The following is a 225,125-nucleotide window of genomic DNA, read 5'->3' as shown; positions in this document are numbered from 1 at the left end:
CGCTGCTCACCGACGGCCGCTTCTCCGGTGGCACCTCCGGGCTCTCCATCGGTCACGCCTCCCCCGAGGCGGCCTCCGGCGGGCTGATCGCCCTGGTGCGGGACGGCGACGAGATCGTCATCGACATCCCGGCCCGGTCCATCGAGCTGAACGTGCCGTCCGACGAGTTGGAGGCGCGACGGGTGGCCGAGGAGAAGCGCGACAAGCCGTACACCCCGACCGACCGGCAGCGGCCGGTCTCGGCGGCGCTGCGGGCGTACGCGTCGATGGCCACCTCGGCCAGCGACGGCGCCTACCGCCGCGTCCCGGAGTAGGCGAGGGACTGACCGAATCGTGTTCCCCGCGTGGCGACCGTCTAATACGCTGCGCGCAGTGGCGTGCGTGTCCCCGGCTTGATCGACACGACATCAACGATGTCGTGTCGATCAACGCCCCAAACGCGGGCCCGGTCGGGGGATCGTCGGGTCAGGACGGTGCCCAGGGGCCGCTGATGAACTGGCCGCTCCTGGTGAACGGGCTGATGTTGGGCACGCACCCATCCAGGTCGATCGTCTGGGTCATCATGACCGGGCCGGGCTTGCCGGGACCGCCGCACTTCATGTGGGCGAAGCCGAGGAAGTGGCCGAACTCATGGTTGATCACACCGGCGTGGTAGTCCTCGATGCTGACCGGGTAGCCGGGTGCGCCCTGCAGCCATCGCCGTAGATTGATCATGATGGTCTTGCCGTACCGGCAGGAGTAGACCCCTTCGGTGTCGACCCCGCTCGCACCGCAGAGCCGGTCCACCGTCCTCGGCGTCGCGAGCCGGACGTCGACGTCGACCTTCGAGGTGTCGACCCGCTGGAACGACCACGACGCCTTGGTCAGGTTCACCGGCGCGTTGGTGACCGGGTGCTCCGCCGAACTGGCCCACCCGTTCGGCGCCGCCAACACCTGCTCGATGCTCTCGGCGAATTCGTTCGGCGTCCAGCTGGGGATGTCACCCCAGACGATCCCCTTCTCGACCGAGACCCGGTAGCGCACCCGCTTCTTGCCGGCACCGATGACCCGACCGCGGCCGGTGGCGGTGGCGAAGGTGCCGGCGGCCTTGGTGGGGACAACCGCGTCGGTCGGGATCTCGGGAGTCGGGGTGGAGGTCGGGGTGTCGGCGGGAGCCGGCCCAGTGGGGGCGTCGCCCTCGGCCCCCGGCGCGATCGTCACCACGGCACCGGCCTGCCCGGAGGGCGGGGTCGCCATCCCGCAAGCGGTTGACGCCATGACCAACACCAACGAAATCGGCAGGAGCAGCCGTCCGTTGATCTGCACGTGGGGACCTCCAGAGACGATCACGGGTTCGTGTACGCGAAAAACCTACGTGACTGCGCGTAAGGGACCCATAAGGAAGGGCGGCCGGTGCCCGAGATCTCCGAACCGCCGACCAGGCACAACGCGCTCCCAGTGCCATCACTCTCCGTAAGCAACCTCTGTCGATCGCGGTCATCGGCGAGCAGCGAGCGGTCGCACCAAGCTGCCCCGGACCCGGTTTTCGCTTGTACCGGGGTCGATGGGACGGCTGATTCCGCCCTATGCGCCGAGTGGCTACGGTGGGTCGCGGACCTGCTGTACGTCGGAGGGGGGTCGCTGTGCTTGAGGGTTGGATCGTGTCGGCGGTAGCAGCAGGCGGGTCGGCGCTGGCCGGTGCGGTTGCCACCGACGCCTGGCAATCGGCGCGGACCGGGGTGACCGGGTTGTTCGGACGGGCCGGGCAGCGGCGGGCTGACCTGGCCGAAGTCTGGACGGACCAGACCGCTGCGGAGATCGCCGCGGCACCGGCCGAGCAGCAGGTCGAGGTTCGGCAGCGGTTGGCCCGCGTATGGCAGCAACGGCTGGCTGATCTGGTGGAAGAGCATCCAGAGCTCGGTGAGGAGGTGCGGGTCTGGGCGGCGGACCTTCGCCAGCGGCTGCCAGCGTCTGAGAGCAAATGGGTGAACACGTTCATCGCCACCGACAACGCGACACAGTACAACGCTCCGGGTGGCTCGATCACGGTCACCAACCACCCCGGGGAGCGACCCGCGTCGTGAGCGAGTCCGCTGACCGGGCCGGGGGCCATCGGTTCGAGGCACGTGACGGCGCGCACCAGTTCAACGCCCCGGGCGGGACGATCAACGTCATCCTGGACAGCAGTGGGCCTCGGGTGCCGAACCGGCCCTGGATGGCACCGCTGCAGGCGGCAGGCATGGTCGCCCGGCCGGAGTTGACTGAGCCGTTGCTGGAACTGGTGACGGGGGAGACGGACGGCCCGGTAGCGGTGGCCGGTGTCCACGGCACCGGCGGGTTCGGGAAGACCACCCTGGCCGCTTGGTTGTGCCACCAGCGCCAGGTGCGCGACCGATTCCCGGGCGGCCTGCTCTGGGTCACCGTTGGTGAGCAGTCCAGTGGCGCGGAGTTGGCCGGGCGGGTCAACAACCTGATCGAGCATCTCACCGGCGCCCGGAGCGGGTTCACCGATCCGCTGCAGGCGGGGCATCGTCTGGGTGCCGTATTGGACAGTCAGCCAGACCGGATTCTCCTGGTGGTCGACGACGTCTGGCGGGCCGAACAGTTGGATCCGTTCTGCCAGGGTGGGATCCGGTGTCGCCGGCTGGTCACGACCCGACAGCGCGGTCTGGTGCCGGCGCGGTCCAGCGTGTGGGTCGACCAGATGTCCATCGCGCAGGCGGGAACGCTGTTGACCCGTGATCTTCGCGATCCACCGGCCGATCTGGTCACACGGATCCTGTCGGCGACCGGCCGGTGGCCGGTGTTGCTCAGCATCGCGAACCGGACTGTGGTCCGCCACGTCGAGGACTACGACGCCTCGGTGGCCTGGGCCTTGCGGGACATTGCGGATCGGCTCGTGGAGGAAGGCCCGGCCAGCTTCGACTTCGACGACGTTGCCCGTAGCGGCCGCGCCGTGGAGGCGACCGTCCGTGCCGGCCTGGACCTGCTCGATCCAACGATCAGCGACCGGTTCATCGAGTTGGCGATCTTCGGCGAGGACGTCGACATACCGCTGTCGGCGCTCAACCTGCTGTGGGCCCAGACCGGCGGCCTGACGCCGCGCGGCACCCGGCGGGTATGCGGGATCCTGGCCGGGATGTCGCTGCTGCTGAATTACCAGGCAGAAAAGGGCACCGTCCGGCTGCACGACATCATCCGGTCCTACCTGCTCCGCAACGCCACCGACGACGGTCAGCGGACTCGGCTGCACAACCTGCTCGTGGAAGCCGCCGCGTCGCTGACCACACCTGCGACAAGCCCGGTCACGGCCTGGTGGACGCTACCGGCCGCCGAGGACTACCTCTTCGCGCATCTGGCCGAACACCTCCAAGGCGCCGGCCGACACGACGAACTCGCCGCGGCCGTCACTGACCTGCGATGGGTCACCGCCTGCCTGCAGCGGTACGGCCCCGCCGGCGTCGAGGCCGACCTGTCGCGCGTCAACACCGGCACTGCGGATCTGCTCGCCAAAGCCATCAGGCAGAACAGTCACCTCTTGACCCCAATCGAGCCGCCCGAAGCGCTCGGCAACATACTGGCCAGCCGGCTCGGCGACGAAGCCGATTTCGCGCCACTCCTGGCGACCTACGTCCCCACCCTTTCGCGGCCGCGACTGGCCGCTCGATGGCCACCACACGATCTTCCCCACCGTGCACTCCAGCGCATCCTGACCGACCACACCGATGAGGTCAGGGCTTTGGTGATGGCACCAGACGGGTCCTGGCTGGCCAGCAGCAGCGGCGACCGGACCGTACGAATCTGGGAGCCGACAACCGGCCGCACCCGGCACACCCTCATCGGCCACGCCAGCGTGATTGCCTCGCTGGTCGTGGCACCGGATGGGTCCTGGCTGGCCAGCAGCGGCGACCGGAGCGTACGAATCTGGGAACCGACAACCGGCCGCACCCGGCACACCCTCACCAGCCCCACCAGCGCGGTGGCTGCGCTGGTGGTCGCACCAGACGGGTCCTGGCTGGCCAGCGGCAGCACCGACCGGAGCGTACGAATCTGGGACGCGACAACCGGCCGCACCCGGCACACCCTCGTCGGCCACACCCATTGGGTGATGGCGTTGGTGGTGGCACCGGACGGGTCCTGGCTCGCCAGCAGCGGCGGCGACGATCGCACGGTGCGGATCTGGGAGACGGCCACCGGCAGCATCCGGCACACCCTCACTGGCCACTCCGGTCCGGTGCACGCTTTGGCGGTGGCACCAGACGGGTCCTGGCTGGCCAGCAGCGGCGACCGGACGGTGTGGATCTGGGACCCCACCACCGGCAGCATCCGCCACACTTTCACCGGCCACACCGACACGGTGAATGCGTTGGCGGTCGCACCGGACGGGTCCTGGCTGGCCAGCGGCAGTAGCGACCGGACCGTGCGGATCTGGGAGACGGCCACCGGCAGCATCCGGCACACCCTCATCGGCCACACCAGCTCGGTGCACGCCCTGGTCGTGGCACCGGACAGTTCCTGGCTCGCCAGCGGCGGCCTCGGCGGGACGGTACGGATCTGGGACGTCGAAAACGGCCAAACCCGGGACGTCCTCACCGGCCACACCAGCATGGTGACCGCGTTGGTCGTGGCACCGGACGGGTCCTGGCTGGCCAGCAGCGGCGACCGGACCGTACGGATCTGGGAACCGACAACCGGCCGCACCCGGCACACCCGCAGCAGCCACACCGAATGGGTCAGCGCGCTGGCCGTGGCCCCGGACGAGTCCTGGTTGGCCAGCAGCAGCGACGACGGGACGGTACGGATCTGGGATCCCACCACCGGCCGCACCCGGCGCACCCTCATCGCCGAGCCCGACGGGGTGCACGCCTTGGCGGTGGCGCCCGACGGGTCCTGGCTGGCCAGCGGCAGCAACGAAGGGACGCTACGGATCTGGAACCCCACCACCGGCCGGACCCGGCACACCATCACCGGCCACACCGGCTGTGTGCGTGCGTTGGCGGTGGCACCGGACGGGTCCTGGTTGGCCAGCAGCAGCAACGACGGGAAGGCGCGGATCTGGGACCCCGGCACCGGCGGCGTCCGGCACACCCTCACGGGCCACACCAAGGCGGTGCACGCGTTGGCGGTGGCACCGGACGGGTCCTGGCTGGCCAGCAGCAGCGATGATGAGACGGTACGGATCTGGGACCCCGACACCGGCAGCATCCGGCACACTCTCACCGGCCACACCAGCGGGGTGAGCGCGCTGGTCGTGGCACCGGACGGGTCCTGGCTGGCCAGCGCAGGACACGACCTGCCGGTGCGGATCTGGGACCCGGCGACCGGCAAGATCCGGCGCACCCTGACCGGCCACACCCATTGGGTGAGGGCATTGGTCGTTGCGCCGGACGGGTCCTGGCTGGCCAGCGGCGGCGACGATCGCACGGTACGGATCTGGGACCCCGCGACCGGCAAGATCCGACACACCCTCACCGGCCACACCGAAGCGGTGATGACGTTGGCAGTGGCTCCCGACGGGTCCTGGCTGGCCAGCGGCGGACCAGACCGGACGGTGCGGGTCTGCGGAGCGCGAGACGGTGGCATTGTCGCCACGATCCGGATAGGCGCTTCACCTGATCACATCATCGTGGGAGCGGACAACCGCACTGTCTATTGCGCGGGTGCCCACGCGGTCTATGGGTTCGACCTTCTCACCGACCCCGCCTGAACGAGGGGGTCAGTTGACCGCGACGACGTGGTCGATGACCAGGTGGGCCGCGCCGGTGATGCCGACGTCCTGGCCGGTGGTGACGCGCTCGATGAGCAGGGTCTGGGTGGCCAGCGGCAGGCACCGCTCGTAGAGGGTCGCCCGCATGCTGGCCAGCAGTGGTTCGCAGTCGGCGAGCCGGCCGCCGATCGCTACCACCTGCGGGTTGAAGAAGTTGACCACGACGGCCAGGATCTCGCCGATGGCTCGGCCGGCCTGCCGGGCGAGCGCGGTGGCGTGCCGGTCGCCGTCGTCGATCAGGCGGATAACGCCGGTCAGGTCGTCGACCGGTACGCCCTGCTCGCGGAGCGCGGTGACGAGGGCCGCGCCGCTGGCCACCGCCTCCAGGCATCCGGCGTTGCCGCAACTGCACGGCGGCGCGGGGTCGGCGACCACCCGGCAGTGGCTGATGTCCCCGGCCGATCCCTGTGCTCCCCGGTGCAGCCGACCGTCGGAGATCACTCCGGAACCGATCCCGGTGCCGGCCTTGATGTAGACGGCATGCTCCAGGTCGGGGTGCGTCGTGCGGTGCGCGCCGAGCGCCATCAGGTTGGCGTCGTTGTCGACGATGACCGGCACCTCGACCCGGTCGGCGCAGAAGGCGGCGACGTCGAAGCCGTTCCAGCCGGGCATCCGGGAGGGGCTGACGATCCGCCCGGTTGCGTGCTGCACCGGGCCGGGGATGCCGATGCCGATGCCCCGTAGCGCGCCGGCCGCGGGAGCGTCCGACGGCGTCGGTCCATTGGGTACGACCGCCAACGCGGCGACTTCGCCCAGCAGGTCGGCGAGCACCGCCTCCGGACCGTCCTCGATGCGCACTGGTCGCGTGCGGGCCTGGACCACCCGGCCGGAGAGGTCGAGTGTGCCGACGCGCGCGTGGTGCGCGCCCAGGTCGATGGCGCCGACCACGGCACCACCGGTGGGTACGGCGAGTTGGCGCGGCCGTCGACCACCCCGGGACCGTCCGGCGCCGGCCTCCTCCAGCAACCCCTGACTGATCAGCGCCTCCACCCGTTGGGAGACCGTCGAAGGGGACAGCCCGGAGAGGCGGGACAGGTCGGCACGACTGACGGCCGCACCGGTGGCCACCCACCGCAGCAGCTCCCGGGGGCCGCCCCGCAGGGCGTCGCGCGGTGCGTCGTCAATCGTCACGTCAGGTTCTTAGCACCCACAGTTTGTTTCAGCAACCCGTTGACTTCATTTGCTGCCTGCCTTTAGATGGCGCTGTTAGTTCGATATGAAGCCAACTTAGTTTTATGATCGAAGGAAGTAGGTGAGTGTGGTGGCACCGACGACGGGGCCGGACCGGCCGATGGTGTCGGTCCGTGGCCTGCACAAATGGTTCGGTCCGCTGCACGTGCTCAAGGACGTCGATCTGACGGTCGCCGCCGGCGAGGTCGTCGTCGTGGTGGGCCCGTCCGGATCCGGCAAGTCCACCCTGTGCCGCTGCCTGAACCGCCTCGAGACCATCGGGCAGGGCAGCGTCGAGATCGACGGCGAGCCACTGCCCGCCGAGGGACGCGCACTCGCCAAATTGCGCGCCGACGTCGGCATGGTCTTCCAGTCCTTCAACCTCTTCGGCCACAAGACGGTGCTGGAGAACGTCACCCTCGGCCCCACCAAGGTCCGCCGAATCCCCCGGGCCGAGGCCAAGGAGCGGGCGTACGCCCTGCTGGAGCGCGTCGGCATCGCCGACAAGGCGCACCACCACCCGGCCCAACTATCCGGCGGGCAGCAGCAGCGGGCGGCGATCGCACGGGCACTGGCCATGCGGCCGAAGGTGCTGCTCTTCGACGAACCGACCTCGGCCCTCGACCCGGAGATGGTCAACGAGGTGCTCGACGTGATGGTCTCGCTCGCCGCCGAGGGGATGACCATGATCGTGGTCACCCACGAGATGGGCTTCGCCCGCCGCGCCGCCGACCGGGTCGTCTTCATGGACGACGGCCGGATTGTCGAGTCCGGCGCCCCCGACGACTTCTTCGCCAACCCGCAGACCGAGCGGGCACGCGACTTCCTGTCCAAGATCCTCCAGCACTAGCCCCCACGGGAGGGTGGCATGTCACTGATGCACACGAGCTTCACCCGGCGACGCGCGGCGACGCTGACCGTCACGGCTCTGGCCGTCGCTCTCGCCGCGGCCGGCTGCGGCGGCGGCGACGGCACCGCACCCGCGCTGCCCGGCAACTCCGGCACGGGCAGCGACGGCGTGATCGCCCAGTCGGTGTACGACGCCGCCCCGGTGGCCACCGACGCGGACATCCCGGCCGGCTCCACGATGGACGCGATCCGCAAGCGCGGCCACCTGACCGTCGGCGGTTCCCTGGACGCGCCACTGCTGTCCCAGCAGAACCCGGTCAGCGGCACCATCGAGGGCTTCGACGCCGACATGGCGAAGCTGCTGGCCAAGTACATCATCGGCAAGCCCGAGGTGAAGACGACGACCATCGGTACGCAGACCCGGGAGGCCATGCTCCAGGCCAAGTCGGTGGACGCGGTCTTCCAGACGTACACGATCACCCCGCAGCGGGCCACCCAGGTCGCGTTCGCCGGGCCGTACCTGACCTCCGGCCTGGCGGTCGGGGTCCGCAAGGACGACACCTCGATCAAGAGCGTCAAGGACCTCGCCGGCAAGACCGTCATCGTCGGGGCGAACACCCCGGCGGTCACCGCGCTGCCCAGCGCCGCACCGGGCTCGAAGCAGGTCGCCTTCGGCACCGACCCGCAGGCGCTACAGGCACTGCTGCAGAAGCGTGGCGACGCGTACGTGCAGGACTTCACGCTGCTCGCCTCGGGTGCCAAGGCGAACCCGGGGATGAAGGTGGTCGGTGAGCCGTTCACCACCGAGGCGTACGGCATCGGCCTGAACCGCGAGGACGCGCAGTTCAAGGAGTTCGTCAACAACTGGCTGAAGAAGATCCAGGCCGACGGCACCTGGGCGAAGGTCTGGGAGGGCACGCTCGGCTCGGTGGTGGAGGGTGGAGCACCCACTCCGCCCGCCCTCGGTTCCGCCGACGGCTCCTGAGCAGCCCCACACGCCGATGGACGCCCTCACCGCCCACCTGAGCGAACTCGGCCACGGCCTGGTCACGACGGTCGAACTGACCGTCGTGACCACGGTCGGGGCGATGCTGCTCGGCATCGTCGTGGCCACTTTGCGGATCGCCCCCGTCGCGTTGCTGCGCGCCATCGGCACGGCGTACGTCGAGGTGCTCCAGAACCTGCCGCTGCTGGCGCTGCTGGTGCTCTTCGTCTTCGCGCTGCCGACCATCGGCATCTCGTTCCCGCTGTTCACCTCCGCCGCCATCGTCATCGCCGCCTACGAGGGGGCGTACCTGGCCGAGGCGATCCGGGCCGGGATCAACACGGTCGGCGTCGGTCAGGCCGAGGCCGCCCGCGCCATCGGGCTCACGTTCGGCCAGTCCCTGCGGCACGTGATCCTGCCGCAGGGACTGCGGGCGGTGATCCAGCCGATCGGCAACATCTGTATCGCGCTGCTGATGAACACGTCGCTGGCCGCCGCCGTCGGGGTGGTCGAGCTGACCCAGGCCGCCAACAACGTGAACCTCCTCGAGGCCCAACCGATCGCCGTCTTCACCGGCGCGGGCCTGGCCTACATGCTGCTGGCGTTGATCATCGGTCAGGTCACCGGCCTGCTCGAACGAAGGCTGGCGATCGTCCGATGAACCAGACCCAACAGATCCTCTTCGACGAACCAGGCCCGCGTGCCCGCAGGCGGATCCGCATCGCGACCGTGCTGGGCGCCGTCGTCCTGGCCGGGGCCGCCGTCGCCGCGGCGCACCAGTTCGCCAGCCACGGCGAGTTGGCCGCCGAGCGCTGGCAGCCGTTCACCACCTGGCCGATCTGGCGGTACCTGCTCACCGGACTCTGGGCGACGGTGCGCGCCGCCGCCGCGACCGCCGTGCTCAGCGCGGCGCTCGGGTTGCTCCTGGCGCTCGGCCGGCTGTCCGCGCGCCGACCGCTGCGCTGGGTGGCCGGCGCGTACGTGGAGATCTTCCGGACCGTGCCCACCCTGCTGCTGATCTACGTGACGCTGTTCGCGCTGCCGCAGTACGGGCTGAACTTCCCGCTGTTCTGGAAGCTCGTGGTGCCGCTGGTGGTCTCCAACTCGGCGGCGTTCGCGGAGATCTTCCGGGCCGGCATCCTGGCCCTGGACCCGGGGCAGACCGAGGCCGGCCTCGCCGTCGGGCTGCGCCGCGGGCAGGTCATGGCGCTGGTGGTCCTGCCGCAGGCGCTCCGCCAGCTCACTCCATCCCTGGTCAGCCAACTGGTCGGGCTGCTCAAGGACACCTCGCTGGGCTTCGTGGTCAGCTACACCGAGCTGCTCTACAGCGGTCAGGTGCTCGCCTCGTACACCCATCTGTTGATCCAGACGTTCCTGGTGGTGGCCCTGATCTACCTCGCGGTCAACGCCTCGCTGTCGAAGTTGGCCCGCGTACTCCAGGCTCGCGACGGCCGCCGGATCGGCCGTCGCGGACGGCGGACCGCGGAGCTGCCTCCACCGCTCGTCGAAGGGAACCTGAACCGGTGACCGTCCCCCGCTACGCCGAACTGGCCCGGGTCGTCCGCAACGGCTTCGTCGAGAGCCGGCACTACGGCAGCGTCGTGGTGCTCGACCCGGACGGCGCGGTCGCCCTCGCCGCCGGTGTCCCCGACGAGCCGGTGCTCCCCCGCTCCACCCTCAAGCCGGTGCAGGCGTTGGCCTGCCGGATCGCGGCGACCGCCGGGCCGGACGGCGTCGACTCGCTGACCGGGCCGGCACTGGCCCTCGCCGCCGGCAGCCACACCGGCGACGACCGGCACGTCGAGGTGGTCCGGGCGATGCTGACCGGCGTCGGCCTGACCGAGGACGCGCTGGGCTGCCCGCAGGACTGGCCGGAGGACGAGCCGACCCGGGACCGGCTGATCCGCGCCGGCGGGCAGCGCGAGCGGATCCGGATGAACTGCTCCGGCAAGCACGCCGCCATGCTGGTCGCCTGCGTCGCCCGGTCCTGGAGCACGCACGACTACCTCGACCCCGAGCATCCGCTACAGCGGGAGACCGCCGCGACCATCGCCCGGCTGGCCGGTACGCCGATCGCACACCAGGCGGTCGACGGCTGCGGCGCACCGCTGTTCGGCCTGCCGCTGACCGGCCTGGCCCGCACGTTCCAGGCGTTGGTCTCCGCGCCCGCCGGGAGCGACGAGGCGCTGGTCGCGCAGGCCATGCGCCACCATCCGGAGTACGTGGGCGGCTGGCACGGGCACCCGAACACCGACCTCATGCGGGCTCTGCCCGGCGTACTCGCGAAGGGCGGGGCGGAGGGCGTACTGGCGGTGGCCGCGCCGGACGGGCACGCCGTGGCGGTCAAGGTGATCGACGGCGCGCCCCGCGCCACCACCGCCATCGCACTCGCCGCCCTGGAGGCCGTGGGTGTGCCGGTCGACGGGGCCGACGCGCTGCGCCGAGTGCCGGTACTCGGCGGCGGCGAACCGGTCGGCACCATCACCGCCCTCGTCGACAGCACCTCGGCACCGTCTCGTACCTCAGCACCGTCTCGTACCTCGGCACCGTCTCGTACCTCGGCACCGTCTCGTATCGAAAAGGAAGTGTCATGACCACATTCGAGATCTGCATCGACAGCGTCGAGGGCGCGCTCGCCGCCGAGGAGGCCGGCGCCGACCGCGTGGAGCTGTGCTCCGCGCTCTTCGACGGCGGTCTGACCCCCAGCCTGGGCGCCATCGAGACGACCCTGCGCGTCGTCACCCGGATCCGGGTGCACGTGATCATCCGAGCGCGGGCAGGCGACTTCATCTACTCGCCGCTGGAGGTCGAGGCGATGGAGCGGGACGTACGTGCGGCGGTGGCGGCCGGGGCGCACGGCATCGTGATCGGCGCGCTGACCGCCGAGGGTGACGTCGACGTGCCGACCACCCGGCGACTGATCGCCGCCGCCGGTGACGCCAGCATCACCTTCCACCGCGCGTTCGACATGGTCCGCGAGCCGTACGCGGCCCTGGAGCAACTGGTCGAGCTGGGCGTGCACCGCGTGCTCACCTCGGGCCAGGAGGTCAGCGTGCTGGAGGGCGCCCCGCTCATCGCCGACCTGGTCCGCCGGGCCGCCGGACGGATCGTCATCATGCCCGGCGGCGGCATCACCCCGCGCAACATCGCCCGGATCGTCGAGGCGACCGGTGCCGACGAGTACCACTTCGCGGCCCTGGTCAGCTCGGACAGCCCGGCCGTACACCGCAACCCGAGGCCGCTGATGGGCGGCACCCTGAACCGGCCCGAGTACGAGCGCTCCGGCACCTCCGGCACCCTGGTCGGCCAGGTGCTGGCCGCAGCGCGCCCCTGACCCGCGCCGCCCGAGCCTGACCCCGGCCCGATGATCGTGCTGGAACGTGGATGGAGTGGCCTCCCCGTCGCGGGAGGCCACTCCATCATGGATCGAGCGCGATCATGGAAGTTCAGCCCAGGTCGTTGACGCAGCGCAGCACCGGGCGCGCGGTGAGGGCGCTCGGGCCGAGCGAGCCGTCGGCGCGCACGGTGAACAGGACCGACTCGCCCGGCAGCAGGGTGACCAGGGCCTCGTCGACGGACGCCGTCGGGTCCAGCCGATCCGGGAACAGGGTCAGGTCGCGCAGCACCGTGCGGGCGGTGACCCGGACGAGCTGCGCGCCGTCGACCGGTTCTACCGTCGCGTCCCAGGCCGCCGCCGGCCAGTCGACGTCCCGGTCCTCGGCGAAGAACCAGAGCGCACGCCGCGTGCTCTGGCCCGCCTCGGCGACCAGCAGCTCCCGCCGGGCCTCCTCCGGCCGAGCGAGCTCCGTCGGCAACGCCAACGTCACCGAGGAGTACGCCGGCACGTCGAGCTGGTAGGAGCTCTTCGCCCGCGACTCCCCGCCCAGGGTGAGCCGGGTCACCGAGGCCGACGCCCGCCAGGGTGTGCCGCCGTCGTTCACCGCGACCAGGGCCAGGCCACCGTTCCGGGGCTGCACGGTCAGCAGCCGGTCGGCGTACGCGTGGCGCAGCGCGTACCACAGTGGTTTGCGTCGGCCGTCACCGTCGACGGCCGACCAGGAGGTGACCGGCCAGCAGTCGTTGAGCTGCCAGACGATGGTGCCCGCGCAGACGCCCCGGTGCGAACGGAAGTGCTCCACCCCGAGCTGGATCGCCCGGGCCTGGTTGAGCTGGGTCAGGTAGTGCCAGTCGTCGAAGTCGACCGGGGCGGGCAGGTGCGCGTCCAGGCCCCGCTGAAGTTTGGCGTCGCCGCCGGCCGCCTTCTGGTGGTGCGCCATGCCCGGCGAGTCGGGAGCGAGAGGCTCGTCGCGTACCGCCCGGCGCAGGGTCGCGTACGCCGGTGGGCCCTGGTAGCCGAACTCGGCGACGAAGCGTGGGACGTACTCCCGGTATTTCGTGTAGTCGTCGGTGTTCCACACGTCCCAGATGTGCGTGGTGCCGTGTGCCGGGTCGTTGGGGTGGATCGCCTCGGCGCCCGACCAGGGGCTGCCCGGCCAGTACGGGCGGGTCGGGTCCAGCTCGCCGACGATCCGGGGCAGCACGTCCAGGTAGTAGCCGTGCCCCCAGGTACGTCCGGCGAGGGGTTCCTGCCAGTCCCAGTCGTGCCAGCCCCAGATGTTCTCGTTGTTGCCGGTCCAGAGCACCAGCGACGGGTACGGCGCCAGCCGGGTCACCTGCTCGGCGGCCTCGGCGGCGACCTCGCTGCCGAACGGCTCCTCCTCCGGGTAGGCGGCGCAGGCGAACAGGAAGTCCTGCTGGACGAGCAGGCCCCGCTCGTCGGCGAGGTCGTAGAAGTCCGCCGACTCGTACCGGCCGCCGCCCCAGACCCGCAGCAGATTGACGTTGGCCGCGGTGGCCTGGTCGAACCGCTCGGCCAGCCGCTCCCGGGTGACCCGGGTGGGGAAGGTGTCGTCCGGGATCCAGTTGACCCCGCGTACGAAGACCGGCTTGTCGTTGACCAACAGCGCGAACGGGGTGCCGTGCTCGTCGGGCGTGGTGTCCAGCCGGACCGACCGGAAACCGATGCGCCGGACCCAACTGTCCAGCGTGGCACCGTCCGGGCCGTGCAGGGTCACCTCCAGTGGGTGCCGCGCCTGCTCGCCGTACCCCCGGGGCCACCACAGCGCGGGCTCGCGGACGGTGAGGGTCGCCACGGCCGTGCGCTGACCGGCCGGAATGACGATCTCGGCGTGGGCTCCGGCGACGGTGGCCCGGACGGTCAGCGGGACGGCCGCCGCCCGCTCGACCTCGACGTGCAGCTCGACCTGCCCGTCCCGGCCGGCGAGGGTGACCAGCGGACGGACGGTGGCCAGCCGGGCCGTGGACCAGGCGTGCAGGCCGATCTCCTGCCAGATGCCGGCGGTGACCAACGTCGGTCCCCAGTCCCAGCCGAAGTTGCAGGCCATCTTGCGGATGAAGTGGAACGGCTCCGGATAGGCGTTGGGACGGTCACCGAGCCGCTCCTGCTGCGCCTCGGCGTACCGGTAGGCGGAGTCGAACGCGACGACCAGGTCGTTGTCGCCGTCGCGCAGCAGCGACCGGACGTCGAACCGGTAGCCGCGGTGCATGTTCTCGGTGCTACCGACCTGGACGCCGTTGAGGGTGATCGTGGCGACCGTGTCCAGCCCCGCGCAGACCAGGTCGACGCGGTCGTCGTCGCCCGGCTGATGGACGAACGTGGTCCGGTAGACCCAGTCGGTGTGCCCGATCCAGGCCAGCGTCCGCTCGTTGTCGTCGAGGTAGGGGTCCGGGATCAGCCCGGCGTCGAGCAGGTCGGTGTGCACACAACCGGGCACCGTGGCCGGCACGGCCCGTTCGGCGACCTCGGCCGGCACCTGCGCTCCGGGTGCCGCCCGCAGGGTCCATCCCTCGTGGAGTGCCTGTCGGCTCACGATCTCACCGCACCTTTTCGTCAGTTGCCTCGGCAGGCACCTGACGGTAGATCATCTCGGTGCTCAGCGGGACGGTGAGGGGAACTCCTCGAAGTACGCCTCGACCCGCTCGGCGGTGGCCGGGCGGGCCAGCGCGAACCCCTGCCCGTACCGGCAGCCGGCCAGGCGTGCCCCGTCGACCTCGGCCGTCGACTCCAGCGCCTCGGCGACGATCTCCACACCCAGCCGCTCCCCGACGTTGACCACCACGTCGATCAGCGGCAGCTGCCCGTCCGGCCGCGCGCCCACCAACTCCGGGCCCACCTTGAGCAGGTCGATCGGCAGCCGGCGGAGCTGGGCCAACGAGGCGTGCTCGGGGCGGAAATCGTCCAGCGCCGTACGGACGCCCAACGACCGCAGGCCGGCCAGCCGGGCCACCACGGTCGGCAGGTCACCGGCGATCCTCGGCTCGGCGACCTCCACCACCAGGCGATCCGGCGGTACCCCGTACGCGGCCAGCACCGCCGCGATGCGCTGCACGAAGTCGGGGGTGGTCAGCTCACGGATGGTGACGTTGACCGCCATCCACAGCTCCCGGGTGCCCGACGACCAGCCGGCCAACTGCCGACAGGCCCGGTCCAGCACCCACCACTCCAACTCGCCGACCAGGTCCAGGTCCTCGGCGACCGGCAACAGCTCGGCCGGGAGCACCGTGCCGAGCACCGGGCTGCGCCAGCGCAACAGCGCCTCGGCACCCACCGGCTGCCGGTCGGCCAGGTCGAGTACCGGCTGGTAGACCAGGTCCAGCTCGCCGCGGGCCACCGCACCGGGCAACTCACGTTCCAGGTCGAGCCGCCGGACCAACTGTTCCTCCAGGAACGCGTCGTACCACTCGACCCGGTCCCGGCCCAGCTGCACGGCCCGCCGCCGGGCCAGCTCGGCCTGGCGGAGCACGTCGGCCGGACCGACGCCGCTGACCTCGGCCAGCCCGATGCTCGCCTGCACCCGCAGCATCGACCCGGCCAGCTGGTAGGGCGGAGCGAACGCGCTCAGCAGTCGGATGCCCAGCGCGTACGCCAGCACCGGGCCCGCGGCGGTGACCACGGCGAAGCCGGTGCTGGTGCACCCGGTGACCAGGTCGTCGGGGCTCACCACGTCGCGGGTCCGGTGGACCGCCTCGGCCAGCACGTCCTCCCGGACCGTCGGGCTGATGCCGTCCACGTGCAGGTCCACCAGCAGCAGCGCGCCGACCGGCGCCGGTACGTCGCCGATCGCGGCGAGGGCGTCCAGCAGGGCCGCCCGGTCACCCCCGCCGCCACCGGCCGGACCGGGCCGGCGGCTCAACGCGGACCAGGCCACCCCGTCGTCGTGCGGAACGGCCGGGCGGTCCGGCAGGCCGAACCAGCCCGCCTCGGCCGCGCGGCGGTGCCGGACCGCCCGACCGGTGCGGCGGCGGTGCGCGGCGGGCCTCTCGGTGCTGGTCGGGTCACCGCCGCCCAGCAGCTCGCGGAGCACCAGTGGCGGCACCGCCGCCAGGGCCAGCAGCACACTCGTCCGATCCGGTGCGCGGCCCGCGCCCAGGTGCAGGCCCGCCGTCAGCAGCAGAACCGCCGCCGGTAGCACGACCCGGAGCCAGGTCGGGGCGACCGGGGCGGCCGTCGGCTCGGCGTCGACCGGATCCAGCGCGTCGCCCGCGCCGAGCGCGGTGAGCAGCATCCCGAGCACCAGCGGCGGTACGGCCAGCAGAGCCGCCCGACCGGCCGGTGCGGGCGGCAGGGTGGCCAGCAGAGCCAGCCCGACCAGGGTGAGCAGGACGCCACCCCGGCACCTGGCGGTTGCCGAGCGTCGGCGTGTGCCGGTGAACGCGTTGAGCGCCGCCATGCCCAGCCCGCCGAGCACCAGCGCGGCGACCAGCCGGGCCGGCGCCGGCAGGATGTCGCGGGGCAGCAGCAGCCAGCCGGCGAGCGCCAGGCCGACGGCCGGCCCGGTCGCCTCGACCACGCCGCGCAGCCGGACCCGGACCGGTGGCCGCGTACGGCCGGGGAGCTGGCGCAGTCCGGCCACGGACAGGACCGCCACGATCAGCGACCCGACCAGCGCGGCGGCCTGGCTCGCGGTGTCGGTCAGGGGCAGTACGGCCGCGGTGAGACCCGCCGCCACCACCGCCGCGTCGAGCAGCACGCCCGCCGTGCGCCGGGCCGCCTGACGTCGGCTGGCCAGGCGGGAGAGCCGCACCCCGGCGAGCGTGGCGCCGGCGCCGCCGGCCAGCGCGATCACCATCGGGGTCGGGACCAGGCTGGCTTCGCCAGCGAGGACGAGCAGGGCCACCGCCGTGGACACGGCGGCCTCCGGTGCGGCTCGGCGGGGGACGAGGACGCGGAACGGGTACGCGAGGAGCACGGCGGTCGCCTTCGTGAGGGGGCACGGGGGCGGTGCGGCGATGCGGGACATCGGACGTTGCACGTCCGCTGCCCAACAAATGAGAACGATCGGTGACCGGATCGGTTACGTGTCAGCCACCGGGCAGGCAATGACCTGTGTCACTGTACGACGTGTCGGGCCGTGGGGCACCGCCCGCCGCGAGCCGGTCCGACCGGGGGTGGGATCATCGCAGGGTGAGTACGCCCGACACGGTCCGCTTCCGGTACAACCAAGCCATCCTGGTCGCCTCGGTCATCGCCTTCATCGGCGCCCTGCCGTTGGCCAACGCCCGGGCGTACCTGCTGCCGGTGCTGCTCGTCCCACTCGCCGTCGGGCTCTGGGCCTGGCGGGCCGGCACCGACGCGGACGCCCGCGAGCTGCGCCTGCGGGCGCTGGCCGGGCAGCGCCGGATCGGCTGGGACCAGGTCGTCGAGCTGGTCACCGACGCACGCGGTCGGGCGGTCGCCCGACTCGACGACGGTCAGCAGGTCGTCCTGCCGGCGGTACGCGGCACGGACCTGCCCCGGCTGGTCTCGGCCACCGGGCAGACGCTGCCCGACGCGGCCGGCTGACCCGCCCGCTCAGTAGCCGTCGACCACCGTGTTGATCAGCGGCTGACCGGCGGCGAACCGCCGTACCTGCTCGCCGACCAGCCGGTACGCGCGCGGCAACAGCCCTCGCACCGAGCCCGCCACGTGCGGGGTGAGCAGCACGTTCGGCATCGTCCAGAGCGGAGAGTCGGCGGGCAGCGGTTCCGGGTCGGTGACGTCCAGCGCGGCCGAGATCCGGCCGGTGCCCAGCTCGGCGACGAGCGCCTCGGTGCTGGCCACCGGGCCGCGGGCCCCGTTGACCAGCAGCGCCCCGTCCGGCATCGCGGCCAGGAACGCCTTGTCGATCAGGCCGCGGGTCTGGTCGGTGAGCGGCACCAGCACCACCACCACGTCGGCCTCGGGCAGCAGGCGGGGCAACTCCTCGACGCCGTGGACGCCCTGCCCGGGCCGGGCGGTCCGGGCGACCAGGGTGAAGCTCACCTCGAACGGGGCGAGTCGATTCCGTACCGCGGTGCCGATCGAACCGGCTCCGACGATGAGCACCCGCTTGCCGGACAGCTCATCGGTGGGCGCGGCCTCGTCGAAGGCCCACCGTCGGTCGGCCTGCGCCCGGACGAAGGTCGGGAACGCCCGCAACTGCGCCAGGATCGCGGTGACGACCCACTCGGCGGTCGACGGATCATGCACGCCCCGGGCGTCGCAGAGCGTGACACCCGAAGGCATCCGACCGGCCCAGGCGTCCGCCCCGGCGGAGAGCAGCTGCACCACCGCCAGGTCGGGCAGCTCGTCGAGCAACGCGGTCGCGGTCGACGCGGCCAGGAACGGCGGCACCCAGAACCGCACGTCGGCCACCGCGGAGGGCAGCCGCTCGGTGTCCTCGGCGACCTCCACGGTCACGCCCGAGGGCAACTCGCCGACGAGGTTCAGGCCGGCCTGGTGCGGGATCCATACCTTCACGATCGCCGACGATAGCCCCCGACACCGCGATCGATGCGGGCACGGCGGCGAACCAGCCGTGCCGGGGGATGGCGCCCGACGCCGGAGCAGGCGAGACTCGGCACACCGTTGTTCGGCCCGGGCGCGGAAGAGGTATAACGAAGGGTCGGAGTGCCGGTCGGCCTCCGCCCGGCAGACAGGTGCTCGATGACCGACGGCTCACCCGCCCGCCCGCACCGTACGATCGCCCCGCCCTCGGCGCTCGGCGACCCGGCACGGTTGCGAGCGCTCGCCGAGACCGGCCTGGACGCCAACCCGGACGAGGCGTTCGACCGGTTCGCCCGGCTGGTCAGCGACCTGCTGGACGTTCCGGTCGCACTGGTCTCCCTGGTCACCGCCGACCGACAGTTCTTTCCGGGCGCGGTCGGGTTGCCCGAGCCCTGGGCGAAACTCCGGGAGACCCCGCTGAGCCACTCGTTCTGCCAGCACGTGGTGGACGTCGAGGCGCCGATGGTGTTGCCGGACGCCCGGCTCTACCCCCGCGTACGGGACAACCTGGCCATCGACGACCTCGGCGTCGTCGCGTACGCCGGGATGCCGTTGACCGACCTGGCCGGGCGGGTGCTCGGCTCGCTCTGCGCCATCGACAGCAAGCCGCGCGCCTGGACCGCCGGGCAGTTGCGGACGCTGGCCGACCTGGCCGCCGCCTGCTCGTCGGAGCTGCGGCTGCGGATCGCGCTGGACGGCGCGCAGGAGGCCCGACGGCGGGTCGTGCAGGCGCACGAGCGGTTGGAGCTGCTGGCCGGCGTGAGCGAGACGCTGGGCGGGACGTTGGACGTGGGCACCGCGCTGCACCGGCTCGCCGACACCATGGTGCCGCTGCTCGCCGACTGGTGCCTGCTCACCCTCGCCGGACCGACCGGTCTGCCCCGCGAGGTGGTGGCGGTGCACCGCGACCCGGCCCGGAAGGCCGACCTGGACCGCTTCGGCGATTTGCTGCGTACCGGCCTGAGCACGGAGTCGATCATCCGCGCGGTGCTGCGGACCGGCCAGCCCCAGCTCGGTGGTGCGGCCTCGCTGGCCGACGTGGCCCGGGGCACCACGACTCCGGAGATGGCGTCGATCGCCGAACGGCTGGGTTTCGCCTCCTACCTCAGCGTCCCGGTCCGGGCGGTCGGCGGCACCGTGCTCGGCGCGATCACCCTGGTCAACGACGCCAAACGCCAACAGTTCGACGACCGCGACCTGCTCACCGCGGTGGACATCGGCCGCCGCGCCGGGCAGGCGATCGGCAACAGCTCGATGTACGGCGAGCAGCGGCACGTCGCCGAGGTGCTGCAACACAGCATGTTGCCGCGGCTTCCGGTCGTGCCGGAGCTGGAGCTGGCGGCCCGCTACCAGCCGGCCGCCGACCGGGTCGAGGTCGGCGGCGACTGGTACGACGCCTTCGTGCAGCCCGACGGGGACCTGATCGCGGCGATCGGGGATGTGGCCGGGCACGACATCGAAGCGGCGGCGACCATGGGCCAGCTGCGCAACCTGGTCCGTGGCAACGCGTTCGGCCGGCCGGACGCGGTCGGGGAGCTGATGACCCACCTGGACGACGCGATCCGCGGTCTGCGGCTGCCGATCGCGGCCACCGCGACGTTGGTCCGGATCCGTCCCGAACGGTCCGGCACCCGAGCGGTGACCTGGTGCAACGCCGGGCACCCGCCGGCCCTGCTGGTCCGTGCCGGTGGCGCGGCGCAGATCCTCGAAGCGCCGCCGGAGCCGCTGCTCGGTCTGGCCCGGCCGGTACGCCGGACAAGTCAGTCGACCAGCCTCGCCACCGGCGACACCCTGCTGCTCTACACCGACGGGCTGATCGAGCGGCGGGACCGGTCCATCGACGAGGGGCTGGCCGAGCTGCAGGCTCGGATGAACGGCACCGACACGCTGCCCCTCGACGAGCTGTGCGACCTGCTGCTCGCCTCGACCCAGCACCGTGAGGACGACACCGCGCTGCTGGCCGTACGGGCACGCTGACCGGCCCACGCACCGGACCACCCGGGCCCGCGCACCGTGGCCGGTCCACCCTGGCCGCCGTCCACCGTCGATCCCGTCGGGCCCGCCCGGGCCATTCGGCGGGCTACGCTGGGCCGGGTGAGCGACCGTCCCCCGTACTCTCGCATCCGCCGCCTCCAGGCGGTCCTCGCGGCGTCCTGTGCGGCGCTGCTGTTCACCGCCGGTTGCAGCTTCGGTGAGCCGGAGCCGGACCCGGCCGGTGAGCCACCCAACCTGCCGACCCCGTCGTCGTCGGCGAGCCCCGGCGGCGCCGGCCAGCAGGCGGTGGCGACGGTGCTCGCCAAGGGGCTCCGAGTGCCCTGGGCGATCGCCTTCCTGCCGGACGGCGGGGCGCTGGTCACCGAACGCGACAGCGGCCGGATCCTCCAGCTCGGCCCCGAATCCGGCCCGGACGGCCTGCGGGTCCGAGTGGTGCAGACGATCGCCGACGTGGCCGCGGCGGGCGAGGGTGGCCTGCTGGGCATCGCGGTCTCCCCCGGCTACGCCCAGGACCGGACGGTCTTCGTCTACTACACCACCGAGCGGGACAACCGGGTCGTCCGGCTGCAACCGGGTGGGCAGCCCACCCCGATCCTCACCGGCATCCCCAAGGCCAACGTGCACAACGGCGGCGGGCTCGGCTTCGGCCCGGACGGCCAGCTCTACGTCAGCACGGGCGACGCCGGGGCACGCCCCAACGCACAGGACGTGAAGAGCCTCGGCGGCAAGATCCTGCGGATCACTCCGGACGGCAAACCCGCGGCCGGCAATCCGTACCCTGGTTCGCCGGTCTGGTCGCTCGGGCACCGCAACGTGCAGGGCTTCGCGTGGGACCCGGGCAAGCGGATGTACGCCGTCGAGTTCGGCCAGAACACCTGGGACGAGATCAACCAGATCACCAAGGGCGGCAACTACGGTTGGCCGCAGGTCGAGGGTCGGGCCGGCGACAAGCGGTACCTCGACCCGATCACCCAGTGGGCGACCTCGGACGCGTCCTGCTCCGGCCTGGCCGCGGCGGACCGGCTACTGGTCACCGGATGCCTGCGCGGCAAGCGGCTCTGGGTGCTGGAGCTGACCGACACGGGCACCCTGCTCGGCCAGCCCAGCGAGCTGCTCACCAACAGGTACGGCCGGCTCCGCGCGGTCGCCGCCGCGCCGGACGGATCGCTCTGGGTGAGCACCTCCAACCATGACGGGCGGGGCAGTCCGGCGGGCGACGACGATCGGATCCTGCGGGTGGTCTTCGCCGGCGGTGACGGCGGCCGGAGCTGACCAGCGACCCCATCCGTTCAGGTTTGCCAAGATTCGCGGACGGGCAGGCAAGAATCTCAGCATGGACGGGCAACACGACGAGCAGCACGACGACGCCGGTGACCGGGACGAGCCGGTGACCGGCGACGAACCGACCGCCCGCGACGAGCCACGGCGGTCGGCGGGCCTGCTGGCCGTCGCCCGGTCCGGTCCACTGCGCCGCACCGGGGTCATCCTGGCCGTGCTCGCCGTGGCACTGGTCGGCGTGGTGCTCGGTGTGCTGGCCGGCGGTCGGGTGGAGACCGACATCGGCCCGTTCCGGGCCAACCTCAGCATCACTCCGGCCAGTGCCGGCGGCACCACCGTCGACGTGCCTCCGCTCGGCGCGCTGCTGCTGGACAGCCACGACGGGCCCACCCACCTCACCGTGCGCCTCGGCGCGCTGGACCAGGGGCGCACCGAGGCGTTGCTGGACGACCCGGCCAGCATCAGCCGGGCCAGCCAGAGCGCCGTCGAGGACGTCCGCTCCGGGGTGATGCGGCTCGGCCTGCGTACCGTCGCCTCTGCGGTGCTGGCCACCCTGCTGCTGGCCGCGCTGGTCTTCCGGGACATGCGGCGGACCGCCTGGGCGGGCGGGCTGGCCCTGCTGGTCGCCGCCGGCAGCCTCGGCACCGCGGCGGCCACCCTGCGCCCGCAGGCGATCGAGGAGCCGCGCTACGAGGGGCTGCTGGTCAATGCCCCGGCCATCGTCGGCGACGCCCGCCGGATCGCCAACGACTACACCAAGTACGCCGAGCAGCTGCAACGCCTGGTCGGCAACGTCAGCCAGCTCTACACGACGGTGTCGGCGCTACCGGTGTACGAGCCGGCGCCCGGCACCACCCGCGTGCTGCACGTCTCCGACATGCACCTCAACCCGACCGGCTGGCAGCTGATCCGGACGGTGGTGGAGCAGTTCGGCATCGACGCGGTCATCGACACCGGCGACATCACCGACTGGGGCAGTGAGCCCGAGGCGTCCTTCGTCGCGTCGATCGGCCTGCTCAAGAAGCCGTACGTCTTCATCCGGGGCAACCACGACTCGGAGCGGACCGGCGCGGCGGTGGCCCGCCAGGACAACGCGATCGTGCTGAACAACTCGACGACCACGGTCGCCGGGCTGACCATCGCCGGCATCGGCGACCCGCGCTTCACCCCGGACAAGAACACCTCCCCCGCCGGCAGCGGGTTGACCCAGCAGGTGGCCGACCAGGTGATCGGGGCCGGTGACCAGCTCGCCGCCACGGTGCGCAGCTCGCCGAAGCCGGTGAACATCGCGCTGGTGCACGATCCCGCCTCGGCCGGGCCGCTCGCCGGCACCTGCCCACTGGTGCTGGCCGGGCACACCCACGCCCGGCAGGTCTCCAAGCTGCCCCAGGCCCCCGGCCAACAGCCCACCACGCTGATGGTGGAGGGCTCCACCGGCGGCGCTGGGCTGCGCGGTCTGGAAGGTGAGAAGCCGACCCCGCTGTCGATGACCGTGCTCTACTTCGACCCGCAGAAGATGCTCCAGGCGTACGACGACATCACCGTCGGCGGCACCGGGCAGGCCCAGGTCAACCTGGAACGGCACGTGGTGGCGGACCCGGTCGCGGGAGTGCCCGCCTCGGTCACCCCCACACCGACCCGCTGAGCGCCGCCCGGCCGGCGCTGAGCGGCCGCGCGCTGGCACCAGGTGGCGCGCGGAGTGTAAGGAAGGGTCCCTTCCTATCGAAAAAACGATAGGAAGGGACCCTTCCTTACACATCAGCCGCTGAGGCGGGCCAGGATCAGCTCGCGAACGGTGGCGGCATCGGCCTGGCCACGGGTGGCCTTCATGACCGCGCCGACCAGCGCGCCGGCCGCGGCGACCTTGCCGCTACGGATCTTGTCGGCGATGCCCGGGTTGGCGGCGATCGCCTCGTCCACCGCGACGGTGAGCGCCCCGGTGTCCGAGACGACCTCCAGGCCCCGGCTGGTCATGATCTCGGTGGGCGAACCCTCGCCGTCGACCACGCCCTCCAGCACCGTACGGGCCATCTTGTCGTTGAGCTTGCCGGCGTCGACCAGGCCCTGCAGCTCGGCCACCTGGGCCGGGGTGGCGCCGATGTCGGCCAGCTCCACGCCGCTCTCGTTGGCCCGGCGGGACAGCTCACCCAGCCACCACTTGCGGGCCGCGGCCGGGGTGGTGCCGGCGGCCACGGTGGCCTCGATCAGCTCGACCGCGCCGGCGTTCAGCACCGACTGCATGTCCAGGTCGGAGAGCCCCCACTGCTCCTGGAGCCGACGCCGGTGCACCCGGGGCAGCTCCGGCAGGGCGGCCTTCAGCTCGGCGACCCAGGCAGCGTCCGGAGCGATCGGCACCAGATCCGGCTCCGGGAAGTACCGGTAGTCGGTCGCCGTCTCCTTGGAGCGGCCCGAGGTGGTGTCGCCGGACTCCTCGTGGAAGTGCCGGGTCTCCTGGGTGATCCGCCCACCGGCGTCGAGCACCGACGCCTGCCGCAGCATCTCCGAGCGGACCGCCCGCTCCACCGACCGCAGCGAGTTGACGTTCTTGGTCTCGGTACGGGTGCCCCACTCCTGCCCCGGCAGGTTGAGGGAGGTGTTCACGTCGCAGCGCAGCGAACCCTCCTCCATCCGTACGTCGGAGACGCCGAGGGTGCGGATCACGTCCCGCAGCTCGGTGACGTACGCCCGGGCCACCTCCGGGGCGAGCGCGGCGGTGCCCGGGATGGGCTTGGTGACGATCTCGACCAGCGGGATGCCGGCCCGGTTGTAGTCGACCAGCGACTCGGTCGCGCCGTGGATGCGGCCGGTGGCGCCACCGACGTGCAGCGTCTTGCCGGTGTCCTCCTCCAGGTGCACCCGCTCGATGCCGATCCGCACCGTCTCGCCGTTGACCTCGACGTCCAGGTAACCGTCGACGCAGATCGGCTCGTCGTACTGGCTGATCTGGAAGTTCTTCGGCATGTCCGGGTAGAAGTAGTTCTTCCGGGCGAAGCGGCACCACTCGGCGATGGAGCAGTTCAGCGCCAGGCCGATCCGGATGATCGCCTCGATGGCGGCCTTGTTGGCCACCGGCAGCGAGCCGGGCAGGCCCAGGCAGACCGGGCAGACCCGGGTGTTCGGCTCGCCACCGAAGTCGGTCGGGCAGCCACAGAACATCTTGGTGTTCGTGCCCAGCTCGACGTGGGTCTCCAGGCCGATCACCGGTTCGTAGCGTGCGACGACCTCGTCGTACGCGGGCAGCGTCGTCGTCATCTGGGCTCCTGCCTCACAGTGCCGGTGGGGTGAAGGTGCCGACCGCGGACTCCAGCGCGGCGGCGACCCGGTACATCCGGTCGTCGGCCATCGTCGGAGCCATCACCTGCAGGCCGACGGGCAGCCCCTCGGAGAGGCCGCAGGGCACCGAGATGCCCGGCCCGCCGTACAGGTTGGTCGGGATGGTGAACAGGTCGGCCAGATACATCTGGTACGGGTCCGCGGTGCGGGCCCCCATCGGGAACGCCACCGACGGGGTGGTCGGCGAGATCAGCGCGTCGACCTGCTCGAACGCGGCGGTGAAGTCCCGGGTGATCAGCGTACGGACCTTCTGCGCCTGCCCGTAGTACGCGTCGTAGTAACCCGACGACAGCGCGTACGTGCCGAGCATGATGCGGCGCTTGACCTCCGGACCGAAGCCGGTCTCGCGGGTCAGCGACATGACCTCCTCCAGCGACCGGTTGCCGTCGTCGCCGACCCGCAGGCCGAACCGGACGCCGTCGAACCGGGCCAGGTTGGAGGAGCACTCACTTGGGGCGATCAGGTAGTACGCCGGCAGCGCGTAGGCGAACGTCGGGCAGGACACCTCGACGATCTCCGCACCCAGCTTGGCCAGCGCGTCCACCGACTCGCGGAAGGCCGTCATCACGCCCGGCTCGGCGCCCTCGCCGACGAACTCGCTGACGATGCCGAGCCGTACGCCGGTCAGGTCGCCGGTCGCGCCGAGCTTCGCCGCCGCCACCACGTCCGGCACCGGCTGCGGGATCGAGGTGGAGTCCCGCGGGTCGTGGCCGCCGATCACCTGGTGCAGCAGGGCCGCGTCGAGGACGGTACGGGCGCACGGGCCGGGGGTGTCCAGCGACGAGGAGAAGGCGACCAGCCCGTACCGGGAGGTGCCGCCGTAGGTGGGCTTCGCGCCGACGGTGCCGGTGACCGCGCCGGGCTGACGGATCGAGCCGCCGGTGTCCGAACCGATCGCCAGTGGCGCCTCGTACGCGGCCAGCGCGGCGGCGCTACCGCCACCCGAGCCGCCCGGGATCCGGCTCAGGTCCCACGGATTGTGCGTCGGGCCGTACGCCGAGTATTCGGTGGAGGAGCCCATCGCGAACTCGTCCATGTTGGTCTTGCCGAGCATCACCGTGCCGGCCTCGCGCAGCCGCTGCACGATCGTGGCGTCGTACGGCGGGCGCCAACCCTCCAGGATCTTCGAGCCGACGGTGGTCGGTACGCCCCGGGTGGCCAGCACGTCCTTCACCGCGACCGGTACGCCGGCCAGCGGGCCCAGCTCCTCGCCGGCGGCCCGGCGCTCGTCCAAGGCGCGGGCCGCGGCCAGCGCACCGTCGGTGTCCACGTGCAGGAAGGCGTGCACCCGGTCGTCGACCGCGGCGATCCGGTCCAGGTGGGCCTGGGTCACCTCGACGGCGGAGGCCTCGCCGCCAGCGACCAGCGCGGCGATCTCCGTCGCGGTCATTCTGGTCAGATCGCTCATGCCGTCACTCCGCTTCGCTCCGCGACGCCACGAGGCACCTCCGCGCTGCACCGATGATTCGCTCGCTCGCGCTCGCTCATGAGGCCACATCCTCGCTCAGGATCCGCGGTACGCGGAACCGCTGGTCCTCGGCGTCGGGCGCACCCGAGAGCGCCTCCTGCGGGGTCAGGCACGGCGTGACGACGTCGTCGCGCAGGACGTTGGTCAGCGGCACCGAGTGCGAGGTCGGCGGGATGTCCGCGGCGGCGACCTCGCCGACCTGGGCGACCGCCTGGAGGATCACGTCGAGCTGGCCGGCGAACGTGTCCAGCTCCTCCTCGGTGACGGCGAGCCGCGACAGGCGCGCCAGGTGCGCGACCTCCTCGCGGGAGATGGCGGCCATCCGTGCCCCCTTCTGATGTCCTGCTGGATCGGGCGGTGTGCCGGCCGCGCGACGGGTGGAGCGTGACGCGCGGTGACCGGAGCGAGTCTATTGTTCCGCTCCGGTGCCGCGTCCCCGACTCCCCCTCCGGCAGCCCGTTGGCCGGTTCAGCGGGTGGATCGACGGTTGGTGTCCGGGTCCGGGCCGCCACTCGGGCGGACCGGCCGGTACCGGGACAGCCAGGTGACCAACTCCTCGGCGGGCATCGGTCGGGCGTAGAACCAGCCCTGAGCGGCGTCGCAGCCGGCGGCGTGGAGCATCCGCCAGGTCCGTTCGTCCTCCACGCCCTCGGCGACCACCCGCAGCCCCAGCGCGCCGGCCAGCTCGATCATCGACCGGACGATCGCCGCGTCGTCGGCGTCGTCGGCCATGCCGAGCACGAACGAGCGGTCGACCTTCACCTCGGACAGCGGCAGCCGGCGCAGGTGTTGCAGGGAGGAGTACCCGGTGCCGAAATCGTCCAGCGCGATGGCCACCCCGAGCTTGTGCAGCCGGGAGATGGTGGCCAGCACGCGGCGCGGGTCGGCCATCAGGGCACCCTCGGTGATCTCCAGTTGCAGTTGCTCTGCCGGCACCTCGTAGCGGGCCAGCCGGTCGGCGATCTGGTCGGCGATCTCGCCGGTGTGCAGGTCACGCACACTGACGTTCAGCGCCGCACGCAGCCGGACGCCGGCCGCCGACCACCTGGCGAGCTGTTCCACGACGTCGTCCACCACCCGGCGGGTGAGCAGCCGCATCACCGCGCTCTGCTCGGCGACCCGGATCAGCTCCTCCGGGTCGACCATGCCCCGCCGCGGATGCCGCCACCGCAGCAGCGCCTCGACGCCGACCACCTCGCCGGTGGCGATGGCGATCTGTGGCTGGTAGTACATGGTGATCTGTCCGGCGTCGTCGGCCGACTCGCCGTCCGGGTGCGCCCAACCGGCCGACCGCGGCGGCTCGTCCGGAGTCTCCGGCCCGCCGTCGTGCTGCCGACCGGTGCCGCCCCGGTGCGGCGGCGCGGGCACGGCACTCCCGTTCGCCGGCCCCCGACCGTTTCCCGCGCGCCGGTCCCGCGCCGGCCCCGCACGCGTGCCGGCGACCGTGGCACGGGTGTTCCGGCCGCGGATCGGGTCGGCCCCGGTGGCGATCCGGTTGATCAGCTCGTCGGCGTGCACCAGCTCCTCGTTCGACCGCCGACGGCGACCCCACCACCGATGGCCGACCGGTGGCGCCGCCGCCGCGAGCACCGACGACGCGCCCGGCGCGCCCCCGACCTCAGGCAGGTCCGCGGTGGTCAGCGCCGCGCCGTCGCCGCCGCGCACGTCCGCCGCCGCATCCAGGGGTACGCCGACCGCCTGCTCCGGACCACCCGGCTCGGCCGGCTCGGCGTCGAGACCGTCCCCCTCGACCGAGCCGGCGTCCCGACCGTCTCCCTCGGTCGTCACCGCCGACGCGGCGTCGAGCGGCCGCTCGGCCGACGGCCCGGCGTCCAGCACCCGGCGCAGGTCGGCGAGGAGACCGAGCCGCTCGGCGGAGTTGTGGTCGGATTCCGGGGCGTAGACGGCCACCGTGTCGTTGCGGTGCTTGGCGTCGTACATCGCCACGTCGGCGTGGCGCATCAGGGTGGCGAAGTCCTCGCCGTGCTCGGGAAAGAGCGCGATACCGATCGAACCGCCCACGTCCAGCGGCAGCCCGTCCAGCGGCACCGGCTCGGCCAACGCCCGGACCACCCGGTCGGCGAGGTCACGTGCCTGGCCCACGTCGGTCAGCCCGGTCATCACGATGGCGAACTCGTCCCCGCCGAGCCGGGCGATCATCTGCGGCCGGGGGTGCACGTCGGTGAGCCGGGCGCTGACCTCGACCAGCAGACGGTCGCCCACGGCGTGCCCGAGTGCGTCGTTGACGTTCTTGAAGCGGTCCAGGTCGATCAGCAGCAGCGCCAGATGGCCGTCGGGCTCGCCGCGTGCGGTCCGCTCGGCGTGCAGGTGCACCTGCTCGGCCACCTCGGTCAGCAGGGCCTTGCGGTTGGGCAGGCCGGTGAGCGGGTCGGCGGCGGCGAGGTGCTGCTGCTCGACGGTCAGCCGGGCCATCCGGTAGACCGCGAAGAGCGGCACCAGCACCAGCGGGATCAGCGCCGCGCTGGTGCGCGCGGCGGCCACCAGCACCGGGGCGAGCAGCAGCAGCGAGCCGGTGGAGAGCAACTCGAAGCCGAGGCCCTGCCGCAGGGTGGGCCACCAGCGGTCGCCGAAGCGCAGCCGTACCGCCCAGCTCACCAGCCCGTAATTGACCACGAACCAGGCCACCGTGGCACCGCCGACGGCGGCGACGTCGGTCCAGTGCAACCGGCCGCCCGAGAAGAGGGTGCCCGGGCCGAGCGTGATGATCCCGTACGCGGCGGCGAGGGCGCAGGCGTACTGGCCGACGTTGAACGCCGTCCGCCACGCGGCGTGCCGCATCCGCCAGCCCGAGACGACCACCCCCACCGCCTGCACCGCCACCGCGGGACCGAGCCCCCAGCCGAGCAGGATGGCGAAGGTGAAGCAGGTGGACGGGAAGACCGCGGAGGACTGCCGACGACCCGGGGGAACGAACGGACGGGCGTCGCAGATCACGGCGAGCGCGGCCATCGTCCAGAACGCCACCGGCATCCGGGACAGCTCGCCCGGCAGCGTCGCGAGTGGACCGGCAGCGGCCAGTGCGGCGACCACCAAAATGCCGACGACGAAGGCGGTGAACTGCGCCACCCGGTCGGACGGGACGGAGTTACGCGGGTCGGCGACCTCCACCCACACCTCCCGACCCGACGGTCGGCGTGCCGGTTGCGCACGCCGTGCCCCAATGAAACGCCCCCGCCCCCACGTTTCCCGGTATGACAGTCACGAATCGGTCGTAGTCGTAATTAAGTTGGTATACGCGGCCAGTCGCCGCATCGGCCGCAGTCGGCGGTCAGCCGCCCACCTGGGCGACCTCCCGCGCGGCGTCCGGACCGGCGTCCAGCAGCAGCCGGAACCCGTCCTCGTCGAGCACCGGCACCTTGAGGCTGGCCGCCTTGTCGGCCTTGGACCCCGGGTTGTCGCCCACCACCACGAAGCTCGTCTTCTTGGAGACCGATCCGCTGATCTTGCCGCCGCGGCTCTGCACGGCCTCGGCGGCCTGGTCCCGGGAGAAGCCGGCGAGCGTGCCGGTCACCACCACGGTCAGCCCCTCCAGCGGGCGCGGCCCCTCGTCGACCGCCTCCTCCGCCATCCGTACGCCCGCATCCGCCCACTTGCGGACCACCTCGCGGTGCCAGTCCACGGCAAACCACTCCCGGATGCTGGCCGCGATGGTCGGACCGACCCCGTCGACCGAGGACAGCTCATCCTCGCTGGCCGCGTCGATGGCCTCCACCGAGCGGAAGTGCCGGGCGAGCGCCTGGGCCGCGGTGGGGCCGACGTGCCGGATGGAGAGCGCCACCAGCACCCGCCACAGGTCGCGCTCCCGGGCGACAGCCAGATTGTCCAGCAGCTTGACCGCGTTGCTGCCGAGGCTGCCGTCCTTGTTGACGAAGAACGGGGACCGGGACAACTGCTCCGCGTCGAGCTGGAAGAGGTCACCCTCGTCGGTGATGATCTCGGCGTCGAGCAGCGCCGCGGCGCCCTTGTAGCCGAGCACCTCGATGTCGAAACCGCCCCGACCGGCGAGGTGGAACACCCGCTCGCGCAGCTGCGCCGGGCAGCTGCGGGTGTTGGGGCAGCGGATGTCGACGTCGCTCTCCTTGGCCGGTGCCAGCGGCGTGCCGCAGGACGGGCAGGTGGTCGGCATCACGAAGGGTCGGGCGTCGGCGGGGCGCAGGTCGACCACCGGGCCGAGCACCTCGGGGATCACGTCGCCGGCCTTGCGCAGCACCACCGTGTCGCCGATCAGCACCCCCTTGCGCTCCACCTCACGGGCGTTGTGCAGGGTGGCCTGGGCGACCGTCGAGCCGGCCACGTGCACCGGCTCCAGCACCGCGAACGGCGTGACCCGGCCGGTACGCCCGACGCCGACCTCGATGTCGAGCAGCTTGGTGGTCACCTCCTCCGGCGGGTACTTGAAGGCGATCGCCCAGCGCGGCGCGCGGCTGGTCGAACCGAGCCGCCCCTGGATGGAGACCGGGTCGACCTTGACCACCACACCGTCGATCTCGTGCTCGACGTCGTGCCGGTGCTCGGCGTAGTAGGCGATGTATTCGACGACACCGGCCAGGTCGGGCACCACCCGCCAGCGGTCGCTGGTCGGCAACCCCCATGCCTTGAGCGCCGCGTACGACTCGGACTGCGCCGTCGGCTGGAACCCGCGGCGGGCGCCGACGCCGTGCACCACCAGGCGCAACGGCCGGGAGGCGGTGACCCGCGGGTCCTTCTGCCGCAGGCTGCCGGCGGCGGCGTTGCGCGGGTTGGCGAACGGGGCCCGACCCTGCTCCACCAGACCGGCGTTGAGATCGGCGAACCCGGCGACCGGGAAATAGATCTCGCCCCGGACCTCCAGCAGCTCGGGCACGTCCGGGAACTCGGCGGACGGGGTGAGCTGACTGGGCACGTCCCGGATGCTGCGCACGTTGGCGGTGACGTCCTCGCCGGTGCGGCCGTCGCCCCGGGTGGCCGCCCGGATCAGCCGGCCGCCCTCGTAGGTCAGGTTGATCGCCAGCCCGTCGACCTTGAGCTCGCAGAGGTAGGGCGCCGGCCCTCCGGCGTCCCGCTCGACCCGCTCGGCCCAGGCGGCCAACTCCTCGTCGGCGAAGGCGTTGTCCAGTGAGAGCATCCGCTCGGCGTGGGTGACCGGGGTGAAGTCGGTGGAGAACGTGCCACCCACCCGTTGGGTCGGCGAATCCGGCGTACGCAGCGCCGGGAACTCCTGCTCCAGTGCCTCCAGCTCACGCAACTGTCGGTCGAACTCGGCGTCGGCGATGGTCGGCGAGTCGAGCACGTAGTAGCGGTACTGGTGCTCGGTCAGCTCGCGGCTGAGCGTCGCGTGCCGCTCCCGCGCCTGCGGCGTCGGCTCACCGCCGGCTGCCGCCTCCTGAGCCGGGCTGACCTGCTGACCGAACTGCTCCTCGGACACCCCGCCACCTTCGGACACGCCTGCGACCTCCCCTGATCACGCTACTCCGGCACCGTATCGGGCCGGTGGGACAATCCCACGCCCAGCGGCGCCTGCTCCAGGGCGTTCCCTTGATCACTTGATGCTGAGCAGTTGTCGACGGCCCGATGCGTCAAGTGATCAAGGTCAGCGCTGGCGCGGCGCGGTCTACGGCAGGTGGGGTGGTCGGCGTGCGACCATCGCCGGACGAGGGTGGCCGTTGAGCCGCCGGGAGCGGAGGTAGTGATGCGCGATGCCCTGCTCTGGGCGGCGGCGATCCTGCTGGCGGTGGCCGCCGGTTGGGCGTGGAACAGCTGGCGGCACCGGGTGGCGACCCGTCGCGCCGCGGCCCGGCCGGATCGGGGTGCGACGGCCCGCACCGGTGGACGCCGCTCCGCACCGCCCCGGCCACGCGGTGCCGACCGACCGGGAGCCAAGCCCCGGGCGCGCGACACCGACCGGGCGGCTGGCAGGCTCGCGCCCGGCGAGATCTGGTGGGCCGACGTCCCGTACGCCGACGGCAGCGGGTCGAAGGTCCGGCCGTGTCTGGTGCTGCGCGCCGACTCCCGGGGCGCCGACGTCCTGAAGATCACCAGTCAGGACAAGAGCGACCGGGACGACCACGTGCGGATTCCCACCCGGGACTGGGACCCCGACGCCGAGCACGACAGCTATCTGAGCCTCACCGAGCCGGCCCGGATCGGCCTGGCGGCCTTCGCCGACCGCGCCGGCACCTGCGACGCCGACCTGTGGCGACAGGTCCGCACCATGCGCCACCTGCCCATCCGCTGACCGCACCGGGTCAGCCGGTCAGCGGACGGGGCCGGTGCGGTCAGTCCCAGCAGAGGCAGAACGGGTGGCCGGCCGGGTCGGCGTAGACCCGGAAGCCCTCGCCGTCGCCCGGCAGCCGGCGGGCGCCGAGCGCGAGCGCCGCCTTCTCGGCGGACTCGATGTCGTCCACCGTCACGTCGAGGTGGAACTGTTGTGGGCGCTCCGGGTCCGGCCAGGCCGGGGCACGCAGGTTGAGCGCCCGCTGGAAGGCCAGACGCGGCTGGTGCCCGGGCGGGCCGCCCAGCACCACCCAATCGTCTTCGGTGTTTGGCTCGACCACGGACAGGCCGAGCAGCTCCGCGTAGAACCCGGCCAGGGCCTGCGGATCCGGGCAGTCGATCACCACTGAACGTAGTTGTCCAATCATGACCGTCATCCTGCCCACCGGGTACGACAGGAAAACTCAGCTCTCGACGAAACGGCGGCCGGCGTCGCGACACGCGGCGAGCACCGTCCGGGTGTACTCCGGGGTGGCCCCGGCGAGGCCGCAGGCCGGGGTGACCACCACCTGCTCGGCGAGCTGCCGGCGGGGAAAGCCGAGGCGGTCCCAGAGTTGGCGTACCCGATCGGCGACCTGGGCCGAGGTCGGCGCGCGACCGGCCGACGGCGGCCGGGTCGGCGCGGCCCCGGCCAGCAGCCCGAGACCCGCGTCGATCGCCTCGCCCAGCGGGTCCAGCTCGGTGATCAGGTCCAGGTCGAGCGCGACCCCGACGGCGCCGGTGGAACGGATCAGCTCCAACGGCACGTCCGGGGCACAGCAGTGCACCACGGTCGGCACACCGACGGTCTCTACGACCGTCCGCAGCAGCGCCGCGGCGTCCACCGAATCCACCGCCCGGTACGCGCCCAGCCCACTCTCGGTCGGCACCCGCCCGGCCAGCACGGTCGGCAACGACGGCTCGTCCAGTTGCAGCAGTACCGAAGCGCGCGGCAACCGGCGGGCGACCGCCGCCACGTGCCCGCGCAGACCCTCGGCGAGAGAGGCGGTGAGGTCGCGGACCGCGCCCGGGTCGCGCAGCAGCCGGCCGCCGATCGGCAGTTCCAGCGCGGCGGCCAGGGTGAGCGGGCCACCGGCCTGCACCTTGATCGGGCCGGCGTACGCCTCGGCCTGCTCGGCGAGCTGGTCCAGGTCGCGTTCCATCAGGTCGCGCGCCCGTCGCAGGTCACGGCCCGGGCGTGGGGCGACCCGCCAGCGCCCCGTGTAGAGCTCGACGGGCAGCTCGACCAGCAGCCCGGCGGTACGGCCGATCAGGTCGGCCCCGGGACCTCGGGCCGGCAGCTCGGGCAGGTGGGGCAGCGCGGGAAGCTCGCCGAGGACCACCCGCTGGGCCTCGGCGATGTCGGTGCCGGGGAGCGAACCGATACCGGTCGCCGCACCAGCCGGCCAGGGCCACGCCTGATCTGTCACGGCCGAAGGCTATCCGGTGACACCATCGGTCGCGCGGCGGCTCGACTGGTCAGCCGGAGATGGTGGCGGAGCCGAGCACCACGTCGCCGGCCGGGTCCGGCCGGTACGCCACCACTGCCTGACCTGCGGCGACACCGCGCGCCGGTCGGCGCAGCTCGGCGTGCAGCGCGTCACCGTCGAGGACCACGGTGGCCGGCACCACGTCGCCGTGCGCGCGCAACTGCACCTCGCACTCGACCGGCGCGTCCGGACGCGGCCCACCGGTCCAGACCGGGCGGGTCGCGCGTACCCGGGACACCTCCAGCGCCTCGGCCGGGCCGACCGTCACCGTGTTGGTCTTCGGTGTGATCGAGAGCACGTAGCGCGGCCGGCCGTCCGGGGCGGGCCGGTCCAGGTGCAGCCCACGACGCTGGCCCACGGTGTACGCGTACGCGCCGGTGTGGCTGCCGACCACCGCGCCGGTGCTCGCGTCCACCACGTCACCGGGGGCCTCGCCGAGCCGACCGGCCAGGAAGCCACGGGTGTCGCCGTCGGCGATGAAGCAGATGTCGTGCGAGTCCGGCTTGTCGGCCACCGCCAGGCCACGCTCGGCGGCCTCGGCGCGGACCTGCGCCTTGGTCGAGTCACCGAGCGGGAAGATCGAGCGGTCCAGCTGCTCGCGGGTGAGCACGGCCAGCACGTACGACTGGTCCTTGGCCACGTCGACGCTGCGCCGCAGCAGCCCGTCCGAACCGAGCCGCGCGTGGTGGCCGGTCACCACCGCGTCGAAGCCCAGGGCCACCGCCCGGTCCAGCACCGCGGCAAACTTGATCTTCTCGTTGCAGCGCAGGCAGGGATTCGGGGTACGGCCGGCCGCGTACTCGGCGACGAAGTCGTCCACCACGTCCTCGTGGAACCGGTCGGCCATGTCCCAGACGTAGAACGGGATGCCGATCACGTCGGCGGCCCGGCGGGCGTCCCGGGAGTCCTCCAGGGTGCAGCAGCCGCGCGCCCCGGTCCGGTAGGTCTGCGGATTGCGCGCCAGCGCCAGGTGTACGCCGGTCACGTCGTGCCCGGCCGCCACCGCCCGCGCCGCCGCCACGGCCGAGTCAACCCCGCCCGACATCGCCGCCAGAACCCTCACCAGCCCACTCCCTTCCCCACCACAACCCTACCCACCCCACCCGGCCCTCCCCCCGCCCCGCCCCGGGCCGCCCACCCTGCAGTCGATCATGGGTTTTGGTGGGCCGCAGAAGCGACAAATCATCACGCCCCGGGCACCACAGCTCCATGATCGACCGTGGGGTGGGGTGGGGTGGGGTGGGGTGGGTTAGCGGGGGGTGCGGAGGGCTGCGGCTCGGCGGGCTCGGTCCACTGCTGCTGGGAGGGCGGCGATGACGGCGTCGATCTCGGCCTGGGTGCTGGTGTGGCCGAGGGTGAAGCGCAGCGAGGAGCGGGCGCGGTCGTCGTCGGCGGCCATCGCCAGCAACACGTGCGACGGCTGGGCGACCCCGGCCGAGCAGGCGGAGCCGGTGGAGCAGGCGATGCCCTGGGCGTCGAGCAGGAGCAGCAGCGCGTCACCCTCGCAGCCCGGGAAGGAGAAGTGCGCGTTGCCGGGCAGGCGGTCGACCGGGTCGCCGTTGTAGATCACCTCGGGTACCGCCTGGCGGACCCGCTCGACCAGGTCGTCGCGGAGCGCGGCCACCCGGGCCGCGTACTCCTGCTGGCCCTTCACCGCCGCCTCGACGGCGACCGCGAAGGCGACGATGCCGGCGGTGTCCAGGGTGCCGGAGCGTACGTCGCGTTCCTGGCCACCACCGTGCAGCAGCGGTGTGGCCGCCACGTCCCGGGCCAGCAGCAGAGCGCCCACACCGGCCGGACCGCCCAGCTTGTGCCCGGTGACGGTCAGCGCGGCGGCGCCACTGGCGGCGAAGTCGACCGGCACCTGGCCGACCGCCTGGATGGCGTCGGTGTGGAACGGCACGCCGTGCTCGGCGGCGACGGCGGCCAGCTCGGCCACCGGCTGGACGGTGCCCACCTCGTTGTTGGCCCACATGGCCGTGACCAGGGCCACCTGGTCGGCGTGCGCGGCCAGTTCGGCGCGCAGGTCGGCCGGGTCGAGCCGGCCGGCGGAGTCCACCGGCAGCCAGCCGACCTCGGCGCCCTCGTGCTCGGCCAGCCAGTCGACCGCGTCCAGCACGGCGTGGTGCTCCACGGCGCTGGAGACCACCCGGCGGCGGCCCGGGCCGGCGGCCCGACGGGCCCAGAAGATGCCCTTGACCGCGAGGTTGTCGCTCTCCGTACCGCCACCTGTGAAGATCACTTCGGACGGCCGGGCACCGAGTACGGCGGCCACCCGCTCGCGCGACTCCTCGACCCGCCGACGGGCACGGCGACCCGCCGCGTGCAGGGAGGACGCGTTGCCGACCTCGCGGGCGGTGGCGACGTACGCCTCCAGTGCCTCGTCGAGCATCGGAGTCGTCGCCGCGTGATCCAGGTATGCCATCACCGTTCAGCGTACGGCGGACAGGTCGGGAACCGGATGCCGGAGGGGACCCGGGAGTCGGACGAGCCCACGCCGCGGGCCGTCGGGGCGGGAGGAGGGGCACTCCTCCCGCCCCGACCAGGCCCTCCTGCGGGGACCCCGGTCAGTCCGGCACCGCAGTGACCACGATGTTGTCGCGGTACTTGCGGGCCTTGGCGTCGAACGGCCCACCGCAGGTGATCAGGGTCAGCCGGGGCTTGCCGTCCCGGGCGAAGTACCGGTCCAACGGGATCTTGGTCTTGCGGTACTCCTCGCGGGCGACGACCCGGTACCGCCGGGCCTCGCCGTCGTCGCCCGTCGCGGTCAGGGTGTCGCCCTCGTCGAGGTCCCGCAGCCGGAAGAAGGCCCCTCGCCCCTGCTTGGCGCTGTCCACGTGGCCGGCGATGACCACCGAGCCGGCGTTCGCCTCCAGCCCGGGACCGTAGCGGTACCAGCCGACCTGGTCGACGCTCGGCGGCACCTCGAACTCGTTGGTCCGTTCGTTGATGCCGACCGCGTTGACCGTGGCGGTGACGTCGATCGTCGGGATCAGCAGCCGTACCGGTGGCACGGTCCGTCCGTCGCCCGGCAACGCGCCGGCGGTCACCGCGACCGACGGGGCACCGACGCCGGCCGGCGGGGCACTGGCCAGCGTGTTCGCCTGCTCCGCGCCCACGTTCTCCGCCGGCTGGGAGCCGCACGCCACCAGCGCGGCGGCGGTGAGCGCGGCAACGCCGGCGGCCATCGCCGCCAGCGCGCCGCGATCGCGCAACGTCACCTGCGACCGGTCCGGACGGTGGCCAGCCGCACCGCGCCGCCGAGCAGCAGCAGGACGCCGGCAGCGGTGAGCGCGTACCACCAGGTGTGCAGGCCCGTACCGGCCTGACCACCGTCACCGCTCGGCACGCCACCCGGGGCGGAGTGCAGGCCGGTGATGGTCTGGGCCACCACGTCGAGGGTCTTGCCCTCGGCGGAGCCGATCGCGTAGACGATCGTCGCGGTGCCCTCCTTGAGGTTGAGATCCGCCGGGCCGATGGCCACGGTGTCGGTGCCGGCCAGCACCACGTCCGCCCGCACACTGCCGGCGTCGACGTCGGCCTTGGCCTCCTTCGGGTTGGTGAGGCCCTCGAAGACCGGGGTTCCACCGGCGCGGACGTCCACCGCGGGGGCGGCGGCGGTGTGCCGGACGATCAGCCGCGCCTTGCCGGCACCGACCCTGGCGACGTCGTTGACGAACGGGGTGATCTTCGGCTTGCCGGCCGCGTCGAGGTGGGCCGCGATGCTGATGTTCGCTCCGCCCGGCACCGCGGCGTCGTCGACCGTGAGGATCGCCTTGTCGATCGCCTCACCGGGCTTGGTGAGCGCGATGTCGTACTCGCCCGCCGCCAGGTTGAGCGGGCCGGCCACGGCACCGGGCTTGAAGTTGTCCAGCGTCTTTTTGCCGTTGACGTACACGTCGACCGGGGTGTCCGGGATGCCGTGCACGACGGAGACCCTGGACGTGGCGGCGTGGGCGGGCGAGGCGGTGAGGGCACCGACGCCGACGAAGGCCAGCGCGGCGACCGCGCCGCCCGCCGCGACCCGACGCAGGTACGAGTGCTGCATGTCTGCCTCCTGATGATTACTGCTGATTCGTCACGCTTGGCTTGCAGAACGAGTTACGCCGGCTCGCCAGCGGGTGGATGCGCCTGGGCGGCAATTTGTTTTCCGGCCCGGTTCCGCATCCAGACCAGCCCCGAAAGACGAAGAGCTGGTGAGATGAGATCGATCGGGAGGATGGGGCGAAGACTGTGGAAGCTACAGTCGGGCATGCCCCATCGACGGCAGGCCGCCCGGTGACGGCGGTACGACAGGAACCGGACCCCCCGGCGGACGACCTCGCCGTCCGGTTCCGCGCCGGCGACGAGGCGGCACTCCGCGAGGCGTACGACCGGTACGGCCGAGCCGTACTGCACCTGGCCACCAGCATGTTGGCCAACGGCAGCGACGCGGAGGACGCGACCCAGGCGACGTTCGTGGCCGCCTGGCTGGGGCGGGACACGTACGACCCGGCCAAGGGGTCACTGATCGGCTGGCTGCTCGGCATCGGCCGGCGCAAGGTGATCGACCGCATCCGGGCCTCGGCCCGGGAGACCCGGGTGGTGGGGACGGTCCGCCAACTCCCCGCCCCGGCACCGACCGGTCCGGACCCGGACCGCGTGGTGGACCGGCTGGTGATCGCCGACGAGCTGGCCCGCCTTCCGGACGACCAGAGACAGATGCTGGAGCTGGCGTTCTACGACGACCTGACACACCAGCAGATCGCCACGGTGACCGGTGTGCCGCTGGGCACCGTGAAGAGTCACATCCGACGCGGCATGGCGAGCTTGAAGCGCAGATGGGAGGTGGACGGTGCAGCACCTGGACCACGACCGGCTGGTCTTTCTGGCACTCGGTGAGAGCGAGGCGGACAACGGGGAGAGCACCCACCTCGACGTCTGCGCGCACTGCCGGACGGAGTTCGCCACCCTTCGACAGGTGGCCGGGCTCGGCGCGGACACCAAGGGCCTCGCCGACCTGCCGGACCCTCCGGAGCACGTCTGGCAGGGCATCGTGGCGGAGATCCGGGCAGCCGATGACCTGCCGACCGAGTCGACCGACCGGGTGCCGCGCCAGCCGACCAGGGCCAACGCGGCCTCGGCCGGCCGGGTCCGGCCGCGCGGTCGGTGGTCACGCTGGGCGGGCACGGCGGTGATCGCGGCAGCCGCCGCAGCGGTCGGCGTGCTGGGCACGGTCGCCGTCCTCGGGCCGGACGACCCGGCGCCCGCCCCGACGCGCGCGGTGGTGGCCAGCACGCCCCTGGTGGCGTACGGGTCGACGCCTCCGACGGCGAACGGGGACGCCCGGGTCTTCCAGGGCGGCCAACTGCATCTGCACGTGGCGAATCTCCCGCGCGTAGCGGGGTACTACGAGGTGTGGCTCATCAACCCGACGACCATGCAGATGTTCTCGGTCGGCACCCTCGGTGACGGCCCGGACGCGCTGCTGCCCCTGCCGCCCAACGTCGACCTGCGCACCTATTCGGTGGTCGACGTCTCCGCCGAGCGGTACGACAACAAGCCCGCGCACTCCGGCGACAGCCTGCTGCGCGGCACCCTGACGGGCTGATCGGCGGGTCGGTTCAGCTCCCCGACCCGCCGATCAGCTCCCCTCACTTGCGCTTGCGGATCTCCTCGGCGGCCTGCGGGACGACCTTGAACAGGTCGCCGACCACGCCGAAGTCGGCCAGCTCGAAGATCGGCGCTTCGCCGTCCTTGTTGACCGCGACGATGGTCTTCGAGGTCTGCATGCCGGCTCGGTGCTGGATGGCACCGGAGATGCCGAGCGCGACGTAGAGCTGCGGGGAGACCGTCTTGCCGGTCTGGCCCACCTGGAACTGGTGCGGGTAGAAGCCGGAGTCGACCGCGGCGCGGGACGCGCCGACGGCGCCACCGAGCAGGTCGGCGAGCTCCTCGACCAGCTTGAAGTTGTCGGCGTTGCCGACGCCGCGACCGCCGGAGACGACCACGCCGGCCTCGGTCAGCTCGGGGCGGGAGCCCTTCTGCTCGGCGACCCGCTCGACGACCTTGGCCAGCTTGTCCGCGTCGGTGACCGACACGGTGAGCTGCTCGATCGTCGGGGTGGCCGCCGCCGGGGTCGGGTTGACCGAGTTGGGTCGGACGGTGACCAGCGGCAGGCCCTTGGTGACCTTGGACTTGACGATGGTGGAGCCGGCGAAGGCGACCTGGGTCGCGGTGCCGTCGGCGTCCAGGCCGACCACGTCGGTCAGGATGCCGTTGTCCAGCTTGACGGCGAGCCGGGCGGCGATCTCCTTGCCCTCCTGGGCCGAGGCCAGCAGCACGGCGGCCGGCTGCACCCGCTTGACCAGCTCGGCCAGCACGGTGGCCTTGGGGGCCACCAGGTAGCCGTCGATCTCGTCACCCTCGGCGGCGTAGATCTTCTCCGCGCCGTACTCGCCCAGCTTGCCGCTCAGCGCCTCGGCGGCGCCGGCACCGCCGAGCACCACCGCGCTCGGGGTGCCCAGCTCGCGGGCGAGGGTGAGCATCTCCAGGGTGACCTTCTTGACGCCGAATTCCTTGGTGGCTTCGACGACGACGAGAACCTCAGACATGTCCAGACCCGCTCTCACACGAACTTTTCGGTGGCGAGGAACTCGACCAGCTTGACGCCGCCCTCGCCCTCATCGGTGACCTTGGCGCCGCCGGACCGCGCCGGGCGCTTGGTGTGCTCGACCACGGCGCTGGTGGCGCCGTCGAAGCCCACCTCGGTCGGCGCGACGCCGAGGTCGGCCAGGGAGAACGTCTGCACCGGCTTCTTCTTGGCGGCCATGATGCCCTTGAAGGAGGGGTAGCGCGGCTCGTTGATGGTGTCCCAGACCGAGACCACGGCCGGGGTGGCGGCGGTGACCACCTCGTAGCCCTCCTCGGTCTGCCGCTCGACGGTCAGCGTGCCGCCGTCGACGGTGAGCTTGCGCGCTCCGGTGAGCGCCGCGACGCCGAGTCGCTCGGCGATCATGTGCGGCATGACCTGGACCCGGCCGTCGGTGGACTCGGCACCGCAGATCACCAGGTCGGCGTTGAGCTGACCGAGCGCGGCGGCGAGCACCTTCGAGGTGGCCACCGCGCAGGAGCCGTGCAGGGCGTCGTCCACCACGTGCACGGCCTTGTCCGGGCCCATGGAGAGCGCCTTGCGGATCGACTCGGTCGCCCGGTCCGGACCCATGGTCAGGATGGTGACCTCGCCGCCGTGCGCCTCCTTGATCTTCAGCGCCTCCTCGATGGCGTACTCGTCCATCTCATTGATCACGTTGTTCGCCGAACCGCGGTCGACGGTGTTGTCGTCATTGCGCAGGTTGCGGTCCGCGCCCGAATCAGGCACCTGCTTGACGAGTACGACGATATTCATCGCGCTTCGACGACCCTCCTGTGTGGTGATGCGATTCGCTCGCCCGGTCTGGGGCGCAGCCTCGCGCGTCGGCCGACGCCCGGTCAACCGCGGGCTGCTGTGCAGTTGCCCACGGCGCAAGGTTACCTGCCAGTAGCTTGGGCTACCCGGGGGCCTCGGAGTGACACAGCTCACCGACGCCCGAGGCAGCGCGCAGCGGTCAGGCCGGATCGGCCAGCGCACCCCGGATCTGGTCGATGACCGCGGCCTCCGCCGGGGCCACCCCGTCGTGCGCCCGGGCCACCCGGTCCGCCGCGGTCAACACCACCGAGCGGTACGCGGCCACGTCCGCCGGTGACTTCTCCCGCAGGATCCGCACCGCCCGACCCAACGCCGGCAGCACCACCGACTCGATCTCCAACTGGGAGTCCCGGGGTAGCCGGGGCAGCGGACCGGTGGTCAGCGCCTCCTTGACCACACCGCTGGCATCGGCCAGCGCCTCGGACGCGGCGAGGCTCTCCCGGAGCACGCCCAGCATCCCCGGGTCGGCGTTGGAGACCAGGAAGACGGCACCGAAGGCCCCCGTCTTGAGGGTCAGCCGCTCCTCGTCCGTCAACCGCTGCTCCATGATCACGGAGTGTAGACGTACGGGGTGGTGGTGGTGACCGGGACGAGTCCGAGTCGCTCCAGGATCGGCCGGCTGTCCTCGGACGCGTCGACCTGCAGAAGCGTCCGGCCCCGCTGGTCGGCCAGCCGAGCCCGGTAGGTGACCAGCGCGCGGTAGATGCCCTTGCGGCGCCACTGCGGCAGGGTGGACCCGCCCCAGAGGGTGCCGAAGCCGGTGTTCGCCGGGAAACGCACCCAACCGGCGCTCACCACGGTCTCGCCCGCCTCGGCCACCACGATGGTGATCGAGTGCGGGTCGGCGTCGACCTCCTTGGCCAGGCCCCAGACCAGGTGTGAGCGGTCCTCCTGCCAGACCTCCTCCTCCATGGCGGCGATCCGCTCCAGGTCGGTCCGGGAGGTCACCTCACGCAGGCGTACCCCCTCGGGGACGACCGGCAGCGCGGCCGCCAGCGACGCGACCGGCCCGATCACGACGGTCTCCCGCTCCTCCGGCACGAAGCCGGCGGCGCGCAACCGATCCGGCAGGTCCGCCGGCTCGTCGTGCTCGTTGAGCTTCCACTCCACCGACTGGCCGCGCTGGCGGAACAGCTCCACCTGCCGCGCGATCAACTCGTCCAGCGCGTCACCGGTCAACCCGCCCAGGTTCCGGTAGGTGAGGAACCCACCGGCGTCGAGGCCGATGATCCGGACCAGCGGCCCGTCCCGCTCCACCGTCACCCCGGCCGGCACCGGGTCCGGGATCTCCGGGCGGAGCTGGTTGTCATACGCGGTACGCAGCGTCATCACATCAAGATCGGTCACCGACCCAGGCTAAGCCTGGAAGGAAGCGAATAATCGGCAGCGTGTGGGAGGCGATCAAGCGATGGTTCGACCCGGCCGAGGCGCGCTCGGTCGGCGAGCCGCCGGACTACCGGTTCTCGGTGGCCAACGAGCGGACGTTCCTCGCCTGGCTGCGTACCGCCCTGGCGCTGGTCGGTGGCGGGCTGGCCGCCGCCCAGTTCCTGCCCCCGCTGCCGATGAGTCACCTACGGGAGGCGATCGCGGTCGCCCTGCTGCTGCTCGGCGGCACCGTCGCGGTCCGCGCGGTGGACCACTGGGCGCGTACCGAACGAGCGATCCGCCTCGGTGCGGAGCTGCCCGCCTCCCGTTTCCCCGCCATCCTCGCCCTCGCCGTCGGTGCCGGCGCGGTGCTGCTGGTGGTCGCCGTGCTGGTCCGGGCGATCGGCGGACGATGACCGACGGGCCGGTCAGCCCCGCGCGCGACCCCGGACTGCAAGCGGAACGGACCCGGCTGGCCTGGCGGCGCACCACGCTGGCGCTGACCGTGGTGACCGCGCTGGCCGTCCGGCTGGGGTCGACCGGTGGCTCGATCGGGGCGCTGATCGCCGGCGTCGCCGTGCTGCTCTGGGGCGCTGTGCTGGTGCTCTGCTGGCCTCGCGCCACCGGTACGGGGCCGGCGCGCACCGGCGGCCGGAGGCTGCCCCTGGTCGCGTTGGGCACGGTCGGGCTCGCCCTGCTGGGTGCGCTGCTCGTGGTGCACGGGATGTGGTGACGAGACCCGGTGCGCCATGATGGGCGCATGGCCCGGCTGTACGTTCTCCTCTTCCTGGCGCAGATCGTCCTCGCCGTCTGCGCGCTGATCAGTTGCCTCTCCGCCGAGGAGGGTCAGATCCGCGCCCTGCCCCGGATCGTCTGGGTGCTGATCATCCTGTTCTTCCCCCTGGTCGGCTCGATCGCCTGGTTCGTCGCCGGCCGCGAGCCCGATGCCGGGGCCCGCAAGGCGTGGCCGGGCGGCACCGGCTCCACCGAGCGACAGCGCCGCCGCCCGATCGCCCCGGACGACGACCCGGAGTTCCTCCGCTCGGTGCAGGACCGCGCCCAACAACCGGACCAGGAACTCTTCCGCCGCTGGGAGGAGGATCTGCGCCGCCGCGAGGACGACCTGCGCCGAGGCGACGGTGACCCGCCGCGCGAGGGTGACCGGCCGGAGGTGTGACTTCGACTGGGGCAGACGCCGCACCGCCGCCGGCGCAGAGGCGACGGCGGCGGCGGGTGCGACTCAGGCCAGGTTCGACGACCGGGGGTACGCGTCGGTCGGGTCGGTGAGCACGTTGACCAGGTACGGCACGCCGGAGTCGAACGCCCGCTGCAGAGCCGGGCCCAGGTCGGCGGCCTTCGCGACCGTCTCCCCCGCACCACCCAGCGCGCTGACCACCGTGTCATAACGCAGCTCCGGCTGGAGGTCGGCGGCCACGTCGTAGCCGTACATGGCCCGCATCGGGTGCTTCTCCAGCCCCCAGATGCCGTTGTTGCCGACCACGATCACCACCGGCAGCTTCTGGCGGACCAGCGACTCGACGTCCATCAGCGAGAAGCCGGCGGCACCATCGCCCATCAGCACGCAGATCTGCCGGTCCGGGTGGCTGACCCGGGCGCCCATCGCGTAGCCCATGCCGGTGCCGAGGCAGCCGTACGGGCCCGGGTCCAACCAGGTGCCGGGCTGGGCCGGCTCCAGGTACCGCCCGGCGTACGAGACGAAGTCCCCGCCGTCGCCGATGGTGACGGCGTCCCGGGCCAGTACCCGGCGCAACTCGCCGTAGATCCGGGCCGGCCGGATCGGGTCGGTCTCGGCGGCCATCTCCGCCGCGTCGCGGGCCCGGGCGGCGTCCTCGGCGACGCGCAGGTCGGCGATCCAGTCGGTGTGATCGGCCCGGTCACCGGAGTGGTCGGCCAGCGCGGAGAGGATCAGGCGCAGGTCGCCGGCCGGGGCGGCGGCGGGCTGCACGTGCCCGGCCCGCTGACTGGGCGCGTCGACGATGTGCACCACCTTGGCGTCGCCGAAGTCGCCGAAGCTGAGCCGGAAGTCCAGTGGGGTGCCGACCACCACGACGACGTCGGCGCCGGAGAGCGCGGCCCGCCGCGCCTTGGCGAAGGCGAGCGGGTGCTCCGGCGGGAGCGAGCCGCGGCCCATGCCGTTGGTGAAGACCGGCACCTGCAACGCCTCGGCCGCCTCGCGCAGCGCGGCCACCGCGTCACCGGCGTACACGTCGGACCCGGCGATGATGACCGGTCGCTGCGCCGCGGCGATCAGCAGCGCGGCCCGGCCGACCTCCTCCGGGTCCGGCTCGACCGGGCCGACGCCGGTCACCGTGGGCAGTTCGGCCTCGGAGATCGAGAAGACCGTCTCCAACGGAAAGTCGAGAAAGGCCGGCCCCCGGTGCGGGGTGAGCGCCGCGGTGAGGGCGGCGTCCACCGCGCGCGGGATGTCGTCGGTGCTGAACACCGTCTCGGCGTGCTTGGTCACCGGGGCGACCAGCGGCAGGTGGTCCATCTCCTGGAGGCTGCCCGAGCCCCAGCGGAACGCGGGCGCCCGCCCCCCGAGCACCAGCACCGGGGAGGCGTTGAAGAAGGCGCTGGTCATGCCGGAGATGCCGTTGGTGACACCCGGACCGGCGGTGAGCACGGCGAGGCCGGGGCGGCGCTGGAGCTTGGCCACCGCCTCGGCCGCGAAGACCGCCGACTGCTCGTGGCGCACGTCGTAGATCGGGAAGTCGCTCCCGTGCGCGGCGTCGTAGAGCGGAAAGACGTGGCCGCCGGAGAGGGTGAACATCTCGCGCACCCCGTGCGCCCGCAACGCTGCGAGCGCCAGCTCCCCGCCGTGACCTTCGATCCGCTCCGTCATCGCCGCTCCTCTTCTTCGCTGATGGCCGAAGTCACACGCTACTGGCCGGTAGGCAGAATGTGAACCGTTCTCGACTACCCGTCGGAGGCGGTGTGGACCCGCCGCCCCGGGGCCCGATCAGCGGCCGGTGAAGCCCGGCTTGCGCTTCTCGACGAAGGCCGCCATGCCCTCACGCCGGTCGTCGGTGGCGAACAGCGCCGCGAAGAGCTGACTCTCCCAGGCCAGGCCCGAGGCCAGGTCCATGTCCAGGCCGCCGTCGACCGCCAGCTTCGCCGCGCGCAATGCCTGCATCGGCCCGTTGACGTACGGAGTGACCAGCGTGACCGCCGCGTCGTAGACCTCGGCGGCGGGAACCACCCGGTCGGCCAGGCCGATCCGCAGCGCCTCCTGCGCGTCCACCATCCGACCGGACATGATCAGATCCTTGGCTCGGGCCGGGCCGACCAGCCGGGCCAACCGCTGGGTGCCACCGGCGCCGGGGATGATGCCGAGCTTGATCTCCGGCTGGCCGAGCTTGGCGTCCTCGGCCACCACACGCCAGTCGCAGGCCAGCGCCAGCTCGCAGCCGCCACCCAGGGCGTAACCGGTGATCGCGGCGACCACCGGCTTGGGGATCCGGGCGATCGCGCCGAGCGCACTGGACAGGTTCGCGGCCCGGTCGGCCATGTCCACGTAGGACATCTCGGCCATCTGCTTGATGTCCGCGCCGGCCGCGAAGACCTTCTCCCCGCCGTACACGATGACGGCGCGGACCTCGGAGTCGGCGGTGGCCGCCGTGGCGGCGGCGCGCAACTCCTCCTGCACCTGGGTGTTGAGCGCATTCATCGGCGGGCGCTCCAGCCGGATGGTGCCGATGCCGTCCTTGATCTCCAGCCGAACGAACTCGCCCACGCTGCCCTCACTTCCTCGTCGAAGTCGCGTGCCAACCTTACGACCCGGCTCGTTGGGGTAAGTAGTCTGGTGTCAGCCCGGCGGGCGGGAGTCCAGCAATGATCACCTATTACGACGACAAGTCGGTGCAGGTCACCTCCACCACCATCTGGGTCGACGGCCGCAGCTTCGCGCTGGCCGACATCACTATGGTCTGGCACCGCCGGGGCACCCGGTCCTGGCGAGTTCTCGTCGGTCGGGGCGCGATCGGCGCCGCGCTGGCCGGTCCACTGGTGGCGGCCCTGCTCGGCATCGGCCTGGCCGTCTGGCTGCACCGCTCCCCCACCGTGACGATCGCGATCGTCGGCGCCTCGGTGCTGGTCGGGCTGGCCGTCGGCCCGGTCGCCGACTTCCTCTTCGAACACCTGGACCGCTCCTACGCCAAGGGCAGCCGGCAACTGGAGATCTGGGCTCGCTGGCGGGGCCAGCCGGTGCGGCTGCTGCGCACCGGCGACGCGCTGCGCTTCGGCCAGATCTACCGGGCGCTGCAACGCGCGGTCGAGCACAGCAACCCGGCCCGCCCCGCCGGCCGCCGCTGAGCGCTGCCCACCGACACCCTTTCGGGACGGGTCCGGGTTGCCTGTGGGTGGTTAGGCTTAGTGATGACCCTCTATTACCGGGACGACGCGGTGCAGGTGACCTCCGAGTCGATCCGGGCGGGCGGTCACGTGGTCGCCCTCGCCGACGTGACCTTCGTCTGGCACGCCCGCGGCCCCAAGACCCTGGCGGTGCAGGGTCGGGTGCTCGGCCGGGGCGTCCTGATCCTGCTGCTCTCGTTGCCACCGCTCGTCGGGCTGGTGTGCGTACTGTCGCTTGCCTGGTCGGCACAGGATCGGGGCAACTGGAAGCTCGCGCTGCTGATCCTCGCCGCCTGCGCGGTGGGCGCGTTGGCGTTGACGCCGTTCCTGGAGATCCCGCTGGGCTGGCTGGACCGCTCCTACGAGCGCGGCAGCCACGTGCACGAGCTGTGGGTGCAGCACCACGGTCAGGAGCACCTGCTGGTGCGCACACCGGACGCGCTACGGTTCGGGCAGATCTACCGGGCCGTGCAACGCGCCGTCGAGCAGCAGGGGGACCATCGATGACCACCCGTCGCGGCGAGGCCGTCGCGCTGGCCGGGCTGCTCGCGGCGGCCGGCGTCACCCACCTGCTGCGCCCCGGCGTCTACGACCCGATCGTGCCGCGCGCGCTGCCCGGTCCGGCCCGTTTCTGGACGTACGCCAGCGGTGTCGCCGAGCTGGCGGTGGCTGCGGCGGTGGCGCATCCGACCACGCGGCGGGCCGGCGGCCGGGCCGCCGCCGCGCTGTTCGTCGCCGTGCTACCGGCGAACGTGAAGATGGCGGTGGACTGGCGGCACCGGCGTCCAACGAAGCGGGCCATCGCCTACGGCCGGGTACCGATGCAGGCGCCGCTGATCTGGTGGGCGCTGCGCGTCGCCCGCGCCCCGCGTTAGGGCCCGGCCGGTCAGCTCAACGGCAGGGTGGTGGCGATCGGCCACCCCACCAGGGCGGCGCCCAGCACGGCGGGCAGCCACCACGGGCTGGCGTACCGGCGCAGCACCGTCGCCCAGGCCACCTGCCAACCGAGCAGCACCGCGAACAGCGGCACCACCAGCAGCACGAACCCGGGCGCCACGCCGACCAGGGCCGCCGCGACCAGTACCAACACGGTGACCCCGACGACCAGCAGGTGCCGCAGGGCCCGCCCGGCGACGACCAGCTCGACGCTCAGCAGGAACAGCAGGCACGCCGCCGCCACCACCGGGAGCAGCCACCAGCGGGCGCCGACCGGCAGCGCCGAGGTCAGGCCCAGGTGGATCGGCAGCGCGACGGCGAGGACCGCGTACCCGGTCAGCGCCAGCGTTGCGACGACGAGCCGTGCCGGCGTGAGGCCAGATCGCGCATCGGCCGGGCCGGGGGCCGACTTGGCGGTCGACAGGCCCGGCAGCCGGCGACCGACGGCCAGCAGCAGAGCGGTGACCAGCAGGAACCCGGTTACGTAACCACCGACCGCGAGCGGGAGCCGCGTGGTCGGCAGCACCGCCGCGCCGACCGCGCCGATGCCGGCCGCGACCACCGCCAGCCCGAGCAGGAGCAGACCGTCGCGCGGCGCCCGGCCCGTTGGCGGCGCGGCGTCACCGGGGGACAGCGCGGTCGACCGCCGACCGGAGCCCCGCCGAGGCAGGAGCAGGGCCGCCAGGGGAACCACCCCGATGCCGAACGCGAGCAGCAGGAGCGCCGCCCCGGTGAGCCGGGCGGTCGGGCGCGGCCGGGTCGGCCCGTCGCCGCCGGGCAGCCAGGCGGCGATCTCCTCGTGGGTACGCGACGCGAAGAGCACCGAGATGTGCTCCACACCGGGCACCACCACCGCCGAACGTCGGTCGGCGGCACGGCCACCCCGCCGGATGGCCTCGTCGACCGCCCGCCGGAAGCCGGGGAACTCCGCGCCGCCCACGATCAGCAGCAGCTCCGCCGGCCGTCCCGGCGGCAGCTCACCGGCGTCGGGCAGCGAGATCGCCACGGTCCGGACGATCTCGGGGTGCTCGACGGCGTACCGGGTGACCGCCCCGGCACCCATCGAGTGCCCGACCAGCACGATCCCGTCCGCGTCCACGTCCGGCTGGGAACGCAGGTGAGCGACGGCGGCATCCAGGTCGGCGGCGAGCGTGGCGGCCGAGGGATCCCCGGCCGAGCTGGTCAGCCGGGCGGGGTTGGCACCGTGCCCGGCGAAGTCGAACAGCAGCGCGACCGCTCCCCGACGGGCGACGGTGTCGGCGATCGGGCGCATCAGCCGGGCCGAGCCGGCGAAGCCGTGCGCGATCACCACCCCGGGTCGTCGTACGCCGGGCGTCGGCTGGCCGGCGCGTACCTCGGTCATCGGCACCCCGCCGACGGTGACCTGCCGGGTGGTGAGCCCGTCGTCCGCCCGGACCAGCACCAGCGTGCCGAGCGCGGCGGCGACCACCGCCAACACGGCGAGCACAACGGCGGTACGGGTGCTCGGCGGGCGGTACGGCGAGGCGGCCACCATTCCGGCACCCTACCGTCGAGCGGTTGCGGCACGGCCGACGCACACTTGGTGCCATGGCGATTCCCCTCCCCACACCGACCGCGATGGTCGGCCTGACCCGATCCGCACTCGACCAGGCGCTCGGCTCGGCCGCCTCGTTCGCCGCCGTGCCCGCCCGCGCGTTCGCGGTGCTGGACGGGGTGGAGGCGCTGCTGGCCCGGATAAACGGGGTGGTGGACCGGATCGAGACGACTCTGGACCGGACCGACGCGGTGCTCACCGACGCCGAGACGGCGGTCCGCGAGGTGGCCGTGATCAGCGCCGCCGCGACAACCGCCATCGACACCGCCACCGAGGTGGCGACGGCCGCGGCCGTGGTGGTCCGGGAGGCCGACGCGGTCGCCGGTACGGCTGGCCGGGTGGTCGCCGAGGCCGAGGCGGTGGCCAGCCGGGCCGCCGGCACCGTGGGCACCGCTGCCGAGGCGGCGGCCACGGCGGCGGAGCTGCTGGCGGCGTACGAGCCGGCGCTGCGCCGGGCCGCGCCGATGGCCGGGCGGTTCGTCGAGCAGCTCAGTCACGAGGAACTCACCGCGGCGATCCACCTGATCGACGAGCTGCCCAAGCTCAAGGAACACCTGACGGCGGACATCCTGCCGATCCTGGCGACCCTGGACCGGGTCGGCCCCGACCTGCACGACCTGCTGGACGTCACCCGCGACCTGAAGCTCGCCGTGGCCGGCATCCCGGGGCTGGGGATGTTGCGCCGACGCGGCGAGAAGCTGACCGACGAGACCGCCAACTGAGCCCGGCGGGGTCAGCCGGGCTGGTACAGCTCGTCGATCTCGGCGCGGCGGGGCAGCGCCACCGACGCGCCGAGCCGGCGTACGCAGGCCGCGCCGGCCGCCGACGCCCAGCGCACCGCGTCGACCACGTCCCGCCCCTCGCCCCAGCCGACGGCCAGCGCGGCGGTGAACGCGTCGCCGGCTGCGGTGGAGTCGACCACCTGGACCGGGACCGCTGGAATGTGCACCTGGGCGCCCTCGCGGTCGACGTACCAGGCGCCCTCCCCGCCGAGGGTGAGCACGGCCCGGGGGGCCAGGTCGAGCAGCGCCCGGGGCTCCTCCCGACCTCGGCCGACGAACGTACGCGCCTCGCCCTCGTTGACGATGAGCAGGTCCACGGCGGCGAGCAGCTCCGGCGGGAGGTCCCGCGCCGGGGCGGCGTTCAGGATGACCCGGGTGCCGGCGGCGCGGGCGGCCACCGCTGCGGCGGCCACCGTCCGCACCGGGATCTCCAGTTGGGCGACCAGGACGTCCGCCTCGCGTACCGTGGCCAGTTCCTCGTCGGTGAGGCCGGTCAGCGTGTCGTTCGCGCCGGGGGTGACCACGATGGCGTTCTCCCCCTGTGCGTTGACCATCACGAGCGCCACCCCGGAGGTGCCGTAGACCACGCGCAGCTGGCTGGTGTCCACCCCGGCCGCGGCGATCCGGGCCTTGAGCGTCACGCCGAACGCGTCGGAGCCGATCGCGCCGAGGAAGGCGCAGGACGCGCCCGCCCTGGCCGCGGCGACGGCCTGGTTGGCGCCCTTGCCGCCGGGCACCATCACGAAGTCGGTGCCGAGCATGGTCTCGCCCTGGCGGGGCAGGGCGGGCGCCATCGCGACCAGGTCCATGTTGGCGCTGCCCACCACGACCACCCGGGTCTGCGGCACGGTCACCTCCCGACCGGTCCGACGCTCAGGCGGCGCGAGCGGTGTAGCGGTCGCCCGACCGCTCGACCACCAGCGGCAGGCCGAAGGTCTTGGAGAGGTTGTCCCCGGTCAACGTCTCGGCGAGCAGGCCCTGTGCGACCACTCCGCCTTCGCGCAGCAGCAGCGCGTGGGTGAACCCCGGCGGGATCTCCTCCACGTGGTGGGTGACCAGCACCAGCGCCGGGGCGTCCGGGTCGTACGCCAGCTCGGCCAGGCGGCCGACCAGGTCCTCCCGTCCGCCGAGGTCGAGCCCGGCGGCGGGCTCGTCGAGCAGCAGCAGCTCCGGGTCGGTCATCAGCGCGCGGGCGATCTGCACCCGCTTGCGCTCGCCCTCGGAGAGGGTGCCGTAGCGGCGTTCGGCGAGGCCGCCGATGCCGAGCTGACTCAGCAGCGCCCGCGCTCGCGCCTCGTCGCCGCGCTCGTAGCTCTCCCGCCAGCGACCGACCACCGACCAGGCGGCGGTCACCACCACGTCGCTGACCCGCTCGTCGGCGGGCAGCCGCTCGGCGAGCGCGGCGGTGGAGAGCCCGATCCGGGTACGCAGTTCGTTGACGTCGGTACGGCCGATCCGTTCACCGAGCACGTGGGCGACACCGGTGGTCGGGTGCAACCGGCCGGCGGCGAGGTTGAGCAGCGTGGTCTTGCCGGCGCCGTTGGCGCCGAGCACCACCCAGCGCTCGTCCAGCTCGACCCGCCAGGTGAGGTCCTGGAGCAGGGCGGTGCCGGACCGGCGTACGCCGACGCCGTCGAGGCTGACCACCAGATCCGGGTCCACGGATGCGGCGCCGGCGGCGTCGGGGATCAGGTCACCAGTCACCGGACCATCCAACCACGCACCGCCGCGCCGCCCCCCACGGGCGGCGCTCCGGCCATAGGGTGAGGCGCCGTGTCGTTGATCACCACACTCGGAGGACGGCCAATGCCCCGTCGAGGTACGGAGTCCCGCGGATGAGCGCGGTCATCGAGATCGAGGGTCTGCGCAAGACCTTCCACAGCCTGCGCAACGGCCGGCGGGTGGCGGTGGACGGGTTCGACCTGCTGGTCGAGGCGGGCCAGATCCACGGCTTCCTGGGCCCCAACGGCTCGGGCAAGACCACCACCCTGCGTGCCCTGCTCGGGTTGGTCCGGGCCGACAGCGGGCGGATGACCGTTCTCGGCGAGCCGTCGCCGCAGCTGCTGCCCCGGGTGGCCGGCCGGGTCGGCGCCATCGTGGAGAGCCCCCAGTTCTTCGGCAACTTCACCGGGTACCGCACGCTGCGGCTGCTGGCCCGCGCCGGCGGGGTGCCGATCTCGCGGGTGCACGAGGTGTTGGAGCAGGTGGGCCTGCACGACCGGGGCGACGAACGGGTGAAGGGCTACTCGCTGGGCATGAAGCAGCGCCTCGCGGTGGCGTCCGCGCTGTTGAAGGACCCGCAGCTCCTCATCCTGGACGAGCCGGCGAACGGGCTGGACCCGGCCGGCATCCGGGAGATGCGGGACCTGATGCGGTCGCTGGCCGCGGCCGGGGTGACCGTGCTGGTGTCCAGCCACATCCTCGGCGAGATCCAGCTGATCTGTGACCACGTCACGATCATCTCGCGTGGGCGGCGAGTGGCGGCCGGCCGCGTGGACGAGGTGTTGGCCGGGCACGACCGGCACGAGTTCCTGGTCCGGGTGGCCGAGCCGGAGCGCGCCGCCGAGCTGCTGTTCGCGGCCGAGCTGACGGCGGCCGCCCACGACGACGGCGCGCTGGTGGTGGGCGGGGCGAGCGACCCGACCGTGATCAGCCGGGTGCTCGGCGAGCAGGGGCTGTGGGTGGGCGAGCTGACCCCGCTGCGTCCGGACCTGGAGAGCGTCTTCCTGGAGCTGACCGGCGCCGGTCAGCACCCCGGGGTGCCCCGGCAGGTCGACGGCTCCGGCCTGCCGCCGAGCGGTTCGGGCGACGTGGTGATCGATCTCGACGAGCGGGGAGTGGACGCGTGAACCTGGTCCGTGCCGAATTGGAGCGGCTGTCCGCGCGCCGCTTCGTGCAGCTCATGGTCGTCCTGTTGGTATTGGCCTTCGGCGTCACCGCGGCGACCACCCTGGCCGGCTCACACCGGCCGAGCGCCGCCGAGCTCAGTGCGGCGCGGAATGAGGCCGCCGAGGCACGGCAGGGCATGGAGGACACCTTCCAGAGGTGCCTGGCCCGGCAGGACGGGGCCATCACGTCGCCGGATGAGGGCAATTACTACCCTGCCGACTGCTCGGAGATCGATCCGACGCGAAGGGACCGGCTGCCGATCGCCGCCGACTTCCTGCCCGGGGTGTTCAGCTTCGCCCAGCAGGCCCGACCGCTGCTCTACTTCCTCATCGCGTTCCTGGTGCTGTTCGGGTTCCTGGTCGGCGCCTCGTACGTCGGTGCGGACCTGAACTCGGGCGGTGTGGTGAATCTGCTGCTCTGGCGGCCGCGCCGGTTGACGGTGCTCGGCACCAAGCTGGGCGCCCTGCTCGGTGGGGTGCTGGCGCTGGCGCTGGCGGCCTCGGTGCTCTACCTCGCCACGTTCTGGGTGATCGGGCAGACCGCCGGGCTGGCCACCGAGCTGGACGGCGATTTCTGGCGCGAGCTCGGGGCGCTGCACGGACGCGGACTGGTGCTGGTGCTGCTGGTCAGTGCGTTGGGCTTCGCCATCGCCACGCTGGGCCGGCACACCTCGGCGGCGCTCGGCGCGGTCGCCGCGTACGCGGTGGTCTGGGAGTTGGGCGCCCGGCTGGTCCTGGAGATCGTCGACGCCCGACGCCCGGACCAACTGATGCTCTCCAGCCACATCGGCGCGTGGCTCAGCGGTGAGGCGCGGTTCTATGACAACCAGCTCTGCCGGGGTAGCGCCGACGGCATCTACTGCGACGGGTTCTACTCGCTGACCTGGGGGCCGTCGCTGATCGTGCTGCTCGGAATCACGGGCGGGTTGACGGCGGCGGCGTTCGCCGTGTTCCGCCGTCGCGACCTGATCTGAGGCGTCGCCGGGGCCGCCAGCCTGACTGCGGGCGGCCCCGGCGGACCGGCCCGGCACCGACGCGCGGCCCAGCACCGACGCGCGGCCCAGCACCGGCAGGAGCTTGCAGCAAGCCAGCCAGCGGTGAAATATTTCTTCACGTGACCGTGCCAGCGGGCTCAGCCGACGGTGGAGCCGAACACCTCGTCGCGAACCGCGTCCAGCGCGGTCCGCAGCGCGCCGTGCAGGATCGGCTCCTCGGTCAGCCCGGTGGGCACCACCCGGGGCCGGACCAGGGTGATCGCCGCGACCTCGGCCTGCACCCGGTCGGCGAGCGCCGCGCCGCCGGCCTGGCCGACCTCACCGGCGAGCACCACCAGCGGCGGGTCGAGCACCACACACGTGCTGGCCACTCCGAGCGCGAGCCGACGGGCCAGCTCGTCGAGCATCGGGCCTCCGTCGGCACCGGCTGCGACGGCCGCACGGACCGCGTCGGCGGCGTCGGCGTCCGGGTAGCCGTGCTCGCGGGCCACGGCGCGTACCGAGTCTCCACCGATCAGCTGCTGGAAGGCCGGCTTGGCGCGACGGGACACGTCGCGCGGGATGGGCGCCCCCGGCACCGGCAGGTAGCCGATCTCACCGGCCGCGCCGCTGCTGCCGTGGTGCAGGCGCCCACCCAGCATGATCGCCAGCCCGACACCGGCACCCACCCAGACCAGGACGAAGTCGGCCAGCCCCTGGGCGGCACCGGACTGCGCCTCGGCCACCGCCGCCAGGTTGACGTCGTTCTCGAAGACCACCGGCGTGTGCAGGTCGTCCCGCAGCGCGGCGAGCAGACCGCTGTGCCAGCGCGGCAGGTTGAAGGCGAACGTGATGTCCCCGGTGCCGGGGTCGACCAGGCCCGGCGTGCCGAGCACGATCCGCCGTACGCTGCTCAGCTGCGCCTGGGCGCTGCTCGCCGCCTGCACCACGGCGTTGTGTACGACGCCCACCGGGTCATCGGTGTCCCGGGTGGACTGCTCCACCCGACCGATCACCGCGCCGGTGATGTCGGCGCAGGCGGCCACCACGCGATCCGGGCCGACGTCCACCCCGACCACGTGCGCACTGCCCGGGCGCACCGCGTAGAGCTGAGCGTTCGGCCCCCGCCCGCCGGCCTGCTCGCCGACCCGGGTGACCAGGCCGCGCTCCTCCAGCCGCTCGACCAGCTGGGACGCGGTGACCTTGGACAGCCCGGTCAGCTCACCGAGCCGGGCACGGGTCAGCGGCCCGCGTTCCAGGAGCAGTTCCAGTGCCGCGCGGTCGTTGAGCGCCCGCAACAGGCGAGGGGTGCCGGGCAGCCGGGTCGCACTCATGCCACGTCCTCTAGTTTTCGTAAACTTTGCTAACTGTAAACCGACCTGCGAATGGGTAGCCGTAGCGTAACGGCCACCCGGAGGCGGAATGCTCGGCCGACCCGGCAGGGCGATGACCACCGCAGGTACCGAAGGGGGAAGATCACGTGGGGCTTGATCCAGGACTGCGCCGGCTCGCGCTGGGCACACTGCTGGCCGCGTACCCGGGGCCGGTCCCGCCGGACTGGGCCGTCGACCTGGTAGCCGACGGGCTGGCCGGGCACACCCTCTTCGGCACCAACGTGCACGACCCGGCCCAGGTGGCGGCGAGCACCGCCGCGCTGCGCGCCGGCCGAGCCGACGTGCTGATCGCCATCGACGAGGAGGGCGGGGACGTCACCCGACTGGCGCACGCCACCGGCAGCCCGTACCCCGGCAACGCCGCCCTCGGCACGATCGGCGACGTCGCGCTCACCCGACGGATCTACCAGGCGATCGGCGCGGAGCTGGCCGCGCTCGGCGTCACCGTCAACCTCGCCCCGACGGTGGACGTGAACACCGCCGCCGACAACCCGGTGATCGGCACCCGGTCGTTCGGCGCGGACCCGGTCCGGGTGGCCGCCCACTCGGCCGCCGCCGTGAGCGGCCTACAGGCCGCCGGCGTCGCCGCCTGCGCCAAGCACTTCCCCGGCCACGGCGCCACCATCGCCGACTCGCACCACGAGCTACCCACCGTGGACGTCCCGCTGAGCGTGCTGCGTCAGCGGGACCTGCCGCCGTTCGCCGCGGTCGTCGCCGCCGGGGCACGCGCCGTGATGACCGCGCACATCCGGGTGCCGGCGCTGACCGGCGCCGGTCCGGCGACCTTCAGCCGGGCCGTCCTGGTCGACCTGCTGCGCACCGAGTACGGCTTCACCGGCGCGGTGATCACCGACGCGCTGGAGATGAAGGGTGCCGCCGTGGCGGCCGGCGGCGTCGGACCGGCCGCGGTGCGGTCGCTGGCCGCCGGCGCGGACCTGCTCTGCATCGGCGCGAAGGTCGACGCCGACCTCGTCGAGCGAGTGGCCGCCGAGATCGTCGAGGCGCTGACCGACGGCCGGCTGACGACCGCTCGGGTAGAGGAGGCGGCCGGCCGCGCCGCCGCGCTCGCCGCCTGGACCCGGACCGCCGGCGAGGCGCCGACCAGCACCGACACCGATCTGGGGTACGCGGCCGCGCGCCGCGCCGTCCGGGTGGACGGGGTGCTCACCGGCCTGGACCGACCGCTGGTGGTGCAACTGCACACCGAGTCGACCATCGCCGAGGGGCGGGTGCCGTGGGGCCTCGGTCCACACCTGGACGAGGTGCAGGAGATCCGGGTGATCGCCGCCGAGACGGATCCGGCGACGCTGCGCGGGCTGGCCGGTGAGCGGCCGATCGTGCTGGTCGGGCGGCACCTGCACCGGCTGCCCGGCGGCCCGGAGCTGATCGCCGAGCTGGCCCTGGAGCACCCGGTGACCGTGGTGGAGATGGGGTGGCCGGCACAGTGGCGGCCGGCCGGCGTACGCGCCTTCGTCACCACGTACGGCGCCAGCCACGCCAACGGCCGGGCCGCGGCCGAGGCGCTCGGCCTGGCTGGCTGAACCGGAGCGGGTAGCACCCGCAGATCCATCTTGAACATGTTCAAGAACTGTCCTACGCTCGTGTCGTCAGCAGTTGAACATGTTCAAGAAGGGCGTGCCCATGGACATCAAGGTCTGGATGTACCTGGTCTACCTCGCGGTCAGCATCGGCCTGACCATCTGGGTGGCCCGAGCGTTGTCCCGCAACGGGCAGGTCTTCCTGGAGGAGGTGTTCGCCGACGAACGGCTCGCCCGGGCGGTGAACAGCCTCCTGGTGGTCGGCTTCTACCTGCTCAATCTGGGCTACGTGACGGTGGCGATGAAGCATCCCGACCCGGTGGGTTCGACCAGCCAGGCGATGGAGGAGCTGTCCAAGAAGATCGGCCTGGTGCTGCTGGTGCTCGGCGCGCTGCACTTCTTCAACGTCTTCGCGCTCGGCCGCTACCGCCGCAGCCGGCTCCGCCAGTTCGCCACCCACCCGCCCATCGCACCGATCGGCCGGCTGCCCCTGCAGCCCACGCCGCAGAATCCCTATCCGACCGGCCCCTACCCGACCGGGCCGATCCCGCCGACCGGCACACAGACAGCCAGCCGGCCGGCCGGGGCGCAGCCGGACGCCGGCTCGACGACGAATCCCCCGCCGAGCCGATGACCGTCCCACCGGCCGGCGGCCCAGGCCGGCGCCCGGGTCCCACCGCGCACTCCGGCGGTGGGGTCCGGGGGTTCACCGTCCTATTCGACGCGAACTGCCCGCTCTGCCGGGCCGCCCGCCGCTGGCTGGGATCCCGCGCCCAGCTCGTACCCCTGGAGTTCGTGCCGGCCGGCTCGACCGAGGCCCGGCGGCGCTTCCCCGGCCTGGACCACGACGCGACGCTGCGCGACCTCACCGTCGTGGCCGACACCGGCGAGGTGTACGCGGGCGACGGCGCCTGGTTCGCCTGCCTCTGGGCGCTGGCAGACCACCGGTCCGCCGCCGAGCGGCTGGCCCGGCCGCACCTCCTGCCGCTCGCCCGGCAGATGGTGGCCACCGCCTCGGCGATCCGGGAACGGGTTCGTGATCCGTGGGTCGAGCCGGTCGACGAGCTGGCGGGATACGGTGACCTTGATGACCGAGCAGACTGCGCCGACGACCGCTGCGGGGGATCCGGCGACCACCCGAGGTGAGCAGACCCGGCTGCTGATCCGGGACACCGCGATGCGACTGTTCCGCGAACGCGGTTACGCCCAGACCACCATGCGGGCCATCGCGCAGGAGGCCGGCGTGGCGGTCGGCAACGCCTACTACTACTTCGGCTCCAAGGACCACCTGATCCAGGAGTTCTACGCCCAGTCCCAGACCGAGCACCGGGCCGCCGCACAGCCGGTGCTCGACCGGGAGGAGGCGTTCGGCGCCCGGCTCGCCGGGGTGCTGCACGCCGGCATCGACGTGCTCACCCCGTCGCACGCCTTCGCGGCCACCTTCTTCAAGACGGCGGCGGAGCCCACCTCACCGCTCAGCCCGTTCTCCGCGGAGTCCTCGGGGCCCCGCGAGGCGGCGATCGAGCTGTTCGCCGAGGTGCTGGACGGCTCGACCGCCAAGGTCGACGCCGAGCTGCGTCCGCAACTGCCCGAGCTGCTCTGGTTGGCGTACATGGGTGTCGTTCTCTACTGGGTGCACGACCGGTCACCCGGGCAGACCAAGACCCGGCAGTTGATCGACGGCGCGGTGCCACTGATCGACCGACTGGTGGCGCTGTCCCGGCTGCGGGTGCTCCGGCCGGTGACCCGACAGGTTCTCGACCTCATCCGCACGCTACGTCACTGACCGGCAGGCACCCCTTCGGCCGCCCATCCCCAGGTCAAGTCCACTATTCGACACTCCGAACCGACAGCTCGCACCTTGCACCAAAGCTCTTCGATACGTAGCGTGATCGCGAGGAGGCGGCCTGTCGCCGCGCGGCCGCTCGCCCCGAACCGGGGACCTGGGGGGAGGCTGCGGACCGTGGATCCGGCCCGGGATCCACGGTCCGCGCCCGAGTGCACCGCCGTGGTGGCAGCTCAGCGCGGATAGACCCCGTACGCGCGCCAGCCCCGATCCGGAAACCCGGCCGCGTCCGCGACCCGGGCCGACGCATGATTATCCCGCTCGTGCAGGTAGGTGGGCACCGCGCCCTCGTCGAGCACCCGCCGGGCCGCCTGCGCCACCAGCCGCCGTGCCAGACCACGACCCCGGGCGGCGGGCACGGTGCCGACGGCCACCTCCTGCCCGTACGCGTCGTGTCGCTTCAACCCGGCCCCGGCCAGGTAGTTGCCGTCCAGGTCGCGGACCACCAGCACCGGCCGGTCGAACAGCCGCAGCCAGGGCGGCAGTCCGGCGGCCGTGGACGGCATCCACTCCCCCACGTCGGGCAGCGGCGCGGGGTCCCGGCTCCACCGGAACGGGCCGTCGTGCACGCACCAGTCGGGCAGCCCGACGGCCTCCGGCAACGCCGGCAACAGCCGATCCGGCGAACGCCGGACCAGCGTACGGATCGCCGCCACCCGGTCCCGCGAGACGGAGAGCACCGCGCTACGGCCGGTGTCCACGGCGAGCGCCGGGCGCAGCCGGCCGTCCCACGCCGGCCGATCCCGCCGGTACGAGGCGACGACGTGCAGCCCCGGCCCGGCCGGCCACTGGCCGAGCCAACTGGCCAGATGCAGCTGGAGCCGCCGGTCGAGCATGCGCACCTCCCCCGTCACCCGGCCCGTCGTGGATCACCGTACGCGGGGCGGGCCGCCGGGGCGGACGATCCGTCCGGGCCGGACAGACCCGGGTGGCGCTCGTCAGGCAGGCGTGTCGTCTTCGGTCGGGCGCGGCTGACGGTACTTCTTGATCCACGCCTCGATGTCCTCGGCCAACCAGATCTTGGTTCCGCGAAGCTCTTGATATGGCTTCGGGAACGTTGGGTACCGGGCGAGCTGCTGGAACCGTTGCCGCGAGACGCCCAGGCGCTCCGCGATCTCGTAGGGCCCCATGAGCGGCCCCGGCCCTCGGTCCATGGCTCGAACCTAGGTCGATGCGCTCTTTCCTTTCGGATATTGCCAGTTGACTAATTCGTGTGAGCGCGGCAGTGTGGCCCTATGCCCCGGCACGTGAGCTACAAGGAGTACCTGGTCGCGGTGGCAATGACCCTTGCCCGCCGACACAAGCCGGTGTGGTCATGGATCAAGTGGCGGAACGTCTGTAGGTGCGGTAACGAGCTGCCCTGCCGGGCGAGACACAGGATCCCGATCAATCGCGGGCACTGGCCGGGTGAGAGCCGATGACGAAGCACGAACCGGTCTTGCCCCTGTGGTTGTGCGAGGAATGCGGGCGGCCCTGGCCCTGCGCCCCACGCCGCGCCGAACTGCTGGACGGGCGCGACCGGGTGCGGGGAAGGCAAAGACGGTGAACAGCCAACGGGCGTAGCGGTGGCCAACGCGGGTCACCGATGGCGGCACCCCATGGCACCGCGGGCTAAGCGACGAACCTGCCGGCCCTGATGCCCCGGACGAAGCCGACCCATTGGCCGGGCGTGAACGACAGCACGGGCCCCTGCTGATCCTTGCTGTCCCTGACCATCACGCGTGGCGGGGGCGCAGCCACCTCCACGCAGTTGCCACTAGATCCGGACCTGGTGCTTCTGCGCCAGGTGACGCGAGACAGGTCCATTTCGGTGCCCTTCTACGGGATCAGATCAGATGCAATCGCGCGCAGCGTATCTCGTGTGGGCTTGGGTGCCAGCGCAAGGGCTTGCAGTTGCTCGTGCGCCGCAGCGTACGCGGCAACCTCTCCCGGCCTCTCCAGGTATAGAGCACCGGTCAGGGTGTCGACGTACACCATTCGCTCTTCGGCGGCGTCCGGGTAAGGCTCGGGCATCGGCGGAAAGTCGAGGATCACGAAGCTGCCATCGAAGCCGACCCCAGCGGAATACGGCAGTAGCAGGATCTGGACGTTGCTCCTGGTCGACTCCTCAATGAGTCGGTTGATCTGCCCGCGAAGCACCTCGGGGCCGCCAACCATGCGCCGGGCCGCCCCCTCGTCGATGACCACACGCAGCAGTGGCGGGTCATCCCCCGCCAGGACCGCCTGGCGCTCCATGCGTAGCGCGACCTGACGCTCTACTTCGTCGTCGCGCATCTGGACGGGCGCACCCTGGAATGCAGCGCGGGCGTACTCCTCGGTCTGCAACAGTCCCGGAACCATCTGGCATTCGTAGGTACGGATGACTGACGCTTCGGACTCCATCCCGACGTACGCGGCGAACCAGTCGGGCAGGACATCGGTGTAACGCTGCCACCACCCGCGCTGCTTCGCCTGTCGGGCAACGGCGATGACGGCTTCGGCCTGATCGCCCCTTACGCCGTAGAGGGCGAGCAGCGCCCGCACGTCGTTCGGGTGTGGCCGAACTTCGGCTGTCTCGATCCGGCTGAGCCAACTCGCGTCGTGGTCGACGCGCCGGGCCGCTTCGGCCGAGGTGATTCCGGCTCGCTCCCGAAGTTGCCGGAGTGTCAGCGCCAAGCGCCTACGCCTGACGGTCGGGCTCTGACGTTGAGGCACATGGCCATCTTGCCATGCGGAACACATGACTTCCTTTCGCAGGCACGCAGAACGCAAGATTGGGTTCCGCATATTGCGGATTGCAGACATGCGTGGGACGGTGGTTGCCGGACGTGGCGGTCGATTAACCCTGGGTGGTCCCGCAGTCGCGACCTTCACAAGGAGGGAACGTGGGCCAGCGAGTGAGCTACAAGGAGTACCTGGTCGCGGTGGCAATGACTCTCGCCCGCCGGCACAAGCCGGTGTGGTCGTGGATCAAGTGGCGGAACGTCTGTAGGTGCGGTAACGAGCTGCCCTGCCGGGCGAGACACAGGATCCCGATCAATCGCGGGCACTGGCCGGGTGAGAGCCGATGACGAAGCACGAACCGGTCTTGCCCCTGTGGTTGTGCGAGGAATGCGGGCGGCCCTGGCCCTGCGCCCCACGCCGCGCCGAACTGCTGGACGGGCGCGACCGGGTGCGGGTGGCGTACTACCTGAGCCTCTGCCTGACCTCGGCCGGCCAGGACATGAGCTGGGCACCCGCCGATGCGCTCCGACGCCGGTTCCTCGGGTGGCTGCCGTGACCACACCCCGATCCGGCGAACTGCTCTACGTGAGCCGTACGGCCAGCGTGCAGTTCATTCACCCGATCCTCTTCCGCGTGATCCGGGTGCTCGACTGGATCACCTACGACGGGTGGATCTGGCTGGAGGGCTACCAGCTCGACGCCAAGGGGGACGCGCTGATCAAACGATCGATCTTCGTAATGAAAGCTGGACTGCGCTCCGCCCCGACGTCCAGCACAGGACGGTCATGACGACGAGGGTCACGGATAGACCGTCATATCTATTTCCATACCTGGACACCTTTGTTTGCGACGGTATGGTCATGCCGATTCAGCCGAACGACCGCCACCAGCAGGACCCCGAGCGATTCTGGCGGGCGACGGACACCTCCGGGCGCTTTCCGGCCCAGCCGCGATACCGCGGGATCCGCACCACGGGGGACCCGGATGCGCTGCCCTGGTCCGAGCTGAACAAGCTGCCGGCCGGTCGCTCCACCCGGCGCGGCCTCAACACCCGCTGACACAGCGCCGAGGGGCAACCTCCGCGGCACCCGGCACGACACACCGGGGAGGTCCAGCGCTGGCTTTCGCACACCTGTCGGGTAATTTCTCTTGGTCCGGAATCCCGGCCTACGACAGGAGTAGCTCCGCGCATGGGCAAGAAGACGATCCAGGTCTCCGACTTCAGCGGCACGGTTCTGCAGACCGATGACGAGGTGGTCCGCATCGTCGTCCTGGAGCACCCGGACCTGGTCGCCGGGCCCGTGCAGTTGGACGCCACCCCGACCGAGGTGGAGAACATCGACGACGCGGCGCTGGACGTGGCGGTGGTCGAGATCCACGACCGGCACGGCGGCGGCGAGCCGCGCCGGGTGGTGCTGACCGCCAGCGAGTTCGACGCGATGGCCACCGACGTACCCATGGCGCAGTTGCTGAAGACGGCCGAGCGGGTCCGTCCGCCGAAGGCCCGCAAGAGCGCCGAGAAAATCGACTACGGCACGCTCGACCACGCGGGCCGGCCGCACCGGGGACGGGTCACCGAGGAGGAGGCCCGCCTGGTACGCGAGCAGCTCGACGAGGTCAACAAGCGCCTCGCCGACGCGGGCGTGCGCCAGATCGACCCGGCCGATCCGGAGCACGCCCTGCGTTACGGCTTCCCCGACGTCTCCTGACCCAAGCGTCAGCAGACCTTCTTGGCCCGTTCGCGGAAGGCGGTCTCGGTGATCGCCTTCCGCTCGTCGCCCGAGCCGACGAGGACCTGCTCCGGCCCAAGGCGGGTCACCTCGGCCAGGGTGAACCGCACGGTTTCAGCGTCGTTCCGATCGCCGTGGGCGGCGACGGAATACTCGATGTCCGGCTCGAAGGCGACGAGTGATTGCTCAAGAACCCTCCAGCCGGGCGGTGGCTGCAACAGGGTCACTGTCCCGGGCTCCTCGCCGCCATCACGCTCGATCGCCCATTTCGCGGTCGGCGTGAGCTTGGTGGTGAAGACGGCGATCCGTTTCGCCGAGAAGACGGCACACTCGGCCAGGACCACCGTCGGCTGCCCGTCGACGACGCGCAGCGCGATCACCGGCTTTTCCGCAGGACTGCAGGCAGAGAGCACCGCCAGGGCGGCGAGCGTCACCAGGACGCCCACCGCCCGGACACGTGATTGGGTCATCGATCTCCAATCAGAAGCACAGCGCGAAGATGCACCTGGGGTAGATGACCGGGACCGTAATTGGAACACCGTATTCCCAGTACCCGCCCATGTACGGGTTGGCACCGACCTCCCACGGGCTGCCGACACCTTCCATGCCCGTCGTGAGGTACGAGATGCCCTGCCCGATGTAGTACAGGCCGAGGAAGTGGCCCGGTGAGAAGTACTGCCACTGGTCGGAGTGTCGTGCCTCGTGTTCGAGCAGGTTGGGGCCGTAGGTGCTGGCGTCCACGCCCATGGCCCGCAGGTCCGCCCGATCTCCGGCCTCTTCCCCCAGCTTCTGGTCGAGCTCGGAACGGGACTTGTGGGTGAGCAAGTAATCGCCGACTGTCATGGTGCGTTCACCTGGCGTATCCACATCGGTGCAGATGATCTGCTTGGCGCCAGTGAAGCAGTTGCCGCCCCAGAGCTGCAGCGCTGCCTCCGCGAGGGCGTTGTTGCCCATCAGTCGATTTCCCCAACGCCTTGGATCGTCGCCGTTGGACTGATCCAGCGGCGGCCCGTCGGCCGGCCCACCCGGGTTCTGGGCGGCCTCGCGCCGCTGCAACTCGACCGACGCGGCCAACGCCGCGGCCGCCTCGGCAGCCGCCTGGTCCGCACTCCTACCGGCGGCCAAGGCCGAGGCGCGGGCGCGGTCCGCGGCATCGTAGGCCGCGCTGGCGTACGAACTGGCCCGCGCCGCGGCGTCCGCGGCCGTGGCGGCCGACGCCGCGGCACTCTCCGCGCTCTGCCGCGCGGAGGCGGCCGCGGCCTTGGCTACCTGGGCCGACTGCGCCGCCTGAATCGCCGATGCCGCCGCCGCCTGGGCCGACTGCAACGCCTGGGTGGCGAATCCTGCGGCCTGGCTGGCCGCCTGCTGTGCCTCCGCCGCGTAGCGCGCCGCATCCTCGGCGGCCTTTCGGGCCACCGCCGCGACCCGTGCCGCCTCGGCGGCGTCCTTGCGCGCGTTGGCCGCGTAGCCGGCCGCCTCGGCGACCAACCCGCGTACCCGCGCCACGTGGGTGACCGCCTCCAGGTCACGTCGCTGCGCCCGGAACTGCCCGTCGGCGAGGAAGTTCTTCAGGTAGGCGCGGGGCCCCGCCAGGGCAACCTGGGCGGCGGACTTCACCTCGGGTCCGCCAGCGGACATGATCTGGCCGACCTTGATCCGGTCGTCGACTTCGGCAGCGGCGTACTGCCCGGTCGTCAGGAACGCATGCCGGTCGGCGTCAGTCCCGTTGAGCGCCGCCTGACCCGTGGTCACCATGGTGGGTCCGCCGGCATTGATCAGCTGACCGATCTGGATGCGGTCGTCCACCTCCTTGCCCGCGTACTCCCGGGTCAGCAGGAACTGTGCGACGTCGTCGTGGTCACCGGCGAGGGCCGCCGTGGCGGCCTCGCGAAGGGCGGGTTTGCCGAGGGCGCCGATGTGCCGCACCCGGGCGCGGTCGTCCTCATCCGCCGCGACGGCTCGGCCGGTGGTCAGGAAGGTCCGCAGGTCGGCCTCGGAGCCCGCGAGGGCCTCCGCAGCCGCCTTCTGGGTCCACTCACCACCGGTTTGGACGAGTCGGGCGGCAGCGTGACGCCCGCTGGACAGGACGGTCGCCGTGGGTGCGCCCGGCGCGCTGGCTTCGGCCAACCACTGCCGCGTCTGCGCATCCAGCCGGGCCTCCTCGGCCGCGTCGTCCGCAGCCTTGGCCAACTTCTCCTGCTCGGCGAGCCGGGCCTCAGTGGCGTCCTGCACGCCCTGCTCAGTCTGGGCGGCCAGCCGCTCCACGTCGGCGACCCGCGCCGCCTCCTCCACCGCGGCGGCCTGGTTCGCTGCGTCGGTGGCGGTGTTCGCGGCGGCCAGTGCGCCGGCCGCGTGCTGGGTCGACTTGGCTGCGGCGGTCGCGGCGTCGCCGGCGTGTGCCGCCGCGTCGTCGGCCGCGGCGGCGGCGGCGGTCGCGTGTGCCGCCGCGTCCATCGCCGCCTGGTACGCCTGGTTGGCAGCCTGCGCCGACTGCCGCGCGAACCGTTCGGCCTCGTTGGCCGCACGGGTCGCCACAGCGGCGTTGCGCTGGGCGGCCTCGGCGGCAGCCCGGGCCTTCGCCGCCTCTGCCGCCGCGACGTTGGACTGCCCGCCGGCCGCAGCCGCCGCAGCCGCCGCAGCGGCCGAGTTCGCCCCGGCGTTGGCCGCGCTCACCGCCGCTCCGCTTGCCGCCAGCGCCGCATCGCCCGCCGCCTTCGAGGCGTCGGCTGCCTTACGCGCGTCCGTCGCCACCTTCCGCGCCGTGGCGGCAGCCTGACGGGCCGCCTCAGCCTTGGTCGCATCGGTCGCCGCCGCGGCGGCCGCGCCGAACGCCTTGGACGCCGACTGACCAGCGAGGGTCGCGGCCGAGGCGGCCCGAGCCGCAGCGTTCGAGGCGAGGCGGGCCGCGTTGTTCGCCGCCTTCGCCGCGCTGACCGCGGTCCGTGCCGCGTCCGCCGCGCGTGCCGCCGCGTCGGCCGCCCGGGCCGCAGCCCTGGACGCCTTCTCGGCGGAGTTCTGGGCGGCCTGGGTCTCGGCCTTCGCGCGCTCGGCCGCCTCCTTGGCCAGCCGGGACGCTTCCAACGCCTGAGCCGAGGCGATCTTGGCTGCCTCGGTCTCCTGCGCGGCCAGCTCACCCGCCTCCTTGGCCCGACTGACGAGCAGGGAGAGCGTGCTGATCTCCTGGTCGCGCGCCCGAGCCACGTTCTGCCCGGTGATCAGGAACTCCCGCAGGTCCTGCGAAGTGCCACCGTTGAGGGCCTGCTGGCCGGCCTCCTTGACCGCCGGGCCACCGGCGCTGATGATCTGCGCGACCCGAACCCGGTCGTCGAGCGTCCGGGCCTGGTCCAACCCCAGGTAGAAGAAGTTCAGGACGTCCTGCGGACTCCCGTTCAACGCGGTCTGACCAGCGGCCTTGGTCTGCGGTCCACCGACGGAGATGACCTGACCCAATTTGATTCGCAGGTCGATGGTCAGCGGTTGCTCGTAGCCACCGTCGAGGAAGGTCCGGACATCCGCCGGTGAGCCGGCGAGGGCGGTCTCGGCGGCAGTGCGCAGGGTGCTGCCGCCCGCCGCCTGATACTGCGCCACCAGGGTTCGATCGTCATGCGCCTGAGCAGCGGCCAGGCCGGTGTCCAGGAAGGCTCGGAGGTCCGCGTCCGAGCCGGTCAACGCCAGTTCGGCGGCTCGGACGACCTCCGGACCGCCGGTCAACAGGAGGTCGACGCAGCGCTGCCGTTCGGCCGGCGTTGGTGCGTCGGCGTACGCCGGCACGGCGAGCATCCCGGAGGCCACGGTCAAGACCGTGGCCGTTGTCAACGCGTGCAGCAGCGCACGTCTATAGGTCTTTCTCATTCCGCTCCCCCGTGTAGCGATGTGGACATGCCGGCCGGTAGCGGCACGGCTACCCGAGGCTAGGGGAGCGATATCGAGTCCATGGTCCCGAGAACGCATGTACGACTTTCCGCTTATGCGGTCCATCCACACCGGACAGCGCGGCTACGCGCCGGCCTGGCGAACACGATCGGCGTCCGTTCTCCAGGTCGGCGCGAGCCGGCCTTCCGCGTGCTGGCGTTACGGAACGTCGGGACCTTGCGCGGCTCGCTTGACCACCTCGGCGAGGGCGGCGCTGAGGTCGGCCTCGACGGCCGCCTTCTCCAGGCCGAGGCCGGTGAGCACGCCGCTGCCGTCCTCCTGCTCCAGCAGGGCCAGCAGGATGTGCTCGGTGCCGATGTAGTTGTGCCCGAGCCGCAGCGCCTCCCGGAAGGTCAGCTCCAGCGCCTTCTTGGCACGCGCGTCGTACGGGATGAGGTCCGGGACCTGCTCGGCCCGCGGCGGGAGGACCGCCGCCACCGCGTCCCGCACCGCCTCCGGGGACACACCTCGACCGGCGAGCGCCCTGGCGGCCAGCGCCTCGGGCTCGGCCAGCAGACCCAGCACGAGGTGCTCGGTGCCGATCTCGGCGTGCCCACTGGCCCGGGCCTCCTCCTGCGAGGCGATCACCACGTTGCGAGCCCGAGGGGTGAACTTCCCGAAACCGGCGTTCGGGTCGAGCGCCGCCGCAGCCTCGGGAGACACCTTCGGCACGAAGCGCTTCTGTGCCGCCTGCTTGCTGACCCCCATGCTCCGGCCGATGTCGGTCCAGGACGCACCCGAGCGCCGCGCCTGGTCCACGAAGTGCCCGATCAGGTGGTCGGCGACCTCGCCGAGGTGGTCCGCGGCGATCACCGCGTCGGTGAGCTGATCGAGCGCGTCGGTGTGCACCTTCTTGATCGCCTGGATCAGGTCGTCGAGCTTGACTGCGTTACTGATCTGGATGGGATCCGTCATGCGTCAACCATAGGTTGACGGCACCTTCTCGTCAACCACAAGTTGACGATCCCACGGAGCGGCCCGCCGACGTCCGATGTTTCCGCCCGGTTAACATTGACGATCTGCTATGTCAGGAGAAGACTCAGACCTGGCTCCGGGTGACCCTTCCCCGACCCCGAGCCGCCGGCCGACGGGTTCCGATCGCTGCCGAGGAGTCAAGATGCGCAGAACCGCTCGCCTTCTGTCCGCGCTGCTGCTGCTCGCGGCGACGACCACGACCATCGTCACGACCACCGACCTGCCGGCGGCGGCCCTGGACAACGGGTTGGCCCGCACCCCGCAACTGGGGTGGAACGACTGGAACAGCTTCGGCTGCAACGTCAACGACGCTCTCATCCGGCAGACCGCCGACGTCATGGTCTCCAGTGGCATGGCCGCCGCCGGCTACCAGTACGTCAACATCGACGACTGCTGGTCCACGCGCAGCCGCAACGGCAACGGCGACCTGGTCCCCGATCCACAGAAGTTCCCCAACGGGATCGCCGCACTCGCCGACTACGTACACGGCAAGGGCCTGAAGCTCGGCATCTACTCCTCCGCCGGGCTCACCACCTGCGCCGATTACCCGGCGAGCCTCAACAACGAGCAGCGGGACGCAAACCTGTGGGCGTCCTGGGGCATCGACTACCTCAAGTACGACAACTGCGGCGACACCCAGGGCCGCACCGGCCAGCAGCGGTACACCGCGATGCGGGACGCGCTGGCTCGTACCGGCCGACCGATCCTGTTCGCGATCTGCAACTGGGGTAACGACGGCGTCGGCACGTGGGGGCCGGCCACCGGCAACTCCTGGCGTACCACCGGCGACATCGCCGGCAACTGGGGTTCGGTCATGGGCATCCTGGACGCCCAGCCCGGCTGGGCTGCCTCGGCCCGGCCCGGCGCCTGGAACGACCCGGACATGCTGGAGGTCGGCAACGGCCTGACCGACACCGAGTCCCGGGCCCACTTCAGCCTCTGGTCGCTGCTCAACGCGCCGCTGATCGCCGGCAACGACCTGCGTTCGATGAGCGCGACCACCCGGTCGATCCTGACCAACACCGAGGTCATCGCGGTGAACCAGGACTGGGGTGGCCGGCAGGGCAACAAGATCAGCGACAACGGTGACCAGGAGGTCTGGCTCAAGCCGATGGCCAACGGCTCCGCCGCGGTGGTGCTGCTCAACCGGGGTGGCGGCACGGCCACCGTCTCGACCACCGCGTCCGCGCTCGGGCTGGGCAGCGCGTCGAGCTACTCGGTGCGGGACCTGTGGGCGCACACCACCGGCAGCTCCGGGCCGACGATCAGCGCGTCCGTGCCATCGCACGGCGCGGCGATGTACATCGTCTCCGGCGGCGGTACCCCACCGCCCGGCGGCGGCACGAGCGTGCTGCGCGGCGTCGGCTCCAACCGCTGCCTCGACGTACCGAACGGCAACGAGACCAACGGCACGCTGGTGATCATCTGGGACTGCCACGCCGCCAACAACCAGCAGTGGACCCGCACCAGCGCCGGAGAGTTGCGGACCGCCGGCGGCAAATGCCTCGACGTGTACGACAACCGCACCGCCAACGGCACCGCGGTCGAAATCTGGGACTGCAACGGTCAGGCCAATCAACAGTGGCGGCTGAACAGCGACGGCAGCATCCTCGCGGTCGGCGCCGGCAAGTGTCTCGACGTCATCGGCAATGCCACCGCCAACGGCTCCACCGTCGCGATCTGGGACTGCAACGGCGGCAACAACCAGAAATGGCGTACCTCCTGACCGCGCCGAACCGCCGACAACCGGCCGACGCGTCAGCCGGCCTCGGCGTACTCCGGTAGGCGGCGCGCGACGGCGGCCGGGGCGGGCATCCGGACGATCTCCCCGGCGATCGCCCGGGCCCTGCCTCGTCCGGCCGCGCGTATACGGTGGGGTCCGTTCACCTGGGATGAGGAGTGGTCATGCGTCTGCACGTGGGATGCGCGATGTGGTCCCACAGGGCGTGGCAGGGGCGCCTGCTGGCGCATCCGCTCGCGCCGCAGGAACGCCTGCGGCACTACGCCGGCTGGTGCGACGCCGTCGAGGGCAACACCACGTTCTACGCGACTCCGGCGAGGGACACCGTGGCCTCGTGGGCCCGCCAGACGGATCCCGACTTCCGGTTCGTACTCAAAATTCCCAAGGTCATCACGCACGAACGTCGGCTGACCGACGCCGACGAGCCGCTGCGCGCCTTCCTGGACGCCATCGAGCCGCTCGGCCCGCGCGCCCATGCCCTCTGGATCCAGCTGCCCGGGTCGTTCTCGCCCGCCGACGTACCGACGCTGAGCCGTTTCCTGAGCCAGCTCCCCCGGTCACACCGGTACGCCGTGGAGGTCCGCCATCCGGCGTTCTTCGCCGAACCTCGGGCGACCCGCCTCCTGTCCGAGGCCCTCGACGCCGTGGCCGCCGAGTGGATCCCGTTCGACACCACCGCGTTCTTCGCGAGCCCGCCGACCAGCGACGCGGAACGCGATGCCTGGATCAAGAAGCCGCGCGTGCCGCTGCGTGCGCTCGCGCTGACCGACCGGCCGATCGTCCGCTACCTCGGTCGCGACGACCCCACGCGGACGATCGAGGGGTGGCAGCGTTGGCTCGACATCGTCGTCGGCTGGCTGCGGGAGGGACGCTCGCCGACGATGTTCGTCCACACACCCGACAACGCCGACGCGCCCGTGCTCGCCCGCCGCTTCCACGACGAGGTACGCAGCCGCGTACCCGAGCTCGAAGCGTTGCCCGAGCCGATCCCGGTCGAGCCCCTGACCCTCTTCTGACCGGCGCGGCCCGAGGTCAACTCCGTTCGTCGAGGAGGTTGTTGAGGCTGACCGCCGTGCTGATCAACGAGAGATGGCTGAACGCCTGCGGGAAGTTGCCGATCTGCTCACCGTTGGGCGCGATCTCCTCCGAGTAGAGGCCCAGCGAGGTGCTGTAGGTGAGCATCTTCTCGAAGATCAGCTGGGCATCGTCGAGCCGGCCGGACAGGGCGAGGGCCTGGACGTACCAGAAGGTGCACATGCTGAAGGTGCCCTCGGTGCCGACCAGGCCGTCCGGCGAGGCCTTCGGGTCGTAGCGGTAGACGAGGCTGTCGGAGACCAACTCGGAGTCGATCGCCCGCAGCGTCGACTGCCACATCGGGTCGGTCGGCGCGATGAAGCCGACCCCGGGCATCACGAGCAGTGCGGCGTCCAGGATGTCGCTGCCGTAGTGCTGCACGAACGCACGCCGCCCGGGGTGAAAGCCGCGGGTCATCACCTGCTCGTAGATGGCGTTGCGCTCGATGGTCCAGCGGGCGATGTCACCGGGGCGCCCGCGGCGGTCGGCGAGACGGATCGCACGGTCCAGCGCCACCCAGGACATCAGCCGCCCGTACGTGAAATCCTGCCGGCCGGACCGGGTCTCCCAGATGCCGTCCTCCGGCTCGTCCCAGTGCTCGCAGAGCCAGTCCATCAGGTCAGTCGTCTTCCGCCATCCGTCGTACGAGACGAACAGCCCCTTTCGGCCAGCGAGATCCAGGGAGTTGAGCGCCTCGCCGTAGATGTCGAGTTGCAGCTGACCCGCCGCGCCGTTGCCCACCCGTACCGGCGCCGAACCGCGGTACCCCTCCAGGTGCCCCAACACCTCCTCGTCGAGGTGCGGTGAGCCGTCGACCCGATACATGATCTGCAGCGGTTGGTCGCTGTCGGCGGCCTCGCAGATGCGCTCGTCAAGCCAGTGCAGGTAGCGCCGGGCCTCGTCGTCGAAGCCGAGGCAGAGCAGCGCGTGCACGGAGAAGGACGCGTCCCGGATCCAGGTGTAGCGGTAGTCCCAGTTGCGCTGCCCGCCGACCTGCTCGGGCAGGCCGGTGGTGGGCGCGGCGATCAGCGCACCGGTCGGGGCGTACGTCATCAGTTTGAGCGTTATCGCCGACCGCTCGACCATCTCCCGCCAGCGCCCGGTGTAGTGGGAACCGTTCAGCCACCGTCGCCAGTGGTCGCGGGTCTCAGCGAGCAGTTCACAGGCATGCTCCTTGCTGAGCGCGCGAGGAGGGTGCGGGCCGGCGGTCTCCAGGACCACGCCGCCGATGTCACCCCCGTGCAGCGTGTAGTACGCGGAGACGCCCTCCTCGTCGCGCCGGACGTCCTCCGGGCCGACCAGCCCTTCCGACTCCTTGAAGGCGCTGAGGGTGAGAGTCAGCGTGCGGCTCCGGAAAACGTCGCCCTCCGGGTTCACCTCCAACTCGTACGGATCGCGCCCGTAGTTGAACCTGGGGCGGCAGTCGAAGCGGAATCGCATGGTGCCGCGGACCATCCGGATCAGGCGGATCAGCCGGTGCCGGTCGGTGACCTGCTCGCCGGTGACCGGCATGAAGTCCAACAGCTCGCCCACCCCGTCCGCGCTGTGGAAGCGGGTGATCAGGATCGGCGTTCCGGGGAGGTAGAGCTGCTTGCTGGTGTACTTGACGCCGTGCGGCGAGAGCTGGAAGTAGCCGCCCTTGCGGCGGTCGAGCAGGGCGCCGAAGAAGCTCGGCGAGTCGAAGCGGGGCGCGCAGAACCAGTCGACCGTGCCGTCCTTGTCGATCAGGGCGGCGGTCTGCAGATCGCCGATCAGGCCGTGCTCCTCCACTCCCGGGTAGTTCGGTCTCACGCTGACCCCCCGCCCCTCGCCACACCGACGGCGGCGACTACCCGAAAGGCGTCGTGATACACGGCCCCAACGGCGCGGCATCGGCTGCCGGGGCAGGGGCCGGGGCGGGCGAAGGGGTTGAATGCCGCCCGCCCCGACGTCTGTCACCTGGCGATGAAGCTCTTGAAAACGTTCGGCTCCCAGTTCCGGAGCGTGCCTACTGCCGTCTCGGAGCCGGAGCAGTCGGCCGCCCGGTAGATGGAGACGTTCGTGACGGGGGTCGTGGCGATGAGGCTGTCCGCGCCCTGCGGCAGCGGCGTGCAGACGCCGGTAGCCGTGGGGAAGTACCCGACCTCGGTGGTGAACCATCCCGTGTAGAAGGTCGCGCCGGGGGCCGGAAACGCAGCGGCCGAGGCGGGCGAAGCGGCGACGCCGAGCCCGGCGGTCATGATCGCGGACAGGGCCAGAACCGCGCCGGTCTTGCCTGCTCTTGCTCGCATGTGCAACCTCCAGTGCATCGACAGCAACTGAAGACATCGTTGTCGCACTTTGTTGCCATCGCAAGTACAACCGGTCTTTAGGGAGGAAACCGGGATGCCCGAACCGCCCCTGACCACCGTAGATGCGCATGCGACTTTTTTCGTTCACCCGGTCATTGCGGAAGCGCCGCTTCCACAATCGCCGATAGCGTGGCCGCAGAAGACATCGACGAGAGGACACCTGATGAGCCTGCGAGGATTCGCGACACTCAACATCTGGGCGGACGACGTGGCGGCGGCCACCGCGTGGTACGCGGAGTTCCTGGGCGTCGAGGCCTACTTCATGCGACCCGGACCCGACGGTCGCCCGGCCTACACCGAGTTTCGCATCGGCGACTACCAGGGGGAGTTGGGCATCATCGACCGCCGGTACGGCCCACCCGGCGCGGCGAGCGGCCCCGGCGGCGCGGTCATGCACTGGCACGTCGACGACCTCGACGCCACCGTCGCGCGACTGAAGGCGATGGGCGCCACCGAGTACCAACCGATCACGCCGCACGGCGACGAGGGGTTCGTCACGGCCTCGGTGGTCGACCCGTTCGGCAACCTGCTGGGAGTCATGAACAACCCGCACTACCTCGACGTTCTCTCGTCGAGGAAGCCGGCATGACATGGAGGTGCTCGACTTCCCCGACGCGGCGGCATGGGAGTCCTGGCTCGTGGCGCAGCACGAGGTGCGGGGCGAGGCGTGGCTGCGGATCGCCAAGCGGCACTCGGGGATCTCCTCGATCTCGATCGCGGACGCCCTCGACGTGGCCCTCTGCTACGGCTGGATCGACGGTCAGCGCAAGGGCCTCGACGACGTGTCGTTCCTCCAGCGCTACTCGCGCCGGCGACCGAGGAGTTCGTGGTCCCAGGTCAACGTCGCGAAGGTCGACGCGCTGACCGCCGCCGGGCGGATGCGGTCCGCCGGGCTCGCCGAGGTCGCGGCCGCCAAGGCCGACGGACGTTGGGATTCGGCGTACGAGTCGCAGCGCGCCCACGAGGTGCCACCCGATCTCACGGCCGCGTTGGCCGGTGACGCCCGCGCGAGCGCCGCCTTCGATCGACTCGGCCGCTCCGCTCGGTACGCCGTGATCCTGCCGCTGCTCAAGGCCCGCACTCCGCAGGCGCGCGCGAAAATCCTGGCCCGGGCGGTCGCGCGGCTGGCGGTCGACCAGTAGCGGTGTCGCCGGCCTGTCGGGGGCCGGTGGTACGAAGTGCGCTGACCCGAGACGCGGATCCACGGAGGGGGCGATCATGGAAACACGGGAGGCGGCCCGGCGCTGGGCCAGGACCTGGACCGACGCCTGGCCGGCGCAGGACGTCGACGCGATCGTCGCCCTGCAGCACGAGACCGGCGAGCACTGGGCCTCACTGTTCCGTCCGTACCGTGGGCGTTCCGGCCTTCGGGTCTATCTCGAGGAGTGCTTCGCCGAGGAGTCTCGCCCCGCTCAGGTGTGGTTCGCCGAGCCGCGGGTCGACGGCGACGCGGCAGCGGTGGAGTACTGGGCGGTGATCCACGTCAAGGACCAGCCCATGACCATCTCCGGGTGCACCGTGCTGCGCTTCGACGAGGCTGGCCTGGTGGCCGAGGCTCGCGACTACTCGCACGCCAAGGAGGGCCGGCACACGCCGCCGGCCGGGCTCTTCGACTGACGGGAGGCGGCGGTGCACCTCGCGGTGAACCCCGCCGCTCAATCCCGCTCGTCCCGATCCATCGCCCCCCGCACCAACTCGGCGGCCCTGCCGGCGTCCAACCCGCTGGCCATCAGCAGGTCGTGCGCCGCCGTACGGAAGAGACCCACGGCGATCATCCCCGAGTAGCCCAGACGGTGGGTGTGCGGGCGCGCGGGGTCCCGGGTCATCTCACCCTGTGCCCGGCCGGCCAACTCCACGGCGGTCAGGATCTGCTGGCGTGCCTCCACGGGCTCCGCACGGGCGCGAATCGTGCACCTGAGAGTCTGCACACTCGCGGCGAGCAGGTCGATGGCCGCGGGAAGCTCGGCCGGTATCGGTTCATCATCCTTGAGGGCGGTCGTGAGCAGCCTGGTAATGGACCGGCAACTGTGCAGGCTGCGCTCCAGATGCCGGACTGCCCGGGTGTAGAAGCCCAGAGATGGCCGTTCACGCCAACGTAACGGCGCCAGCCGCACCACCTCCTGGGCGGCGTTGAGCCCGTCGTCCAGCGCGGTCATCCGGGGGTCGAGGTCCCGCAACCGACGCAGGCTGCGCTCGGCCCCGCCCAGGTTCCGAGCACGAAGCGCAGCGGCCAGGTCGTGCATGGCGGTGATCGCCGGATCGAGAACGGGCTCGGCCAGTCGCCGCACCGTCCGTTGCGGATGGATGGGTACCAACAGCAGACCGACCGCCAGCCCGATCAGCCCTCCGACCGCGGCGTCGACGAAGCGGGGGATGGAAGGGTCACGTACGGGAGGTTCCAGCGTGGCGACGAGCACCGCCGTACCGCCGGCCTGGGTGAGCAGCGAGCCGCCGCCCTTGAGCAGAATGGCGACGATGATCGCCAGCACGACGACCGCGCCGGTCTGCCAGGGCCCGATGCCGAACAGCGGCATGAGTGTGTCGCCGACGGCGAGCCCGAGCACCACCCCGCCCAACAACTCGACGGTGCGTCGCAGGCGTGACCCCATCGAGGCTGCCACGATGCCGACCGCGGTGGTGGGCGCGAAGATCGGAGTGGGATTGTCCAGGAACCGGTACGCCACGAACCAGGCGATCGCCGCCGCGATGCCGGCCTGAAGCGCGAGCAGCCCGAACAGGCGCAACCGCCAGGCGCGGGCCCGCAGCGCACGCCGTCCCGCCTCCTGCACGCGGGCGAGCGTCCGGCCCGCTCGGGACCGCCCGTGCGGTGCCGGGTCGAATTCGGCTGCCGGCTCCTGGTCTGCGGGCACTCGCGCCGTCTACCCAGGGCGGGCAAACCTATCCGAAGAGTGGAGATACCTGCCTCAATGGGCGGGATTGGGCGTGTGCGGCAGCCGGCCCAGTTGGTGCCAGTCGGTCTCCGCGACGTCGACGCCGTAGTGCGCTGCCGCGGCGAGGATGTTCTGAAAGGCCAGCTCGCGATCCTTGTCGCTCACGCCCTGCACCTGATCGAACCGCGCGAGGGCATTTCGGACATGGCCCGCGTCGGTCATCGGCTCCTTGCGTCTGCCCGGGAACGCGAACACGCTCTCCGGTAGCTCACGCTTGTCCTTGTCCGTCAGCCCGCCGTGCTTCTCGTGAGGTTTCCAGGTCGACTTCATTGCCCACCATTACCCACTCGCCGCCCCTCAGCACCCGCACCCCAAGATCCATATCATGTGGGCAGGGTCGTGCAAGATCGAACCCACCCCGCCCGTGTCCTATGTGGAGTGCGAGCATGGCCGGCATGGATATCTACGAGGACGCCCGTACGGTGTCACGTGCCGACCTGGCCGCCTGGCTGCGCCAGCTGGCAAACCAGTTGGAGTCTGACGGCCGGATCTTCTACGGCGCCGCCGGCGCGGTGGCTGTCGCGGACACCGTGCGGTGCGAGCTGGAGATCGAGCGCGAGAGCGAGACGGAGCTCTCCGTCGAGATCGAGTTCTCCTGGACCCTGCCCGCCCCGGCAAAGGCCGCGGACGAGGAGGACAAAGCCGAGAGCGACGAAGCAGCCGAAGCGCCCCCAAAGGCGTAATCCCCCCTCCCTCTCCCCCTCCTCGCGCCCTCCCCGCGCCCTCCTTCTCGTCGATCTAGGGCATATCGCTGCTAGTGGATCTCGCTGCACGGCGATTTGCCCTAGATCGACGGGGAGAGCAGCGGGGAGGGGCGGGGCCGGGGGGCGGGCGGGGGCGGGGGCGGAAAGGGGGCGGGGCGGGGTGGGGGCGGGGTTGGAGGACGGCGGTTACCGATCTTGGTGGCCGCCGTTGTCGTTCATGGTGGCCAGGGCGATTGTTGATCCTTTGTGGCCATCCCGCCCGCTTCCCGAAACCTGGACGCCCTAGTGTGCAGCGCGGTAGTGGGCGGGCCAAGGAGAGTCATGACGAGTGCTGTTCAACGTCGGGGGCATCGGCTGGCCGACGCGTGCCAGGAGCTGGTGGGCCGATCCTGGTTCAACCTGGCGAGCTTCGTCGTCATCGTCGTCAACGCGTTGGTGCTGGGCCTGGAGACGTACGACAAGACGGGGCTGGTGTCCGACGCGCCACTGCGGACCGTCGAGTCCGTGTGCCTGGGCTACTTCGTGATCGAGCTGGTGGTCCGGTTCGGCGCACACCTGCGTGATCCGGTCGGCTTCTTCCGCGACCCGTGGAACGTCTTCGATCTGCTCATCGTCGTCGCGCCACTGGTGCCCGGCGTACGGGAGAACGTGACCATGCTGCGGCTGCTGCGCCTGGTCCGCATCGTCCGCGCGTTCCGCCTTTTCCCCAGCCTGCGCGTCATCCTCGTCGGGATCCGGCGCAGCCTCCCCGGGCTCGGCAGCTTCCTGCTGGTCATGGTCCTCGTGCTCTACGGGTACGCGATGGTCGGCTGGATGCTGTTCGGCAACGCCTACCCCGATCGGTTCGGCACCGTGGGGCAGGCGATGCTCACCCTGTTCCTGCTGCTGTCCCTCGACGGCATCACCGACGCCCTCCAGGCCGGCCGGGAGGTCACGGGTTGGGCGGTGGTGTTCTACGTCTCGTACATGGTCAGCGCCTGCTACCTGCTCACCAACCTGCTGGTGGGCGTGGTCATGAACGCGCTCGACGAGGCCCATCAGGAGGAGCGCGCCGCGGCGGCGCAGGCCTCCGTGCCGACGCCCTCCGATGATCCGGGCGAGCCCTCGGTCCACGAGCAGTTGGCCCAACTGCGCGCCATCATCACGGACCTGGAGCATCGACTGCCGGAATCCCATCACGCCGAGTGACGAGGTTGTCCCTTGTAGATGGTCTTGACATCCGATGATCTAATTCATCCGGAAGTTTCACGTTTGGGCGGGGTGCCCCGCCCGTACAACCGAAGGAGCGCGCATGACCGTCACGGCCGATTTCAGCAAGCTGGTCGTCAAGGCCTACCAGGAGAAGAGCCTCGCCGAGCTGGTCGACTCCCCGGTGAACGCGCTCACCGGCGTCAGCGCCGGCGACGCCAAGCTGCTCAAGGAGGCGTTCAACATCGTCACCGTCGGCGACCTCGGCCGCAGCCCGTACTTCCGTACCGCTCAGGCCCTGGTTGCCCTGGCCGCGAACAAGTGATGACGCGCTAGCGCAGAAATGCCGCGGGGGCACCCACCGTCGAACGCGACGGTGGGTGCCCCCGTTTCCGGGCGGAAGGTCAGCTCAGCGAGCTGCTACCCCCGGGCTGCACCACGCCGTTCACGGTGAGTTGGTACGGCGCGTACTGCCGAACCTGCTCGGTCGGCTCGTCGTACGCCACCACGGCCACGACGGTCGGGAACGCGTCCAGCACGGCCAACTGCAGCTTGCCGATCGTCACATCGGACCGGCCGTTGGACTCGAACTGCCAGGCGATCGAGTGCTTCTCGTCAATGCCGATGAGCCGCAGGTTCCAGTTGTTGATCTGGGTCGGCCGGATCTCCGTGGGCGAGTCGAACGGCGCCAGGCTGGCACCGTCACTGAGCAGCTTCCCGCCGACGGTGATGTCGTCGAGCAGCAGGCCGCCCTCGTTGACGCCGCCATCGCTGACGTACTCGAAGCCGAGCAGAACGGTCTTTCCGGCGTACGCCGACAGGTCGTACGAGCGCGCCTCGAAGCCTTCGGTCGTACCGTTGAGAGCCGGACCGCGCGGCCCGTCGACCGTCTTGTCACCGGGGATCGCGGTGTAGGTGGCACCGCCGTCCGTCGACACCGTCACGTAGCCGTAGTCGAAGCCGAACTCGGCGCCGTACTTGGCGAGGAACCGCAGCGTCGGGTCGGTGGTCGGCACCGCGACCGAGGTGACCGCGGTCGAGTCCAGGCTGTTGGCGTTGCCGGACCAGAGCACCGCGTTGCCCGGCCGGTCCGGGTCCTGGGTGGTGCTCGTCCACGACAGCGGGAGCGCCGGCAGGGTCTTCGCGCCCTGGAACTTCACCGACCGCAGGTCGCGACCGCTGAGCACCTTGCCCTTCGCCGCGCCCAGCCGCACGTAGTCGGCACCGTTCGGCGCGACGCCCGGCGTACCGTTGGCCGCCGTGCTGGCCAGGTTGACGGTGGACCGCAGGCTCGGCGTGGTGACCCGGCTCTTGGAGACGCCGAGGGTGATGCCGAGCCGCGATTCGCCGACGAGCTTGTCCAGCAGGGTCATCGACTGGAAGTCGTGGATGACCTGGTAGACGTCGTGGACCCCGACCGTCTCCAGCTCGGCGTCCAGGCTCGCGAGGCCCTGCCGGGCACCGTCGCGGTGCAGCCGGGACATGAAGTCGGCGCCGTAGCGGTCGTAGAGGAACAACATCATCGAGTACGCGCTGCCGTAGTCGGCGAGCACCGCGTTCGGGTTGGGGCTCTCGTCCCACAGGGTGAGGGAGTTCTCCGGCCCACCGCAGTCCCGGGGGTTCGCGTTGTACGGCGTCTGCACCGTGCCGAAACCCTGGAAGCAGTTGAGGTGGCTGTCGACGCCCCGGTCGAAGACCGTGGCCTTCGAGTCGCTGTATCCGGTCAACGACATGGCGAAGTCGGAGAGACCCTCGTTGATCCAGTTACCCTCGAACGGGTCGGTGTAGTAGTGAGCGAGGTGCTGCCACTCGTGCGCGAACGTACCCTCGTAGCTGTTCGGCCGCGCGCCACGGCTCGTGCACAGGTCGTTGGTCGGCTCGTCCGGCGGGTTCGCCGTCATCCGGTGCAACCAGTCGAACGCGTCGACCGTCATCACGTTCCGGTCCAGCAGCTCGTTGAACTGCGCGGAGAAGAACCCGGCGATGTAGGTCGGCGCGGCCGGGAACGTGTAGTAGTTGTCGTCCCGCACGTTGTCCACGAGCGTGACGGTCTTGTCGCCGGCACCGGTGTAGACACCGCCGTTGCCGTTGGCGTCCGGCGGGACCTGGGCGTTGGTGCCGTCCCGGTCCGGCGGGGTGCTGAAGGCGTTGGTCTCCTTCGGGTACATGTTCTTGTCGAACTCGTCGACCAGGTGCGTCACCTGCGCGTCGGTGATCTGCGTCGAGGACGGCACCTGGGCGCGGCAGTCGCCGGCCGGGAAGGCCAGGTCGTTGGCGACCCAGACCTCGATGTGCTCGCCGACGGCCCGCAGCGTGTAGTCCTTGCGGTAGACCGTCCCCTGGACGTCGTCGAGGCCGAGCCACTGCCGGACCGTGCCGACCGCGGGCGTCTCGGCGGCCGCCGACTTGCTCCGCGCGTCTTTGCGCGGCTGGTATCGAGAGTTGACCTCGATCGGCCGTCCGTCCAGCTTGAAGTCCTTGCGGGTCAGCTCGCGCATGTCACTCGGCGCAGGGGCCTTCGGCGTGGCGGGTGCCGCCGATGCCGGTGACGTTACGGCTACGACCGAGAGGGCCGGCAGGACGAGGACAGCGGCGAGCGCCCCAGCGATGCGGGTGCGTGCCATGGAACCTCCTTCGGGTGTGCAACCCGGTTCCCGTGATTTCGGTCGGGTACCGACCGAAATCACGATGATCTTTTGAACCGGCGTCACGGTAGCCCGAGGCAACCTCCACGCTCGACGGATTGGCGAAGCGATACATCTCACCCAACTGGAGGGTTCCCTCCGCGACGATCAGATGATCCACGGTTCCGGGAGCGCCACCCTGCGCCGCACGTCGGCGCGCGCAATACGACGTGCGCCCGCATGCCCCACCGGGGAGCATGACGGCGTGGAACTGGCGAACGAGGTCGACGATCCGCGTACCCGCTTCGAAGCGAAGCTCAGCGCCCTTCGAGGGCGACGAATCACGGCGGTCGACTACTGGGACCTCCACCACTTCGGCCCTGATTCCGAGCCGTGGGACTACGGCGACTGGCACCACGCCGTCATGGGCGTCGAGCTCACCACCGACCTGGGCCCCGTGACGGTGACCTGGACCGACACCTTCTTTCCCTACGGCGTCGAGGTCTTTCACGACCGGCCCGAGGACCACCTTGTCGTCGGTGAAGGCGGCCCGCAGCGCAACGGCCCGGATGCCGATCCCGCCGGCCCCTGGACGCGGCACCTCGGATCGCCGATCCGCGGCACCGCCTCGCACTGGAGTCGACAGGAGATGGGACCGGCCCGTCGAGCCGATGGCTCCATCGCCAAGCCCGCGTACTCCGTGGATCTCCCGACCGCGATCCGCGTCGACTTCGACGCCGGATCGGTGTGGTTTGTCGCTGCCATCCCGCAGCCGCCCGAGATGCAGCGCGTCTTCATTCCGGGCGACGAGATCATGGTGGTCTTCTCCTCCGAGAAGATGCGCGACATGGGCTTCGGCGGCCCGGCGTTTCTCCGCTGAGTCGGCCGTCCGGTCCGGGGTAGCCCCTGCGACCTGGGGGCTTGCTCATATATGTCGCGTCATTTAATGTCGTGTCATCCGAAGAGCCAAGGAGTGACCATGAGCGCCGTCAACCCCATCGCCCGCATCTCGGTCCTGAGCACCGGAGCCGTGGCGATCCGCCCCGAGCACGTGGGACCGACCTGGAAGAACACCTACGTCTGGCTGTTCACCTCACGGCGGTGGACCGATCCACGGCCCATCAACGTGTACGTGATCGAGCACCGCGACGGCCTGGTGCTCTTCGACACCGGCCAGGACCGCGCCTCGGTGACCGACCCGGACTACTTTCCCGGCGGCCTCACCGGCACGGTCTACTCCCGCCTGGCCCGATTCGAGATCGCGCCGGCGCAGACCCTGTCCGCCGGGCTGGCACGCCTGGGCCACCGCATCGACGACGTGAGCACCGCGGTGATCTCCCACCTGCACCAGGACCACATCGGCGGCCTGCCGCAGTTGGGTGGCGCCGAGATCGTGGTCAGCCAGGCGGAGTGGAAGTCGCTGAACGCGCCGCTGCCCGAGGCGCGGGGCCTGATGCGCTCCCACATCGACCTGGCCGGCCTGCGCTGGAACCGGGTACGCCCCGAAGGGCTGGCGGACCCGACGCTCGCGCCGTTCACCGTCGGCCACGACCTGTTCGGCGACGGGAGCCTGGTGCTGCTGCCGACGCCCGGCCACACTCCGGGATCCCTGTCGTTACTCGTCCGGCAGCCTGGGCACCCTGCACTGTTGATGGTCGGCGACCTCACCTACGACGACCGACTGCTCGCCGAGGGCAAGCTTCCCGGCATCGGCGACCGACGTCAGATGCGTACCGCGATCGGGCAGGTGAACGAACTCCGCCGCCGACTGCCCGGCCTGGTCGTGCTGCCCGCACACGATCCGGGAGCGGCGGCCCGCCTCGCCGACGCCATGCGCTCCTCGTCGAGCAATACATGACACGTCACATATGATGGTCGACGCCAAACAAGGGTCGAGCGGAGAGTAAGGCTGACATGCGCCCTGCCGAAGAGCTGCGTTATCTGGTACTGGCCGCGCAACGCGAGGGCAACCGGCGACTCGCGCAGTCGTTGCGCCCCCTGGGCATCACACCCTCCCAGGCCGAGGTGCTCCGACTCCTGCAGGACAGGCAACCGCTGTCGCTGTCCGGGCTCGGCGAACTGCTCGTCTGCGAGAGCGGCGTGAACCCCAGCCGGCTGGTCGATCGGCTCGTGGCTGCCGAACTCGTCCGGCGCGAGATCGCCCAGCACGACCGACGCCACGTTGAACTGTCCCTCACCGACGAGGGTCGCCGGATCGCCCGACAGGTCGGTCACATCGAGTCCGAGCTGTACGCGGCGATCGACGCGGCACTTGCCGGGCACCAGCTTGAGCAGATCACCGGGTTCCTCTGGAACCTCGTGGCCGACCAACCGGCCGGCGAAGCCCTACAACGACGAATGGGAGAGCGCTCATGAGCGCCCAGCACGCGACCCGCATCATTCCGGAGACACCCGCACGTCTACGCGACGTCCTCCTCGACGCCGACCGGCTCCCGGACTGGAATCCGGCGTTCCGCTCGATCGTGGATCCGGGCGGGACGGAGCCACAGCGGCCGTTCCGCATCCTCGTCCACCCTGGCCTGCGCGGCACCTGGCGCTACACGAGGACGGATACCGAGCGCATCGACACCCTCTGGAGCGTGCCCGGCTTCACCGAAACCGGAATCTGGCACGTCGAGCCGCGCGGCGACGGCAGCCTGGTCACGCACGAGTTCACGCACCGGGGTCCACTCGCGGCTGTCCTCGCGAGCGCCTATCGCGGCGTGGCCGAGCTTCGCCTCGACCGTCTCGCGCAACGCGCCGCCGCGCTACGCACGACCTGACCGACGGTGCTTTAAGAGCAATTTAAGAACCTATCGGGTACGCGAACGAAGCGCCTACCATTCGGCCGGCCAGGGCTGTTGCGGTCCGCATGCTGCGTCGTGCTCGTTGGGGAGTGACCCGTGTCGTACACCTCGTTCCGTGAGCCCGACGCAGGCCCACCGCCGGCACGTCCCGGGCTCCTGCGGCGGCTCGCCCGGAACAAGCTGGGCATGGCCGCCAGCGCGACCGTCGTCGTGATGGTCGTCGCGGCCGCAGCCGTGTACCTGACCGACGCCAGCGCCGAACCCGCGCCGTCGAACGCGGCCAACGCCCTCACCGAGACCTCGCCGTCGGCCGCGCAGACGGAGTCGCCCAGCGCGGCGACGTCCGCGTCGGCCTCCGCCTCGCCGTCGAGCGCCGCGACGCCTTCGGCCGCCGCAACACAGAAGATTCCCAAGGCGGGCTGGGTCGCCTTGAACCAGGCAGCCTGGAAGGCACAGGTCGACGCGTACAAAGCCCTGAAGGTCGACCCCGCCCCGGCCAGCGTGGGCAACCTCCCGGAGTTCCGCGCCGACTGCCAGTACAGCCACCGCCTGCCGGACGACCCGATCGTCGCACCCGGCCTCCCGGGCGCCTCACACATGCACTCCTTCGTCGGCAACAAGGCCGTCGACGCGAAGACCGCAGCCGAGGACCTGACCAAGTTCACGGCCACCTCCTGCAAGCCGGTCCAGGACCACTCCGCCTACTGGGTGCCGACGCTCTACGACAACGCGACCGGTAAGCCGGTCGAGACCTCGGGCTTCCGGGTCTACTACCGGTCGCTGATGAAGAACTCGACCGGCCAGCTGCCGATGCCCAACGGTCTACGCATGATCACCGGCGACGCCAAGAAGAAGAAGCCGACGCCACGCGGGACGACCGGCCAGTTCTACTGCGCCTTCTACGGCCCCGGCGATCTGGACGGCATCGCCCGCAGCACCAACGGCAACTGGCCCATCTGCGGCGGGAACGCCACGCTGCACTTCATGATGCAGTTCCCGGACTGCTGGGACGGCAAGCACCTGGACAGCCCCAACCACAAGGACCACGTCGCGTACGGGGCGGGCAACGCCTGCCCGCCCAGCCACCCGGTGAAGATCCCGGCGATCACCTTCGACATCCAGTACCCGGCGAAGGGCACCCCGGCGGGCTACTACCTCGCCTCCGACAAGGAGGGTAAGAGTGCCTCGTCGATGCACGGCGACGCGTTCGTGATGTGGGACGTCGACACCATGAACAAACGCACCAAGAACTGCGTGCTCCAGCGAAGGACCTGCGACAACTACGGCTACCAGAAGTAGCGGGCCCGTCCAGCCTCACTGCGAGATTCTCCCGTTCATCGACTGGGTACGGGAGTCGAGTGCCGGACGATGAGGACCTCGCTGGGACGACGGTGCTGCTCGCCTCGCGACTGTGGCCGGCGGTGCTCATCCCCGCCGGTTCTCTCGCCGCACTGGTCGCCGTGGGGATATGGCAGAGGAGCTTCCCCTTCATACCGATCGGTCTCCTGCTCGCCACCGTCCTCGTGGCCTGGTCGCAGCGAGGCGACGCGCTGTTGGCCGACGAGACGGGCCTGCTGGTCCGCCACCACGGCCGCGTCACCCGCCGCTACCGGTGGGAGGAGATTCGCGAAGCTGGGCTGGCGCGTCCCGGGTTCGGCCAGGTCGCCCTGGCCGTCTACCCCGACGGCGGCCCGTGGGACGTGCCCGGCCCGAACAACGCCGCCCTGGTGGGTCGCATCTGGATGCTGCGCAAGCCGAGCCGGGAGATCCACGATCGGATCAACGAGTTCCTGCGCTCCCGGGGAATCCGTACCGTCGACTGACTCGGTGCGAGCGACGCCGTTGTTGTCGTGCCCCGAAGCGGCGGATTGAGAACCGACGCACGCCCGACGAACCAACCGTTGACAACATCGCTCGCGCCTCAATACGCTTAACATGTTGGTTAAGCAAAGGAGGCTTCGGATTGACTGGCACCGACCAGCTCAGCGCGGTGTTCTCGGCGCTGTCCGACCCGACTCGACGGGCGATCATCGCCGAGTTGGCCGCACGCGACGCCACGGTCACCGAGCTCACCGCCCCCCTGTCCATCTCGATGCCGGCGGTGTCACGGCACCTGAAGGTGCTCGAGCGCGCCGCGCTCATCTCGCGGTCGCGGTCGGGCAAGTGGCGCGCCAGCCATCTCGAGGCTGCCCCGCTGCGCGAGGCGGCCGACTGGATCGAGCGCTACCGGCGGCTCTGGGACTCGTCCCTCACTCGCCTCGACGCCCACCTCGCCGCGGTGCAGGCCGCCGGACGGGCAGCGGACCGGATGGCCGACCGCCCCAGGGAGATCGAATGAAAACGAGAACTCCGCAGCTCGTCATCTCGCGTGTGCTGGACGCGCCGCGGGAGCTCGTCTACCGGGCCTTCACCGATCCCGACCACTTGGCGGCGTGGTGGGGCCCGATCGGCAACTCACTGCCGCGCGACGAGATCGAGTTCGACGTGCGCCCCGGCGGTTATCAACGGTGGACGGAGGTCAGTGCGTCCAACCCCGAGCTTCACGTGCACACCCACGTCGACCTCACCGACGTCGCCGACGGTGAACTGCTCGAAGGCGTCATGCGCGTGAGTGGCCGGCTGCAGGAGGGCATCGAGCCGTTCGAGACGAGACTGCGGGTCGAGTTCCACGACGAGGCTGACGGACGTACGCGACTGGAGATCCGCCAGTGGCTCCCCGAACATCTCGCGCAACCCAGCGAGGAGGGTTGGCGCCAGGCGTTCACCAAGCTCGACGCCACGCTGGTGAATATCCAGGCCGTTGCAACTCATCATCGAGAGGTAGAGGCATGGCAAAGCTGATTTACGTAACGAACATGTCGCTTGACGGCTACATCGAGGACGAACGCGGCGCGATCGACTTCTTCCCGATCGGCGACGAGGTGTTCGCGTGCCACACCGACCTCCTGCGGTCTGTGGGCACGTTTCTCTACGGGCGACGCCTGTACGAGGCGATGGCCCTCTGGGAGACCGAACCCGCCCTCGCCGCGCAGTCCGACCTCACGGCCGATTTCGCGAGCGTCTGGCAGGCGGCGAGCAAAGTCGTGTATTCCACGACCCTCGATGCGGTGTCAACTGCCGGCACTCGAATCGAACGGCGTTTCGACCCCGCCGCAGTGAACGAAATGAAGGCCACGACGAGCAGCGACCTCACCGTAGGAGGTGCCGACCTCGCGACGCAGGCGATCAAGGCCGGGTTGGTCGACGAGTGCCACCTGTTCATCCTGCCCATTGTCGTCGGCGGCGGTAAGCCAGGACTGTCGACCGGCTTGCGCACCGGTCTCGAACTCCTCGATGAGCGCCGATTCCAGAACGGCGTCGTACGCCTCCGCTACCGACCTATCGGACAATGAACGACAGTCACTGCCCGATCGCCGGCGCTTGCATGGCACGCTCAGCGCCGACGACTGATTCGGCCAGATGAGGCCGCCCATCACGAACTGGGTCGCCACTGAGTGACCGCACACCACCGACGTACCCGGAAAAGGCTCTGGCCCAGTGCGAACCACCAGGTCAGAGCCTTTCGTTGGTGCGCCGCCAGGGGCTTGAACCCCGAACCCGCGGTTACCGAACGTCACGGTCCCGAGCTTGTCGTTGATCGTCAAAATCTGCCGCTGACCCGCTTTAGTTGCGCGGCCCACCGCTCCCAGTGATGGCGAGATCACCTGTAAGGTCATCGAGTCCCGTCGCCTGACTGATTTGCCTTAGACCTGGGGAGGTTTAGTTATGGTCACGTCACCTGTGACCCCCCTGACGGTGTCCGCCGAGCGGGGACTGGCACGCAAGACTCTGCGGACGAGTTCGCTGGTCACGTTCGGTGCGACCGCATCGTCCCCCATGGCCGTTCTCGTCGGCGGTATCGTCGCCACCTATGCGGCCACCGGCAACACCGGCGTCGCCGCCAGTTTCCTGCTCCTGACCGTCGTGATGCTCCTCTGGGCGCCGGGATACATCGCCATCGCCAGGTACGTGCAGCCGAGTGGAATCTTCTACACCGCACTCGCCGCCGGGTTGTCTCGGCTCGTCGGCGTGGCTGGCGCGCCGGTCGTGCTACTGGCCTACAACACCATCCAGATTTCGCTGTACGGGCTACTCGGTTCGGTGATCAGCGGATTGGTCGGCGGGCCGTGGTGGATTGGGGCTCTCATCGCCTGGGCCATCGTCGCGGCATTCGGCCTGCAACGCACGGGCGTCAGCACCGCCATGTTCGGAACTATCCTGGTCGTCGAGGTCACGCTGCTGATCGTGTTCGTGCTGGTTGGCCTAGCTCACCCGGCCGGCGGTCACCTGACGTTCGACGCGCTGTACCCGAACCAGTTGTTCGGTGCCGGGGTGGTGGCGGGGCTCGCGGTGCTTCCGCTCGGCTTCGCCGCGTTTTTCGGCACCGAAACGATCGCCGCGTACGGCGCGGAGGCACGGTCACCACGAGCGGTATCGCGCAGCATCATCTACGTGATTCTCGGCCTGGGCCTGCTCTACGCCCTGTGCGCGTGGGCGATGGTGGCCACAGTGGGCGCCGACCGGATCGTTGACCTGGCCCGCGACCCGTCGGCCCCGCTGCCGTTCGAGGTCTTCTCGGGCCCCCGCGCTGGTACTGCCGGCGTGCTGCTGGTGGCGCTGGGCGGCCTGCTGCTGGTCAGCAGCGTCCTCGCGGCAATGATCAGCTTCCACAACAGTGTGGCGAGATACCTGTTCGCTCTCGGCAAGGACCGGCTGCTGCCCGCTCGCCTGGCGACGATCCGCGAGGGCGGGTCCGGCGCGCCCCAGGGTGGATCGATCGCCCAGTCGATCACCGCGCTGATCGTTATTCTGCTGTTCGTGGTCAGCGGCGCCGATGCGCTGACCATGTTCACCTGGCTGAGCAACATCGCCGCGGTCAGCCTGATGCTGTTGATGGCGGTGAGCTCACTCGCCACCGTCCGGTTCTTCGCTCGCGGCGGTGGACGCAGCGAGTCGCTGTGGGCGCGGGCGATCGCACCCACGCTCGGTGGTGTCGCGATCGCGATGATCCTCCTGGTGACGTTGATCAACATCAGTGCCGCGCTGGGTACGCCACCTGGCTCTCATCGGGCGTGGCTGGTGCCCGGGACAGTCGGCGCCTTCGTCCTCATCGGTGTGCTGTGGGCGATCAGCCTGCGGGCCCGCCGGCCAGACCTGCTCGCTGGCATCGGGGAGCGCGAGACGAACCCCACGCGGCAGGTCGACGAGGATCTGGGCCACCTCACGCTCTAAGCAGCAATAGACCGCAGAAAGCAGGCGGAGCCGCTTAAGCGGCTCCGCCTGCTTTCTGCGGTTTGGCTACGTCGTCGCGCCCCTGGCCTGGCCTATCCGTTGAGCGCCGTGGTGTACCAGCGTCGCCAACTGGCCGATCCCGGTCCAGATCGGCGCGTCTTCCGGGTGGCTCTGCAACGGTAGCCACGCCTCGTACGTTGGCGTCGTGGACTGGATCAGCGGCTTGTCCCACGGGTCGGTGGGCCGGTCGACGACTATCCGCGTCTCTTCGGGGTCCATCAGCTGGATGTAGAACCGTCCTGGAATCCGATCCTCGCCCTCCACCTGGCGCATTGTCTGCTCCCAGGTGCCCAGCGGACCATCGAGTGAGCTGACCGCGATGCCGATGAACGTAGAGTCGGCGGTGACCCGGTCGTCGACACGGTTGCATATCTGGGGTGGCTGACGCGGGTCCAGTCCCCCGTGGTCGAGGTAGTGCCGCGCTGTCTGCGCGAGGTCGTAGAGCAACCTGGGTAGGTGCGACACGTCCTCCCCGGCCTTGTCCAGACGTGTTGCCGCGCCCACCTCGAAGACCGGCCGCTCCGGGGTCGAGCCGACGACCGGCACCGCATAGAGAAACGCAAAGCCGTAGGGGCACAACGGGTTGCGCCGACGCTGCGCCCACGCGTGGCGGCCGTGCATCGTGTTCATCAGCCCGACTCGACTCAGCGCGGAGGACCGCAGCGAAGCCCAAATCCGCCGTGTCTCCGGATCACTGATCGGAGGCGCAGGCGGTGACTCGCGCGTAGCCGGTGATGGATCAGGTCGTGGCGACGGCTGCTCAGGGGGCGCTGAATGCCATGCACTCGGCGGGTACTGCTCCGCTGCCGGCGACGGCATCGCTGTCGTGGGCGCTACCCAACCATGCCGTCCGTCCGGCGCCGGCGCCGGTGGGGAGGGCGACGTGTAGCTACCGGGCTGCTGGTCCCAGGGCACAGCCGTCACCCTTTCACTGGTTGCCGCTGCTCTCCAATCCTCGCTGGTCCTCTTAGAAGGACCCGGGTGAGTTGCTGGCCTGTCGTACACCACGTGTAGTCCTCCCCGAGACGTCGCCCTTAGACTCTCATCGAACACGCACCGCGATCAACTACGCACCACCTGTCGGCGAGATCACTCTGCACGGGCACGGTTGCTTGGGCGTCGCGGTCATGGTCCACTCTTCGCTTAGTTGCCTATCAACGGAGTGCCCGTGACCGCCCCCTGCCAACGGCGATGCAGCCTGCTGGTACGTGATGCCGTGGACGCCACAAGAGATGATCCGCGATGACCTCTCCCACCAGCGTTCCCGACGACCTGTCCCTCGCTACTCAAATCGAGCACCTGCGAGCCACCCTGGCGGCGCGCAGGTCGATCGGCTTCCCTGCCGCATTGGACATCGACTACGGACCAGTAACCCCGCTGTTTGGACTGCTGATCAACAACGTCGGTGACCCAGACACCGACCCGGACACCGGCCACACGAAGGCTTACGAGCGGGAGGTCATCGACTGGCACGCGAACCTCTTCGGCGCCCCCGCCGACGATCGCTGGGGATACTTGACCAGCGGCGGCACCGAGGCGAACCAAGCGGCCATCCTGCTCGCCCGCGACAGGTTCGCGGGCGCGAATCCGGTGCTCTACTACAGCCAGGCCACCCACGACTGGATCCGCAAGACGGCCAGCACGCTCGGCCTCCCCGAGGTGGTCATCCGCACCGACGCTAGCGGCGAGATCGACTACGACGACTTGCGGGGCGAGCTGGCCCGACGCAGAGATCGGCCGGCCATCGTCGTGGCCAACGCCGGCACGACCGTGACGGAAGCGGTAGACGATCCCGCCCGGGTTCGCTTCGCCATGTCTGAGCTGGCCATCCGCAATTCTCACCTGCACGTCGACGGCGCGCTCGCCGGTGTCCCGTTGGCCCTTCTGCCGGACCGGTCGGTGGCCATCGAGCTTGGCTCCGTGATCGACTCTGTGGCCATTTCCTGCCACAAGTTCTATGGCACCACTGTTCCCGGTGGTCTGGTGGTGACTCGCCGCTCGCTTCAACGGGCGGCGCGGCGGATCTCCTACACCGCCACGACCGACAGCACCATCAGCGGCTCCCGCTGCGGCCAACTCGCCGTGCAGATGTGGTATGCGCTGCGGCTGCTCGGCGAGGACGGGCACCGTGAACGCGCCGAACGTGCCCGCGAGACGGCCCGCTTCGCCCACTCCTTGTTGGCCAGCGTCGGCTGGCCCGCCTGGCGCAACGTCCATGCCTTCACGGTGTACTTCACGACCCCGCCGCCGGTAATCGCCCGCCGCCACGGCCTCTCCAACGCCGACGGCGGCATCAGCCACCTGATCTGTATGCCAGGCGTAACCCGCCAACAGATCGAGGCGCTCGCGGCCGACATCGCGACCGTCAAGGGCACCGAGCAGCCCAGCCCAAGCCGCGGTGTCCGCCGACTCGTGCCGGTCGCGCAGTTGCCCCTCACTGCCGACCGAACCTGATCGGCCCCCATCGAACAGCCGGTGAACCCCCGCCCTCTGTAGGGGCAGAGGTGCATCACGCGAGGCTTTCCCCACCGGGCGGTGACGCGTGTCGGAGACGGGGCGGCGAAACCGGGCCGCAGGCCCCTCCTGAAGGGGCCTGCGGTTGGCCCGGTCGCCCCTGCGAGGTTGACGGTGACTCCTGCCCGGCCGGCAACGCCGTGCCGGCCGAGTTCCTCCGGATCGGGGTGCAGCGCACGGCAGGTCGCGGGGCGACCACCCGCCCATCCAAGCGTTGATCAAATAACGACTGTGTCGCGAGTGACGGCGATGACCGAGAGCACACGTCAGGTCGGCTGCTGATCGCCGAGATCGATCTCGTCGTCGTCTTCGGACAGGCCCTCGCGGAACCAGACGCGGATCAGGTACTCCTCGATCCCATCGTGCGGCGCGAACAGGGACGGCCAGGCTGAGGCCTTCGTAGCTGTCAGTCGCTCGTCGAGGCGCTGCAGCACCAATCGGGCCTCTGCCCTGCCACGGTGCTGCACCTGTGCGGTGTACACGCCTGGGCCTGCCGGGAGGTCGACCCCGTCGACAGCGGTCCCGCTACCGTCTCCCATTTGCAGTACACCGCTGGGACATGTCAGCGCAGCAGCCAGGACACCGTCGAAACCCTCCGCCGGGCCGGCGGGTCGGTTCCAAACCTCTAGGCGCGCTCGCACCTTGAGTAGGTCCTGAGCTGCCGTCAGATACACCTCGTAGCCCGTCGCGGCGGCACCGCTCTCGTACGACTGAGCGAGAGCTTGGCGACCACCCTCTGCGGCGTCGCACTCTACGTCTCGGACCGTGAAGAATCGGGAGTCCGGCCTGAACAGCAATTCATGGTGAGCGATGGGACCGTCCACTGTCCCCTTCCCTGCGCTCGAGCGGGTGTCGAAGGCCGGACCGGGGCACTTCCTCCTGCGATGAGAAGGTCAAGTCCGCTCGCCAGCCGGCGGCCAGCAAGGCTCGGCGGTGTTGCCGTGCCCGATGCCAGGTGATACGTCTGGGAGGGATAGCCCGTCGGATCTAGTTCCCTTTGGACGCGACAAGCCGATGGGACCCGAGTGCCGGCGCGAGCGCCCAGCGGCGTGCCAGTATCGTGGCCGCGCTCAGCGCGCCAGCAACAATGGCAGCTTCGAGGAACACGATTGGCATCGCCGTGCTGTAACCGGTTACCCAGGCGAAGCTCATGGTCACTGGCGTGATCAGAATCCCGGCGACGGGCAGCAGCAGGGCCATGGCCCACACGGTTCGGCCGATCACCGCTACGTCACTCATTCGGATCTTCACGGTGAGGAGTGCGCCGACGAATGCGATTATCGCGCCGATGTATGGCGCGTTCGGCAGCCACCACAGGAAGAGCCACGCGAAAGCCAGACCCGGTGCCGCTCCGGCCAATGTGGTGAGTAGGAGCCGCTTGATGTCGTACGGTAGCCGCCTCGTACCGGCCTCGATGGCGACGTTGCGGGCGAATGCTCGGATGTCGGAGTCGCCGAGCAACTGGGTAGGTGTGACTCCGTCGGCGGCTGCTGCTTCTAGTTCCGCTCGTAGATCGTTGGCTAGAGCCATCCGATCCCGCTCCGCGATGCCGGTGGATCGCCACTCGTGTTCTGCGATGGCGATGACGTCGTCCAAGTCCTGCATGGCTACCTCCTGGCGGTTGACGCGGAGGGCTCCACGTCGGCAATCGTGGCGTCGATCGTTGCGGTGAAACTTGTCCACTGCTGCGTCCAAGCGATCAGCCTGCCGTGGCCCTCTTGGGTGACGACGTACACCTTCCGAGGTGGACCGGCGGGACTGTCCTCGACCTCGTCGACAACGAATCCGAGTCGACGCATGCGGGTGAGCAGGGGGTAGACCGTGCCGTATCCGACCGTTCCCAGCCCAGCGGCGTTGAGTCGGCGTACCAACTCGTAGCCATGGGCCGGCTCCTTCACCAGCAACGCGAGCATGCACATGTCGAGGGCCCCACGCAGCAGTTGAGTCTGGCGATCGGCCTCCGAACCCGCAGCCTCGTCGGAAGGTATCATGCGTCGCATAATAGCATCGGTAGTAGGTGTGGCTGAATAGTTCAGACGTGGCCCTCACCATGTCCTCATGGATGAAGCACAGGATCCGAGCGCCGCTAACCCTCCTTCCGCCGGAGTGCACCTCCTCGGCCCTACCGTGGAAGACGTGGATCGGATCGCCATCATCGGCTGCGGCGGCAGCGGCAAATCCACCGTTGCCAGGAGGCTCGCTCGGATCCTCGACGTACCGCTGGTCCACCTCGACGCGATCTACTACGACGAGCACTGGACGCCGCTCCCCAGGAACGAGTTCGTCGCCCAACAGGAGAAGCTCGTCAGCGGCGAGCGGTGGATCATCGAGGGCAACTACGCCAGCAGCCTGCCCATCCGGCTCGCCGCCGCCGACACCGTGATCTTCCTCGACCTACCCGCCGCCGCATGCCTGCGGGGCATCGTCCAGCGACGGTGGCGCTACCGCGGCGGCCAGCACCAGGCCGACGGCGTCTACGACCGGATCAACTGGAACTTCGTCCGCTACATCGTCAGCTACCGGCACACCATGCGACCTCGCATCCGAAGCCTGCTCCACGATCACGGGCCACACGTCCGGCTGATCACTCTCACCAGCCGACGCCACGCCGACAGGTTCCTCGACCGCGTACGACGGGAAGAACAGCCGGGCATCTGACCCATGGGTCCATGACGACAGCCAGGCATCCAATAGGACGACAGCCGGGTACAACGGCTCCCGAGCACCCATCGAGCGACCACCCATCGCCCTCAAACACGAAAAGGCCCCGACCCAGTATTAACCACCAGGTCAGGACCTAAATCGTTGGTGCGCCGCCAGGGACTTGAACCCCGAACCCGCGGATTAAGAGTCCGCTGCTCTGCCAATTGAGCTAGCGGCGCTCGTTGGCAACGGAGAGAACATTAGCACCCCTCTGAGCCGGGCTCCAATCCGGTTACCCGGCTCCCCCCTTCGGTCGAGCTTACCGGACAAAAGCCCACAAAAAGGTCGGCCTGTCAACAGCGGGACCGTACGCCGAGGCGATGATGGTGCACGATGTCCGCCAGGTACGCGAGAACAGAGGTGGGGATGGCAGGGTTCACGCGGGCCGGGGCGTTGGTGGGCGCTCTGACCCTGGTGGCGTCGCTGGCACTGACCGGGTGCGGCGACGACGAGAAGAAGCCCGAGTTCGTCGGTGGGTCCGCGGCGAGCGCCGCAGCCGATCCCGGCACGACCGCCCCCTCGTCGCCGGCGGCGCCGAGTGGGCCGCCGCTGGTGCTGAGTCCGGCCGACGGCACGAAGAACAAGCCGGTGAGTACGGAGATCAGCACGAAACTCCCGGACGGCGCGAAGGTGTCCTCGGTCACCCTGACCGCAGCGAGCGGCGGTGCGGTCGAGGGGAAGCTGCGTACCGATGGCTCCGCCTGGGTGCCGTCCGCTCCGCTGAAGTACGGCACCCGCTACACGGCCACGCTGACCGCGACCGGTTCGGACGGGACGAGCAGTCAGGGCACCAGCAGCTTCACCACGATGGCCAAGCCGAAGTCGACGATCGGGTCCGGCCTCTACCTCTTCGATGACAAGAGCTACGGGGTGGCCATGCCGGTGGTCACCGAGTTCCACCCCGGCATTCCGAAGAAGGACCGCGCGGCGGTGCAGAAGCGGATGTTCGTCAAGACCGACCCGCCGCAGCCGGGTGCCTGGCACTGGGTCGACAACGGCACGCAAGCCTACTACCGGGCGCCGGAGTACTGGAAGCCCGGCACCACCATCACCGTGCGGATCGCCCTGGCCGGGGTGCCGCTGAGCAACGGCAAGTACGGCGACATCGACCGCAAGGCCACCGCCAAGATCGGTCGGTCGTTCGAGATGAAGGTCGACAACGCCACCAAGAAGATGACGGTGTACGAGAACGGCGCGGTGGTCCGCACCCTGCCGGTCAGCCTCGGCAAGAAGAGCACCCCGTCCTCCAGCGGCACGATGGTCGTGATGGAGAAGAAGGAGGCCACGACCTTCGACACCCGCGACGACCCGGACCCGGCCAACCGGTACGTCACCGACATCCAGTTCGCGCAGCGGCTGACCTGGGGTGGCGAGTACATCCACGCGGCGCCCTGGTCCGAGCACGTGCAGGGGCGGCAGAACGTCTCGCACGGCTGCGTGAACGTGTCGATGGTCAACGCCCGGTGGTTGTTCGACAAGACCCGGATCGGTGACCCGATCACGATCAAGGGCACCGAACGCAAGGTCGCCGCCGGCAACGGCTGGACGGCGTGGAGCCAGAGCTGGTCGGAGTACATCAGGGGCAGCGCTCTGCCGGTGCCCGCGGGCGGCTCCGGCCCGGCGCTCTGAGCCATCGAACGCGGTCGCGCCGGCCCGTCGGACGCTACGGGTCGGCGCGTACCCTTGCACTGCCCGCGACGCGGCGGCCCCTCGATCCCGGTACGCAGACGAGCCAAGCTCACGAAACGCCGGATAGTAGCAAAATTCCGGCATCATCGTCGGCGTGTTCCGGTTCACGCTCGGCAACCGGGACCGGCCCTGGCGCGTCAATAGGAGACGATGGGTCAGGACCACGACTGTGAGGACATCATGCGAGCTAGCCAGGACCAGCTGATCCGGCCCCGTGGGCGACGCCGCGTGCTCGCGGCGGGGCTGCTCGCCGCGGCGATGGCCCTGACCTCGGCCTGTACCAACGGCGACGGCGGCAAGCCGTCCTCGTGGCAGGGCGGTGGCCAGAGCACCGAGCCGAAGGCGGCGGCGACCATCAGTGAGCCGGCGACCGATGCCAAGGACGTGCCGGCGTCGACCGGCATCACCTTCAGCACGAAGGACGCCGCGGAGACCACCGTCGAGCTCAAGGACGCGGCCGGCAAGGCGGTCGAGGGCACCCTCGCCAAGGACGGCAAGACCTGGCTGCCCGCCGGGGCGCTGGAGTACGGCACGAGCTACACGGCCACCGTGACCGCGACCGGTGACGACGGCCGCCCGGCCACCGCGACCAGCAGCTTCACCACGATGGCCAAGCCGGCCAAGCAGATCCGGGTGAGCAGCTTCCTCGGCGACAACCAGGTGGTCGGTGTCGGCATGCCGCTGATCGTGAAGTTCAGCCGGGCCGTTCCGGAGGACTACCGCGACGACGTGCAGCGCCGGATGACGGTGACCTCGACGCCGGCCCAGGAGGGCATCTGGCACTGGGTCAGCCCCACCGAGATCCGGTATCGGCCGAAGGAGTTCTGGAAGGCCAACACCAAGGTCTCCTACCGGGTGCAGGCCGGCGGGCTGCCGATGGGTGACGGCTACTACGGCCGCGCCGACCTCACCGTAGACGTCAAGATCGGCCCCTCGCTGATCATGACGGTGGACAACAAGACCAAGCGGATGACGGTGACCAAGAACGGCTCCGTGATCAAGACCATCCCGGTCAGCCTCGGCAAGAAGAGCACCCCGTCGTCCAGCGGGACCATGGTGGTGATCGAGAAGCTGCGCAAGACGGTCTTCGACACCATGGAGGAGCTGGGCCCGGAGGAGGGCTACCGCACCAAGATTGACTTCGCCCAGCGACTCACCTGGGGTGGGGAGTTCATCCACGCGGCCCCCTGGTCCGAAGGCCAGCAGGGCACCACCAACGTCTCACACGGCTGCGTAAACGTGTCGATGGCCAACGGCGACTGGCTGTTCAAGAACACCCAGGTCGGCGACCCGATCACGGTCAAGGGCACCGAGCGCAAGCTGCAGAACGGCAACGGCTGGACCGACTGGAACATGAGCTGGGACGAGTACGTCAAGGGCAGCGCCCTGCCGTACGAGCCGCCGGCCGACCCGGACGCCTCGCCGTCCCCGGGCGCCGAGACCCCGACGCCCACGCCGACCGCCTGATCAGTCGAGTACGACGAAAGCCCCCTCCTTACGGAGGGGGCTTTCGTCTAGCCCCACAAGATGCCCCTACCACGCCCCTAAAACGACTCAGGCCCCCTCCTCGGAGGGGGCCTGATCAGCGGATACGTAGATCCACTAGCTGGGTGACTGATGGGAATTGAACCCACGACAACCGGGACCACAACCCGGTGCTCTGCCAACTGAGCTACAGCCACCATGCCGCCGTCGCCCGGTCGATAGCCCCGGGCGGGGTGCGGACCAATAATAGCCACACCACGGCTGACCGCGTCCAGCGGGTTCCCGGGTGCGAGCCGTGCGGGTCAGAGCTCGGCGGCGATGCCCTTGGCGGTCTCCACGTCCGGGCCGGGCAGCGGGACGAAGATCGTCCGCCGGTAGTACTCCAACTCCCGGATGCTCTCCCGGATGTCGGCCAGCGCCCGGTGCGCCAGGCCCTTCTGGGGCTGACCGAAGTACACCCGGGGGTACCAGCGGCGGCACAGCTCCTTGATCGACGAGACGTCGATCATCCGGTAGTGCAGGTGCGCGTCCAGGCGGGGCATGTCCCGGGCGATGAAACCCCGGTCGGTGCCGATCGAGTTGCCGCAGAGCGGCGCGGTACGCGGATCCTTGACGAAACTGCGGACGTAATCCAGAACCAGGTCCTCCGCCTCGGCGAGGGTCACCGCGGAGCGGCGGACCTCCTCGGTCAGGCCGGACTTGGCGTGCATCTTCTGGACGATCTCCGGCATCGCCTCCAACGCGGCCTCATCGGCGTGGATCACCACGTCGACCCCGTCACCCAGCACGTTGAGGTCTGGATCGGTGACCAGTGCCGCAACCTCGATCAGCTTGTCGCTGCCGAGATCCAACCCGGTCATCTCACAGTCGATCCAGACGAGAAGATCAGCCACCGGGACAGCCTACGCGCAGCACACGACCCGCGGCTGCGCGCTCTCACCGGAGCGGCCCGCTAGGGTTTCTCAAGTGCCAGCCGAACCAGTCGCACCGCCCGCCGTCACCGACGACGATCCCGGCGGCCGTACGGTCCGTCGGCTGGTCGCGATCGTGGCGCTGGTCGCCGTGCTACCGGCCCTCTACCTGCCCGGCCGGGTGCACAACTTCTTCGACCTGAAGATCTACATGTCGGCGATGGACTGGTGGCGCGCGGGCAACCCGCTCTACGACTACGTCCAGCCGGACCGGGTGCAGGGCGAGCTGTACTTCACCTATCCGCCGTTCAGCGCGCTGCTGCTCTGGCCGTTCGGACTGATCCGGCTCGGCGCCACCGTGGCGATCTTCACACTGCTCACCGTGCTGGCGGTGGTGGTGACCACCCGCTGGCTGGTGACGCCGGTGATCGCCCGGCACGACCTGCCGCGCACGTTCACCCTGACCGTCGCCGTGCTGCTGGTGCTGGCGGTGGAGAGCACCCGCGAGACGATCACCTTCGGGCAGATCAACATGCTGCTGGTCGTGCTGATCCTGGCCGACCTGTTGTTCGCCGTACCGCAGGGGCGGCGCTGGGCCGGGGTCGGCATCGGGCTGGCGACGGCGCTCAAGCTCTTTCCGGGCATCTTCATCGTCTACCTGCTGGCCACCCGACGATGGCGGGCCGCGGTGGTGGCGAGCGCGACCGCCGCGGCGGCGACCCTGCTCGCGGCGGCGGTCGCACCCAGCGCCTCGTGGCGGTTTTGGACCCGGGAGCTGTGGGACAACGACCGGGTCGGTCGCACCGACTACACCGGCAACCAGTCACTCTTCGGGCTGCTCAGCCGGTTCACCGCGCCGGAAAAGCCGGACCGGCTGATCTGGCTGCTGGTGGTCGCCGTGGTGGCCGGCTATGGGCTGTGGCGGGCGGTCCGCGCCACCCGGGCCGGTGACCTGGTGACCGGCCTGACCCTGACCGGGTTGGTCGGCGCTCTGGTCAGCCCGATCACCTGGACCCACCACATCTACTGGTTCGTGCCGGCGGTGGTGCTCCTGGTGGACGCGGCGCTGCGGGCCGACCGCCCGGACGATTTCCGTCGGCGACAGTGGCTGGCCGGACTCGCGGTGGGCACCACCGCCCTGATCGTCTATGGCATGGTGTCGTTCCAGAAATGGGGGGTGGCCCCGGTGCGCACCGACGACCCGCTGGACTTCGTCCTCCGCAACGGCTATGTGCTGCTCAGTCTGCTCCTGCTGGTGGTCCTGCCGGTCCGGCCGAGCCAGCCGAGGGAAAAGTCGCACCAAATGGACAGATCTCCCCAGTAGCCGCCTTCGGCGCTAATCTGGTCTCATCTACCTCAAGCGTCGCTCGGGTAGCACCGATCCCCCGGTGAAGGTGGCCCTCCGCGTCGGCAGCGCGGAGGGCCACTCGCCGTCTCCCGCACCCCCATCGTCCGGGCCCTCGGGTCCGAGGCGGCCAGCGGGCAGGCCGCCCAGGCCGGTCAACGACGTGACGCCGAGCCGGCCGGCGAGCACCGGCACCTGATCCGGCTCGACCACGAAGACCACCTCGCGCGGGCGCAGCGGTCGCAGCAGGAGCAGCACCGCGCACACCACCAGCAGCACACCCACAGCCAGCAGCCCCCAGGTGGCCGGGCCGGTCCAGCCGGCCCGCAGCTCGGCGCGCAGATCCAGGGCCAGGTCGTCACCGCCGTCCGGGCGCATCACCACCAGACTCATCGGCTCGCCGGCCAGATCGTCCGCGCTCCACTCCAGAGCGCCGATCCCCTCGCGTACCCAGAAGGGGCGACCCAGCGGGGTGACCTCCCCGGCGGTGGCCGGGGCCTCGGCGGCCGGGCCGGCCGGGTCCAGCCGGACCGGCAGCGGCCCCCGGGCCAGCGCCACCCGGCGGACGGCGGCGTGCGGGACCGGCTCCAGCCAGCGCCGCACCTCGGCGGTGGACGCCAGGCCGACGAAGGCCGGGCCGTCCGGCGTGCGGGCCTCCAACCGGAGTCGGGTCTGCGCGGTACGGGCGAACGGCACCTCCTGCCGCAGCAGCCGGTCGAGGTCGGTGACCACGACCGCGTGACCAGGCGTACGGATGGTCTCGAACCGGGCGGTGAACGTCCCGCCGGGATCGGCGTGCCGGGTCACCAGCCAGAGTGCTCCACCGGCGAACAGCGCCGGAATCCCGATGACCAACAGCAGCACTCCGGCGATCGCCCGCACGAACCGCATCCGCTCCGTCTCCCTCCGTAGCCAGGTACCCGGCAGACCTTACCGACGTATGCCGTTTGATCTGCGGATATTCATGGCACAGCCGAAAGCGCGCTGGCCCGCCGGATGCTCCGGCGGGCCAGCGGGGTACGACGGGTCAGGGCTTGGCCACCGGCTCCCGGCGGGTACGGGTGAACGCCAGCCCGCCCAGCACCAGACCGGCCAGGCCGGCGACGAGACCGGCGACACCGAGGCCGATCGCGGCGCCGTTGCCCTCGTCGTCGTCATCGTCGTCGTCGGTCGTCGCCACGGCCGCAGCCGCCGGCGCGGGCGAACCCGACGGCGCGGCGGCGGTCAGGGTGAGCACCGGCGCGGGCTTCTCCGGCTCAGCACCCGGGGTCGGCTCCTGGATCCAGCGCACCACGTTGCCGTCCGAGTAGGTCTGCAGGGTCTTGAAGACCATCGTGTCGACCTTCGGCAGCGGACCCAGCGAGACCGGGAACTCCTGGAACTGACCCGGCTTGATCGCGGCGTCGCCGGTGGCCGTCCAGGTCAGCTTGGCGACCGCCTCGGTGAGCTGGCTGCCGTGCACATCGATCGGCGGGTCCACCTTGCGCTTCTCGACCGCCACCGTCCACCCGGGGACCGGCATGGTCGACACCGAGCCGACCGGAGCGTTCTCCGGCAGCACCACCTCCAGCTTGGTGGTCGACGCGCCGTCGCTCTCGTTGGGCACCCGGAACGCGAACCGCCCGTAGCCGCCCTGGACGGCCTCCTTCGGGTTCACGGTGACGTGGGCGGACGCAGGCCCGGCGAAGCCGAGCACGGCGGTGGCGACGGCGGTGAACGCCAGGGCTGCGGCAGCGGATGCGGTGCGCCGGATACGGGTCATGGCTGTCAGGAACCTCTCTAACGGATGGGCACGGTGGCGGTCACCGTGGCCTCGTCGATGTCGGACGTACGGACGGTGATGCTCAACTGCCAGTCGCCGGCGGCGGGCAGGCTGATGTCCCCGTAGGCGTGGCTGTCCGACAACGGCAGCAGCGGGACCTCGATCGGCTCGATCCCGGCCGACGGCAGCGCGGCGGTGGCCCGCCACTCCGCCACCGGCAACGGCCGGTTGTCGTCCTTGGTGTACGCGTACAGGTGCATCGAGTTGTTGCCCCGCTGGGCCGGCTCCAGCTCGACCTGAAGGACGTAGAGCGGGCTGGTCAGGGTGGTCGAGAAGAGCCGGGAGTCGGCCTCGGACGACTCGGCCACAGCGGTGCGCGCGGGAGTGGTCTGCACCAACGTCGCGGACAGACCCAGCACCACCGCGGTGACGGCCAGCTCCACCCAGACCGCCCTGCGCACCGGCACCGGCCGCTGCGCCGCGACGCGCCGACGGACCAACTGCCGGGAGTACGCGGCCACGGCGATCACCAGCGCGAACAGCCCGATCTTGGCCAGCAGCAGTCGTCCGTACGTGGTGCTGAACAGCGCGTCCGGGGTGGCCACCTCGATCAGCGCCTGGACGGTGCCGGCCAGCAGCAGGGCCGAGACGGCGAGCGCCGCCCAGCGCGACCAGATCGGCAGGATCGCGCCCAGCTCGCGTTCGTCGGCCTGGCGCAGCAGGAAGGCACCGAGCATCAGCAGGCCGCCCAGCCAGACCGCCATGCTGCCCAGGTGCACGGCGTCGACCACCACCGAGACGGCCGGTGCCGGGGAGGCGGCCGGGTGCCCGGCCAGCGGCCAGGTCAGCAGCGCGGCCCCACCGAGCACGGCCAGGATGATCGCGTCGGTCCGGCCGGCGGGCCGGGCCAGCAGCGGCCGAAGCAGGAACGCCGAGGCGGCCAGCAGGCCGAGACGGACCAGGTGGGCGGCACCGAAGGCGCTGCCGAACACGGTGCCGAAGCCCTCGCCACTCACCTCGAAGAGACCACCGCCGGCGGTGTACGGCACCTGCAACCACAGATCGGCGAGGGTGGCGACGGCGACCAGGCCGAGGCCCGTCCAGGCCAGTCGGGCCGGCCCGCGCCGGGAGAGTCGGCGCGGCCACAGCGCGGCCAGCACCAGCGCCGGGCCGACCAGCAGCACCAGTCCGGCGTAGCCGAGGAAACGAGCCACCTTCACCCCGGTGCCCACCACCGGGTCGGCCCGGCTGCTGTCCTCGCCGGAGTCGACCGGGGGCGTCGAGGGCGCACCCACCGAGTAGGTGAACGCGCCGGAGACCGGGTGGCTGTCCGCGGAGATCACCCGGAAGCTGACCAGGTAGGTGCCGCGCGGCCCGGCCGGGTCCACCGGGATGGTCACCGCGCCTCCGTCGAAGCTCGGCTCACCGCGGTCGGCCCGGGAGCCGTCCGGTGCGATGATCCGGATCTTGCCGGGGACCTTGCGTACCGACTCACTGAACGTCAGGACCACCTCGGCCGGGCCCTCCGGCACCACCGCCGAGGCGGCCGGGCTGCTGCTCTCCAGCACCGCGTGGGCGCTGGCGGGCGTGGCCGGGGCGATCAGCAGGACGACGACGGTGACCAGGAGGCCGGCGGTGGCGGCCAACCGGGCGAGCCAGCGGCGGGGGGCGACAGTCATACCGGCCATGCTCGCCGACCGGAGTGGATCTCGGCGACCCGAGTGGGGTGAGTCGCTCACCCGCGCCCCGCCAACGCCGGCGCGAGCGGCCGGTCGTCCCCGCTGGTGCGGCCCAGTGCCCACAGCAGGCCCGCCTGGACGACGGCGGCCAGGTGGCCGACCTCGTGCACCAGTGCGGTGGTCGAGTTGGCGATGTCCACCACGCTCGTGCCGGCCAGGCAGACCGCCAGCACCAGGGCCACCGGCAGGAACGCCCGGGCCCGCTCGGGTCGCCAGGCGGCCAGCACGAAGCCCACCGCCAGTGCCACGTCGAACGACGCCATCTCGCGGCCGGTGTGCGGGTCCACCGACACACCCAGCCCGGCGAGCAGGATCGGCAGGGCGATGGCCAACTGGGCCACGGCGGCGACCGCCACCGCGATCCGCAGCACCTGCCGGCGGGCCTGCCGGATCGCGGCCGGGCCGCGGTGGGCGGGATCGGCGGCCAACGCGGCCAGCACCGCCGCGGTGAGATCGGGCACCTCCACCTGCTGCACCCGGACCAGCCGGGTCACCTGCTCCGCGCGGGCCAGCCAGGCTCGGCAGTCGGTGCAGGTGGCGGTGTGCGCGTCCAGCACCGACGGCGACGCCTGCGGGTCCTCCCCGTCCAGCCTCGCCGACAGCGCCGCGCGTACGAGGTCGCATGTCATGACGGGGTAGTCGACCGACGGCGGGGAAAAGTTCCCGACGTGGCGCAGACCATCCAGAGGCCGAAGGACCCTGTCACCGCGCCGGGCGCCGCGTAACCTGGTTTGTCGTGATCCCCGCCCCGCGCGACACCGGAGCCGCCGGTCCGGCTGACCCGGCCGAAGGCGTCGCCCGGGACCCGGCCACCGAGTGGGCGTTGACCGCCCGCGACGGCGACCCGGCCGCCCAGGCCGCGTTCGTCCGACTGACCCAGGTCGAGGTCTGGCGCTTCGCCGCCGCCCTGGTCGACCCGGACAGCGCCGACGATCTGACGCAGGAGACCTACCTGCGAGCGTTCCGGGCGCTGCCCGCGTTCGAGGGTCGGTCCAGCGCCCGTACCTGGCTGCTCGGCATCGCCCGACGGGCCTGCGCCGACCACCTGCGCACGGTGATCCGCCGTCGCCGGCTCGACGAGCGGCTGACGGCCAACGCCTACACCGACCGCCCGCACCCGGACCCGGCCGGGCACTTCGGGGCCGCCGACCTGGTCCGCCGGCTGAGCCCCGAGCGGCGCGCCGCGTTCGTGCTCACCCAACTGCTCGGCCTGTCGTACGCCGAGGCCGCCGCCGTCGAGGGAGTGCCGGTGGGCACCATCCGCTCCCGGGTCGCCCGGGCCCGCGACGAGCTGGTCGAGGCGGTCGGCGACGCGCTGACCGGCTGAGCCCGGAACTTCCGGCGGAGATGGGACGACAAATGAGCGTGACAGCACCTCCCACCCGGGCCGCCCGCTGGCCCACCGTCCGCCCGTGGCTCGGCGTCGCGGCCCGACTCGGCCTCGCCGCCGTCTGGCTGGTCGCCGGCGCGTCGAAGGTCGGCGACCTGGCCGCGTCCGGCCGGGCCGTCAACGCCTACCAGGTGATGCCGTACGACGTGGCGACCGTGATCGGGGCGGCGCTGCCCTTCGTCGAACTGGCGCTGGGCGTGCTCGTGCTGCTCGGGCTGGCCACCCGGCTCGGCGCGGGGGTCTCCGCCGCACTGCTGGTCGTCTTCATCGTGGGGATCTCCTCGGCCTGGGCGCGCGGCCTGGCCATCGACTGTGGCTGCTTCGGCAGCGGCGGCCAACTCGCCGAGGGGCAGGCCCCCAGTTACCTGCCGGAGATCCTCCGCGACCTGGGATTCTTGGTGCTGTCCGGTTTCCTGCTTATTTGGCCGCGTACGCCCGTCTCGGTGGACGGGTGGCTGTCCGGTGAACCCGTCGTGGAGGACGAGGATGAGTAGTCGCAAGGGGCAACGGGACGCGGCCAGGGTGGTCCGTCAGCAGCTGGCCCGCGAACGCCGACGTCGGCGCACGATCTGGGTCTCCGCCGCCGCGGTGGTCGTGCTGATCATCGCCGGCGTGATCGGCTGGAGCGTGTGGTCCAGTCAACGGTCGGACAGCTTCACCACCCCGCCCGGCGCCAACGACGCCGGCACCGGCATCGTCACCGGCGGCGGCCCGGTCACCGTGGACGTCTACGAGGACTTCCTCTGCCCGGTCTGCAAACAGTTCGAGCAGGCCAGCGGGGCGACTCTGGAGCAACTGGTGGCCGAGAACAAGGCGAAGGTCGTCTACCACCCGGTGGCGTTCCTCAATCGCTTCTCCACCACCGAGTACTCCACCCGCTCCTCGGCCGCCTCCGGCTGCGCGGCGGCCGGCGGCAAGTTCCGCGAGTACGCCAAGGCGCTCTTCGACAAGCAGCCGCCGGAGGGCAGCGCCGGGCTCACCGACGACGAGCTGATCAGCATCGGCACCGGCGTCGGGCTCGACCAGGGCTCGTTCGGCGGCTGCGTCAAGGACCAGACGTACCGCACGTGGACCGAGCACGTCACCGACCAGGCAAGCCGGGACACCGTCACCGGCACACCGACCATCCTGATCAACGGCAAGCCGGTCGAGGACCGCAGCCCGGAGGGTCTCACCGCAGCCGTGGCGGCGGCCGGCAAGTGATCCGTACCCTCCTGGGTCGGGTCGGCCTGGTCGCCACCGCCACCTGCGCGGCGACCCTGCTGACCGCGGCGCCCGCCGCCGCGCACGGCGCGGACGCGCCGGACGGCACCGACTACCGCACCCGCACCACCGGCGTCGCGCCGGCCCGCCCTCGGCTGGAGGTACGGGTGATCGAGGCGGGCGCCCGCCTGGAGCTGACCAACCGCACCGGTCGCCCGATCGAGATCATCGGTTACTCCGGCGAGCCGTACCTGCGGGTCGGCCCGGACGGGGTCTTCGAGAACGGCCGGTCCCCCGCCACGTACCTGAACCGCACCATCACCGGGGACACCTCGCTACCACCCGAGGCGGACCCGGCGGCCCCGCCGGACTGGCGGCGGATCGACGACGGAACCACGGTGCGATGGCACGACCAGCGGGCACTGTGGCAGGAGTCGACACCGCCCGACGTGGTACGCGCCGCGCCCGATCGGGAGCACCGGGTCCGGGACTGGGCGATCCCGCTGCGCGACGGCGCCGACCCGGTGCAGATCCGCGGCACCCTGGACTGGGTGCCGCCGCCGGACGCGTACACCTGGTGGGCGGTGACCATCGTCGGCCTACTCGCGGTCGGCGCGCTCGGCCTGCTCGCCGCCGCCGCGCCGGCCGGAGCCCGGGCGTTCTCCGCGCTCGGCGCGCTGCTGGTCGTCGGCGGCGCGGTCGCCGTGCTCTACCCGGTGGGCCGGGAGGTGGACGCCGGCGCCCAGGGCGTGGGCGCGGTGCTGGTCGGGCTGCTGTCCGGGCAGATCTGGTCGCTGCTCACCGGCCTCGGCGCGATCGCCGCCGGCTGCTACGCGCTGGCCCGCCGCCCGGCCGCCGACTTCGCGGTGGCGCTCGCCGGGGCCTGCCTGGCGCTCTTCGCCGGGGTGGCGAACGCCGCGGTGTTCGCCCGGTCCGTCGCACCGGTGCCCTGGTCGCCCGAGATTGCCCGGGTCATGGTGGCGGTGGCGCTCGTCACCGGCGCCGGCGCGACGGCGGCCGGCGTCCTGCGCCTGCACGCCGCCTCCCGGGCCGTCCCACGACCACCACGGGTCGAGCGGGCGGCTACGGCCGAGGGGGGCTGAAGCCGTACGGGAGTTCCAGGCGGTGGCGGGCCAGCAGGGTGGCGTCGGACAGCAGCTCGTGGGTGGTGGCGTCGGCGACGATCCGGCCACCGTCCAGGATCACCGAACGCGGGCACAACTCCGCCGCGTACGGCAGGTCGTGGGTCACCATCAGCAGGGTGACCGGCAGGTCGCGCAGGATCTCGGCCAGCTCGCGCCGGGCCGCCGGGTCCAGGTTCGACGACGGCTCGTCCAGCACCAGGATCTCCGGGTGCATGGCGAGAACGGTGGCCACCGCCACCCGGCGGCGCTGGCCGAACGAGAGGTGCTGCGGCGCGCGGTCCCGGTGCTCGCTCATGCCGACCGCCGCGAGCGCCTCGTCCACCCGGGCGGCCAACTCCGCCCCGCGCAGGCCCAGGTTGGCCGGCCCGAACGCGACATCCTCCGCGACGGTGGGCAGGAAGAGCTGGTCGTCCGGGTCCTGGAAGACGATGCCCACCCGGCGGCGCACCTCGGCCAACGTGGCCCGGGCCGGCGTGACGGTCAGCCCGCCGACGCTCACGCTGCCCTCGGTCGGGGTGAGGATGCCGTTGAGGTGCAGCACCAGCGTGGTCTTGCCGGCGCCGTTGGGCCCGAGCAGCGCCACCCGGTCGCCGCGCGGCACGGTCAGGTCCACCCCGTGCAGGGCGACGTGCCCGTCCGGGTACGCGTACCGGACACCACGAACGTCCAGCGAGACAGCGGTCTGCACGGTTCCGATCATGTCAGCACGACGGCGGTGGCGGCGATGGAGGCCGCCAGCACCGGTACGGTCGCCGCGATCAGCCACTGGCCGACGGTCGCCGCGCCGTCGCCCTGCCACACCGCGGGCATCCGGCCGGAATAGCCCCGGGACAGCATCGCCAGGTAGACCCGCTCGCCACGTTCGAAGGCGCGCAGGAACAGCGCCCCGATCCCGGCGGCGAAGCCCCGCAACTGCCACAGGAAGCGCGGATCGTCACCCCGGGAGATCCGGGCCACCCGCATACGCCGCGCCTCGCCGATGAGCACGTCGAGGTAGCGCAGCATGAACGTGGCGATCTGGGTGAGCATCTGCGGGCAGCGCAGCCGGTCCAACCCGACGATCAGGTCCCGGGTGGTGGTGGTCGCGGCGAGCAGCAGCGAGGCGAGAACGCCCAGGGTGCCCTTGGCCAGGATGTTCCACGCGCCGTGCAGCCCGTCCTCGGAGAGCCGCAACCCCAGCACCTCGATGCGTTCACCCGCGCCGAGGAACGGCAGCGCGACCGCGAACAGCACGAACGGCACCTCGATCAACGCCCGGCTGAGCAGCCAGCGCGGGCCCACCCGGGCCAGCGCCGCCACCACCGCCACCAGCAGGGCGTACGCGCCGAAGGCCCAGAACGCCGTACGTGGGGTGGCCACCACGGCGACGGTGAAGACCACCATCGCCACGATCTTGACCTCGGGCGGGAGCCGGTGCACCGGAGACTCGACCTCCCGGTACAACACGTGCCCGTGACCGGCACCCATCTGCGTACCCCCGCTCAGCCGGCGGTGCCGGCGCGCGCCGTCGCCGTGGCGCTCTGGGCCGACGTGGCCCCGTCCCCGATGGCCGACGCCGTGCCGCGTCGACGCAGCAGCCAGAAGCCGCCCGCGCCGATCGCGAAGGTGATCAGCACCCCGAGCACCCCGGAGAGGCCGGTGGAGAGGAAGCCGTTCTGCACGCCCCGCACCCCGTAGTCGGCGAGCGGACCGTCGGCGAGCTCGTGGTCCCGGGTCTGCTGGGCCGGGCAGCTACCGCCGGTGATGGTTCCCTCGGCGTCGACGGTGCACCCCTTGCGCAGCGAGGAGTCCAGCCCGTCCGGGTGGGCGGAGGCGTAGTTGCTGACCACGCCGGCCAGCAGCAGGGCGACCAGCAGGCCACCGGCCAGGAAGGCCCAGGAGCGGTTCTTCATCGGACACCTCCAGCGACCGGAACGGCGGGTGCGGACGTCGACCGCAGCCCGCGCAACGCGTAGACGAGATCAGGACGTACCTTCGCGACCGTGACCACGGTGGTGGCGGTGATCAGACCCTCGCCGATGCCGATCAGCAGGTGCACGCCGGCCATCGTGCCGGCCAGGCCGGCCAGGTTGCCGCCCAGGTCGGTGGTGCCGCCCAGCCAGTACTCCAGGATGAAGCCCTGGGACGCCACCACGACGCTGACCAGCGCGGACACGAACGCGGTCACGGCCAGGCCGGCCGGCGTACGAGGCAGCACCCGCAACAGCAGCGCGATCAACAGGTACGCAGCGGCGGTACCGAGCAGCGCCATGTTGGTGATGTTGAGGCCGAGCATCGCCACGCCGCCGTCACCGAAGATCAGCGCCTGCACGACCAGCACCACGGCCACGCAGAGCGCGCCAACCCACGGCCCGACCAGCATCGCGGCGAGCGCGCCACCGAGCAGGTGACCGCTGACGCCGGCCGTGAAGATCGGGAAGTTGAGCATCTGGACGGCGAAGATGAACGCGGCCACCAGGCCAGCCATCGGGGCCAGCCGGTCGTCCAGGTCGCGCCGGCCGCGCAGGACACAGCCGGTGAGCGCGGCGAGAGCGAGCGCCGCGAACAGCGCCGCCACGGGACCATCGATGATCCCGTTCGAGATGTGCATCGCCAGGGTTTCCACGCGACCTCCCACGCGTCCGCCGACCCGTCGGGGCCGGCGGGGTCAGCCTATTTCCCATACCTCGTTGTTGCCAGACTCTGGCAACAACGCGAGGTGTTGATCACTTTGCGAACAGGTGACGCGCGCCCCGCACCCGCGCGTCACCGGCGGCGGCACCGGCCGGGCCGGCGGTAGTGTCGGGCCATGACCGCGCCCGACCGCCTCTCCCCCGGTGACCCCGCACCCGAGTTCACCCTGCCCACCGACACCGGTGACCAGCTCTCCCTGGCCGACCTGCGAGGCCGCAAGGTCGTCCTGTACGCCTACCCCGCGGCGATGACCCCCGGCTGCACCAAGCAGGCCTGCGACTTCCGCGACTCGCTCGCCTCGCTCCAGGCCGCCGGCTACGAGGTGATCGGCATCTCCCCCGACAAGCCCGAGAAGCTGGCGAAGTTCCGGGACCGCGACGCGATCACCTTCCCGCTGGTGTCGGACACGGACAAGGCGGTGCTGATCGCGTACGGCGCGTACGGCGAAAAGCAGCTGTACGGAAAGACCGTGACCGGCGTGATCCGCTCGACCTTCGTCATCGACGCCGACGGCAAGATCGAGCGGGCGCTCTACAACGTCAAGGCCACCGGGCACGTCGCAAAGCTCCGCCGCGACCTCGGCCTGGACTGAACCGTCGTACCGGGCCGCTACCGTGCGTCAGTGGTCCGGTACAGGTACACCCCCGAGGCGCTCGCGGAGGCAGCGGCCGCCGCGCGCAACGTCACCGAGGTGATGGGGCTGCTCGGCGTCCGCATCAGCGGTGGCTCACACGCGCACATCAGTCGCCAGCTCAAGCGATTCGGCGTCGACACGTCCCACTTCACCGGGCAGGCCGAGCGACGGAGCGAACGGCGCACCACGGCGGCCCAACTGTTGGTGCGGTCGCCGGAGGGCCTTCGCCGCACCCCCGGCGCACGGCTGAAATGGGCGCTCGGCACGCTCGGCATCCCGCAGGAGTGCGAGGAGTGCGGCATCGGGCCGGTGTGGCGGGGCGCCCCACTGGTCCTGCACGTCGACCACATCAACGGGGACTTCCTCGACAACCGACCACCGAATCTGCGGCTCCTGTGCCCAAACTGCCACAGTCAGACCGCGACGTACGCCGGCCGGCGGAACCGGGCTCGTGACCTCACCAGCCCAGTGCGCACAACGGTTGCCGCCTCGGCACGTCCGAGCGGGACAACCGATCCCGGCCGCCGACCGGTGACGCGGGACGACCTCGTCGATCTGTTCGGTCGGGTCGACGCGCAGCAGCTGACGGCCGTGGAGGCGGCACGGCACCTGGGTTTTCACCCGGCATACCTGCACAAGGTGCGGCGAAGGCTTGAGCAGGACGGCGTCTTGACACCACGGCGCGACCGCAGTTGGCGTTCGCGGGCACACCGCGAGACGGTGCTAGAGCAGGCGCTGGCGAATCCGGACGTTGGACCCAAGCGACTGTCGGAGATTCTGCGCAACCTGCCGTACGGGGCACGCAAGGTGAGTCACGGTACGATCTCGACCATCCTCAAGGAGGCCGGGCTCAACACCGCCGAAGCCAGACGCTCTAGACTTTCCGGTGTCGCGGGAGTGGCGTAACGGCAGCCGCGCAGGTCTTAGGAACCTGTATCCGGAAGGATGTGGGGGTTCGAATCCCCTCTCCCGCACTGCTCGGCCGGCAGGCACGCTGTCGGTCGGCTCACACCTTTGGTCGGTCGGGCTCGCGGCGGGTCAGGATGATCGTCGTGAGCCTGCGCTTCGTCCTCGACCCCGACCTGACCTCCGAGCTGCGCGAGCGCATCGTCGCTCTCTGGGTTGACGTCACCAACGCCGGCGGCGCGGTCGGTTTCGTGCCCCCGGTGACCGCCGACGACGTCCACACCATCGCCGACCCGACGTTCGCCGGGATCGCCGACGGACCGGACCGGCTGCTGCTCGGGTACGCCGGCGACCGTCTGGTGGCGGTGCTGATCTTCTGTGACAACCGGTTCGCGCTGAAGACGCACTGGTGTGTCCTCAAGCGCGTGATGGTCCACCCGGACACGCAGGGCGCCGGGTACGGGGCGGCGCTGATGCGCGAGGCCGCCCGCCTGGGTCGGGAGATGGGCCGCGAGGCGCTGCACGTGACCGTCCGGGACGGGCAGGGGCTGGACCGGTTCTACCGGTCACTCGGGTACCGGGAGATCGGCCGGCTGCCGGGAGCGCTGCGGTTGGGGCCCGGTGACGACCGGGACGAGATCCTGATGTGGCTGGACCTGGCGTCCACCGACTGACCGGTCAGCCGGCGCACCAGCGGGCCGTCGCTCCGGCTGGTCGGGTGCCCGGCGGAGCGGCGAGCGCGGTGGCCTGCGGGGTCGCCTTCGCCACCTCGGCCGGGCGGCGGACCGGTGTCGGTGTACTCCCGGGTCGGGTGGTGGACGGTCGGGCCGACGCGGACGGACGCACGGTGGCCGCAGCGCCGCCGGAGCCGTACATCCGGACCGCGGTGGTCTGCACCTGACCGGGCGCCATCCGGACGCCGGTGACGGTGACCCGGTGCCCGTACACGTCGCTGATCCGCAGGCTGTACGGGCCTGGGCCGGCGCCGGAGGCGATCAGCCAGTAGTTGTAGTCCTGCCGGGCCGCCGACCGCCAGGTGCCCGAGTTGCCCTGCCGGACCTCGACCGCGCGCAACGGGTTGCCGTGGTTGCCGACCCGTACGGCGAACCACCACTGCGACGCGCCCTCCTTGATCCGGAAGGTGAGCGGGCCGGGCAGTGGCGGATTCACCACCGCGCGGTAGGTGACCGGGACGAGGCCCTGGACCGGGTCGGCGATCCGGGCGAACGCCTCCCGGGACAGGTCGAGGTGCCCGGGCGCGCACTCCGGGCACTGATCCATGATGAGGACGCGGACGGTGCCCTTTGGGCCGGTCACGTCGAGGAATCCGCCGCAGGCGGCACCGGCGGCGTACTCGGTGGGGCCGAGCGCGACGTAGAGCCGGTTCGCCGGGGCGGCCGGGTTCGAGCAGTTGCCGCCGGCACCGTTCGAGTCGTAGAAGGTCGCCTTGCCGGTGTGTTGGGCGGTGCCGGTGGGCGGGGCGGCGGCGAGCGTTCGGCCGGCGGCGCAGGCCGGGGCGGAGCCGGCGCGCAGCGTGAGGGTGAGCCCCAGCACCGCCGCGAGGACGGTGACGCCGGTGGCGACCAGCCAGGGCGTCGGGCCGAAGGAGCGCGCCGGCCGGTCTTGCGGAGCCTGGGCCAGGTCGAGATCAATGTCGACGCCGCCGGTAGCGCTTCCGTCCGTCACGCGGGCGATGCTGCCGGACCGGTGTGGGGTGGGACAAGCCGGCTAAGCCAAAGCTAAGACAGCATCGACGGACGGTGACCGTTGCGCTCCCGAAGCGGGCAGCTCGGTCAGGATCCGATGGTGAGCGGCGCGCCCACCGCCAGTGGCCCATCGTCGATCGGGACGAGGTGCAGTCCGAAGAGGAGCTTCTGCCGGACGTTGCGGTGCCGACCGAGCGTCCGCAGCGGTTCCTGCGTGCGTACCCCGGTCTCCTGGTCGGTCGTGGTCACCACGCAGCGGCCGCACGGCCCGGCGGCGCGGAACCGCCGGTCGCCGATGCGTAGCGGACGGCCGACCCACTCGTCTTCGGCCCAGGGCGTCGCCCCGCCGATCACCAGGTTGGGCCGGAACCGGGCCATCGGCACCGGTTCCTCCCCGGCGTCGGCCAGCCAGCCGTTGAGCGCGTCGAGGGAGGCGGCGTTCGCCAGTAGCAGCGGGTAGGCGTCGGCGAAGCTGACCTGGTCGCCGGTGTCGTACTCGCGGTCCCCGATGGCAAGGTGCCGGGTCGGCTGGGCCAGCCAGACCAGCCGGACCGGCCGCCCGAGCAGCGCGCCGAGCCAGTCGTCGGCCGCCGGGCCGGCGAGCACGGCGGGGACCGGGACCGTCCGGTTGCGGAAGGTGCGTACCGCGATCTGCTCGCCGCGGCCGGTCGGTTCGGGCACGTCGAGGTCGGGTTGCCCGTCGGCGCGCAGCGACAGGCCCCCGGCGGTCATCGTGGCGCGCAGCGCGACCAGCCGAGTGGTCTCCCGCTGGGTGACGCCGAGGCCGTCGGCGTCCACCACCATCCAGCGCCGGTCGCCGGCCAGGCCCCACGGCTGCACGAGCGCTTCGCCGTGGTCCAGCCGATGACAACCCTTGACGGGGTACGTGTGGATCGAGGTCAGCCGCACCCGGCTACCATGCCACGCCGATTCCGTCGCCGGGGTACCAGTGGTTGACGGGGCTCTCCCGGTAGGCGAGGAACCGCCTTCCGGTGCGTTCGGCGTGCTCGGCGAGCACGTTGGTCGAGGTGACGTTGTCGGTGAGCAATATCGCACCGGGCGCCAGCTTCGACTCCACGGCGTCGAATTCGCGCTTCTCGTGGGCGCGGCTGTGGTCGCTGTCGTGCAGGAACAGGTCGACCGGGCGGTCCAGCGCGCCGATCGAGGCGATCGAGTCGCCGATCACCAGGTCCACCACCTCGGACCAGGGTGCGGTGCGGGCCAGGTAGCCGGCCTCGGGGTTGATGTCGAGCGAGGTGACCCGACCCGGGTGGCCCTCCCGCGCGTTGCGCAGCAGGGCGGCGGCCAGGACACAGCTGCCGAGTCCCTTGTCGACGCCGGTCTCCACCACGTGCGCGGGGTGGGTGGCCCGGACCATCGCGTACCAGCCGATGCGGCGGGCGTAGCGGACCTGCTTGTCGGCGAGGCCACGGCGGGCGGCGCCGGCGGTGGCCTGCTCGATGTGCTGCCGCAGCGCGTCGTCGGACTCGATCTCGGCGAAGTAGCCGCGGACCTGCTTGACCGGCAGGTCGCAGACGATGCTGACGAACCAGGCCAGGTGGTGGCGGCTGAGCTTGGTGAGGTCGTACGTGTAGTTGTGATGCTCGCGGGAGCTGACCAGCCAGCGGGCCGAGGTACGCAGCACCTTGGCGTCGTGCCGGGCTACCCGCGCGAGCCGCTTGGGGAAGGCGGCGACGGGCGCGAAGCGGGTACGGGCGATGGCGCGTCGGAGCTTCGTTGCGTCCACGGGAGGTTCTTACCAGCATTGCGGCCCCGCCGGCAGAGGAAGAGGATGACTTCCTCCGGTCGCCTGGTTCGGGCCCCGGGGCGGACGGTGCTGGCTGGACGAGGGTACCCAGTCGTGAATCGGGTTCAGTAGCATCGCGCCCATGCCACGTCGTGAACAAACCGCGGATCCCGGAATGGAGCCGACTTTCGGCGCCGCCGGTGGGCCGGAGCCGACTGACGGAACCCCGCCGAACGCGCCGCGCCCGCGCCGCCGCCGGTGGGGCCGAATCGCCCTGATCAGCCTGCTGGTGCTGGTGCTGCTCGGCGCTGGCGGCGCGCTGGCCGGCGGGCTCTACCTGCGGTCCGTCGAGTCGGACATCGAGCGGGTCGACGCCTTCGAGGGCGTGCCCGAGGAGTCCCGCCCGCAGCCGGTCACCACCGGCGCCACGAACATCATGATCCTGGGCAGTGACTCCCGAGACCCCGAGCGCACGAGCGGCTCGCGTACCGACACGATCATCCTGGCCCACCTTCCGAAGGACCGGAAGAGCGCCCAACTGATCTCGATTCCCCGGGACACCTGGGTGTCCGTGCCGAAGTCGAAGGACGGCAACAACGGCGGCCGGGACGCCAAGGTCAACGCCGCGTACGCCTGGGGTGGTGTGCCGCTCATGGTGCAGACGGTGGAGTCGTTCACCGGGGTCCGGGTGGATCACGTGGCCCTGATCGACTTCGCCGGCTTCAAGGAGATCATCGACGCGCTCGGCGGTATCGAGGTCAATTCGGAGAAGAGCTTCACCTCGATCCACCCGCCGTTCCGTACGTTCAAGCAGGGCGTACAGAAGCTGGACGGCGAGGCGGCGCTCGACTACTCCCGCCAGCGCAAGCAGTTCGCCGATGGCGACTTCGCCCGAATCCGCCACCAGCAGCAGGTGATCCGGGCCATCATCGACAAAGCCTCCTCCGGTGGCCTGCTCACCAACCCCGGCAAGCTGAACAACTTCCTCAAGGCCACGTCGAACTCGGTCTCGGTGGACAAGGAGCTGTCGCTGCTGGACATGGCCACCCAGATGCGCGGCGTCCGCGGAGGGAACATGACCTTCCTGACCAGCCCCACCAAGGGGACCGGCCGGGTCGGCTCGGAGAGCGTGGTGTTCGCCGACAAGCCCCGGGTCAAGACGTTCTACGAGGCGGTCCGCCAGGACTCGGTCAGCGAGATCGTCAGCCTCGGCCAGAAGAAGTGACCTGAGCCGGCGGGACACGCCGGCAGACGATGCGAGGGGCGGTGGCCGCAAGGCCACCGCCCCTCGTCGTGTCGGTCAGTACGCTCCGCGCCGGGCCAGCACCACGCTGGCCGTCTTCCACAGGATGGCGAGGTCGTAGATGAGCGACCAGTTGTCGACGTAGTGCAGGTCCAGCCGGACCGCGTCGTCCCAGGTGAGATCGGAGCGGCCGGAGATCTGCCAGAGGCCGGTGATGCCGGGCCGGACCAGGAGCCGGCGACGGACGTCACCGCGGTAGTCGTCGTCCTCGGTGGGCAGCGGACGCGGGCCGACCAGCGACATCTGCCCGCGCAGCACGTTGACCAGCTGGGGCAGCTCGTCCAGGGAGAGCGCCCGCAGGTGCCGGCCGATCGAGGTGACCCGCGGGTCGTCCTTCATCTTGAACAGCAGACCGTCGCTCTCGTTCCGGTCCTGCAGGGCTGCGAGGCGCTCCTCGGCGTCGATGTACATGGTCCGGAACTTCCAGACCTTGAACGCCCGACCCTCATGGCCGATCCGGGTCTGCCGGAAGATCACCGGCCCCGGGCCGCTGGCCTTGATGGCCACCGCGATCGCCAGCAGCACCGGGCTCAGCAGCACCAGCCCGATGAGTGCGGTGATCCGGTCGAGCACGTTCTTGGTCAGCAGCGACAGGCCGGAGATGGTCGGCTCGTCCACGTTGAGCAGCGGCAGCCCGTCGATCGGCCGGACGTGGATGCGCGGACCGGTGATGTCGGTGACCTGCGGGACCACCACCAGGTTCAGGCCGGTGCCCTCCAACTGCCAGGCCAGCTTGCGCAGCTCGTACGACTCGAGGCTGGCAGGGCCGCAGACGGCGATGGTGTCCGCGCCGAGCTGCTGGACCAGCGGCACCAGATCCCAGCCCACGTAGACCGGCACCGGGGCGGTCACCGGCTCCCCCGGGCGGGGGTGGTGGGGCAGGTGGATGGCGATCGGGTACAGGCCGGCCCCGTGGTTGCGGGTCACCACCTCGTGCAGCGCGAGCGCGTCGGAGAGTCGGCCGACCAGCAGCACCTTCTGCGAGGCCCGACCGGTACGCCGGACCCGGCGCAGCACCACACGCGCGGCGAACCGGGCCACCAGCGTGTAGAGCAGGAGACAGATGATGATGGCGGCGACCGTCGCCCGGGACAGGTCCTTCTTGAAGCCGAGCGCCAGGAACGAGACCGTGGCGGCCATCGCCAGGCTGGCCCTAGCGACCCGCTTGAGCTCCTCGGTGCCCAGCCCGAGCGCGCGCCGGTCGTACGCCCCGGCGGCGACGAGCAGGATGAGCCAACCCAGTGGCACGCCGATGTTGGCCACCAGGGTGAAGGAGCTGACGTTGCCCAGCACCCGCTGGTCCCAGAAGCCGGCGTCGGCCTCGTCGAGCAGGGCCACCACCGTTCGGCTGGCGGCCAGCCCCGCGAGCACGTCGAGCAGGACCAGCCAGGCCACGTAGCGCCGGCGCCAGTTGGCCCGCGGTGCGGGACGCGCGAACACGGACCGGGCCATGCCGTTGGAGGGGGGTGTGATCACCCCGAGATCAGGGTCGAACCTCGGTGTCTGTTGTGGCGTGACAGCCGTGAGGAACTGAGTGTGCGCGGACACGACCTTCCTTTCCCACATCGCCCCCGTCGGGAGATCGCGACGTGCACCCTATGGCCAGAAAGGCGTGCTGCCTAGTGGCGAATCGGGCGCTCCTGTTGTGCCTGATCAGCTCGTGGACGCGGGCGCCGTACGGCTGCGGTTGGCTCGACGGCGGGTCACCGACCGGCGACGGTGACCAACCACTTGCCGATCTCACTCACGCCGCGAACCGCCACGATGCACAGGGCGAGGCCTGGGACACGTGGACGGGTGTATTTCTTGACCATCTTGCGCCAGGCGGCGAGGCCGGCGAGGCGCCGCCGACTGATGCTGCCGCTGTGGCGGTGGAATCGGACCACCGGCTGATCGAGTCGGTGGAGGTGCACCCCACTGCTGAGGGCTCGCAGCACCAACTCGACATCCACCTTGATCGACATCTGCTCGTCGTACCCGCCGAGCTGGAGCAGCAGCTCACGATCGATGGTCATGCCGGAATGCTTGAAGGGCAACCGCGGTCGGGTCAGCACGGACCAGAGCATTCGACGCGGGTCGGGGTAGGAGGGGAGCCGGATGGTCCTGGCCGAGCCGCCGACCAGCTCCTCGTAGTCGGTGTAGACCCAGCGCGCACCCGTCTGGGCGAGGAAGGCGTGGATCCGGGCCAGGCCGTCGGGGGCCAACTCGTCGTCCGAGTCGAGCACCGTGACGACCGTTCCGCGGGCCACGCGCAGGGCCGCGTTGCGGGCGGCGCTGATCCCCGTGGGCTGCTGCCGGACGACACGGATCCGACGGTCGGCCAGCAGGCCCACCTCGGCGAGCCCGTCCCGAACGGGTACGGCCGAACCGTCGTCCACCACCACGATCTCGAAATCGCTGAAGCTGCCGGCGAGCACACTCCGGATGGACTTCACCAGGAGTTCGGGCCGGTCCCGGACAGCGATGCAGACCGAGATCGCCGGGGACACCCGCTCCACCGCCCGCATCTGCGGAACGGTCGGGGCGTCGACGGACGAAGCGTGCGACTGGTCGGCCGCGGACCGCTGAGGCCCCTGCTCAGCCGGGAGCGTGCCACCAGCGGAGCCCTGCAGGGTGGGCGGCGAGAACGCGGAGTGGGCCGTCACGGACGGAAGCCGTTTCGCGGCCGGCCCGGACCACGTAGGCCGCCCATCGCGCCGACCTCGGTCCACATCACACAACGATCCAACACGCCCATACCTTCGCCACCCCCGTGAAAGCACCATTCGCAGCGACTGTTTCAGCGACGCGTCGGAGGATCGTTCCCTTGATCGACGACAATGAAGATCCATCGCGCAACAAGACGGAGTATAGCGATGGCCGCTCCGCCGCACCATCGCCTACCAACGGCCGGCGGATCGGCCGCAGATCGCTGACACAGCAAGGGAATTCCCTGGTCAAGGCCCAGGTCCGGCTCAGATCCGACCTGCTGGAGCCGACCGGTCAGGTAGCGCCATCCGGTGGAATGCAGCTCAACCGAACATCTGATCTTTCCGACAAGACGGATTGCCCATGAATGACGAACGAGGGCGACATCCGAGCCGATTCGACGGCGTTTATATTCCTATGTGTCCGATCCGGCGAAATTGTCCGGCCGTCGGCCATGGCAGCCGCCCCGCAACCAGCCACCGATCACGTCACTCGTCACCGCTCGCGACGGCGGACGAGCAGCACGGCCAGGATGACCAGAGCGACGAGCAGCACGCCCGCGGAGGCGACCAGCACGATGACGAGGGTGCCCGACTGCTCCCGCGACGCGCTCTCCAACCTCTGTCGCTCGGCGGCGTTCTGCCGGTAGGCCTGCGCGAGCCGGTTGTCGGGCGTCGCGGCGGCCACCTTGTCCAACTGGGTGATGGCGCCGGACGAGTTGCCGCCGAAGTACGCATCCAGTCCACTGCGGTAGAGCTTGTCGGCGTCGCCGAGCGTGTTGGGGACCCCGGCCTCGGTGAGCAGTGTGCCGATCGTGGACGCCGGCAGGATCGCCCGGTTGGCGCGATCCGGGGCCGCCTGGTCCTGGTACATCAGACCGGCGACCCGGCCGGCGGCGTCGAGGGCGATACCCCCGTGTGACACCGTGCCCAGGTCCTCGTTGACGAGGTAGATCGAGACCGGCCCACGCTGGCTCGTTCCGGTGATCGTCACCAGCTTGGACTGGGGACGGTAGGTGGCATTGCGGAAGACGGCGTCGCTGGTCGCGAAGGCGAGGATGCGGACCGGAGTCTCCCCCACGAGGCTGGCCGACGTGTTGAGTTCCGCCGCCGGCATGTTGCCTCGGGCGAACTTGATGAGCGCGGTGTTGCCGCTGTCCTCCGGCAGACTCCGGACGACCTCGGCCTTGATGGCCGGCTCCTGCTCCAGGTTGCCCTTGGCACTGTTGAGCTGACCACGCACCGTGCTGATCGGCTCGGTCGCCGGCTCGACGCCGGTGAACCGCACCTTGCCCACGTTGGCCGTGATGTAGCCGGGCATCTCCGCGGCAGGCAGCTTCTTGTCCTGCACGAGCAACCTGGCCAACGCGTCGACGGCAAGCCACCGGGCATGCGACTCGGTGGGCTTGACGCAGGAACCGTTGGTGATGGCATGGCCATCCGGAGTCACCACGAACCCGCTGCACCGACGGATGAACGAGACGGGATCGGGGTGCACCAGGGCGTTGGTTCGAGCGTCCCGGACATAGCCGGTGAAGACCGTCTCGATGAAGACCAGCGACGGCGCCGCGACCGCGAGGGCCTTCTCCTCCGGGCTGTACAGGGCGGCCTGCGCCCACGGCTTCAGCCCCGGCTCGACCGGGGCGGCGGTGGAGGACGCCGTGACGGTGCCCGTCGGCGGAACGTAGGGATCGGGCTGGTCATCGCTGGCCATCGCCCAGATGGCCACACCGCCGCTCGCGACCGCCACCAGCGCGAGTGCGGTCAACCCGGCCCAGAGTCCGGTACGCCGCGGCGGCGGGTCGGACGGCTTGATGCGCCGGACGGGGCCGCTGAACGGGTCGTAGGGGGGCGGATCCGCGGGAGCCGCAGATACCGGCGCGGGCGACTCGGGTGCGTCGTCGACGGGTTGCGGGGTCGGCGCGGGCGGCACGGTGGGCAGCCCGCCGGCGTGCAGCGCCCACGGCGCGAACGGCGCGCCGGACGTCGGCAGCGGCGCACCGGAGACCGGCAGCGGCGTACCGGAAACGGGGTGTGGCAGACCGGAAACGGGCTGCGGAACACCGGAAACGGGATGTGGCGGACCGGAGACCTGCCGCGGTATCTCGGCGACCGGATCGGTGGAACCGTCCTTCTCGGTCGGCACCGCCTGGTACTCCTGCCCCAGCGCGCGGAACAGCTTCTCGGCACCCGCCCCGACCTCCGCCGGGTAGGCCGCCCACGGCTCGGTGGCGAAGAAGTCGGCGTACGCGAAGGCCTGGCCGCCCGGCCGCTGCGACATCGCGTTGGCGGTGCCCGCAAAGGCCTCCCGCCAGCCCGGCGTGCTCGCGGCCACCGCGTCCAGTACGGCCACGGTCACGAACCGGCCCTGCTCGTCGATGGCGGCCCAGGCCTTTCCCACCGGGCAGGTGCCCAACATGTGGGTGAACCGGTACGGGCCAACCGACTGCATGCGCGCTCCTCTGTTCAACCGCCGTGCGGATCCTACAGAGGGCGCGCTCGTACGGCCGCCCACCGGTCGGCTGATCCACAGTCCGCGAAATGACGGCGGACGGTCGCGATGGTTGCCCTCTGAAAGTTTTCATGCATAGAGTCACGGCGTGAATGACGGAGGTGTCGGGGCGCCGGTCGAGCAGGTGCTCGACCTGTTCGACGGGGTACGACTCACCCCGACGCAGCGCCGCATCGCACACTGCCTGGTGCAGCACGCACCGGCGGTGGCGTACCTGTCCGCGGCCGAGGTGGCCGAACTGGCCGGGGTCAGTCAACCGTCGGTCACCCGCTTCGCCGTGGCGCTCGGCCATGACGGCTACCCCGCGCTGCGCCGCCGGCTGCGCGATCTGACCACCGCCGCGCCCGGTGGGCCGACGGACGCCGGCAACGAACTCCAGCAGGCGGTACGCGCCGAGATGGGCAACCTGGACCGGCTGGCCGGTCAGCTCGCCGACCGGGACCGGATCGCCGAGACCGGCCGACTGCTCGCCGCCAGCCGCCCGCTGCCGGTGCTCGGCCTGCGTGCCGCCGCGCCGCTGGCCGCGTACTTCGCCTACTTCGCGGCCAAGGTGCACCCGGACGTACGGGTGCTCGACGACGGCGGCAGCCTTCTCGCCGACCGACTGGAGCAGGCCGCCGCGGCCGGCGCGTCGGCGGTGCTGGCCTTCGTGCTGCCCCGCTATCCCCGGGAGACCCTGAACGCGCTGCGCGAGGCACGCGCCGCCGGGTTGACCGTGGTGGCGATCACCGACTCGCCGGTCAGCCCGGCCACCGAGTACGCCGACGTGGTGCTGCCCGCGGCGGTCGGCGCCCAACTCGTCTTCGACCTGCACACCGCCCCGATGACCCTGGCCATGGTGCTGTTGCAGGCGATCTGCGACGCCGCGCCGGCCGACACCCAGCGCCGACTGGAGGCGTTCGAAGCCTCCGCGGCCCGCCGTCAGTTGTTCCTCGGTTGACCGGAGGAGACCAGAGATGACCCAGCCCGTCCGAGCCGCACGAGGCAGCAAGCTCACCACCCGTGGGTGGCCGCAGGAGGCCGCCCTGCGGATGCTGATGAACAACCTCGATCCCGAGGTGGCCGAACGCCCCGACGACCTGGTGGTCTACGGCGGCACCGGCAAGGCGGCGCGGGACTGGCCGTCCTACCACGCGTTGGTCCGTACGCTGACCGACCTGCGCGAGGACGAGACGATGCTGGTGCAGTCGGGTCGTCCGGTCGGTGTCATGCGTACCCACGAATGGGCACCCCGGGTGCTGCTGGCCAACTCGAACCTGGTCGGTGACTGGGCCACCTGGCCCGAGTTCCGTCGGCTGGAGCAGCTCGGCCTGACCATGTACGGGCAGATGACCGCCGGTTCCTGGATCTACATCGGCACCCAGGGCATCCTGCAGGGCACCTACGAGACGTTCGCGGCGGTGGCGGCTAAGCGGTTCAATGACACCCTCGCGGGCACGCTGACGCTGACCGCCGGCTGCGGCGGGATGGGTGGCGCGCAACCGCTCGCGGTCACCATGAACGGCGGCGTGTGCCTGATCGTGGACGTGGACCGCACCCGCCTCGACCGCCGGGTGCACGACCGCTACCTGGACGAGGTGGCCGACTCGCTGGACGACGCCATCGAGCGGGTGCTGGCCGCGAAACGGGACCGCCGGGCGCTGAGCGTCGGCGTGGTCGGCAACGCGGCGGAGGTCTTCCCCGAGCTGCTGACCCGTGGCGTCGAGATCGACATCGTGACCGACCAGACCAGCGCGCACGACCCGCTGGCGTACCTGCCGGTGGGGGTTGAGCTGGCCGACGCCCGGGAGTACGCCACGGCGAAGCCGGCCGAGTTCACCGACCGGGCCCGGGCGTCGATGGCGAAGCACGTCGAGGCGATGGTCGGCTTCCTGGACGCCGGCGCCGAGGTCTTCGACTACGGCAACTCGATCCGGGGCGAGGCGCAGCTCGGCGGCTACCAGCGCGCGTTCGACTTCCCCGGCTTCGTGCCGGCGTACATCCGGCCGTTGTTCTGCGAGGGCAAGGGCCCGTTCCGGTGGGCGGCGCTCTCCGGCGACCCGGCCGACATCGCCGCCACCGACCGGGCGATCCTGGATCTGTTCCCGGAGAACGAGTCGCTGGCCCGGTGGATCCGGCTGGCCGGCGAGCGGGTCGCCTTCCAGGGCCTACCGGCCCGGATCTGCTGGCTCGGCTACGGCGAGCGGGACAAGGCGGGCGTACGGTTCAACGAGATGGTCGCCTCCGGTGAGCTCTCCGCCCCGGTGGTCATCGGTCGGGACCACCTGGACACCGGCAGTGTGGCCAGCCCATACCGGGAGACCGAGGGGATGGCCGACGGTTCCGACGCCATCGCCGACTGGCCGCTGCTCAACGCGCTGGTCAACACCGCCAGTGGCGCCTCCTGGGTGTCCATCCACCACGGCGGCGGGGTGGGCATCGGTCGGTCGATCCACGCCGGGCAGGTCTGCGTCGCCGACGGCACCCCGCTGGCCGGGCAGAAGATCGAGCGGGTGCTGACCAACGACCCGGCGATGGGCGTCATCCGGCACGTCGACGCCGGTTACGACTCCGCCCGCGAGGTCGCCGACCGCACCGGCGTCCGCGTCCCCATGACCGAGCAGTAAGGAAGGGCCCCTTGTTATCGGATTTTGTAGAGGAAGGGTCCCTTCCTTACCGGTTCCGGGCGCTGTGGGACGAGATCGCGCCGGTCGGGCGGGACGCCGTCAGCGGCGGCTACCTGCGCTACGCGCTGACCGATCCCGAGTTGGAGCTACGGGCTTGGTTCCGGTCGCAGGCCGAGCGACGGGGCATGCCGGTCACCGACGACGGGAACGGCAACCTGTTCGCCCACTGGGGTGACCCGCTGGCCGGTGACGCGGTGCTGACCGGCAGCCACTTCGACTCGGTGCCGCACGGCGGGGCGTACGACGGGCCGCTCGGCATCGTCAGCGCGTTCCTCGCCGTGGACGAGCTGCGGGCCGCCGGCGTCACCCCGCGTCGGCCGCTGGTGCTGGGCGCGTTCGTGGAGGAGGAGGGGGCGCGCTTCGGCGTACCGTGTCTGGGTTCTCGGCTGCTCACCGGCGCGTTGTCGGTCGAGCGCGCGGCCGGGCTGCGCGACGCGGCCGGGGTGAGCTTCGCCGAGGCGCTCGGTGAGCGGCCGGCGGGCGTCCGCGCGGACCTGCTGGGCCGGTTCGGCGCGTTCGTGGAGCTGCACGTCGAGCAGGGTCGCGCCCTGGTCGACACGGCCGCCCCGGTGGCGGTGGCCAGCGCGATCTGGCCGCACGGCCGGTGGCGCTTCGACGTCGTGGGCGAGGGCAACCACGCGGGTACGACCCGGATGGCCGACCGCCACGACCCGATGCTCACCTACGCGTTCACCGTGTTGGCGGCCAACAAGGAGGCCCGGCTGCGCGGCGCGCACGCCACCGTGGGTCGGGTCGCCGTCGAGCCGAACGCCACCAACGCCATTCCGTCGAAGGTGACCGGTTGGCTGGACGCCCGGGCCGCCGACCCGGAGACGCTCGCCGGACTGGTCGACGCGGTGCAGGGCAAGGTCGCCGAGCGGGCCCGCCGCGACGGTACGGCGGTGACGGTGACCGAGGAGTCCGCGACCCCGCTGGTCGCCTTCGACGGCGGGCTGGCCGACCGGCTCGCGACGCTGCTCGATGCGCCGGTGCTGCCCACCGGCGCGGGACACGACGCCGGCGTGCTCGCCGCACACCTGCCCACCGCGATGCTCTTCGTGCGGAACCCGACCGGGGTGTCGCACTCCCCCGCCGAGGCGGCCACCGACGCGGACTGCGCCGCCGGGGTACGGGCGCTGGCCCGGGTGCTGGAGGAGCTGACATGCCGATGACCCCGACCCGTTGGCTCGCCGAGTACGCCTGGCTGCCCGAGCACGCCGAACCCACACCCGACGTGCTCATCGAGGTCGACGAGGGCCGGATCACCGCGCTCACGCCGCTGGTGGGTGCCGGATCTCCGCCGGCCGGGGTCGAGGTGCTGGGCGACGCCACCCGGCTGCCCGGACTGACCCTGCCCGGGCTGGCCAACGTGCACTCGCACGCGTTCCACCGCGCCCTGCGGGGGCGTACCCACGGCGGCCGGGGCGACTTCTGGAGCTGGCGGGACCGGATGTACGGCGTCGCGGCCCGCCTCGACCCGGACACCTACCTCGCGCTGGCCCGGGCGGTCTACGCCGAGATGGCCCTCGCGGGGATCACCTGCGTCGGCGAGTTCCACTACCTGCACCACCGCCCCGACGGCGGCGCGTACGACGACCCGAACGCGATGAGCGCGGCGCTGGTCGAGGCCGCCGCGCACGCCGGAATCCGGCTCACCCTGCTGGACACCTGCTACCTCACCGCCGGAGTGGACGGCCGGGCGCTGGCCGGGCCGCAGCGGCGCTTCGGCGACGGCGACGCCACCCGGTGGGCCGAGCGGGCAACGGCGTTCCAGCCGACCGACGTGCACGCCCGGGTCGGTGCCGCGGTGCACTCGGTGCGTGCCGTCCCCGCTGACCAACTCGGCACGGTGGCCGACTGGGCGCGGGAGCGACGGGCACCGCTGCACGTGCACCTCTCCGAACAGCCCGCCGAGAACGACGAGTGCCGGGCCGTGCACGGCCGTACGCCGAGCGCGCTGCTCGCCGAGCACGGCGTGCTCGGGCCGGACACCACCGCCGTGCACGCCACCCATCCGACCAGCGGCGATCTGACACTGCTCGCCGACAGCCGGACCGGGGTGTGCCTCTGCCCGACCACCGAGCGGGACCTCGCCGACGGGATCGGTCCGGCCCGGCGGATGGCCGACGCGGGGATCCGGCTGAGTCTGGGCAGCGACAGTCACGCGGTGATCGACCTCTTCGAGGAGGCCCGGGCCATGGAGCTGGACGAACGGCTGCGTACCCGGCGACGTGGCCTCTTCGCCCCGGTCGAGTTGCTGACCGCCGCGACCGCCACCGGGCACGCCGCGCTGGGCTGGGCCGACGCCGGCCGGATCGCCGTCGGCGCCCGCGCCGACCTGGTGACGGTACGACTGGACAGCGCCCGCACCGCCGGGGTGCCTCCGGTGGGCGCGTTCTTCGCGGCCGGTGCGGCGGACGTGGACCAGGTGCTGGTGGACGGCCGGGTGGTGGTGGCGCAGGGCCGGCACCTGAGCGTGGACGTGCCGGCCGAACTGTCGGCCTCGATCGAGGCGGTGACCCCCGCATGAGCAGTCTGCTGGTCGACAACATCGGCGAGCTGGTCACCAACGGCGTCGCCGAGGGCCCGCTGGGCATCCGCCGGGACGCGGCCGTGCTGGTCGAGGAGGGCCGGGTGGCCTGGGTCGGGCCGGCGGCGTACGCGCCGGCCGCCGACCGACGGGTCGACGCCGGTGGGGCGGCCGTGCTGCCCGGTTTCGTGGACAGTCACGCACACCTGGTCTTCGCCGGTGACCGGGCCGCCGAGTTCGCCGCCCGGATGGCCGGTCAGCCGTACACCGGCGGCGGCATCCGGACCACCGTCGGCGCGACCCGCGCCGCCACCGACGACGAGCTCCGGACCACCGTGCGCCGGCTGCGCGGGGAGGCGCTGCGGCAGGGCACCACGACCATGGAGATCAAGAGTGGGTACGGGCTGACCGTCGCCGACGAGGCCCGCTCGCTGCGGATCGCCGCCGAGACCAGCACCGAGACCACCTTCCTCGGCGCGCACGTGGTGCCCGCCGAGTACGCCGACCGCCCCGACGACTACGTCGGGCTGGTCTGCGGGCCGATGCTGGCCGCCGCCGCGCCGTACGCGAAGTGGATCGACGTGTTCTGTGAGCGGGGCGCGTTCGACGTCGACCACGCGCGGGCGATCCTGGCCTGCGGGCAGGCCGCCGGGCTGGGCGTACGGGTGCACGCCAACCAGCTCGGCCCCGGCCCGGGTGTCCAGCTCGGGGTGGAGCTGGGCGCGGCCAGCGTCGACCACTGCACCCACCTGAGCGACGCCGACGTCGACGCGCTGGCCTCGACCAGGATGGACTGGCTGTCGGGGTCGGAGACGACCACCGTCGCCACCCTGCTGCCCGGCGCGGAGTTCTCCACCCGCTCGCCGTACCCGGACGCCCGGCGGCTGCTCGACGCCGGGGTCACCGTGGCGCTGGCGACCGACTGCAACCCGGGTTCGTCGTACACCTCGTCGATGCCGTTCTGCATCGCCCTCGCGGTCCGCGAGATGCGGATGACCCCGGCGGAGGCGTTGTGGGCGGCGACCGCCGGTGGCGCGCGGGCGCTGCGCCGCGACGACATCGGGGTGCTCACCCCCGGCGCCCGGGCCGACCTGGTCGTCCTGGACGCGCCCTCCTTCCTGCACCTGGCCTACCGGCCCGGTGTCCCACTGATCCGCCAGGTTCTGCTCAACGGAGTGCCGCAATGACGACCGTGACCATCCAGCCCACCGGAATCTCCGCCGACGACGTGCTCGCGGTGGCCCGCGGAACCGCCACCGTGGTCCTCGACCCGGCCACCCGGGACGCGATGGCGACCAGCCGCGCGATCGTGGACGGCATCGAGGCCGCCGGGCGACCCGTGTACGGCGTCTCGACCGGCTTCGGGGCGCTGGCGAACACCTTCGTCGCCCCGGAGCGGCGGGCCGAGCTTCAGCACGCGCTGATCCGCTCGCACGCCGCCGGGGTCGGCGCCCCGATGCCACGCGAGGTGGTCCGGGCGATGATGCTGCTGCGGGTCCGTTCCCTCGCGCTGGGCCGCTCCGGGGTCCGTCCGCTGGTCGCCGAGGCCCTGGTCGACCTGCTCAACCACGACATCACCCCGTGGGTGCCGGAGCACGGCTCGCTCGGTGCGTCCGGCGACCTGGCGCCGCTGGCGCACTGCGCGCTGGTGCTGCTCGGCGAGGGCTGGGTGCTCGGCCCGACCGGCGAGCGGCAGGACGCGGCCGACGTGCTGCACGCCGCCGGGCTCAAGCCGATCGAGCTGGCCGCCAAGGAGGGGCTGGCACTGATCAACGGCACCGACGGCATGCTCGGCATGCTGCTGCTGGCCATCCACGACGCGGCGCACCTGTTCGCGATGGCCGACGTGACCGCCGCGCTGGCCATCGAGGCGATGCTCGGCTCGGAGCGGCCGTTCCTTCCCGAGCTGCACGCGATCCGGCCGCACCCCGGCCAGGCGGCGTCGGCGGCGAACATCCACCGACTGCTGCAGGACTCCCGGGTGATGGATTCACACCGCGACGACCTGGCGCACGCCGTGCAGGACGCGTACTCGATGCGCTGCGCGCCGCAGGTGGCCGGCGCGGCCCGGGACACCCTGGACTTCGTCCGCACGGTCGCGGGCCGGGAGCTGGTGTCCGTGGTGGACAACCCGGTGGTGCTGCCGGACGGCCGGGTCGAGTCGACCGGTAACTTCCACGGCGCGCCGCTCGGCTTCGCCGCGGACTTCCTGGCCATCGCCGCCGCCGAGGTGGGCGCGATCGCCGAGCGGCGGGTGGACCGACTGCTGGACGTCACCCGGTCCCGGGAGCTGCCCGCGTTTCTCTCCCCCGACGCCGGGGTCAACTCCGGGCTGATGATCGCCCAGTACACGGCTGCCGGGATCGTCGCGGAGAACCGGCGGCTGGCCGCCCCGGCCTCGGTGGACTCGCTGCCCACCAGCGGTATGCAGGAGGACCACGTCTCGATGGGCTGGGCCGCGGCCAAGAAGCTGCGGACGGTGCTGGACAACCTGACCAGCCTGCTCGCGGTGGAGCTGCTGGCCGGCGTACGCGGGCTGCAGTTGCGCGCTCCGTTGGAGCCGTCGCCGGCGGGTCGGGCGGCGGTCGCCGCGCTGAGCGGGCCGGCCGGCGAGCCGGGCCCGGACGTGTTCCTCGCCCCGGTGCTGGAGGCGGCCCGCGCGGTGCTGGCCGGCCCCGAGCTGCGCGCCGCCATCGAACGGGAGGTCGGCCCGCTGGGCTGACCTCCGCTAGGCTGCCGTCCGCCGCGGGTCAGGCGGCGGGCGGCAGCACCGTTGTACCGGGTGCCTCGTGGTGCCGCACCCCGGGGAAGCGCGGGCTCAGCTCCGGGTGACCGTACGTCGGATCTCGGCCCAGGTGGGCAGTTCGGCGCCCGCCACGACATCGCGCTTGGCCCGCGTCCAGAACAGGGCGAGCAGGATCGCCTCGGACAACACCGTCGCCCACGCGGCGCCGGCCACGCCGAACAGTGGGATCGCGGTGGCCAGCGCCGCCAGGTAGGCGAGCGAGCCCAGCCCCTGATACCGCACCTTCTGCCGCACCAGACCACCGCTCATCAGCAGCGACTCGACGCTGGCCGAGCCGAAGCGCAGGGGGATCGCCAGCGCGAGGATGGCCATCACCGGTACGGACGGCCGGTACTCGGCACCGAAGATCAGCGGGATCGCGAAGCGGCCGGCGAGAGCGACCACGGCCCCGATCAGCAACCCGAGCCCGATCATCCCCACCGTGCCGGCGCGGTACGCCATGAGGACCGCGTTGCGGTTGGAGCGGGACCACCGGTGCAACTTCGCCAGGAAGTACTGCTGGTAGACGATGCGCGGCAGGAGATAGATCGCGGTCAACAGCGTCATGGGTACGGCCAGCACGGCGGCGGCCTCCGCGCTCAGGAACTCGGCGGAGGTGACGATGCCCAGCTGCATGCCGAGCTGATAGAAGAGGCTGCCGAGCAGGAACAACCAGGTGCCGGCGACGAGGTGGCGGGCCCGGGGTTGCCGGGTCGCGCGCCGGAGCACCGGTGCGTGGCCCTCCAGCGTCGCCCGCCCGTACCAGAACGGGGCGAGCACCACGACGCTCATGCCCACCGTGACGGCGGCCACCAGGGCGTAGCCCAGCGCCACCATGAGCGCCGACAGCCCGAGGAACCCGGTCAGCACCGCCACCAGGAGTCGGCCCACCTGCGGCGCGAGTTGCAGCGCCGAGAGCTGCCCGTACGCGCCCCGCAGTTGCAGGGCCGACCCGGACAGCGCCATGGCGACCAGGGACAGGATGACCGGGGCGAGCCCGATCCGCAGGTTGCCGGTGCCCGGGTCGTCCCGGTCGAGCAGACCCCAGCCGACGAGCGCGATGATCAGCAGGGCGGACGTGACGGCGACCAGCACGATGGACGGCCGTACCCACCGGAACGCCCGTGGGCCCTCCCGGCCGAACCGCTGGAGCCAGAACTCGGCGATACCGAAGATGGCGAGCGGCGCGGCCAGCGTGACCAGCGAGATGACCGACATGAAGGCACCGAAGTCGGCCTTGGGCAGACTACGGGCGAGCAGCACCTGGGTGACGAACGCGATGACGGTGACGCCGGCCTGGCTGACCCCCAGCATGCCCAGTTGACGAAGGCGGCGGCCCATGCCGCCCCCCGGTCGGGCGACCGGCGCCGTACCGTCCCGCACCTCGACCCCGGTCATCGTCGCGCTGCTCCGGCCGGCACGTGCGCTCGCAGGGTCTCCAGTTCGGTAGCCGTCCGGCTCATCCACGCCTGGCGCGCTGCCGCGATCCGCCCGGCCGCCGTGGGGTCCTCCTCGATGGCCGTCCGGACTCCGGCGACCAGGGAGTCGCGCTCGTTGGCGACGAGCGTGGCGAAGTTTCCGAACAGGGCCTCGGTGGTACGGGTACGGGACAGGACCAGCGGCCGACCCGCGCTCAGCGCCTCGCACGCGCCACTGGGCTGCGTGGCGTCCCGGTCGGTCAGCACGACGACCGCGCGTGCGGCGGCGACGGCCGCCTCGTAGTCGGGGAGGTCGAGGAAGCCCAACGTGGTGAAGTTGCGCAGCCGCTCGGCGCGCTCCCGCAGCGGCGGGGGCAGCCGGTGCAGGGGTGCGGTGGTCGCGAAGTTGACGTCCGGCATGGCCTCGATCGCGTCGATGAGGACGTCCATCGGCTCGTCCGGTGCGACGGTGGCCACCACGAACACCCAGCCGCGCGGCGCCGCCGGCGGGATCTCCCGTAGCGGGTCGTGCACGACGAGCGTACGCAGCCCTGGGAACGTCGCCTGGGCGATGGCGTCCGCCTCTTGGGTGTGGGTCAGGACCAACTGCGCCTTACGAAGGATCGACGCGGTGCTGGGAACCTTGCGCCACCACGACTGGAACTGCCCGTTGTGCGCATCGACGATATAGGGGACCCGACCGAGATAGGGCGCCAGCGCGGACAGGTGCGGCTGTGCCTGCGCGACCACGAACGGTGGCCGGAGCGAGCGGAGCAGTTTCAGGTCGTTCGACGTGTGCGTCAAATAGTCGAATGGCCGCAGAAACTTCGGCGTCGCCTTGGACGGTCGCCATGCCACCTCGGCACCCAACGCCTCGGCGAGCACGTCCGAACGACGTTGATAACGCTTCCACGAAATGAAGAGGGGGGAGCTCATTTGTCATCACCACCAGCATCCGTTGGCACGCCGGCCGGCGCACTCGCGAGGGGGAAGTACCGGACCAGCAGAATGAGCGAGAGGAAGAACATCCACATGAAGTACGAGTAGGAGGTCGGCTTCTGCGTGAGAGCGGAGACGATCACCAGGACGTACAGGACCGTCAGCATCCAGCGCGCCTCGACCGCGATCGCGCGCTTCGTCACCCGCCAGACGTTAATGAAGATCAACGTCATGAGAACGAGCCCGAGCAGGCCCCAGACCACGAAGACCCGCAACGGGTCGGCGTGCGTGTTCCACGGCTCGTAGGCCAGACCGATGAGCCAGACGTCGACCGGCGCGTCCTGCCACACGTCCGCCACCCGGAACCAGATCTGCCCGCGACCGTGCAGGAACTGGTCGTTGGTGGGGTTGAGCGAGCCGATCTGGGTGGCGAGAAAGACCGCTCGGTCGACCAGATAGGAGCCCCACCGGATCGCCGCCAGGATCACCGCGACGACGATGGCGCCGGCGCCCCAGACCGCGACGCGGAACGGCAGGTCGAAGATCTGCCGCATGATCTCCGGGAGTCTGCGCAGCTCGAACGCCACGATCACGAACGCCACGCACAGGATGGTGATCCGGTGGGTGCTGACGACCGCGGTGGCGGCCAGGAGCGCGACCGCGGCGTAGCGGACCAGCGGCTTGAGCCGTAGCCGGTCCCCGGCGGCGTAGAGGATGAACACCGCGAAGATCAGGAGTCGCCCCAGCGACGCCGGATGGAAGTAACCGCCGGACGCGCGCCCGACCTTGCCGCTCATCAGATTGAAGAAGTAGGTGTACGGAACGACGCCGACAACCTGCAGCCAGGCGATCACGGAGTGCACGACGGCCCCGAGCACCACGAGCAGCAGGACCCAGCGCATCAGATCGAGGGAGAACCAGTCCGGCTTGCTGAACATGACCGCCACCAACACGATCGGCGCGAAGCCGACGACGAGTTGGGCGGCCTGCGTGATGATCCCGCTCCGAGGTGCGACGTCCGGACCGAAGAGCGCGGCGACGTCGGCCGTGGCGAAGATCCGGATGAAGTCGTTCCGAGCGGACATGGCGAGCAGACCGACGAGGGAGAACAGGCCGAGGACCAGCAGCGCGATGATCGATGGCAGCAGATTCCTCGGAATCCGCCGCGCGGCCACCACGAGTGCGACAAAGGCGCCGGCCATGAAGAGGGAACCAATTACGGTCGCCACCATTCCGGCGTCCACGGTGTCGGCGGCGACCTTTTCTCCGAATATGTCGAAGAACGATTTCACGCCGATCGTCACCATGGCGAGTACGACCAGGATCTGCGCTACGGCCCAGGGAGAGCGCCCGAGTCGCCGGCCGCCGCCCACGGTCTCGGCCGCCGCCTTTCGCGGCATTATGTCCATTTTATGATCCTCTCCGCGCCATCCCTCGGGGCACTATACGCGAGGGCCATAACCGTTAGAGGTCGCCTCCATAGGCCGAGAACCACACGACGATGACGTCGACTGGGGGGCGATTTCACCGCTTTCGCTGGCTCGTCACAACGCGGCCCGCGCCGCGACGCGCTCGACGAGGTGGGCGCCCAGTGTGCGCGCGTAGGTCGCCGTGATGTGGTGGGCGTCGCGATAGACGATGACGTTCCCGATCACCAGTGGGCACCGGGTCTCGGTGCAGAACAGGTCGCTGAGGTCGACCACCTGAACCTTGCCGTCGGTGCGCCCGGCGGCGTCCTGGAGGGCGTCCCGGGTACCGAAGGCGGCCTGACGGTCGACGGCGCAGCGCATCGGATCCGCGTCGTCGACGAGACAGCTGAGATCCGTCGCGCCGAGCCCCGGGTTGTCCGCCACCACGACGATCCGGGTCCCCCGGTCCAGCACCGGCCGCCACGCCTCGACGTACTTGCGGATCTGCCCACCCGCGGAGCGCGTGTCGGCGCTCTCGTTCCGCCTCCCGCTGACGATGACGACGTCGTACTTCGGCCCGGTCGCGAGCCGCTCCGCCATCGCGTGCCGGCGGGCGTAACAGGTGTCGGACTGGTCCGCGGCCTCGACCTTGGCCCAGATGCAGCCACGGGCGACGTAGGTGTCGACCGCCCAGTTCCGGGCGTCGAGATGACCCTCGATCGCCGGGATGAGCATCGCCGCGTGCGAGTCCCCGACGAGCGCGACCTTGGCCGCGTCGGGCCGCTGAGACCCGAGGCGACACGTCGTGAGCTTCGCGCCCGGCTCCTGGTCGTAGCACCGGTACGCGGAGCCGGTGTCCTTGGTGAGCATGGCCAACTCGGGGAACATCGCCGTACCGAGGGCGCCCTCGGCGCAGTTCTGCGCCGCGATCCGGGCGCCGGCACCAAGGCACGGCGTACCGTCGGCCAGCAGTTGCTCCAGGCGCGAGTTGTTCGCCTGGTTGCTCTGTTCGAGCAGTTGGTTTCCGACGACGACGACCGACATGACCACCGCCATCGCCGTCGCGGCGGCCGCGTACTGCGGCCACAGCCGACGCCCCGGGGTGAACACGTGGAACCGCACCGGGTCCTCGACGAACCTCTTGGTCAGCGCGGCCAGCACCACCACGCCGGCGATGACGCCGACCTTCACCGGCCAGGTCATCGTGTCGCCGGTCGCCAACGCGAAGATCACGATCGGCGGCCAGTGCCAGAGGTAGACGGAGTACGACCAGTCGCCGAGCTTCTGCACCGGCGCCCACGCCATCGGCCCGGTGGCGGACCACCACGGGCCGGGAGCGCCGGCCCAGATGGCGGCGAGCGCGCCGAGGACCGGCAGCGCCGCCGCGTAGCCCGGGAAGGGCGTGTCGGCATGAAGGACGAACGCGGCCACCCCGATCAGGAGCAGACCCAGCCAGGAGACCACCGCCCGGGTACGGTCACCGGCCGACCGGCCCAGGTTCGGCAGTGTCGCGAGCATCGCGCCGGCCCCGAACTCCCAGGCCCGGGTCGGGGTGACGAAGTAGGCCGCGGCGGCGTTCGCCGACGTCTCGTAGACGGAGTACGCGAAGGAAGCCGCGACGACCACGGCGAGCGTGACCCGGATCGCGCCGATCGGGTCGGTCCGCCGGACCCGGCGGGCGACCAGGATCGCGAGCACGATCAGCAGGGGCCAGACCAGGTAGAACTGCTCCTCGGCCGAGAGCGACCAGTAGTGCTGCACCGGGGACCGGACGTTCTCCGCGGCGAGGTAGTCCACGGCGTCGTGCGCCAACTGCCAGTTCTCGACGTAGACGGTCGCCGCCGCGATCTCGCGGAGGATCTGCGGCCAGTAGAGCTGCGGCACCCAGATGAAGACCGCCGCCGCGGTGGCGACGAGTACGAGCAGAGAGGCCGGCAGCAGGCGCCGGATGCGGCGGGCCCAGAAGGCGCCGAGGCGGACCGAGCCGGTCCTCTGCACCTCCCGCACCAGGTGCGCGGTGATGAGGAAGCCACTGATCGCGAAGAAGACGTCCACGCCGACGTATCCGCCCGGGATCCGGTGCGGCCAGAAGTGGAACAGCAGCACCAGGAGCACGGCGAGCGCCCGCAGCGCCTGGATCTCCGGCCGGACGACTCCGGGAGACGCCTGCTTCGAATCGCTCACTGTTCCTCACCGCGGCGGTAGGGGTAAGGGTGGCGGACATCGGCCACACCGCCACGGGTGGTGGCGACGGCGAGGGTATACGGCCGTGGTGCCGTTCCTCTATCCGGGGATCGTGAAAGCGCGGCCCAGCTGCTCAGTTCGGATTTCCGGCGTGGGTCAGCGTCTCCCAGGCGAAGAAGTAGGCCGGCGGCCCCGCCGGACGGTCCGCCTCCACGACCTGCCTGGTGTTCGGCAGGTCGAGCCCCATCCTCGTCGTGTAGTGGTTGAAGGCGACCTCGGGCGAGGGCGCCAACCCGATCACGAGTCGACCACCGCACAGCCAGGGCGGCACCGACCTGCCCAGCTCGAATCCAGTGTGGAACTCCAACGCGCGGGTGAGCCGCTCGCGCGCCTCGGCGTACAGGTCCCGACCCTGGATCCAGGCGGTCTCGGCGACGTGCGCCGCCGCCGCGAGGCCCCAACCGGTGTGCAGAAAGTCGCGGCAGGTCTCCTGGGCGAGCCCGTCGACCAGCGGATGCTGCCCACCCCAGTATTCGGTGAGCTGCGAGCTGGTGAAGACGTCGCCGGGTGGCGCGTACGGCGTGGGGCCGTCGCCGCTCAGATAGACGTACGCCCGCAGCCGCAGCCGCCACTTCTCGATCGCTTTGAGGAAGGCAGGGCGGTCGTCGAGGAAGACCGAGATGCCGACCGCCGCATCCAGCATGATCAGCTCCCAGTTTCCCGCCCTGGTGCGCTCGGTGCCACCGAGCACCACCGGCAGGTAGACCGTCCGGAGCATGCGCTCGGTACGGGCCAACCAGTCGGGACTCCAACCGGTGTAGGTGTGCTTGACCAGCTCCGCCGCTCGCGCGAACGTCGCCCCGGCCCACCCCGCCTGTAGTGGCGCGTTGGAGTTGGTGTGCTTCTTGAGCACCCGCGCCCAGGCGTTCAGGATCTCGATGGACTTGTCCGCGTAACGACGGTCACGGGTGAAAGTCCACATCAGCGCGTGCGTGTACGCGGCCAGCGCGTCCTCGGCCTCCGCGGTGCATCCGCTGTCCGGCTGGGAGTAGAAGCCACAGTTCACCGTGGAGACCGGTCGGGGGCGCCAGGACAGCTCGGCGTACTGGCTGCGCTGCATGGCGAGCCAGGCCGATCGCCAGGGCTCCGCACCGGCCCTGACCTTGTCGCTCACGAAGTTCAACTGCTGGCTGCGCACCAGCACACCGGGGTGGACGAAACCGCTGCGGGCGTCGCGCGTATCGGTCAGCGGCGGAGCCGGCGGGATGGGGTTGACCAGCCACGCGCCGGTCGCCTCGCGCTCCGGCGCGTTGCCCGAGAAGGCCACGAGGGCACCGCTGACGGTCAGCAGCGCGAGACCCATCAGTCCCGCCAGCACGCCGCGCTTACCGGCCCACGCCATCGTGTCTCCCCGACAACCCGCCCGCCCGGATGCCCCGGATCCCCGCGATCAGTACATGCCATCGACCGATCGCCCGCCACCCGCGGATGGCGACCGGACAGATTACGGTCTTCAGCCCGTGACGGGCGGCAGCACCTTGGCCACCAGCTTGGCCAGCTCGCGCAACGCCTTGCCCCGGTGGCTGATGGCGTCCTTCTCCGCTGGCGTCAGCTCGGCGTTGGTCCGCTGCTGTCCGTCACCCAGGAAGATCGGGTCGTAGCCGAACCCACCGTCGCCGCGCGGCGCGCGCAGCAGCCGCCCGGCCTGCCGGCCGTCGACCAGATGCTCCTTGCCGCCGGGCAGCACCAGCGCCACCGTGCAGACGAACGAGGCCGCCCGCTGCTCGTCGGGCAGGTCGGCGATCTGGTCCAGCACCAACTGGAGGTTGGCCCGGTCGTCGCCGTGCTGGCCCGACCAGCGGGCGCTGAACACGCCCGGCATCCCGTTGAGCGCGTCGACCGCGATCCCGGAGTCGTCGGCGATGGTCGCCAGCCCGGTACGCCGGCAACCCTCCCGCGCCTTGATCAGCGCGTTCTCGCCGAAGGTCAGACCGGTCTCCGGCAGCTCCGGGTACGCCTCGACGTCGTCCAGCCCGAGCAGGGCGATCCGGTGCGCGCCGAGCGCGCCGTCCAGGATCCGCTGGAGCTCCACCAGCTTCTTGCGGTTGCGGGTGGCGAGCAGGACCTTGTTCATGCGAGTGCCTTCCGCTGGGCTTCCGCCAGCTCGGCGCAGCCCGCGACGGCCAGGTCGAGCAGGGTGTCGAGCTGATCCCGGGCGAACACGCCCGCCTCGCCGGTGCCCTGCACCTCGACGAAGTCGCCGGTGCCGGTGCACACCACGTTCATGTCCACCTCGGCGGCCACGTCCTCCTCGTAGCAGAGGTCGAGCCGCGCCTCACCGTCGATGATCCCGACGCTGACCGCCGCCACCGAGCGGTGCATCACCTTCTCCGGCTTCCCGGCCAGCGACTTGCGGGCCGCCAGCCAGTCCACCGCGTCGTGCAACGCCACGTACGCGCCGGTGATCGCGGCGGTCCGGGTGCCGCCATCGGCCTGCAGCACGTCGCAGTCGAGCACCACCGAGTTCTCGCCGAGCGCCTTGAGGTCGATGCAGGCGCGCAGGCTGCGGCCGATCAACCGGGAGATCTCGTGGGTCCGGCCACCGACCCGGCCCTTGACGCTCTCCCGGTCGGAGCGGGTGTTGGTGGCCCGGGGCAGCATCGCGTACTCGGCGGTCACCCAGCCGAGCCCGGAGCCCTTGCGCCAGCGCGGCACCCCCTCGGTGACGCTGGCCGTACACAGCACCCGGGTGCCGCCGAACTCGACGAGCACCGAGCCCTCCGGATGGGTGCTCCAGCCTCGGGTCAGGGTTACCGGTCGAAGGTGATCGGGCCCTCGCCCATCAGGTCGCGCCATGCCTGCACCCTATGCGGTCGGCCGATGCACGTCCCCCGCGGTGCCCGGACCGGACGACGCGTCGTACACCCGGAGGAATCCGGCGACCGACATCGGCCAGTCGAACTCCTCGGCCCGGGCCCGGGCGGCCCGCCGCCGCTCGACCTCGGGCCGGGCCGCGAGCTGCTTCACCGCCGCGGCCATCGACACCGCCGAGCCGTACGCCGCCAACCCGGCCGACCCGACCACCTCGGGCAACGCGCTGGCCGCGTTCACCACCACCGGGGTGCCCGACGCCAGCGCCTCCAACCCGGCCAGGCCGAAGGTCTCCACCGGGCCGGGCGCCAGCACCACGTCCGCGCTGGCCAGCAGCGCGGCCACCGCGCTGCGGTCGGGCAGGAAGCCGGTGAAGGTGACCGGCAGGCCGGCCGCGCGGCGGGCCAGCGACGCGCGCAGCGGGCCGTCCCCGGCCATCACCAGCACCGCCGGTACGCCCGCCCGGCGCAGCTCGGCCAGCGCTTCCACGGCCAGCTCCGGCCGCTTCTCCGGAGACAGCCGGGCACAGTGCACCAGCAACAGCTCGGTCGGGTCCGCGTACCGCTCGCGCAGCCCCGGGTCGGCCCGGTCCGGGTGGAAGGTGTCCAGGTCCACCCCGAGCGGCACCACGTCCACATTGGCCGCGCCGATCCGGTCGAACTCCTCGGCCGCCCACCTCGTGGTGCACACGATCCGGTCGTACGCCCGGCTGGTCGCCCGGTTGAGCCGGTCGGCCACCGGCCGGCGCAGCGCCTCCGGCACCCTCCACTGGCCGAGCAGTCCGGTCAGCGACTCGTGCGAGACCATCACCGACGGCACGCCGTGCGCCCGCGCCCACTTGCCGGTCCAGCGCAGCGACGACCGGTCAGAGACCTCCAACCGGTCCGGTGCCAGGTCGGCGAGCACCCGGGCCAACCGACGTCGACCCGCCAGCACCCGGTAGCCGCCGCTGCCGGGCAACTCCGGACCGGGCAGGGTGATCACCCGCCCCCAGGGGTGCCGCTCGTCGGCGGCCCGTCGGCCCGGTACCACCAGCACCGGATCGTGCCCGGCGGCCCGGTAGCCCTCGCCGAGGTGCCGCAGCGCGGTACGCAGTCCGCCCGACCGCGCGGTCACGAAGTTGGCGAGTCGTACGATCCGCAGCCCGCCGGCCGGCCCGGTCATGACGCGGCCGGCAGGTCGACGGCTGCTGCGGCGCGTACCGCGTGGTAGTGACCGATCAGCTCGTCGCCGACGGCGGCCCAGCTGCGCCGGCTGACCGCGGCCCGGGCGGCCAGCCCGTACGCCCGCCGCCGGTCGGCGTCGCCGGCCAGTTCGGCCACCGCGGCGGCCAGCGCGTCCCCGTCGTTCGGCGGCACCAGCAGCCCGGTCACCCCGGTGTCGACCAGGTCGACCGGTCCGCCACTGGCCGGAGCCACCACCGGCACCCCGGAGGCCAACGCCTCCTGGAGGGTCTGACCGAAGGTCTCGTGCGGTCCGGTGTGCACGAACAGGTCCAGGCTGGCGTAGAGCCGGGCCAGCTCCTCGCCGTGCTGCACGCCCAGGAAGGTCACCTCGGGCAGCGCGCGGGCCAGTTGGCGGCGGGCCGGGCCGTCGCCGGCCACCACCACCCGTACGCCAGCCAGCCGGGACGTCGCGGCCAGCAACTCCACCCGCTTCTCCGGGGCCAGCCGGCCGACGTAGCCGACCAGCAGCTCACCGCCGGGGGCGAGCCGGTGCCGCAGCTCGGCGCAGCGCTTCGCCGGGTCGAACCGGACGGCGTCCACGCCCCGGCCCCACAGCCAGATCCGCTGCACCCCGTTGGCGATCAGGTCGGCAGCAGCCCGGGTGGATGGGGCGAGTGTGCGCTGCGCCGAGTTGTGGATTTCCCGAAGCCGCCGCCAGGCCGCCGCCTCACCCCAGCTCACCCCGTACGCGCGGGCGTACGCCGCGACGTCGGTCTGGTAGACCGCCACCGTGGGCAGCCGGTGCCGGCTGGCCAGCGTGGCCGCCCGCGCACCGAGGATGAACGGACTGGCCAGGTGGACCACGTCGGGCGCGGCCGACAACAGCGCTCCGGCCAACCGGCTGCCGGTCGGCATACCCAGCCGGAAACCCTGGTAGCGGGGAAGCGGCACGCTGGGGATGCGCACCACCGGGTACGGCAGCCGGTCGATGCCCTGCCGGCCCGTGCCGGGTGGGGAGGGCGCGATGACGATCGGCTCGTGGCCCCGGGCGAGCAGGTGTTCCGCCGTCCGCACCACGGAGTGCGCGACGCCGTTCACGTCCGGCGGGAACGACTCGGTCACGATGGCGATCCGCATGCCCACACCGTGCGGGTGCCACGGGTGCTCCAGACGACCGGCCGCTGACCGGCTGGCGAACAGTACGGCACAAGACCGCTGGCCGTCCCGACCAACCGGGACGTGACGGGTCAGATGTCGTAGCTGGCGCCGGGCCGGACCACCTCGAGCGGCCCGGTGTACGCGCCGGCGGCCGACTCCAACGTGTGCGCCTCGCTGCCCCAGGCGGCCACCAGGTGGGTGAGCAGCAGCCGGCCCACCTCGGCCTTGGTCGCCGTCTCAGCGGCCTCCCGGCCGGTCAGGTGCAGATCCGGCGGGTTGTCGACGCCGTCGAGGTAGCTCGCCTCGCAGAGGAAGACATCGGCGTTCTGGGCCAGGCGCAGCAGTGCGTCACACGGCGCGGTGTCCGCCGAGTAGCACAACGAGCGGCCATCGTGCTCCAACCGCACGCCGTACGTCTCGACGGGGTGGTTGACCCGGTCGACGGTGACCGTGAACGGGCCGATCGGGAAGGTGCCCGGTTGGAGTGCGTAGAACTGGTAGACGTCCTCCACGGTGCCGTCGTCGCCGTACGCGGCGCTGAGCCGGTCCGGTGCGCCACCGGGCGCGTACACCGGCAGCGCCGGATAGGGGCCGTCCGGGGCGTAGCGGCGGACCACCACGTACGACACGGCGTCGAGGATGTGGTCGCAGTGCAGATGGGTCAGCAGGATCGCGTCCGGGGCGTGCAGCCCCGCGTACCGCTGGAGGCTGGACAACGACCCCGGGCCGAAGTCGACCAGGAGCCGGAAGCCGTCGGCCTCGACGAGATAGGCCGAGCAGGGGGACTCGGGGCCGGGGAAGCTGCCGGCACATCCCAGGACGGTCAGTCGCATCGAGTCGGCCCGCTGTCACTGTCAGTAGCATCCGAGCCGACGGTCGTCCGGGTCATGATCTCTACCGACGCGTACGCCACGCTGCGCAGCCTACGCTGGAGTACCCGGCGGCAAGAATCATCCGATGGAAGTTGTCACGAACGTGACACCCACTCACGGCGCGTCGGACCGTGTACGGGTCGTCGGCACGCGCCGACGACCCGTACACGAGCGGACCGGACCGGTCAGGCCCAGAGCTGACCCTCCAGGGCCTCCTCGGCGTCGGCCAAGGTGCCGCCGTACGCGCCGGTCGACAGGTATTTCCAACCGCCGTCGGCGACCACGAAGGCGACGTCGGCCCGGCGGCCGTCGCGGACCGCCTCGTGCGCCACCGCGAGCGCGGCGTGCAGGATCGCGCCCGTGGAGAAGCCCGCGAAGATGCCCTCCACCTCGACGAGCTGCCGGGTACGCAGTACCGCGTCCCGGGTGCCGACCGAGAAGCGGCGGGAGAGCACCGATGCGTCGTAGAGCTCGGGCACGTACCCTTCGTCGATGTTGCGCAGGCCGTAGACCAGCTCGCCGTAACGCGGCTCGGCGGCCACGATCTGGATGCCCTCGACCTTTTCCCGCAGGTAGCGCCCGGTGCCCATCAGGGTGCCGGTGGTGCCCAGCCCCGCCACGAAATGCGTGACGGTGGGCAGGTCGTGCAGCAGCTCCGGCCCGGTCGTCTCGTAGTGCGCCCGAGCGTTGGCCTCGTTGCCGTATTGATAGAGCATCACCCAGTCGGGATGCTCGGCGGCGATCTGCTTCGCGGTGGCGACGGCCTGGTTGGACCCGCCCGCCGCCGGCGAGAAGATGATCTCCGCTCCGTACATCCGCAGCAGCTGGACCCGCTCGGTGGAGACGTTCTCCGGCATCACGCAGACCAGCCGGTAGCCGCGCAGCTTGGCCACCATGGCCAGCGAGATGCCGGTGTTGCCGCTGGTCGGCTCCAGGATGGTGTCACCCGTCCGGAGTCGGCCGGCCTCCTCCGCCGCACGGACCATGAACAGCGCCGCCCGGTCCTTGATGCTGCCGGTCGGGTTCCGGTCCTCCAGCTTGGCCCAGAGTCGCACCGGCGGGGCACCGTCGGGCACTGTCGGAGACAGCCGGGGCAGGCCGACCAGCGGCGTGCCCCCGGACGAGTCGAGCAGGCTGTCGTACCGCGCCATGGCGGCCGCCCTCAGCGGGCGCTGATCGCCGCGGTGGCGGCGCTGTGCTGACTGATCGCCGCTGCCGCGGCGAAGCCGAACGCGCCGCCAGCCACGGCCGGTAGGACGGTGACGCTGTCACCGTCGGAGAGCTTGGCGTCCAGCGCGCCGAGGAAGCGGACGTCCTCGTCGTTGACGTAGACGTTGACGAAGCGGTGCAGCGTGCCGGTCTCGGTGACCAGCCGGCCCCGCAGCCCGGCGTGCCGGGAGTCCAGGTCGGCGAGCAGGTCGCTCAGGGTGTCGCCGGCGCCTTCGACGACCTTGGCGCCGCCGGTGTAGCTGCGCAGGATGGTGGGGATGCGAACCTCGATGGCCATGATGTCGTGCTCCTCGTTCGGGAATGCCTACGGTGACGGGACGAAACGGTTCGGATGCTGACGGGTCAGCGGCCGGAACACTCGTAGTCGACCGTCGCCGGGCTCTGCCCGAACATGTAGGACTGGACGGCGTGCGGGTCGACCCCGGCCTCCACGATCCGCACCGGCTCCTCGGCCACCACACCGTCGACGATCCGGAACGACCGGATCTCCTCGGAGTCGGGCTCACGGGTGGAGACGAGCAGGTAGTGCGCGCCCGGCTCGCCGGCGAAGGCGACGTCGGTGCGGGACGGGTACGCCTCGGTCGCGGTGTGCGAGTGGTAGATGACCACGGGCTCCTCGTCCCGATCGTCCATCTCCCGCCACACCCGCAGGTGCTCCATCGAGTCGAACTCGTAGAAGGTCATCGACCGGGCAGCGTTGTCCATCGGGATGTGCCGGGTCGGGGTGTCGCTGCCGACGGGACCGGCGACCACGCCGCACGCCTCGTCTGGGTGGTCCCGGCGCGCGTGGGCGACGATCGCGTCGATGATCGACCGGTCGATGCTCAGCACGTGCACCAGCCTAACGCCTGCCTGGCGTGGGCCAGAAGTGGTGCCGGTCACCGCTAGTCGATCAAGGCGTTGAGCAGCGACTCCTGTAGATAGCCGAGATACGCGTAGACCGACAGCTGAAACACCCGGCTGGAGGCCGGGTCCTCGGCCACCGCGTCGTCCAGCTCCTCGCCGAGGTCCGTGCCGTCCTTGATCTCCAGCCGGACGCCCATCGCCAGCCGGGCGTCGTTCAGCGCCCGCAGCCACGCCTCGGCGGCCTCGGCGTCCAGCCGCACCTCGCCGCCTGCCTCGTCGGGCAGCGCGGCCAGGATCGCGCCGGCCTGATCGATCTTCGAGGTCTTCAGGTCGCCCTCGGTGTAGCGGCGGAACTCGGCGCTGCCCGCCGCGTCCTCCGGGTAGACCGCCGGGAAGAGTCGACCGACGACCGGGTCGGTGTGGTCGAAGCCGTCGGTGAGCAGGCCGACCACCTCGGAGGCGACCTTTCGCAGCACCCGCGCCTCGTCGACGGCGAAGGTGGCGACGTAGCGGCCGGCCTGGCGGTGGAACATGCTCACGAGCGGTCCACCGTCGCCCACAGCCCGTACGCGTGCAGCTGCGACGCGTCGTGCTCCATGCGCTCCCGGGCGCCTGTGGAGACCACGGCCCGGCCCTTGTGGTGCACGTCCAGCATGAGCTGCTCGGCCCTCTCCCGGCTGTAGCCGAAAAGCTTCTGGAAGACCCAGGTCACGTATGCCATCAGGTTGACCGGGTCGTCCCACACGATGGTCACCCATTGCCGGTCCGACGCCGGCACCTCGTCAGTGTCCGGCGTCTCGACCGGTGCAACCTGCGGAGCCGCCATGCCCCCCATCGTGCCACCGGATTCCCGGAACTGAGGAACCGGAACGCCGGCCGGCCGAGGATCGGCCACCCCGGGCGCCCCCGAGGGCCCCCGGACCTCGCCGGACACCCGGCGCGACCGGGAGCCGGGCCGTCCGGCAGCGGCGCCGTCAGGCGAGCAGGATGCCGTGGTCGACTGCATCGGAGAGCACCACGCCCAGCGAGAGGCGGATCACCTCGAACCGTCGGGAGATCTCCCGGGACAGGCTCAGCTCGACTTCCCGCAGCGCCCGCTGGGACCAGGCCCGGGCCGCGTTGTGGTCCTCGTTGCCCGGGGTACGCCACCGCTGCCAGCAACCGCCGGAGAGTGCCACCGCGACCGGAGGCAGCACCTCGTCGCGGGAGGCCGTCGGATAACCGGAGAGCGCGTCCAACGCCTCCGCGCCGGCCAACTCGGCCACCCCGGCCGTGCTGGTGATCAGCAGCACCCGGTCCAGGTCGCGGCCTCCCCGGTGCTCGGTCAGGCCGAACTCCACGGCGGTGGCGATCCTGCGGCGTACGCCCTCGGCCACCGGCGAGCCGAGCACCTGGGCCGCGGCGTCGGCCACGATGCCCCGCACCGCGTGGTCGCACTGCGCGGTGGCCAACAGTGACAGCGCTGCCATCTCCCGGTCCAGCAGGTCCGGAAGACCGGTGCAGCCGACCCCGAAGACGATCTCCTGGACCGCCCGCAGGTGGGTGTTCGCCAACTCCAGGGCGAGGTGCTGACGGATCCGCTGAGCGCAGGTGCGGGTCTGCCGGTCGAGCCGCTCGGACCAGTCCCCCGGGTCGGCGACCACGGGCACCCGGTCGTGCTGGCCCGGCAACACCGGCGGATCGGCGCTCCCCCGCTGCAACACCTCGCCCGCGGCCCAGTTCACCAGCGCTCGACGCAGGTCGGCCGCGGAGTCGGCGTCGTCGACCGGGAACCACCGCGCGCCGGCCAGCGCCGGCACGGCGGCCAACAGCACCGCCCGGTGCGCTTCCACGGTGACCGTGACCGGATCCACCTGCCCCTGCGAGACGGACGCCCCCGCGTCCTCCGTCGCCGCCGGGCCGTCCGCCACCGGGCCGTCCGCCACCGGTGCCCAGCCCGCCGCACCGGGGGTCACCGCGAAGACGACCTGCACCGGGGCCGGTGCGACCTCGGCGAGCAGGTTCAACTCCGCGGCGGTGAACGCCTGGTCGGCCGCGATCACGAAGAGCAGCGCGCCGGCCCGGCCGACCGAGTCGAGCAGCACCCGGCTCCCGGCCATGCCGAGCGCGCCGGTGTCCGGTGTGTCGATCAGGTTGAAGTGCCGCAGCAGCGGCTCGGGCACGCTCAGCTCGACCCGCCGGGGTGGACGTGCCAGCGCCGGGCCGGCGGCGTCCCGGTCGGCGCCGTAGGAATGTGGTCTGCGGTAGCCCGGCACGAACGCGGCCCGGGTGGGCACCTTGGCGTGTCGCACCACGAGCCAACTGCCCGCCGGCACGGTGAGCATGACCGGGTCGAGCCCGAGCAGGGTGGCGAGCACGCCGCGCCGCTCGGCGCCGGCCGGGCCGACGGCGACCACGCCGAGCGGTTCGTCCGGAGCGGGGCCGGTCACGCCGACCTGGGTGGGCAGCGGGCCGCAACGTGGCAGGTCAGTAGGGCCGGCCATGTCGTCCGGCGCGTCGACCGAGGGGAGAGGACCCTGCTTCATCAGGCAGCCTCCCAGGGCAGGCGACCGGGGTGGCCGGTCGCGTGGAAAATCCGGTGAAGGTACCCGGATTCCGGAAGAGTACGGGCGCGCGAGGGACCTGGCGGAACTCTTCAGATACTCACGGGTAATCGCGAGATTACTCAACTTCGGTGCGTGACGGTGCGCGCGCCGACGTATTTCGATGGATATGCTGCCCCGATGAGTCGATGGAAGTTCGTCGGCCGTACGGACGAGCTCAACCGCCTGCTGGCGGCGGTGACCGGCGAGGCCGGTCGAGGGCTCTTCTTCACCGGCAGCGCTGGCATCGGCAAGAGCCGGCTGCTGCGCGAGTGTGTTTCCACCCTGCCCACCGACCGCTACGCGATCTGGTCCATCGCGGCCAGCGCCACCACCGCCGCGCTGCCGTTCGGCGGGCTGGTGCAGGTGCTGCCCGCCGAGCAGCCCCAGGGCCTCTCCCCCGCCGGCATCCTGCGCTGGGCGCTGGACGTACTGCACCAGCAGGCGGCCGGCCGACGGATCGTGTTCGCCATCGACGACGCGCACCTGCTCGACCCGCCCTCGGCGGCGCTCGTGCACCTCGTCGCCCGGGACGAGAACGCCACCGTGATCGGCACGCTGCGCGACGGCGAGCAGATCCCGCTGCCGATCCGGGCACTCTGGACCGACGACCTGGTCGAGCACGTCGAGCTGTCGCCGATGCAACCGGCCGAGACCGCCGGCCTCCTGGTAGCGATCCTCGGTGGCCCGGTCGACGCCGGCTCCTCCGATCGACTCGGCCGGCTCTCCGCCGGCAACCCGCTGCTGCTTCGCGAGCTGGTGCACGCGGCGAACGGCAGCGAGGAGCTGAAGCGCACGTACGGGATCTGGAAGTGGACCGGGCGCCTCGAGCTGGCGCCCAACCTGACCGACCTGATCGACACCCGGGTCGGGCAGCTCACCGACGGCGTCCGCCTGGTCGGCGAGCTGGTCGCGTTCGGCGAGCCCCTCGGCCTGCACCTGCTCAACCAGGCCGCCAACTCGACCGACGTGGAGATCGCCGAGGAACGCGGGCTGATCAGCGTGGTGCAGCACGACCGGCGGACCAACGTCCGGCTGGCCCACCCGCTCTACGGCGAGGTGTTGCGCCGCCGCTGCCCGGTCAGCCGTACCCGCCGACTCCAGGCCCACCTCGCCGAACTGCTGGAGCAGGTCGGCAAGCGCCGCCGCGACGACCTGCTGCGGGTGGCCGTGTGGCGACTCGACTCGGGCACCGCCCAGGACGGCGCGCTGCTGCTGGACGCCGCGGTGCAGGCGTTCACCCGATACGACGTACCGCTGGCGACCCGGCTGGCCCGCGCGGCGTTGAACGCCGACGGCGGCTCGGACGCGGCGGAGCTGCTGGCCACCATCCTGATGTTCGCCGACCGCCCGGAGGAGGCGATCGGCGTACTCGACGCGGTGCCCCCGGAACCCGGCGACGACCGGCGGCTCTGCCGGTGGCTCACCGTGCGCGGCATGGTCAGCTACTGGGGGCTGAGCCGGGAGTCCACGGTGGAGGAGATCGCGGCCCGGGTCGAGCAGCTCAGCGACTCCGCCGACCGCGCCCGGGTGCAGGCCTTCGAGGCGGTCATGCGCCTGCACCGACTGGACACGACCACCGCCGTGCGGCTCAGCCAGGGCGTTCTGGACCGGCCGGCGGCCAGCGTCGCCGCCCGCGAGCTGGCCCGCTGCACGATCGCCTACCTCCAGGCCGCACAGGGCCAGCTGGGCCTCAGCGGTACGGCGATCAACCAGGTGCACTCCGCCGTGGCGAGCTGGCGTACCGACATGCCGTACCTGCAACTGGCCCTGGAGCTGGCCCGGGGCACCCGACTCATGCTCACCGGCGACCTGGCCGGGATCGACGCGATCGTGGCCGACGAGTTCGCCGACCTCGCGGGCGCCGGTGACTTCCGGCTCGGCACCGGCTACCTGGCGATTCTCCAGGCGTACGCCGCACGGCTGCGCGGGCAGAGCGACGCGGCGATGCGTACCTCGTTGGGCGCCTGTGCGGTGCTGGCCACCAGCCGGGTCTACGCCGGTCTGGCGCAGGCCGGGCGGGCGCAGGCGGCGGCGCTGCGCGGCGACGCGACGCAGGCGGCCGAGGCCATGGCCGAGGCGGACCGCACCCACGCACCGGGCATGGCGGTGCTCTACCCGTGGCTGGAGCAGGCCCGCGGTGCGGTCCTCGCCGCGTCGGGCGACCTGCCGGGCGCGGTCAAGCAGCTCAGCGACCTGGCGGACCGGCTCCGCGCGGACGGCTTCGCCGGGCATGAGGTGCACGTCCTGCACGACCTGGTCCGGCTGGACCAGGCCGGCGCGCCGGTCGGTCCCACCTGCTCCGACGGCGGGCGGCGCACGGTCGCGCAGCGGCTCGCCGAGCTGTCCGAGCGGGTCGACGGGGTGCTCCCGCCGCTGCTGGCCCGGCACGCCCGGGCCGCCGCGACCGACTCCGCCACGGGCCTGCTCGCGGCCGCCGACGACTACGCCGCGCTGGACCTGACGGTGTACGCGGCCGAGGCCACCGCCCAGGCGCTGCAACGACTGCGCCGGCAGGACCCGTCGACGGCAGCCGCGGCCCGGGAGCGCCTGGCCGGGCTGCTCGGCCGCTGCGACCTGATCCGCACGCCGGCGCTGAACGCCGGGGCGCCGGTGCTGACCGAGCGAGAGTGGCAGGTGGCCCGACTCGCCGCGCACGGCGCGTCCAGCCGGGCCATCGCCGAGCGACTCTTCCTCTCCGCGCGCACCGTCGAGAACCACCTCCAGCGGATCTACACCAAGCTCGGTGTCACCGGCCGGGCCGAGCTGTGGGCCGCGTTGCGGTCGATCCCGGGGCACGAAGGCGGCGACGCGGGCTGAACCTTAGGCTGGGGCGGTGAGCACCCTGGGCCCCGCGCTGCTGACCGACCACTACGAGCTGACCATGGTCAGCGCCGCGCTGAAGGACGGCACCGCCGACCGTCGCTGCGTCTTCGAGGTGTTCAGCCGTCGGCTGCCGACCGGCCGCCGGTACGGCGTGGTCGCCGGCACGGCCCGATTGATCGAGCTGATCCGCGACTTCCGCTTCGATTCGGCGGAGGTCGACTTCCTACGTCGGACCGGGGTGGTCGACGAGGCGGCGGCGGCGTGGCTCGCCGACTACCGCTTCACCGGCGACGTCGACGGGTACGCCGAGGGTGAGCTGTTCTTCCCCAACTCGCCGATCCTCACCGTCTCCGGCGGCTTCGCCGAGTGCGTGGTGCTGGAGACGCTGGCGCTCTCCGTGCTCAACCACGACTGCGCGGTGGCTGCCGCCGCGGCCCGGATGGTGACCGCGGCGCGGGGCCGGACGCTGATCGAGATGGGATCACGTCGGGCACACGAGGAGTCCGCGGTGGCCGCGGCGCGGGCGGCGTACCTGGCCGGGTTCCGGTTCACCTCCAACCTCGCCGCCGGAGCGCGCTACGGCATCCCCACGGCGGGTACGGCGGCGCACGCGTTCACCCTGCTGCACGACGACGAGCGGGCCGCGTTCGCGTCGCAGGTGGCCACGCTGGGCAAGGACACCACGCTGCTGGTCGACACGTACGACATCAGCCAGGGCATCCGCAACGCGATCGCGGTGGCCGGGCCGGAGCTGCGGGCCGTACGGATCGACTCGGGCGATCTGGCGGTGATCGCCCAGCAGTCCCGGGAGTTGCTGGACTCGCTGGGCGCCACCGAGACCAAGATCATTGTTTCCGGTGACCTGGACGAGTACTCGATCGCCGCGCTGGCCGCCGAGCCGGTGGACATGTACGGCGCCGGAACGGCCGTGGTCACCGGCTCCGGAGCGCCCACCGCCGGGCTGGTCTACAAGCTCGTCGAGGTCGAGGGGCGGCCGGTGGTGAAGCGCTCCGAGCACAAGGCGACCATCGGCGGCCGGAAGGTCGCGGTCCGCCGGCACAAGCCGACCGGCACCGCCACCGAGGAGATCATCGTTCCGCAGGGCGTACCGGACCGGCAGCCCAACGACCGAATGCTTCAGCGGTCGTACGTGGTCGACGGCGACCCGGTCGCCCTGCCCACCCTCGACGAGTCGCGTGAGCACCTGCGCGAGTGCCTGATCTCCATTCCGTGGGAGGGCCTGAAGCTCTCCGCCGGCGACCCGGCCGTGCCGGTCACCGTCGTACCCGCCGACTGAGCCCGCCGGGGCCCGTACCGCGGGTCCGTCCGTGACAAGGGGAGGAGCGCCCGATGACCAACGCGCTGATCATCGTGGACGTGCAGAACGACTTCTGCGAGGGCGGCTCGCTGGCCGTCGGAGGCGGTGCCGACGTGGCCACCGGCATCTCCCGGCTGCTCGCCGCCGAGCCGGAGCGGTGGGCGCACGTGGTCGCCACCAAGGACTACCACGTCGACCCGGGCGCGCACTTCGGCGATCCGCCGGACTTCGTGGAGTCCTGGCCCCGGCACTGTGTCGTCGGCACCAGCGGCTCCGAGTTCCACCCCCACCTGGACACCGAACGGGTCGAGGCGATCTTCCACAAGGGTGAGCACGCGGCGGCGTACTCCGGCTTCGAGGGGCACGCGGACGACGGCGAGTGCCTGGCCGACTGGCTGCGTCGGCACGACGTCGACCGGGTCGACGTCGTCGGCATCGCCACCGACCACTGCATCCGGGCGACCGCGCTGGACGCCGCGCGGGAGGGCTTCGCCACCACCGTGCTGCTGGAGCTGACCGCCGCGGTCGCTCCGGCGACCACCGACGTGGCACTGCGGGCGATGGACGGCGCCGGGGTGACGCTGCACGGCGAGCCTGTGATCAGGACCGCATGAGGCGGTAATTGGTTGGCCATCGGTCCGCCGCCGGTCGAGGATGTCGCCGGAGGTACGGACCCAGATGAACATGAAGCCTTACCGGATGGCGCTCGCGCTACCCGGCCTGCGGTCGCTGCTGCTGGTCGCCGTCCTCGCCCGCATCCCGCTCACCGCGACCGGGGTGACGCTGACCTTCCACGTGTTGCTCGACCTCGACGGGAGCTACGGGGCCGCCGGCCTGGTCGGCGCGGCCAGCACGGTGGGTTCCGCGATCGGCGGCCCGCTGATCGGCCGGCTGGTGGACCGGGGTGGCCTGCGCCCGGTCCTGATGTTCACCGGAATCGCCGAGGCGGTGTTCTGGGTCACCGCGCCCTCGCTGCCGTACCCGCTGCTGCTCCCGGCCGCCTTCGTGGCCGGGGCGCTCGCCCTGCCCATCTTCTCGGTGGTCCGCCAGTCGATCGCCGCGCTGGTCCCGGAGTCCCAACGCCGACCGGCGTACGCGCTGGACTCGATGTCGGTCGAGCTGTCGTTCATGATCGGCCCGGCGCTGGCGGTGGCGCTGGCCACCGCGATCTCCGCCCGGACCACCATGTACCTGGTCGGCGCCGGCATCGTCGGCGCCGGGGTTGCCCTGTGGCTGCTCAACCCGCCGATCCGTGCCGCCGAGGAGTCCGCCGGCCCACGTCGTAAGGTGCCCCGCCGGGAATGGCTGACTCCCCGAATGCTCGCCGTGCTGGCCGTGAGCGCCGCCGCCACCCTGGTGCTCGGCGGCACCGACGTGGCGGTGGTCGCCGTGCTCCGGGCCAGCGGCGAGGTCGGTTGGACCGGCGTCGTGCTGGCCATGTGGGCGGTCGCCTCCCTGCTCGGTGGCTTCGCCTACGGCGCCGTGCACCGCCCGCTGTCCCCGCTGATGCTGACCGCGGCCCTCGGCCTCTGCACCATTCCGGTCGGCCTGGGCGGCGCACACTGGTGGCTGCTCAGCCTGGCGCTGGTCCCGGCGGGGGCGCTCTGCGCACCGACCCTCGCGGCCACCGCCGACGCGGTCAGCCGGCTGGCACCAGCCGAGGTACGCGGTGAGGCGATGGGCCTGCACGGCTCGGCCGTCACCGTCGGCATCGCGGTCGGAGCGCCGCTCGCCGGCGCGGTGATCGACGCCCGTGCACCGCTGTGGGGCTTCGTGGTGACCGGTGCGCTCGGCGCACTGGTCACCCTGGTGGTGCTCCCGATCGAGCTGCGCCGCCGCCGGACTGCCGCGGCGGCCGAATCGGCACGCACCGACGCCGACCTCGCCCCCGCCGCCCACTGACCTGTCCGAGCCCCCTGCCCTGCCTGCCCTGCCCTGCCTGCCCTGCCCTGCCCGCCCTGTCTGCCCTGCCTGCCCTGCCCTGCCCTGCCCTGCCTGCCCTGCCCTGCCCCGCGCCGCACTGCCCCGCGCCGCACTGCCCCGCGCCGCACTGCCCCGCGCCGCACTGCCGCGCCCCGCCCCGCCCCGCCCCGCGAATGTTGCCCGCAACCTCGCCCCGGCACGAACGGCCCGCCACCCCGCCGGGTCGGCATGTCCAGGAAGAGCGGTATACCTGTGAGTCATATTTATGCCTCACAGGTATACCGCTCAAGAGGACGGGTGCCCTCCGCCGGCCAAACGAGCCAGGCCAGGCAGGCGAGTTGAGCCGGGTCGGGCTCCAGCCTCGGACCCGGCCGTTGGGCGGTCAACGACTCCAAGTCGCTGATGTCGGGGTGTCCAGGCCGCCGGGACACCCCGGCATCGCTGACCTCGTGCGATCAGGCGCGCACCCCGCATCCCGCGCCGCGCACCTGGCGTCGGGCACCTGGCACCGGGCACCGGGCACCGGCCACCGGGCACCGGGCACCGGGCACCGGCCACCGGGCACCCCGGAGACGGCGACGGCGACGGGCGCCGCTCCCGGTGATCCCAGGGGCGGCGCCCGTCGTACGGCTGTGGAGCTGGGCGTCAGTGCCGATCGATGTCGCTGGCGACGTCCTCGCGGTAGCTGGCACCGCCGTCCGCCTCGCTGGTGAGCAGCTTGGCGCCACCCTCCGGCGGGCCGGCCAGGCTCTGGCCGCCCGCGGCCAGCTCCGGGAACTTCGCGTCGAACGCCGGCCGCTCGGAGCGGATCCGCGGCATCCGGTCGAAGTTGCGCAGCGGCGGCGGGCTGCTGGTCGCCCACTCCAGCGAGTTGCCGTGGCCCCAGGGGTCGTTGACCTCGACGACCGGGCCGGTCTTGTACGACTTCCAGCAGTTGTAGATGAACGGCAGCGTGGAGATACCGGTGATGAACGCGCCGATCGTGGAGATCGTGTTCAGCGTGGTGAAGCCGTCACCGGGCAGGTAGTCGGCGTACCGGCGGGGCATGCCCTCGTTACCGAGCCAGTGCTGCACCAGGAAGGTGGTGTGGAACCCGATCATGGTGAGCCAGAAGTGCACCTTGCCCAGGCGCTCGTCGAGCATCCGGCCGAACATCTTGGGGAACCAGAAGTAGATGCCGGCGAAGACCGCGAACACGATGGTGCCGAAGAGCACGTAGTGGAAGTGCGCCACCACGAAGTACGAGTCGGACACGTGGAAGTCGATCGGCGGGCTGGCCAGCAGCACACCGGTGAGACCACCGAAGAGGAAGGTGACCAGGAAGCCGACCGCCCAGAGCATGGGCGTCTCGAAGCTGATCTGGCCCCGCCACATGGTGCCGATCCAGTTGAAGAACTTCATGCCGGTGGGCACGGCGATCAGGTAGCTCAGGAAGCTGAAGAACGGCAGCAGCACCTGGCCGGTGGCGAACATGTGGTGCGCCCAGACGCTCATGGAGAGCGCGGCGATCGCGACGGTCGCGGCGACCAGACCCTTGTAACCGAAGATCGGCTTGCGGGAGAAGACCGGGATGACCTCGCTGATGATGCCGAAGAACGGCAGCGCGACGATATAGACCTCGGGGTGCCCGAAGAACCAGAACAGGTGCTGCCAGAGCATCGGCCCACCGGTCGCCGGGTCGTACACGTGCGCGCCGACGATGCGGTCGGCGGCGAGTGCGAACAGCGCGGCGGCCAACAGCGGGAAGACCAGGATCACCAGCAGGCTGGTGACCAGGATGTTCCACGTGAAGATCGGCATCCGGAACATGGTCATACCGGGCGCGCGCAGCGTCAGCACCGTGGTGATCATGTTCACGGCGCCGAGGATGGTGCCCAGGCCGGAGATGGCCAGACCCATGATCCACATGTTGGCGCCGACGCCGGGCGAGTGCTCGACGCTGCTCAGCGGCGCGTACGCGAACCAGCCGAAGTCAGCGGCACCACCCGGGGTGATGAACCCGGCGGTCGCCATCGTGCCGCCGAACAGGTACAGCCAGTAGGCGAAGCTGTTCAGCCGCGGGAAGGAGACGTCGGGCGCGCCGATCTGGATCGGCACGATGTAGTTCGCGAAGGCGAACACGATCGGCGTCGCGAAGAACAGCAGCATGATCGTGCCGTGCATGGTGAAGAGCTGGTTGTACTGCTCGGGCGACAGGAACTGCAGCCCTGGCCGGGCCAGCTCGGCCCGCATGATCAGGGCCATCAGGCCACCGATCATGAAGAACGCGAACGCGGTGACCATGTACATGATCCCGATCTGCTTCGCGTCCGTGGTACGCAGCAGCCGCGCGATGGCCGACCCCTTGACCGGCTCCCGGACCGGCCAGGGCCGGGTCACGACCGGCTTGGGTGCGACGGTGGTCACGAGTGGCCTCCGGTTCTCGGTTGTCCCGCTCGGCACACGCTGGTTATCGGCGGGCCGTCATCCGCAAGGAGGATAGTCCCCGGCAGGTCGCAGCGCCGCGTGGGGTGGCGGGACGCGATCTACAGCGGGCCGACCAGCAGCCGGTAGTGCTCCCCGAAGATCCGGCCGCCGCGTCCGCGCAGCAGCGGGTCGCGCAGCGCCGGCGGCACGTCCCGGGTCCGGTTGCGGTCGCGGGTCCGGTCCCGCACCCATCGGGTACGCGGCCGGCGGCGACTCTCGTACGCCACCAGGGCCGCCTCCACGCTGCCGGCGGCCTTCAACGACTCGGCCAGCACCACGGCGTCCTCCAGCGCCATCGCCGCGCCCTGGGACAGCGTCGGCGCGGTGGCGTGCGCGGCGTCACCGACCAGCAGCACCCGCCCCCGGGACCAGCGACCCAACTCCACCTCGTCGGTGATCCCGACGTGCACCTGGTCGAGCATCGCCAGCACCTCGGGCACCGGGCCGCGGTAGTCGGCGAACAGCTCGCGCAGCCGGGCCAGTGGGTCGGCGGGCTCCTCGGTGCCGGCCTCGTCCGCGTAGATGTGCAGCCGACCCGCGCCGATCGGCACCATCAGGAACCCGGAGCGCTGGCCGAGCAGGGCGGTCCACTCGGTGAGCGGCGGACCGTCGCGCAGCACGGCCCGGTAGACCACCTGCCCGACCGGGCGGGGCGGCCCACCGAGCGAGGCCAGCGCGCGGACCGAGGAGCGCGGCCCGTCGGCACCGACGACCAGGTCGTACTCGGTGCTGGTGCCGTCGGTGAAGGTGACGCCGACACCACCCGGCAGCAGCTCCAGGGTGCGGACCTCGGCGCCGTGTCGGACGGCGCCGCCGGCCCCGGTGAGCAGTACGCGGTGCAACTCCGCCCGGGGCAGCGCCCGGCATTCGCCGACGTCCGCCCAGAGGGTGTCGAGGTCGACCTCGCAGAGCGGTGCCCCGGCGGCGTCGAAGAACCGCTGCCGGCGGATCACCTGCCCGAGCGGGCGGACCGGGTCGTGCAGGTCCAGCCGGCGCAGTGCGCGGGCGGCGTTGCCCGGCAGGTAGAGGCCGGTCTCGGTGGACTCCCCCGGTGGCAGCTTGTCCGTGACGTCCGGCCGGAAGCCCACCAGGCGCAGCGCCCGAGCCACCGCCAGACCGGCGATGCCCGCGCCGACGACGAGGATGCGCAGCGGGGAGCCACCCATGGTGGTGTACGCCTCCGGAGGGGGATTTCGGTACGCGTTGGAGGCAAGACACTACTCGGCGCAATTGGCGCACACCAGGGCCGATCGGCCCGCGCCGGCCCTCTCCTCGGCGGCCCGCGCCGCTTAGCTGGACGTCCACTGACGACCGTCCGGCGGTGCCGTGGCAATCGTCACATTTCACCAGTTTGACACGTACGGTTGCGCACGAGTTTCAAAGATGTAAATGTGTCGTTGAGCGTGGGAGCGCTCCCGCACCTGCCCCGACCCGTTTCGGCGCCACCCGCGCCCCAGTCAAGGAGCGTCATGAAACGTCCACTTCGGGCACTGGCCACCGCCGGCCTGTTGCTCAGCGGCTCGCTCGTCGCCGTGGCCCTCGGCGGCAGCGCCTCGGCCGACACCCAGATCTGCGAGCAGTACGGCTCGACCGTCATCCAGAGCAGGTACGTGGTGCAGAACAACCGCTGGGGCACCAGCGCCCAGCAGTGCATCAACGTCACCGGCACGGGCTTCGAGATCACCACCCAGAACGGCAGCAACCCCACCAACGGCGCACCGACGGCGTACCCCTCGGTGTTCTTCGGTTGTCACTACACCAACTGCTCCCCCGGCACGAACCTGCCGATCCAGGTGAGCCAGATCAGCAGCGCCACCAGCAGCATCAGCTACCGGTACGTCAGCGGCGCGACCTACAACGCCTCGTACGACATCTGGCTCGACCCGACACCCCGGCGGGACGGGGTGAACCAGATGGAGATCATGATCTGGCTCAACCGGCAGGGCTCGATCCAGCCCATCGGTTCGCCGGTCGGCACGACCACCCTGGCCGGCCGGACGTGGGAGGTCTGGCGGGGCAGCAACGGTGCCAACAACGTCATCTCCTACGTCGCGCCGTCGCCGATCCCCAGCCTGAACTTCAGCGTGCTGGACTTCATCGCCGACGTACGCAGCCGCGGCGCGATCACCAACTCCTGGTACCTGACCAGCATCCAGGCCGGCTTCGAGCCCTGGCAGGGGGGCGCGGGCCTGGCGGTGACCTCCTTCTCGGCCTCGGTCAACGGCGGCGGCACCCCGCCCCCGACCGACCCGCCGCCGACCACCCCGCCGCCGAGCGGCACCGGGTGCGCGGTGAAGTACACGCCCAACTCGTGGAACAACGGCTTCACCGCCGACGTCCAGGTCACCAACACCGGGACCAGCACGGTCAACGGGTGGACGCTGACCTACAGCCTGCCGAGCGGGCAGCAGGTCACCAGCGCGTGGAACGCCACGGTGAGCCAGAGCGGGTCGGCCGTGACCGCGCGGAACCTGGGCTGGAACGGCACGCTCGCCCCGGGCGGCACGGCCAGCTTCGGCTATCAGGGCACGCTGAGCGGGGCCTACTCGTCACCGACCAGCTTCGCGCTCAACGGGGTCTCCTGCGCAAGGGCCTGAGGCAGGTCGTTCGACCGTCGCAGGGGTGCCGCCACCTCGGCGGCCCCCTGCGCGGGCGTCCCAGCGGCGGCCCGCGCCCGTCCCCAGTCGGGCGCGGGCCGGCGTTGTCAGACCCGGGTGAGCCGGACGGCGTCGGCGATGACCAGGCCGGTGCCGTTGCTCCAGCGGCTGACCGCCACCCGGTTGGCGTCCCCGGCCGGCAGCGTGAACGTGCCGAGGACCCGCCACTGGCCACCGGTGGCCCGCTGGTCGACGATGACCGTCTGGTTGCCGGTGCTGGTGGCGACGATGTACGGGGCGGCGCTGTTGTAGCCGGAGTTCGCCGGCCACCAGGCATCGACCCGGTAGTTGCCGGTGGCCGGCACGTTGAACCTGTACCAGGCCGGGTCGCTGGCCGCGACCGGGTCCGCGTACCGGTAGTCGGCGCCGTACCGCTGCCCGGAGTACGACGACACGCCCCAGTTGGCGCTCGCGGTGAACCGGCCGGCGGTGGCGTTGTCCACGATGGAGGACCAGGCGGTGCCCCCGCCGGCCATCTTCGCCGCCACGTCGGCCCGCATCACGTTCAGGTCGATGAACGAGGGGTCGATCTTGCCGCTGGTGCTGGTCTCCCGGTGCCCTCGGGCATAGCTGCTGTCCCTGCCCAGCCGGGTGAGCACGGCGGCGGTGGCGGCGATCGAGGCGTTGTACTGCGCAGCGGTCATCTCCTGGTTGACGCCGTTGTAGTCGATCTCCCACCCGATCATCAGGGTGTTGCCGTCACCGGCGGGGATCGGTCCGCTTCCGCCGCTGGCTCCGGCGTGGTTGCACCGGCCGGCCGAGATGACGTGGAAGACGCCGTTGTAGTCGACGAGCGCCTGGCAGAGCGGGCCGGCCAGATCCGGCCGGCCGTTGATGCAGATGCCGAGCGCCGGGTGCGGATTGCTGGCGCTGGAGGTCGAGGCGGTGTGGTGCCAGAGCACCCCGATCGGGTCGAAGGAGCCCGGCCGCATCCGGTTGAGCCAGTCTCCTTCGACGACGACCTGGACCCCGGCCGCGCGCAGCACGTCCACCAGCCAGGGAATGGTGGCCATCAGGACTCCCCGAGCAGGTCGGCGAGGCACTCGACCTTCGGCGCGGCGCTCGCCGGCGCGGGCCGGACGGCGACGGTCAGCGCGGCGGCGACCAGGGCGGGGATGCCGAGCAAACCCCGGCGGCGTAGACGGATGGATCGTGACGTGGCCATGGCGCTCCTCCAGCGGGCGGCGTCGGCTCGATCGGATCGACGATCGTGATGCCCGGGACGGTATACCGTCATGAGCGTCGATGTCGATAGCCTTCACAGCCGATGCGCGAGCTGAAGGAATTTGGCAGATTCGACGGGTCAGACCTCGCCGAGCGCGTCGATGTCGCGCATCTCCTCCGCCGTCAGCGAGAACTGGAAGACGTCGAAGTTGGCGCTGATCCGCTCCGGGGTCACCGACTTGGGGATCACCACGATCTCGTGGTCGATGTGCCAGCGCAGCACCACCTGGGCCGGCGAGACGCCGTGCGCGCTGGCGATCCTGGTCAACACCGGGTCGCTGAGGTCGCTGGCCTTGAACGGGCTGTAGCCCTCCAGCACCACGCCCCGGTCCCGGTGCTCGGCGTGCCGCTGGCGGTCGTACAGCGCCGGGCTCCACCGGATCTGGTTGACCGCCGGGTTCTCCTCGGTCGACTGGATCAGCTCGTCGATCTGCGCGGTGCTGTAGTTGCTGACCCCGATCGCCCGGGTGAGGTTCTCGTCCCGGGCGGCCAACAACTCCCGCCACAGCGGGATGCTGTCGCCCGGGGAGGACGGCGGCCAGTGGATCAGCCAGAGGTCCACCTGGTCGACGCCGAGCGCCTCCAGGCTGGCCTGGAGCGTCTCCTGTTCCCGACCCACCCGGTCCGCCGGGAGCTTGGTGGTGATGAAGACGTCCTCCCGGCGCAGCCCGCTCTCCATGAGCGCCCGGCCGACCTCCCGCTCGTTGCCGTAGACGGTGGCGGTGTCGAGGTGCCGGTAGCCGGTGTCGAGCGCGGCCAGCACGGCGTCGTAACCGGCCTGGCCGGTGGCCTGCCAGGTGCCGAAGCCGAGCAGGGGCATCCGCACGTCGCCCGGGAGCAGGACGGTGGGCTGGTCGGTGAGGTCCATGAGGACCGTTCTACCCCGCCGCGCGCCCGGTCATTGAGTGAACCCGGACACTCGTGCGTCGTACGCGCAACGCCGGGAACTGCTCGGATGGGCTGGTGTTGTCCGGATTGCACTGGCAGACTCCGCCGTGGTTCCCCGGTGCCGGCGACGAGGCCCTTCGTACCGGGCGTGAGCAGCGGCTGAGCGTCGAATGTTCGGACGGCGAGGAGCGACGTGTACCTGACCCATCTGGAATGCCCGCGCTGCGGCCGGGAGTACGCCGCCGACCAGTTGCAGAACCTCTGCGAGTGCGGCTCCCCGGTGCTGGCCCGCTACGACCTGCCCGCCGTGGCGAACGCGGTCACCCCGGAGCGTTTTGGGCTGCGTCCGGCCGACCTGTGGCGCTACCGGGAGCTGCTGCCGGTGGCCGACCCGCGGCACGTCACCACGCTCGGCGAGGGCTGGACGCCGCTGCTGCACGCCCCGGCCTACGGCGCGGAGATCGGCATCGCCGACCTGATGGTCAAGGACGAGGGGTTGATCCCGACCGGCTCGTTCAAGGCGCGCGGCGCGGCCGTCGGCGTGAGCCGGGCCCGCGAGCTGGGCGTCAAGCGGATCGCCATGCCCACCAACGGCAACGCCGGTTCGGCCTGGGCGACGTACGCGGCGCGGGCCGGGATGGGCGCCACCATCGTGATGCCGCTGGACGCGCCGAGCATCTGCCGCCGCGAGTGCGTGGCCGCCGGTGCCGACCTGCGCCTGGTCGACGGGCTGATCAGCGACGCCGGCCGGCGGGTGGCCGAGCTGGTCGCGGAGTCGTCCGGCACGATCTTCGACGCCGGCACGCTGCGCGAGCCCTACCGGCTCGAGGGCAAGAAGACGATGGGGTACGAGATCGTCGAGCAGCTCGGCTGGCAGACGCCCGACGTGATCATCTATCCGACCGGCGGTGGGGTCGGCCTGATCGGCATCCACAAGGCGATGCACGAGCTGCGCGAGCTGGGCTGGATCGGCGACAAGCTGCCCCGGCTGGTCGCGGTGCAGTCGACCGGCTGCGCACCGATCGTGCGGGCCTTCGCCGCCGGAGAGGACCGTGCCCGCCCATGGGTCGACGCGCACACCGTGGCGTTCGGCATCACCGTGCCCTCGCCGCTCGGTGACGAACTGGTCCTGACCGCGCTGCGGGAGTCCGCCGGCACCGCCGTCGCCGTCGACGACGCGGACATCCTGACCGACCTGCGGGACTTCGCCACCCGGGAGGGGCTGCTGCTGTGCCCGGAGGGGGCGGCCTGCCTGACCGCCGCCCGGCAACTGCGCGCCGGAGGTTGGATCCGGGCCGGTGAGCGGGTGGTGGTGCTCAACACCGGCGCCGGCCTGAAATACCCGGACACGGTCGACGTCTCCGGCGTACCCGTCCTGGCCTGAGACCACGCCGGACGCTCAGAAGCTGTCCGGTTCGGTCAGCCGCCAGGCCGCGTTGATCAGGCCGATGTGCGACAGCGCCTGCGGGGTGTTGCCGAGCTGCGCCCCGGTGGTCAGGTCGATCTGCTCACTGAACAGGCCCACGTCGTTGGCGTTGCCCACCACGCGCTCGAACAGCTCCTGCGCCCGCCGCTGCTCACCGGTCATCACCAGGCACTCCACCAGCCAGAACGAGCACAGCAGGAAGCCGGCCGGGTCGGTCGTCCAGCGCCGCAGCAGCCCGCTCTCGGTGCCCAACTCCCGCTCCACCATCGCGATCGTCGAGCGCATCCGGGGGTCGGTGGCCGGCAGGAAGTGCGCCACCGGCAGGAAGAGGGCCGACGCGTCCAGCTCGGGCGAGCCGAACGCGCCGGTGAACGCCCCGATCCGTTCGTTCCACCCCTCGCGGAGCACCACCTCGCGGATCTCGTCGCGGACCCGCGCCCAGCGACGCGGGTCGGCCTGCGTACCGAGCCGGTCGGCGAGCCGTACCGCCCGGTCCATCGTCACCCAGCAGAGCACCTTGGAGGACAGGTAGTGCCGTTCGGTGTCCCGGGTCTCCCACATGCCCCGGTCCGGCAGGTGCCACGTCGAGGCCACCTGCTCGGTGAGCCCGAGCACCATCTCGCGCAGCTCCGTGTCGAACGTCGCGCCCAGATAGTCGCGCAGCCGATAGACCGCCGAGATCACCTCCCCCGGCACGTCGAGCTGCCGCTGCCGCCAGGCGTCGTTGCCGATCCGGACCGGCCGGCTGTCGGCGTAGCCGCGCAGGTGTGTGCAGTGGTGCTCGCTGAGGTCGCGCTCGCCCTCCAGCCCGAACAGCACCGGCACCGGGTCGTCGCCGATCCGCCCGATCGAACGGGCCACCCAGGCGAACAGCCGGGATGCCTCGGTCGGGCAGGCCGCCACCCAGAGCGCGCGCATGGTCATCGAGAAGTCGCGCAGCCAGGAGTAGCGGTAGTCGTAGTTGCGGTCGCCACCGATCCGCTCCGGCAACGACGTGGTCAGCGCGGCGGCGACCGCGCCGCTGCGGGCGTACGTCAGGCCGGTCAGCACAGTCGTGCTGTGCCGGACCAGCTCGGGGTACCGACCGGAGTACCCGTGCGTCTCCCGGTACGCCTCCCACGCCTGTGTCGTCTCGGCGAGCGCGACCACCGGCTCCAGCCGTGCCGGCGGGTCGCCGTACGTCTCGCCGAACGCCACGTCCATCCCGAGCACCTGGCCGGCGGAGACCTCGAACTCGTGGGTCACCCGGTCCCGGCCGGCCCGCAGCGGCAGGTCCGCGGCGCGCAGCACCAGCACCGCCGGGCCGGCCCGGGCCACCACTCCGCCGCCCGGCTGTTCGTGCAGGTACGGAGTGAGCAGGCCGTACTCCGGTCGGGGTACGAAGTCCAGCGCCATCCGGACCCGCCCGGACAACCCCTCGACCACCCGGATCAGCACGGCGGGTGAGTTCACGCCCAGCTCGTGGGCGCGGGCACCCGTCTCCGCCGCGAGCGCGTCGGTGACCGCCACGCTGCCCTGCGGCGTGTGGTGCACCGTACGCAGCACCAGGGTGTCCGGCCGGTACGCGCGCTCCACCCGGTGCCCCGGTCCGCCAACGCCGACCGGGGCCACCTGGAAGTGCCCGGCGGCCGGGTCGAGGAGCCGTCCGAACACCGATGCGCCGTCGAACCGGTGCGGACACCACCAGTCGATCGAGCCGTCCCGCCCGACCAGAGCACCCGAGCGAGAGTCCGAGAGAAACCCGTAATCGGAGATCGCCGGCTGCTGCTGCACCCGCCGCGGTTACCCGGATCGGCCCGGATCAGACCGTCGCCGCTCCCGTCACGAGGTGGGCGGCTCGTCCTTGCCGGCCTCCTCCGCCGCGTCGGCCTCCTCCTTGGTCCGGTGCACCGCCTTGTCGGCGTGCTCCGGCGGGCCGTACACGGTGTAGAGCACCAGCGGGTTCGGGCCGGTGTTGACGAAGTTGTGCTTCGTGCCGGACGGCACGACGACCAGGTCGCCCGCGACGACCTTGCGCTTGTTGCCGGCGACCCGGGCCTCGCCGGTGCCGCTCACGAAGGTCAGGATCTGGTCGACCTCGTGCACCTCCTGGCCGATCTCGCCGTCCGGCGGGATGGTCATGATGACCAGCTGGGTGTGCTCCCCGGTCCACAGCACCCGCCGGAAGTCCGGGCTCTCTTCGGCAACGGTCGCGATCGTGAAATGCTCCATTGCTCGCTCATACCCCGTTCGGCCGCGCGCCACGCCGGGACTCGCGAATGGTGGAATTCCCCACGCTCACCAGGTTTGGATCCACACCAGCCGGGGATCGTCAAAGCTGACCGGCGGATACGGCCGGTCGAGCCAGGTCCCCGCTGGCGTACCGCCGAACGGCTGCGGTGGTGGGAGACGGCCGAGCGCGGCGACGTTCCGACCACGGTCGAAGCGGCGCCGCGCGCTCGTGTGCGTACCCGTTTGCGACTCAGGCGTCGCGGTGCAGCCAGGCCAGCAGATCCGGCGGTGCGAGCGCCGCCACCCGGTCCTGGTAGCGAGCCAGGCCGGCGGCGTCCAGCAGGTCCCGCCCCTGGCCCGAGCCGCCCCGACGGAAGAACGCCTGGCGGTCGAGCAGCACGCCGAGCCGGTCCGGAGCGAGCTGGTCGGCGCGCTCCTTCATCCGGCCGAACGTGGCCGCCTCCACCAGTTCGGGCCAGCGCTCGGTGGGCACCTCGATACCCCACCGGTCGGCGAGCCGGCGCATCTGCCCGCCCAGGTCGGCCCGCAGGTCGTCGTAGTGCACCAGCTCGACGTTCGGTTCGTGCCGCCGGGCCCAGGCGTCGCCGAGGTGCCACAGCACCCCCGGCAGCGAGTCCAGCTCGGCGCGCGGATCCACCTCGTGGTCGACCCAGCTCGGCAGCCACTGCTCCAGCGGCTGCCGCGCTCGCGGCGGACCCGCCGGGACGGGCTGGCCGGCGAGTTCACGGAGGCGGTCCCGGTTGAGGTTGCCGGCCTGGTGATAGAGGGAGACCGCCATGTCCAGCGGGTGCCGGGCCACCACCACGTAGTGCACCCGGGGGTCGAGCGGCACACCGTCGAGCGGGGTGTGCGTCTTGATGAAGCGGCGATGCGGCTGGGCGGCAAGCCGGCGGTACACCTCGTCCCGTGGCTCGACCAGCCAGTCCAGCCACGGCGACAGCTCGGTCAGCGGCGCCGGCAGCGCCGGCGTGCCCAGCACGAGCAGCGCGCAGATCATCTGCATCCAGGTGGTGCCGCTCTTGGACCGGGTGCTGATCACGATGTCGCCGGCGCGGAACGGAAAACCGGCCCAGCGGGCGCTGTCCTCGTCGTCGGAGCGGTAGCGGTGGGTCGGCGAGGGCATCGGGCGATCGTAGTGATCAGGCCGATGGTCGGCAGCCGATTTTCGCGCCGCCCTACTCCTTCTCGGTGAAGCCGAACTGGACGATGCCCTCGTCGTCGACGGTGGCGTCCACCGAGGCGTCGCCGAGCAGCGCGGCAGCGTCCTCGTCGAGGAAGATCCGGGCGCCCTGGTTGTCGACCACGCGGTCGCCCTGCACCGGCTCGGGGACCAGTTCCACGGTGAGTGAGCCGGCCTGCGCGTCGGCGGCGATCCGCACCCCACCGTCCTCGGCGACGTCCTGCTGGGTGGCGAGGTCACGGATGACGAGCACGGCGTTGTCGGTCATGGTGAGCATTGGCGGAACTCCTCGTGGATTCTCGGCTCGCGCTCGGTTACCGCACAGACCGGACAGTCGGTCCGCGTACGAGCACACGCGGGAGGCGACAGGAGAGGCGAACGGTCGTCGCCGTCGCATCGGGGCAGCTGGCAGGCCCCGTCACCACCCACGTTGCCCGCTGCCCGGCGATCCGTCAAATAGAGCCGGATCAGTCGAGAGCGGCGGCCGGCACGAGAAGCGCACGGATCTCGGTGACCGCCGTGCGGCCGGCCCGGTTGGCACCGATCGTGCTCGCCGAGGGGCCGTACCCGATCAGGTGGATCCGCTCGTCGGCGGCGACGCGGGTGCCGTCCATCGTGATACCGCCACCCGGACCGCGCAGCCCCAGCGGGGCGAGGTGGTCGAGTGCGGCCCGGAAGCCCGTGCACCAGAGGATCACGTCCGCCGGCACGAACCGCCCGTCCGCCCAGGCCACCCCGTCGGGCGTGATCCGGTCGAAGACGGGTAGCCGGTTGAGCAGTCCACGCTCGCGTAGCTCGCGCACCTCCGGGGTGAGGACCAGCCCGGTCACGCCCACCACGCTGCCCGGCGGGCGTCCGGCGCGTACGGCCTCGTCCACCCGGGCCACCGCGGCCCGGCCCAGCTCGGGGCCGAACTCCTCCTGGAAGCGCGGCTCCCGACGGGTCACCCAGGTGGTGGCGGCCGCGACGGTGGACACCTCGGCGAGCAACTGCACGGCCGACGTGCCGCCGCCGACCACCACCACCCGCCGGCCGGCGAACTCCTGCGGCCCGCGGTAGTCGGCGGTGTGCAACTGCCGGCCCCGGAAGGACGACCGGCCCGGGTAGTGCGGCCAGAACGGCCTGGTCCACGTACCGGTCGCGTTGATCAGGGCGCGGGCGGTCCACCGGTCGTGGTCGGTGTGTACGTCCAGGCGGCCGTCCGGGCGGGAGCGCACCGCGCGGACCCGTACCGGCCGCCGGATCGGCAGGTCGAACGTCCGCTCGTACGTGGCGAAGTAGGCGCTGACCTGCTCGGCTGCCGGCCGCTGTGCATCGGCGGGCGGGAAGGGCAGCCCCGGGAGGTCGTGGATACCGTGCACCCGGTCCAGCCGCAGCGTGGGCCAGCGGTGCTGCCACGCCCCACCAGGCCCGTCGTCGCCGTCGAGGATGACGAAGCCGGTACCCGGGGCGAAACCGGTGCGGCGTAGGTGATAGCCGGCGCTCAGGCCGGCCTGGCCGGCTCCGATCACCACGACGTCGGCGGAGTGGGGGTGCACACCGGGTGCAACGTCGGGAGTGTCGCGGCTCTGCCCTCTGCCGACCGTCGCCCCGCTCACAGCTCGCATTTCCGCAGCGTGCGGCCGGGATCGTCCGTACGGTGAGAATCATGGAAGATGCCCGTCGTGCCGCAGCCGAGTTCCTCGGCACCCTGCTGTTGGTCTTCTTCGGTGTGGGCGCCGCCGTCGCGGCGCGGGTCCAGGGCGGCGTGGTGGTCGTCGCGCTTGCCTTCGGATTCGTCCTGCTCGCCCTGGTCTACACGATCGGCCCGCTCTCCGGCAGCCACGTCAACCCGGCGGTGACGCTCGGTGTGCTGCTCTCCGGAAAGATCTCGGTGATCGGCGCGGTGGCCTACTGGATCGCACAGTTCGCCGGCGCGACCGTGGCCAGCTTCCTGCTCTGGGCGCTGACCCGCTGGGGTGACGTGGCGGACCAGACCGGGGCGCTGGGCGCGAACGGGTACGGCGCACACATCAACCGGGGCGGCGCTGCCGTACTGGAGATCGTCCTGACCTTCCTCTTCGTGCTGGTCGTCCTCGTGGTGACCAGCCGCAGCGAGAATCCGGGCATCGCCGGAGTGGCGATCGGGCTGGCCCTCGCCGTGACCCAGCTGGTCGGAGTGACGCTGGACGGCGCGGCCGTCAACCCGGCCCGCGCGTTCGGCCCGGCCGTCTTCGAGGGCGGAACGGCGCTGCGCCAGCTCTGGGTGTTCATCGTCTTTCCGCTGCTCGGCGGGGCGCTGGCCGCTCTGGTGGCACCGCTGATTATGGGAGCGCAGCGGCACTACTGGGGCGGGCACGACAAGTCGGTCGGTCGCCCGACGTAACACGAACGGCAATAAGCTTCGTCCGAGGTCCTTCTCTGGCGAATACCTTCGTGGCAGCATCAGCCCATGCATCGTCGTCACTTCCCGCGGGCCCTCGCGCTGCTCGCGCTGGTCGCCACCGCGGCCACCGCCGCCGCGCCCGGCGCCACCGCCGAGTCGCCCACCCCCGCGACGACCCGACTGCACGCCACCATCGACACGATCCTCGCCGACACCCGGCTGGCCGGTGCGCAGACCTCGGTGGTCGTGGTCGACACCGGCACGGGTGAGACCCTGTACGACCGCAACGGGGACCGCAGGCTTGTCCCGGCCTCCAACACCAAGTTGCTGACCTCGACCGCAGCCCTGGAACTGCTCGGCCCGGGGCACCGGTTCAGCACCGACGTGCGGACCACCGGCAAGCGCCGCGCCGGGCTGCTCTCCGGCAACCTCTACCTGCGCGGCGGTGGCGATCCGACCATGCTCGCGGCCGACTACGACGCGCTCGCCGCGCAGGTCGCGGCCAACGGCATCCGGGTGGTCACCGGCAACCTGGTGGCCGACGACACCCGCTACGACCACACCCGGCTCGGCCCGGACTGGACCTGGGACGACGAGCCCTACTACTACGCCGCCGAGGTCTCGGCGCTGACCGTCGCGCCGGACACCGACTACGACGCGGGCACCGTGATCGTGCACGCCGCCCCGGCCGACCGTGCCGGTGCCCCGCCGGTGGTCAGCACCACCCCGGCCACCGGGTACGTCCGAATCGACAACCGTGCCGAGACGGTCGCCGAGGGCGAGACCTCGATCTCGATCGAGCGGGAGCACGGCAGCAACACCGTCGTGGTGACCGGGCAGATCGCGGTCGGCGACGAGCAGGCCAGCGACTGGGTGACCGTCTGGGAGCCCACCGGCTACGCGGCCGACGTGTTCCGGGCGGCGCTGCGCCGGCACGGCGTACGCGTGCTCGGCCGGACCGTGAGCGGCGAGGCCACCCCGGAGGCGGCCGAGCCGGTGGCCCGGCACGACTCGATGAACCTCGGTGCGCTCATGACGCCATTCCTCAAGCTCAGCAACAACGGCCACGCCGAGGTGTTGACCAAGGAGATCGGCCGGGTGCTCTCCGGCTCGGGCACCTGGTCCGCCGGGCTGACCGCGATCAGCGAGTACGTCGCCGACACCGGGATGGACACCGGCATTCTGCGCCAGCGCGACGGGTCCGGGCTGTCCCGACGCAATCTCGTCCCGGCCGGCGAGTTCGTCGACCTGCTGGCCGCCGTGCGGGCCGAACCCTGGTTCGCCACCTGGTACGCGGCGCTACCGATCGCCGGGCAGCCCGAACGGTTCGTCGGCGGCACACTGCGCAGCCGGATGGCCGGCACCCCGGCGGCGGGCAACGTGCACGCCAAGACCGGCAGTCTGACCGGCGTCTCCGGCCTCTCCGGCTACGTGACCACCGCCGACGGCCGGCAGTTGGCGTTCTCGATCCTGCTGAACAACTACCTGACCGCGTCGGTCAAGCCGCTGGAGGATCAGATCGCCGTGGCGCTGGCCGCGTACCGCGAAGATGGCGCGACCACGGCGCGGGTGGCGCCGCCGACGGTGCCCGACACCCCGCGGACCCCGGAGGGCGTGGAGTGTTCCTGGGTCAAGCCGATCACCTGCTGATCGTGCGCCCCGCCACCGGTTCAGGCCGGGCGGTTCGGCGGGGGTACCACGGCGGTCGGGTCGCCGCGCTCGATGAGCGCGGCGATCTCGGCGGCCCGCAGTCCACGCAGCGCCAGCACCCGGGTGCCCCAGCGGTGGAGTCGACACGGGTGCGGGCTGGCGTCGTTGCGGCAGACCACGCCGCCGGACCACCGCCGGGGTGCGTGCACGACCACCGCCCGCACCGCGAACTGGGCGTCCTCGCCCGTCACGTACGGCGGCAGGGGGATGTCGCGGAGCACCTCGCCGGGCGTTTCACCGACGCCGGACGGAGCGACGGTACGGACGCGGTGGGCGGTACTGCTGCTCATCTGAGCTGCCTCCACACTGGAAGGTCGGACGGGGACAGCAGAAAGTTACGGCGTCCTCGACCGTACGCGACGGACAAACTGTCCCGACCCTCAGCCGATAGCTGGTCAGCGCACCGCCACGGCCTGGAGGCCGACGTTGCCGCAGTGCCGGGTGAAGGCCTTCTCGACCGTCCAGCTCAGCAGCAGCCGGGCGCCCTTGGGCACCAGGAACCGCACGGTGACCTGGGCACTCTGGCTGGTGTACGGGTCTTCCAGCCGCAACGTGCTGGTCGACCCGCCGGTGGACAACCGCGCGTCCAGCCGGCCACGGGCCATCCAGGTCCCGACGTAGAGCTGCACCGTGCGCAGTTCGCCGCTGCCGGCGACCTCGAGAGTGAACCCGTTGCGGGCGCCACAGGTGTAGACCCCGGTGGAGGTGCCGCGCACCGACCGCTCCGACGTGCCGTCGCGCCAGCTGAAGACCTCCTGGTTGCCGTCCCAGCCGACCCGGGCGCCGGAGCCGCCACCATCGACGATCTCCCCGGAACCGGACCGCTTGCGGACCGTCGACGTGCCGTGCAGCCCCCAGTGCATCCAGTCCCGGGTGCCCGCGGCCGTCAGGTCCACCTCGGCGGGCACCTCGCCGCGGCTCAGCGACAGCGTCGGCGCGGTCGATGCCGGCGGTGGCACGGCCGGCGAACTGGCCGACGGGGTCGGCTCGGGTGAGGGGGTGCGCTGCCGGGGTCGCAGGCCGGGCAGCGCCGGACCGGCATCCCCGGTACGCCCCTCGGCGCCGGGAGGCCCACTGGGCCGGGCGGCCCCGGCGGGTATCCCGGGAACCCGGGCCTGGTCGTCGCCGGGCTCCGAACCGGACCGTGTGCCGAAGTACGAGACGAGCGCCACCAGGCAGACGAGCACGGCGAGCCCCTCCACCGCCCAGCGTCGACGCCGCCGGGAACGGGCGATCCGCCGCAGTGCGCTACGGGTCTGCCCGGCGGTCACGGCGCGCAGCCGGTGCGTCGCCGGCGCGTCGGGCGGCCCATCCCCGGCCCGCGAATCCGTCCGCGTGCGGTCTTCGTCCGCCACCGACCCCTCCAACTTCGCCGCCCGGCCGCCATCGGCCATCGCGGATCACACAATCCACTGTGGGCCGTCTCACGTGTGCACCGGCGTGGTCGACACGCTAGATCCGGACGGGTGGGCGTGTCCAGCCGCCACCGGACCGTATCGGACGACCGGGACCGCTCCGACGGAGACATCGACCGCTCCTGGACGCCTCTCGGGTCAACCGATCTGGAAGCCGAGCGCCTGTGCGATGACCAGAGCCTGCTGGGCGTCGACGATCGCGCCGGCCCGCTCCACGACCGTCGGGTCGAGCGCGGTCAGGTCGCTGCCGCGCAGGTCGGCCCCGCCGAACCGGACGCCGGTCAGCTGCGCGCCGGAGAGGTCGACGCCGGTCACCGTGGCGTCGGTCAGGTTGGCGCGGGTCAGGTCGACCTCGCGCATCCGTACGTCGGTCAGCCGGACGCCGCGCAGATCCGCGCCGGGCAGCGCGACGAAGGACCAGTCGCCGCCGGCCACCGCCAGCGGACGCAGGTCGCACTGGGCGAAGACGCTGCCGACCAGCTTGCAGCCGGTGAACTCGGCCTCGAAGAAATTGCACCGCTTGAAGGTGCAGCGGGTGAAGGCGGAGTCGACGTGCCGCGAGGAGTTGAACAGCACGTTGCCGAACGTGCAGCCGGTGAACACCGCGCCGCGGCTCACCGCCTCGGTCAGGTCCACGTGGAAGAACTCGCAGTTCACGAAGTGCCGGTCGGTGAGCTCCTCGCCGTACCAGTCGTCGTGGCGAAAGGTCACGTCCTCGGTCAACTCCGGCATCCGGTCAGGCTAGTACCGACCACACGTCGCGGGCGCGACCGGTGGGTCACCGCCCCTTCCGGTACGGGCGTACTGGCGAGTACCTTCGGCGGCGTGAGCGTGGCGCGGAGCAAGGACCCGGATCAGATCGGCTTCGACCCGGCGCGGCTGGCGCGGATCGACGAGCACTTCGGCGCGTACGTCGACGACGGTCGGCTGGCCGGCTGGCAGGTGGTGGTCACCCGCCGTGGCGAGGTGGCGCACTCCTCGACGTACGGGCTGCGCGACCGGGAGTCGGGTGCTCCGGTCGAGGCCGACACGCTCTGGCGGATCTACTCGATGACCAAGCCGGTCACCTCGGTCGCGGCGATGATGCTGTGGGAGGAGGGCCGGTTCGAGCTGACCGACGAGATCAGCCACTGGCTGCCGGAGTTCGCCGACCTGCGGGTCTACTCCAAGGGGTCGACGCTCAAGCCGTACACCGTGCCGGCCGTTGAGCCGATCCGGGTCTGGCACCTGCTCACCCACACCGCCGGCCTGACGTACGGCTTCATGCAGACCTCGGTGGTCGACGGGCTCTACCGGGCGGCCGGCTACGACCTCCTCCCACCGGCGGACGTCGACCTGGCCAGCGCCTGCGCGGCCTTCGGCGAGCTGCCGCTGCTGTTCCAGCCCGGCACCGCCTGGGGCTACTCGGTCGCCACCGACGTGCTCGGCCGGCTGGTCGAGGTGGTCTCCGGGCAGAGCCTCGACGCGTTCTTCGCCGACCGGATCTTCGACCCGCTGGGGATGACCGACACCCGGTGGTGGGTCGAGGGCGCCGAGGCCGAGCGGATGGCCGCGCTCTACGTACCCGACCCGCGCAGCGGCCAGGCCGTCCGCTACGACCAACTCGGCGCGCACGCGTACCGCAAGCCCGTGCTGCACTCCGGCGGCGGCGGCCTGATCTCCAGCGCCGCCGACTACCACCGCTTCACCCAGCTCCTGCTGCGCGGCGGCGAGTTGGACGGCGTCCGCCTGCTCGGGTCGCGCACGGTGCGGTTCATGACCCGCAACCACCTGCCCGGGGGTCAGGACCTGGGCACCCTGTCCACCGGCGGCTTCGCCGAGACCACCCTGGACGGGGTCGGCTTCGGTCTCGGCTTCGCGGTGGTCGACGACCCGATCCCCAGCCGGGTGCCGAGCAGCGTCGGTGAGTACTACTGGGGTGGGGTCGCCAGCACCGCGTTCTGGGTGGACCCGGCCGAGGAGATCACCGCGCTGTTCTTCACCCAGCTGATGCCGTCGAGCACCTACCCGATCCGCGCCCAGCTCCGCCAGCTCGTCTACTCGGCCCTGGTCGACTGACGGGTGCCGGGTCCGCCGGTCAGTCGGCGAGGCGGGCGGGGAAACCGCCGGTGGCGATCGGCCCCCAGTCGTCGATGGTGACCCGGATCAGCGACTTGCCCTGGCGCACCATCGCGGCCCGGTAGTCGTCCCAGTCCGGGTGCTCGCCGGAGATGCTGCGGAAGTATTCGACCAGCGGTTCCAGCGCCTCGGGCAGGTCCAGCACCTCGGCGGTGCCGTCGAGCTGCACCCAGGCCCCGTTCCAGTCGTCGGAGAGCACGCACGCCGAGACGCGCGGGTCGCGGCGGATGTTGGCCACCTTGGCCCGCTCGGGATAGGTGGAGACGACCAGCCGCCCCTGCCCGTCCACGCCGGCGGAGACCGGGGAGGACTGCGGGCGGCCGTCGGCCCGGGTGGTCATCAGCACGACGCGGTGCCGGGGCCGGATGAAGTCGAGCAGGGCGTCCCGGTCGACCCGGGTGTTCCTCGCGATGCTGCGTGCCATCACTCGTTCCTACCAGGGCGGTGGTGCGGCCACGGCGGCGGGTCAGTGCGGTGGAACGATGGCGCGGTGGACCGCCTGGGTGGGCACCCGGGGTCGACCGGCCGGGCGCCAGGCCCGCCCGTTGGCGTAGATCACCCGAAAGCCGAGGTACGAGGCGAGCGGTGCCCAGTGCGCCGAACCCATCCGCAGTTCGGCGGCATTGTGCCGCTGGCCGTTGGCCAATACGTCGAGCAGTACGGTTTCGAAGGCCGCCGATTCCACCCAATCGACCTCGCGGGTAAAACCGCAGATCAGGGCCGCTCCGGTGACCTCCAGGAAGTCGCGCAGCACCGCGTCCGAGGCACGCAGCACCGAGCAACTGCCGAAATAGAGCCGGCGCCCCTCGCAGCGGCCGGCCATCAGGTCGGCGACCTCGCTCAACTCCACGGACTGCCAGTCGGTGAGGCAGAGCCGGCTCGGCTCGCCGTGCATGGCGAAGAAGCCGACCCGGTGGTCGGCGTACTGCTTGAGCAGCCAGCGGTCCAGGAAGTAGAAGAGCTCGTCACGGGTGGCCGCGTCCTTGTGGATGAAGCGGATCTTGCCGAGCCGCTCCAGCAGCTCCAGGGTGGGCAGCACGGAACCCCGCTCATTGAGGTCACGGTGCCACTGACCCTCGACACAGAAGACGCCACCGCGTGCCACCTGCACCTCCGCCCGTCCGCCCGCCCGAGGCTGACGTTACCGGCCGCCGGTGACCGGGGAACATCACCCTTGGTGTGGCCGATTGCGACGTTCGGTGGGGTTGACCCATCTCGGCGTGATCCGGAGTAAATGGCTGTTTCGCAAATCAGCCGAATTCCCAGGCAAGACCCAGGAACGACCGATCGCGAAGACATTTCTCGTTAATTGCCGCCAACCGCACCGATGAGTGCGAGGGTGGGAATCACGGGACGTCCCGGTCGATGTCCTGGAGGCCACCCATTCGCTCTCCTATCGGGAGGACTTTCGTGCGCGTAAACACCTTGAAGCGAGTTGCCGTCGCATTCGCCCTGGCGCTGCCCGGGGCAGCGATCGCCTCGGTGGTCGCCGCGCCAGCGGCGCACGCGGACGGCTGCTACACCTGGACCCGCAACCTGTACCAGGGACGCTCGGGCGACGACGTCCGCCAGTTGCAGATCCGGGTCGCCGGTTGGGCCGGCTACCGGGACATCGTGGAGAACGACGGCCGCTACGGCCCGAAGACCGCCGCGGCGGTCCGGCGCTTCCAGCAGGCGTACGGGCTGCGCGTCGACGGGGTCGCCGGCCCGCAGACCTACGCCAAGCTCTACCAGCTCCAGGACAACGACTGCACGCCCGCGCACTTCAGCTACACGGAGCTGGACAACGGGTGCGGTGGGAGCGGGTGGAACGGCGGCCCGCTGTCGGCGAACCAGACCCGGCAGAACGCGCTGCGCACCATGTGGAAGCTGGAGGCGCTCCGCAAGAGCCTCGGCGACAAGCCCCTCGACGTGTCCGGCGGATTCCGCAGCCGGGCCTGCAACAACCAGGTCGGCGGCGCGTCCGACAGCCAGCACCTGTACGGCAACGCCGCCGACGTCACCTCGCGGACGTCCTCGCTGTGCCAGGTCGCCCGCGATGCCCGCGACAACGGCTTCAGCGGAATCTACGGGCCCGGTTACCCCGATCACGACGACCACGTGCACGTCGACTCCCGTCGGGAGAACAGCAGCGATCGCAGCTCGAACACGACCAGCTGGTCCGCACCTGACTGCGGGGTCGGCAGCTGAGCCGACCGGACAGCACGACGCCGGCCCGGCGCGGATGGGGAATCTCCGCGTCGGATCGGCGCGTGCGGCGCCGCTCAGCTCGCCCGGGGCCAGCGCGGCGCGGTGACGGGGGGAGTCACCGGCCGGCCGGGAGCGGTGGGCCGTACGCCGGGCGGAGTGACCCGCGCGGCCTGGTGCCGGGCCGGCAGGCCACCGGTACGCGCGGCCTGCGCCGGATAGCCGGCGGGGCGCGCGGGCGACGGCCCGGTCGCGGTGAACGGGAAGGGTACGTGCACGAACGGATTGCCGTGCCGGATCAACGCCTCGATCTGTCGTTCGTTGAGCCCGTGTGTCTCCAGCACCCGCCGTCCCCAGCGGTGCAGGCGGCACGGGTAGGAGGCCCCGTCGTTGCGGCACAGCGGCCCGGTGGGCCACTCCTCGGCGGTGTGCACGACCACCGCCCGGACCGCGAGCCGGACGTCCTCGGGGGTCAGCGGTGCCGGCATTGGCACCTCACCCAGTACCTGATCGATGGGATCCGTCGACTGCTCACCAACTCGCACGGCAGGCCTCCCGCAGCTCGGCAGCGATACGGCGGACCCGCCGTACCGACATCCTCGGGCATTGGTACGGCTGACATCGGACGAAAGTTCAATCCCGGTACGCGGTAAGAAGATCCTCCGGTGACACCACTCGTACCCCGTCGACAGCGGCAGCTCCGCTGCGAGAGACGGCCAGAACTGGCACTGTCTCGTCGGCACCCGGCAACTGGGAGCGGTGCAGGAGCAGTCGGCCCAGATCATGCGCGTCGAAGGGCCGCTTCTCCTGCCACTTGATCGACCCGACGAAAGTGATGCGGCGGGCCACCGGCCCACGATCAGCGCCAACCACGTCGATCTCCGGGTCGTTGGTCCGGGTCCAGTAGCCGCCGATGACTGCCGCCTCCGCCGGCAGATGACCGGCGGGCAGCCGGCGCAGCGCCTCCCGGACGACGGGTTCGATCACCCGCCCTCGCCAGGACGCCCACGAACCGACGATTCGGCCCAGAGTCAGATCGCCCCGGCCCCGCTCGATCTCGGACAGGTGGGGTGCCAGGAACGACAGCCAGAAGCGCAGATACGGATCGGCCACCGCGTACCGGGTCTCCCGGGACGGCTTCGTGGACAGCGGAACCGTGTCCTCCACCGCCCGCTTCTGGATCAGCAGGCGCAGGGCCCGGCTCAGCGACGCCTGCGGAAGGTCCCCGGCGGCACGGGCGATCAGCGAATAGGTCCGCTCTCCGGAGCCGATCGCCCGCAGCACCAGACCCGCCTGGGACTGGGGCGGGAACTCGGCCGCCAGTGCCCGTTCACCGCTGACCAGCAGGGCCGAGGTCGGGTCCCGGACGGCGTCGGCCAGATACTCGTGCACCGATGCGCCGGTTGGCCACTCGTCGAGGATCAACGGCAGGCCGCCGGACACCAGGTAGGCGTCGAACGCGTCGGCGGCGGACAGATCGAGCATGTCGCGGACGTCGGCCGGGCTCAGCGCAGGGATGACCATCTCGGTGGCTCGCTGGTGGAACGGCCGGCCGTAGTCGTTCAGAGCCTCCATCATCGCCAGATCCGAGCCGACACAGATCAACAGGACCGGACGCCGGGACAGTTCCCGGTCGAAGATCTTCTGCAGCGTTCCCTCGAAGCCCGGATCGCTCGCGATGAGGTACGGCATCTCGTCCAGGACGACGACACTCGGCCGATCGGTCGGCAACGCGGTGGCGAGCAGGGTGAGCGCCGCGTCCCAGGTCCGTGGTTGCTGTTCCCGCAGCAGTTGTGCCCCCGGCAGCGTGGAGCTGGTCGCCGCCTCGACGAACAGCGCGAGATCGGCCGCCACGGTTGGCTGTGCCGAGGCGGTGAAGAAGAGGTACGGGACCTCCGCTCGCTCGACGAACTCCTCGACGAGCCGGGACTTGCCGACCCGGCGCCGGCCGCGCATGAGGAGAGCCCGACCGGGCCGACCCGCCCGCCCACCGCGTTTCACCCTGGCGAGCATGGCGTTCAGCAGGGCCAGCTCACGGTCCCGCCCCACGAAGCCGTCCACACCATCACCCCTGATGCTTCCAAATTTGGAACCCTCATCGTTGAGTGTATCAACGGCACCGCTCCGGTGCGGCTGGCGAGCCGGCGGAGCTCGGCTCAGACCAGGCCGGCGTCGTGCACCAGCAGGGCCACCTGGACCCGGTTGTTGAGGTCGAGCCGGGTGAGCAGCCGGGAGACGTACGCCTTCACGGTCGCCACGCTCATGAACAACTCCCCCGCGATCTCCGCGTTGGTCTGGCCCCGGCCCAGCGCGACCGCCACCTGTCGCTCCCGCTCGCTGAGCCCGGTGAGCAGCCGCAGTGCCCGCTCCCGGCGCGGGTCCGGGCCGATCGGGGCCGGAGCGGCGGCGGTCACGTGGGCGATCAGCGTACGGGTCACCGTCGGGGAGAGCGTCGCCTCGCCGGCCGCCACCCGGCGTACCGCGTGCACGATGTCGGCCGGCGGGGTGTCCTTGAGCAGGAAACCGGCCGCACCGGCACGGAGCGCCCGCAGCACCTGCTCGTCGGCGTCGAAGGTGGTCAGCACCAGCACCTCGGGCGGGTGCGGCTGGGCACGCAGCGCCTCGGTGGCGGCCAGCCCGTCGACCCGGGGCATCCGGATGTCCATCAGCACCACGTCCGGGGCGTACGCGGCGACCGCCGCCGGCACCTCACCGCCGTCGGCGGCCTCGCCCACCACGGTCAGGTCCGGCAGGCCGCCGAGGATCATCGAGAGCCCCGCGCGCACCAGAGCGTCGTCGTCCACGATCAGTACCCGCACCGGCGGCGAGCCGGCTGCGCTGGACGGCCCGCTCACGCCGGCCACGGGAGCCAGGCGGCGAGCCGGAAGTCGCCCGCGTCGTCCCGGCCGTACGCGAGTCGGCCACCAGCCAGGGTGACCCGCTCGGTGATGCCGACCAGCCCGGTGCCGGCACCCGGCAGCCCGCCTCCGGCGGGGGTGCCCACCGGCCACCGGTTGCGGATCGCCACGGTCAGCCCGGTGCCCGGCCCGCCGGCCACGTCCACGGTGACCGCCGCGCCGGACGCGTGCTTACGGGCGTTGGTCAGGCCCTCCTGCACGATCCGGTACGCGGCCCGGCCCAGCCCCGCCGGCACGTCCCCCGGCGCGACGACGGTGTCGGTGACGTTCACCCGCACCCCGGCCGCCCGCGACTCGGCGATCAGGGCGGGCAGGTCGCCGAGCGTCGGCTGCGGGGGTTCCGGAGCATCGCCGTCGCCCTCGGCCCGGAGCACCCCGATCACCTCGCGCAGGTCCTGCAGGGCGGCGTGTGCGCTGCCCCGGATCACCCCGGCGGCCCGGGCCACCTCGTCCGACGGGGCGTCCGGACGGAACTCCAGCGCGCCGGCGTGCAGGCTGAGCAGCGAGATCCGGTGGGCCAGCACGTCATGCATCTCCCGGGCGATCCGGGTGCGCTCAAGGTGGCGGGCCTGGGCGACACGCAACTGCTGCTCCGCCTCGGCCCGCTCGGCCCGCTCGCGCAGCGACACGATCAACTGCCGGCGGGCCCGGACGAACATGCCCCAGGCCAGCACGGCGAGGGTGATCACCACACCCCACGCCACGGTGGCCCAGTACGGCCAGTTCGGGTCCGGGCGGGTCCAACTGAAGACCAGGTTGGTGACCAGTCCAGCGCCGGTCACCGCGATCGCGACGGCGGTGCGCCGGTGCACCACCACGGTGAAGTAGAGGATCAACAACGGGACGGCCGCGGCCATCGAGAACAGGTTCAGCGGCAGGGTGGCCACCGCCAGCCCGAGCGGCCACCGTCGGCGCAGCCAGAGCAGCCCGCAGCAGACCAGCCCGAGCAGCGCATCCGCGCCCACCATCCAGTCGTGCGGCAGCGGAATCGCCGCTTCCGGGGCGGGCGACAGGGCGTCCGCGGTGGCGAAGAGCACCCAGAGCAGGGAGATCAGGAACGCCAGGACGTCGACCGCCCAGTCCCGGGTGGTGCGGCGGTGCCGCCGGGTCGCCTCCGGAATGACCGCGTCGGCCAGCGCCCCGGGCAGCAGCCAGGGGTGTTCCGGCACGGCGAGGCTGGTCATCTCGCAATGCTAGGCAGCCGGACGCCGCCGCGACCAGCTACCAAAGTCGAGACCCGGGAATCGACCAAGGTCGGCTCGCCGCCGACCGGTGGCCGCAGCGGATGGCCGGGCGGCGCGGGCAGGCTCGACCACATGATCACCGTGGAGAACCTCACCAAGCGATACGGGCCACACCCGGCCGTGGACGACGTGTCGTTCCACTGCGCGCCCGGCACCGTCACCGGCTTCCTCGGCCCGAACGGCGCCGGCAAGTCCACCACCATGCGGATGATCTGCGGACTCACCGCGCCGACCGCCGGCCGTGCCACCGTCTCCGGGCGGCCGTACCGGGAGCTGCCCAACCCGGGGCGGGAGGTCGGGGTACTGCTGGACGCCTCCGCCCAGCACGCCGGGCGGACCGGCCGCGAGGCGTTGACGCTGTCCGCGTACACCATGGGTTTGGATCGCCGGGAGGTCGCCGCGAAGCTCGACCTGGTCGGGTTGAACGCCGTGGCCGCCAAGCGGCGGGTACGGGCGTACTCGTTGGGTATGCGCCAGCGGCTCGGGCTGGCGCAGGCGCTGCTCGGCGACCCACGGGTGCTGATCCTCGACGAGCCGGCGAACGGCCTGGACCCGGAGGGGATCTTCTGGATGCGTGGCCTGCTGCGTGACTTCGCCGACCGGGGCGGCACCGTGCTGCTCTCCTCCCACCTGCTGCGCGAGGTGGAGGCGGTCGCGGACCGGCTGGTGGTGATCGGGGGCGGCCGGATCGTGGCCCAGGGCGACAAGGCCGAGTTGCTCGCCGGTGGCGGCACGCTGGTCCGGGCGCGTGACAACGCTGCGCTGCGCCGGGCGCTGGACGCGGCCGACCTGACCGCCACCGACGCCACCGACGGCCTGCTCGTGCAGGCCGACGCCGAGATCGTCGGCCAGGCCGCCGCCGATGCCGGCGTCGCGTTGGCCGAGCTGCGCCCCGCCGGCAGCGGTGGCCTGGAACAGCTCTTCCTCACCCTTACCGCCGGCGAGTCCACCAAGGAGGCCGTCCGATGACCACCACCACCGCGCCCGCCGCCGGCGCCGTCGAGCACCGGCAGCCCTCCCCGGTACGCCGCCCGTCGCTGGCCCGGCTCACCGTCGTGGAGTTGCGCAAGCTCGTCGACACGCGGGCCGGACGCTGGCTGCTGATCACCATCGGCCTGATCGCCGCGGTGGTCGCTACCCTCCAGTTGATCTACGCGGAGGACGCCGACCAGACGTTCGCCAACTTCTTCGTCCCCTCGCTGCTGCCGGTGGGGGTGCTGCTGCCGGTGCTCGGCATCCTCTCGATCACCAGCGAGTGGTCCCAGCGCACCGCCCTCAGCACGTACGCCCTGGTGCCCCGCCGGGAACGGGTGGTGGCGGCGAAGCTGATCGCGGTGATGCTGACCGCGCTCGCCTCGGTGCTGGCCAGCCTCATCGTGGCCGCCGCCGGGACGGCGCTGGCGTCCGCCACCGGCGGCGCGGGCACCTGGCATTTCGAGGCGTCGCTGATCTTCAACGCGGTGATCCTCCAGGTCACCAGCGTGTTGATGGGTGCCGCGTTCGGCCTGTTGCTGCTCAACCCGCCGCTGGCCATCGTCGGCTATCTGCTGCTGCCCACCATCTGGGGCGTGCTGGGCGAGATGGTCCGGCCACTGCACGGCCCGGCCGGCTGGCTGGACACCAGCAAGACGATGGAACCGCTGTTCAGCAGCGACACCATCACCGGCGAGCAGTGGGGCCGGATGGTCGTGTCCCTGCTGGCCTGGATGGTCCTCCCGCTGGCCGCCGGCCTGCTCCGGACGCTGCGTCGGGAGGTGTCCTGACCGTGGACGCCGCCGGCTACCGCCCGCACACCCGGGTCAGTGGTGGCCCGGTCGACCTGGTGGTCCTGTGGGGTGGCTTCCCGCTGCTCGGCGCCGGTGCCGGTTGGCTGGTCGCGACGGCGACGAGCTGGCTCGCCGGGCTGCCCTGGGTGCCCTTCTCGAACCTGATCGAGTGGCTGGACGGTCTGCCGGAGCCACAGGCCACCGCCGGGACGATCGCGGTGGGCGTACTGGCCGGCCTGGTCGTCGCCGGGATCGGCACCGCCGAACGGCTGGTCGTCACGGTCGACGCGACGCAGGTCCGGCTGCGCCGCGAGGGCAAGGACCAGAACGTCGACCGGATACCGACACGGGTGGTGTTCGTCGACCACGGTCACCTCGTACTGCTCGACTCCGACGGTGCCGAACTGGCCCGGGAGAAGTCGGATCTGCCGGCCGCCGAACTGGCGGCGGCGTTCCGCACGCACGGCTGGCCCTGGGCGGACGAGGACCCGCACCGATCCGCGTACCGGCTCTGGGTGCCCGACCTTCCCGGGCTGCCGGCCGGGGCGGACGCCCTGCTGCGGGTCCGCGAGCGGGCGATCCGGCGGAACCGCGGCGAGGACGCCCGGGAGCTACGCCGAGAGCTGGGCCGGATCGGGGTGGTGCTGCGCGACGAGGGCAAACGGCAGTACTGGCGGCTGAACGGGCGGGCGGTCACCCCGGGGCCGGAGGAGTCGACTTCGGCCGAGCGGTGGCCGGACGGGCGGTAGCGTCACTCCCAGGAGACCCTGGGAGCGCGATGACTGAGCGGCAGCCGTACCGGGTGGTGGCCCGACACCCCGGCTTCGAGCTGCGCCGGTACCCGGCCCACCTGGTGGCCGAGGTACACGTACAGGCGTCGTTCACCCGCGCGCCGATCGAGGCGTTCCGGCCACTCGCCGCGTACATCGGGGGCTCCAACCGGGCCCGGCACCCGGTCGGAGCCACCACGACGGCGACACGGGAGGCCACCGGCGCGGAGAAGATCGCGATGACCGCGCCGGTGCTCCAGATCGAGGGCGAGCGCCCCGGCGCGTACCTGATCCAGTTCGTCATGCCGACCAGCTGCACGGCCACCACGCTGCCCGAGCCGACGGACCCACGGGTACGCATCCGCGAGATACCAGCCCAGCTCGCGGCGGCAATGCGCTTCTCCGGCCGCTGGACCGAGAAGGCGTTCGGTGAACGAGCCACCATGCTCGGCCGCGCCGTAACCGCCGCCGGCCTACAACCCACCGGCGCAATCCGCTACGCCCGCTACAACCCCCCATGGAAGCCCTGGTTCCTCCGCCGCAACGAGGTAGTCCTCCCGGTAGTGGAGTAACCCCACGCCACTCCCTCCCCGCGCCCCGCCCGCACCCGCCGCGCCCTGCGCGCTGCGCGCGCCCTTCCCGCGTCGATCTAGGGAATATCGTCGTCAGTTGATCTCCAACCACGACGATATTCCCTAGATCGACGGGCGGGGGGCGACGCGCGGGCGGCGCGGCGCGGGGCGCGGGGCGGGCGCGGGGCGGGCGTGGGGTGGCTTGCTAGTGGGCGGGGCGGTGGCGTAGCGACCGCCACGTTGGCAGCACGCTCGCCGTGACCGCGAGCAGCAGGCAGAGGCCCACGACGCCACCGACCACGGGCCACGGCACGATCAGGTCCACCGGGGCGCCGACCTGCTCGGCGAGGCCCGCGCGGATGCTCAGCAGGCCGACGAACGCGACGGCACCGCCGAGTACCGCGCCGATCAGCACCACCAGGGCGGATTCGGCCGTGACCAGCCAGACGACCTGTCGCCGGGTCGCCCCGGCCAGCCGGATCAGTCGCAGGTCGGCGGCCCGGCCGGTGGCGGCGAGCAGCAGCGTGTTGGCAACCGCGATGGCCCCGTAACCGGCCGACACTCCGATCAGCAGCAGCGTGCACAGCCAGACGAGGCGGTCCTCGGCGTGGTCCGCCTCGGCCGCCCAGGCCGAGACGTCGATGACCCGCGCCCCGACCGGCGGGGCGACCCGGTCCCGGACGTACACGGCGGAGGTCAACGCCGACGGATCGTGCGCCCGCACGACGGCCCGGGGCAGGAGCAGGTCACCGGGGAGCGAGTCGTTGGTGACCACGGCGACCACGCGCAGCGGTACAAGCTCCCCGTCGGCGAAGACCACCGGGTACGGCTGCGCCGGCAGCCCGGTCCCGGACACCGCCGAGGCGGTGAGCACCACCGTGTTGGCATCGCGCAGGTCGTCGAGCGAGCCGGTGACGACGGTGAGCACCCGGTTCGCCGCAGCGAACGCCGCCGGGTCGACACCGAGGGCGATCAGCGGCCGTACCGCTGCCGTGCCGGGATCGGTGCCGAACACCGTGGTCGGCAGGAGGGCGGCACCGGGCGCCGCTTCGACGGCCCGATCGGTCAGGCCGGGTGCCCCATCGGGTACGACCACCCAGCCGGCGTTCACGTTGTCCGCTCGACCCACCGCGTACGCCTCCGTGGTGGTGCGCACCATCCCGGACACCAGCACCGCGAAGGCGACCGTCAGCAGGACCGGTGCGGCCGTCGACGCGGTCCGCCGGGTGGCGGTCGACGCCCCGGCCCGGACCAGCAGCCCGACCGCGCCGCCGCGCCCCCGAACCGGTGGACGCAGCAGGCGCACCACCGGCCCGACGACCACCGGTGCGAGCACGGTGGCACCGGCGACCAGGGCCATCACGGCGTAGAGGGCGTACGTGGCGCCGTCCCGGGCGTCGTCGGAGGTCGCGGTGGCGACGCTCAGAGCGGTCCCGGCGGCGACGAGGAGCACCCCGGTGCCGAGGCGTAGCCGTCCGATCGGTCGCTGCTCCACCGCCGCCGCACGCAACGCCTCCAGGGGCCGGACCCGTGCCGCCTGCCGCGATGCCGACCAGACGGCCAGTAGCGCGATCACCGGCCCGGCGGCGAGCGAGACCGCGACCGGCCAGCCGGCGTAGCGGACCCGGAAGGTCGCCGGCTCGAAGCCGACGTCGACCAGCAGTCGGCCCAGCAGCGGGGCGAGCGCCGCGCCAACCAGCAGTCCGGCGAGTCCGGCTGCGGCGCCGACGGCGAGCGCCTGCGCGTACACCATCCGGCGCACCTGGCGAGGGGTCGCGCCCACGGCGCGCAGGAGGCCCAACTCGCGCCGGCGCTGCGCCACGGTGAACGCGAACGTCGAGGCAACCACGAAGATCGTCACGAAGCCGGCGAGGGCAGCCGTTGCGGTGAGCACCTGCATGCCGATCCAGCGGGTACGGGCGTCGACCCGGGGCTCCAGCGCGCCGCGATCGTCGCCGGTGAGCACCCGCCCGTCTCCGCCGACGACGCCGCGGGCCGCTGCGGCGACTCGCTCAGGATCGGCGTCCGGCGCGAGGAGCAGACCGATGGCCCGGACGCCGGGCGCGAGCGCGGCGGCGACCTCGTCCGCGACGTGCACACCCGGGGCGTCGACCAGGCCGGTGACCGTGTACGACTCCGGACCGGCGGCGGTCAGCAGAGTGACCGACGCACCCGGGGACAGCCCGAGCGCGCGGTCGACGACCACCTCACCGACGCGCCGCGGCGGCCCGCCGGCCGTCAGCCGCAGGCCGCCCAGCCGGGCGCTGGACCAGCCGTGCCCCTGGTGGGCGTCCTCTCGCTGGCCGTCGGCGGCCCAGGGCCGGCCGTCGATGAGTGGCTGGGCGTAGAAGGTCCGGTCCGGCACCGCTGCGGCGATGCCGGGCAGGGCGGCCAGCCGGCCGGCGAACTGCGTCGCCACGATGCTGGACCAGGGCCGGGTCGGCTGGAACGAGTCCGACGCGCCCACCTCGGGGCTCTGCACCACGACCGCCGCCTGCGCGAGCCGATCCGGCACCTGCGGGCGGCCGGAGGCGAGCAGGAGTGTCGCCGCCGCGAGCAGCGCGACCCCGACGGCGACCGCCACGAACGCGCCCGCGTACCGCCGCGCGGTCAGCACGACCGCTCCGCGGGCTGCGGCGATCCACCGGCCGGGGCCAGCCCCGGCTCGGCGACAAGAGCGGCGACGGCGGCGGTGATGCCGCCGGTCAATTCGTCCGCGAGACGGCCGTCGGCGAGCAGCAGGACCCGATCGGCGTACGCCGCGGCGGTGGGATCGTGGGTGACCATCACGACCGTCTGCCCGTGGTCGTCGACGAGCGTCCGCAGCAACCGGAGGACCTGCCGGGACGTGCCGCTGTCCAGCGCGCCGGTCGGCTCGTCGGCGAAGACCACCGCCGGCCTGGTGATCAGCGCCCGAGCCAGGGCGACCCGTTGCTGCTCGCCGCCGGAGAGTTCGCTCGGCCGGTGCCGGGCCCGCCCGGCCAGGCCGACGGCGGCCAGTGCGGCGGTGACCTCGCGTGCCGGCGGGCGACGGCCGGCGAGACGCAGCGGCAGCTCGACGTTCTGCGCCGCGGTCAGAGTGGACACCAGGTTGAACGCCTGGAACACGAAGCCGATCCGGTCCCGCCGCAGCCGGGTCAGGTCGTCCTCCCCCAGCTCGTCGAGCCGGGTGCCGTCGACGGTGACGGTCCCCTCGGTCGGGCGGTCCAGGCCTGCCGCGCAGTGCAGCAGTGTCGACTTCCCGGAGCCCGAGGGGCCCATCACCGCCGTGAACGTACCGCTCCCGAAGCTGGTGGTGACGCCGTCGAGCGCGGTCACCCGTCGGCTCCCCGTGCCGTACACCGCGCGAAGCCCGGTCAAAATCACCGTCTGTGTGGTCATGACCGTCACCGTGCCGGTTGCGGGGGTTACCGCGCGTCGGACCGGAGCCGGCACTTCGTGGTCGTCCTCCGGGCCGAACCGACGGCCCTCGAACGCTGGCCGGTCATCCTCGGGGATGACGCCCCACAGGTGGACGCGGCCATCAGGGCCGACCGATACCGTTTGTCGGGTGACCGCTCTCCTGTTGACCCGGCGGCTACGACCAGTGGATCTGTACGTCCTGGACGCCGTGCTGGCCGTGGTGGTCGGCGGGATGCTCTGCGCGTACGCGGCACTGGAGTCACCCCTGCACGGGGGCGTACGCGAACCGGTCTGGGTGTCCGTGCTCGTCGGTCTGGCCATCGGGCTCCCGCTGGCCCTGCGGCGACGGTGGCCGACCACGGTCGCCATCGTGATCAGTTGCATCACCAGCGCGACACTGGTCACCGGGGTGATCCCCAACTTCGCTGCCGCCGCGCCGGCCTTCGCCATCGGGCTCTCCTTTTACACGGTGGCCGTGTCGACGCCCGCGCGTCGGTCGGTGGTCTGCGCCGCCGGTTGTCTCACGCTGGTCAGCGTCGGGCTGGTGCTGACGGCCGGCGATCTGTGGTCGCGGACCGGCGCGGTCGGCTACGGGGCCGTCATGATCGCGCCCGCCTGGCTGATCGGCTGGCTGATCCGGGAGCGACGTGCGCTCGCCGCCCGGCAGGGTGAGCATCTGATCCGTCAGGCCGCCACCGAGGAACGGCTGCGGGTGGCCCGCGAGCTGCACGACGTGGTGGCACACACGTTGAGCCTCATCGTCGTGAAGGCGGCCGTCGCCAACCACGTCGCCGAGGCCGACCCGCGCGAGGCCGGTGCCGCGTTGCGGGTCATCGAGGAGACCGGTCGTACGGCACTGACCGACATCCGTCGGGTGCTCGGCGTGCTGCGCGAGGACGCCGCGTACGCGCCGGCACCCGGACTGGACGAACTGCCCGGGCTCGCCGAGCGGGCGGCCATCGGCGGCGTCGACGTCCAGCTCGACGTCCGACGGGAGGAACCGGTCGGCCCGGTGCCGGAGTCGGTGGGCATGGCGGCGTACCGGATCGTGCAGGAGGCGGTGACCAACGTCGTGAAGCACGCGGCGCCGGCCGCCTGTTGGGCGACGGTGACCGTGACGCCCGGCGAGGTACGGGTGGAGGTGACCGACGACGGCCGGCGCGGTGTGCTGGCCCTCGGGGAGGGGCACGGGCTGACCGGTATGCGGGAGCGGGTGGCGTTGCACGGCGGGGAGTTCCGCGCGGGCCCGCGCGACGGCGGTGGGTTCGCCGTGACGGCCCGACTGCCCTACCAGGTGATCGCGTGATCCGGGTACTCATCGCCGACGACCAGGCGCTGCTGCGCGGCAGCTTCCGCCTGCTGGTCGACCTGACCCCGGACTGCACCACCATCGGCGAGGCGGGCACCGGTGTGGAGGCCATCGCGCTGACCGCCCGGCACCAACCGGACGTGGTGCTGATGGACGTACGGATGCCGGAGATGGACGGCATCGAGGCGACCCGACGGATCTGCGCCGACCCGGCGACGGCGGGCACCCGGGTACTCATTCTGACCACGTTCGACCTCGACGAGTACGTCTACGGTGCGCTCCGCGCCGGAGCCAGCGGATTCCTGCTCAAGGACACCCCGCCAGCGGAGCTGCTGGCCGGCATACGGGTGGTGGCCGCCGGAGATGGACTGCTGGCACCGACGGTGACCCGCCGGCTGATCGACGAGTTCGCCCGGCGACCGGAGCCGACCCGGCCGCTGCCGCGACGGCTGGACGGGGTGACCGATCGGGAACGGGAGGTGCTCGCGCTGATCGCCCGGGGATTGTCCAATGCGGAGCTGGCTGCGCACCTCAGTGTCAGTCTGGCCACGGTCAAGACGCACGTCGGGCGGCTGCTGACCAAGCTGGCGGTCCGCGACCGGGCACAACTCGTGATCGTCGCCTACGAGACAGGACTAGCCGGCACAGCACCACCCCAACCAAACGCTCGAGGCACAGCGCCGCCCCAACCTGACGCTCGAGGCGCAGCGCCGCCCCGACCTGACGCTCCCGGCACCCGCGCCGCCCCGACCAAACACTCGATCTAGGGAAAATCGTCGCCAATTGATCTCCAACCACGACGATAATCCCTAGATCGGCGGGGCAGGGCGGGGCAGGGCGGGGCGGGGCTCGGCGGGGCAGGGCTCGGCGGGGCTCGGCGGGGCAGGGCGGGGCGAGGCGGGGCAGGGCGGGGCGAGGCGGGGCGGGGCAGAGCGGGGCGGGGCGAGGCGGAGAGGGAGGGGACTGTATGGGGCGGTATGTTGCTTTGTTGCGTGGGGTTAACGTGGGGAAGGTCCGGCTTGCGATGGCGGATCTGCGGCGGGTGGTTGGCGACCTGGGGCACGAGGACGTCAAGACGTACCTGCAGAGCGGGAACGTCGTGTTCGGCAGCAGCGTGCGGGACGCCGAGAAGCTGGCCTCCGGGATCGAGAAGGCGCTCACCGACGAACTCAAACTGACCGTGCCGGTGCTGGTGCGCAGTGCTCGGGAGTTGGCGGCGGTGGCCGGTGGCAACCCGTACGCCGAGCGGGAGGATGACCCGACGAGGCTGCTGGTGGGGTTCCTGCGTACCGCGCCGACGAAAACGGCGGTGGCCGGGCTGAGCGTGCCGGGCGGCGAGAACGTGGCGTTCACGGTCTCCGGGCGGGAGCTCTACCTGCACTACCCCGAGGGCGGCTACGGGCGGACGAAGTTCACCAACGCGTACGTGGAGAAAAAGCTCGACGTGGTGGGCACCACCCGCAACTGGAAGTCGGTGCGTAGCCTCGCGGAGCTGGCCGCCGCCTGAGCCGACAGCGGCCGGCCCGCCAGTGCCGGTCAGAAGTGGTACGCGGTGCCGTACTCGGGCACCAGCACCCGGCTGCGCGGCGAGATCCGGCGTACCTCGGCGATCATGTTGTCCAGCCGGATGCGGTCGTTCGGGGCGACCGTCGGCGGGTTCTCCAACGTGGTCTCGAAGTTGTCCCAGTGCACCGGCACGACGACCTTCGGGTAGTCCAGGCCCTTGAGCAGCCGGGGCAGGTAGTCGCCGGTGGTGGTGGCGCTCTGCAGGGCCACCATGGCCACGTCGGGCGCCAGGCCGGTGAGGTTCCGCTGTGCGACGTCACTGGCCCCGGTGAAGTAGACCGACGGGCCGCCGTCGATCCGCAGCAGGTAGCCCAGCGTGTCGCCCTCCGGCAGGTCGGCGATGGTCGCCGGCAGCGCCGGCTTGGTCACCCGCACCCCGGGAAAGGCCAGGGAGTACGAGGGGTTGCGGCTGTGCAGCGAGCCGACCACCTCGACGGAGTGGTCGCCGAAGTCCAGCACCTCGCCACCCTTGACCGGGCTGAGCTGCGTCGACGGCACCCCGTAGGCCAACCCCAGGTGGTACGCGGTCAGCGTGCCGAACACCCGCGCCCCGGTGCGCCCGGCGATGTACGGCACGTCCATGAAGTGGTCCCAGTGCGTGTGCGTGACCAGCACCGTCATGGCCCGGTCGACGTGCGCGTCGATCACGTCGGGGCGGACGGTCAACGGGGTGGCCGGGTTGAACGGTCCGGTGAACAACCCGGTGTCGATCCGGCTCAGGAACGGGTCGACCAGCACCGTCCGGTCGCCGATGTCGACTCGCCAGCCGGCCGTACCCCACCAGCGGAAACTCACGGCGCCGCTACGGCGGGTGGTCGGCGCGGCGGCCGCGGCGTTGGTCGACGGCGCGGCCTGGGCCGGGGCGGCGGAGGTGGCGGCGAGGCCACCGGCCGAGACCAGGGCGGTGGTGGCGGCGGCGTCGCGCAGGAAGCGACGGCGGTCGAGACTGGGCATGCGGATGTGCTCCCCGTGGTCGGGCGAAAGGACGGTACGAGCCAACCAGCGCCCGACGGCCCGAGTCCAAGATCCAACGCCGCCGGCTCCGATTAGCCCGCGCATATCGGGCCAGGTCAGCGGTGGTGTGTCCGCGGCTCGGGCGGCGGAAATCAGTCGCCGCGCAGGGCCTCGACGGCCGTCCGGGCGGCGTGCCCCAGCGCCAGGTCCACGTCGATCCGGCGTGGGGCGAGCCGGTCGGCCCGGCCGAAGACGGCGATGGCGTACCGGCCGCCGTCGGGATACTCGGCGACCCCCGCCTCCAGGTGCAGCCCGGGCAGCGTGCCGGTCTTGCCGGCCACCCGCACGCCGGGCGGGAAGCCGGCGGCCAGCCGGGTCCAGAAGATCTGCCGGGCCATCCAGGTGCGGACCATCGCGCAGGCCTCGGCCGGGCCGGCCTCGTCCCGCCAGATCAGGGCGAGCAGCCGGGTGATCTCCCGGGCGGTGCTCGAGGTGGTGCGCGACGGGTCGAACACCCGCATGGCCCAGACCCGCTCCGCCGGCAGCGTGGGAAAGATCCGAGCAAATTCGGCTTCGGTACGCGCACCCACGTCGTCGAGCATCGCCTCGACGAGGTCCCGGGGGCCGCCACGGATCTGGGTACGGGTCAACCCCAGCTCGACCGCGAGCATCGGCAGCAGGTCCGGGCCGACCCGGCGCAGCAGCAGGTCGGCGGCGGTGTTGTCGCTGACCGACATGGCGAAGTACGCCAGGTCACGCAACGACACCTCGGCGTCGTCGGTGCAGCCGGCCAGCCCCCACCCGCCAAGCCGGTCGTCGGCGGTGACCAGGATCCGCTCGGTCGGGTCCAGCTGGCCGGCGACGACCTGCCGGGCGAACTCCAGCACCAGCAGGATCTTGAAGATCGAAGCGATCACCACCTGCTCGTCGGCCCGCACGTCGACCTCCCGGACACCGCCGCCCGAGCTGCCGACGTCCAGGTCGACGGCGTCCAGGTCGACCACGTGCAGGCTGGCGGTCAACCCGACGCCGGCGAAGATCTCCTCGATGCGCTCCCCCACGTCCACACCGGCACGGTATCCAGCGCTGCCGTCCCGGCGTTGGCGTAGGGTCCGGCCGTGGACCTGCTCCGACACCTGCGGCACTTCGTGGTGGTCGCGCACGAGCTGCACTTCGGGCGGGCCGCGGAGCTGCTCGGGATGGCCCAGCCGCCGCTGAGTCAGTCGATCCAGCGGCTGGAGCGGGAGCTGACGGTCGAGCTGTTCGACCGGTCCCGCCGTCAGGTGGCGCTCACCACCGGCGGTGAGCTGCTGCTCGGTGAGGCCGAGGAGTTGCTGGCCGGCGAGGGTCGGCTGCGCAATCTGATGGGGCAGGTCCGGGTGGGCGCGCTGGGCGTACTGCGGGCCGGGGTGCCGCCGGAGACCCCCGCGGTGACGCTGCGGGCACTGCTGGATGCGCTCACCGACCGGGCACCCGGGCTGGACGTGGAGCTGCACGAGCTGACCAGCGGCGAGCAGGTGCGGATGCTCACCGAGCGGAGCCTGGACGTGGGGCTGGTGCACCACCCGGTGGCGACGGAGGGGCTGCGCTTCGGCGCCCCGGTCGACGTACCCCTGGGGGTTCTGCTGCCGCGCACCTCGCCGCTGGCGCGCGGCCGGGAGGTGGGGCTCGCGGCGCTGGCCGGTCTGGATCTGGTGGCCGCGCCCCGGGCCACCGCGCCGGGCTGGCACGACCACCTGTTGGCGGTGTGCGGGCGGCACGGCTACCGGCCGGCGCGGGTCCGGCCGGCGCGCAACCCGGAGTTCCTCTTCGGCCTGGTGCTGGCGGGCGGCGCGGTGGCCGTGGAGCCGGCGACGGTGGCCCGTCGGGAGCCCCGGATCGCCTGGCGGCCGATCGTCGACACGCCGTTGGCCAAGCGCACCTCGGCGGCCTGGCCGGACCGGTCGGCGCATCCGGCCGCACCGATGTTCGGGCAGCTCGCCGCCGAGGTGCTGGCCGGTGTCGAGCCCGCGCTGGCCGGTACGCCGTCGACGCTGGCCGAGCGGCCCTGGCCGGTGCTGTTCGACACGACCGGGTGATCGGATCGGCGTTGCGTTCGTCACCCCGGATCGGGCGGTGTTTCGACCGTTCGCTCGGGTATGGATGACATTGGCAGACGAAGACGCGCGAAGGAGCCGCAGTGGGTAACACGATTCCCGACATCAGCCTGAACGACGGCACCACGATTCCGCAGCTCGGCTTCGGGGTGTTCCAGATCGAGCCGAAGGACACCGCCAAGGCGGTGACCACGGCGTTCGAGGCCGGCTACCGGCACATCGACACCGCCGAGATGTACGGCAACGAGGCCGAGGTGGGCGAGGCCGTGCGGGTGTCCGGCCTCGACCGGGGCTCGGTCTACGTGACCAGCAAGTTGAGCAACGCCTTCCACCGCCCGGACGACGCCCGCAGGGCGTTCGACTCGACGCTGTCCGCGTTGAAGATGGACTACATCGACCTGTTCCTGATCCACTGGCCGCTGCCGACCCTGTACGACGGTGACTTCGTCTCCACCTGGAAGGTGTTCGAGGAGTTCCAGCGGGACGGCCGGGCCCGTTCGATCGGCGTGTCGAACTTCCAGGTGGCGCACCTGGAGCGGCTGGCCGCCGAGGCGGACGTGGTGCCGGCGGTGAACCAGATCGAGGCGCACCCGTACTTCACCAACGACGAGGCACGCGCCTACGGTCGCGCGCACAACATCCTCACCGAGGCGTGGTCGCCGATCGCGCAGGGCAAGGTGCTGACCGACCCGACGGTGACCGACATCGCCGAGCAGCTCGGCCGGACGCCGGCGCAGGTGGTGCTCCGCTGGCACGTGCAGCGCGGCGACATCATCTTCCCGAAGTCGACCACCCCGAAGCGGATCGAGGAGAACACCCGAATCTTCGACTTCCAGCTGGACGACGCGGCCATGGAGCGGCTCACCGGCCTGGACAAGGGCGAGGCCGGTCGGCAGGGGCCGAACCCCGACACGTTCGACTACCTCCCGAGCTGACCCGAGCCCGCCGTCCGGCGGGTCAGGTCCCCGTGAGCGCTATACCTCAGAGTCATATTTATGCCTCTGAGGTATAGCGCTCATTCGCGTCAACGGCCGGGCGCAGCGCTTGACCTCGAGTGCGCTCCAGCCGGCAGGGTGGCCTGCGGGCGCCCCACCGGTAGGGGCGCACGAGAGGAGATCCCATGCGGTACCGCACGATCGGCACCGACCCGGCGACCCGGCGCGAGGTCAGCGTGCTCAGCCTCGGCGCGATGCTCTTCGGCAGCGCCACCGACGAGGCCACCTCGTACGCGATCCTCGACCGGTACGTCGAGGCCGGCGGCACCTTCATCGACACCTCGGACAACTACGCCTTCTGGGTAAACGGCGGTCAGGGCGGGCAGAGCGAGGAACTGCTCGGCCGGTGGCGGCGCAGCCGGGGCGTCGGGGCGGAGATCGTCATCGCCACCAAGCTGGGCGCCCGCCCACTGGCCCCGGGGACCAGCTACCTGGACAACCCCGAGGGTCTGTCGGCGAAGGTGATCCGTGAGTCGGCCGAGCGCAGCCGGGAGCGGCTCGGTGTGGAGCGACTGGACCTGCTCTACGCGCACATCGAGGACCGCACGGTGCCGCTGGCGGAGACCGTGGCGGGCTTCGCCGAACTGGTCGCCGAGGGGACGGTTGGCCTGCTGGGGGCGAGCAACCACCGGGCCTGGCGGGTGGAGCGGGCCCGCGCGCTGGCCGCCGCGGCTGGCCTGCCGGGGTACGAGGTGCTCCAGTACCACCGCAGCTACCTGCCGAACCGCACCGACCTGGCCAGCGAACTGGACCCGGACGGTGAGCCCGGCGGTGTCGGTGGCGACCTGCTCAGCTATCTGCGTGCCGAGCCCGAGCTGACCTTGGTCGCGTACTCGCCGCTGCTCAAGGGCTCCTTCACCCGGGCGGACAAGCCGCTCAGCCCGGCGTACGACCTGCCGAGCGCACCACGTCGGCTGGCCGCACTGCGCGAGGTGGCCGGCCAGACCGACGCGACGGTCAACCAGGTGGTGCTCGCCTGGCTGCTGGGCGGCGAGCTGCCGTCGATCCCGCTGGTGGGCGCGTCCTCGGTGGCTCAACTCGACGAGAGCCTGGCCGCCGTGGACCTGGAGTTGACCGACGAGCAGCGGCAGCGCCTCGACACCACCTGGTGACCGTGCGACCCTCGGGCCGCCCCGCCGTCAGCCCTCGGCCGGCGGGGCGGTCAGGTCGAACTGCCAGTCGTTGACGCGCATCATCCGGCCCGGTGGGTATTCGAAGCCGGTCTCGCCCAGCAGCGTGAAGCCGACCTTGCGGCAGACCGCGTTCGAGGCGGGATTGTCGACCGAGGGGTAGGCGTGCGCGTAGCGGTGGGTCCGCCGGGCGCGCGCCACGTCGATCGCCGCACGCACCGCGCCGCTGGCCAGCCCCTGCCCCCGGTACGCGGGCAGCACCGCCCAGCCCAGCTCGTACACCGACTGCTCGCGCCACTCGCGGGCCCAGTAGCCGACGCTGCCCACCCGCGCGCCGTCCGGCAGCACCAGGGCGAACATGCAGCCCTGCCCGGTGTCCGCGAAATGCACATATTTGTCGTGCCGGGCGAGCACCTGCTCGTCGGTCTCCGGGCCGCCGGTGTGCTGCCGGGTCTCCGGCGTGTTGAGCTGCCGCAGCAGGTCGAGGTCGTCCTCGTGCCACGGCTCGATGCGTACCTGTGCCATCCCGTCCCCTGTTCGTCGGCCCCAGTCAAGCCGATGGCACCGACATTTCGCCGCCGGATCGGCGGCCCGCTAGATCGGATCTAGCGGGCCCGCGGCCACCTCCTCGCGCCTACCGGGTGAAGACCGGCCGGCCGGAAGGGGGAACGATGTCACCGCTCAGGATCGCCGTGATCATCGGCAGCACCCGGGAGGGTCGGGCCGGTGACCGGGTCGCCCGCTGGTTCGTCGACCAGGCCGAGCGGCACGACGACCTGGCGGTGACGGTCGTTGACCTCACCGAGTACGAGTTCCCGGCCAGTTATCCCGCCGAACCGACCGCGTCCATCAAGGCGTTCGTCCGGGAGGTGGGCCAGGCGGACGCGTTCGTCGTGGTCACCCCCGAGTACAACCACAGCTTCCCGGCGGCGTTGAAACAGGCGATCGACTACGCGTACGACGAGTGGCAGGCCAAGCCGGTCGGCTTCGTGTCGTACGGCTGCCGGTCCACCGGCCTGCACGCGGTCGACCAACTGCGCACGGTGTTCACCGCGCTGCACGCGATGACGGTGCGCGACCACGTCGGGATCGACCTGCTCGGCGGCGAGCCGACACCGCTGTGCACCGACGAGCTGCGCCGGGACACCCGCGTCCTGCTCGACCAGCTCCGCTGGTGGGGGCTGGCGCTGCGCGACGGTCGCGCCGCCCGGCCCTACGTCTCCTGAACACGATTGAGAGAGGTCAAGAATCATGAGTAGACGCACCACCGGCCTGGCCATCGAGGCCGAGGGGCTGACCCGCTCGTTCGGGGAGACCCGCGCGCTGGCCGGCATCGACCTGCAGGTGCCCGCCGGCACCGTCTACGGCCTGCTCGGCCCCAACGGGGCTGGCAAGACCACGGCGGTCCGGGTGCTCGCCACGCTGCTGCGGCCGGACGGCGGCACGGCCCGGGTCTTCGGGCACGACGTGGTCACCGAGGCCGACAAGGTCCGCGCCCGGGTCAGCCTCACCGGCCAGTACGCCTCGGTCGACGAGGACCTGACCGGTACGGAGAATCTGGTGCTCCTCGCCCGACTGCTCGGCCTGCGCAAAGCGGCCGCCCGGGAGCGCGCGGCGGCCCTGCTCGCCGCGTTCGGCCTGACCGAGGCGAGCGACCGGCAGGTGAAGAAGTACTCGGGCGGGATGCGGCGGCGCATCGACATCGCCGCGAGCATCCTGAACACGCCCGACCTGCTCTTCCTGGACGAGCCGACGACGGGCCTCGACCCGCGCAGCCGCAACCAGGTGTGGGAGATCATCCGGGCGGTGGTGTCACACGGCACGACGGTGCTGCTGACCACTCAGTATCTGGACGAGGCCGACCAGCTCGCCGGGCGGATCGCGGTCGTCGACAACGGCCGGGTGATCGCGGAGGGCACCCCGGGCGAGCTGAAGTCGTCGGTCGGCTCCGGCACCGTGCACCTGCGACTGCGCGACCCCGGGCAGCGGTCCGAGGCCGAGCAGGTGCTCCGCAAGGCGCTGGACGTGCCGATCCAGCTCGACGCCGATCCGGTGGCATTGACCGCCCGGGTCGGCGAGGCCGGCAGCGACCTCGACGCGAGCGCGCAGGCCGCCCGCGCGCTCGGCGACCTGGCCCGCGCCGGCATCGTCGTCGACGACTTCTCCCTCGGTCAGCCCAGCCTGGACGAGGTCTTCCTGGCCCTGACCGATCACCCCGCAGTGCCGGCCGACGAGCGGGACGAGCAGCTGGAGGCAGCCCGATGAGCAGCGCCACCACCACCACGACCGAACGGGCGCCGTCCGTCTACGTCCCGTCCGCCCAGGCACTGGCGACCGTGCTCGCGCCCGGTGCCCGACCGCCCCGACCGAGCGCGTTGGGCGCGTCGCTCACCTTCGGCTGGCGGGCCCTGCTGAAGATCAAGCACGTGCCGGAGCAGCTCTTCGACGTGACCGCGTTCCCGATCATCATGGTGCTGATGTTCACGTACCTGTTCGGCGGCGCCCTCGCCGACAGTCCCCGTGACTACCTGCAGTTCTTCCTGCCCGGCATCATGGTGACCAGCGTCGTGATGATCACCATGTACACGGGTATCGGCCTCAACACCGACATCGAGAAGGGCATCTTCGACCGCTTCCGGACGCTGCCCGTGTGGCGGCCGGCCGCCCTGGTCGGCATGATCTTCGGTGACGTGCTGCGGTACATCCTCGCCGCCCTGGTGATCCTGGGTGTCGGGCTGGCGCTCGGGTTCCGACCCGACGGCGGGGTGGCCGGGGTGGCCGCCGGAATCGGGCTGCTGGTGGTCTTCTCGTTCGCGTTCTCCTGGGTCTGGACCTTCTTCGGGTTGATCCTGCGCAGCGAGAAGTCGGTGATGGGGGTCAGCATGATGGTGCTGTTCCCGCTGACCTTCCTGAGCAACGTCTTCGTCGAGCCGAGCACGATGCCCGGCTGGCTCCAGGCCTTCGTGAACGTCAACCCGGTGACGCAGCTGGTGGCCGCGGTACGCGCGGTGATGTCCGGCGGGTCGGACCCGTCCAGCACCATGTGGCTGCTGGTGTGGAGCATCGGGTTCGTGGTCGTCTTCGGCACGCTGACCATGTACCGGTACAACCGCCGCTGATCCCGCCCGACGCGGACGCCGCCACCGACGTGGCGGCGTCCGCGCGACCGGCCGAGGTGGGCTCAGAGCCGCCAGGGCAACGGCTCGGGCGGCAGGTAACGGCAGGTGCTGCCGGTCGAGACGGACTCGCGGAGGTGGCGCGCGAGCGCGGGCTGCCGGTCGTCGAGCTTGCGCAATGTGTCGCGGATCCGGGCGGTCACCGTCTTGCGGGCACGCTCGGCCTCGTCGCCCAGCCGACGACTCCGCCCGGCCAGGCCCGCCGCGGCCCGTAGCTCGTCGAGTAGCGCGCCGCGCTCGGCGTCCAGCGCCGCGACCTTCCGATCGTCGTCGCGCGCGGCGGCCCGGTCGATCTCCTCGTCGAGGCGTGCCAGGTGTCGTCGGTAGCGGGCCTTCGCCTCGTCGTCGAGGACCGGGTCGCCACCCATCCGGCGGGCGGCGACCAGCTCCGGGCCGGCGGCCGGATCGAGCAACTCCACCGCAGGCACGTCGGTGCCCGGCCGGCTCAGCAGCAGGTGCAGGTCGTGCAGCCCCTTGGCATCGGGCAGGTGCACCACCGCACCGGCGTAGGTGAGTTGCCAGACCGGCCCGTCGCGCCTGAACTCGTACCCCTGGATCGGCTCGGCGGCCGGCATCACCTGGCGTGGCGCATCGGCCTGGCCCGGCTCGACGGGCTGGCCTCCCACCTGGCCTGCGCCGGCGGCCTGGGCCGAACCGGCGGCCCGGCCGGCCCCAGCGGCCCGGCCTGCGCTGCCGGCCCGGCCTCCGCTGCCGGCCTGGCCTGCGTCGGCAACCTGGCCGGCGTCGGCGGGAGTTGAGGCGGCCAGCCGGTCGAGGACCTGTGTCATGCCGAGGGCGGTGGCCTCGCGGGTGGTGGCAGCGCGGAGGTCGGCCAGCGTCGCGGCGTCGCCCGGGTGACCCCGACCGGCCAGGGCGTTCGCCAGCCCGGCACGGGCGATGACGGCCCAGGGCCGGGACCCCATCCGCTCGGCCGAGTCGCGGGCCGCCGCGAAGCCGGCGATGGCGTCGTCCCAGTGCTCCTGCGCGGCGTCCAGCACCGCCAACCAGTGGTCGACGGGGCCGCTGATGTCGCAGCCGAAGAGCCCGACCGTCCACTGCCCACGGTGCGGGGCCAACGCCGCCCGCGCGTCGGCGCAGCGTTGCGGGTCGCGGGAGGCCGCCGCGGCCTGCGCGCGCAACCGCAGCCAGAGCGGCGACACCGGACGGGGGTACGTGACGCCGGCGGCCTCGATGCCGGCGGTCAGCCGGACGGCCGTCTCGTCGTCGCCGCGCTCGGCCGCGGTGATCGCCCGCAGCAACTCCCGGTAGGGATAGTCGGTCGGGGCCAGCGCGTCCAACAGGGTGTCGATCTCGGCGAACCGGCCCTGCAACAGCAGCCGGGACCAGCGCAGGTGATGACCCATGAACGCGAACTCGGCGTGGCCCGGGTCGGCGATGTCGGTGAGCACGACGAACAGCTCGTCGGCCTCGGCGAAGTCACCCCGGAACGCCGCGAGGATGCCCCCGTCGACCGCCGCCGCCATCCGGGGTCGGGCGAGGTCGCCCTGTCGACCCAGGGTGACGAAGGCGCTCGCCTCCTCGGCGTAACGGGGGTCGCCCAGCTCCAGCAGGGCCACCCAGCGCAGCGAGGTCGACCACAGCTCGGTCTCCCGGTCGCCGGAACGGCGGGCCACGTCCCGGATCTCGGCGGTGAGCGCCGCGCGGGCGGCTGCCGTGCCCAGCCCCCAGGTGGTGTCGTGGCGGGCCCAGAGGCTGAAGGTGAGCGCCTCGTCGTCCCGGCCACTGCGGGCGATCGACTCGGTGGCGGTGATCAGGTCGGTGGCCAGGGTGCCGACCGACGCGCTGCCGTCCGGCTCACCGATCAGCCGCCGGTACGCCTCCCGCACCAGCTCGGCCGCCTCGACCGAGCGCCGGGTCTCCACCTGGCGGGAGCGGTGCACGGTGAGCGCGACGCGGGCCAGCAGCACCGGGTCGTCGAGCGTACGGGCCAGGGTCGCGGCCTCGGCGAGCAGAAGCCCGACCTCCTCCCGACCGGCGTGGTGGTAGCGCACCTCGCCGTATTCGATGAGGATCCGTACCCGCTGCGCCTGGTCCTCGACGACCTCCAGCGCCCGGCGGAAGTGCACGCCCGCCTCGTCGATCGCCATTCGGGAGAACGCGTCCCGCCCGGCCGCGACCAGCAGCTCGGCGCCCCGGGCCCGGTCCAGGGCGGTGCCGGCCAACCAGGCGTGCCGGGCCAGGTCGGCCGGGATGAGCCGGTCGGTGAGCTCGTCCGGATCGACCGCCCGGACGACCGCCGCGTGCCGGGCCCGACGGTCCTCGTCGGTGAGCCCGTCGTAGAGCGTCTCCCGGACCAGGTCGTGGGCGAACGCGAACCGGCCGCCGCCACGCGCGACGACCAGCCGGGCGGTCACGGCCCGGTCGAGCAGCCGGTCGACCTGTGCCGCCGGGGCCGCCGCGCAGGCCGCCAGGACCTGGCGGTGGAACTCACGGCCCAGCACGGCGGCGACGGTGAGCGCCTCGACCACCGGTGCGGGCAGTTGGGCCAGGCGACGCCGCACCGCCTCCCGTACGCCGGGTGCGATCGTGCCCGTCGCGCCGTCGGCTCGCCACAGCCGGGCGGTCTGCTCGACGAAGAACGGGTTGCCGCCGGTACGCAAATGCACCTCGTCGGCCAGCTCGGCGTCCGGCTCCTGCCCGGCGGTCCGCGTCATCAGCGCGGCCACCTCGTCCCGGCTCAGGCCGGTGAGGGTGACCGTGGTCGCCTTGGCCACCAACGGCATCAGCAGGGGACGCAGCGGGTGCTCGCCCGACTCGACCTCGGCGTCACGGTAGGTGCCGATCAGCAGCAGCCGTTCGAACCAGGTGTGCTGGGCGGCGAACCCGAGCAGCCGCAGCGAAGCCGGATCGGCCCAGTGCAGGTCGTCGAGGATGACCACCACCGGCCGGTGTTGGGAGACCGCGACGAGGGCGGCGGTCACCGCGTCGTAGAGGGCGAACGCCTCCTGCTCGGCGTTGTCCTGGCCACTGTCGGCGGCCGTCCAGCCGTCGGTGCGGCCGGATGGCTCGCCGTCGGTGCCGGCCTCGCCGAGCAACGCCGCGAGGGCCGGCTCGGCGGCCTGCCGCGCCACCGCCCAGTCGTCGGCGGAGCGCCGCAGGCCGCGCAGCACCTGCACCCAGGGCCAGTAGCCCGGGGCGCTGTCGGAATCCCAGCAGGCGGCGCCGAGCACCAGCGCTCCGCGTCGCCGAGCCTCCCGCGCCGCCGCCGTGACCAGCGTCGTCTTGCCGATGCCCGGCTCGCCGGTGACCAGGACGAGGCCGCCGTGGCTGGTGGCGGCCCGGTCCAGCTCAGCGCGCAGCAGACCGGCCGGGTGATCCCGCCCGATGATGGCGTCGCCGAGCCGCGCGTCCATGGTTTCCAGACGGTACTGGAAGCGTCCGACACGAGCGGCGATTGTCCTGACGACAGCCAGGTCTGGGTGCGGGCTGCCCTTTGCGGCTGATGTCGTCGCCGACTCAACCCCACCGTTCCCTAAACTTCCCTATCGATCTAACATAGGGAACGATGACGAAGGAAATGTACTCGGTCGAGCAGGTTGCTGACCGGCTCGGGCTGCACGTGCGTACGGTGCGTGGCTACATCCGCTCCGGCCGACTGCGGGCGGTACGGATCGGCAAGCAGTACCGGATCGCGGCCGGCGACCTCGACGCGCTCACCGGGCAGACCCGGGCCGCCACCGCCACCGGGCCGGCGGAGGTGTCGAGCATCGTGCAGATCGACGGTGTCGACCGGGTCGCCGCCGACCGGCTCGGCACGCTCGTGCTGGCCAGCGCCAACAACGGCCACGACCCGGCCCATCCGCTGCGGGTGCAGACCGTGCACGACGAGGAACGGCACCGCATGAAGATCGTCATTTTGGGTGCTCCCGCGGCCACGGCCGAACTGCTGCACCTGCTCGACGCCGTACTCAACGCCGACAACGGCCTGTTCGACCGGGAGGTCCACGATGCCTGACGAGATCCAGCAGCGCGCCGGGGTGCCGGTGCTGGTCTGCGACCCGGCCGGGCCGTTGGTGGCCACCGAGCGGGACGCGTTGGACCTGATCGGCGCGGCCTTCGCTGGCGCCGAGGTGGTGGCCGTGCCGGTCGACCGGCTCGACGAACGATTCTTCGCGCTGGGCACCCGCTTCGCCGGCGACGTGATGCAGAAGTTCGTCAACTACCGGCTGCGGCTGGTCGTCGTCGGCGACATCTCGACGCAGGTCGCGGGCAGCTCGGCGCTGCGCGCCCTGGTGCACGAGTCGAACCGGGCCGAGCACATCTGGTTCGTGCCCGACCTCGACGCCCTCGACGACCGCCTGCGCGCCGCGTCGTAGTCACCTAACCGTCGCCGGCGACCGCCATCTCCACCGCGTCCGGTTCGATGTCCCTGACCTGGGCCTGCTCGGCCGCCCAGCGCAGATAGGCCAGCCACTCCTCGGACGACCACCCGTTCGGGCGAAGGACACCAGCGTCGGCGGGAAGATGGCTGGCCACGACACGGTCGAGAATCAGTGGCTGCACGCCGCACACCCCTCGTCGGTAGCCCACGAAGTAGAGGACCTTCGTGAACAGGCCCGGCCCCAACCAGGGCAGGCGAGCGTGGTTGGGGTCGCGGAAGCGCTGGTAGGCCGTGCGCAGCGAAGCCTCATCGGGCGCGGCCGCCGTCAGCTCTTCCAGGGCGTACGCCAGACGTTTGCCGTCCGGATCGGCGTCGAGTGACTTGGTGGTGCGCCACGGCCCGTACCCGATGGGGCCGTAACCCCAGACGAGCACGGCGGTCAGCAGTTGCCGCGCGCTCGCGGAACCGGCCCGGTAGGCGTCGGCCACCGCGAAGACGTCGCGCCGCCAGATCTCGCCGCCCGCCGGAAGGTTGTCGGGCCACGCGTCCGATGGCAGCCCCGCCCGCCACCGGTCCACGTTCACGCTGACCGCCTGCTCCCCCGGCATCTGCATCGTCGCCTCCTCGGATCGCGGAACAGCCCTGGGCCCGCGCGAATCTCCGTCGTCCGCACGCTACGGCCGGGCACGTCCCGCGCACTTCCTGAGAACGGCATATCGGGGTATCGAGCCGTGCAGCCGCCCCGCGAGTGCGGGACGGCTGCACCGGATGGGTTACCGCTGTTTACGCCGTGGCACAGATGGCGTACGACGTGTCGGACCAGTTGCCGGCGAACGCGTCCTCCTCGTACGCGCCCGCGGCGATGGTCGTCGGGGCGGTGGCGGGGCCGCCGTTGGGGCGGAAGTCGTCCACGATGCCCTCGCCGGTCACCCCGTTCAGCTCGTAGCCGCCGCCGGTCAGCACCTTCCCGACCGGGCAGTTCGCGACGACACTGCGGAAGTCGAGGGAGTTGTTGGCGCCCACCGTGGACGCCCGCACCAGGCCCGGCAGCGGGTTGGCGCAGATCGCGTACGCGGTCACCGACCAGCTCAGGGCAGTGGCGTCCGACTCGTACGCGCCGACGTTGACGGAGGTGGGTGCCGTGGCGACACCACCGTTGGGGCGGAAGTCGTCCACGACGCCTTCACCGGTCACGCCGTTCAGCTCGTAGCCCGTGCCGGTCAGCACCTTGCCGACCGGACACGTCGCCGTGGTGCTGTGGAAGTCGGCCGAGTCGGAGACGCTGACCGTCGAGACCCGTACCAGACCGGCCAGCGGGTTGGCGCAGATCGCGTACGCGGTGACGGACCAGTTGCCGGCGAACGGCTCGGTCTCGTACGCGCCCACGGTGACCGCCGTCGGCGCGGTGGCCGGACCGCCGTTGGGGCGCAGGTCGTCGACGATGCCCTCGCCGGTCACCCCGTTGAGCTCGAAGCCGGTGCCGGTCAGCACCTTGCCGACGGGACAGGTCGCCGTGGCGCTGTGGAAGTCGGCGGAGTTGTTGACGCTGGTCACGGAGATCCGTACCAGGCCGGGGACGGCTGCGGACGCCGGACTCGCCGGGACGAGCACCGCGGCGACCACGGCGAGGCCGAGCGCGAGTACGGCGCCGCCAAACCGTCGGAACTGCTTCTGATGACCCATGGTGTTTCTCCCGTCTGGGGCCTCGGCGGCGGCGCGCGTGGGCTGCGTGGCTCCAGAGGAACCGCCGCCGCCGAGGCCGGTCGTGATGACCGGTTCACCGTAGGTAGTGGCCTGACCAGGCATTATCCGCAACTTGACTACGTCGCGTAACGGACCTGTTCGGCTTTGCTCACGATAGATAGCCTGACGTCGAATCGTCGTCCGGCTTGGGAGGCCCGTCTTGACGATGGAATCGGCCGGTCCAGCTACCACCGTCGAGGCGTCGGAGTTCGTGCTCGGGGTGGCCCGACAGGTGAGCGGGCGACTGGCCCCGGAGGAGTCGGGTTTCTTCGACGAGGTCGCCGCCGCGTGGCGGGCGGGGCTGGAGCAGGGCCGCGCGCCGGGTGGCGGGGTGGGCTTCGGCATCGAGGAGGCACTGGTCACCGCGATCGTCATCGAGGTCGTGGCGGCGTCGGTCCGGGAGGTCCTCGGTCTCGGGGCCGGTGCCGCCAAATCGTGGTGGCGACGTGTGCTGAGCCGCCGTACCCGATCGGGCCGGGAGTTGGCCGGCACGGCGCTGCCGGCGGTCGACGGCCGGATCGTCGTGTCGGCGGCCCAGGTGACCCGGCTGCGCGACGTGTCGCGGCGGCACGCGACGGCCCTCGGCCTCGACGAGTCGGCCGCGGACCTCCTCGCCGATGCCCTCGTCGGTGCCATCCACCTGCCGGAGACCTCGTCGCATGACGGCCGCCCCTGACCAACGGCCGCAGCCACTGCTTCGGCCGCAGCCGCTGCTCTGGCTGTACGGCCTGATCGTCGTCTCGCTGACCAGCGTCGGCGTGACGATCGGCATCGTGTTCTTCCGTGCTCCCCTCTCCCGGGCCCTGACGGACAACATCACCGAGGCGCGGTGCGGCGCGTTGTATCGAGGATCGATCAACGCGGTGAACGACTGCATGGCCGAGCAGTTCAAGCTTCGGGGGGTGGCGGTCGCGGGCGGCGCGCTCCTCCTGCTCGCGGCGACACTCGCCCTGGCCGTCGTGGTCCCGTGGTGGGACCTGCGCCGCCTACGCCGGTTCGGCCGACTCGAATCGCCGGCCGCGCAGCAGCGGTTCGCCGAGCTGTGCCAGCGGCACGGTCTGTCCGGGCGGCGCGTCCCTCGGCTGTGGGTGGCCGGGCCGGCGGTGCGACACGCGTTCACCACGGCGGTGCCGGGCCGGCGGCCGACCATCGTGATCCCGGCCCGTCTGGCCCTCGACCTCGGCGACAAGTTCGACGCCGTCGTCACGCACGAGATCGCGCACGTGCTGGCCCGTGATGTCAGCTGGGTCTCCGCGGTACGGGGACCGACCTGGCTGTTCGTTCCCCTGTTCGCCCTGGCGGGCGCACCCCGCATCCGCTGGGCCGGGCTACCGCCATCGATGATCAGGCCGCTGCTCGGGTTCGCCCTGCTGGCCGTCGCCGTGGTGGTGCTCGCGGCCGCGCTGCTGCGGCTGCGCGAGTTCGAGGCCGACCATTACGCCGCCGCCGCGGGTGCGGAAACCGGGCTGGTGGCGCTGTTCTCGCGGGCAGCGCCGCCGCGACCCACGCAGCCCCTGCCCTGGGCCCGCCGGGTGCTGGCCCGGCACCCGGACCCGGCGAATCGGGCCCGCTCGCTGGGGCAGGCCCCGCGCGCCTGGGAGGGCGGGTTCATTCAGGCGCTCGCGGTGGCCTTCGCGGCCATCACCGCCATGTCCACCGTCTCTGTGCTGTCCTTGCTCTTCGACTCGGCGTTGTACGGCTGGAGTGGCACCGCTGTTCCAGCGCTGACGGGTGCCGCCGTGCTCGCCCTCCTGTTTCCGTCGCTGGCACGTCGAGCGCGCGCCCGACTTGACGATCCACGGTGGTGGCGACCAATCGCGGGCACCGGTGCGGGAATCGTGCTCGGGGCACCGCTCATGCCGGTCGTGTTCGCGTCGAACCTGCTCCCCTACCCTCTGGTGTGGCCGGGTAGCTTCGCCCGTGTCGCGCTCGCCGTGGCTCTGCTGGCGCTGGTCGCCGCCAGCGTGGTCGCGCTGGCCGTCAGCGTCGCGGAACTGGCGGCCCGGACCGACCGACCCGTCGTCACCCGCCTCGCGCTCGGCGCGGCCGGGCTGGCCGCTGCCGCCGGCCTGTGGCCCATCGGAGGAGTGGCCGCGCTACTGCACGTTCCGGACGGCCTCCGGCTGTTCCTCACCTACGGGCTGACCCGGTTCGACTGGCCGGCGCTCGCACTCGGGCTGCTGCCGGCGTACGCGCTGCTGTCCCTGCGGCGGGCGCCGCGTCGCGGCCTGCCCTGGCTGGTGGCGCTCGCGGCGGCGGCGGTCGCCGGGACGGCGGCGATCCTGGTGCGACCCGAGACGTCCGAGGCGATTGATCAGTTGAGGGCGCAGCAGCAGCGGTGGTGGATCTGCCTGGCCGCCGGCGTCGTGGTGCTCATCGTGGTCGCCCTGGCCACTCCGTGGCCCGATGGCTGGGCGCGGGGCGTGCTCGCCGCGACCGCGACCACCGCCGTGGCCACCGGGGCGCACTACGGGTACGGGTGGCTGACCGACCGCCCCACCGAGCCGGACCAGTTCACCGGGGACGCCCTGGTCGCGCCGACCTGGCTCGGCTACGCGATGCTGCTGCTCGCCTCGGTGCTCGTACCCCTGATCGGTCGTGGTCTCCCGCCGCCACCGTCGGTGCGCTGGCTGGCCCCGGCGGGCGCGACGGTGCTGACCGCCGCCGTCGCGCTGGCCGTCGTCGGCCTCGGCGTGCCCGGCGGCGTCGCGATGGACGCGGAGCAGCGCCACACCGCGATCTACACCGATCGGTACGCGGACGCCCGGCATGCCCTGACCCCATTCCAGACCGAACGGGTGGCCCAGTCCAGCGTGCTGGTGATCCCGTCGACCTGGGAAATCCTCAACTCCACCCCCGCCGGCAACGGCATCGTCTCGCCGGACACGGCCGTCCTGACCCCCGCCTGCGAGCCGCTGGTCCGGGAGAGCTTCCTGGCCGCCGGCAAGCCGCACCTGAAGGCCACCGGTCAACGCGCCTGGACCAGCGACACCGTCGAGGGCGGGCTCACGTACACCGACGTGACCGTCGCCGCCTACACCTACGACGCTCCGGTGGGCGAGGCCGTGCTGACCGCCGCCCGCGATGCCCTGCGGGCGTGCCCGTCGTTCACACTGAGCCAGTCGTCGGTGCCATCCGACTACCAGACCCGAGCCGCCCAGCCTCCCGCGATCGGCGAGCTGAGCTGGCGGTACGACAGCACGATGACCATCTCGGCCGGCGGCGAGACGGCCACCGGCGACAACGCCTACGTGGTGGTGGTGGCCGGATACACGCTCATCACGGTCTACATGGCCACCATCGGGGAGCCGCTGGACGAGAAGCTGCTCCAGCGCGTCCTGGAGACCGCCGAACACGACGTGCTGTTCCCGATCTGATCGGCGGCGTGCGGCGGGGTCGGTTGGGAAGACCGCGACGAGCCGCGGCTGCTCGACCCGGATCTACCCCGCGGGGCAGGGCAGGTCTTCGACATGGCCCCATTTGAGTTCGGTGCCGCCGACCAGCGCCGCCTCGCCCCAGGAGACTCGGAGCAGACCCTGGTCGGAGTTGCACGCGAACCCCACGAGCAGCACCTTCGGCTCGTCGGTCAACTGCTCGACGACCTCGCGAAGACCTGAGCGGTCGCGGGCCTCGTCGGGGGTGAGCGGCATCAGCGGGAGGGTGACCTCCTCATGGTCCGGTTGAGGCCCGAAGAGGATCAACAGATCTCGGATCAGCCGGTTGAGGTCCTCTCCGGCAGATGGTGACCCGCACCTGGGCACCGGGTGGGTGCACATCCACCACATCGGGGAGGTTGTGCAGATATTCGTGCAGGACCTCGTACTGCTGCTTCCAGCGGACCGGGCCGAAGGCGTGGTCCGTGTCCAACTCCGAAGCCTCGCGCGCTCCCTGGGCCAACTCGACGGCGCGTCGCAGCGCCGCCGGGACGGCAGTGTGCAAGGCGGAAGCCAGGGGCAGCCCGAACTTCTCGATAGCCCACCGGGACGGGCCGTCAGCACCACTCATGCCGCTCACCCTCCGCGCCGAGTCGAGCACGCTCAGGCAGCGAGCCTCTCACGAAGGTCAATGGATGGAAAGGTCGCACAGAGCGTCCTACAACTGGAGACGCATCCGTGTCATCGACGATGGATTCACGTCAACACGCCGTCACGGGTAGGTGGATGCGGTCGGCGGGCACTCCTGCGGCGTGCAGCCGCTGGCGGGCAGTCGCCAGCATGGGCGGCGGCCCGCAGACGTAGACCTCCTGGCCCGGGCGGTGACGCGCAAGGGCGATGGTCATCGCGTCCCCCTGCTCGGCCGGCTCCGCGCAGGGATCAGCGGACAACGCCGGCACGATCGTCAACCAGTCGTGGGCGCACTGCAGCTTGTCGAGGGTGACCGAGTCGTACAGGTCGACGAAGGTGCGGGCGCCCACGACCAGCGTCACCCGCCGACCAAGCGGTGCCGCGGCGACCTGTTCGACCAGGGAGCGCAGCGGTGCCAGGCCGGTGCCACCGGCGACGAGCAGCAGATCATCGGTGCGCGCCGGGTCGAGGCGCAGGCCGGCGTTGCTCGGTGGGCCGAGCCAGAGCAGTTCTCCGGGGCGTACCCCATTGACCAGGCTGTGGGAGACGGTCCCGGCGGGCACGGCACGAACGTGCAGTTCGACGGTGCCGTCCCGGCGCGGCGCGTTGGCCGGCGAGAGCCAGCGCCAGTGCCGGGGCAGGCGCGGTGTGCAGACCGGGACGGCCTGGCCAGGCTGGTGCGGCAGCCGCAGCCAGGGACGTACCGTCAGAATGGCGATGCCCGGCGACGGCCGATCGTGGCCGATGACCTGGGCCGGCCACCAGGCCGGGCCGTCGCCGACGCGGCCGGCGGCGCGGCGCACGGCCCGCGTGGCGCGGCACATCGCGCGTTCCCCGGCGAGCGCGAGCGACGGCGTCCACAGTGGGTGGGCGTGCCGGGCCACGGTGGCGAGCAGCGTGTCGCCGATGGTGCCGGCGTGCGGGAGCAGGCCATAGCGACGGTACGCGCGGCCGAGCACCAGGAGCAGCGCCGCCCGGCTCGCCGCATCGCCGCCGCCAACCAGCAGGCTGCCCAACGCGCCGAAGAACAGCGGCGCGTCGCGGTGTGGCAGCAGCCCCGGCCGACGGTCTTCGAGGGTGCACCAGAAGTCGCCGGCGGCCCGGTCGTCGACCGTCGCCCACGCGGTGGCCAGGCTCATGCGTTCACCTCGAACGCCCGCCGCACCTCGGCGATCCGCTGCTCGGGCAGGTCGGAGGCCCAGAGCACCCCCACCAGGTAGGCGACGACCCGCAGGTGCTGCGCCTCGGACAACCCCAGGCCACGCCAGCCGTCCGCCGCCGCCGGCTCCCCATCGAGTACGCGGGCCAGGCTCGCGGTGAGATGCGCGGCGAGCCGATCCAGGTCGACCCCGATGAGGTACGGCGACAGCTCCGCGTCCTCCATGATCAACCGCAGCCAGCGGGTGACCACCTCCGTGGCGGTCATGCCTTCTTGCTTTCGCTGCTGGGGCGGTGGGCGATCAGGTTGGGCATGCCAGCTCCGGGAGGTTGACGGTTGAAGTGGCGCCGGGGCGGGCGTGGACTACGCCGTTCGGGGGGAAGGCGCAGTTCCGAGGGCTCACACCCGCCCCGGGCCATGCGTCCAGCTTCGGGGCGTGGCCTGTCGGGAGCCACAGCGTCCGAGGAGCCGAAATGGCGCATCCATGAGGCACGCACGTACCCGCGCCGTGATCCGCTGGTTACTACAGTGGCGGCAAGTGGAGGGAGCATCGTCGTGGCCTTGAAGCGGCACCGGCTCTGCCAACGGCGAAAGGCACTCGGGCTCAGCCAGGAGCGTCTGGCCGAAATCCTGGGCGTTGAACGGTCCACCGTTGTCCGGTGGGAGGGTGCCGAGACGGATCCTCAGCCCTGGCACCGGAGCCGGATCGCCGACGCATTGCGAGTTAGTCTCGAACAGCTCGACGAGATGCTCGTGGATGTATCGGTGGCGACGCGCAGGGGGCGGATCATGGGAGATGAGACCCACGACCCCGCAATCGGGGCGGTCCGCCCCGACCTTCTGACCGGCCTTCGGACGTTCCTCAACAGCTACCTGCCCGACCGATCCGACGAGCCGATGCGGCCACTTGCTGACGTACGGCGGAGCGTCGGTCGAGTTCACGGCCTGTACCAGCGTGCGAGCTACAGCTCCGCTGCTCGCTTGCTGCCGGATGTTCTCGGGCACGCCACGAACCTGGCAATGCACGCATCCGGGGCCGAGCGTGTCCGCGCGTTTCAACTGCTTGCCGCGGCATACATCGCGGCCTCGAAGCTAGCTGCCAAGGTCGGGGACGGCGAAAGCGCCCTGTTGACGGCTGACCGAGCGTCGACCGCCGCTGGGCTTGCTGGTGATCGCGCGCTACTAGCGGTCGCCGCCTACCAGGCAGCATGCGGACTTCTTCGTCTACCGGGTCGGACGGGCCAGGCGACACAGGTCCTGGAGAGCAGCATTGACCAGCTGAACTCTGATGGTCCGGTAACTGATCCTAATCTCATCTCCGCGCGCGGAGCGCTGCTGCTCTTGGCTGCAGTGGTCGCTGCGAGCGGCAGCGAACAGAAGACAGCCGGTCACCTTCTGAATCAGGCCGGTGAGCTGGCGACGGAGCTGGGCTCCGACCGCAACTGCCTGTGGACCGGCTTCGGCCCCACCAACGTCGCCATCCACGCGGTATCTGCTGCGGTTCGAGCCGGAAACCCTGATCGAGCTGCCACCGTTGCTCTGCGGTTGGACACCTCGCGCCTGCCCACCGTGCTCGTCGGCCGACGGGCTCAGGTGCATGTCGACTTGGCGGCGGCATCAATGATGGGCTCTGCGGACAGATCAGCGGCTGTGCTGCATCTACTCGAAGCCGAACGGACGGCAACCGAGGTCGTTCAGGCCAACGTCCAGGCCCGCGAGCTCATACGTGACCTGCTCTCCAAGGAACGGCGTGCCGCGACGCCTGGGCTGCGACCGTTGGCCGAGCGGGCAGGATTGCTGGTATGAGTGACCGTCCTGTCCTTGCCCTCGTCGTCTCGGCCGCACCACCGGTACTGCGCATCAACGAACTGATCGACCTGCTGATCGCCGATGGCTGGGCGGTCTGCGTGACTGCGACACCCACTGCCGCGACTTGGATCGACCGGGACGCCCTCACCCGGCAGACGGGCTACCCGGTGCGGGTCGAGTGGCGGCGTCCGGGCGATCCGGAACCCCACCCGGCTGCTGACGCGACAGTGGTGGTTCCGGCCACGTTCAACGTCATCAACAAGTGGGCGCTCGGGATCAACGACAACGTGGCCCTTGGCATCCTCAACCAGGCGCTCGGTTCCGGTCTGCCGGTGTACGCCTTCCCGAACGTCAAGGCAGAACTCGCAGCTCACCCGGCGTTTGAGGCGAGCCTGCATCAGCTCGCCACCGCTGGTGTAGCAGTCAACCCTCTCGATTCCGACATTAGCTGGCATCTAATCGCGAAGAGGATAGCCCGGCCAAAGACCAAAAATTGGCCAGGCGGCTTGGAAATGCCCGACGAGTGACGGCGCTCTGCCGCTCAGCGTCAGGACGAAGGTTCCGACAGGGACAGAGCAGGTGATTGACGGGCCAGGGGCAGTCGTAGCTGGCCGGATTCCCTAGACAGTGCGTGGCGAAAGCATCGCTGGCACTCGGTCCGATAACCTGAATCCGTGACGCACTCCCCACCTCCCTACTTCGATCCCTTGTCAACGGATGACTTGACCAAAATCATCTGCTCACGTTTCGAACGCGAGCCCTCACGAAGCTTGGCCACCGAACTGCCACGCTTCGAGGGGTCAGGCTTATACGCGATCTATTACGTGAGCGGCGCCGATGCGTTATACGCACCTCTCACAGGCTACAAGATTCCCGTATACGTCGGACAATCACGTTCACACAACAGCTCCACTGGCAAGCTCGTACGCTTGAAGGACCCGTTATGGCAACGGGTAAGCCACCACCGCCAATCAATAGCCGGGGCAGCGAATCTCGAGTTGGAAGACTTTGGCGTCCGACTGTTGCGCCTCCCAGACGTTCATTGCGACTTAGGCGAGAATGGGCTCCGGGTCGGCTACCAGCCCGTTTGGAACGGCATTCTTACTGGTTTCGGAAGTAATGAACAGGGCGAGAAGACGAGAAAGAGCGCAAGGAGCATGTGGGACACCGTCCACCCGGGACGGCGTCGGACATTCGGCTCGGAGAAGCACAAAGCCGAAGACCTACGCGAAAAGGTTCAGCAGCGGATCACGGAACAAATAGACACCTACAGCCAACTTGGTTGGAACCATCAATGATGACCTGCATCCGAACCACCCCAGATCATTAAAATCGCGTCCATCGCGCCTACCCCGTCTTCACGTGGCTCCACTTGGCAATCCCGGCCGACTCAAGGGTGTTCTCGCAGGTGAACGCGAATCCGTCGGCCGGGATCCGGCAACGTGAGTCACCAACGCGGCACCCTGCCGCCAGCGGTAGGTTCAGCGCCACCAGCACGTAAAGAGTTCCGTCGCTCCAGGCAGGCGACCTTGAGCAGCTTCGGCGGTGAGGAGCGGATTCGTCGGCGTCGAGGCCAGTACCGCTCGCTTGGCATTGGCATCGGCGCTGGCCTACCGCAGGTGAGTCGGGTAGCTTGCTCTCGAAGAACGACGTGTCAGACTGCGGAAATCAGATCGACCGATGCTCGGAGGTCGCGATGGCAGACGGATGGGCCGCCGAGTTTCGGCTCAGCATCACCCGGGCGCTAGCCGATCAACTGGAGAGCACCCTGCGACCACTCAAGCCCGCTCCCCTGACGGCAGAGCATCTCTCCACCATTGCAGGGCGTCCCGGCGTATATAAGCTGTTCTTCAATGATAAACGTGTCTACGTTGGCAAGGCCGCAAAGTCGCTACATGACCGGCTAGTCCAGCACCTCCGTAAGCTGTCGGGCCGCACCGGCCTCGACCCCGACGCAGTCCGGTTCGTATGCGTCTACGTCGACGAGGACCTCGACGCGGCCGCTCCCGAAAAGCTGCTCATAAAGAATTATCGGAAACACGACAGCATTCCGTGGAACACCAACGGGTTCGGCAACAAGGATCCCGGACGAAATCGTGACACGAGCATCGTGAAGGCTGCGCACTTCGACGCCAAGTATCCCATCGACCTTGGATACCAATGCCGACTGCATCTTGGCACTCAGCCACTCACGACGGTGCTGGAGGCCATGAAGGGTCAACTGCCCTACCTTCTACGTTTCGAAAACGGTGGGGCAGCCAAGAAGATCTACCGCAGCACCTCGCTCACCGTCTCCAGCCAGCAAATATCCGCCAGGCTCCTCGCGCACCAGCTCGTCGCCGCTCTACCCGCCGGCTGGCAGCTGACCGCGTTGCCTGGCTACCTAATCCTCTATCAGGAGAGTCGGCGGTATGAGAGCGCGCTCGGTTGGTGGAAGCGCGAGTCGGATGGCCAGGTCCTTTACACGGCAGGGCCCCGCCAGTTCGCGGACGGCGACGTGGACGCGGAGGCAGCCGACCTCGATCCCGATGAGACAGCGTCGCTCTTCGAACTCGAGACCTGGCATCATCAGCACCTCGACCGAGACGTTTCGCCAACCGCCTCCAATGCCCACCACTGAAGTGGTGTTACGTCGCCACCCATAGCCGAAGACTGGGCTGTCGAGATCATGGGTCGCGGCTGCCATTACCATCACCATGCCTCATGAAAGGCGAGGCGGTTGGGGGTGTTCGGCGAACAACGTTCGCTGCGCTTCTCCGTCGAGGCACCGCCACATATCCGAGCAGAAGGCTCTAGTCCGAACAATAGACGGCTCAACCCGGCTGGGTGGGCTGAGCGTCGATCCTCCCGCGAACGACTCCTTCAACGCGGTCGGCAGCCACCACAGGATTCTCGTGCTCCCAGATCCTGATCACAGACCAGCCCGCATCGGTGAGGATCTGGTTAGTCTCCGTGTCTCGCGCGCGGTTCCCGTCGATCTTCTCTCGCCAAAACTGGTCGTTTACGCGGGCGGGGCGGTAGTGATCGGGGCATCCGTGCCAGTAGCAGCCGTCAACGAATACGGCGACGCGAGCGGCAGAAAACACGACGTCGGCGGTGCGACGCAGGCCGGGCAACGGCCTTACGCTGACCCGGTAGCGCAGACCCCTTTTGTGCAGGAGCGACCGCAGCCGCCGTTCCGGGCCGGTATCACGGGCCTTGTTGGCGCGCATGACGGCCCGCACGCCAGGGTTCTTCGCCCAAGACGTCGTGGCAGCGTCCGGGACGGCGAGAAGACCTCGGGCCAACGCCACGCGCCAGCCCTCAGCTAAATTCTCATCTCGGGTGGCATGCTCGACCTCGCCGAGGTAGCGGGCAGGTGACCGTCCGTTGTCGGACCAGCGCAGGTAGGCCCGAATCCGGCGAGTCTGCGGTAGCACTTTGAGTTCGACAGACGCTCGGGCCTGACGCCCGTCGCCGAGGTCAACCCAACGCCGGTCGGGTCCGCCGGCAGCGCGATCCTGTTCGAGCGAAGCAGCCTTCCGGGTGCGTCCCTGGCGGCCCTTCCAAGCCTTCGGATTCGGGGGCTTCTCCGCCCAGCGACTATCCGCCCGGGCAGCAGTCGAAGTCACCGCTGGCTCTCAGCCTCATCGAGTGCGGCGGCGATGGCTTTGGCAAAGAACGCTCCGAGCGCGACGGGCACCGCGTTGCCGAGCTGGCGCATCTGCTCACCCCGGGGGCCGACCAACCTCCAATGGTCTGGGAACGTCATGACTCGTGCTGTCTCCCGAACCGTCATGTATCTATGCCGGTAGGGATATGGCGAGTGGCCGAGAGGCTCAGGCAGGGGCTCATCGGTCAACAGCACGGACTCGCCGCCCGGTACGCCATGCACTCCGGCCTTGACCGTCTTCGCCGGTCGGTCTAGCTCATTCGGGGTGTGGCCGGCGTAAATACGCGCATCCGGCCAGCCGATGTGGTCGGTGAACCCGCCGAGGTTGTATTCCCGCCGGTCAAGCCGGTCCCAGGGCACGTCGGGAAGGGGCGGCTGACCGTCAAGTCCCTTGAGGGCGTCCCGCATCGTGCGCCACGGAAGCATGCCGTCGTCCCGGGGAGGGGTGGTCGGTAGTCGGGACATGACACGTCGGCGAACCTGGTCGGGCACGTCGGGATGCCTCTTCCAGTAGGTACCGTCCAGCATTGATCGCACCAATGCCGCCTCCGAGTGCGACGGACGCACTGCATCCTCAAAGCCCGCGACGTCGACTCCGAGATCTGACCGGAACGCCACCATGATGATCCTGTTTCGGATCTGCGGAACGCCGTAGTCAGCCGCGTTGACCTTGGTGGTGACGACCTGATACCGCCGCTTGGGGTCCGCCGGCTCCTCGCTGAGGCGCGCCCTCAACACCTCGTCATGGTCACGCCATGTGGTGTCATCGTCGCGCTCTTCGAAGGGGAGCTTCAACTCACGCTCGATGTACTCGAAGTACGGTCTGAACGACGGACGCAGCAGGCCGCGGACGTTCTCGCAGATGACGGCCTTGGGCTGGATCTGACGGATAGCGCGGAACATCTCCGGGAACATGTTGCGCTTGTCCTCGTCGCCACGCGCGACGCCGCCCAAGCTGAACGGCTGACAGGGCGGCCCTCCGGCGAGTAGATCCACGCGGTCCCACAAGTAACCGAACTCAACCCGGGACACATCGCCCTCGACCAAGGGCCACCGCTCACCGGCCGAAGGGATCCGCTCGTCCCCACCCCTCGACTCCGCCACGTTGGCCTTAAGCGTGTCGCACGCGTGCTTCACCAGTTCGTTGACCAGCAGAGGTCGGAAGCCCGCTCGATGTACAGCCATGGCCAAACCGCCGCCGCCAGCGAACAGCTCTACCGAGGTACGGTCACTGACTGGCTTTCCTGGCGGCTCAAGCATCGCAGAAGCATACCGCGGAGTTGTGGATCTTCAACCGTGACACACCCGGCGTGACGCGCTACGAATGGAGCTTCGTGGGGTTGCGGAGCCGCCCTCGCGGGCTGGGCACAGCGAGCTTCGACCCCGATCCCCCGCAGTAGTCAAGGGAGCGGTGTGGTTTGGTTACGCCGTCCACGAGGAGGAGTAATGGCCACATGGCAGCTCGGTCCGTTCGACAACGATGACGCTGTCGAGTGGTGCGGCCTACTGGAAGCCACCGCGCCTGGTCAACGCTTAGACCTCGTTCGTCAAACTCTCGAGCCAGCCGTCACGGCGGGGCGCGCCCTAGCCTCAGAAGACGCCGCCCGAGCCATCGCTGCCGCCGCGACTGTGCTGCAGTCACTCACTGGGACACCGCCGTCGGACTCGGCCTATGCCCCACACTTCCTCATCGGCCGCCATGACATCGGGGTCACCCCATCACTACTTGACCTGGCGACACGGGCACTCGACACGGTGCTCGCGGCCGATTCGACCTGGCGCCTGCGGTGGGCCGAGGACGTCGAAGAAGAAGAGGCGTTAGCGGTCGTCGAGGAACTCCGCGTCAACCTAGCATCGGCGAGGCCATAATCCGTGCCCCCCACTCGCGGCGTGCCTGCCGCCGACCACTAGGCAGACGCGCCGACGCGAACCTCATCACGCCCCCTCCTGAGTGCGCCGGGAATGCGCGGACGCAGCCAGCTGTCGATTCGCCAGCACAAGTCACTTCTTTACGGGTAGGGCCGCGCGAACAGCACTAATGTCCTACGCACCGCCTGCCGAGAAGAGTCTGCTGTCGAAGGCTCGGGCCAGGCGCTCCAGCACCGGCAGGGTCGGTGTGGTCCCGCCCGCCTCGAAGCGAGCCACAGCGGACTGGGTCATGCCCGCGGCTCGGGCCAACTGGCTCTGGCTCCAGCCATGTCCCTCGCGCAGGTGCCGCACCTCTTGGCCAAGCTCGAAGGCGATCCGGGTGGCCTCGTACGTTTCGGCCGCCCCGGGCTCCGCCATCCGACGTTCGCGCAGGTCGTTCCAGTCCAGGCGATCACTCATAGCACCGATGCTATGGGTTGAGGGGGCGACTTGGCCGTAGCCGGACCGGGCGAGCGGCAATGTCCTGCAGCGCTATACCCCTTTACGGTGCCGGAGCGGACAGCAGTGCGCGGAGGCGCGGACTGAGCACGACTTCGTACGGCAAACCGCGAAGCTCGTCCGCAGTTGTCGAAAAGCCCTTCTCCGTGAGCGTCGCGGCGAATTCCTGCCACGGATGCTCGTCGTTCGACGTCTCGGCGTCGTCCGGCAGGACGACGTTTCGAACGCTGCCGACGACCTGCTCCTCGGTCAGATAGAGCGCAAGAGTGGCCGCGCCGCCGGCCGACGCCACACTGCTCCACCCGAGTTCCCGCAGCGGAACAGGCTCCCCGTCAGAGAGCCGTGCGAATTCGTCCACAGTGAAGTCGAGCCGATTTCCGGGGACCACGCTCGCCTCGCCGCCAGAACGCACGTCGCACAGCGCGTAGAAGCCAACTATCCGAGCGGTCATGATCGCCATCCTACGGGCGGCAAGCGCACAAATGGGGCGCGCTGCGGCCACGTGCCATGCCGCAGGGCGCCCCGATGTGAGCCGCGATCAGTTGACGGCGCAAGCCAACTCACGTACGGCGGTGACCGCTTGCTCGGGCGAGTCCACCTGGCCGATCAGGTCGACGTCGATGCGACTGCGCCACGAGACGGTGCCGGAGTTTTGGCAGGTCGCGCGCGCGTTCGCGCGGTTGGCAGAGCCGCCGCCGGAGTAGACGGGGCTCTTCGATCCGCTGCCCTTGACTCGCCAACTGTTGTCGGAAAAGTATTCCTCAAGCCAGATCTTGACCGTCGCCCGAGTGCCGGAGGCGCAGTTGACGTTGACCCACCATCCGTGGCCGGTGGCATCGTTGCCGGTCTTGTGGACGTAGTCGCCGTCCGTGATGAACGCGCATCCGGCCTGCGCCACGATCTCGGATGCGGTGAGGCCGCTGCCGCGTTCGCTCACCGGCGCAACCGCGGGATGGGCGGCCTCGGAAGCCGATCCGGTGTCGGCTGAAGCGGCGGTGGCGGGCAGCACGGAAAGGGTCAGGAACACGCCGAGAGATACGGCGATGAACCGCCGCCCAACAGATGGCGCAGATGATCGCACTCGCATGCTTCTCCTCTTGTTGACTGAAGGAACGCGTCACATGCAGCGGCGCCCCCCAACGCCGGATCAGTCGTCGCACTAGCAGTCATCGAGAGACTTCCATGCGTGATCGGGCTCCGTCAAGGTTCGGCGGATCGCGCCGAGACAATGTCGGGGCCGTCTGCCGAGCCGCGCGAGGGATCCCGCGTTAGGTTGCTGGGATGGAGCAGCGAGTAAGCCTGATCACCCTGGGAGTCACTGACCTACAGCGGTCCAAGAAGTTCTACGAGCAGTTGGGCTGGCACGGCCAGGAGGTCGAGGACACGGTCTTCGTGCAGGCCGGCGGCCTGGCGTTGGTGTTGTGGGGGCGCGACAAGCTGGCCGAGGACGCGGGCATCGACGATCCGAACACCGACGGCTTCGGCGGGATGGGCCTGGCGCAGAACGTCCGGTCCCGGGAGGAGGTCGACGAGGTGATGGCCGCGGCGACCGCCGCCGGGGCCGAGGTGACCAAACCGGCGAGGGAGACGTTCTACGGCGGCTACGCCGCCTACTTCGCCGACCCGGACGGTCACCTGTGGGAGGTCGCCTGGAACCCGGGCTTCACGCTCGGCCCGGACGGCACCCTCACCCTCCCCGACTTCAGCGCCCCCAACTGAGCGAACGCGTCAGGGGCAGGGCACCGTTGACTGGAACGCGTCCAGGCAGATCGAGAGCACCGTCGAGCTCGGCGACGGCGAGGGCAACGCGGTGGGCGAGGCCGGCGCGCTGGGCGTGGCCGACACCGTGGGTAGCGGCGTGGTCGGGGCCGGACCGGGCGTCGGCGTCGAGCTGGCGGACGGCGCCGGAGCAGACGGTACGACCGGAGCGGCCGGCGGCACCGCGACAGCGGACGGCACCGAGGCGACCAGGGGCACCGGCTCGGACGTCGGAACCGGGACCACCGGTCGAGGGACCTCGCGAGGCGGTACACCGCCGGTGATCCGCGTCGCGGCACCGCCCGCGGTGGGCGTACCCCGGTCCGGTTCGTCGAAGTGAGCGGGCACGACGGCGTCGGCGGTGGTGATGGTGCCTGCCTCGGCGCGGCCCCCCGAGCTGCCCGTCTCGGAGCCGAACGCGCCAGCGGTCAGCGTCGCGAACACCACCGTGGCGACGGCGGTGACGGCGACCGCCCGCCGGTCGGGGCGTACCGCCGCCAGCGGGGCGTCTTCCGGTGTGACCAACGACAGCGGCAGCGGCTCGGCACAGCGATGGGCGGACAGCAGATCGTCGAGCTGCGCGACGACCGCGGCACGCTCGTCGGCGAAGGTGGCGACGGCGAGGGTGAGATAGAAGCGCAGGTTCACCACGGCGGTGGCCGGCACCAGCAGCCCGGCGAGCCGGCCACGGCCGGTGGTGTGCAGCAGGGTGAGCGGGACGTCGGGGTGGTGGGCGGGGCCGAGCAGGTCCGCGTACGTCCACTCGCGCCGGTGGTCGCGGCCGGCGAAGGCGACCCGGTGGTTGGTGACGACGGCCAGGCCGGAATCGATGATCCGCAGGCCGCTCGGCAGGGCGTCGTCGGGCGTCTCGGCGTAGGTGGCGGTGCGACCCGGCGTGGGTAGGCCGGGTACGTGCCGGGCCTCGGCCTCGACCAGCTCCGCGTCGGGCACCACCCGGAAGATGAGTTCGTCGTCGGCGAGCTCGACCGGCAGGCCGGTACGCGGCTGGGTGCACCCGAGGAACCCGCCGGCCTCGATCCGGAGCCGGGTCAGGTGGTCCCTGCGGCGGCGCCAGGCGTCGGATTCGCTCCGGTACGCCCGTCGCCGCCGGTCGTTCTCGCGCTCGGCCCACACGTTCCGCCAGTGGGGTAGCGCCGTTGAGGATGGGGTCACAGGCGGTACAACCGCTCATCCACGTGACAGGGAACGCGGGCGGGATCGATACACCCCTTTGTTCCCGGAAGGAGAGATTTGACAGACTAGTGCTTCGGCACGAGCGCGAAGTGCACCGTACGGCCGCTCTTGCTCCGTCCGAGGCGGTGCATCAGCGGCACGAGCACCCCGTGCAGCAGCGGATACTTGCGGCGCAGCGTGCGTGCCGCCGTGGCGTACTCCGCTCCGGTCAGTTGGCGGGCGGTGGCCTGGACGGCCGGGCCGGTCGGCGTGCCGCGCACGGTCGACGGTGCCACCGTTACGGTCGGGTTGTTGCTGATCCGTCGGGTCTTCCAGGCCCGCTCGAAGCTGCGCACGTACGCCTGGTCGCCGGCCACCGCGATGTTCACCGGCGTGGCGACCGGCCGCCCGTCGCGGCGGTACGTGGTCAGCACGACCGTCTTCTGCTGGTCGAACGGGGCCAGCTCCGGCACGCTGCTCGGCGAGACCGTGCCGAGCACCCAGCCCCGCTCGTGCCACCGGTAGGTGAACGCCACTCCGGCCACCACCACGGCCCCGGCGATGGCGAGGGTCTGCCCGGTGGTGCCGCCGAGGTTCTGGTCGGCGATGTGCACGATCGTGTGGGCGGTGCCGCCGACCACGTAACCGGCGAGCGCCACGCTGAGCGCGTCGGCCCAGATGGTGGCGAGCAGCAGGGTCACGCCGATGCCGAGTTGGAAGGCGCCGACGTCGTGTACAAAGTGTCGGGCCGGCGGGAACCCGGCCCAGTCGCTGAACGCGGCCGGCGCGAGCAGCGCCCAGCCGCCGACGATCGTGGAGGCCAGCCCGAGCAGGGCGGCGGCGGTTCGTACGAGTGCTCTCATGCCCACCTGACGGGGCTGCGAGCCCCGGCGTGACGACGGGCCAGACGGACGGCAGCGGGCGGGCTAGCCTGTGCACGATTCCCCCAGCCGGGGCCGAGGAGCTTGCTGATGCTCGATGATCTGCGCGTGCTGCGCGACGCGGTACGCGAGTACCGCGTCGCGGCGACGGCCGCCGGCCTCGACTGGCCCGACCAGGGCGAGTCGCCGGCCGGGCCACCACCGGACCTGGTCTACCGGATCTTCGGCGTGGACCATGTCGCGGAGCAGCTGGCCTGGTTGCAGTCGCAGCGCTGGCCGGACCGGCGGTTGCTGCCCAACGGCGGGTGGCGGATGCCGTGGCCGCAGGGCGGGGACGTGCTGGACCATCTCGGGCTGTCGATCGGTACGCCGTTCCCCTGGCGGCGGCAACTGCCGCTGTTCCACTTCGATGTCGTCCTCTACACGTTCGTCCTCGCGGGCGAACATGAGGGTGAGATCTGGCGCTACGAGATCTCCCCCGACGCCTGGGACTCGGTGCGGGCCGCCACCAGCCTGGCCGCCCTCTTCGACCAGTGGACCAGGGGCATCGCCGCCGGTGCGGTCGTCGTGGATGACCACAACAGGTGGCTCCAGGTCAACGGCGTGGACGCGGTTGCCGGCCTCGACCCGCTGGCCTTCCCGGTGGCGCCGGTGCAGGAGACGTTGCTCCGGCCGCGGCAGCGCGAATGCGGAGTGGACATGGCGATCGTCGAGGACGGCTTCGCGCACCAGGAGGACTTGCTCGACGCCATCGACGTCGCCCAGGCCTCGCTCCGCGCGTAGCCCGGTGCCGGTCAGCCGGCGCGTCGGGGGTGCGTCACGGGCCCGAGCAGCGGATTGCGGACCGGAAATCGGGACGCCATTCGCGGCGGGTACGCCTCGACGTGCTCGGCCCAGTGCGCGGCGGCGACCGCCAGCACGTCCGCCGAGACGGTGAGGACCAGCGGATAGACGGCGGTGGACGGGCGGCGCATCCACGGTGGCAGCGACTCGGCGGAGAACTCCACGGTCAGCTCCAACCGACGGCGGCGGATCATCCGGGTACGCAGGGCCAGGTTGGGTTCGGTGAAGCGGACCAGCGCCGGTGCCTGACTCGGTGCGACGGCCGCCTTGGCCTGCCCGCGTAGCCATCCGCCGAGCGCCCGAGCCTCCTCGACCATCAGGCTCGGGTAGTGGTGCGACCAGGTCTGGCCGTCGGCGGTACGGGCGTCCACCTCGATGAGCAGCCAGTCGTGCCAGCCGGGGGCGGCCCGGCCGGGGTCGTCGGGCGGCTCGATGCCCGGTTGGTAGCCGACCGGGCGGATCCTCACCCGGGCGCCGTCGTCGGAGCGGATCTCCACACACCAATTCTGGCCGAAGTTAACCGGCGAGTAGCAGTGAATCGGGATTAAACGGTCACTGCTCGCCGTACGCCCTTGTGCTCGGCACAGGCGTTGGGCCGGCCGCCGGTCAGACTGATCGAGCCGTCCCGGCACTGCACCAGGTAGCCCGGGCCGGCCCAGAACTGGGGTACGCAGTCGAACCAGTCGCACACCTCGGAGGCCGGCTGGTTGATCCGGGTGCCGCCGCAGAAGCCGTACCCCAGCGGGTTGGCCGGTGCGCCGCAGCGCGGGTCACGGGTGGCGGTGGGCGACGGACGCTTCGACTTCTTCGGCTTGGGCGACGTGGCCTGCGACGGCACGGTGAGCACCGGGCGGCGGAGCAGCGGTTTCGCACTGGGGGTGGGCGCCGGTGTGGCGGCGACGGCGACCTCCACTCCACCGGCCGGGTCGGACGGATTCGAGTCGAACAACGCCGCCGGCACCAGCAGCGCGAGGGCCGCGGCCACCGCAACGGTCCGCTGCCCACCGGGCACCCGCGCGAAGAGCCGCGCCTGCCCGGGGGTGGCCACGGCCGGCCGGAACGGCTTGAGCTGGGCGTGCTCCGCGATCAGCTCGTCGAGTTGGGCGAGGACCGCGCCGCGCTGCTCGATCGCGTCGGCGAAGGCCAGGGTGAGCTTGAACCGGAAGTCCGCCGCCGCGTCGGTGGGCAGCATCAGCCCGGAGCTACGCCGCCGGTCCAGGACCTGGATCAGGGTGACCGGCGCCGCCGGGTCGTGGGACAGGCCGGTCATTCGGCCGTACGCCCAGTCGCGCCGGCCGCGTCCGCCGAGCAGCACGAGTCGACGGCTGGTGATCACCGCCATGCCGGCGTCGGTGACGCGGACGCCGTCCGGGCGGCGCGGGCGCAGCGGCCCGGTCTGCGGGTCGACCGTGAGGTCCGGCGCGGGCAGCACCGTGGTGTGCCGTACCTCGACCAACTGCGCTGCCGGCAGCGCCCAGAGCACCACCTCGTCGCCGGTCAACTCCAGTGGCAGGCCGGCGCCGGCCTGCGCGGAGCCCTGGAAGTCGGCGGCCAGGGCGCGCAGCCGCCGTAGCTCGTCATCGCGTCGTCGCCATGCCGCCTCGGCGCCGCGGTACGTGCTGACGCGTCGCACGTTCTGCCGGTGCGCCCACCGGTACCGCCAAGTGGAACCCGTCGAATCAGTCTTCGCCACGCCGACTCCTTCGCCGCGCAGGCCACCAATCTGGGTGTCACTCGGGTTAACAGTCCTGGCGCGGCACCCGGACACGCCGGATCGGGCGAATTGCCCGATCGATGGAGTAAACGGGACGATCGGGCGATACTGCTGAGTCGATTCACGTTGTCGCGCGCCGTGCGCGGCGATCGATCCCTCGGTAACGTCAGCCTCAGCCGGGTGGCGCTGCCGCCGCACCGCCGTACGGAGGGGGTGAGGGTCGTGCCGCAGGACTCCCGGTCCGGCGTGGTGATCGGGGTCGACATCGGCACCACCAGCACCAAGGCCGTCGCGTATGACACCGGTGGCCGGCAGCTCGCCAGCCACTCGGTCGGCTATCCGCTGAACAACCCGCAACCCGGGTACGCCGAGCAGGACCCACAGGTCATCCTCGACGCGGTGCTGGAGTCGGTCCGTACGGTAGTGACCGAGCTGGCCGAGCCGGTGGCCGGGCTGTCGTTCAGCAGCGCGATGCACAGCCTGATCGGGCTCAACCCGGACGGCGACCCGATCACCCCGTCGGTGACCTGGGCCGACTCGCGTTCCAGTCGGCAGGCCGAGCGGCTGCGGGCGGTGCCGTCCGGGCTGGCCCTGCACCGCCGTACCGGTACGCCGGTACACCCGATGGCGCCGCTGCCCAAGCTGCTCTGGTTCGCCGAGCAGGAGCCGGCGCTCTTCGAGCAGGTCGCGCACTGGGTGGGCATCAAGGACTGGGTGCTGCTGCGACTCTGCGACGCGCTGGTCACCGACCACTCGGTCGCCTCGGCCACCGGTCTGCTGAACATCCACGAGCTGGAGTGGGACGGCGAGGCGCTGGCCATGGCCGGCATCACCGAGGAGCAACTGCCCCAACTGGTCGGCACCACCGCCGTACTCCCCGGGCTCACCCCGCAGGCCGCGGCGGTGACCGGCCTGCCGCAGCGCACCCCGGTGGTGGTCGGCGCGGGTGACGGGCCGCTGGCCAACCTGGGCCTGGGCGCGGTGCACCCCGGCATGGTGGCCTGTTCGATCGGCACCAGCGGCGCGATGCGGGTGATGGTCGAACGGCCCGGCGTGGACCCGCTCGGCGGGGTGTTCTGCTATGCGTTGACCGAGGACCGTTGGGTGGTCGGCGGCGCGATCAACAACGGCGGCATCGTGCTCAAGTGGGCCGGTGACGCGCTCGCTCCCGATCTGGGCGAGCACGCCCACGCGGAGCTGGTCGCGCTAGCGGCTCAGGCGCCGGTCGGCTCGGGCGGGCTCATCATGCTGCCGTACCTGCTCAGCGAGCGGGCCCCACACTGGAGCGCGCTGCCGCGCGGCGCGTACGTGGGGTTGACCCACGGGCACCGTCGCGAGCACCTGGTGCGGGCCGCGTTGGAGGGGGTCTGCCAGCAGCTCGCGTTGGTGCTCAGCTCGGTGCGCTCGGCCGGCAACGAGGTCCGCGAGATCCGGGCCGGCGGCGGCTTCGCCCGCAGTGGCCTGTGGCGGCAGATGCTCGCCGACGTGCTCGGCCTGCCGGTGAGTTTCCCCGCCGGGCACGAGGGGTCGAGCTTCGGCGCGGCGCTGCTCGGCATGCAGGCGCTGGGGCTGATCCCCAGCATCGACGTGGCAGCCGACCTGGTGCGGATCGAGGAGACGGTCCGCCCCGACCCGGCCGCCGCGGCCACCTACGCGTCGCTGCTGCCGCTCTTCGCCGAGCTGTACGACGCGCTGGTGCCCACCTTCACCTCACTGCGTCGGCTGGCACCCGGCCTGCCACCGGAGCTCGCTCCCGAACCGCCACCGATGTAACCCTTCGGCCGGCCCGGCCCAGGGTCGACCCCCACCCCGAAGGTCGTGATCCCCGTGCCCCCACCCCTCGCCCTGGCCAGCCTCCCGACCCCCCTCGCCGCACCGGCCGAACCGGTCACCACCGCCGGCGACACCCAGCTCGTCATCGCCGCCCTGCTCGGCATCGCCGCCGTGGTGGTGCTGATCGCCTGGGCCAAGGTGCACCCGTTCCTGTCGCTGATCCTCGGCGCGGCGGTGCTCGGTGTCACCGCCAGCGTCGCACCGGACAAGATGATCACCTCGTTCACCGGCGGGGTGGGCTCCACGGTCGGCGGCGTCGGGCTGCTGATCGCGCTCGGCGCGATGATCGGCGGTCTGCTCGCCGAATCCGGCGGCGCGGACGGCATCGTCAACCGGATCGTCGGCCGGGTCTCCGGTAGCGCGTTGCCCTGGGCGATGGCCGGCGTGGCGGCACTGATCGGGTTGCCGCTCTTCTTCGAGGTCGGCGTGGTGCTGCTGGTGCCGATCGTGCTGCTCGTCTCGATGCGGACCGACGTACCGCTCATGAAGATCGGCATTCCGGCGCTGGCCGGCCTGTCGGTGCTGCACGGGCTCGTCCCGCCACACCCCGGCCCGCTGGTGGCGATCTCCTCGCTCAACGCGGACCTGGGTCTGACGCTCGGGCTGGGCCTGCTCGTGGCGATCCCCACGGTGATCATCTCCGGGCCGGTCTTCGGCAGCATCATCGCCCGCTACGTACCGGCCACCGCCCCACTCTCGCTGCTGCCGACCCGTCGCGCCGGCGGTACGGCCGGACGAGCCGGACGCGACACGACCGGTCCGCGGGACGCCGACGTGGACGGTGACCTGCTCACCGACGACGACCTGGTCAGCCCGGGGGCCGAACGACCGGGCGCACCGGTGGACGACAGTGGCACGGAGACCGCCCGGCGTACCCCGGCGTTCTGGCCGGCGGTGATCACCGTGCTGCTGCCGGTGGCGCTCATGCTGCTGCGCGCGATCGGCGAGCTGACCCTGGACGAGGGCACCGCGGGCCGCAAGGCACTGGACATCGTCGGCACGCCGATCGTGGCGCTGCTCGCCGGCGTGATCCTGGCGATGTTCACCCTCGGCTACCAGGCCGGCTTCAGCCGCTCCCAGGTCTCCTCGGTACTCGGCGGATCACTGCCGCCGATCGCCGGCATCCTGCTCATCGTCGCGGCCGGCGGCGGGTTCAAGCAGGTGCTGGTGGACGCCGGCGTGGGTGACCTGGTCGCCGACGCGGCCAAGGACGCCAGCCTCTCCCCGCTGTTGCTGGGCTGGCTGGTCGCGGTCGGCATCCGGGTGGCCACCGGCTCGGCGACCGTCGCCACCATCACGGCGGCGGGCATCGTGGCACCGCTGGCGGCGACCCTGGACCGACCCGGGGTGGCCCTGCTGGCGCTGGCCATCGGCTGCGGGTCGCTGTTCTTCTCACACGTCAACGACGCCGGGTTCTGGCTGGTCAAGGAGTACTTCGGGCTGACCGTCGGGCAGACCATCAAGAGCTGGTCGGTGATGGAGACGATCATCTCGGTCGTCGGCTTCCTCGGCGTGCTCCTGCTCAACCTGCTGCTGTAGCACCCGGGGGCCGACAGTCCTCGTGAGCGATATACCTCAGAGTCATATTTATGGGTCTTGTGACGTGTCTGTGGGTGGTTGGGCGCGTCGTTGATGGCGCACGCCGTTGTCCTGCCTAGGTTCTGG

217 protein-coding genes, 3 tRNA genes and 2 pseudogenes (1 of these 222 running past the window's edge) are annotated in these 225,125 nt (G+C 71.4%); 108 read left to right on the top strand and 114 right to left on the bottom strand.

Annotation, left to right across the window (positions count from 1 at the left end; genetic code table 11):
• On the top strand, positions 1-314 hold the 3' portion of the coding sequence (gene ilvD, locus ACFQGL_RS16000; RefSeq protein ID WP_377512292.1) for a dihydroxy-acid dehydratase. 1,534 nt of this gene lie to the left of the window's left edge; 314 of the gene's 1,848 nt are visible here — the last part of the coding sequence; its start codon lies beyond the left edge, outside the window; its stop codon occupies positions 312-314.
• A gap of 151 nt (positions 315-465) precedes the next feature.
• Here the strand turns inward: ilvD and ACFQGL_RS15995 are convergent, their stop codons facing one another.
• Complete coding sequence (locus ACFQGL_RS15995) at positions 466-1,257, bottom strand: DUF3152 domain-containing protein (protein ID WP_377512289.1); 792 nt, start codon at positions 1,255-1,257, stop codon at positions 466-468.
• Positions 1,258-1,640: 383 nt separating this feature from the next.
• On the opposite strand from ACFQGL_RS15995, the gene ACFQGL_RS15990 reads away from it, so the two are divergent.
• Both ACFQGL_RS15990 and ACFQGL_RS15985 read left to right on the top strand, forming a co-directional pair.
• Entirely contained in the window at positions 1,641-2,063 is a 423-nt protein-coding gene (locus ACFQGL_RS15990; protein WP_377512286.1) for a hypothetical protein, read from the top strand.
• The gene (locus tag ACFQGL_RS15985) at positions 2,060-5,686 is read left to right on the top strand and encodes an NB-ARC domain-containing protein (RefSeq protein ID WP_377512283.1); all 3,627 of its coding nucleotides are present in this window, start codon (positions 2,060-2,062) and stop codon (positions 5,684-5,686) included. Before ACFQGL_RS15990 ends, ACFQGL_RS15985 begins: the two co-directional genes overlap by 4 nt.
• A 9-nt stretch (positions 5,687-5,695) precedes the next feature.
• On the opposite strand, the gene ACFQGL_RS15980 is transcribed toward ACFQGL_RS15985, so the two are convergent.
• Entirely contained in the window at positions 5,696-6,877 is a 1,182-nt protein-coding gene (locus ACFQGL_RS15980; protein ID WP_377512280.1) for an ROK family transcriptional regulator, read from the bottom strand.
• A 160-nt stretch (positions 6,878-7,037) separates the two neighbouring features.
• Here ACFQGL_RS15980 and ACFQGL_RS15975 point away from each other — a divergent pair, with 160 nt between their 5' ends.
• The 6 genes from ACFQGL_RS15975 to ACFQGL_RS15950 are packed head-to-tail and all read left to right on the top strand — an operon-like array spanning position 7,038 to position 12,084.
• Positions 7,038-7,766 carry an amino acid ABC transporter ATP-binding protein gene (locus tag ACFQGL_RS15975; RefSeq protein ID WP_377512540.1) on the top strand — a complete coding sequence of 243 codons (729 nt, stop codon included), beginning with the start codon at positions 7,038-7,040 and terminating at the stop codon, positions 7,764-7,766.
• A gap of 18 nt (positions 7,767-7,784) precedes the next feature.
• A complete protein-coding gene (locus ACFQGL_RS15970) occupies positions 7,785-8,750 on the top strand; it encodes a glutamate ABC transporter substrate-binding protein (protein WP_377512277.1) in 966 nt (321 codons plus the stop codon).
• Between the two features lie 16 nt (positions 8,751-8,766).
• On the top strand, positions 8,767-9,411 hold the full coding sequence (locus ACFQGL_RS15965; protein ID WP_377512274.1) for an amino acid ABC transporter permease: 645 nt from the start codon (positions 8,767-8,769) through the stop codon (positions 9,409-9,411).
• Positions 9,408-10,277, top strand: coding sequence for an amino acid ABC transporter permease (locus tag ACFQGL_RS15960; RefSeq protein WP_377512272.1), 870 nt, complete (start codon positions 9,408-9,410; stop codon positions 10,275-10,277). Before ACFQGL_RS15965 ends, ACFQGL_RS15960 begins: the two co-directional genes overlap by 4 nt.
• A complete protein-coding gene (locus ACFQGL_RS15955; RefSeq protein ID WP_377512269.1) occupies positions 10,274-11,344 on the top strand; it encodes an asparaginase in 1,071 nt (356 codons plus the stop codon). The genes ACFQGL_RS15960 and ACFQGL_RS15955 overlap by 4 nt, the downstream gene beginning before the upstream one ends.
• The gene (locus ACFQGL_RS15950; RefSeq protein ID WP_377512265.1) at positions 11,341-12,084 is read left to right on the top strand and encodes a copper homeostasis protein CutC; all 744 of its coding nucleotides are present in this window, start codon (positions 11,341-11,343) and stop codon (positions 12,082-12,084) included. Before ACFQGL_RS15955 ends, ACFQGL_RS15950 begins: the two co-directional genes overlap by 4 nt.
• 112 nt (positions 12,085-12,196) lie before the next feature.
• Here the strand turns inward: ACFQGL_RS15950 and ACFQGL_RS15945 are convergent, their stop codons facing one another.
• Both ACFQGL_RS15945 and ACFQGL_RS15940 read right to left on the bottom strand, forming a co-directional pair.
• Positions 12,197-14,641: a glycoside hydrolase family 2 protein gene (locus ACFQGL_RS15945; protein WP_377512262.1), complete on the bottom strand. Its 2,445-nt coding sequence runs from the start codon at positions 14,639-14,641 to the stop codon at positions 12,197-12,199.
• 63 nt (positions 14,642-14,704) lie between these two features.
• Entirely contained in the window at positions 14,705-17,020 is a 2,316-nt protein-coding gene (locus ACFQGL_RS15940) for an EAL domain-containing protein (protein ID WP_377512259.1), read from the bottom strand.
• Between the two features lie 215 nt (positions 17,021-17,235).
• Here ACFQGL_RS15940 and ACFQGL_RS15935 point away from each other — a divergent pair, with 215 nt between their 5' ends.
• Positions 17,236-17,613, top strand: coding sequence for a PH domain-containing protein (locus tag ACFQGL_RS15935; protein ID WP_377512256.1), 378 nt, complete (start codon positions 17,236-17,238; stop codon positions 17,611-17,613).
• A 9-nt stretch (positions 17,614-17,622) separates the two neighbouring features.
• On the opposite strand, the gene ACFQGL_RS15930 is transcribed toward ACFQGL_RS15935, so the two are convergent.
• Positions 17,623-18,549 (bottom strand): 2-hydroxyacid dehydrogenase, encoded by a 927-nt coding sequence (locus ACFQGL_RS15930; protein ID WP_377512253.1) that lies wholly within the window; start codon positions 18,547-18,549, stop codon positions 17,623-17,625.
• A 186-nt stretch (positions 18,550-18,735) separates the two neighbouring features.
• Here ACFQGL_RS15930 and ACFQGL_RS15925 point away from each other — a divergent pair, with 186 nt between their 5' ends.
• The 3 genes from ACFQGL_RS15925 (at position 18,736) to ACFQGL_RS15915 (ending at position 23,494) form a co-directional block, all read left to right on the top strand.
• Positions 18,736-20,553: a SpoIIE family protein phosphatase gene (locus tag ACFQGL_RS15925; protein ID WP_377512250.1), complete on the top strand. Its 1,818-nt coding sequence runs from the start codon at positions 18,736-18,738 to the stop codon at positions 20,551-20,553.
• Positions 20,554-20,670: 117 nt separating this feature from the next.
• Positions 20,671-21,843 carry a PQQ-dependent sugar dehydrogenase gene (locus ACFQGL_RS15920; protein WP_377512247.1) on the top strand — a complete coding sequence of 391 codons (1,173 nt, stop codon included), beginning with the start codon at positions 20,671-20,673 and terminating at the stop codon, positions 21,841-21,843.
• A 61-nt stretch (positions 21,844-21,904) separates the two neighbouring features.
• Positions 21,905-23,494 carry a metallophosphoesterase gene (locus ACFQGL_RS15915; protein WP_377512245.1) on the top strand — a complete coding sequence of 530 codons (1,590 nt, stop codon included), beginning with the start codon at positions 21,905-21,907 and terminating at the stop codon, positions 23,492-23,494.
• Between the two features lie 113 nt (positions 23,495-23,607).
• On the opposite strand, the gene gatB is transcribed toward ACFQGL_RS15915, so the two are convergent.
• The 5 genes from gatB to ligA form a co-directional block, all read right to left on the bottom strand.
• On the bottom strand, positions 23,608-25,101 hold the full coding sequence (gene gatB, locus ACFQGL_RS15910) for an Asp-tRNA(Asn)/Glu-tRNA(Gln) amidotransferase subunit GatB (protein WP_377512242.1): 1,494 nt from the start codon (positions 25,099-25,101) through the stop codon (positions 23,608-23,610).
• Positions 25,102-25,114: 13 nt separating this feature from the next.
• On the bottom strand, positions 25,115-26,590 hold the full coding sequence (gatA, locus tag ACFQGL_RS15905; protein WP_377512239.1) for an Asp-tRNA(Asn)/Glu-tRNA(Gln) amidotransferase subunit GatA: 1,476 nt from the start codon (positions 26,588-26,590) through the stop codon (positions 25,115-25,117).
• A 76-nt stretch (positions 26,591-26,666) separates the two neighbouring features.
• Positions 26,667-26,972 (bottom strand): Asp-tRNA(Asn)/Glu-tRNA(Gln) amidotransferase subunit GatC, encoded by a 306-nt coding sequence (gene gatC, locus ACFQGL_RS15900; RefSeq protein WP_377512236.1) that lies wholly within the window; start codon positions 26,970-26,972, stop codon positions 26,667-26,669.
• Positions 26,973-27,118: 146 nt separating this feature from the next.
• On the bottom strand, positions 27,119-29,779 hold the full coding sequence (locus ACFQGL_RS15895) for a putative bifunctional diguanylate cyclase/phosphodiesterase (protein WP_377512233.1): 2,661 nt from the start codon (positions 29,777-29,779) through the stop codon (positions 27,119-27,121).
• A 160-nt stretch (positions 29,780-29,939) separates the two neighbouring features.
• The gene (gene ligA / locus ACFQGL_RS15890) at positions 29,940-32,075 is read right to left on the bottom strand and encodes an NAD-dependent DNA ligase LigA (RefSeq protein WP_377512230.1); all 2,136 of its coding nucleotides are present in this window, start codon (positions 32,073-32,075) and stop codon (positions 29,940-29,942) included.
• Between the two features lie 264 nt (positions 32,076-32,339).
• Here ligA and ACFQGL_RS15885 point away from each other — a divergent pair, with 264 nt between their 5' ends.
• Positions 32,340-32,885 (top strand): type II toxin-antitoxin system PemK/MazF family toxin, encoded by a 546-nt coding sequence (locus ACFQGL_RS15885; RefSeq protein ID WP_377512227.1) that lies wholly within the window; start codon positions 32,340-32,342, stop codon positions 32,883-32,885.
• A gap of 40 nt (positions 32,886-32,925) precedes the next feature.
• Here ACFQGL_RS15885 and ACFQGL_RS15880 read toward each other — a convergent pair whose 3' ends face one another.
• From ACFQGL_RS15880 to ACFQGL_RS15855, 6 genes are all read right to left on the bottom strand, one after another.
• Positions 32,926-33,291, bottom strand: coding sequence for a VOC family protein (locus tag ACFQGL_RS15880; protein ID WP_377512223.1), 366 nt, complete (start codon positions 33,289-33,291; stop codon positions 32,926-32,928).
• A gap of 36 nt (positions 33,292-33,327) precedes the next feature.
• Entirely contained in the window at positions 33,328-34,332 is a 1,005-nt protein-coding gene (locus tag ACFQGL_RS15875; RefSeq protein WP_377512220.1) for a uroporphyrinogen decarboxylase/cobalamine-independent methonine synthase family protein, read from the bottom strand.
• Between the two features lie 49 nt (positions 34,333-34,381).
• On the bottom strand, positions 34,382-35,455 hold the full coding sequence (gene mnmA / locus ACFQGL_RS15870; protein ID WP_377512217.1) for a tRNA 2-thiouridine(34) synthase MnmA: 1,074 nt from the start codon (positions 35,453-35,455) through the stop codon (positions 34,382-34,384).
• Positions 35,456-35,641: 186 nt separating this feature from the next.
• Positions 35,642-36,817, bottom strand: a complete 1,176-nt coding sequence (locus ACFQGL_RS15865; RefSeq protein ID WP_377512214.1) for a cysteine desulfurase family protein — start codon at positions 36,815-36,817, stop codon at positions 35,642-35,644.
• Positions 36,818-36,959: 142 nt separating this feature from the next.
• The gene (locus ACFQGL_RS15860) at positions 36,960-37,613 is read right to left on the bottom strand and encodes a class F sortase (protein WP_377512211.1); all 654 of its coding nucleotides are present in this window, start codon (positions 37,611-37,613) and stop codon (positions 36,960-36,962) included.
• On the bottom strand, positions 37,610-38,440 hold the full coding sequence (locus tag ACFQGL_RS15855) for a DUF4397 domain-containing protein (RefSeq protein ID WP_377512208.1): 831 nt from the start codon (positions 38,438-38,440) through the stop codon (positions 37,610-37,612). The genes ACFQGL_RS15860 and ACFQGL_RS15855 overlap by 4 nt, the downstream gene beginning before the upstream one ends.
• Before the next feature lie 230 nt (positions 38,441-38,670).
• Between ACFQGL_RS15855 and ACFQGL_RS15850 the strand changes: the two genes are divergently transcribed.
• A complete protein-coding gene (locus ACFQGL_RS15850; RefSeq protein ID WP_377512205.1) occupies positions 38,671-39,273 on the top strand; it encodes an RNA polymerase sigma factor in 603 nt (200 codons plus the stop codon).
• Positions 39,227-39,982 carry an anti-sigma factor gene (locus ACFQGL_RS15845; RefSeq protein WP_377512202.1) on the top strand — a complete coding sequence of 252 codons (756 nt, stop codon included), beginning with the start codon at positions 39,227-39,229 and terminating at the stop codon, positions 39,980-39,982. The genes ACFQGL_RS15850 and ACFQGL_RS15845 overlap by 47 nt, the downstream gene beginning before the upstream one ends.
• Before the next feature lie 43 nt (positions 39,983-40,025).
• On the opposite strand, the gene ACFQGL_RS15840 is transcribed toward ACFQGL_RS15845, so the two are convergent.
• The 4 genes from ACFQGL_RS15840 to ACFQGL_RS15825 form a co-directional block, all read right to left on the bottom strand.
• Positions 40,026-40,985 carry an electron transfer flavoprotein subunit alpha/FixB family protein gene (locus ACFQGL_RS15840; protein WP_377512199.1) on the bottom strand — a complete coding sequence of 320 codons (960 nt, stop codon included), beginning with the start codon at positions 40,983-40,985 and terminating at the stop codon, positions 40,026-40,028.
• Between the two features lie 14 nt (positions 40,986-40,999).
• Complete coding sequence (locus ACFQGL_RS15835; protein ID WP_377512196.1) at positions 41,000-41,779, bottom strand: electron transfer flavoprotein subunit beta/FixA family protein; 780 nt, start codon at positions 41,777-41,779, stop codon at positions 41,000-41,002.
• A gap of 199 nt (positions 41,780-41,978) precedes the next feature.
• Positions 41,979-42,392 carry a hypothetical protein gene (locus tag ACFQGL_RS15830; RefSeq protein WP_377512193.1) on the bottom strand — a complete coding sequence of 138 codons (414 nt, stop codon included), beginning with the start codon at positions 42,390-42,392 and terminating at the stop codon, positions 41,979-41,981.
• Complete coding sequence (locus ACFQGL_RS15825) at positions 42,389-43,186, bottom strand: GNAT family N-acetyltransferase (protein WP_377512190.1); 798 nt, start codon at positions 43,184-43,186, stop codon at positions 42,389-42,391. Before ACFQGL_RS15825 ends, ACFQGL_RS15830 begins: the two co-directional genes overlap by 4 nt.
• Before the next feature lie 41 nt (positions 43,187-43,227).
• Between ACFQGL_RS15825 and ACFQGL_RS15820 the strand changes: the two genes are divergently transcribed.
• From ACFQGL_RS15820 to ACFQGL_RS15810, 3 genes are read left to right on the top strand one after another with little or no spacing between them, the layout of a single operon-like run.
• On the top strand, positions 43,228-43,620 hold the full coding sequence (locus ACFQGL_RS15820) for a YidH family protein (RefSeq protein ID WP_377512187.1): 393 nt from the start codon (positions 43,228-43,230) through the stop codon (positions 43,618-43,620).
• Positions 43,617-43,937 (top strand): DUF202 domain-containing protein, encoded by a 321-nt coding sequence (locus tag ACFQGL_RS15815; RefSeq protein ID WP_377512184.1) that lies wholly within the window; start codon positions 43,617-43,619, stop codon positions 43,935-43,937. The genes ACFQGL_RS15820 and ACFQGL_RS15815 overlap by 4 nt, the downstream gene beginning before the upstream one ends.
• Positions 43,938-43,964: 27 nt before the next feature.
• Positions 43,965-44,381, top strand: coding sequence for a PLD nuclease N-terminal domain-containing protein (locus ACFQGL_RS15810; RefSeq protein WP_377512181.1), 417 nt, complete (start codon positions 43,965-43,967; stop codon positions 44,379-44,381).
• Positions 44,382-44,444: 63 nt separating this feature from the next.
• On the opposite strand, the gene ACFQGL_RS15805 is transcribed toward ACFQGL_RS15810, so the two are convergent.
• Together ACFQGL_RS15805 and ACFQGL_RS15800 are read right to left on the bottom strand one after the other, a co-directional pair.
• Entirely contained in the window at positions 44,445-46,067 is a 1,623-nt protein-coding gene (locus ACFQGL_RS15805) for an acetolactate synthase (RefSeq protein ID WP_377512178.1), read from the bottom strand.
• A 117-nt stretch (positions 46,068-46,184) separates the two neighbouring features.
• The gene (locus ACFQGL_RS15800) at positions 46,185-46,958 is read right to left on the bottom strand and encodes an enoyl-CoA hydratase/isomerase family protein (protein WP_377512175.1); all 774 of its coding nucleotides are present in this window, start codon (positions 46,956-46,958) and stop codon (positions 46,185-46,187) included.
• 98 nt (positions 46,959-47,056) lie between these two features.
• Between ACFQGL_RS15800 and ACFQGL_RS15795 the strand changes: the two genes are divergently transcribed.
• The 3 genes from ACFQGL_RS15795 to ACFQGL_RS15785 all read left to right on the top strand — a co-directional run bounded on the left by ACFQGL_RS15795 (position 47,057) and on the right by ACFQGL_RS15785 (position 48,450).
• Positions 47,057-47,536, top strand: coding sequence for a DUF6232 family protein (locus tag ACFQGL_RS15795; RefSeq protein ID WP_377512173.1), 480 nt, complete (start codon positions 47,057-47,059; stop codon positions 47,534-47,536).
• A 63-nt stretch (positions 47,537-47,599) separates the two neighbouring features.
• On the top strand, positions 47,600-48,082 hold the full coding sequence (locus ACFQGL_RS15790; protein ID WP_377512170.1) for a DUF6232 family protein: 483 nt from the start codon (positions 47,600-47,602) through the stop codon (positions 48,080-48,082).
• Entirely contained in the window at positions 48,079-48,450 is a 372-nt protein-coding gene (locus ACFQGL_RS15785; RefSeq protein ID WP_377512167.1) for a DoxX family protein, read from the top strand. The genes ACFQGL_RS15790 and ACFQGL_RS15785 overlap by 4 nt, the downstream gene beginning before the upstream one ends.
• 11 nt (positions 48,451-48,461) lie before the next feature.
• Here ACFQGL_RS15785 and ACFQGL_RS15780 read toward each other — a convergent pair whose 3' ends face one another.
• Positions 48,462-50,027: a dienelactone hydrolase family protein gene (locus ACFQGL_RS15780; protein WP_377512164.1), complete on the bottom strand. Its 1,566-nt coding sequence runs from the start codon at positions 50,025-50,027 to the stop codon at positions 48,462-48,464.
• Between the two features lie 53 nt (positions 50,028-50,080).
• Here ACFQGL_RS15780 and ACFQGL_RS15775 point away from each other — a divergent pair, with 53 nt between their 5' ends.
• The gene (locus tag ACFQGL_RS15775; RefSeq protein WP_377512161.1) at positions 50,081-50,809 is read left to right on the top strand and encodes a hypothetical protein; all 729 of its coding nucleotides are present in this window, start codon (positions 50,081-50,083) and stop codon (positions 50,807-50,809) included.
• 11 nt (positions 50,810-50,820) lie between these two features.
• On the opposite strand, the gene ACFQGL_RS15770 is transcribed toward ACFQGL_RS15775, so the two are convergent.
• Both ACFQGL_RS15770 and ACFQGL_RS15765 read right to left on the bottom strand, forming a co-directional pair.
• On the bottom strand, positions 50,821-51,717 hold the full coding sequence (locus tag ACFQGL_RS15770) for a ribokinase (RefSeq protein ID WP_377512158.1): 897 nt from the start codon (positions 51,715-51,717) through the stop codon (positions 50,821-50,823).
• A 25-nt stretch (positions 51,718-51,742) separates the two neighbouring features.
• A complete protein-coding gene (locus ACFQGL_RS15765) occupies positions 51,743-52,573 on the bottom strand; it encodes an ABC transporter ATP-binding protein (RefSeq protein ID WP_377512154.1) in 831 nt (276 codons plus the stop codon).
• A gap of 131 nt (positions 52,574-52,704) precedes the next feature.
• Here ACFQGL_RS15765 and ACFQGL_RS15760 point away from each other — a divergent pair, with 131 nt between their 5' ends.
• Both ACFQGL_RS15760 and ACFQGL_RS15755 read left to right on the top strand, forming a co-directional pair.
• Positions 52,705-53,718 carry an ABC transporter ATP-binding protein gene (locus tag ACFQGL_RS15760; protein ID WP_377512151.1) on the top strand — a complete coding sequence of 338 codons (1,014 nt, stop codon included), beginning with the start codon at positions 52,705-52,707 and terminating at the stop codon, positions 53,716-53,718.
• A complete protein-coding gene (locus ACFQGL_RS15755) occupies positions 53,715-54,731 on the top strand; it encodes an ABC transporter permease subunit (protein WP_377512147.1) in 1,017 nt (338 codons plus the stop codon). The genes ACFQGL_RS15760 and ACFQGL_RS15755 overlap by 4 nt, the downstream gene beginning before the upstream one ends.
• 158 nt (positions 54,732-54,889) lie before the next feature.
• Here ACFQGL_RS15755 and ACFQGL_RS15750 read toward each other — a convergent pair whose 3' ends face one another.
• Positions 54,890-56,065 (bottom strand): ROK family transcriptional regulator, encoded by a 1,176-nt coding sequence (locus tag ACFQGL_RS15750; RefSeq protein ID WP_377512144.1) that lies wholly within the window; start codon positions 56,063-56,065, stop codon positions 54,890-54,892.
• Positions 56,066-56,211: 146 nt separating this feature from the next.
• Between ACFQGL_RS15750 and ACFQGL_RS15745 the strand changes: the two genes are divergently transcribed.
• From ACFQGL_RS15745 to ACFQGL_RS15730, 4 genes are all read left to right on the top strand, one after another.
• Complete coding sequence (locus ACFQGL_RS15745; RefSeq protein ID WP_377512141.1) at positions 56,212-57,666, top strand: glycoside hydrolase family 3 N-terminal domain-containing protein; 1,455 nt, start codon at positions 56,212-56,214, stop codon at positions 57,664-57,666.
• A gap of 79 nt (positions 57,667-57,745) precedes the next feature.
• Positions 57,746-58,297 (top strand): hypothetical protein, encoded by a 552-nt coding sequence (locus tag ACFQGL_RS15740; protein WP_377512138.1) that lies wholly within the window; start codon positions 57,746-57,748, stop codon positions 58,295-58,297.
• Positions 58,294-58,809, top strand: a complete 516-nt coding sequence (locus ACFQGL_RS15735; RefSeq protein WP_377512135.1) for a thiol-disulfide oxidoreductase DCC family protein — start codon at positions 58,294-58,296, stop codon at positions 58,807-58,809. Before ACFQGL_RS15740 ends, ACFQGL_RS15735 begins: the two co-directional genes overlap by 4 nt.
• A complete protein-coding gene (locus tag ACFQGL_RS15730) occupies positions 58,751-59,449 on the top strand; it encodes a TetR family transcriptional regulator (protein WP_377512132.1) in 699 nt (232 codons plus the stop codon). Before ACFQGL_RS15735 ends, ACFQGL_RS15730 begins: the two co-directional genes overlap by 59 nt.
• 233 nt (positions 59,450-59,682) lie before the next feature.
• On the opposite strand, the gene ACFQGL_RS15725 is transcribed toward ACFQGL_RS15730, so the two are convergent.
• From ACFQGL_RS15725 to ACFQGL_RS15710, 4 genes are all read right to left on the bottom strand, one after another.
• Positions 59,683-60,345: a GNAT family N-acetyltransferase gene (locus ACFQGL_RS15725; RefSeq protein WP_377512129.1), complete on the bottom strand. Its 663-nt coding sequence runs from the start codon at positions 60,343-60,345 to the stop codon at positions 59,683-59,685.
• Positions 60,346-60,447: 102 nt separating this feature from the next.
• Positions 60,448-60,663, bottom strand: a complete 216-nt coding sequence (locus ACFQGL_RS15720; protein WP_377512126.1) for a helix-turn-helix transcriptional regulator — start codon at positions 60,661-60,663, stop codon at positions 60,448-60,450.
• Positions 60,664-61,120: 457 nt separating this feature from the next.
• A complete protein-coding gene (locus ACFQGL_RS15715) occupies positions 61,121-61,315 on the bottom strand; it encodes a DUF397 domain-containing protein (RefSeq protein WP_377512123.1) in 195 nt (64 codons plus the stop codon).
• 12 nt (positions 61,316-61,327) lie between these two features.
• Positions 61,328-62,164 (bottom strand): helix-turn-helix domain-containing protein, encoded by an 837-nt coding sequence (locus ACFQGL_RS15710; RefSeq protein ID WP_377512120.1) that lies wholly within the window; start codon positions 62,162-62,164, stop codon positions 61,328-61,330.
• 391 nt (positions 62,165-62,555) lie between these two features.
• On the opposite strand from ACFQGL_RS15710, the gene ACFQGL_RS15705 reads away from it, so the two are divergent.
• The 4 genes from ACFQGL_RS15705 (at position 62,556) to ACFQGL_RS15690 (ending at position 63,921) form a co-directional block, all read left to right on the top strand.
• Positions 62,556-62,768, top strand: a complete 213-nt coding sequence (locus ACFQGL_RS15705; RefSeq protein ID WP_377512117.1) for a hypothetical protein — start codon at positions 62,556-62,558, stop codon at positions 62,766-62,768.
• Positions 62,765-63,001, top strand: a complete 237-nt coding sequence (locus tag ACFQGL_RS15700) for a hypothetical protein (RefSeq protein ID WP_377512114.1) — start codon at positions 62,765-62,767, stop codon at positions 62,999-63,001. The genes ACFQGL_RS15705 and ACFQGL_RS15700 overlap by 4 nt, the downstream gene beginning before the upstream one ends.
• 71 nt (positions 63,002-63,072) lie before the next feature.
• On the top strand, positions 63,073-63,270 hold the full coding sequence (locus ACFQGL_RS15695; protein ID WP_377512111.1) for a DNA repair protein: 198 nt from the start codon (positions 63,073-63,075) through the stop codon (positions 63,268-63,270).
• Between the two features lie 132 nt (positions 63,271-63,402).
• A complete protein-coding gene (locus tag ACFQGL_RS15690) occupies positions 63,403-63,921 on the top strand; it encodes a hypothetical protein (protein WP_377512108.1) in 519 nt (172 codons plus the stop codon).
• Between the two features lie 8 nt (positions 63,922-63,929).
• Here ACFQGL_RS15690 and ACFQGL_RS15685 read toward each other — a convergent pair whose 3' ends face one another.
• The 3 genes from ACFQGL_RS15685 to ACFQGL_RS15675 all read right to left on the bottom strand — a co-directional run bounded on the left by ACFQGL_RS15685 (position 63,930) and on the right by ACFQGL_RS15675 (position 68,769).
• Positions 63,930-64,388: a hypothetical protein gene (locus tag ACFQGL_RS15685; protein WP_377512106.1), complete on the bottom strand. Its 459-nt coding sequence runs from the start codon at positions 64,386-64,388 to the stop codon at positions 63,930-63,932.
• A 34-nt stretch (positions 64,389-64,422) separates the two neighbouring features.
• Positions 64,423-67,794, bottom strand: coding sequence for an ALF repeat-containing protein (locus ACFQGL_RS15680; RefSeq protein WP_377512103.1), 3,372 nt, complete (start codon positions 67,792-67,794; stop codon positions 64,423-64,425).
• A gap of 219 nt (positions 67,795-68,013) precedes the next feature.
• A complete protein-coding gene (locus tag ACFQGL_RS15675) occupies positions 68,014-68,769 on the bottom strand; it encodes a Clp protease N-terminal domain-containing protein (protein ID WP_377512099.1) in 756 nt (251 codons plus the stop codon).
• A gap of 202 nt (positions 68,770-68,971) precedes the next feature.
• Between ACFQGL_RS15675 and ACFQGL_RS15670 the strand changes: the two genes are divergently transcribed.
• Entirely contained in the window at positions 68,972-70,555 is a 1,584-nt protein-coding gene (locus ACFQGL_RS15670; RefSeq protein ID WP_377512096.1) for a ricin-type beta-trefoil lectin domain protein, read from the top strand.
• A gap of 203 nt (positions 70,556-70,758) precedes the next feature.
• Positions 70,759-71,586, top strand: a complete 828-nt coding sequence (locus ACFQGL_RS15665) for a DUF72 domain-containing protein (RefSeq protein ID WP_377512537.1) — start codon at positions 70,759-70,761, stop codon at positions 71,584-71,586.
• Positions 71,587-71,602: 16 nt separating this feature from the next.
• On the opposite strand, the gene ACFQGL_RS15660 is transcribed toward ACFQGL_RS15665, so the two are convergent.
• On the bottom strand, positions 71,603-73,435 hold the full coding sequence (locus ACFQGL_RS15660; RefSeq protein WP_377512093.1) for a glycoside hydrolase family 15 protein: 1,833 nt from the start codon (positions 73,433-73,435) through the stop codon (positions 71,603-71,605).
• A gap of 143 nt (positions 73,436-73,578) precedes the next feature.
• Complete coding sequence (locus ACFQGL_RS15655; protein WP_377512090.1) at positions 73,579-73,914, bottom strand: hypothetical protein; 336 nt, start codon at positions 73,912-73,914, stop codon at positions 73,579-73,581.
• A 223-nt stretch (positions 73,915-74,137) separates the two neighbouring features.
• Here ACFQGL_RS15655 and ACFQGL_RS15650 point away from each other — a divergent pair, with 223 nt between their 5' ends.
• The 3 genes from ACFQGL_RS15650 to ACFQGL_RS15640 all read left to right on the top strand — a co-directional run bounded on the left by ACFQGL_RS15650 (position 74,138) and on the right by ACFQGL_RS15640 (position 75,591).
• Positions 74,138-74,563: a VOC family protein gene (locus ACFQGL_RS15650; RefSeq protein ID WP_377512087.1), complete on the top strand. Its 426-nt coding sequence runs from the start codon at positions 74,138-74,140 to the stop codon at positions 74,561-74,563.
• 1 nt (position 74,564) lies between these two features.
• Positions 74,565-75,116: a YdeI/OmpD-associated family protein gene (locus tag ACFQGL_RS15645; RefSeq protein ID WP_377512084.1), complete on the top strand. Its 552-nt coding sequence runs from the start codon at positions 74,565-74,567 to the stop codon at positions 75,114-75,116.
• Between the two features lie 76 nt (positions 75,117-75,192).
• Positions 75,193-75,591, top strand: coding sequence for a nuclear transport factor 2 family protein (locus ACFQGL_RS15640; RefSeq protein WP_377512081.1), 399 nt, complete (start codon positions 75,193-75,195; stop codon positions 75,589-75,591).
• A 38-nt stretch (positions 75,592-75,629) separates the two neighbouring features.
• On the opposite strand, the gene ACFQGL_RS15635 is transcribed toward ACFQGL_RS15640, so the two are convergent.
• Together ACFQGL_RS15635 and ACFQGL_RS15630 are read right to left on the bottom strand one after the other, a co-directional pair.
• On the bottom strand, positions 75,630-76,844 hold the full coding sequence (locus ACFQGL_RS15635; RefSeq protein WP_377512078.1) for an FUSC family protein: 1,215 nt from the start codon (positions 76,842-76,844) through the stop codon (positions 75,630-75,632).
• Positions 76,845-76,898: 54 nt separating this feature from the next.
• A complete protein-coding gene (locus ACFQGL_RS15630) occupies positions 76,899-77,195 on the bottom strand; it encodes a DUF6582 domain-containing protein (RefSeq protein WP_377512075.1) in 297 nt (98 codons plus the stop codon).
• 125 nt (positions 77,196-77,320) lie between these two features.
• Between ACFQGL_RS15630 and ACFQGL_RS15625 the strand changes: the two genes are divergently transcribed.
• The 3 genes from ACFQGL_RS15625 (at position 77,321) to ACFQGL_RS15615 (ending at position 79,142) form a co-directional block, all read left to right on the top strand.
• Complete coding sequence (locus tag ACFQGL_RS15625) at positions 77,321-77,608, top strand: amphi-Trp domain-containing protein (RefSeq protein ID WP_377512072.1); 288 nt, start codon at positions 77,321-77,323, stop codon at positions 77,606-77,608.
• 342 nt (positions 77,609-77,950) lie between these two features.
• A complete protein-coding gene (locus ACFQGL_RS15620) occupies positions 77,951-78,817 on the top strand; it encodes an ion transporter (RefSeq protein ID WP_377512069.1) in 867 nt (288 codons plus the stop codon).
• Between the two features lie 103 nt (positions 78,818-78,920).
• Positions 78,921-79,142 carry a hypothetical protein gene (locus ACFQGL_RS15615; protein WP_377512066.1) on the top strand — a complete coding sequence of 74 codons (222 nt, stop codon included), beginning with the start codon at positions 78,921-78,923 and terminating at the stop codon, positions 79,140-79,142.
• Positions 79,143-79,221: 79 nt separating this feature from the next.
• Here the strand turns inward: ACFQGL_RS15615 and ACFQGL_RS15610 are convergent, their stop codons facing one another.
• A complete protein-coding gene (locus ACFQGL_RS15610; RefSeq protein ID WP_377512063.1) occupies positions 79,222-81,441 on the bottom strand; it encodes a peptidase M6 immune inhibitor A in 2,220 nt (739 codons plus the stop codon).
• 172 nt (positions 81,442-81,613) lie between these two features.
• Here ACFQGL_RS15610 and ACFQGL_RS15605 point away from each other — a divergent pair, with 172 nt between their 5' ends.
• The 10 genes from ACFQGL_RS15605 to ACFQGL_RS15560 all read left to right on the top strand — a co-directional run bounded on the left by ACFQGL_RS15605 (position 81,614) and on the right by ACFQGL_RS15560 (position 89,519).
• Complete coding sequence (locus ACFQGL_RS15605; protein ID WP_377512060.1) at positions 81,614-82,321, top strand: hypothetical protein; 708 nt, start codon at positions 81,614-81,616, stop codon at positions 82,319-82,321.
• 99 nt (positions 82,322-82,420) lie between these two features.
• On the top strand, positions 82,421-83,299 hold the full coding sequence (locus tag ACFQGL_RS15600) for an N-acyl homoserine lactonase family protein (protein WP_377512057.1): 879 nt from the start codon (positions 82,421-82,423) through the stop codon (positions 83,297-83,299).
• A 56-nt stretch (positions 83,300-83,355) separates the two neighbouring features.
• Complete coding sequence (locus ACFQGL_RS15595) at positions 83,356-83,817, top strand: MarR family winged helix-turn-helix transcriptional regulator (protein ID WP_377512054.1); 462 nt, start codon at positions 83,356-83,358, stop codon at positions 83,815-83,817.
• Positions 83,814-84,224, top strand: coding sequence for an SRPBCC family protein (locus ACFQGL_RS15590; protein WP_377512052.1), 411 nt, complete (start codon positions 83,814-83,816; stop codon positions 84,222-84,224). The genes ACFQGL_RS15595 and ACFQGL_RS15590 overlap by 4 nt, the downstream gene beginning before the upstream one ends.
• Before the next feature lie 120 nt (positions 84,225-84,344).
• Positions 84,345-85,547 (top strand): DUF1996 domain-containing protein, encoded by a 1,203-nt coding sequence (locus tag ACFQGL_RS15585; protein ID WP_377512049.1) that lies wholly within the window; start codon positions 84,345-84,347, stop codon positions 85,545-85,547.
• A gap of 59 nt (positions 85,548-85,606) precedes the next feature.
• Positions 85,607-86,071: a hypothetical protein gene (locus tag ACFQGL_RS15580; RefSeq protein ID WP_377512046.1), complete on the top strand. Its 465-nt coding sequence runs from the start codon at positions 85,607-85,609 to the stop codon at positions 86,069-86,071.
• Between the two features lie 140 nt (positions 86,072-86,211).
• Positions 86,212-86,586, top strand: coding sequence for an ArsR/SmtB family transcription factor (locus ACFQGL_RS15575; protein WP_377512043.1), 375 nt, complete (start codon positions 86,212-86,214; stop codon positions 86,584-86,586).
• A complete protein-coding gene (locus ACFQGL_RS15570; RefSeq protein ID WP_377512040.1) occupies positions 86,583-87,089 on the top strand; it encodes an SRPBCC family protein in 507 nt (168 codons plus the stop codon). The genes ACFQGL_RS15575 and ACFQGL_RS15570 overlap by 4 nt, the downstream gene beginning before the upstream one ends.
• Positions 87,077-87,640 (top strand): dihydrofolate reductase family protein, encoded by a 564-nt coding sequence (locus ACFQGL_RS15565; protein ID WP_377512037.1) that lies wholly within the window; start codon positions 87,077-87,079, stop codon positions 87,638-87,640. The genes ACFQGL_RS15570 and ACFQGL_RS15565 overlap by 13 nt, the downstream gene beginning before the upstream one ends.
• Before the next feature lie 373 nt (positions 87,641-88,013).
• Positions 88,014-89,519: an APC family permease gene (locus tag ACFQGL_RS15560; RefSeq protein ID WP_377512034.1), complete on the top strand. Its 1,506-nt coding sequence runs from the start codon at positions 88,014-88,016 to the stop codon at positions 89,517-89,519.
• A 66-nt stretch (positions 89,520-89,585) separates the two neighbouring features.
• On the opposite strand, the gene ACFQGL_RS15555 is transcribed toward ACFQGL_RS15560, so the two are convergent.
• Positions 89,586-90,209, bottom strand: coding sequence for a hypothetical protein (locus ACFQGL_RS15555; protein WP_377512031.1), 624 nt, complete (start codon positions 90,207-90,209; stop codon positions 89,586-89,588).
• Between the two features lie 612 nt (positions 90,210-90,821).
• Here ACFQGL_RS15555 and ACFQGL_RS15550 point away from each other — a divergent pair.
• On the top strand, positions 90,822-92,033 hold the full coding sequence (locus ACFQGL_RS15550) for a pyridoxal-dependent decarboxylase (RefSeq protein WP_377512028.1): 1,212 nt from the start codon (positions 90,822-90,824) through the stop codon (positions 92,031-92,033).
• A gap of 326 nt (positions 92,034-92,359) precedes the next feature.
• Here the strand turns inward: ACFQGL_RS15550 and ACFQGL_RS15545 are convergent, their stop codons facing one another.
• From ACFQGL_RS15545 to ACFQGL_RS15535, 3 genes are all read right to left on the bottom strand, one after another.
• Positions 92,360-92,575, bottom strand: coding sequence for a hypothetical protein (locus ACFQGL_RS15545; protein ID WP_377512025.1), 216 nt, complete (start codon positions 92,573-92,575; stop codon positions 92,360-92,362).
• A gap of 505 nt (positions 92,576-93,080) precedes the next feature.
• Positions 93,081-93,698 carry a hypothetical protein gene (locus ACFQGL_RS15540; RefSeq protein WP_377512022.1) on the bottom strand — a complete coding sequence of 206 codons (618 nt, stop codon included), beginning with the start codon at positions 93,696-93,698 and terminating at the stop codon, positions 93,081-93,083.
• Positions 93,699-93,700: 2 nt separating this feature from the next.
• Complete coding sequence (locus ACFQGL_RS15535) at positions 93,701-94,084, bottom strand: PadR family transcriptional regulator (protein WP_377512019.1); 384 nt, start codon at positions 94,082-94,084, stop codon at positions 93,701-93,703.
• A 145-nt stretch (positions 94,085-94,229) separates the two neighbouring features.
• On the opposite strand from ACFQGL_RS15535, the gene ACFQGL_RS15530 reads away from it, so the two are divergent.
• The gene (locus ACFQGL_RS15530; protein WP_377512016.1) at positions 94,230-94,751 is read left to right on the top strand and encodes a P-loop NTPase family protein; all 522 of its coding nucleotides are present in this window, start codon (positions 94,230-94,232) and stop codon (positions 94,749-94,751) included.
• Positions 94,752-94,899: 148 nt separating this feature from the next.
• Here the strand turns inward: ACFQGL_RS15530 and ACFQGL_RS15525 are convergent.
• Positions 94,900-94,975: transfer RNA gene (locus ACFQGL_RS15525), tRNA-Lys, on the bottom strand.
• A gap of 187 nt (positions 94,976-95,162) precedes the next feature.
• On the opposite strand from ACFQGL_RS15525, the gene ACFQGL_RS15520 reads away from it, so the two are divergent.
• Together ACFQGL_RS15520 and ACFQGL_RS15515 are read left to right on the top strand one after the other, a co-directional pair.
• Positions 95,163-96,425, top strand: coding sequence for a L,D-transpeptidase (locus ACFQGL_RS15520; RefSeq protein WP_377512013.1), 1,263 nt, complete (start codon positions 95,163-95,165; stop codon positions 96,423-96,425).
• A gap of 240 nt (positions 96,426-96,665) precedes the next feature.
• On the top strand, positions 96,666-97,952 hold the full coding sequence (locus ACFQGL_RS15515; protein ID WP_377512010.1) for a L,D-transpeptidase: 1,287 nt from the start codon (positions 96,666-96,668) through the stop codon (positions 97,950-97,952).
• A 142-nt stretch (positions 97,953-98,094) separates the two neighbouring features.
• Here ACFQGL_RS15515 and ACFQGL_RS15510 read toward each other — a convergent pair.
• Both ACFQGL_RS15510 and orn read right to left on the bottom strand, forming a co-directional pair.
• Positions 98,095-98,167 (bottom strand) — tRNA-His (locus ACFQGL_RS15510).
• A 105-nt stretch (positions 98,168-98,272) separates the two neighbouring features.
• The gene (orn, locus tag ACFQGL_RS15505; RefSeq protein ID WP_377512007.1) at positions 98,273-98,863 is read right to left on the bottom strand and encodes an oligoribonuclease; all 591 of its coding nucleotides are present in this window, start codon (positions 98,861-98,863) and stop codon (positions 98,273-98,275) included.
• A gap of 73 nt (positions 98,864-98,936) precedes the next feature.
• Between orn and ACFQGL_RS15500 the strand changes: the two genes are divergently transcribed.
• Entirely contained in the window at positions 98,937-100,205 is a 1,269-nt protein-coding gene (locus ACFQGL_RS15500) for a glycosyltransferase family 87 protein (protein WP_377512004.1), read from the top strand.
• A 165-nt stretch (positions 100,206-100,370) separates the two neighbouring features.
• Here the strand turns inward: ACFQGL_RS15500 and ACFQGL_RS15495 are convergent.
• The 4 genes and pseudogenes from ACFQGL_RS15495 to ACFQGL_RS15480 all read right to left on the bottom strand — a co-directional run.
• Positions 100,371-100,589, bottom strand: a pseudogene (locus ACFQGL_RS15495) (hypothetical protein); the annotation flags it as partial.
• Positions 100,590-101,253: 664 nt separating this feature from the next.
• On the bottom strand, positions 101,254-101,988 hold the full coding sequence (locus ACFQGL_RS15490) for a YcnI family copper-binding membrane protein (RefSeq protein ID WP_377512001.1): 735 nt from the start codon (positions 101,986-101,988) through the stop codon (positions 101,254-101,256).
• Positions 101,989-102,005: 17 nt separating this feature from the next.
• Positions 102,006-103,676 (bottom strand): copper resistance CopC/CopD family protein, encoded by a 1,671-nt coding sequence (locus tag ACFQGL_RS15485; protein WP_377511998.1) that lies wholly within the window; start codon positions 103,674-103,676, stop codon positions 102,006-102,008.
• Between the two features lie 47 nt (positions 103,677-103,723).
• A complete protein-coding gene (locus ACFQGL_RS15480) occupies positions 103,724-104,356 on the bottom strand; it encodes a zf-HC2 domain-containing protein (protein WP_377511995.1) in 633 nt (210 codons plus the stop codon).
• Between the two features lie 107 nt (positions 104,357-104,463).
• On the opposite strand from ACFQGL_RS15480, the gene ACFQGL_RS15475 reads away from it, so the two are divergent.
• Genes ACFQGL_RS15475 through ACFQGL_RS15460 form a run of 4 tightly spaced genes read left to right on the top strand, consistent with a single transcriptional unit; the run spans position 104,464 to position 107,423 of the window.
• Positions 104,464-105,054 (top strand): sigma-70 family RNA polymerase sigma factor, encoded by a 591-nt coding sequence (locus tag ACFQGL_RS15475; protein WP_377511992.1) that lies wholly within the window; start codon positions 104,464-104,466, stop codon positions 105,052-105,054.
• A 32-nt stretch (positions 105,055-105,086) separates the two neighbouring features.
• Positions 105,087-105,611, top strand: a complete 525-nt coding sequence (locus ACFQGL_RS15470) for a MauE/DoxX family redox-associated membrane protein (RefSeq protein ID WP_377511989.1) — start codon at positions 105,087-105,089, stop codon at positions 105,609-105,611.
• Entirely contained in the window at positions 105,604-106,320 is a 717-nt protein-coding gene (locus tag ACFQGL_RS15465; RefSeq protein ID WP_377511986.1) for a DsbA family protein, read from the top strand. The genes ACFQGL_RS15470 and ACFQGL_RS15465 overlap by 8 nt, the downstream gene beginning before the upstream one ends.
• Positions 106,317-107,423, top strand: coding sequence for a hypothetical protein (locus ACFQGL_RS15460; RefSeq protein ID WP_377511983.1), 1,107 nt, complete (start codon positions 106,317-106,319; stop codon positions 107,421-107,423). The genes ACFQGL_RS15465 and ACFQGL_RS15460 overlap by 4 nt, the downstream gene beginning before the upstream one ends.
• On the opposite strand, the gene ACFQGL_RS15455 is transcribed toward ACFQGL_RS15460, so the two are convergent.
• Genes ACFQGL_RS15455 through ACFQGL_RS15440 form a run of 4 tightly spaced genes read right to left on the bottom strand, consistent with a single transcriptional unit; the run spans position 107,404 to position 110,070 of the window.
• The gene (locus ACFQGL_RS15455) at positions 107,404-108,165 is read right to left on the bottom strand and encodes an energy-coupling factor ABC transporter ATP-binding protein (protein WP_377511980.1); all 762 of its coding nucleotides are present in this window, start codon (positions 108,163-108,165) and stop codon (positions 107,404-107,406) included. The genes ACFQGL_RS15460 and ACFQGL_RS15455 overlap by 20 nt on opposite strands.
• On the bottom strand, positions 108,162-108,932 hold the full coding sequence (cbiQ, locus tag ACFQGL_RS15450; RefSeq protein ID WP_377511977.1) for a cobalt ECF transporter T component CbiQ: 771 nt from the start codon (positions 108,930-108,932) through the stop codon (positions 108,162-108,164). The genes ACFQGL_RS15455 and cbiQ overlap by 4 nt, the downstream gene beginning before the upstream one ends.
• Before the next feature lie 14 nt (positions 108,933-108,946).
• On the bottom strand, positions 108,947-109,357 hold the full coding sequence (locus tag ACFQGL_RS15445) for a PDGLE domain-containing protein (RefSeq protein WP_377511974.1): 411 nt from the start codon (positions 109,355-109,357) through the stop codon (positions 108,947-108,949).
• Positions 109,354-110,070 carry an energy-coupling factor ABC transporter permease gene (locus ACFQGL_RS15440; RefSeq protein WP_377511971.1) on the bottom strand — a complete coding sequence of 239 codons (717 nt, stop codon included), beginning with the start codon at positions 110,068-110,070 and terminating at the stop codon, positions 109,354-109,356. Before ACFQGL_RS15440 ends, ACFQGL_RS15445 begins: the two co-directional genes overlap by 4 nt.
• A gap of 183 nt (positions 110,071-110,253) precedes the next feature.
• Here ACFQGL_RS15440 and bcp point away from each other — a divergent pair, with 183 nt between their 5' ends.
• From bcp to ACFQGL_RS15420, 4 genes are all read left to right on the top strand, one after another.
• Positions 110,254-110,730 carry a thioredoxin-dependent thiol peroxidase gene (bcp, locus tag ACFQGL_RS15435; RefSeq protein ID WP_377511968.1) on the top strand — a complete coding sequence of 159 codons (477 nt, stop codon included), beginning with the start codon at positions 110,254-110,256 and terminating at the stop codon, positions 110,728-110,730.
• A gap of 30 nt (positions 110,731-110,760) precedes the next feature.
• On the top strand, positions 110,761-111,678 hold the full coding sequence (locus ACFQGL_RS15430) for an HNH endonuclease family protein (RefSeq protein ID WP_377511965.1): 918 nt from the start codon (positions 110,761-110,763) through the stop codon (positions 111,676-111,678).
• A tRNA-Leu gene (locus ACFQGL_RS15425) sits at positions 111,664-111,746 on the top strand. The genes ACFQGL_RS15430 and ACFQGL_RS15425 overlap by 15 nt, the downstream gene beginning before the upstream one ends.
• Before the next feature lie 78 nt (positions 111,747-111,824).
• Complete coding sequence (locus ACFQGL_RS15420) at positions 111,825-112,352, top strand: GNAT family N-acetyltransferase (protein ID WP_377511962.1); 528 nt, start codon at positions 111,825-111,827, stop codon at positions 112,350-112,352.
• A gap of 4 nt (positions 112,353-112,356) precedes the next feature.
• On the opposite strand, the gene ACFQGL_RS15415 is transcribed toward ACFQGL_RS15420, so the two are convergent.
• The 3 genes from ACFQGL_RS15415 to ACFQGL_RS15405 all read right to left on the bottom strand — a co-directional run bounded on the left by ACFQGL_RS15415 (position 112,357) and on the right by ACFQGL_RS15405 (position 115,131).
• Positions 112,357-113,364, bottom strand: a complete 1,008-nt coding sequence (locus ACFQGL_RS15415; protein ID WP_377511959.1) for an expansin EXLX1 family cellulose-binding protein — start codon at positions 113,362-113,364, stop codon at positions 112,357-112,359.
• Positions 113,365-113,471: 107 nt separating this feature from the next.
• The gene (locus ACFQGL_RS15410; RefSeq protein ID WP_377511956.1) at positions 113,472-114,293 is read right to left on the bottom strand and encodes an MOSC domain-containing protein; all 822 of its coding nucleotides are present in this window, start codon (positions 114,291-114,293) and stop codon (positions 113,472-113,474) included.
• A 4-nt stretch (positions 114,294-114,297) separates the two neighbouring features.
• On the bottom strand, positions 114,298-115,131 hold the full coding sequence (locus ACFQGL_RS15405; RefSeq protein ID WP_377511953.1) for a class I SAM-dependent methyltransferase: 834 nt from the start codon (positions 115,129-115,131) through the stop codon (positions 114,298-114,300).
• A 142-nt stretch (positions 115,132-115,273) separates the two neighbouring features.
• Here ACFQGL_RS15405 and ACFQGL_RS15400 point away from each other — a divergent pair, with 142 nt between their 5' ends.
• Positions 115,274-116,356, top strand: a complete 1,083-nt coding sequence (locus tag ACFQGL_RS15400; RefSeq protein ID WP_377511950.1) for an LCP family protein — start codon at positions 115,274-115,276, stop codon at positions 116,354-116,356.
• A 75-nt stretch (positions 116,357-116,431) separates the two neighbouring features.
• Here ACFQGL_RS15400 and ACFQGL_RS15395 read toward each other — a convergent pair whose 3' ends face one another.
• Together ACFQGL_RS15395 and ACFQGL_RS15390 are read right to left on the bottom strand one after the other, a co-directional pair.
• Entirely contained in the window at positions 116,432-117,886 is a 1,455-nt protein-coding gene (locus tag ACFQGL_RS15395; protein WP_377512534.1) for a sugar transferase, read from the bottom strand.
• A gap of 251 nt (positions 117,887-118,137) precedes the next feature.
• Positions 118,138-118,941 carry a glycosyltransferase family 2 protein gene (locus ACFQGL_RS15390; RefSeq protein WP_377511947.1) on the bottom strand — a complete coding sequence of 268 codons (804 nt, stop codon included), beginning with the start codon at positions 118,939-118,941 and terminating at the stop codon, positions 118,138-118,140.
• A gap of 299 nt (positions 118,942-119,240) precedes the next feature.
• Between ACFQGL_RS15390 and ACFQGL_RS15385 the strand changes: the two genes are divergently transcribed.
• Positions 119,241-119,489, top strand: coding sequence for a hypothetical protein (locus tag ACFQGL_RS15385; RefSeq protein ID WP_377511945.1), 249 nt, complete (start codon positions 119,241-119,243; stop codon positions 119,487-119,489).
• Between the two features lie 128 nt (positions 119,490-119,617).
• Here the strand turns inward: ACFQGL_RS15385 and ACFQGL_RS15380 are convergent, their stop codons facing one another.
• A complete protein-coding gene (locus ACFQGL_RS15380; protein ID WP_377511942.1) occupies positions 119,618-121,573 on the bottom strand; it encodes a hypothetical protein in 1,956 nt (651 codons plus the stop codon).
• A 148-nt stretch (positions 121,574-121,721) separates the two neighbouring features.
• Between ACFQGL_RS15380 and ACFQGL_RS15375 the strand changes: the two genes are divergently transcribed.
• The 6 genes from ACFQGL_RS15375 to hutH are packed head-to-tail and all read left to right on the top strand — an operon-like array spanning position 121,722 to position 129,551.
• Entirely contained in the window at positions 121,722-122,573 is an 852-nt protein-coding gene (locus ACFQGL_RS15375; protein WP_377511939.1) for a MurR/RpiR family transcriptional regulator, read from the top strand.
• Positions 122,574-122,589: 16 nt separating this feature from the next.
• Positions 122,590-124,239 carry a urocanate hydratase gene (gene hutU / locus ACFQGL_RS15370; protein WP_377511936.1) on the top strand — a complete coding sequence of 550 codons (1,650 nt, stop codon included), beginning with the start codon at positions 122,590-122,592 and terminating at the stop codon, positions 124,237-124,239.
• 11 nt (positions 124,240-124,250) lie between these two features.
• Positions 124,251-125,471: an allantoate amidohydrolase gene (locus ACFQGL_RS15365; protein WP_377511933.1), complete on the top strand. Its 1,221-nt coding sequence runs from the start codon at positions 124,251-124,253 to the stop codon at positions 125,469-125,471.
• The gene (locus ACFQGL_RS15360) at positions 125,468-126,829 is read left to right on the top strand and encodes a formimidoylglutamate deiminase (RefSeq protein WP_377512531.1); all 1,362 of its coding nucleotides are present in this window, start codon (positions 125,468-125,470) and stop codon (positions 126,827-126,829) included. The genes ACFQGL_RS15365 and ACFQGL_RS15360 overlap by 4 nt, the downstream gene beginning before the upstream one ends.
• The gene (gene hutI / locus ACFQGL_RS15355; protein ID WP_377511930.1) at positions 126,826-128,016 is read left to right on the top strand and encodes an imidazolonepropionase; all 1,191 of its coding nucleotides are present in this window, start codon (positions 126,826-126,828) and stop codon (positions 128,014-128,016) included. The genes ACFQGL_RS15360 and hutI overlap by 4 nt, the downstream gene beginning before the upstream one ends.
• Positions 128,013-129,551: a histidine ammonia-lyase gene (gene hutH / locus ACFQGL_RS15350; protein WP_377511927.1), complete on the top strand. Its 1,539-nt coding sequence runs from the start codon at positions 128,013-128,015 to the stop codon at positions 129,549-129,551. Before hutI ends, hutH begins: the two co-directional genes overlap by 4 nt.
• Positions 129,552-129,647: 96 nt before the next feature.
• Here the strand turns inward: hutH and ACFQGL_RS15345 are convergent, their stop codons facing one another.
• The 16 genes from ACFQGL_RS15345 to ACFQGL_RS15270 form a co-directional block, all read right to left on the bottom strand.
• Positions 129,648-131,012, bottom strand: a complete 1,365-nt coding sequence (locus ACFQGL_RS15345; protein ID WP_377511924.1) for a lipopolysaccharide biosynthesis protein — start codon at positions 131,010-131,012, stop codon at positions 129,648-129,650.
• On the bottom strand, positions 131,009-131,968 hold the full coding sequence (locus tag ACFQGL_RS15340; protein WP_377511921.1) for a hypothetical protein: 960 nt from the start codon (positions 131,966-131,968) through the stop codon (positions 131,009-131,011). Before ACFQGL_RS15340 ends, ACFQGL_RS15345 begins: the two co-directional genes overlap by 4 nt.
• The gene (locus ACFQGL_RS15335) at positions 131,965-133,371 is read right to left on the bottom strand and encodes a hypothetical protein (protein WP_377511918.1); all 1,407 of its coding nucleotides are present in this window, start codon (positions 133,369-133,371) and stop codon (positions 131,965-131,967) included. The genes ACFQGL_RS15340 and ACFQGL_RS15335 overlap by 4 nt, the downstream gene beginning before the upstream one ends.
• Before the next feature lie 144 nt (positions 133,372-133,515).
• Positions 133,516-135,564 (bottom strand): acyltransferase family protein, encoded by a 2,049-nt coding sequence (locus tag ACFQGL_RS15330; RefSeq protein ID WP_377511915.1) that lies wholly within the window; start codon positions 135,562-135,564, stop codon positions 133,516-133,518.
• A 133-nt stretch (positions 135,565-135,697) separates the two neighbouring features.
• Positions 135,698-136,966, bottom strand: coding sequence for an alginate lyase family protein (locus ACFQGL_RS15325; protein WP_377511912.1), 1,269 nt, complete (start codon positions 136,964-136,966; stop codon positions 135,698-135,700).
• A 111-nt stretch (positions 136,967-137,077) separates the two neighbouring features.
• Positions 137,078-137,698 carry an RdgB/HAM1 family non-canonical purine NTP pyrophosphatase gene (rdgB, locus tag ACFQGL_RS15320; RefSeq protein ID WP_377511909.1) on the bottom strand — a complete coding sequence of 207 codons (621 nt, stop codon included), beginning with the start codon at positions 137,696-137,698 and terminating at the stop codon, positions 137,078-137,080.
• Positions 137,695-138,420, bottom strand: a complete 726-nt coding sequence (rph, locus tag ACFQGL_RS15315) for a ribonuclease PH (RefSeq protein ID WP_377511906.1) — start codon at positions 138,418-138,420, stop codon at positions 137,695-137,697. The genes rdgB and rph overlap by 4 nt, the downstream gene beginning before the upstream one ends.
• A 9-nt stretch (positions 138,421-138,429) precedes the next feature.
• Positions 138,430-139,599 (bottom strand): glycosyltransferase, encoded by a 1,170-nt coding sequence (locus tag ACFQGL_RS15310; protein ID WP_377511904.1) that lies wholly within the window; start codon positions 139,597-139,599, stop codon positions 138,430-138,432.
• Positions 139,596-140,738, bottom strand: a complete 1,143-nt coding sequence (locus ACFQGL_RS15305; RefSeq protein WP_377511901.1) for a glycosyltransferase family 4 protein — start codon at positions 140,736-140,738, stop codon at positions 139,596-139,598. The genes ACFQGL_RS15310 and ACFQGL_RS15305 overlap by 4 nt, the downstream gene beginning before the upstream one ends.
• Positions 140,739-140,848: 110 nt before the next feature.
• Entirely contained in the window at positions 140,849-141,592 is a 744-nt protein-coding gene (locus ACFQGL_RS15300; RefSeq protein ID WP_377511897.1) for an MBL fold metallo-hydrolase, read from the bottom strand.
• A 224-nt stretch (positions 141,593-141,816) separates the two neighbouring features.
• The gene (locus tag ACFQGL_RS15295; RefSeq protein ID WP_377511894.1) at positions 141,817-142,782 is read right to left on the bottom strand and encodes a PLP-dependent cysteine synthase family protein; all 966 of its coding nucleotides are present in this window, start codon (positions 142,780-142,782) and stop codon (positions 141,817-141,819) included.
• 11 nt (positions 142,783-142,793) lie between these two features.
• Positions 142,794-143,138, bottom strand: coding sequence for a MoaD family protein (locus ACFQGL_RS15290; RefSeq protein ID WP_377511891.1), 345 nt, complete (start codon positions 143,136-143,138; stop codon positions 142,794-142,796).
• Positions 143,139-143,203: 65 nt separating this feature from the next.
• A complete protein-coding gene (locus ACFQGL_RS15285; protein ID WP_377511888.1) occupies positions 143,204-143,692 on the bottom strand; it encodes a M67 family metallopeptidase in 489 nt (162 codons plus the stop codon).
• 53 nt (positions 143,693-143,745) lie between these two features.
• Positions 143,746-144,240 (bottom strand): DUF2017 domain-containing protein, encoded by a 495-nt coding sequence (locus ACFQGL_RS15280; protein ID WP_377512528.1) that lies wholly within the window; start codon positions 144,238-144,240, stop codon positions 143,746-143,748.
• Between the two features lie 2 nt (positions 144,241-144,242).
• Positions 144,243-144,533, bottom strand: coding sequence for an ATP-dependent Clp protease adapter ClpS (gene clpS / locus ACFQGL_RS15275; protein ID WP_377511885.1), 291 nt, complete (start codon positions 144,531-144,533; stop codon positions 144,243-144,245).
• A gap of 148 nt (positions 144,534-144,681) precedes the next feature.
• Entirely contained in the window at positions 144,682-146,232 is a 1,551-nt protein-coding gene (locus ACFQGL_RS15270; RefSeq protein ID WP_377511882.1) for a P-loop NTPase family protein, read from the bottom strand.
• Between the two features lie 198 nt (positions 146,233-146,430).
• Between ACFQGL_RS15270 and ACFQGL_RS15265 the strand changes: the two genes are divergently transcribed.
• The 4 genes from ACFQGL_RS15265 to ACFQGL_RS15250 are packed head-to-tail and all read left to right on the top strand — an operon-like array spanning position 146,431 to position 152,335.
• Positions 146,431-149,109, top strand: coding sequence for a LuxR C-terminal-related transcriptional regulator (locus ACFQGL_RS15265; RefSeq protein WP_377511879.1), 2,679 nt, complete (start codon positions 146,431-146,433; stop codon positions 149,107-149,109).
• A 16-nt stretch (positions 149,110-149,125) separates the two neighbouring features.
• On the top strand, positions 149,126-150,412 hold the full coding sequence (locus tag ACFQGL_RS15260) for a nicotinate phosphoribosyltransferase (RefSeq protein ID WP_377511876.1): 1,287 nt from the start codon (positions 149,126-149,128) through the stop codon (positions 150,410-150,412).
• A gap of 53 nt (positions 150,413-150,465) precedes the next feature.
• Positions 150,466-151,047, top strand: a complete 582-nt coding sequence (locus ACFQGL_RS15255; protein WP_377511873.1) for an isochorismatase family protein — start codon at positions 150,466-150,468, stop codon at positions 151,045-151,047.
• Positions 151,048-151,087: 40 nt separating this feature from the next.
• Entirely contained in the window at positions 151,088-152,335 is a 1,248-nt protein-coding gene (locus ACFQGL_RS15250) for an MFS transporter (RefSeq protein ID WP_377511870.1), read from the top strand.
• Between the two features lie 666 nt (positions 152,336-153,001).
• On the opposite strand, the gene ctaD is transcribed toward ACFQGL_RS15250, so the two are convergent.
• Together ctaD and ACFQGL_RS15240 are read right to left on the bottom strand one after the other, a co-directional pair.
• Positions 153,002-154,762 (bottom strand): aa3-type cytochrome oxidase subunit I, encoded by a 1,761-nt coding sequence (gene ctaD / locus ACFQGL_RS15245; RefSeq protein WP_377511867.1) that lies wholly within the window; start codon positions 154,760-154,762, stop codon positions 153,002-153,004.
• A 119-nt stretch (positions 154,763-154,881) separates the two neighbouring features.
• Positions 154,882-155,988, bottom strand: coding sequence for an FAD-dependent monooxygenase (locus ACFQGL_RS15240; protein ID WP_377511864.1), 1,107 nt, complete (start codon positions 155,986-155,988; stop codon positions 154,882-154,884).
• A 303-nt stretch (positions 155,989-156,291) separates the two neighbouring features.
• Here ACFQGL_RS15240 and ACFQGL_RS15235 point away from each other — a divergent pair, with 303 nt between their 5' ends.
• A complete protein-coding gene (locus ACFQGL_RS15235) occupies positions 156,292-157,419 on the top strand; it encodes a glycoside hydrolase family 12 protein (protein ID WP_377511861.1) in 1,128 nt (375 codons plus the stop codon).
• Positions 157,420-157,526: 107 nt separating this feature from the next.
• On the opposite strand, the gene ACFQGL_RS15230 is transcribed toward ACFQGL_RS15235, so the two are convergent.
• The 3 genes from ACFQGL_RS15230 to ACFQGL_RS15220 form a co-directional block, all read right to left on the bottom strand.
• Positions 157,527-158,492, bottom strand: coding sequence for a golvesin C-terminal-like domain-containing protein (locus tag ACFQGL_RS15230; protein WP_377511858.1), 966 nt, complete (start codon positions 158,490-158,492; stop codon positions 157,527-157,529).
• Complete coding sequence (locus ACFQGL_RS15225; protein ID WP_377511855.1) at positions 158,492-158,644, bottom strand: hypothetical protein; 153 nt, start codon at positions 158,642-158,644, stop codon at positions 158,492-158,494. Before ACFQGL_RS15225 ends, ACFQGL_RS15230 begins: the two co-directional genes overlap by 1 nt.
• 138 nt (positions 158,645-158,782) lie before the next feature.
• Positions 158,783-159,571: an aldo/keto reductase gene (locus tag ACFQGL_RS15220; protein ID WP_377511852.1), complete on the bottom strand. Its 789-nt coding sequence runs from the start codon at positions 159,569-159,571 to the stop codon at positions 158,783-158,785.
• A gap of 213 nt (positions 159,572-159,784) precedes the next feature.
• Here ACFQGL_RS15220 and ACFQGL_RS15215 point away from each other — a divergent pair, with 213 nt between their 5' ends.
• The gene (locus ACFQGL_RS15215) at positions 159,785-160,975 is read left to right on the top strand and encodes a threonine synthase (protein ID WP_377511849.1); all 1,191 of its coding nucleotides are present in this window, start codon (positions 159,785-159,787) and stop codon (positions 160,973-160,975) included.
• 15 nt (positions 160,976-160,990) lie between these two features.
• Here ACFQGL_RS15215 and ACFQGL_RS15210 read toward each other — a convergent pair whose 3' ends face one another.
• The 5 genes from ACFQGL_RS15210 to ACFQGL_RS15190 all read right to left on the bottom strand — a co-directional run bounded on the left by ACFQGL_RS15210 (position 160,991) and on the right by ACFQGL_RS15190 (position 166,036).
• On the bottom strand, positions 160,991-162,790 hold the full coding sequence (locus tag ACFQGL_RS15210) for a glycoside hydrolase family 15 protein (protein ID WP_377511846.1): 1,800 nt from the start codon (positions 162,788-162,790) through the stop codon (positions 160,991-160,993).
• A 48-nt stretch (positions 162,791-162,838) separates the two neighbouring features.
• A complete protein-coding gene (locus ACFQGL_RS15205; protein WP_377511844.1) occupies positions 162,839-163,228 on the bottom strand; it encodes a cupin domain-containing protein in 390 nt (129 codons plus the stop codon).
• 250 nt (positions 163,229-163,478) lie between these two features.
• Complete coding sequence (locus tag ACFQGL_RS15200) at positions 163,479-164,372, bottom strand: sulfotransferase domain-containing protein (RefSeq protein ID WP_377511841.1); 894 nt, start codon at positions 164,370-164,372, stop codon at positions 163,479-163,481.
• 52 nt (positions 164,373-164,424) lie between these two features.
• Positions 164,425-164,706, bottom strand: coding sequence for an adhesin (locus tag ACFQGL_RS15195; protein ID WP_377511839.1), 282 nt, complete (start codon positions 164,704-164,706; stop codon positions 164,425-164,427).
• 190 nt (positions 164,707-164,896) lie between these two features.
• Positions 164,897-166,036: an NAD(P)-binding domain-containing protein gene (locus ACFQGL_RS15190; protein WP_377511837.1), complete on the bottom strand. Its 1,140-nt coding sequence runs from the start codon at positions 166,034-166,036 to the stop codon at positions 164,897-164,899.
• 41 nt (positions 166,037-166,077) lie between these two features.
• On the opposite strand from ACFQGL_RS15190, the gene ACFQGL_RS15185 reads away from it, so the two are divergent.
• Both ACFQGL_RS15185 and dacB read left to right on the top strand, forming a co-directional pair.
• Positions 166,078-166,794, top strand: coding sequence for an MIP/aquaporin family protein (locus tag ACFQGL_RS15185; protein WP_377511834.1), 717 nt, complete (start codon positions 166,078-166,080; stop codon positions 166,792-166,794).
• Positions 166,795-166,860: 66 nt separating this feature from the next.
• Positions 166,861-168,444 (top strand): D-alanyl-D-alanine carboxypeptidase/D-alanyl-D-alanine endopeptidase, encoded by a 1,584-nt coding sequence (gene dacB, locus ACFQGL_RS15180; protein ID WP_377511831.1) that lies wholly within the window; start codon positions 166,861-166,863, stop codon positions 168,442-168,444.
• 20 nt (positions 168,445-168,464) lie between these two features.
• Here dacB and ACFQGL_RS15175 read toward each other — a convergent pair whose 3' ends face one another.
• The 3 genes from ACFQGL_RS15175 to ACFQGL_RS15165 all read right to left on the bottom strand — a co-directional run bounded on the left by ACFQGL_RS15175 (position 168,465) and on the right by ACFQGL_RS15165 (position 170,651).
• Entirely contained in the window at positions 168,465-168,794 is a 330-nt protein-coding gene (locus ACFQGL_RS15175) for a hypothetical protein (RefSeq protein WP_377511828.1), read from the bottom strand.
• A 105-nt stretch (positions 168,795-168,899) separates the two neighbouring features.
• Positions 168,900-169,859, bottom strand: coding sequence for a hypothetical protein (locus ACFQGL_RS15170; protein ID WP_377511825.1), 960 nt, complete (start codon positions 169,857-169,859; stop codon positions 168,900-168,902).
• A 198-nt stretch (positions 169,860-170,057) separates the two neighbouring features.
• Positions 170,058-170,651 carry a pentapeptide repeat-containing protein gene (locus ACFQGL_RS15165; protein ID WP_377511823.1) on the bottom strand — a complete coding sequence of 198 codons (594 nt, stop codon included), beginning with the start codon at positions 170,649-170,651 and terminating at the stop codon, positions 170,058-170,060.
• Between the two features lie 93 nt (positions 170,652-170,744).
• Here ACFQGL_RS15165 and ACFQGL_RS15160 point away from each other — a divergent pair, with 93 nt between their 5' ends.
• Positions 170,745-171,977, top strand: coding sequence for a serine hydrolase domain-containing protein (locus ACFQGL_RS15160; RefSeq protein WP_377511820.1), 1,233 nt, complete (start codon positions 170,745-170,747; stop codon positions 171,975-171,977).
• A gap of 19 nt (positions 171,978-171,996) precedes the next feature.
• On the opposite strand, the gene ACFQGL_RS15155 is transcribed toward ACFQGL_RS15160, so the two are convergent.
• Both ACFQGL_RS15155 and ACFQGL_RS15150 read right to left on the bottom strand, forming a co-directional pair.
• Complete coding sequence (locus ACFQGL_RS15155) at positions 171,997-172,461, bottom strand: PPOX class F420-dependent oxidoreductase (protein WP_377511817.1); 465 nt, start codon at positions 172,459-172,461, stop codon at positions 171,997-171,999.
• Positions 172,462-172,503: 42 nt separating this feature from the next.
• A complete protein-coding gene (locus tag ACFQGL_RS15150) occupies positions 172,504-173,142 on the bottom strand; it encodes a DUF6642 family protein (RefSeq protein WP_377511814.1) in 639 nt (212 codons plus the stop codon).
• Positions 173,143-173,447: 305 nt separating this feature from the next.
• Between ACFQGL_RS15150 and ACFQGL_RS15145 the strand changes: the two genes are divergently transcribed.
• A complete protein-coding gene (locus ACFQGL_RS15145) occupies positions 173,448-174,227 on the top strand; it encodes a D-Ala-D-Ala carboxypeptidase family metallohydrolase (protein ID WP_377511811.1) in 780 nt (259 codons plus the stop codon).
• 74 nt (positions 174,228-174,301) lie between these two features.
• On the opposite strand, the gene ACFQGL_RS15140 is transcribed toward ACFQGL_RS15145, so the two are convergent.
• The 4 genes from ACFQGL_RS15140 to ACFQGL_RS15125 form a co-directional block, all read right to left on the bottom strand.
• Entirely contained in the window at positions 174,302-174,712 is a 411-nt protein-coding gene (locus ACFQGL_RS15140; protein WP_377511807.1) for a hypothetical protein, read from the bottom strand.
• Between the two features lie 145 nt (positions 174,713-174,857).
• The gene (locus tag ACFQGL_RS15135) at positions 174,858-176,285 is read right to left on the bottom strand and encodes an ATP-binding protein (RefSeq protein ID WP_377511805.1); all 1,428 of its coding nucleotides are present in this window, start codon (positions 176,283-176,285) and stop codon (positions 174,858-174,860) included.
• Between the two features lie 95 nt (positions 176,286-176,380).
• The gene (locus tag ACFQGL_RS15130) at positions 176,381-177,097 is read right to left on the bottom strand and encodes a response regulator (RefSeq protein WP_377512525.1); all 717 of its coding nucleotides are present in this window, start codon (positions 177,095-177,097) and stop codon (positions 176,381-176,383) included.
• On the bottom strand, positions 177,076-178,326 hold the full coding sequence (locus ACFQGL_RS15125) for a sensor histidine kinase (RefSeq protein WP_377511802.1): 1,251 nt from the start codon (positions 178,324-178,326) through the stop codon (positions 177,076-177,078). Before ACFQGL_RS15125 ends, ACFQGL_RS15130 begins: the two co-directional genes overlap by 22 nt.
• A gap of 132 nt (positions 178,327-178,458) precedes the next feature.
• On the opposite strand from ACFQGL_RS15125, the gene ACFQGL_RS15120 reads away from it, so the two are divergent.
• From ACFQGL_RS15120 to ACFQGL_RS15105, 4 genes are read left to right on the top strand one after another with little or no spacing between them, the layout of a single operon-like run.
• Positions 178,459-179,355: an ABC transporter ATP-binding protein gene (locus ACFQGL_RS15120; protein WP_377511799.1), complete on the top strand. Its 897-nt coding sequence runs from the start codon at positions 178,459-178,461 to the stop codon at positions 179,353-179,355.
• A complete protein-coding gene (locus tag ACFQGL_RS15115) occupies positions 179,352-180,149 on the top strand; it encodes an ABC-2 transporter permease (protein WP_377511797.1) in 798 nt (265 codons plus the stop codon). The genes ACFQGL_RS15120 and ACFQGL_RS15115 overlap by 4 nt, the downstream gene beginning before the upstream one ends.
• Before the next feature lie 2 nt (positions 180,150-180,151).
• Positions 180,152-180,901, top strand: coding sequence for a YqeB family protein (locus ACFQGL_RS15110; protein WP_377511794.1), 750 nt, complete (start codon positions 180,152-180,154; stop codon positions 180,899-180,901).
• Between the two features lie 29 nt (positions 180,902-180,930).
• Complete coding sequence (locus ACFQGL_RS15105; RefSeq protein WP_377511791.1) at positions 180,931-181,494, top strand: SOUL family heme-binding protein; 564 nt, start codon at positions 180,931-180,933, stop codon at positions 181,492-181,494.
• A 205-nt stretch (positions 181,495-181,699) separates the two neighbouring features.
• Here ACFQGL_RS15105 and ACFQGL_RS15100 read toward each other — a convergent pair whose 3' ends face one another.
• Positions 181,700-184,111, bottom strand: coding sequence for an FtsX-like permease family protein (locus ACFQGL_RS15100; RefSeq protein WP_377511788.1), 2,412 nt, complete (start codon positions 184,109-184,111; stop codon positions 181,700-181,702).
• The gene (locus ACFQGL_RS15095) at positions 184,105-184,875 is read right to left on the bottom strand and encodes an ABC transporter ATP-binding protein (protein ID WP_377511785.1); all 771 of its coding nucleotides are present in this window, start codon (positions 184,873-184,875) and stop codon (positions 184,105-184,107) included. The genes ACFQGL_RS15100 and ACFQGL_RS15095 overlap by 7 nt, the downstream gene beginning before the upstream one ends.
• 169 nt (positions 184,876-185,044) lie before the next feature.
• On the opposite strand from ACFQGL_RS15095, the gene ACFQGL_RS15090 reads away from it, so the two are divergent.
• The 3 genes and pseudogenes from ACFQGL_RS15090 to ACFQGL_RS15080 all read left to right on the top strand — a co-directional run bounded on the left by ACFQGL_RS15090 (position 185,045) and on the right by ACFQGL_RS15080 (position 187,712).
• Positions 185,045-186,202, top strand: a complete 1,158-nt coding sequence (locus ACFQGL_RS15090) for a sensor histidine kinase (RefSeq protein ID WP_377511782.1) — start codon at positions 185,045-185,047, stop codon at positions 186,200-186,202.
• Positions 186,199-186,843, top strand: a pseudogene (locus tag ACFQGL_RS15085) (response regulator); the annotation flags it as partial. The gene ACFQGL_RS15090 and the pseudogene ACFQGL_RS15085, both read left to right, overlap by 4 nt.
• A gap of 329 nt (positions 186,844-187,172) precedes the next feature.
• Complete coding sequence (locus tag ACFQGL_RS15080) at positions 187,173-187,712, top strand: DUF1697 domain-containing protein (RefSeq protein WP_377511779.1); 540 nt, start codon at positions 187,173-187,175, stop codon at positions 187,710-187,712.
• Positions 187,713-187,741: 29 nt separating this feature from the next.
• On the opposite strand, the gene ACFQGL_RS15075 is transcribed toward ACFQGL_RS15080, so the two are convergent.
• A complete protein-coding gene (locus tag ACFQGL_RS15075) occupies positions 187,742-188,725 on the bottom strand; it encodes an MBL fold metallo-hydrolase (RefSeq protein ID WP_377511776.1) in 984 nt (327 codons plus the stop codon).
• Positions 188,726-188,877: 152 nt separating this feature from the next.
• A complete protein-coding gene (locus ACFQGL_RS15070) occupies positions 188,878-189,792 on the bottom strand; it encodes a serine hydrolase (protein ID WP_377511773.1) in 915 nt (304 codons plus the stop codon).
• A gap of 51 nt (positions 189,793-189,843) precedes the next feature.
• Between ACFQGL_RS15070 and ACFQGL_RS15065 the strand changes: the two genes are divergently transcribed.
• The 3 genes from ACFQGL_RS15065 to ACFQGL_RS15055 all read left to right on the top strand — a co-directional run bounded on the left by ACFQGL_RS15065 (position 189,844) and on the right by ACFQGL_RS15055 (position 192,928).
• The gene (locus ACFQGL_RS15065; RefSeq protein ID WP_377511770.1) at positions 189,844-190,803 is read left to right on the top strand and encodes a LysR family transcriptional regulator; all 960 of its coding nucleotides are present in this window, start codon (positions 189,844-189,846) and stop codon (positions 190,801-190,803) included.
• A 101-nt stretch (positions 190,804-190,904) separates the two neighbouring features.
• Positions 190,905-191,756, top strand: a complete 852-nt coding sequence (locus ACFQGL_RS15060; RefSeq protein WP_377511768.1) for an aldo/keto reductase — start codon at positions 190,905-190,907, stop codon at positions 191,754-191,756.
• Positions 191,757-191,941: 185 nt separating this feature from the next.
• Positions 191,942-192,928: an aldo/keto reductase gene (locus ACFQGL_RS15055; protein WP_377511765.1), complete on the top strand. Its 987-nt coding sequence runs from the start codon at positions 191,942-191,944 to the stop codon at positions 192,926-192,928.
• 27 nt (positions 192,929-192,955) lie between these two features.
• Here ACFQGL_RS15055 and ACFQGL_RS15050 read toward each other — a convergent pair whose 3' ends face one another.
• Positions 192,956-193,471, bottom strand: coding sequence for a GNAT family N-acetyltransferase (locus tag ACFQGL_RS15050; RefSeq protein ID WP_377511762.1), 516 nt, complete (start codon positions 193,469-193,471; stop codon positions 192,956-192,958).
• A gap of 146 nt (positions 193,472-193,617) precedes the next feature.
• On the opposite strand from ACFQGL_RS15050, the gene ACFQGL_RS15045 reads away from it, so the two are divergent.
• Genes ACFQGL_RS15045 through ACFQGL_RS15035 form a run of 3 tightly spaced genes read left to right on the top strand, consistent with a single transcriptional unit; the run spans position 193,618 to position 196,065 of the window.
• Positions 193,618-194,172 carry an NADPH-dependent FMN reductase gene (locus ACFQGL_RS15045; RefSeq protein ID WP_377511759.1) on the top strand — a complete coding sequence of 185 codons (555 nt, stop codon included), beginning with the start codon at positions 193,618-193,620 and terminating at the stop codon, positions 194,170-194,172.
• Positions 194,173-194,197: 25 nt separating this feature from the next.
• Entirely contained in the window at positions 194,198-195,211 is a 1,014-nt protein-coding gene (locus ACFQGL_RS15040) for an ATP-binding cassette domain-containing protein (protein ID WP_377511756.1), read from the top strand.
• The gene (locus tag ACFQGL_RS15035) at positions 195,208-196,065 is read left to right on the top strand and encodes an ABC transporter permease (RefSeq protein ID WP_377511753.1); all 858 of its coding nucleotides are present in this window, start codon (positions 195,208-195,210) and stop codon (positions 196,063-196,065) included. The genes ACFQGL_RS15040 and ACFQGL_RS15035 overlap by 4 nt, the downstream gene beginning before the upstream one ends.
• Before the next feature lie 62 nt (positions 196,066-196,127).
• On the opposite strand, the gene ACFQGL_RS15030 is transcribed toward ACFQGL_RS15035, so the two are convergent.
• The gene (locus tag ACFQGL_RS15030) at positions 196,128-199,496 is read right to left on the bottom strand and encodes an ATP-binding protein (RefSeq protein ID WP_377511750.1); all 3,369 of its coding nucleotides are present in this window, start codon (positions 199,494-199,496) and stop codon (positions 196,128-196,130) included.
• Positions 199,497-199,648: 152 nt separating this feature from the next.
• Here ACFQGL_RS15030 and ACFQGL_RS15025 point away from each other — a divergent pair, with 152 nt between their 5' ends.
• Positions 199,649-200,098 carry a helix-turn-helix domain-containing protein gene (locus ACFQGL_RS15025; protein ID WP_377511747.1) on the top strand — a complete coding sequence of 150 codons (450 nt, stop codon included), beginning with the start codon at positions 199,649-199,651 and terminating at the stop codon, positions 200,096-200,098.
• The gene (locus ACFQGL_RS15020; RefSeq protein ID WP_377511744.1) at positions 200,091-200,459 is read left to right on the top strand and encodes a DUF4180 domain-containing protein; all 369 of its coding nucleotides are present in this window, start codon (positions 200,091-200,093) and stop codon (positions 200,457-200,459) included. Before ACFQGL_RS15025 ends, ACFQGL_RS15020 begins: the two co-directional genes overlap by 8 nt.
• A gap of 4 nt (positions 200,460-200,463) precedes the next feature.
• Here the strand turns inward: ACFQGL_RS15020 and ACFQGL_RS15015 are convergent, their stop codons facing one another.
• Complete coding sequence (locus ACFQGL_RS15015; RefSeq protein WP_377511741.1) at positions 200,464-201,078, bottom strand: 8-oxoguanine DNA glycosylase OGG fold protein; 615 nt, start codon at positions 201,076-201,078, stop codon at positions 200,464-200,466.
• A 169-nt stretch (positions 201,079-201,247) separates the two neighbouring features.
• The gene (locus ACFQGL_RS15010) at positions 201,248-202,147 is read right to left on the bottom strand and encodes a hypothetical protein (RefSeq protein WP_377511738.1); all 900 of its coding nucleotides are present in this window, start codon (positions 202,145-202,147) and stop codon (positions 201,248-201,250) included.
• A gap of 220 nt (positions 202,148-202,367) precedes the next feature.
• On the opposite strand from ACFQGL_RS15010, the gene ACFQGL_RS15005 reads away from it, so the two are divergent.
• Together ACFQGL_RS15005 and ACFQGL_RS15000 are read left to right on the top strand one after the other, a co-directional pair.
• Positions 202,368-202,883 (top strand): hypothetical protein, encoded by a 516-nt coding sequence (locus ACFQGL_RS15005; RefSeq protein ID WP_377511735.1) that lies wholly within the window; start codon positions 202,368-202,370, stop codon positions 202,881-202,883.
• On the top strand, positions 202,867-205,584 hold the full coding sequence (locus tag ACFQGL_RS15000) for a M48 family metalloprotease (RefSeq protein ID WP_377511732.1): 2,718 nt from the start codon (positions 202,867-202,869) through the stop codon (positions 205,582-205,584). Before ACFQGL_RS15005 ends, ACFQGL_RS15000 begins: the two co-directional genes overlap by 17 nt.
• A 63-nt stretch (positions 205,585-205,647) precedes the next feature.
• On the opposite strand, the gene ACFQGL_RS14995 is transcribed toward ACFQGL_RS15000, so the two are convergent.
• The 3 genes from ACFQGL_RS14995 to ACFQGL_RS14985 all read right to left on the bottom strand — a co-directional run bounded on the left by ACFQGL_RS14995 (position 205,648) and on the right by ACFQGL_RS14985 (position 207,697).
• Positions 205,648-205,857 (bottom strand): hypothetical protein, encoded by a 210-nt coding sequence (locus tag ACFQGL_RS14995; RefSeq protein WP_377511729.1) that lies wholly within the window; start codon positions 205,855-205,857, stop codon positions 205,648-205,650.
• A 485-nt stretch (positions 205,858-206,342) separates the two neighbouring features.
• Positions 206,343-207,410: an FAD-binding oxidoreductase gene (locus ACFQGL_RS14990; protein ID WP_377511726.1), complete on the bottom strand. Its 1,068-nt coding sequence runs from the start codon at positions 207,408-207,410 to the stop codon at positions 206,343-206,345.
• Entirely contained in the window at positions 207,407-207,697 is a 291-nt protein-coding gene (locus ACFQGL_RS14985) for a globin family protein (RefSeq protein ID WP_377511723.1), read from the bottom strand. The genes ACFQGL_RS14990 and ACFQGL_RS14985 overlap by 4 nt, the downstream gene beginning before the upstream one ends.
• 288 nt (positions 207,698-207,985) lie before the next feature.
• Here ACFQGL_RS14985 and ACFQGL_RS14980 point away from each other — a divergent pair, with 288 nt between their 5' ends.
• From ACFQGL_RS14980 to ACFQGL_RS14965, 4 genes are all read left to right on the top strand, one after another.
• Entirely contained in the window at positions 207,986-209,236 is a 1,251-nt protein-coding gene (locus ACFQGL_RS14980; protein WP_377511720.1) for a helix-turn-helix transcriptional regulator, read from the top strand.
• The gene (locus tag ACFQGL_RS14975) at positions 209,233-209,766 is read left to right on the top strand and encodes a flavoprotein (protein WP_377511717.1); all 534 of its coding nucleotides are present in this window, start codon (positions 209,233-209,235) and stop codon (positions 209,764-209,766) included. Before ACFQGL_RS14980 ends, ACFQGL_RS14975 begins: the two co-directional genes overlap by 4 nt.
• A 147-nt stretch (positions 209,767-209,913) precedes the next feature.
• The gene (locus ACFQGL_RS14970; RefSeq protein WP_377511714.1) at positions 209,914-210,537 is read left to right on the top strand and encodes an Eco29kI family restriction endonuclease; all 624 of its coding nucleotides are present in this window, start codon (positions 209,914-209,916) and stop codon (positions 210,535-210,537) included.
• Between the two features lie 398 nt (positions 210,538-210,935).
• Positions 210,936-211,859 carry a GIY-YIG nuclease family protein gene (locus ACFQGL_RS14965; protein ID WP_377511711.1) on the top strand — a complete coding sequence of 308 codons (924 nt, stop codon included), beginning with the start codon at positions 210,936-210,938 and terminating at the stop codon, positions 211,857-211,859.
• A gap of 193 nt (positions 211,860-212,052) precedes the next feature.
• On the opposite strand, the gene ACFQGL_RS14960 is transcribed toward ACFQGL_RS14965, so the two are convergent.
• Together ACFQGL_RS14960 and ACFQGL_RS14955 are read right to left on the bottom strand one after the other, a co-directional pair.
• Positions 212,053-212,463 carry a very short patch repair endonuclease gene (locus tag ACFQGL_RS14960; protein WP_377511708.1) on the bottom strand — a complete coding sequence of 137 codons (411 nt, stop codon included), beginning with the start codon at positions 212,461-212,463 and terminating at the stop codon, positions 212,053-212,055.
• Between the two features lie 383 nt (positions 212,464-212,846).
• Entirely contained in the window at positions 212,847-214,151 is a 1,305-nt protein-coding gene (locus ACFQGL_RS14955) for a DNA cytosine methyltransferase (protein WP_377511705.1), read from the bottom strand.
• A 186-nt stretch (positions 214,152-214,337) separates the two neighbouring features.
• On the opposite strand from ACFQGL_RS14955, the gene ACFQGL_RS14950 reads away from it, so the two are divergent.
• Entirely contained in the window at positions 214,338-214,760 is a 423-nt protein-coding gene (locus ACFQGL_RS14950; RefSeq protein ID WP_377511702.1) for a DUF4259 domain-containing protein, read from the top strand.
• A gap of 174 nt (positions 214,761-214,934) precedes the next feature.
• On the opposite strand, the gene ACFQGL_RS14945 is transcribed toward ACFQGL_RS14950, so the two are convergent.
• The 3 genes from ACFQGL_RS14945 to ACFQGL_RS14935 form a co-directional block, all read right to left on the bottom strand.
• Entirely contained in the window at positions 214,935-215,219 is a 285-nt protein-coding gene (locus ACFQGL_RS14945; RefSeq protein ID WP_377511699.1) for a helix-turn-helix domain-containing protein, read from the bottom strand.
• Between the two features lie 82 nt (positions 215,220-215,301).
• Positions 215,302-215,709, bottom strand: a complete 408-nt coding sequence (locus ACFQGL_RS14940) for a hypothetical protein (protein WP_377511696.1) — start codon at positions 215,707-215,709, stop codon at positions 215,302-215,304.
• A gap of 87 nt (positions 215,710-215,796) precedes the next feature.
• On the bottom strand, positions 215,797-216,285 hold the full coding sequence (locus ACFQGL_RS14935; RefSeq protein ID WP_377511693.1) for a hypothetical protein: 489 nt from the start codon (positions 216,283-216,285) through the stop codon (positions 215,797-215,799).
• A gap of 254 nt (positions 216,286-216,539) precedes the next feature.
• Here ACFQGL_RS14935 and ACFQGL_RS14930 point away from each other — a divergent pair, with 254 nt between their 5' ends.
• Positions 216,540-216,977, top strand: coding sequence for a VOC family protein (locus ACFQGL_RS14930; protein ID WP_377511690.1), 438 nt, complete (start codon positions 216,540-216,542; stop codon positions 216,975-216,977).
• Positions 216,978-216,986: 9 nt separating this feature from the next.
• Here the strand turns inward: ACFQGL_RS14930 and ACFQGL_RS14925 are convergent, their stop codons facing one another.
• Positions 216,987-218,150, bottom strand: a complete 1,164-nt coding sequence (locus ACFQGL_RS14925) for a hypothetical protein (RefSeq protein WP_377511687.1) — start codon at positions 218,148-218,150, stop codon at positions 216,987-216,989.
• Positions 218,151-218,275: 125 nt separating this feature from the next.
• Positions 218,276-219,052: a PPOX class F420-dependent oxidoreductase gene (locus tag ACFQGL_RS14920; RefSeq protein WP_377511683.1), complete on the bottom strand. Its 777-nt coding sequence runs from the start codon at positions 219,050-219,052 to the stop codon at positions 218,276-218,278.
• Positions 219,053-219,160: 108 nt separating this feature from the next.
• Between ACFQGL_RS14920 and ACFQGL_RS14915 the strand changes: the two genes are divergently transcribed.
• Complete coding sequence (locus ACFQGL_RS14915) at positions 219,161-219,853, top strand: hypothetical protein (protein WP_377511680.1); 693 nt, start codon at positions 219,161-219,163, stop codon at positions 219,851-219,853.
• Between the two features lie 11 nt (positions 219,854-219,864).
• Here ACFQGL_RS14915 and ACFQGL_RS14910 read toward each other — a convergent pair whose 3' ends face one another.
• The gene (locus ACFQGL_RS14910) at positions 219,865-220,410 is read right to left on the bottom strand and encodes a WapI family immunity protein (protein WP_377511677.1); all 546 of its coding nucleotides are present in this window, start codon (positions 220,408-220,410) and stop codon (positions 219,865-219,867) included.
• Between the two features lie 47 nt (positions 220,411-220,457).
• On the bottom strand, positions 220,458-221,606 hold the full coding sequence (locus ACFQGL_RS14905; protein WP_377511674.1) for a hypothetical protein: 1,149 nt from the start codon (positions 221,604-221,606) through the stop codon (positions 220,458-220,460).
• A 243-nt stretch (positions 221,607-221,849) separates the two neighbouring features.
• Between ACFQGL_RS14905 and ACFQGL_RS14900 the strand changes: the two genes are divergently transcribed.
• A complete protein-coding gene (locus tag ACFQGL_RS14900) occupies positions 221,850-223,400 on the top strand; it encodes a gluconokinase (protein ID WP_377511672.1) in 1,551 nt (516 codons plus the stop codon).
• A gap of 54 nt (positions 223,401-223,454) precedes the next feature.
• Positions 223,455-224,999 (top strand): GntT/GntP/DsdX family permease, encoded by a 1,545-nt coding sequence (locus tag ACFQGL_RS14895; protein WP_377511669.1) that lies wholly within the window; start codon positions 223,455-223,457, stop codon positions 224,997-224,999.
• The last annotated feature ends 126 nt before the right edge of the window (positions 225,000-225,125 follow it).

Source organism: Micromonospora vulcania, from assembly GCF_042658605.1.
In the GTDB taxonomy this organism is placed as follows: domain Bacteria; phylum Actinomycetota; class Actinomycetes; order Mycobacteriales; family Micromonosporaceae; genus Micromonospora; species Micromonospora vulcania.
Note: the sequence above shows the minus strand (reverse complement) of the source record. Positions and strands in the feature narration are given on the sequence as shown.

Excerpts from the sequence above, each read along its gene's own strand:
- ACFQGL_RS15220 (WP_377511852.1), bottom strand. The coding sequence starts at position 159,571 with ATGGACCTCACCGACCAGCCCACCGTCCTGCTCCCGGGCGACGTGCGG.
- ACFQGL_RS15785 (WP_377512167.1), top strand. The coding sequence starts at position 48,079 with ATGACCACCCGTCGCGGCGAGGCCGTCGCGCTGGCCGGGCTGCTCGCG.
- ACFQGL_RS15835 (WP_377512196.1), bottom strand. The coding sequence starts at position 41,779 with ATGAATATCGTCGTACTCGTCAAGCAGGTGCCTGATTCGGGCGCGGAC.
- ACFQGL_RS15265 (WP_377511879.1), top strand. The coding sequence starts at position 146,431 with ATGAGTCGATGGAAGTTCGTCGGCCGTACGGACGAGCTCAACCGCCTG.
- ACFQGL_RS15865 (WP_377512214.1), bottom strand. The coding sequence starts at position 36,817 with ATGGCATACCTGGATCACGCGGCGACGACTCCGATGCTCGACGAGGCA.
- ACFQGL_RS14930 (WP_377511690.1), top strand. The coding sequence starts at position 216,540 with ATGGAGCAGCGAGTAAGCCTGATCACCCTGGGAGTCACTGACCTACAG.
- ACFQGL_RS15970 (WP_377512277.1), top strand. The coding sequence starts at position 7,785 with ATGTCACTGATGCACACGAGCTTCACCCGGCGACGCGCGGCGACGCTG.
- ACFQGL_RS15520 (WP_377512013.1), top strand. The coding sequence starts at position 95,163 with ATGGCAGGGTTCACGCGGGCCGGGGCGTTGGTGGGCGCTCTGACCCTG.
- ACFQGL_RS14965 (WP_377511711.1), top strand. The coding sequence starts at position 210,936 with ATGGCAGACGGATGGGCCGCCGAGTTTCGGCTCAGCATCACCCGGGCG.
- gatC (WP_377512236.1), bottom strand. The coding sequence starts at position 26,972 with ATGGCCGCCATCTCCCGCGAGGAGGTCGCGCACCTGGCGCGCCTGTCG.
- gatB (WP_377512242.1), bottom strand. The coding sequence starts at position 25,101 with ATGACGACGACGCTGCCCGCGTACGACGAGGTCGTCGCACGCTACGAA.
- ACFQGL_RS15300 (WP_377511897.1), bottom strand. The coding sequence starts at position 141,592 with ATGCGACTGACCGTCCTGGGATGTGCCGGCAGCTTCCCCGGCCCCGAG.
- ACFQGL_RS15105 (WP_377511791.1), top strand. The coding sequence starts at position 180,931 with ATGACTGAGCGGCAGCCGTACCGGGTGGTGGCCCGACACCCCGGCTTC.
- ACFQGL_RS15675 (WP_377512099.1), bottom strand. The coding sequence starts at position 68,769 with ATGACGGATCCCATCCAGATCAGTAACGCAGTCAAGCTCGACGACCTG.
- ACFQGL_RS15480 (WP_377511995.1), bottom strand. The coding sequence starts at position 104,356 with ATGACATGCGACCTCGTACGCGCGGCGCTGTCGGCGAGGCTGGACGGG.
- ACFQGL_RS15305 (WP_377511901.1), bottom strand. The coding sequence starts at position 140,738 with ATGCGGATCGCCATCGTGACCGAGTCGTTCCCGCCGGACGTGAACGGC.
- ACFQGL_RS15670 (WP_377512096.1), top strand. The coding sequence starts at position 68,972 with ATGCGCAGAACCGCTCGCCTTCTGTCCGCGCTGCTGCTGCTCGCGGCG.
- ACFQGL_RS15125 (WP_377511802.1), bottom strand. The coding sequence starts at position 178,326 with ATGACCAGCCTCGCCGTGCCGGAACACCCCTGGCTGCTGCCCGGGGCG.
- ACFQGL_RS15655 (WP_377512090.1), bottom strand. The coding sequence starts at position 73,914 with ATGCGAGCAAGAGCAGGCAAGACCGGCGCGGTTCTGGCCCTGTCCGCG.
- ACFQGL_RS15190 (WP_377511837.1), bottom strand. The coding sequence starts at position 166,036 with ATGCGAGCTGTGAGCGGGGCGACGGTCGGCAGAGGGCAGAGCCGCGAC.
- clpS (WP_377511885.1), bottom strand. The coding sequence starts at position 144,533 with ATGGCGGCTCCGCAGGTTGCACCGGTCGAGACGCCGGACACTGACGAG.
- ACFQGL_RS15235 (WP_377511861.1), top strand. The coding sequence starts at position 156,292 with ATGAAACGTCCACTTCGGGCACTGGCCACCGCCGGCCTGTTGCTCAGC.
- ACFQGL_RS15380 (WP_377511942.1), bottom strand. The coding sequence starts at position 121,573 with ATGCAGTCGGTTGGCCCGTACCGGTTCACCCACATGTTGGGCACCTGC.
- ACFQGL_RS14950 (WP_377511702.1), top strand. The coding sequence starts at position 214,338 with ATGGCCACATGGCAGCTCGGTCCGTTCGACAACGATGACGCTGTCGAG.
- ACFQGL_RS15490 (WP_377512001.1), bottom strand. The coding sequence starts at position 101,988 with ATGACCCGTATCCGGCGCACCGCATCCGCTGCCGCAGCCCTGGCGTTC.
- ACFQGL_RS15815 (WP_377512184.1), top strand. The coding sequence starts at position 43,617 with ATGACCGACGGGCCGGTCAGCCCCGCGCGCGACCCCGGACTGCAAGCG.
- ACFQGL_RS15225 (WP_377511855.1), bottom strand. The coding sequence starts at position 158,644 with ATGGCCACGTCACGATCCATCCGTCTACGCCGCCGGGGTTTGCTCGGC.
- ACFQGL_RS15155 (WP_377511817.1), bottom strand. The coding sequence starts at position 172,461 with ATGGCACGCAGCATCGCGAGGAACACCCGGGTCGACCGGGACGCCCTG.
- ACFQGL_RS15880 (WP_377512223.1), bottom strand. The coding sequence starts at position 33,291 with ATGATTGGACAACTACGTTCAGTGGTGATCGACTGCCCGGATCCGCAG.
- ACFQGL_RS15140 (WP_377511807.1), bottom strand. The coding sequence starts at position 174,712 with ATGCCGGCACCGCTGACCCCCGAGGACGTCCGGCTCGCGGTCCGGGCG.
- ACFQGL_RS15725 (WP_377512129.1), bottom strand. The coding sequence starts at position 60,345 with ATGCTCGACCGGCGGCTCCAGCTGCATCTGGCCAGTTGGCTCGGCCAG.
- ACFQGL_RS15960 (WP_377512272.1), top strand. The coding sequence starts at position 9,408 with ATGAACCAGACCCAACAGATCCTCTTCGACGAACCAGGCCCGCGTGCC.
- ACFQGL_RS15120 (WP_377511799.1), top strand. The coding sequence starts at position 178,459 with ATGATCACCGTGGAGAACCTCACCAAGCGATACGGGCCACACCCGGCC.
- ACFQGL_RS15600 (WP_377512057.1), top strand. The coding sequence starts at position 82,421 with ATGAGCGCCGTCAACCCCATCGCCCGCATCTCGGTCCTGAGCACCGGA.
- ACFQGL_RS15325 (WP_377511912.1), bottom strand. The coding sequence starts at position 136,966 with ATGGCGTGGGCCGGTAAGCGCGGCGTGCTGGCGGGACTGATGGGTCTC.
- ACFQGL_RS15630 (WP_377512075.1), bottom strand. The coding sequence starts at position 77,195 with ATGAAGTCGACCTGGAAACCTCACGAGAAGCACGGCGGGCTGACGGAC.
- ACFQGL_RS15470 (WP_377511989.1), top strand. The coding sequence starts at position 105,087 with ATGAGCGTGACAGCACCTCCCACCCGGGCCGCCCGCTGGCCCACCGTC.
- ACFQGL_RS15975 (WP_377512540.1), top strand. The coding sequence starts at position 7,038 with ATGGTGTCGGTCCGTGGCCTGCACAAATGGTTCGGTCCGCTGCACGTG.
- ACFQGL_RS15115 (WP_377511797.1), top strand. The coding sequence starts at position 179,352 with ATGACCACCACCACCGCGCCCGCCGCCGGCGCCGTCGAGCACCGGCAG.
- ACFQGL_RS15560 (WP_377512034.1), top strand. The coding sequence starts at position 88,014 with ATGGTCACGTCACCTGTGACCCCCCTGACGGTGTCCGCCGAGCGGGGA.
- hutU (WP_377511936.1), top strand. The coding sequence starts at position 122,590 with ATGACCCAGCCCGTCCGAGCCGCACGAGGCAGCAAGCTCACCACCCGT.
- ACFQGL_RS15805 (WP_377512178.1), bottom strand. The coding sequence starts at position 46,067 with ATGACGGAGCGGATCGAAGGTCACGGCGGGGAGCTGGCGCTCGCAGCG.
- ACFQGL_RS15780 (WP_377512164.1), bottom strand. The coding sequence starts at position 50,027 with ATGGTGGCCGCCTCGCCGTACCGCCCGCCGAGCACCCGTACCGCCGTT.
- ACFQGL_RS15095 (WP_377511785.1), bottom strand. The coding sequence starts at position 184,875 with ATGACCACACAGACGGTGATTTTGACCGGGCTTCGCGCGGTGTACGGC.
- ACFQGL_RS15015 (WP_377511741.1), bottom strand. The coding sequence starts at position 201,078 with ATGCAGATGCCGGGGGAGCAGGCGGTCAGCGTGAACGTGGACCGGTGG.
- ACFQGL_RS15915 (WP_377512245.1), top strand. The coding sequence starts at position 21,905 with ATGGACGGGCAACACGACGAGCAGCACGACGACGCCGGTGACCGGGAC.
- ACFQGL_RS15075 (WP_377511776.1), bottom strand. The coding sequence starts at position 188,725 with ATGCCCAGTCTCGACCGCCGTCGCTTCCTGCGCGACGCCGCCGCCACC.
- ACFQGL_RS15665 (WP_377512537.1), top strand. The coding sequence starts at position 70,759 with ATGTGGTCCCACAGGGCGTGGCAGGGGCGCCTGCTGGCGCATCCGCTC.
- ACFQGL_RS15565 (WP_377512037.1), top strand. The coding sequence starts at position 87,077 with ATGGCAAAGCTGATTTACGTAACGAACATGTCGCTTGACGGCTACATC.
- ACFQGL_RS15790 (WP_377512170.1), top strand. The coding sequence starts at position 47,600 with ATGACCCTCTATTACCGGGACGACGCGGTGCAGGTGACCTCCGAGTCG.
- ACFQGL_RS15535 (WP_377512019.1), bottom strand. The coding sequence starts at position 94,084 with ATGATACCTTCCGACGAGGCTGCGGGTTCGGAGGCCGATCGCCAGACT.
- ACFQGL_RS15625 (WP_377512072.1), top strand. The coding sequence starts at position 77,321 with ATGGATATCTACGAGGACGCCCGTACGGTGTCACGTGCCGACCTGGCC.
- ACFQGL_RS15175 (WP_377511828.1), bottom strand. The coding sequence starts at position 168,794 with ATGAGCAGCAGTACCGCCCACCGCGTCCGTACCGTCGCTCCGTCCGGC.
- ACFQGL_RS15360 (WP_377512531.1), top strand. The coding sequence starts at position 125,468 with ATGACCCCGACCCGTTGGCTCGCCGAGTACGCCTGGCTGCCCGAGCAC.
- ACFQGL_RS14915 (WP_377511680.1), top strand. The coding sequence starts at position 219,161 with ATGCTCGATGATCTGCGCGTGCTGCGCGACGCGGTACGCGAGTACCGC.
- ACFQGL_RS15195 (WP_377511839.1), bottom strand. The coding sequence starts at position 164,706 with ATGCTCACCATGACCGACAACGCCGTGCTCGTCATCCGTGACCTCGCC.
- ACFQGL_RS15335 (WP_377511918.1), bottom strand. The coding sequence starts at position 133,371 with ATGCCGCGAAAGGCGGCGGCCGAGACCGTGGGCGGCGGCCGGCGACTC.
- ACFQGL_RS15080 (WP_377511779.1), top strand. The coding sequence starts at position 187,173 with ATGGGGCGGTATGTTGCTTTGTTGCGTGGGGTTAACGTGGGGAAGGTC.
- ACFQGL_RS15590 (WP_377512052.1), top strand. The coding sequence starts at position 83,814 with ATGAGCGCCCAGCACGCGACCCGCATCATTCCGGAGACACCCGCACGT.
- ACFQGL_RS15645 (WP_377512084.1), top strand. The coding sequence starts at position 74,565 with ATGGAGGTGCTCGACTTCCCCGACGCGGCGGCATGGGAGTCCTGGCTC.
- ACFQGL_RS15650 (WP_377512087.1), top strand. The coding sequence starts at position 74,138 with ATGAGCCTGCGAGGATTCGCGACACTCAACATCTGGGCGGACGACGTG.
- ACFQGL_RS15455 (WP_377511980.1), bottom strand. The coding sequence starts at position 108,165 with ATGATCGGAACCGTGCAGACCGCTGTCTCGCTGGACGTTCGTGGTGTC.
- ACFQGL_RS14985 (WP_377511723.1), bottom strand. The coding sequence starts at position 207,697 with ATGACCGCCACGGAGGTGGTCACCCGCTGGCTGCGGTTGATCATGGAG.
- rph (WP_377511906.1), bottom strand. The coding sequence starts at position 138,420 with ATGGCGCGACCTGATGGGCGAGGGCCCGATCACCTTCGACCGGTAACC.
- ACFQGL_RS15885 (WP_377512227.1), top strand. The coding sequence starts at position 32,340 with ATGCGCGATGCCCTGCTCTGGGCGGCGGCGATCCTGCTGGCGGTGGCC.
- ACFQGL_RS15750 (WP_377512144.1), bottom strand. The coding sequence starts at position 56,065 with ATGAGTGCGACCCGGCTGCCCGGCACCCCTCGCCTGTTGCGGGCGCTC.
- ACFQGL_RS15640 (WP_377512081.1), top strand. The coding sequence starts at position 75,193 with ATGGAAACACGGGAGGCGGCCCGGCGCTGGGCCAGGACCTGGACCGAC.
- ACFQGL_RS15840 (WP_377512199.1), bottom strand. The coding sequence starts at position 40,985 with ATGTCTGAGGTTCTCGTCGTCGTCGAAGCCACCAAGGAATTCGGCGTC.
- ACFQGL_RS15855 (WP_377512208.1), bottom strand. The coding sequence starts at position 38,440 with ATGCAGCACTCGTACCTGCGTCGGGTCGCGGCGGGCGGCGCGGTCGCC.
- ACFQGL_RS15035 (WP_377511753.1), top strand. The coding sequence starts at position 195,208 with ATGAGCAGCGCCACCACCACCACGACCGAACGGGCGCCGTCCGTCTAC.
- ACFQGL_RS15185 (WP_377511834.1), top strand. The coding sequence starts at position 166,078 with ATGGAAGATGCCCGTCGTGCCGCAGCCGAGTTCCTCGGCACCCTGCTG.
- ACFQGL_RS15730 (WP_377512132.1), top strand. The coding sequence starts at position 58,751 with ATGACCGAGCAGACTGCGCCGACGACCGCTGCGGGGGATCCGGCGACC.
- ACFQGL_RS15550 (WP_377512028.1), top strand. The coding sequence starts at position 90,822 with ATGACCTCTCCCACCAGCGTTCCCGACGACCTGTCCCTCGCTACTCAA.
- ACFQGL_RS15345 (WP_377511924.1), bottom strand. The coding sequence starts at position 131,012 with ATGACCGGGGTCGAGGTGCGGGACGGTACGGCGCCGGTCGCCCGACCG.
- gatA (WP_377512239.1), bottom strand. The coding sequence starts at position 26,590 with ATGAGCGATCTGACCAGAATGACCGCGACGGAGATCGCCGCGCTGGTC.
- ACFQGL_RS15555 (WP_377512031.1), bottom strand. The coding sequence starts at position 90,209 with ATGAACACGATGCACGGCCGCCACGCGTGGGCGCAGCGTCGGCGCAAC.
- ACFQGL_RS15395 (WP_377512534.1), bottom strand. The coding sequence starts at position 117,886 with ATGGCCCGGTCCGTGTTCGCGCGTCCCGCACCGCGGGCCAACTGGCGC.
- ACFQGL_RS15445 (WP_377511974.1), bottom strand. The coding sequence starts at position 109,357 with ATGAAGAACCGCTCCTGGGCCTTCCTGGCCGGTGGCCTGCTGGTCGCC.
- hutI (WP_377511930.1), top strand. The coding sequence starts at position 126,826 with ATGAGCAGTCTGCTGGTCGACAACATCGGCGAGCTGGTCACCAACGGC.
- bcp (WP_377511968.1), top strand. The coding sequence starts at position 110,254 with ATGACCGCGCCCGACCGCCTCTCCCCCGGTGACCCCGCACCCGAGTTC.
- ACFQGL_RS15965 (WP_377512274.1), top strand. The coding sequence starts at position 8,767 with ATGGACGCCCTCACCGCCCACCTGAGCGAACTCGGCCACGGCCTGGTC.
- ACFQGL_RS15690 (WP_377512108.1), top strand. The coding sequence starts at position 63,403 with ATGGGCAAGAAGACGATCCAGGTCTCCGACTTCAGCGGCACGGTTCTG.
- ACFQGL_RS14975 (WP_377511717.1), top strand. The coding sequence starts at position 209,233 with ATGAGTGACCGTCCTGTCCTTGCCCTCGTCGTCTCGGCCGCACCACCG.
- ACFQGL_RS15760 (WP_377512151.1), top strand. The coding sequence starts at position 52,705 with ATGAGCGCGGTCATCGAGATCGAGGGTCTGCGCAAGACCTTCCACAGC.
- ACFQGL_RS15240 (WP_377511864.1), bottom strand. The coding sequence starts at position 155,988 with ATGGGTGGCTCCCCGCTGCGCATCCTCGTCGTCGGCGCGGGCATCGCC.
- ACFQGL_RS15775 (WP_377512161.1), top strand. The coding sequence starts at position 50,081 with ATGGCGATTCCCCTCCCCACACCGACCGCGATGGTCGGCCTGACCCGA.
- ACFQGL_RS15280 (WP_377512528.1), bottom strand. The coding sequence starts at position 144,240 with ATGTTCCACCGCCAGGCCGGCCGCTACGTCGCCACCTTCGCCGTCGAC.
- ACFQGL_RS15200 (WP_377511841.1), bottom strand. The coding sequence starts at position 164,372 with ATGCCCTCGCCGACCCACCGCTACCGCTCCGACGACGAGGACAGCGCC.
- ACFQGL_RS15705 (WP_377512117.1), top strand. The coding sequence starts at position 62,556 with ATGACGAAGCACGAACCGGTCTTGCCCCTGTGGTTGTGCGAGGAATGC.
- ACFQGL_RS15595 (WP_377512054.1), top strand. The coding sequence starts at position 83,356 with ATGCGCCCTGCCGAAGAGCTGCGTTATCTGGTACTGGCCGCGCAACGC.
- ACFQGL_RS15310 (WP_377511904.1), bottom strand. The coding sequence starts at position 139,599 with ATGACCGGGCCGGCCGGCGGGCTGCGGATCGTACGACTCGCCAACTTC.
- ACFQGL_RS15045 (WP_377511759.1), top strand. The coding sequence starts at position 193,618 with ATGTCACCGCTCAGGATCGCCGTGATCATCGGCAGCACCCGGGAGGGT.
- ACFQGL_RS15605 (WP_377512060.1), top strand. The coding sequence starts at position 81,614 with ATGATCCACGGTTCCGGGAGCGCCACCCTGCGCCGCACGTCGGCGCGC.
- ACFQGL_RS15270 (WP_377511882.1), bottom strand. The coding sequence starts at position 146,232 with ATGAAGCAGGGTCCTCTCCCCTCGGTCGACGCGCCGGACGACATGGCC.
- ACFQGL_RS15610 (WP_377512063.1), bottom strand. The coding sequence starts at position 81,441 with ATGGCACGCACCCGCATCGCTGGGGCGCTCGCCGCTGTCCTCGTCCTG.
- ACFQGL_RS15465 (WP_377511986.1), top strand. The coding sequence starts at position 105,604 with ATGAGTAGTCGCAAGGGGCAACGGGACGCGGCCAGGGTGGTCCGTCAG.
- ACFQGL_RS15740 (WP_377512138.1), top strand. The coding sequence starts at position 57,746 with ATGTTCAAGAAGGGCGTGCCCATGGACATCAAGGTCTGGATGTACCTG.
- cbiQ (WP_377511977.1), bottom strand. The coding sequence starts at position 108,932 with ATGGGTGCCGGTCACGGGCACGTGTTGTACCGGGAGGTCGAGTCTCCG.
- dacB (WP_377511831.1), top strand. The coding sequence starts at position 166,861 with ATGCATCGTCGTCACTTCCCGCGGGCCCTCGCGCTGCTCGCGCTGGTC.
- rdgB (WP_377511909.1), bottom strand. The coding sequence starts at position 137,698 with ATGAACAAGGTCCTGCTCGCCACCCGCAACCGCAAGAAGCTGGTGGAG.
- ACFQGL_RS15010 (WP_377511738.1), bottom strand. The coding sequence starts at position 202,147 with ATGGGTCATCAGAAGCAGTTCCGACGGTTTGGCGGCGCCGTACTCGCG.
- ACFQGL_RS15020 (WP_377511744.1), top strand. The coding sequence starts at position 200,091 with ATGCCTGACGAGATCCAGCAGCGCGCCGGGGTGCCGGTGCTGGTCTGC.
- ACFQGL_RS15040 (WP_377511756.1), top strand. The coding sequence starts at position 194,198 with ATGAGTAGACGCACCACCGGCCTGGCCATCGAGGCCGAGGGGCTGACC.
- ACFQGL_RS15995 (WP_377512289.1), bottom strand. The coding sequence starts at position 1,257 with ATGGCGTCAACCGCTTGCGGGATGGCGACCCCGCCCTCCGGGCAGGCC.
- ACFQGL_RS15925 (WP_377512250.1), top strand. The coding sequence starts at position 18,736 with ATGACCGACGGCTCACCCGCCCGCCCGCACCGTACGATCGCCCCGCCC.
- ACFQGL_RS15570 (WP_377512040.1), top strand. The coding sequence starts at position 86,583 with ATGAAAACGAGAACTCCGCAGCTCGTCATCTCGCGTGTGCTGGACGCG.
- ACFQGL_RS14945 (WP_377511699.1), bottom strand. The coding sequence starts at position 215,219 with ATGAGTGATCGCCTGGACTGGAACGACCTGCGCGAACGTCGGATGGCG.
- ACFQGL_RS15050 (WP_377511762.1), bottom strand. The coding sequence starts at position 193,471 with ATGGCACAGGTACGCATCGAGCCGTGGCACGAGGACGACCTCGACCTG.
- ACFQGL_RS15810 (WP_377512181.1), top strand. The coding sequence starts at position 43,965 with ATGGCCCGGCTGTACGTTCTCCTCTTCCTGGCGCAGATCGTCCTCGCC.
- ACFQGL_RS14995 (WP_377511729.1), bottom strand. The coding sequence starts at position 205,857 with ATGCCGCTCACCCCCGACGAGGCCCGCGACCGCTCAGGTCTTCGCGAG.
- ACFQGL_RS15680 (WP_377512103.1), bottom strand. The coding sequence starts at position 67,794 with ATGAGAAAGACCTATAGACGTGCGCTGCTGCACGCGTTGACAACGGCC.
- ACFQGL_RS15540 (WP_377512022.1), bottom strand. The coding sequence starts at position 93,698 with ATGCAGGACTTGGACGACGTCATCGCCATCGCAGAACACGAGTGGCGA.
- ACFQGL_RS15025 (WP_377511747.1), top strand. The coding sequence starts at position 199,649 with ATGACGAAGGAAATGTACTCGGTCGAGCAGGTTGCTGACCGGCTCGGG.
- ACFQGL_RS14940 (WP_377511696.1), bottom strand. The coding sequence starts at position 215,709 with ATGACCGCTCGGATAGTTGGCTTCTACGCGCTGTGCGACGTGCGTTCT.
- ACFQGL_RS15290 (WP_377511891.1), bottom strand. The coding sequence starts at position 143,138 with ATGGCCATCGAGGTTCGCATCCCCACCATCCTGCGCAGCTACACCGGC.
- ACFQGL_RS15295 (WP_377511894.1), bottom strand. The coding sequence starts at position 142,782 with ATGGCGCGGTACGACAGCCTGCTCGACTCGTCCGGGGGCACGCCGCTG.
- ACFQGL_RS15950 (WP_377512265.1), top strand. The coding sequence starts at position 11,341 with ATGACCACATTCGAGATCTGCATCGACAGCGTCGAGGGCGCGCTCGCC.
- ACFQGL_RS15205 (WP_377511844.1), bottom strand. The coding sequence starts at position 163,228 with ATGGAGCATTTCACGATCGCGACCGTTGCCGAAGAGAGCCCGGACTTC.
- ACFQGL_RS15615 (WP_377512066.1), top strand. The coding sequence starts at position 78,921 with ATGACCGTCACGGCCGATTTCAGCAAGCTGGTCGTCAAGGCCTACCAG.
- ACFQGL_RS15400 (WP_377511950.1), top strand. The coding sequence starts at position 115,274 with ATGCCACGTCGTGAACAAACCGCGGATCCCGGAATGGAGCCGACTTTC.
- ACFQGL_RS15720 (WP_377512126.1), bottom strand. The coding sequence starts at position 60,663 with ATGGACCGAGGGCCGGGGCCGCTCATGGGGCCCTACGAGATCGCGGAG.
- ACFQGL_RS15620 (WP_377512069.1), top strand. The coding sequence starts at position 77,951 with ATGACGAGTGCTGTTCAACGTCGGGGGCATCGGCTGGCCGACGCGTGC.
- ACFQGL_RS15695 (WP_377512111.1), top strand. The coding sequence starts at position 63,073 with ATGCCGATTCAGCCGAACGACCGCCACCAGCAGGACCCCGAGCGATTC.
- ACFQGL_RS14955 (WP_377511705.1), bottom strand. The coding sequence starts at position 214,151 with ATGCTTGAGCCGCCAGGAAAGCCAGTCAGTGACCGTACCTCGGTAGAG.
- ACFQGL_RS15735 (WP_377512135.1), top strand. The coding sequence starts at position 58,294 with ATGACCGTCCCACCGGCCGGCGGCCCAGGCCGGCGCCCGGGTCCCACC.
- ACFQGL_RS15485 (WP_377511998.1), bottom strand. The coding sequence starts at position 103,676 with ATGGCCGGTATGACTGTCGCCCCCCGCCGCTGGCTCGCCCGGTTGGCC.
- ACFQGL_RS15515 (WP_377512010.1), top strand. The coding sequence starts at position 96,666 with ATGCGAGCTAGCCAGGACCAGCTGATCCGGCCCCGTGGGCGACGCCGC.
- ACFQGL_RS15250 (WP_377511870.1), top strand. The coding sequence starts at position 151,088 with ATGTCGCCGGAGGTACGGACCCAGATGAACATGAAGCCTTACCGGATG.
- ACFQGL_RS14990 (WP_377511726.1), bottom strand. The coding sequence starts at position 207,410 with ATGAGCCTGGCCACCGCGTGGGCGACGGTCGACGACCGGGCCGCCGGC.
- ACFQGL_RS15165 (WP_377511823.1), bottom strand. The coding sequence starts at position 170,651 with ATGCCGGAGTTGACCGAGGACGTGACCTTTCGCCACGACGACTGGTAC.
- ACFQGL_RS15390 (WP_377511947.1), bottom strand. The coding sequence starts at position 118,941 with ATGCGGGCGGTGGAGCGGGTGTCCCCGGCGATCTCGGTCTGCATCGCT.
- ACFQGL_RS15230 (WP_377511858.1), bottom strand. The coding sequence starts at position 158,492 with ATGGCCACCATTCCCTGGCTGGTGGACGTGCTGCGCGCGGCCGGGGTC.
- hutH (WP_377511927.1), top strand. The coding sequence starts at position 128,013 with ATGACGACCGTGACCATCCAGCCCACCGGAATCTCCGCCGACGACGTG.
- ACFQGL_RS15255 (WP_377511873.1), top strand. The coding sequence starts at position 150,466 with ATGACCAACGCGCTGATCATCGTGGACGTGCAGAACGACTTCTGCGAG.
- ACFQGL_RS15055 (WP_377511765.1), top strand. The coding sequence starts at position 191,942 with ATGCGGTACCGCACGATCGGCACCGACCCGGCGACCCGGCGCGAGGTC.
- ACFQGL_RS15000 (WP_377511732.1), top strand. The coding sequence starts at position 202,867 with ATGACGGCCGCCCCTGACCAACGGCCGCAGCCACTGCTTCGGCCGCAG.
- ACFQGL_RS15795 (WP_377512173.1), top strand. The coding sequence starts at position 47,057 with ATGATCACCTATTACGACGACAAGTCGGTGCAGGTCACCTCCACCACC.
- ACFQGL_RS14920 (WP_377511683.1), bottom strand. The coding sequence starts at position 219,052 with ATGAGAGCACTCGTACGAACCGCCGCCGCCCTGCTCGGGCTGGCCTCC.
- ACFQGL_RS15030 (WP_377511750.1), bottom strand. The coding sequence starts at position 199,496 with ATGGACGCGCGGCTCGGCGACGCCATCATCGGGCGGGATCACCCGGCC.
- ACFQGL_RS15715 (WP_377512123.1), bottom strand. The coding sequence starts at position 61,315 with ATGGACCTGTCTCGCGTCACCTGGCGCAGAAGCACCAGGTCCGGATCT.
- ACFQGL_RS15340 (WP_377511921.1), bottom strand. The coding sequence starts at position 131,968 with ATGAGCTCCCCCCTCTTCATTTCGTGGAAGCGTTATCAACGTCGTTCG.